Raw genomic sequence first — 230,686 nt, 5'->3', positions numbered from 1 at the left:
TTTTGGTTTGGCAAAGCAAGAGTTCGTTCTAGCGGCTGGTAATCCTAAAGCAATTTTAATATTTACCGCTTTTCTCCCTCAGTTTGTCGATGCTTCTGCCAATGCCAGCGAACAATTTTTCATATTGGGTAGTACATTTCTAGTATTGGAAATGGTAGCGATTTCTATTTATGCTGCATTTGGTTTATATCTAAGGCAGTGGTTTGCTAAGCCTAAAATGGCAAAGCGCTTTAATCGAACTTGTGCGATCTTTTTGGCTGTATCTGGAGCTAATCTGCTATTTAGCGACCAACAATAAACTAACAAATGTCGGTAATGGTAAGGCTTGGTTTGATGGGAAGCGTGACTAGTCGGTACCATACTCTAAAAATTAAATTTATAAATCGGTTCACCTCATAGAAAAGCACAGCGGCAATTCGCTGTGCTTTATGTTTCTGATCCTTACGGTGCTTAACTTTTACGCCACTTGACTCATTTCTTTACTTTGCTTTTTTACGATTAATTCGCTTGGGTCAAAGTCATCCACATTGATGGTTTCTAGACGGACGATTTCAGCATCGCGCAGTATTTGTGCTTCCTCTGCCGTTATCCAGCTATTTCCTAAACCAAGTTCGGCGATTTTATCAAGCTGCGTGAATGGTCGGCGTTTCTCTGCTTTTTTACAAATAGCATCGAAAATTGGCTCAGCTCTCAGAATCGTTTCTAAAGCGAGTTCAATTTTACCCGCAGGGTTGTGCTCAGTTGGGGCAAGGTATTGATTTCGCCCAATACGAGAGCGAGTAGCCGATGGCGTTTGTAATATCTGTGCCACTTGGTTATCCAGTTTGTCGCTTGGTGCGGTGCGAACTGTTCCCAATGGTAATATCAGTATACGTAGCATCATTGCCGCGCTACGTGATGGGAAGTTACGCAGTAGTTCTGCAATCGCTTCTTCAGCTTGGCGTAAGCTATCTTGCACACTCCAATGTACCAAAGGCAAATCAGCTTCTTGGTAGCCTTCCATCTCGAAACGTTTTAATGTCGCTGAGCTTAGATATAACTGGCTGAGTATGTCACCTAGACGCGCTGATAGACGCTCTTTACGTTTTAGTGAACCGCCTAGAACCGCCATAGAAACATCTGATAATAACGCCATGTTGGCACTGTAGCGGTTCAGTTTTTGGTAATACGGTTTTATTTGAGCGCGCGTCTGTGCGGTCATATTTGAATCGGTCGGTGCATTTGAACCACGACCATCAGTGATCCCAAGCCACAAACTGCGGACTGCGTTGCTCATGCTAAATCCAACATGACCAAATAAAGCTTTGTCAAAACGAGCTAATGCATTGTGTTCAGTGGAATGAGCGGCTTCCATCTCTTCAAGCACATAAGGATGACAACGGATCGCGCCTTGACCATAAATGATCATTGATCGAGTTAAAATATTCGCGCCTTCTACCGTCACAGCAATGGGTGAGCCTTGATAACCACGCGCTAAGAAGTTAGCTGGGCCGAGGCAAACGCCTTTACCTCCCGCAATATCCATCGCATCAATTAAGCATCGTTGACCGCGATGAGTACAATGGTATTTAACAATGGCAGAAATAACCGATGGCTTCTCGCCTAAATCAATACCTGCAACGGTTAATTGGCTGGCCGCATCCATCATATAAGCGTTACCTGCTAGGCGTGCTAATGGTTCTTCAATGCCTTCCATATGTCCAATCGGTTGTTTAAATTGGCGACGAATTCGAGCGTAAGCTCCCGTTGCCAGTGCTGCAGTTTTGGTTCCTCCTGTCGAGTTTGAAGGCAAAGTGATGCCACGACCCACAGATAAACATTCCACTAACATGCGCCATCCTTGACCTGCCATCGCTGGGCCACCGATGATAAAATCTAGAGGCACAAAAATATTGTCTCCTTGAGTAGGGCCATTTTGAAAAGGAACGTTCAGCGGGAAGTGACGTCGACCAATTTTAACGCCTTCCATATTAGTTGGGATTAAGGCGCAAGTGATGCCTATATCTTTCTTATCATTACCAGAATCGTCTTTAATGCCGAGTAACCCATCAGGATCTTGTAATTTAAACGCTAGCCCTAATACGGTTGCCACGGGGGCAAGAGTAATGTAACGCTTATTCCATGTTAGATTCATACCCAACACTTCTTTGCCTTCCCATTGGCCTTTACACACAATGCCGTAATCTGGGATCGCGCCCGCATCAGAACCTGCTTCTGGGCTAGTTAAGGCAAAACATGGAATTTCTTTGCCTTCAGCAAGGCGAGGTAAGTAGTGATCTTGTTGCTCCTTTGTACCGTAATGTTGCAATAACTCACCCGGGCCTAAAGAATTCGGTACGCCGACAGTTGAGGACAACACGCCAGAGACACCAGTCAGTTTTTGCAAAACGATCGATTGTGCATAAGCTGAAAATTCTAAACCGCCGTATTTTTTCTTGATGATCATCGCGAAGAATTTATGATCTTTAAGGTATTGCCAAATCTCTGGTGGTAAGTCTGCTAATTCATGTGTGATCTCAAAGTCATTGGCCATTTTACACACTTCATTCACTGGGCCATCAATGAAGGCTTGCTCTTCAACACTGAGTTGCGGCGCTTTGATATCGTTAAGTTTTTTCCAATCTGGTTTACCTTTAAATAATTCGGCTTCCCACCATACGGTGCCAGCATCAATGGCTTCTTTTTCAGTTTGTGACATAGCGGGTAATATCTTACGAAATACCGTTAATGTTGGTTTACTGAATAAACGACGACGGACGCTTGGAATCGCAATGAACCCACAAGCAATAATATATAAGCCAAATAAAATAGGTGTTGTTTGTGTTACCAGGGTTGCTATCGCAAAAATAGCGCCAACAATCGCTAAGGTAATAAGTTGTGAAGTGCGATGATAAAGACAGATGCCAAGTGCAATAAAGGCTAAGAGAAGAGAGAGCAGGATAAACATGGTTATATTCCTTATTGTGATGAGTTCAGCTATGAATGGAAGCTTAACTTTTAAGTGGTCGTACCAGATTGTTCATTGTAATGGTCTTGTTGATAAAATGTAAAATAGCAATGTGGTTGAAAAGTGATCTCAAGCATAAAATAATTTTTTACTAATACTTTTGTTCATTATAAGTAAAAAAGTGTGGCTTTGTGTCGACAGGCTTTTAGCTTTATAGGTACACTCAAGTTAAGGAAAATAAGCTGATTGAGCTGAGCCATTCCTCTTTTTTAAAAGAGATTTAAGAGAAGGATAATAAATATGTATCAAGATTTAATCCGAAGTGAATTGACAGAAGCGGCTGATGTATTAAATAAATTTTTAAGCGATGACCATAACCTAAACCAAATTGAAGCGGCAGCAAAAATGATTGCAGACTCATTTAAGCAAGGTGGCAAGGTATTGTCTTGTGGTAATGGCGGCTCACATTGTGATGCGATGCATTTTGCGGAAGAGTTAACTGGGCGTTATCGTGAAAATCGTCCTGGTTATCCTGGCATTGCGATTTCAGATCCAAGTCATCTGTCTTGTGTGAGTAATGATTTTGGTTATGAATATGTTTTTTCTCGCTATTTAGAAGCGGTTGGTTCTAAAGGTGATGTCGTTTTTGGTCTGTCGACTTCTGGTAATTCGGGTAATATTTTAAAAGCGATGGAAGCGGCGAAAGAAAAAGGCATGAAGACAATTGCGTTGACCGGGAAAGATGGCGGTAAAATGGCGGGTATCGCGGATATTGAAATTCGAGTTCCACACTTTGGTTATGCTGACCGCATTCAAGAAATTCACATCAAAATCATTCATATTGTGATCCAATTGATTGAGAAAGAGATGGAAAAATAAGGAATATTGCCATGTGTGAACTACTTGGCATGAGTGCTAATGTCCCAACGGATATTTGTTTTAGCTTTACCGGACTTATTCAGCGAGGGGGCAAAACTGGCCCTCATCGTGATGGCTGGGGGATCACCTTTTATGAAGGCAAAGGCTGTCGTAACTTTAAAGATCCTAACCCGAGTTGCCATTCAAAAATTGCTGAATTAGTACAAAGTTATCCGATCAAAAGTTGCGCAGTGATCAGCCATATTCGACAAGCTAATCGTGGTGAGGTTAATTTAGAAAATACTCATCCTTTTACGCGTGAGCTATGGGGTAAGAATTGGACTTTTGCCCATAATGGCCAATTAACGGATTACGATAATCTATTTACAGGCCGACATCGTCCGATTGGTGAAACCGACAGTGAGAAATCATTTTGTTGGCTATTAAAGCAATTAGAAGATAAATATCCCGAACCACCACATTCTAGTGTTATGCCTGAAGTGTTTAAGTTTATTGCGTCATGTTGTGATGAATTAAAGCAATTGGGAGTATTTAATATGCTATTGAGCGATGGTGAATTTGTGATGATGTATTGCTCTAATAATTTACATTGGATCACACGACGGGCTCCATTTGGCAGGGCAACACTAATTGACGAAGAAGTATCGATCGATTTTCAACAAGAAACTACGCCTAATGATGTAGTGTCAATTATTGCAACCCAACCACTGACCGATAACGAACGTTGGCACAAAATGAAACCGAGTGAATATGGTGTATTTCAGTTTGGTGAGTTGATTATGGATAACAGCTTAGATCTGATCGATGTTCCATTTTCAGAGCCAAGTTCTCCATGCTCCGGTGGGCATATTTAATACTAATTATATTGATTTATAGTCAGTTAATTAATGCAAAAGATAGTGTTATTTTAAAAGAAAACTCGCCTAAATTGGGCGAGTTTTTTGTTTTAGTGCTTTGCGCTGTTTATAGTACGTTTATATATTTTTTTAATCTTCGGCGTAGCCATGTAATCCGAGTGCTATCTCATCTAAGTAGGCTTGGCGATCTTTCATACTCAATCGACCCTCGATAAACCATTTGGTCACCAATGGATAAATATGATGCTCTTGCACCAAAACTCTTTGCGCCAAATCGTCTGCGGTATCATCTTCAAACACAGGCACTTTCGCTTGTAAAATAACGGGGCCGCCGTCTAGCTCTTCGGTAACAAAGTGAACGCTGGTACCATGTTCAGTGTCACCAGCATCAATAGCTCGCTGATGAGTATGCAAACCAGAATACTTAGGTAATAGAGAAGGATGGATGTTGAGCATTTTACCTAAATAATGCTGTACAAAATTCGGGCTTAAAATTCTCATATAGCCAGCAAGAATAATCAAGTCAGGTTGATAAGTATCAATTTGGGCCATCAATTCAGTATCAAAAGCTTGGCGGTCTGGCTTGCCTTCGCCTCCTAAATAATCTTGAACAGAAAGAGAATGAGCAGGAATACCGTGAGTCTTTGCTCGTTCTAGTCCGTAAGCATCGGGTTTATTAGAAAATACCGCGGTGATTTTTGCTTGGATTTTCCCTGATTCACAGATATCGATAATGGCTTGCAAATTACTGCCAGAGCCAGAGATAAGAACAACAATATTTTTCATTTGATAACCTTGCAGATAAAATTAAGCCCTTAGACTTTATCCATATTATAACGGGTAAAGTAAGGGCTTGTCTTTACGAACCGTGCCGTATTGATCTCGCTAAGATAGTGATTACTGATTAATAACCACTTGTTCTTCACCTACTTCGGATGAAGCAATAGCGCCGATAACCCAAGCGTTTTCACCTTCAGCGTTAAGTAAATCAACTGCAGCTTGTGCTTGATCCTGCGGCAATGCCACGATCAGGCCAACACCACAGTTAAAGGTACGGTACATTTCAAATGTTTCAACGTTACCTTTTTGTTGTAACCAAGAGAAAATAGCAGGCCATTCCCAGCTTTTACCATCGATAACAGCTTTCGTGCCTTCAGGTAATACGCGTGGGATATTTTCCCAGAAACCACCACCGGTAATATGTGAAATCGCGTGAATATCGTGTTCAGCAATCATTTTAAGTGCAGACTTAATATAAATTTTAGTTGGTTCAATTAAGTGCTCACCAATGGTACGGCCATTTAAGTCTTCCGCTAAATCAGCTTTAGATACTTCAAGGATCTTACGAATAAGTGAATAACCGTTAGAGTGAGGGCCGCTTGAACCAACCGCGATTAAAGCATCACCAGCGGCGACTTTAGAACCATCAATCACGTCTGCTTTTTCAACAACGCCAACGCAGAAACCGGCAACGTCGTAATCTTCGCCTTCATACATTCCTGGCATTTCAGCCGTCTCGCCACCGATAAGTGCGCAGCCTGCTTGAATACAACCTTCGCCAATACCCGTTACGACTTCGGCAGCGGTATCAACATCCAGTTTACCCGTTGCATAGTAATCGAGGAAAAATAGAGGCTCAGCACCTTGAACGATTAGATCGTTTACACACATTGCAACAAGATCGATACCAATGGTGTCATGCTTTTTCATATCCAGAGCAAGGCGCAGTTTTGTCCCTACACCATCAGTACCAGATACAAGAAGAGGTTGTTTGTATTTAGTTGGTAGTTCGCATAAAGCGCCAAAACCACCAATGCCACCCATCACTTCTGGGCGACGAGTGCGTTTCACTACACCCTTAATTTTATCGACTAATGCGTTACCTGCATCAATATCAACACCAGCGTCTTTGTAGCTTAGAGATGAATTGTTACCACTCACGGGGATATCCTCGATTTTTAAAAATAAGTTTAAGGTGAAAAACGGCGTTATTCTAACAGGGGATGAACCGAAAAGGAAAACGTTTGCGTCAGTTTTTTTGTGAATGTCTTTTGCCGAATAAACCGAGATAGAATAATGCAATTTGGTCGGTTTGCAGTATAATCTATCCGTTTGTAAAAAATTAAGCATGGAGTCGTACATGAAAGTTGTAGAAGTAATGCACCCACTGGTTAAACATAAGCTAGGCTTAATGCGTGAGAACGATATTAGCACTAAGCGTTTTCGTGAATTAGCAACAGAAGTGGGCAGCTTGCTTACCTATGAAGCCACCGCTGATTTTGAAACAGAGAAAGTGACGATTGAAGGCTGGAATGGCCCAGTCGAAATCGATCAAATTAAAGGTAAGAAAGTAACTGTTGTACCAATTCTGCGTGCTGGTTTAGGCATGATGGATGGCGTATTAGAGCACATGCCAAGTGCGCGTATTTCGGTTGTTGGTGTTTACCGCGATGAAGAGACGCTTGAGCCAATCCCATACTTTAATAAGTTAACGTCTAACATTGATGAGCGTATTGCTCTCGTGGTTGACCCTATGCTTGCCACTGGCGGTTCGATGATTGCAACTATCGATTTGTTAAAGGAACATGGTTGTCAAAGTATTAAAGTATTAGTATTGGTTGCCGCACCAGAAGGCTTAGAAGCATTAGAAAAAGCCCACCCTGATATTGAACTGTATACTGCAGCGATTGACGAGAAATTAAATGATAAAGGTTATATTGTTCCTGGATTAGGCGATGCGGGCGACAAAATTTTTGGCACTCAATAGCATATAAATAAAAAAATAGTTCATTAATGGGAAAGTAATGCATTGATGAAAATTAGGCGGTTCAATAGAGCGACTCTCACCAGAGTCGCTTTTTTTATTGGTAATTAATGTCTTTCACTGCGGTCTTGAATGGTTTCAGGTAGAATATGTATATTCAATTTTCCGACGCTATTAAAGTCAAGCATGGCGAAAAATAGGGTACGGAAGAACTTTATCGGTTCGATATTGTCCGATGTATTTGATTCTCTTTTATTGATGTATGCGTTACTGCAACTCGCATCATGCTTATAGACAGGTTTATTATGCGTTATCTTGTGACTTCTTTTTTATGCTTATTGGCTTTTAGTTCAGCAGCATATGCAAAAACGAAAGTGGATATTTATCACGTCGAAGTACCAATGACGGATGTTAAAAATCCTAAAACAGCAGCTTGGAGCCAAGGTTTAGAGAGAGTGTTGATTCGAGCATCGGGTGACACCAAGGTTGGAAAAAATGCTGTCGTGAAAAAGGCGTTAAGTGATCCTTCTGATTATTTAGCTCAATTTGAATCTGGCAGTTTAGATAATGCACCGAGTATGGTGATGGAGTTTAATCCTGTCCAAATACAATCATTGCTGTCTCAAGTACACGCTGTTTTTTGGCCACAGGAACGTAAAAATGTCCTCGTTTGGGTGGTTGAAGACGCCCACTTTGAGCGTCAAATTGGCTGGGAGCAATCGGGCCTAGACAGTATTGTACCTCTACAAAATGCGGCTCAAGCAGCAGGACTTCCTATTACTCTACCTTTAGGTGATATGGATGATATGACGCAAATCTCTGCTCCAGATTTATGGGGTGGATTTGACGAGCCTTTAGCGAAAGCAAGTAAACGTTATCCTGTCGATGGTGTATTGCTATTGAAAGTAACGCGAGTAGGTGATGGTGCTCAGGTTGAATGGGTATTACATGATATAGCACCAAATAAAATGGATACGCAGAGTGAACCAGTTTCAGGCTCGACAGAAGGTAAGTTAAGCGACAGCATTGAACAGGCAATTCAACAAGTAAGTGCATACTATGCAAAACAAAACAAAGTTGCGGTTAATCAAGCCACTGATGATGCTTTATTGGCTAATTTTTCTGGTATTAAAACCGCACAAGACTTTTTTACATTAGAGCGATTATTAAAGGGATTAGCGAGTGTTGCCGCAGTACAAGTACACCAGATGCAAGGTGATACTGTTATCTTTAACATTGATCTATTGTCTAATATCAATGAGTTCAAACAAGAAGCAGCCAAGAATCGTCAACTAGTAAAGTTGGAAGCTCCCAAACCTGATGTGGCGTCAGTCGATCCTACACAAGTAGACGCTTCTACCCAAAAGGGGCAAGCTAAATCAACCGATGTGCCGGTTAGCGCACCAAAACAAGATGACGACCAATCGAAAAATCAGCTTTGGTTCGAGATGAAGTAAGTCCAGATACGAGATAAACCTATTTTCACAGATAGAAAAGGGAGCCTAAAATGGCTCCCTTTTTGCTATCTAGTATTTCATTATTTATCTTATGAGTGGTCGTACTCTTTTTCAAGTTGTTGCGCTTTTTGAGCTGCTGGACGCTGGTGTAGCGCCGCTAAGTATTTTTGTAATGCAGGGTAATCATCAAGTTGCCCTAATTTATAAGCCATTTCAATAATGAAGGATAACAAAATATCTGCCGCCGTAAATTGTTCACCAACCAACCAAGTGTTTTTATTTAAATGGTCGTTGAGGTAGCCCAAAATTAAGTGTAACTCTTTTAAGCTATAGCCAGCTAAGAATGCAGGATTACTGCCATCTTTTAACACGAAATAATGCAGTAATAATGGCAGAGCTGCTGAACTTTCAGCAAAGTGTAGCCACTGTAAATAATAAGCATATTCAGGTGTGTTTTTTGCAGGTACAAGTAAATTAGCCGCGTATTTTTCAGCTAGATATTCCGTGATTGCGCCAGACTCTGTGAGGACTAAATCATCTTCTTGAATAACAGGGGATTTTCCTAGAGGATGAATCGCTTTTAATTCTGCTGGTGCAAGATTTGTTTTGCTATCACGCTGGTAAGCTTTAATTTCATACGGGACATCTAACTCTTCCAATAGCCAAATAATGCGCTTAGAACGAGATTGGTTTAAGTGATGTAATGTGATCATTGGGTATCCTTGTCAAATGTGAAGTTGATGAATTTGATGAAGAATAAAAGGTGCCCTCTTATGGCTTGGGGGATGTGTTGACAGTAGATAACACATTAACCATAAGAGGGCAGTTATTCAAAGCCTAGATGCGAATCAGAAACCCCGAATAATTTTTGTATATTACAGATTTTTTCTTATTGGATTAAAGCGCGGTTTCGTAAACTTGACGAGAACGAGCTAAATCGATTGAACCATTTTCACCAAGTTTCGTCATTCCGTGAGCTTCTAAACTGCTCATTGCGGTATCAACGTCAGCTTGACCAAGGTCGATTTCACCTAAAGAAACAGGCGTTTTCATTTGAGAGAAAAATTGTTTAGTTTTCTCAATTGCAGCATCGATACGTATATCGTCCGAACCTTCAGTTATATTCCAAATGCGTTCAGCATATTGAAGTAACTTCTCTTTTTTCTCCACGCGACACACTTGCATTATTGCCGGAAGAACGATAGTCAAACTACGACCGTGATCCACTCCAAAGTTACCAGTGAGTTCATGTCCAATCATGTGTGTTGCCCAATCTTGAGGAACACCAACACCAATTAAACCGCTAAGTGCTTGAGTTGCCGCCCACATAACGTTGGTTCGAGCTTCGATGTCTTGTAGATTATCGATAAGCTTTGGACCTTCTTCGATAAGTGTAAGCAAGATACCTTCAGCAAAGCGATCTTGGATTTTCGCATTAGCAGGGTAAGTTAAGTATTGCTCCATGACATGAACAAAAGCATCGACTACACCATTTGAGGTTTGACGCTCAGAAAGGCTTAATGTGGTTTGAGGGTCTAAAACCGCAAATTGAGGACGAACTAACGGATTGCCGAAAGCCAGTTTGTCTTTACCACGAGTCACAACCGCGCCAACGTTGGTCTCTGAGCCCGTTGCTGGCAGTGTTAAAATACAGCCTAAAGGCAGAGCTGATTCGATTGGCGCGTGTTTTGCCAGAATATCCCATGCTTCTTCACCTTCGAAATTTACTGCCGCAGCAATAAATTTGGTACCATCGACGACAGAACCACCGCCAACCGCAAGCAGGTAATCAAAGTCTTCTGCGCGAATACGTTCAACTGCTTTCATTAATGTGTCGTATTGTGGGTTTGGCTCAATGCCAGAAAATTCATCCCAGTTATGTTCGCTCAAAGCGGCAACAACTTGATCGTAAACCCCATTGCCTTTGATTGAACCACCACCATAAGTAACCAAGATTTTTTTGTCTTTTGGAATATCATTAGCAATGGCTGCGATTTGACCTTGGCCGAAATGAATGCGAGTGGTGTTTTCATAACTAAAGTTGTTCATGTATTGCTCCTGTGTATTAATTTTTATTAATATTAAGCAAAGTAGTTGATGTTGCAGTGAGGCAGCAAGTAAGTGAAGCCCCATGAGCTTAGCTTGTCTAAGTGATTGGGGTGAACGAACGCGGCTAACAAAGCTGTAACTTCAAATACGAAGCATAATTAAAGTTGGATCAACATCTTTCCTATATTCTCGCCTTTAAATAAACCTAGGAAGGCTTTAGGCATAGATTCAATGCCTTGGCGGGTCGTTTCTTTCCAACTAATTTTACCTTCTGCTGCCCACTGGCTAAGCTGAGCCACATAATTAGGGTAGTGCTCCCAATGATCTGATACGATAAAACCTTGTATTTTTAAGCTTTTCTTTACAATGTTAGCAAGATTGTTTGGACCTGCTTGGGCATCTTCTAGGTTGTACAGATCGATCATGCCGCATACAGCCATGCGTCCATAACGATTGAGTAGATTTAACGCCGCTTCTAGGTGATCACCGCCGACATTTTCATAGCAAACATCCACGCCATTTGGACAATGTTCTGCAAGCGCTGCTTCTAGTTCTGCAGCATTGTTATAATTTTTATAATTGATGACGGCATCGACACCTAATGACTTCAGCCACTCAACTTTTTCTGTGCTACCAGCACTGCCAACAACGCGACAGCCTTTAATCTTAGCAAATTGACACACTAAGCTGCCTACTGCGCCAGACGCCGCAGAGACTAAAACGGTATCGCCTTCTTTTACTTCCCCAATAATATTTAAGCCAACCCAAGCGGTTAAACCTGGCATGCCTGCGACACCAAGAAAGCTTTGTTCTGGCAATGATGTTTCAGGCAGTTTTTGCACCATATCACCATTAGAAATCGCATATTCACGCCAACCTAGCATGCTGTTGACTTTATCTCCGACTTTAAAGTCTGGGTGTTGTGAATCGATGACTTCGCCAATGGCAGAGCCTTGCATTAGTTCGCCTAACTTAAATGGAGGCACATAACTTTCTGCATCACTCATTCGACCGCGCATATATGGGTCAACCGATAACCAGAGGTTCTTGATGACAAACTGACCTTGAGAGATTGGCGCTAGGTTCTCTGTTTGTAATTCAAAACAGTCAAGTGTTGGCATTCCGTTGGGGCGTTGTTTGAGAGCGTAGCCGCGACTTGTGATTGGTTGCTTTGACATAATGATTCCTTATGAGCATAAAGAAGTGAAATTGAGTTGATATAATAGATGGGTAAGTATTATATTCCTAATGCATTAAATTAATTATAGAAATGATTTAGGATCATAAATGTCAAAACTTAACCAAGTGGATTTAAATCTGTTAGTTGCCTTGCAAGCTTTGCTGCGAACTCGAAGTGTGACTAAAGCTGCGATTCAACTGAATGTCACCCAATCTGCGATGAGTCGGACCTTACAAAGATTACGTCATCAATTTGGTGATCCTTTATTTGTACGTAGTCGTGGTGGGTTATTACCAACAGAACGAGCACAAAGCCTAGCAACAAGTTTAGATTGTTTATTACAAGATGCTGAATCTTTGTTGAGCCCTGCGGAATTTGAGCCATCAAAAGCTAGCACTCAATTTACTTTTGTCATGAGTGATTTCTTTTCACAAGTCTTTATGCCATCGGTATATCAAGAATTATTTCAGCAAGCGCCAAGCATGAAAATCCGTTGCTTAAATTATCAACCGAATATGATGGAAATGCTGGCGTTAGGTGAAGCGGATTTAGGTTTTAGTAGTTTATCGGGTACTGTTTCTGCTGATATTTATGCACAGAAATTAGGTCAAGATAGGCTCGTGACCATTATGAGAAAAGATCACCCGTTAGCTCAACAAGAATTGACGTTAGAGCGTTATTGTCAAGCATCGCATGCACTGATTACAATGGGAGGGGACCATCTTGGTACGATTGATATTGCATTGGCTAAATTGGGTCATAAAAGAAATGTGGTATTACGTATGCCGCATTTTACCGCTGCCCCTCATGCAGTAGCGAAAACAGATTTACTGTTGACATTACCAGGCTGTTTAGCTCGACACATGGCTAATGAGCTGGATTTGGTGATTGTCCCACCACCGTTAGATATTCCAACGTTCACTTATTATCTTGTCTGGCATGCAAGGCAGCATAACAATATTGCCCATCGTTGGTTACGCCAAGAACTGCAACAAGTGATCACCCAAAGTTGCTTGGAAGGAAATTGCTTGGAGTGAGGTTCGGTTTATTTCTTTAATGTTTGTCTTCAAATCGCGCTTTTTCTTGTTTTTCTACGACAGAAAGGCGCGTCAGTTTCAAACCCAGTTCTTTGCCTCTATCGCGCGCATATAGAATATTTGCCACAAAGCTTAGAGACGTTAGAACCAGTTCTACAGCGCCGAGCCAACGTTCACCTTCATCGATATACAAAATGGTGAGTGAATGAAGAAAATAGAACATTAAGATGAAGTTGGCCCATGCATGGGTATAAGGTTTCCCCTTTAAAATACCAAGTAGAGGTAGTAATAGGGGAATGCTCCAACCGAGGGTAATACCAATAAAGTTGATGTCTTTATGCGGGGAGATAAAAGCATGCCAAGCGATCACCCATGCCACTAATAATAGGTAGCTGATTAATGCTAAATAACGAGATGAATGTGAATGGTGTAATTGAGTCATAGCTGCCTTGTTGCTAATAGTTAATTGATTCTAATGGTTAATTATTGCAAGGATTAATTATTTTTTGAGTTGACTAGCAATGGTTGCCAATCGTAAACCTTGTGCCTGAGCGAGTGATTTTACTTGGGCACTAAGCCCTTTACTGCCGGTTGCTACCGAGCTTGAACCATAAGGGGTTCCTCCTTCTGAGCTGGTATGTAATTCAGGTTCTGAATATGGCAACCCCATTACCATCATGCCATGATGAAATAGCGGTAACATCATCGATTGTTGGGTCGTTTCTTGCCCACCATGAGGTGTGGAAGATGAAGTAAATACGCATGCTGGTTTATCGATTAAGTGACCTGCAATCCACAGTGAAGTTGTACCATCCCAAAAGTGCTTCATGGCGGCGCTCATGTTACCAAACCAAACCGGGCTTCCTAAAGCTAATCCATCACAATGTTTGAGTTCTTCTAACGTGATCACAGGATCGCTTAATGAATCCAGCCCTTGATGATTTTCGTTTTTATCTACCGTGCTTATCTCTGAAACAGTACGTAATATTGCTTGGCAATTCTTAACCGACTCAATTCCTCTTGCGATCTGACGTGCGAGCTGCTTAGTAGTGCCGTGTCGACTATAATAAAGTACGATAATTTGAGTGAGTTTCTCGTTCTCTAGACTTTCGGCGAGATTCATAAAATCTCAAGCACTTGTTCTGGTGGGCGACCAAGTCGAGCTTTATTGTTCGTGACTACTATTGGACGTTCGATAAGTTTTGGGTTTTGTTGCATGGCATTAAATAATGCATCATCACTGAGTGAATCATCCGCTAAATTTAATTCTTTATAAACATCTTCTTTAGTGCGCATCATATCGCGCACGCTAGTTAAGCCTAACTGTTGGTAAATGGTTTTTAGCGTTTCGATGCTTGGTGTGTCTTCTAGGTATTTAATAACGTCAGGTTGAATACCTTTCTGGGTTAGAAGGTCAAGTGTTTGACGACTTTTAGAGCAGCGAGGGTTATGATAAATGATGACAGACATATTTCTTCCTTTAGGCTAATTTTTGGGGGAATTATTTTAAAGCAGCAAAACGTTGTTGTTCGAACCGAAGTTGATCAATTCTTGCGTCATATCTTGCCTGTTCTAGGCTTCCTAGCTTGGCAATTTGGCTTGCTCGAGTGTAATTTTTAATGGCCTTATTCCAATCCGCTCGTAGTGCAAATAATTCAGCTTGATCTGCGAGTTGTTCTTTTTCATTGCCAATCTGGCCATTGGCGTCAGCGAGTAATGACCATCCAACAGTATTGTCTGGATTATCATGGGTATAACGTTGTAGTAACGTTATTGCTTCTTTGCTGCGTCGGGCTTCCATTAAAACATTGGCATAGTTTATGGTCAGTACCGAGTTATTGGGTTTTCTTTGTAAGGCTTTTTGTAACAAAGTGAGTGCTTTATCGTATTGTTTTTTCTTAATATAAAGATCAGAAACGGCATCTAAATAAAAATTATTGTAAGGGTCGTTTACAAGCAGCTTCGTTAGAATAGTTTCTGCTTGCGTAAGTTTGTTGGTGTCGATGTAAACCAAAGCTTTCCCATATTCAAGAGTTGGTTTGACGATTGGATTAGCCTCTTTTAAATGACGAGCAAACCAATCCAGTGCGCGATCAGAGTCAATATTGGCATAGCGGGCAATAACGCGTGCTTGAGCCAAATGGAAATTCAATGAAATCGGTAGCGATACGCGAGGATAATTATTGGCGCGGTCTCTTGCTTCGGTTAAACGTGCCGCAGGTAGCGGGTGACTTAAAAGCATGGGCGGTGGCGTGCTCGCATAGCGATATTGATCGGCGAGATGACCAAAGAAATCAGGCATGCCTTCGGGGTCAAAGCCTGCTCTGGCTAATGTAGCAATCCCGAATCTATCCGCTTCTTGCTCATTTGAACGAGTATAGTTAATACTGGCTTGCATTGCCCCAGCGGTGGTAGCGTTGATTGCCGCAATACCTGCTTCTGGTGAGGCTATCGCCAGTAATAATGAGCCGACCAACGCTGCAATAGTTAGTGGTGTATTACGAGCTTGGGCTTCCATGTGTCTTGCCAAATGGCGTTGAGTAACATGCGAAATTTCGTGAGCAAAAACAGAGGCTAGTTCACTTTCATTGTTAGCGTGTAAAAATAACCCAGTATTTGCCACGACGTAGCCGCCAAAAAAAGCAAAGGCGTTGACGCTACGATCTCGAATAAGGTGAAAGTGAAAAGGGGTTTTTACATCATTTGCACTTGCGACAAGTTGATGGCCAAGGTTAGAAATATATTCATCCATGACGGGATCGCTAATGATAGGGCTACTGGCACGCAGAATACGCATGTAAGCATCGCCATACTCTAGCTCTTTATCAATGGTCAAAGTACCGGCGGCAGTGGTACCAATATCCGGTAAATTTTGGTCTGCATAAGCCATGGGTTGTAAACAAAGTATGGCTGAAAGCATAATATTTACAGTGGTTCGAAAAAATCGCTGCATATTGACTATATAAGATCCATTTAAATATTTAGGATAAATTTAAGACGCCAAGTGATCTGTTTGGTTTCTTTTTTAATATACAATAGTTAACTCTCGAATTAACAGAATCTCACTCTACCATAAAGTGTAAATGAAATAATGAATGCTGAGTATCTTGATCTCCGATTACAGCGATGTCCAATGGCGTTATTGCTGGCCAAAAGAGCGGCAATGCAATTAACTATTGATCAATCCCTAACTATTCTGTCTCATGATCTTGGATCTATAAAGGACATGGTTGGTTTTTTTTCTCAACCACCCTTTACAGTAAAACTGAATACAGACGCTAATGTCACTACTTTATATATCACCAAAAGGAACACGTTATAATGTTCGAAATGATCGCCCGTTGGTATAAACGACGTTTTTCTGATCCGCACGCAGTAAGTCTTGTCGCAACTTTGTTCATTGGTTTTATTGTGATTTATTTCTTTGGGCATTTGATCGCACCGTTACTGATTGCCATTGTATTGGCGTATTTGTTGGAGTGGCCAATTGCTCGTTTAAGAAAATTTGGTCTGCCAAGATTACCGAGTGTGATTATTGTGGTTATGTTGTTTATTGGGCTGATGCTATTAGCTTTCTTTGGACTCGTTCCTACCATATGGAAGCAGGTGGCCAATTTATTAAATGATATGCCAAATATGTACAATACATCACAAATGTATATTGCTAGTTTACCAGAACGTTATCCTGATCTTGCTAGTTTACAGGTGATTGATTTGGTTATTGAAAATACTCAAACAAAAGTGTTAGGCATGGGAGAGGCGGTGCTGCGAGGCTCGATGACCTCTTTATTGAGTATTGCCACCATTGGGGTTTATTTAGTATTAGTACCATTATTGATTTTCTTTTTGTTGAAAGATAAGAATCAAATGATTGCTGCGTTAAGTGGGGTTTTGCCAAAAAATCGCCGATTAACGACTAAAGTTTGGGATGAAATGCATGATCAGATTTCAAATTATATCCGAGGGAAAGTGGTTGAAATTGTGATTGTTGGCGTAGCGACCTACCTTGTTTTTCTATTGTGTGGTTTACGTTATCCCGTTCTATTGGCAGTTGCTGTGGGATTATCGGTGTTGATTCCATATATTGGCGCGGTAGCGGTGACGATTCCCGTTGCTTTAGTCGCTTTATTTCAGTGGGGATTAACGCCTGATTTCTATTGGCTAATTATTGCCTACGGTATTGTACAAATGCTGGATGGCAATATTCTGGTTCCAGTACTCTTTTCTGAGGCGGTCAACCTTCACCCTGTTGCGATTATTGTTGCGGTGTTGGTATTTGGCGGTTTATGGGGGTTCTGGGGGGTGTTCTTTGCGATTCCTCTTGCCACATTAGTGAAAGCAGTATGGACGGTATTACCAAGCATGGATGCAGTTGAAGAATCCGTAGAATAACGTTAATCCTATAAGATTATTATCATTATAAAAGTGCCCAATCTAAGATTGGGCACTTTGGTGTTTATTCATAAGAACTAGTTGATCAAGAAGAACAGTCTGATTAATAAGTTCTAGTTGATTAATGATATCTAGCAATAGGGCACTACTTGGCTTGCAAGTAATCCAATACTACTTGGTGATGATCTTTGGTTTTGAACTTATCGAAGACATGTTCAATCATTCCATTTTCATCGATTAAAAAACTGATTCGATGTAATCCGTCATAGGTTTTCCCCATGAATTTTTTCTCGCCCCAGACACCGAATTGATCGGCAACTGCATGATCTTCATCAGAGAGTAGAGTGAAGTTTAAATTATCCCGCTCGATGAATTTTCCTAAGCGTTTTACGGCATCGATACTGACCCCTAAGACAGAAACGTTTAGCTCATCAAGATCTGCTTTGATATCGCGTAGACCTTGTGCTTGAACTGTACACCCTGGTGTCATGGCTTTTGGGTAAAAATAGAATAAGACTTTTCGGCCTGTGAAATCGGAGAGTGAAACAGTATTGTCATCTTGATCTTGTAGTGAAAATTGAGGGGCGGGAGCGCCTGAAGTCAATGTTTTCATCATCTATCCTTTTTAGTTTTGGTAAGTGATATCAATCGATCCAGTTACCGATAAGTCTTGGCATAATTGAGCGAAATCGGTTTCTAAATCATCTGGTACAGGGGAATCTTTACTTAAGCCAGCCATGGCGATAATAAAACGGTTTTGATTATTATCTTGGGTATCCGGTGTGTTGTACTGAGTCCCAGCACTTAACTCTGATATATTTATATTTCTTTTAGAGAAAAAGTGAGTAAAAGCATCAATTAACCCTATTTTGTCTTCAGCTTCAATTTTTATATCAATTTTATAAGTGTAGCTAGGTGGTTGATGTGGTGTGGTGCGTTTCATTACCATCATTAAATCTTGGTCTGAACTCATGACTGGTAATAGTGTTTCTACACGAGTAATAGAAGATGCTTCGCCAGATACCAGCATAATAAAAGAGAACTCATTACCAAAAATCGCAATACGGCTATCAATAATATTGCAATTTGCTTGAGTGACGACTTGGGTGATTCGATTGCATATCCCAGGCCTATCCGTGCCGATTGCCGTTATAACTAAGTTATGCATGATGATCCTTATCGTCCTTGTTAAAAATATAGGGCTATATTAGCACACATTATTTTTTGCGTAATTAGGTTGCTCCTAAGCCAGTTTCCTCGCGCTTCATTAGCTAATAATGAGTGCTTTAGGTTTTAAATTGATAGGTGAGCCATTATTTCGAGGTAAATGTCGAGAAAGCTCGGCAGAGTGCTTGTCTTTATTGATGGGGTTAAAGTAACATGCCAATAGAATATTATAAGGAGAAAACCATGTTCTCAGGAAGCATTGTTGCACTAGTTACGCCTTTTAATCATAGCGATGAAGTTGATTATGATAGCCTTAAACAACTAGTGGAATATCACATTAAATCAGGCTCAAGTGCAATTGTGGCAGTTGGCACTACTGGTGAGTCAGCCACTTTAACCGTTGAAGAGCATGTTAAAGTTGTCAATAAAGCTGTTGAATTTGCAGCGGGACGCATTCCTATTATTGCTGGTACTGGGGCCAATGCGACTCACGAAGCTGTTACGTTTAGCCGCTTGTTAAATACTTCTGGTGTTGCGGGCTGCCTAAGTGTTACTCCTTATTATAATAAGCCAACTCAGGAAGGTTTATATCAGCATTATAAAGCGATTGCTGAAGTGAGCGAAGTTCCTGTTATTTTATATAATGTTCCTGGTCGTACCGGTGTCGATTTATTACCAGAAACAATTGGTCGTTTGTCTAAGCTTGATAAAATTGTCGGTGTTAAAGATGCGACTGGTGATTTAACTCGCGTTGCGAAATTCCGTGAACTATGTGGTGATGATTTTGTCCTATTAAGCGGCGATGATGCGACTGGCTTAGATTTTGTTAAGCTAGGCGGTAATGGTGTGATTTCTGTGACGAATAATATTGCCGCAGCCGAAATGGCCAGAATGCTCTCTCTTGCTGCTCAAGGTAAGTATGATGAGGCAGAAGAAATTAACCAAAAACTAATGCCACTACACCAAAAACTATTTGTTGAATCTAGCCCTATCCCTGTTAAGTGGGCTGCACATCAACTTGGTTTGATTGCCCAAGGTGATTTACGTTTACCATTAACTGAGTTAAGTGCTTCCCTGCAACCAATTGTAGCTAAAGCATTAAAAGACGCCGGTATTCAATAATAGGCGTAGGCCAATGTTGCACAAAATGAATGCATTTTTATTTTAGCGGATGTCATTGGCCAAACTGTATTTCAGGAGTTGTAAAAAATATGAAGTTACCCCACACGCTTATCATCAGCTCGCTTGCGGTGTTGGTATTGTCTGCCTGCTCAGGCAACCCTGCTGAACGTCGCCAAGCGAAAAATGATTTTAAGTATTTAGATACCACTTTGGATCAACAGTGGGTATTACAACCTGATGCTCAACCGCAGTTTTATCCTCAATACAATATTCCTCAAGGGGAGTTTTCAGGTCAATTAGGACCTAAAGTGGATATTAGACCGCCGCAACAAATACTTGAATTGATTCCTGGCGCCCGAGTTGAGAGCAAAGATAATAGCGTTATATTGTGGCTAATTAGTAAAGATGAATTAGATAAAGTGTGGACGTTAATCCATACTACTATTAATGATAAAAAAATCGAACTTCGCCAAGATACACCAACTTCACTTGAAACTGGTTGGGTGGATTTAAGCGCAGAAGATGAATCTTATCCTATTGCTGCTCGTTACAAGATTGATCGTATTGAACAAGGAAATCGTTATGCTTTTCAAGTTTCTATACTTCAATGGCGCGAAGATAACAAAGAGCTTGATTTAACGCCTGAGCTTAAAGATCGTTATTCCAGTAATATGGTGAATTACATTACCAATGAATATGATAAGCAAGTTGTGGAAGAAGCACGTATACGAGCGCTTGAATTACTGAATAAAGTACCCGTTACAATGGGTAAAGATCGTAGTGGTTTACCTGTAATTATTGCTCGTGCTCCATATAACGTTATGTGGAACAAGCTTGAAGGTGTGATGCCATTAATGGGCTTTACCATTGAAGATAAGAATCAGTCACAAGGTTCAATTGAGACTAAATATGCAGCGTTGAATGAAGACGTTTGGGCTCAATTAGATGTTACGCCATTGACTATTAAAAATGGTAAATATACTTTCTTGATTGGTGATTTAGATAACCGGACATCAATCAATGTAACCGACAGTAAAGGCAAACCGATCCCTGAGGATCAGTTGTCATCCTTTATACCTGCGTTACAAGCTTATTTAGACAACAGCTCTTCGGTGAATAAAAATAGTGATTCTAAAAGCAAGTAAGTCTAATTAACGAGTAGGCTTGCTTAAATAGTCTACTTGTTAAAGCTAGACATTAGGATAGCAAAATACCGCCCCATGTTCGTTTACTATGATATTAAATTTATAGTATGAGTGGGGCGGTATTTTTATTTGTGGTTTTCTTTATCATTACTTTCAGGTGAGGACTCATTATTCGCTTTATCTTGCTCATCCTCATCTTTGACCTTATAAGTCTCAATCAACTTTTCAAGCTCTGTCTTTTTATTTGGATTCTTTCTCGCTAGGTGAGTTGTACCTAGATATTTTATGGACGCGATATTACCGATAATAAAGACAATAATGAGAATGCTGATCACCCAAGGATTAAGAAGTAAATCCATGCCATCTCCTTATTCAGTTGCTTGATATGGTGAGGTATTTATTATGTATTGAGTATAGAGTCTATCTAAATTTTCGACTACCGCACCAATGCCCAAAAATGGGTACTGTTGCCATATTTGTTGTAGACCTTGTGGTGTTAGTTGCTTCTGCATTTCTTGACTCGTTCTACCATGACTGATATGCCATGGCTCAATTGCAACACCGCCAAGGTCTTGTTGATAAGGTAAATAAAAACCATACTGCAACATGGCCTCTTTTAGCCAACTTGAAAATTCAGCTTGGTGCCCGGTTTGATACTCCCAAGGCTCAAGTTGTAGTGAGGTGTTATCAGGTAAGCAATTATGGGCATAGACATCTAATTCACATCCCCAATGATGACGACTAGCACCAGGTAGTGCAGACCAACGCATGATGGCATGAATTTTTTCTATATCAGTTAAGATTGAACTATCTAAAGCTTTACTTTCGTTATCAAGAATAGGGCGTAATCCACTGAACTTGTTATTCCAGATAGTGGCTTGGCGTTGATAATCTCGAAAGCTACTCGCAATTGAAAATTCGAAACCATTCCTATGAGCATTCTGGATTAGACCTTGTAGCGGTTCTTTTATGCCTTTATGGATCAAAAACTCACGCTGGCCAACCTTTATATTAGTAAGGTGGGTTTGGGTTAATCCAGTTAATTGCTCAAGGGAATAGGTTATCAAGCTAAACAGTTCTCCAACGTCTTTTGGTACATATCAGTCAGCTTCTCTAAATCAGCAATTTTAACGCATTCATTTACTTTATGGATGGTTGCATTAACTGGACCCAATTCCACTACTTGGCTACCCATTTGGGCAATGAATCGACCATCCGATGTACCACCAGTAGTCAGCAACTGAGCGGGTTGACGGTTCACGGCTTGAACTGCATCAACAACGGCATCTATTAATGGACCTTGATCGGTTAAAAATGGCAGACCATTGAGAGTCCAATTCAGATCATAGTTTAAGCCATGGGCATCCAATACTGAATGGATACGGCGCTTAATTTCCGTGTCGGTTAATTCAGTACTAAAACGTAAATTGAACTGTACATGGAGTTCACCTGGGATCACGTTCGATGCGCCAGTTCCTGCTGTAATATTAGGGATTTGAAAACTGGTCGGAGGGAAATATTCATTACCATTATCCCAAATGGTTGCGGCTAACTCTGACAGTGCTGGCATTGCTTGATGTATTGGGTTACTAGCAAGGTGAGGATAGGCAACATGACCTTGGATACCTTTTACGATGAGATCGCCTGTTATTGAGCCACGACGGCCATTTTTAATAACATCACCAACCTGACTTGTGCTTGAAGGCTCTCCAACTATGCACATATCGATAATTTCATTACGCGCCATTAAAGTATCCACAACACGGACGGTACCATTAATAAATGGACCTTCTTCATCGGATGTAATTAAAAAGGCAATAGAGCCATTATGATCAGGGTGATCTGCTAAGAATCGTTCAACGGCGACAATCATGCAAGCCAGAGAGCCTTTCATATCAGCGGCGCCCCTAGCATGAAGGTATCCATCAATAATCGTTGGTTCAAATGGTGGTGTGTGCCACTGTTCAATCGGACCTGAAGGCACGACATCAGTGTGTCCTGCGAAAGCGAATAAAGGCGCTGTTGTTCCGCGGCGTGCCCAGAAATTGGTGGTATCGTCAAATACCATAATTTCAATTTCAAACCCCAATGCTTTTAGGCGTTCGATCATTACTTGTTGGCAACCGGCATCTTCTGGTGTAACTGATTGACGTTGTAGAAGATCTTTTGCCAGCGAGAGAACTGGGCTTTCAGTATCAGACATCCGTGTATTTCCTTTATATAAAGGGTGATTAAAAAAGTTTATTGAAAAAATGTAGAGTATTGTTCAGCTTTGAAACCAATCAGTGCAGAAGATGGTGAGATCAATATTGGTCTTTTTATCATGGCAGGGTACTCTACTAAAAGAGTGATTGCTGCTGTTTCGTCTAGGCTGGCTTTTTGTTCTTCAGATAGTTGACGATAAGTTGTACCACGTTTATTGAGCACTTGCTCCCACCCAAAACGTTGGCAGAAATCTGCAACTAACTCTTGATTAATACCTTGCTTACGATAGTCATGAAATTCAAATTCTACTTTAGCTTCCGTTAGCCAATGCTTTGCTTTTTTTATAGTGTCACAATTTGGAATTCCATACATGATGACCATTTATTGCTTCCTTTTACATAATCTGGTTAAGCCAGAATCCTACACAATTCCTCATCTTAGTGGAACTGATCTTGAAGAAAAAAGATAATGGCATCTTAAAAGTGGTGGAATACACGGCATGCTTTGATCCTACGCAAAAATGCATTACTCACAATATCGCATAATGGGCAAAGTGATAAGTGGATAAGGATTGCTACTTTATAGTTTATGAGGAAAGCCCAGATGGAATTAAGCCCTGTATTTGCAAAGCGACTGTACCTTGCTTTGTTAGTTGAAGATATTGAACGCCCAAATGTCCCTAAGTTAATTGAACGCACAGGATGGCCACGTCGAACTATTCAAGATGCATTGAAGGCTTTACCTACCATTGGTATTTATTTGGAATTTGTGCAAGATGGGCGACGTCACAATGATGGTTATTATTCAGTGAGTGACTGGGGGCCTTTTGATAATAAGAAGCTGCATATATGGAAGACTGATATTGCGCATAATTTAGGGGTTAGATAGCGATATAATTTAATTGAAGATAGTACTCTAAGCGCCATTATTGGTATAGTGCTTAGAGATAGGGAGCTTCGTTAGTCTATTTAGCGATGATGCTATTTAGTGGTCAGGCTATGCTGTGTAAGTGACAAGGCTTTATTGGAACGACAAATAAGTAATAAAACTAATCCAGCTGAGCGCGAGCAATAGCCAAGCTATGTTGTTGGTGGGTTGCTTAGTGGTTGTAATGGCATTTTGCTTATCATTCTGTGATGACTCTAATTCAGCCCCAGTTTTAATATGTTTTTTTCTAAGTTTGTCGGCATCACGTTGTTTTTCTTTTTGCTGCTTTTTATATAAAGTGATCCCTTTCTCAATACCTTGTGCAATTAATTTTGTTTGTTCTTTAGTCTGATTTGGTTTTTGGACCGACTTAGCGGCTTTCATTGCTTCTTGTTGAGTTTGTGGTGACGATTGATTATTTTTCGGTTTCATAGGATTAATTCTATAAGAGTTTGAGAAAGACACTGGTGGTCAGTGGAAGGCTAGATTACCATAAAGCTGTTTATTTATGAGTATAGTTGTTAAATATGACTGTTTCAGGTAGGAATATAATTTGCGTTACGCGATTGAAGATTATGATATTAATGGTTTTTTAAAACCAACGCTGTGGTTATGGTTAGGTTGGATACTGTTAGCGAAAGCGTGGATTGTCTTTATTGTTGCGAGTGCAAGCCGAGATTTAAGCGTAAAACTATTAACCTTAATTTATCCTATTAATAATAGCTTATATGTTGGATTGTTAGTTGGATTGCCTGTCGTGGTAATTGCGTGGTGTATGGGGCTAAGGAAACCAGAAAGAAAGCGGTTAAGTACTTTCTTGAGTAAAGGTTGGCAACTTACGGCTCTGAGCGTTATGGTCCAATTTGGTCTGACGCTATACCACCTAAGTTTGACATACTGGGTATTCAATTGGAGTGATGCATTGACTTTACTTGGTTTGATGTGGTTTTTACTTTTCTTATTGCAATCATCCAGAGCCAAAGACACTTTTCTAATCCCAAATATAAAATAATAAAATTATTAGGGGCATGATTCCCTAATCAAGATTCAAATAGAAGGAATGACAAATGTCACAACCACAATTGGCGATTACGCCTGATGCGAGTCCTTTTGCACTTTATAGTCAATTAAAAATTAAACAAAATCATGCTTATGTTTTAGAGCAACTTCAAGCTTTGCCAGCGTTGGTTGAGGAGCTTAATCAGCAGCAATTTCGTCAAGGTGATTCAACTACTAATTTAACCTTATCGTTATCTTTTACACATGATTTTTGGCAGAAATTGAATCAACCTATGCCCCCAGAACTTGAACCCTTTTCACCTTTAGGCAGTGGTGATATTACCGCACCCACTACAGATGTAGACGTACTTCTTCATTGCCACTCCCAACGTCATGATTTGCATTTTTATCTTTTACGTAAACTTATGGAAAAAATTGCAGCTGATGTTGAAATTGTCGATGAGACTTATGGTTATCGCTATTTAGACTGTCGTGATATGACTGACTTTATTGACGGTACCGAAAATCCTGAAGGTTCTCAGCGTCATGAAGTAGCGATTATCCCTGATGGTGAATTCGCTGGTGGTAGCTATGTTTTAGTGCAACGCTTTATTCATAAATTGCCTGCTTGGAATCGTTTAGGGGTTTCTGCTCAAGAGAAGGTGATTGGGCGGACTAAGCCTGATTCTATTGAATTAGACGATGTACCAGCAGCATCACATGTCGGCAGAGTTGATATTAAAGAAAATGGAAAGGGATTAAAACTTGTTCGCCACAGCTTGCCTTATGGTTCAGTATCTGGAGAGCATGGTTTATTGTTTATCGCATATTGTAATAGGTTACATAACATTAAAGTGATGCTAGACAGCATGTATGGTGTAACAGATGGAAAAACAGATCAGTTATTACGCTTTACGAGCGCAGTGACTGGAGCGTATTTTTATGCACCATCACAATCAATGTTAGCGGATCTTAAATTAGCTTAATTGGTATTGTAGTATTGTAAGGGAGTTGCCGTGGAATACGTAAAAGAGTTCACGGTAGTTTCAAGTAAAAAGTCTATAGATAGAAACAAAAAACGCTGCTCAAGAGCAGCGTTTTTCATATCAGAAAGTAATGATTACTTAACGATACGGATAACTGGAGTTTCACCAACAACAACGCTACCAGAAAGTTTTTGCAACTCTTTGATTTCATCCATGTTAGAAATAACAACAGGAGTTAGTGTTGATTTTGCATTTTCTTGCAAGTAAGCAAGATCAAATTCAATCACAGTATCACCAGCTTTAACAGATTGGCCTTCTTCAGCGATACGAGTAAAGCCTTGACCTTTAAGTTCAACAGTATCAATACCGAAGTGAACAAATAGTTCAATGCCGTCATCAGATTCAATTGAAAAAGCGTGGTTAGTTTCAAAGATTTTGCCAATTGTACCGTTTACTGGTGCAACCATTTTGTCGCCGTTTGGCTTAATAGCAATACCGTCACCAACGATTTTCTCTGCGAAAACGACATCAGGCACATCTTCGATGTTTACAATTTCACCAGAAAGTGGTGCGATGATTTCAATCGCGCCTGCATCAGCTGTGTCGTCAGATACTAGCTTCTTAAGTTTGTCAAACAGACCCATGTTGTGCTCCTAAGCAGTTAATTTTTAATCTTTAGTCTAAAGATTATATTATTAATTCGATTTTTCTGCGATAAATTTATCAACGCAAGCTTCAATTTCTGCGGCAGTCGCCATTGCAAGAGCTTCATCAGCCATTGCTTTTACTTCTGCGTAGTTTGAATTACGAATAATTTTCTTCACGCGCGGGATAGAAATACCACTCATGCTGAACTCGTTTAAGCCCATACCTAATAAAAGTAAGGTTGCACGTTCGTCACCAGCAAGCTCACCACACATACCAGTCCATTTGCCTTCTTTGTGAGAAGCGTCGATAACTTGCTTGATCACGGTCAGTACTGCTGGCGATAGTGGGTTGTATAGGTGAGAAATTAATTCATTACCACGGTCAACTGCAAGAGTATACTGAGTTAAATCGTTAGTACCAATACTAAAGAATGAAACTTCTTTCGCAAGGTGATGTGCAATTGCTGCTGCTGCTGGTGTTTCAACCATCACACCGATTTCGATGCTTTCGTCAAATGCTAGATTTTCAGTACGAAGTTCTGCTTTGTACTCTTCAATTGCCGCTTTAAGCTCACGAATTTCTTCAACAGAAATAATCATTGGGAACATGATACGCAGTTTACCGTGTGCAGAGGCACGCAAAATACCACGTAACTGGTCTTTTAAAATATCACGACGGTCTAGGCTGATGCGAATTGCACGCCAGCCTAAGAATGGATTCATTTCTTTTGGCAGATCCATGTAAGGAAGATCTTTATCACCACCGATATCCATTGTACGAATGATGACTGACTCATCACCCATTGCCTTCGCAACTTCTTTATAGGCTTTGTATTGCTCTTCTTCAGTTGGAAGAGAATCACGATCCATAAATAGGAATTCAGTACGGTATAGACCGACACCTTCACCACCATTACGAATGATACCGTCACAGTCTTTCACTGTACCAATGTTGCCGCACACTTCAACGTGGTGACCATCAGTGGTGATCGCTGGGAGGTCTTTTAATTTCGCTAGCTCTTCTTTTTCAGCAAAGAATGTATTGCGAATATTTTTCGCTTCAGCTAATTCTGCTTCAGAAGGGTTAATAATAACTTTGTTATTGATCGCATCTAGGATCAACGTGTCGCCATTTTTTACTTCTTTGGTAATGTCGTTAGTACCAACAATCGCAGGAAGTTCTAATGAACGTGCCATAATTGAGGTGTGAGATGTACGACCACCAATATCACAAACAAAACCGAGAACGAACTCTAGATTGATTTGCGCGGTTTCTGAAGGTGTTAAATCATTGGCAACTAAGATAACTTCTTCGTTGATCGCACTTAAAGAAACGATATTAATACCTAATGCATTTTTAACGAAACGGCTACCGATATCACGGATATCAGTAGCACGTTCTTTTAGGTAATCATCATCAAGTGATTCAAGTGCCACTGCTTGCTCTTCAATTACAGAGTAAATAGCAAAATCAGCAGACATTTTATCTTTTTTGATGAGGGCTAAAATTTCTTCTTCTAGCTCTTCATCTTCAAGAAGCATGATATGACCCTCGAAGATGGCTTCTTTTTCTTCACCAAAAGTCTCAAGTGCTTTTTGTTTAATACCTTCCAATTGCTCAGAAGATTTATTGCGAGCATCAAAGAAGCATTTTACTTCTGCTTCAACTTGACTGTCCGAAATAGGATTTTTATTTAGGACAATTTCATCTTCTTGAAGAAGTAGTGCTTTACCAAAAGCAATACCAGGAGATGCTAGAATTCCAGAAATCATAGCCTTACCTTAATTTGTTCAAATTTAAAAAGTAGATATTTTGCTAATCACAAGGCGTGATTAGTGTAACTCATCCATAAGAGCTACAAGGTGGTCAACCGCTGCTTCAGCTTGTGGGCCTTCTGCAGAAATAGTGACAACAGTACCTTTTACTAGGCCAAGAGTTTGTAGTTTGAAAAGGCTTTTTGCACTTGCGCTTTTGCCGTTAGAAGTCACTGTGATATCAGCATCAAATGCTTTTGCTTCTTTAACGAACTGAGCAGCTGGGCGAGTGTGAAGACCATTTTCTGCGGTGATTTCTACTTGCTTCTGATACATGTGTATTACCCCGATTAATTTACTTTGTTTTAGAAACTGAAAGACAGTTTAGCTTACCTTCTTATGTGTTGCTTCGCTATACATAAAAATTATCGCCGTTTGTCTTCGTTTCAATTATATGAGTGACGCTTGTCTATTTCTTAATAGTCATTTTGCTATTAATTTAGCTTCTTTATTTTGAAGCGAAAAATAAAACATCCCGATTATTACTAAAGGCGTGGTAGGGATCAACAAAAAAGCCCCATAAAGGAGCTTTTTTCGGTAAAAAATTGATTTGAACCCTTATTGTTGATTCTCTTTTTCGGTAAATAAACCTGCAAATAGAGCGGTACTAAGGTAACGCTCACCTGAGCTAGGAAGGATGGCGACGATAGTTTTCCCTTCAAACTCAGGTAGTTCTGCTATTTTGTTGGCCGCTACAACGGCTGCGCCAGATGAGAACCCAGCTAAAATGCCTTCTTCTTCCATTAAACGGCGTGCCATTTCAATAGATTCTTCAGAAGTGACGCTTACGGTCTTATCAATTAAGCTTAAATCTAAGTTGCCCGGAATAAAGCCAGCACCGATACCTTGGATCTTATGTGGTCCTGGTGTCAATTCTTGACCTGCTAATGCTTGTGAGATAACAGGAGACTCTGTCGGCTCAACGGCAACCGTGGTGATCGCCTTTCCTTGGGTATTTTTAATGTAACGGCTAACACCAGTTAAAGTACCACCAGTACCAACACCAGATACGAACACATCAATTTGGCCATCGGTTGCTTCCCAAATTTCAGGACCAGTAGTAGCCTCATGGATCGCTGGGTTGGCAGGGTTATTAAACTGTTGCAATAATAGGTACTTGCTTGGATCGCTAGCAACAATTTCTTCCGCTTTTGCAATAGCGCCTTTCATGCCTTTAGCTGCTTCTGTTAATTCTAGGTTAGCACCTAACGCTTTTAATAACTTACGGCGTTCAATGCTCATTGAGTCAGGCATTGTTAGTGTAAGTTTATAACCACGCGCAGCAGCAACAAAGGCTAGTGCAATGCCGGTATTCCCTGAGGTCGGCTCTACAAGCTCAACGCCTGGCTTTAATTGGCCTGATTTCTCTGCTTCCCACACCATGTTGGCACCAATACGACATTTGACACTAAAGCTTGGGTTACGCGATTCAACCTTTACTAACACATTACCCTTACTGACTCGATTAAGTCGAACCAGTGGTGTGTTACCTATGGTTTGAGAATTGTCTTCATAAATTTTTGTCATTTGGATGTTCCTTCATTCACGGTATGGGTGATAAATGTGGCCGAACAAAAGTTAGGCTATATAAAAATCATAATTCCTGCATAGGGGATGGAAAAGGAATTAATGGTTATAAGATATGGAGAATTGAACCATACCTCTTTAATTATAAAAATACGTAATTTCCTAAGTTTAGGTTAATTTCGTTGTTGATAGCGTTCAACCCACATAGCGGTAGCACCACAGACTGCGACAGGCATAACAATTAGGTTGACTATAGGTATCATCGTGCATATCGCGACTAAACTCCCAAAGCTATAGGTTAGAAATTGATTGGATTGTAAGTCGTCTTTCATTTTAGGAAAACTCACTTTATGGTTATCAAAAGGATAATCACAGTATTGAATGGCAATCATCCAAGCGGAAAAAATAAACCACAGCACAGGACCGACCGTTTGTCCTAGCGCAGGAATAAAGAGCAGAATGAGTAACCCCAATGCTTTAGGTACGTAATAGACCAGTTTTATCCATTCACGATGCATAATTCTTGGGGTGTCTTTTACTAACGAGAAAAGAGATTGGTCGGTTGGCGTTTGCCCAGTGAGTTGTATTTCTAATTTTTCTGCAAGCAAACCATTAAAAGGCGCTGCGATCCAATTTGCCACTGTGCTAAAGAAATAGCTGAAAGTGGCAATAATGGTTAATCCAAGCAAGGGCAATAAGATATATGATAACCAAGACAGCATATCAGGAATTGAATCAATCCAATGACCCAACCAATCGCTTAGATTCGAATATAAATAGAATAATGATCCACCAAATAGCAGAATATTAATAAGCAAAGGCAAAATAACAAAACGTCGTATTCCAGGCTGAAAGCAAAGTTGTAATCCATATCGGAAATAACCAAACCCACTTCTTGGCGGATATTGTAATGAAGATGAAGGTGTTGAAGACATAAAAACTCCATGTAATTCATTGTGAAAAAGAGGTCGCACTACTATTCTACCCATATAAGAGCTTTCGTCGTCTAATTATTCAACACTCAATGGATAAAAAAGTTCAATTAGACTGGTGTTATTGGGCTCAAAGTCAAAATGCGTGATAAAGTATTCAGAATACTGACATTAATTGGTTCAAAAAAGATATAAACTTTTGGTAAAGTAGCCATATTCGTTTTGTTATGCCTCATGGTATCTTTTTCTAAGATCAAGACGGCTTAAAATTATCACATTATAGAATTGAGAGTGACCAATGCAGGAATTGCGACTAGTACTCATTATTGTTGGCGGATTAGCTATCGCTGGTCTGTTAGTGCACGGTATATGGACAAACAGAAAAGAAGGTAAGGCAAAGTTTTCAGATAAGCCTTTTAAAAAGTTGAAAGGTGCGAAAGAGCCTATTCTAGATTCTGAACCTGTCACTAAAGAAAGAAAAGAACCCGAATTTGCTTCATCCGACCCTATTGAAGAAGCTGATCCATTATTCGGAAGTTCAGATGTATCTTTCGCAAGTAGTAACAAATTTTCAGCAAAAGAAAGCGATGAGAGATTAGAAGATAAAGATATACCAGTAATTGATACGACTTCTAACCATGAATTGAAGGTTGATAATGTAAGCTTTTCTTTAACAGAAGAGCAAGTAAAGGTGTCACCAACCCGCTCTGAGCCTGAGCCGATTGTGAGTAAAAAAGAAGATTCTCCGTTATTTGAATCGACAGCAACGTTATCTACGGAATCAACTCCTTACGAAAAGCCAAGTTATACAGCTGAAAATGAAAAAACGCTTGAAACATCTCGGAGTGTTGAACAAGGTCATGTGGATGAACAACCACAAAGTGATGATCTTGAGGTTATTGTTTTCCACGTTCATTCCGCTGGAACTACTGAGTTTGTTGGTACGCAACTGTTCGCTAGCATGGTTAAAAATGGACTTACTTATGGTCCCATGGATATTTTTCACCGCCGTATAGACACTGATGAACATAGTAAAGTTTTATTTAGTGTTGCTAATATGATGAACCCTGGAACCTTAGCTCATGATGATCCTGCTGATTTTAAAACTAAAGGTTTGTCTTTCTTTATGACGTTGCCAGGATATGGTGATGCAGATCAAACCTTTAAAGAGATGTTACGAACTGCGCAGCAAATCGCGGATGATCTTGGTGCCAATGTATTGGATGATAAACGCAATTTAATGACGCCAGATCGCTTGTCGGCTTATCGCCAGCAAGTTCGCCAGTTTATGGCTCGAGTATCGAATTAAGAAATAAATATTTAAATAAATCGGGCTTCCTATTTGGGGAGCCTTTTTTGTTTAGGTTGTAGGTCAATGATATCTATTATGAGTAATTGTGATAGGAACACTCAGGTGAAAAGATAATGACACAAGATATTGCAGAAAAAATTGAACAATTGAGAGAGACACTTCATTACCACGGTGTACGGTACTACGTTGAAGATACACCAGAAGTAACGGACTCTGAATATGATCGTTTAATGAAAGAGTTAACGTCATTAGAGCAACAATACCCTGAATATGCCTCTGATGATTCACCTACGATGCGAGTAGGTGGTCAACCACTCTCTAGCTTTAGCCAAGTGCAGCATGAAATTCCGATGCTTTCTCTCGATAATGCATTTGAAGATGCAGAATTAGAAGCATTTGATAAAAGACTCAAAGCTCGGATTGATAATAGAGGGAAAGAAACTTTTTGCTGTGAACCAAAGCTTGATGGTTTAGCGGTAAGTTTACTCTATGAAAATGGTGTATTAATACAAGCCGCAACCCGAGGTGATGGCTCAACAGGGGAAAATATCACTACCAACGTAAAAACGATTAAAGCTATTCCATTGAAGCTCCAAGGTAAAGACTGGCCAACTAGAATAGAGGTGCGTGGAGAAGTATTTATGCTGCTTGACGGTTTTAATCGCTTCAATGAGAAAGCATTAAAAAATGGCACAAAACCTTTTGCTAATCCTCGTAACGCAGCTGCGGGAAGTTTACGACAACTCGATTCTAAAGTGACCGCCACTCGCCCTTTAAGCTTTTATGCCTACAGTGTTGGCGTAGTGGAAGGAGGAGAACTTCCGGAGAGTCATTATCAACGTTTTCTACAGCTTAAGTCATGGGGCTTACCTATGTGTCCAGAAACCAAAGTGGTTGAAGGCTTAGAGCAAGTGAAATTTTACTATCACGATATTCTTGGCCGCCGTTCACAACTTGCGTATGAAATTGATGGTGTGGTCATTAAGGTCGATGATATTGCGCTGCAAGAAGAACTGGGTTTTGTGGCGAGGGCACCTCGTTGGGCTATCGCTTATAAATTTCCGGCTCAAGAAGAAATGACCATTCTTAATGGTGTTGAATTTCAAGTAGGAAGGACTGGGGCGATTACACCGGTCGCAAAACTTGAGCCTGTTTATGTTGGTGGGGTGACGGTCAGTAATGCTACTTTACATAATGCCGATGAAATCGAACGGCTAGATATTCATATTGGGGATACGGTTATCGTTCGTCGTGCTGGTGATGTGATCCCCAAAATAGTAGGTGTGGTAGCTGAACGCCGTCCTAGTGATGCTAAATCTGTTCTGTACCCAGAATATTGCCCTGTATGTAATTCTGATTTGGAACGAGTTGAAGGGGAAGCCATTACTCGCTGTACTGGAGGGCTAATTTGTAAAGCTCAGCGAATCGAAGCACTAAAGCACTTTGTATCACGTAAGGCGATGGATGTGGATGGCCTCGGTGTGAAAGTGCTTGAACAATTAGTCGAAAAAGAGATGGTAGAAACACCTGCTGATCTATTTAAATTAAGTGCGGGTTTATTGACAAGATTGGATCGGATGGGATCTAAATCAGCACAAAATGTGGTTAATGCGCTAGAGCAGTCAAAACAAACGACTTTGCCGCGTTTTCTTTATTCTTTAGGGATCCGTGAGGTAGGAGAAGCAACTGCTTTAAATTTAGCTATGTATTTTTCTAAACTTGATAAAATACAAACTGCAACCCTAGAAGAGTTAATTGAAGTACCCGATGTCGGTAAAATTGTCTCGCAGCATATTGTTCATTTTTTTGCAGAGCAACAAAATGTGAAAGTTATACAGCAGCTCACAGAACAAGGTATTCACTGGCCAGATATTGAGCCGAGAACGAATGAGAATGAATTACCTCTAGCTGGAAAAACGGTTGTGATAACAGGAACATTTAATGATGTGAATCGTAATGAAGCGAAAGCCGCCTTACAAGCATTAGGGGCAAAAGTGGCTGGCAGTGTTTCTAAAAAGACGGATATTCTATTTGCAGGTGAAGCCGCTGGTTCTAAATTAACAAAGGCACAGGAATTAGGTGTGGAAATTCAAGATGAGCAACAGTTAATTGTCTGCCTGAACAAACTATGATGAGGTTTTTGAATACAATTTTAATGGTTTATGGATGTTTACCATAATCTAAATGAACTTACTTTTAGGTGTTAAAAAAGAGCCTATTTAAACCTCAATGACAAGAAAGCACCTTCGCGGGTGCTTTTTTGTTATCTGTCAGTTTCGATTAATTTGAATTGGAAATGAATTGAATAAAACAATAAATTACTAATATATCAATAAATATAAAAAAATGTGATCTTTATGTTTAAAATCGCTTAACTTATTGTTTTAAAGTGATAATTAATTAAGTTTGAGACTGGGGGGTATAGTGTGATTTATATCACTTTAGGCGGGAAAGTTTGCACTCACTCATATTTTTTTGTTAAAGAATTAAGTTAATGTTGATGTTTTTTGCTGCGAAGATAGTCTTAATAGCGTGAATGCACAATGTGTATTAGACAGTAAGAAAGAGAATTTTCCGCTTGGTTAGTTTGCTAAGCGAAATAATTGAAAAATTAACCTTATCGCTTTCGGCGGCCACTTAAATCGGTAAGGAAATCAAAAAAACAGCTATGTTCATTTTTTAGGAGCTTTTCCATGGAAAAAATATTTAATCGTACGCTACTCGGCGCTGCAATTTCTCTTGCAGCAGTAACTGGTACAGCAAATGCGGCCATTCCTCTTGCAGGTGATGCAGTTCAATTTTACGGCCAAGCGGCTGGCTTTATGATCTACGGTAACGACCAAGATGACAGCAACTTTGGTACTGTTATTGAGTCTCGCGTAGGTTTCCGCGGTACGGTTGAATTTGAAGATTTTGCACCAAACTTCGTCTGGCAAATTGAAGGTGGTAACGCAGACAATGGTTCTAAATCAGGTCAACTAGGTGCTCGTGATACTTACCTTGGTTTGGATTTTGATGGCGTTGGTTCATTTAAGTTTGGTCGTCAGTTAGTTGCTACATATAACTATGTCGATTGGCCACACTCAAACCCTGGTTTAGGTAACGTATTTGATTGGAACAATGACATTGGTGCAGGTTTCCAAGATCGTGCAGATAACGTAGTTCGTTATGACTCAGCAAACTGGGGCGGGTTTGCATTACAAGCAACCGTCAGCGGAATGGAAAACAATGTTGATGCATTAGTAGCAAGTGTTGCGGCTTCTTATTCTATGGATATGTTTAGTATTCATGCGGGTTATTATAGCCGTGGCGAATACACAGCAATGGGCGACGATGCTGACCCACAATATATTGTCGATAACAACGGCAATTTGATTTTGAATCCAGACTATGATGCGAATGGTGTTGAAATAACGCATTATAAAAATAACTACGGTATTGTTGGTGGTAGCTTATTCTTAGGTGATGTAACCTTAACGGCTGCATATAAAAGAATGGAACAAGACTCTGCTGCTGGTAGTAATACACAAAACGCTTGGTCTACAACCGCTCAATATGTATTAAATCAAAAATGGGTATTTAAAGTCGGCTACGCAGGAACGGATGATGCCGACATGGCCGATGGTACAGGGCAGAATACTTCAGATACTGCAATAACGGCTCGTTTAGGCTATTTGCTACCTAGTACTTACCTATACATTGATTCCCGTAATTATGAAATGAACAACTCAGGCGATTGGAATAACTACGTTTTAGTTGGTGCTGAATACTATTTCTAATTTACATTTGTTAGCACATTAATTTTGTTATAGTAAACGGGCACTACTTTAGTAGATGCCCGTTTTATTTAAGATTAAGGATGAAATATGAAATCATTTAAAATTTTGTTGTTAGCGGGTTTGATTGGAGCTTCATTTCAAGCCGCTGCAGAAGTCAAGATACACCTTAATCAAGATATCAAACCATTAGTTATCAATGGTGAGGAGATCGGATTTAGTCTTGGGAAGAAAGATGAATTTACGTTTGATAATGGTCAAAATCAAATCGTGGTACAGGTGTCAAAACTAGTAGAAAGCCGTGGCGAATATGAAAAATTTAATTCTAAACCGATTGTTATTACTTTCAATGCAACCAATACCGAACTCACAGTGTCACCTGATGGCACTTTGAAAACAACTGAAGACTCAAAGATATTCGATAAAGCGCCTAAAGTAGTAGTTAAGGATACAACTGGAAAACCGGTTTCAACTCAGCAAGGCATGTTAGAGGCATCTAATGGTCTGACTCGAGACTATGAGAAAGAAGTTATTGCTTATAATAAAAAGAATCAAATTGTGCTGGCTGGCGAGATCGTTACTACGGCACCAAAGGTGGCTGGGGGCGCAACAGTGAGCAAACCACAAGAAATGGTTGAATACTGGTATGACGAAGCGTCAGAACCTCAAAAGCAAGCGTTCTCTGCTTGGGCATTTCAAAATCGTAAACAAGTATCTGGAGAGTTGAAGGGCAGCGATAAGCCAAGCGAAATGTTGGATTATTGGTATAAAAAAGCAACACCAGAGCAACGCAGTGAAATTTTAACGTGGTTACTAAAAGCTGAGTAGCGTGGAGATTTCCTGTACTTGATTTATCCTTGTTGGCTGTCAGTTAAAATTGGATAAAAACACTTAAACCGATCATATAATTCTATTATGATCGGTTTTGTATTTTATGAACCCCAATGCGGTGAATTCAATGAACATTAGCCTAGTTGCAAAACTCACAAACCTCTCTGCAAAATCCATTCGATTTTATGAATCCAAAGGAATAGTCTCTGAGCCTTTACGTTCAGAGAATGGTTATCGAGCTTACAGTGAAAAGCATATTGAGCAGTTAAAACTCGTCGCTAGAGCGAAGGCGGTAGGGTTTAGCTTAGAGGAATGCAAAAGCTTTGTGCAGTTATCACAAGATCCAAATCGAACCAGTGCAGTGATCAAGCATAAAGCACAAGAGAAGCTTGATGAAGTTGAGGTTAAATTATTAGAGCTCAATAATATTAAGCAGCAATTGACCGCTTGGATTAATGAGTGCCCAGGGGATTCAGGCTCTGCTTGCCCAATAATGGATAATTTACAAGGAAAGTGTAAATCGGTTAGTCAGTGAATACCCAAGATCACTCTTTTCGGCGCATTGAGTATTCACGATCATTTCTATTAATAAAGTAGAGAATAAAGTTGGCGGCGATAACGGCTAGCCAGACTGTTGCCTTGCCCAAGCGCAGCTAAAATGTCCATGCAAGCTTTCTTAAGTTCACCATCAAGCGCATGTAAATCCTTTCTTAATATCCCCATTAACAAGTCAAGCGCTTCTTCATCACGATTGACTTGATGATACTGCAAGGCTAATTCACAAAGAGTTGAAAGATCTTCTGGCGACTCTTGATATTGTCGTTCTAATTGTTGAATTTCAGGACTATCGGCAGCTTGTTTATGAAGCTCTAATTTAGCAACTAATCCTTTGTAATAGTTATCTTTGTATTCAAGAGGGACCGATTCTAGCTGTGTGCGTGCAAGATCAAATTGTTGAGTTTCGAGCAAACAGTCTGCGATGGCTAATTTGATATCACCACGCTGAATTAATTCAGTCGGTAAGGATTGCAGGAGGGAAAGTGCCTCAGTGTGCTGGCTATTTTCCATTGATTCAATAGCTTGCTTTAACTGTAAATCTTCTTGGCTTGGTAAATGTTTGTTCAGCATTTGAGTTATAACGTCAATTGTCTGTGGCCCACCCATACCATCAACGGCTTGCCCATTAGAAAATAAAGCTACCGTTGGGAGAGATTGAACACCAAATTGTCCAGCTAATGCTGGCTGTTGTTCACAATTTAATAATGCGACTTGTAACACACCTTGATATTGTTGTGCTAATGCCTGTAATTCATTAAGGATAGTTGTACTTTCTGGTACGGAAGAGGCCCAAAAATGGATTAATACAGGTGTTTGTTTCGAGGTTTCGATAACGTTTCTAAAATTTTGTTCGTCAAGCTCAATGATGGTATTTGTCTGCATGTCATATTCCTTAATCTAGAGATATAGGTCTCTGAGTCTGAATAAGAAATAAGGGCGAATCTTTGAGTTTCAAGAGCTTGAGGCTTGATAGTTGTCAGTAGAGCCATAAAAGTGCGATGGCAATTCCAATACATAGCCAATTGAGTCGATTTAGTGTCATAGTTCCTCACTAAAGCATGAAATGAAGAAGGTCAGTTAGTGAGAATAGAATAACCTTATATTATTAAGGATTAATGACAACTAATCGAAAAGTTAGGAGTGAGTTAACGTGATGATACCAATAAGATTTGCTTTAAGGCCGGCTCTAAATGCGAGAAGGTGAAGGTAAAACCTATCTCAGTTAGGTGCTTGGGTTTTGCTCTGACGCTATCAAACAAAATGTTTGAAGACTCACCCATAAGAAGTTTCAGCAACCATTTGGGTGTGGTAATGATGCATGGTCGATGCAATGTCTTTGCAAGTAGAAGGCTAAAACGTTTATTTTGTACAGGGTGAGGGGCGCATAGATTGAATATACCTCGTGCTTCTTGTTGTATTAATAGATATCGAATGGCTCTCACTGCATCTTGAATATGAATCCATGGCATATATTGGTTACCGTTACTGAGCTTTCCTCCTACACCAAAACGAAATGGAGGGAGCATGGCAGATAAAGCTCCACCTTGTACTCCTAACACTATTCCAGTACGTATAATACAAATCCGAGTTGATGAACTAGCTTGTTGGGCTATGCTTTCCCATGTTTTGCAAACGTGGTGGGTAAAGCTGTCATTAGTCGTCTCAGTTGATGTCTTCTCAGTGACAATATGCTGTTTTTTGTCACCATAATATCCTACTGCTGAACCACTAATAAAGCAGCTAGGAGGCGATGAGCTTGCTTTGATAAGAGATACAATGCGTTGGGTTGTTTCCCAGCGACTCTGGCATATATTATGTTTTTGTATTGCAGTCCAGCGCTTTTGCGCAATAGGCTCACCAGCTAGATTTATGACAGCGTCAATATGATTGAGATCTTGCCATGCAGATAAATTGTCAATGTAATTTATATTAGAGAAATCGGTATGTTTTAGCTTGTTTTTTGCAGTGTGGGGAGCGCGAGTTAAAACCGTGATTTGATGACCAACTAATTGTTTAATCAGTTCCGAACCAATAAAACCCGTCCCTCCAGTAAGTAAAATATGCATAATGTCTCCTTCCACCATAGGTGATTATAGTGCTTATTGATCGGTTTATCTTATAGTAAGAGTACTTTTTGATTTTATTGATATGAATGAGCATAAAGTATGTAAGTTAAATTAATGTTATCTAAGACGGAAATTTATCGGTTATATGATGGGGGCTCGGTCTCTCGCTATCTACTAATGTCTGATATGTAAGGTTTTTAGCTTTAAATGATTAAAAAGAGGATCATCCTAGGGGGATGATCCTCTTTTGGGCTAAGCTAGATTGGTCGTCAGATAAGTTCGTAGGTTCTTATTGTGAAAATAAAACGTTTGAACCATGACCCAATGTAGTGAAGAGTAAAGTATTATCGTTAATAATATCGATTTTTCGGCTTTGCTGAGAATTGATTTTAAAGAGTTCTTTGATCTTATCGAGTTGCTCTTTTGATAACCCTGCTGGGCTTATACCTGAAGCATCTTTAAAATCTTTTGGGGTAATGATTATATAGTCATCACTTAATTCCCATTCCCCTGATTCAGCGATCCTTAATTCAGCAGGCTCTTTAAGTTGCTTACTGTACAAAGATAGGGCGGTTATCTTTAAGTAGGTACCATTAGTTAAATACTTTACGTTAGAGGTGATTTTTGCTTTATCAATATTACCTGAGTTCTCCCACTCTGACATATGAGTAACAGAGGCTGTTTGCCATTCTCGAGATTCTAGTAAGTGCTTTAATTTAAAGTCGCTATGCCAATATGCCCAACTACTAAAGAGAATCGATCCTGCAAGTGCGATGATGGTGATGATCTTTTTCATATCGTACCCTTACTGGCAAACTGAAGAAAAATTAGTCTGATCAGCAAAAATTATAACTGACTGATTTTGACCCGAATGCTCAACCGAGTGAATAAAATTCAATGCCATTTGGCCATTTTGATTGCCAGTTGCAATGACTTTTTCTAATGTTGATAACCCTTTGACTTGTTTAAGATAAATGTTAGTACAGCGCTCAATTGCAGGTAACCAAGATTTAATCTCAGGATGATTTTCTGGTTGTAGTAACGGTATATTATCCACTATCGTTATTTGTCTGAATTGTGTCGAATATGGCTCTTTTGTCGTTAGGGCCATGATAGGTAATAGAATGATGAAGACCCAAATAGCACGCCAGATCCAGTTTGTAGTAGAGGACGGATTTATATCTTTTGAAAAATCCTCTCCACTGTTCTCAGATTGATGATGAGTTGATTTCGATTGTTCATCAATGGTTGAATCGTCTGTTTCTGTTTCTGTTTCTTGATCTTCTTCTCTTTTAATTGATATGTCGTTGCTCGCGTATTGTTCAACTGTTGCAATTAATTGATATCCGCGTTTAGGGATGGTTTTAATAAATTGGGGTGATTTTGTTGAATCATTCAACAGTTTCCTTAATGTAGATATTGCTTGAGTTAAGCTTGAGTCATCGACCTGAAATCCTTGGTCTCGCCAGACATATTCATGTAATTGATCTCGACTTACCACGTTGGTAGATTGTTCGATTAGAATTAATAGAATACGGCTTTCGTTACTCCCTAAACGTATGACTTCGTTATCATTGAGCTGATCAAGCAAAATATTGCTGTATGGATCAAAGATAAACTTTTGGGCAAGAATATATTTAGTGCCGATATTAGTCATTTAGGTATTCTCAATAGAGTGGTTAGCGCTTTTTTTCACTGTGGAACTCAATTTTTAATATCTATAGTTTTGAGTGCCAACTCCGCGAAATTTAGGTTTTATGATATTTTTCGTGATCATCATAATAAAAATTGATAAGAAAAACACGGTTTTGATGAGTTTTTACCTTGAATTTATATTTGTTAGCCCAATTTAGATAATAACGATTTGAATAATATTATCGATATTGGAGTTCTAATGAGCGATACAGCGACACATAATAAAGAAACTCGTAGATTTCAGTCAGAAGTGAAGCAACTGCTTCATCTAATGATCCATTCTCTCTATTCAAATAAAGAAATCTTTTTACGTGAATTGATTTCTAACGCTTCAGATGCTGCAGATAAATTACGTTTTAAGGCCTTATCTAATGGTGATTTATACCAAGGTGATGCAGATTTAAGTGTGAAGATGTCTTTTAATACTGATACCAATACATTAACCATTATTGATAATGGCATCGGTATGTCTCGTGATGATGTCATTGAACATTTAGGCACTATTGCAAAATCAGGTACGGCAGATTTCTTTTCTAAATTATCAGAAGATCAAACAAAAGACTCTCAACTGATTGGCCAGTTTGGTGTTGGTTTTTATTCTGCATTTATTGTGGCAGATGCTGTCACTGTCCGTACTCGCGCGGCAGGCCTAGCGGCTGATCAAGCAGTTCAATGGCATTCTGCTGGTGAAGGTGATTACACCATCGAAGATATCACCAAAGAATCTCGTGGTACGGAAATTATTTTACACATGCGTGAAGAAGGTAAAGAGTTTTTATCTGAATATCGTTTACGTGATGTGATTGGAAAATACTCCGACCATATTGGTATTCCTGTTTCAATTTGGACTGAAAAAGACGTTGAAACTGGCGAAGAAAATGAAGATGGCACCAAGGTAACTAAAAAAGAAAGTGGTTGGGAGCAAATCAATAAAGCACAAGCATTATGGACTCGTTCAAAGTCTGATATTTCAGATGAAGAATATGTTGAGTTCTATAAACATGTTTCGCATGATTTTAGCGATCCGATGACGTGGAGTCATAATAAAGTTGAAGGTAAAAGTGATTACACCAGCTTGTTATATATTCCAGCTAAAGCGCCATGGGACATGATGAATCGTGATCATAAAAGTGGTCTGAAGTTATATGTTCAACGTGTTTTTATCATGGATGATGCTGAGCAATTCATGCCATCGTACTTGCGTTTTGTGCGCGGTTTAATTGACTCTAATGATTTACCGTTGAACGTATCACGTGAAATTCTGCAAGATAACAAAGTCACTCAATCACTACGTAATGCTTGTACTAAGCGCGTATTAGGAATGTTAGAGAAAACGGCTTCTCGTGATGAAGAGAAATATCAAGCGTTCTGGAAAGAGTTTGGCATGGTATTAAAAGAAGGTCCGGCAGAAGATTTCTCTAATAAGGAAAAAATTGCAGCCTTATTACGCTTTACATCAAGTAATGTTGATTCTTCAGATCAAACCGTGGGGCTTGCATCTTATATTGAGCGTATGAAAGAAGGCCAAGATAAGATCTACTATCTTACTGCAGACAGCTATGCCGCGGCTAAAAATAGCCCTCACTTAGAGCAGTTTAAGTCTAAAGGCCTTGAAGTTATTTTGATGACCGATCGCATTGATGAATGGCTGATGAATTACTTAACCGAGTTTGATGGTAAGCAATTCCAATCAATCACCAAAGCGGGTTTGGATTTATCGAAATTTGAAAATGAAGCTGAGAAAGAAAAGCACAAAGAAACAGAAGAAGAGTTTAAGTCTGTCGTTGAACGTACAAAAGCTTACTTGGGAAATCGAGTTAAAGATGTTCGCACCACGTTTAAATTAGCTACGACACCAGCGGTTGTGGTGACAGATGATTATGAAATGGGCACACAGATGGCGAAGTTACTGGCCGCCGCGGGGCAAGAAGTACCAGATGTGAAATACATTTTAGAGCTTAACCCTGAACATGATATGGTGAAACGTATGGCTGATGAAGCAGATGAGCAAGCTTTTGGTCGTTGGGTTGAAGTTTTATTGGGCCAAGCTATGTTATCAGAACGAGGTTCAATGGATGATCCTAGTCACTTCTTAATTGCAATGAATGATCTACTAGGCAAATAAATAAGGTGAAAGGAGCCAGCTTTTGCTAATTTCCCCGCCATAAACACTAATAAGGCCAGAATTTGTGATAGAATTCTGGCCTTCATTAAGTGAACAGAATGATTTGTTTAACTATGAACTTTCTGCTTCATCCTTATACCGAAACTTATCGTGTCACATTTTACTGTGAGCTTCGGTATGAAAATATAACAATTAAGAGGAATCGTCATGCGCATCATTCTTTTAGGTGCTCCGGGTGCTGGTAAAGGGACTCAAGCTCAATTCATTATGGAAAAGTTTGGTATTCCACAAATTTCCACTGGTGATATGTTGCGTGCCGCAATTAAAGCTGGCACTGAAATGGGTAAACAAGCGAAAGCAGTTATCGATGCAGGGCAATTAGTTTCTGACGATATTATTCTTGGTTTAATCAAAGAACGTATTACACAAGATGATTGTGAAAAAGGTTTTTTACTTGATGGCTTCCCGCGTACCATTCCACAAGCTGATGGTCTTAAAGCACTAGACGTTGCTGTGGATTATGTGATTGAGTTTGACGTCGCTGACAGTGTTATTGTTGAGCGTATGGCTGGCCGTCGTGCACACCTTGCATCTGGTCGTACTTACCACATGGTTTATAATCCACCTAAAGTGGAAGGTAAAGATGATGTTACGGGTGAAGAGCTTGTTGTCCGTGATGATGACAAAGAAGAAACCGTATTGGCACGTTTAGGTGTTTATCATGAGCAAACTGCGCCGCTTATCGAATACTACGGTAATGAAGCTGCACTAGGTAATACGACTTATCTTAAGTTTGATGGGACTAAAGCGGTGGATGTAGTCAGTGCTGAGCTTGAAGCTGCATTAACAAAATAATTTCAATTCAATGAGTTGAGAATTTGATATATTAAGCGGCTAGTAATAGTCGCTTTTTTTATACCCGTTTTTAGCTAAAGGAATGTTAACTATGGAAAATAGCCAAATACAACATAAGCAAAAGGGTGTTTTACTGGTTAATTTAGGAACTGCAGATGAGGCGACTCCCGTCGCAATTAAACGTTTTCTTAAAGAGTTTTTAAGTGATAAGCGTGTGGTGAATATGACTCGCTTAATCTGGTATCCATTACTTAATGGTGTCATTTTACCGATTCGAGCTCCCAAGGTTGCTAAGGTCTACCAGCAAGTATGGATGGAAGAAGGTTCACCTTTATTGGTTTACTCTAAGCGCCAAGCTCAAGCTTTAAAAGCTAGATTAGATATGCCTGTGGAACTTGGAATGACATATGGTAATCCAAGCCTGCAAAGTGGTGTGGATGCGTTGATGCAACAAGGATGTGAGGAGATAATCCTCCTACCCTTGTATCCTCAATACTCTGGAACGACGACAGCGGCAGCCTCTGATGCTTTAATTCGAGCTTTCAAAACGATGTCGGTGATCCCAGCCTATCGTTTTATTCGTGATTATCATGATCATCCTTTGTATATTAAAGCGTTAGCACAAAAGGTTCGTAATTACTGGCAACAACACGGGCAGGGTGACTATCTGCTTTGTTCTTATCATGGTATCCCCCAACGACTTGCTGATGGCGGAGATATATATCCGCAACACTGCGAACAAACAACGGCATTATTACGAGAAGAGTTGGGGTTAACCGAGCAAGAAATGGGGATGAGCTATCAATCTCGTTTTGGGCGAGAAGCGTGGCTACAACCCTATACGGATAAAACCTTAAGAAGCTTGGCAACTAAGGAAATCAAGCAATTAGATATTATATCGCCAGCATTTTCTGTTGACTGTATTGAAACACTAGAAGAGATTGCAATTGAATGTCGTGATATTTATCAGCAGGCGGGTGGTAAAGAATACCGTTATATTGAATGTTTAAATGACTCATCCGAGCATATTGAGATGATGGCATCTTTGATTATGTCTTCATGAGCTTTATACTCATCTTGCTTGAAGCTGAAGTTGTGTTCTTTACAACAATAGTCGGCTACGTCCACTAACCTCAATTACTTTGGGTATATATATCCGTATTAAGAATTAAAACCGTAGATTGACGATTCAATCTACGGTTTTAATTTGTTCTCAAGCTTAAAGTATTAAGTTTAAAGTAAAGAGTTCAAGCTTAATGAATACCTTGATGCTGTTTATCTAATTTACGCATTAAAGGTAATACAGCAAGTGCAATAAGCGTACACACTACGGCCGCCATTCCTAGCTTATTAAATAAGCTAGTATAAATATCAAGCGTTTGCAGTGGATCGGTCATATCGCGTGGAATACTGGCAAAGTTTGCCACGACACCACCTAGGTATTGTGAAATACCAGAAGCAACAAAGTAAGCCCCCATCATAAAGCCACCCATACGCTCAGGAACATAGCGAGCAATCATGGCTAACCCAAGACCACTTACTAGTAACTCACCTAGCGAGTAGGCGCTATAACCGGCAATCATCACCCAAGAGCTAGTTTTACCATTGATGGCAAAATTACCAGCGAAGCTATAAATGAAGAAACCAAGAGCTACTACTGCAAAACCTAAAGCAAATTTACCTGCAATCGATAAGTCTTTATTGTTTTTACCTGCTTTTGTATAGATAAGAGCAAGAATAGGACTTAAAATCATGATAAATATTGGGTTTAAAGCTTGGAACTGAGCAGGAGACCAAGTTAATAAATGGGTTCCAAATACTGTGAAGTTCAAATCAACATTACGCAACGCAAACAGAGCCAATGAAGTTGACATTTGTTGGTAGAAAATAAAGAAAAATACGGTTTGTATAATCAAAACTAGGGCAGCAATAAGCCCCGCACGCTCATGTTTTTCACTATTACGGATAAGGTGAGTAAAAATAGCTAGAACTACGATACCCGCGATATAAACGAATAGACGAGCCAGATCTTGATATTCCAGAATTAATGCTGAAAGGCCAACAGCAACGACTGAACCCATTAAAACTAACGCAAGTTTCCCTTTATTTACAGGTTTGGTGTCTGGTTCAGAACCGTATTGTGCTAAAGCATTGCGCATTAAGAAGTAGTTTGCCATTCCGACTAATAACCCCACACAACAAACCGCAAAGGCGGCATGCCAACCAAATTGATTACCATAGTGTTGGTTTACGTAATCTTTGATCCATGGTGTTAATAGCATTGAAAAGGTCGAACCAACATTTACTGCCATGTAGTAAATAGTGAAAGCACTGTCAATTTTTGAATCATCACCTTCATAAATTTTACGAACTAAATTCCCCGCATTAGGCTTAAACATACCGTTACCTACAACGATAACACCTAAAGCAAAAAATAAGACCCAAGTATTATCAGAAGGGATGGTCATTAAAGCATAGCCAAGGGCTAGAATGGCCGAACCAATTAGCATGGTACGTTTTGTACCTAAAACTTTATCCCCAATCCAACCACCAATGGCCGGTGATACATAGATAAGTGCAGCACAAGCGCCCCAAACTAGGTTGGCGCGGCTATCTTCAAAACCAAGTCTCTGGATCATGAAATATACAATTAACGCTTGCATGCCGTAATAGCCGAAACGTTCCCAGAGCTCGATAAGTGAAACAGTCATAAATGACTTGGTTTTACTCACATTTACTTGCTGTGTTGTCATGTGATATGTCCAAATTTAAAATAATTGACCCGTACTCCATTATGTACAATGAGTCATAAATTTTGTTGTGTTTATGCTTTTTTCTAAAAGCTATAATTATTCTGCCCAAATCCATTTGAGAACATATATCCGATATTTTCACATTAGTTTTGCTAATCTAGACGATTGCAGAATCTAATGTAAGCGTTATATATACCCCCCCAAATAAAAAACTACAATGATTTCGATCATCAGACTTAATAACTGACTGTTAACTGAACAAAAAGACATCTATCTGTTATTTGTTACGGTTATATGTAAATGGTAAGTTAATATTTCTATATTTTGTTGGGATTAAGAATACTCATGGTTCTAGGTGGGTTTCTAACTAACAACTGGTAGAATGTGGAGAAATTTGAAAAGGGAAGAACATGAAGTCTTGGTATTTGCTGTATTGTAAACGAGGTGAGCAACAAAGAGCGAAACTGCATTTAGAGAATCAGAGTCTGAATTGCTATTACCCTGAAGTTGAAATTGAAAAAGTTGTGAGAGGTTCACGTAAAACTTTGAATGAACCTTTGTTTCCATCTTATGTTTTTATCCAGTTTGATGAAGAAGTGGGTCCAAGCTTTACGACCATTCGCTCAACTCGTGGTGTCGTTGATTTTGTTCGTTTTGGAGGACTGCCAACAAAAGTGCCAGATACGCTAATTATTGAATTGAAAAAAATTGAAAATCATAATGACGTGGTCTCCACTTTACCTAAAGCTGGGGACGTGGTTCAGGTTAGTGGCGGACAATTTTCTGGCTTTGACGCGATTTACAAAGAATCAGATGGTGAAAAGCGTTCAATTCTACTTGTTACCTTGATAAACCAACAAGTAAAAGTCCAAATAAGTAACAGCGATATTACTTGGGACAGAAACCAATAATAAGTTACATATTCATGGGGGATATGATTTTTCACTGAATTTTTAGTTGAAATAAAAATGACCACGACAATTATTTAATTGTCGTGGTCATTTAATTTTATAGCGTCAGTTTAGCTATGATTAATAAGCGTTATTATGGACCGCTTTAATTGCTCGACCTGATGGATCTGCGTTATTTTTAAATGACTCGTCCCACTCAATCGCAGTTGCAGATGAACAAGCAACAGATGGTCCGCCAGGAACACATTGAGCTGCCGATTCTAATGGGAATAATTCAGCAAAAATTTCACGATACACAAAACCTTCTTTTGTTGTCGGTGTGTTGTATGGGAATTTAAATGCAGCGTTTTCTAGCTGTTGAGCAGTTACTTTTTGTTCGGCTTGCTCTTTTAGTGAATCAATCCAGTTGTAGCCTACACCATCAGAGAATTGTTCTTTTTGACGCCATGCAATAGATTCTGGTAAGTAATGTTCAAAGCATTCACGTAGTACGTGTTTTTCCATCTTTCCATTACCGCACATTTTGTCTGCTGGGTTTAAGCGCATTGCCACATCGATAAACTCTTTATCAAGGAAAGGTACTCTTCCTTCAACGCCCCAAGCCGCTAGTGATTTGTTAGCACGTGCACAGTCAAACATATTAAGTGCTAATAATTTACGCACGGTCTCTTCATGAAATTCTTTCGCATTGGGTGCTTTGTGGAAGTATAAGTAACCCCCAAAGATTTCATCTGCGCCTTCGCCAGACAGCACCATTTTAATTCCCATCGCTTTGATTTTACGCGCTAAAAGGAACATTGGGGTTGAAGCTCTGATCGTGGTGACATCATAGGTTTCAATGTGATAGATAACATCACGAATTGCATCTAACCCTTCTTGAACGGTATAAGTCATTTCATGGTGAACAGTACCCAGCTTATCGGCAACAGAGCGTGCAGCAATAAGATCCGGTGCACCTTCAAGTCCAATCGCAAATGAGTGTAGTTGTGGCCACCATGCTTGAGATTGCTCATCATCTTCAATACGCATTGCCGCAAAACGTTTTGCTACCGCTGAAGTAATTGAAGAGTCAAGGCCTCCTGAAAGTAGTACACCATACGGTACATCAGTCATTAACTGACGCTTAACTGCATCTTCTAAAGCTTTCGTTAGATCTTCTTTACTCGTTAAGTTGCCTTGAACTGCAGCATATTCCATCCAATCACGTTGATAGTAACGAACAGGTTCAGCATCATCTGAGCTATAGTAACTACCAGGAGGGAATTCACTGATCGTTTTACAAACGGGCACCAAAGCTTTCATTTCGGATGCTACATAGTAGTTACCATGTTCGTCATAACCTTGGTAAAGAGGGATGATACCAATGTGGTCACGGCCAATTAAGTATTTGTTTTTTTCTTCGTCGTAAAGAACAAAAGCAAAAATACCATTGAGTTCTTCAAGTAATTCTTCACCTAATTCTTGGTATAAAGCTAAGATAACTTCGCAATCAGAATCTGTTTGGAAGTTAAATTTGTCTGCGTATTTAGCACGGATTTCTTTATGGTTATAAATTTCACCATTGACGGCAAGGATGTGTTTTTTATCGTCGCTGTAGAGTGGTTGAGCGCCACTGTTCAAACCAACAATAGAAAGACGTTCGTGAGCTAAAATCGCATTGTCATTGGCATAAATACCAGACCAATCAGGTCCACGGTGGCGAAGTTTTTTCGACATTTCCAACGCAGTAGAGCGCAGCACTGTTGGATCTGATTTGATGTCTAAGATGCCAAAAATTGAACACATAATTTATCCTTAAATCTATTTGAAATAATATTTTCTCGTTGTTTCCAATTTGCCAGTATCAATAAAAAAAGCAATATAATGTTAATAAAAAAATCATAAAACATGTGAGGCTTTATTTTTTATCTTTTAAATTGTGCATTTTGGTGAATTATATCTATGTTTTGGTTTCTGTTATATGAGCCGTCAACTTAATGCTCTTGCAGGTCTACACTTTTATCCCAGTTACCAACATTCATCTCTTTAAATTGTGGGTTGAGCTTTTCGCAAACGTGACGAGCAAAACCAGCACCTGCCTCGTTATAAATATTAAACGCAGCATCAACACCATTCTCACAGAGTTCGGTTACTTGATCTGAGTATTCAGCAATGGCTGCGATTTGCCCTTGGTAATTCCGAGCTTTGAGTTGCTCTAATGCAAACTGGTTCGCTTGGTGGTGGGGCATGGCTAATAATACGAGTTGCACGTTAGCAATATCTAAAATGCGCTCCCAAAAGTCAGAATCAGTGGCGTCACCTTGTATAACATTACGTCCACTGCTGCGGTGGGTTTGTGCGATATCTTGGCGAGTTTCTATACCTAAACAAATCTTACCGTAGCGGGTACGAATTTCATCATAAGCACCGGTCCCAATTCGACCCATACCTAGAATTAGGACTTGAGCATTTCCTGGGTTGATTCGTTTATCTCGTAAGTTCAATTTTTCATCTGTTTGTTCTTTTAACCAACTAGAGCAATGACGGTAAATCTTATGCCCCATATTATTAATTGGCGCTGAAATGATAAAGGAGAGTGATACAGCAATGGCCAAGGCAGCCATCATTTCGGAGGGTAACCATCCGAGTTTATAAGCAAGGGCGGAAACAATTAGAGCAAATTCGCTAAAGTTGAAAAGAGTTAATGTCGTTAATAATGAGGTTCGGACACGAAATTTGAATAAATTTATGATTAAGAAATAAAAGATGCCTTTGATTGGGAGTAGCAGAAGAAATATGAGTGCCAAGATCGCCGCATCTAAAGTTGGAGCACCTGATAAGCCGATATTTAAGAAGAAGCAAACTAAGAATACTTCTTTAATGTTAAATAAAGATTTAGATAACTCTGAAGCTTTACTATGTCCAGCAAGTAACATACCCAGAATTAAGGCCCCTAGATCTGCTTTCATGCCAACTAAGGTAAACAGACCCGCCCCCATGACTAGAGCCATGAAAAATCCAAATAAGACAAGCATTTCACCATGCCCACACTTGTCTAGTAGCTTGTAAAACATTGGACGAAGGAAAGGAAGGGCGAATAGACCAATGGCATACCATTCTGGAATTTTACCTGTTGATATGGTCAAGAAAAGTACGGCAAAGATATCTTGCATGACTAATATACCAATAGAAATCATGGCATATGTTGAATTCATTGAACCTTTTTCTTCTAACGTTTTAATTGCAAATACTGTACTGGAAAAGGATAAAGCAAACGCGAGTAATAATAATTGTGGCATTTGAATGCTATGGAGTAGGTTAACGCCGATAACTTTTAAGCCCATTAAAATGACAGTAAAAAACAGAGTTGAAGCAATGTTATGTAAAGTTGAACTTGCCCAAATCTCTTTGTTGAGAAGTACTTTTATGTCTAATTTTAGGCCAATGGTAAATAGTAATAACGTGACACCTAAGTTAGATAAGGTCTCGAGTGCAGACGTTGTTTCTATTCCGTAATGTTGCAGAACAAAGCCTGCAATTAAAAAGCCAACAAGAGGAGGAAGATTGAGCCGCAAGGCCATAAAACCAGACACAAATGCAGTGATGATTAAAATAATATTCATATATGACCGTAGATTGGTATTACTGATGAGCTTAGTTAGGTTCGAGTTTGTATTGGAAGTGATGACATCTAAACATGTTATGCAAAAATAACATGTTTAGATGCATTATGCTGTTGTTAATTATTTTCTAGTAGTTTTTGTAATAATACGCCATTTAACATTGCTCTTTTTATCATAGCAAAAGCACCCATGGTTGGTTGGGTATACAATTTTGATTCTACAATCGGCAGATTTTTATGAAATGTTTTTAAAGAATGGTTTTCAATATTACGTTGAATTGCGTGGAATATGATTTCTTTAGATTTTACAATCTCACCTGCAATAATGATTTTTTGTGGATTAAATAAATTAACAGTCATCGCAATAGCTTTACCTAGATGGTTACCCACTCGGGTTAGAGCTTGCGTGGCTAATTCATCACCTCGGTTTGCATGCTCACAAATAGCAGTCATATCCAGTGGCTTTGTATTCGTTAATGAAGATGGGTAGCCTTGGTCTAATCGCGATTGAATATGTGAGATAATTGCTGGGTTAGCAGCTACGGTTTCTAAACAGCCAAAATTGCCACATTGGCATTGCTCGCCCAAAGGTTCAATTTGTATATGTCCAATTTCACCTACATTGCGATTTGTTCCTAGAAATACTTGGCCATTGACGATAATACCTGCGCCAGTACCACGATAAACACTGACTAAAATTGAATCTAGGCAATCCTTGCTGGCACCAAAATAATGTTCAGCTAAGGCTAACCCTCGAATGTCATTACCGACAAATGCTTTTACACCAAAAGTTTCGCTGAGTAGATTCCCGAGAGATAAGTTATCGATATCCGTATTGGGCATGTATTCGACAACGCCAGTTTCAGGATTAACTAACCCCGGGAGAATCAAGCCAATGGCGATGAATTGTTCGATGGTATGGCGATTTTGGTCAATGAAGTTTTGAGTGTATAGAACGATACCATTCAGTAGGTCCTGTTGGTTATCATATTTGAAAAGAGAATGTTGCTGGGCTAATTCATGCCCACTTAAATCATATAAGCTAAATTGAATGTAATCACGGCCTAAGCGAATCGCGACAGAGTGAAAAGGACTGGTTTCTGTCGTTAAAGAGATTGCACGTCGACCACCAGTGGAAGCTTGTTGTGCAACTTCTTTAATTAACCCTTGCTCAATCAATTGGCGAGTGATTTTAGTGACGCTGGCGGGTGCAAGTTGGCTAACATCTGCAACTTGTATCCTCGAAATTGGACCTTGTTGGTCAATTAAGCGATAAACAGCTGCGCTATTGAGTTGTTTTACTAAGTCTACGTTGCCAATTTGTCCGCCATTCATGTCATGTCTGCTCGTATTGTCCGTTCACTATTGTCGCTTTGACTTTGAAGTTACGATCAAACACCGTTAGGTTTGCCACCATCTCAGGTTTGATTTGGCCTAGTTTATTATCCACGCCGATTGCGCGCGCAGGATATAGTGTGGCCATTCGTAGTGCTTCGTCTAAAGCGATCCCTACATGTTCAACTGTATTTTGTACAGCTTCGATCATGGTTAAAGCTGAGCCGCCAAGTGTACCGTTTTCATCAACACACTTACCATCCCGATAGTACACTTTCTTACCAACAAAAATAAAGTAATCCATTTCGGCACCTGCTGGAGCTGTGGCATCCGTCACTAATACTAACTTTTCACCTTTTACTTTATGGGCAATTCTTATATTTGCATAGTCGACATGGAAGCCGTCGGCAATGATACCAGCATAAACTTCGGGTGTATCGTATATGGCACCGACAACACCAGGTTCACGTCCCACCATTGGTGTCATCGCGTTAAATAGGTGGGTGGCGAAACTGATCCCATTCGCAAAACCTTGACGAGCTTCGGCATAAGTTGCATTAGTATGACCAATAGACACAACAATATTTGCATCACGTAGACGTCTAATATGTTCTGGTGAATTCTGCTCAGGCGCTAATGTTACTTTAGCGATTACATCACTATTATCGCAGATTATGTCAATCATATTACTGTCTGATTGTCTAATGAAATCAGGGCGATGAATGCCTTTCTTTAATACATTAAGATAAGGCCCTTCTAGGTGTAATCCTAATGATTGATTTTGGAATTGTTGTTGATAGTCACGCTCAGCTTGAATGGCTTGTTTCATATCTTCGTCGGAAGATGTGATCAAGGTTGGTAAGAAACTAGTGCAGCCTGATTTTAAATTGGCGAGGTGCATAATCTGCATGGTGTCAGCGGTGATTTTGTCATTAAACATGACTCCACCACAACCGTTTAGTTGTAAGTCGATAAATCCTGGGCTTAAAATGTCACCATTTAAGTCAATGGTTTTGATGTCTTTAGGAAGTTCATCTATTTTTACTACAGAATGAATCTTTCCTGCTGCGATCAATACTGCATGCTGAGTAAGCATGTCATGACCTGTATAAATTGTTGCATTCAGCAGAGCGTACATGGGAAATACCCCTTTAATTTATTTAAAATCTTTTTATTGTCAGTTTATTCTTATGTGCAATGAGGTCGGTCATTACAGATTCGTCGGAGAATTAAAACTGGCTCTCTACACTATTATCAACGTTTCGAATTGCACTTAGGGTGAAGTTATTCTCATTGAGATAATAAGATAAACTTATACATTAAGCAGACTTTACTAGCTGCATTAATTGGTATTTGTAATAGTCAAATGATGAAAATTGTTCATTATTTTGAATGATAAAATAAGTTTTGGAAACTATCTAGTCAAAATAAGCTAAATTAGTCGCAATTTAGGCTGGTGGCGTAAATAACTCTTGATTGAGATCACAAATAAGACCGCTTTAATTTGCGGACTAAAATTAATTACATAGACTGTCGTTGTACTAAATTTTTTATTAAAAATAAGTTATAGAGTTCATATCAAATCCTTAGGGGGGAATTACTGTGAATATACTTGGATACGCTCAAAGACTAGGTAAAGCACTGATGCTACCTATTGCAACTTTACCGGTTGCAGCTCTTTTATTACGTTTAGGTCAACCCGATCTATTAGATATCGCATTTATGGCCTCGGCAGGTAATGCGATTTTCAGTCAATTACCTTTGCTATTTGGTTTAGGTATAGCGATTGGCCTTTCTAAAGATGGAGCAGGTGCTGCTGGTCTTGCTGGCGCAGTTGCTTATTTTGTTCTTACAGCAACAGCAAAAAACATTAATGCAGATATCGATATGTCGTTTTTCGGCGGTATCTTTGCAGGTATTATTGCAGGCCATTGCTACAACTCTTTTTATGCTACCCGTTTACCTGAATGGCTTGCGTTTTTCTCGGGCCGCCGTTTAGTTCCTATTATGGCAGGCCTTGTTGCTTTAGTAGCAGGTGCTATTTTCGGTGTGGTTTGGCCTGCAGTCCAACATGGCCTTGATGTCCTTGCTCATGCAATCTCTACATCAGGTGCTATCGGTCAGTTTATCTACGGTACATTGAACCGTGCGTTGATTCCGGTTGGGCTACATCATGTTCTTAACTCTTACTTCTGGTTTGGTATGGGTTCATGCCAAGAAATTATGGTAACGGGTGTTGGTGCATTCTCTAATATTCACCAATTGTGTGTAGACCCTACGGTTGCTAAGTCACTTGTAATTGGTCAAGAACACACATTTACTTTTGCAAATGCAGTAACACCTGAAATCACAGCAGTGGTAAACAGTGTTACCGATACGATTAAAACGGGTGATTTAAACCGTTACTTCGGTGGTGATAAATCTGCTGGGGTCTTCATGAATGGTTTCTTCCCAATCATGATGTTTGGTCTTCCTGGTGGTGCATTGGCTATGTACTTAGCTGCTCCTGCTGATCGTCGTAATCAAGTTGCTGGTGCATTGTTCTCCGTAGCTTTTTGCTCATTCCTGACTGGTATTACAGAACCTCTAGAATTTATGTTCATGTTCTTGGCACCTGGTTTGTATGCTGTTCACGCCGTATTTACAGGTCTATCGTTAGTGGTAGCTAACATGTTTGGTACATTGCATGGGTTTGGTTTCTCTGCAGGTCTTATTGACTTCGTATTGAACTGGGGCTTAGCAACGAAACCAGTGACGCTACTTATTATTGGCTTATGTTTTGGTGCATTGTACTTCTTTACTTTCAGCTTCTTAATTCGTGCGTTCAATATGAAAACACCAGGCCGTGAAGATGAAGAGCAAGCACCGGTAAGCTCTAGTGCAGATAAAGCTAAAGGTGCCGTTGCTCGTCAATACCTAAAAGCGTTAGGTGGACACAGTAACGTAACGACGATTGATGCTTGTATCACTCGACTACGACTAACCTTAGAAGATCGCTCAATTGTTGATGAAGCGGTACTGAAAAGACTTGGTGCGAAAGGTGTAGTGAAACTAGGCGAAAATAACCTTCAAATTATTCTTGGGCCATTGGCTGAGATTGTTGCTGGTGAAATGAAAGAAGTTCCAGTCTCTGATGACTTATCAGATGTCGTTCTTCCATAGTCTGTTTTAAAATACATTAAACTAAGCCCCGAACTCCGGGGCTTTTTTTATGCTTTGAATTTGAGATGAGCTTTGAATTGTCTAGAACTTTATAATATCCATTAAATTGGTTGGAATTAGAAAGAAAATGACGGTTGTTGTTGTGTAAAGGCTCAGAATTGTGGATCATTAGCCTCTATTAAAACACTCTATTATTTTTACTGAGGTACTGTCGATGAGTGAAGTCGAGGCTCGTCCATCTAATTTTATCCGTCAAATTATTGATAAGGATTTAGCCGATGGAAAACACACAGGGATCCATACCCGTTTCCCTCCTGAACCAAATGGCTATTTGCATATTGGCCATGCGAAATCCATTTGCTTGAACTTTGGTTTGGCTCAGGATTATCAGGGGCAGTGTAACCTTCGCTTTGATGATACTAACCCTGCAAAAGAAGATATTGAATACGTTGAGTCTATTAAAGCTGATGTTAAATGGCTGGGCTTTAATTGGGATGGGGATATTTGTTATTCTTCTAATTATTTTGATGCTTTATATTCTTATGCAGTAGAGTTGATTGAAAAAGGGTTAGCTTATGTTGATGAGCTTTCTCCTGATGAAATTCGCGAATATCGTGGCAGCTTAAAGCAACCAGGAAAAAATAGCCCATATCGTTCTCGTAGTGTTGAAGATAATTTAGCCCTCTTCGAGAAAATGCGTGCTGGTGGTTTTGAAGAAGGCAAAGCATGCCTGCGTGCTAAGATCGATATGTCGTCTTCATTCATTGTAATGCGAGATCCTGTTATCTATCGTGTTCGTTTTATTGAACATCATCAAACAGGAAATAAGTGGTGTATTTATCCAATGTACGATTTTACTCACTGTATATCGGATGCATTAGAAGGGATTACACATTCTTTATGCACACTTGAATTTCAAGATAATCGCCGATTATACGATTGGGTTCTGGATAATATTACGATTGAATGCCAGCCGCATCAGTATGAGTTTAGCCGTCTAAATCTTGAATATACCGTGATGTCTAAGCGCAAGCTAAATCAATTAGTAACGGAAAATTTAGTTAATGGCTGGGATGATCCACGTATGCCGACTATTTCGGGTTTACGTCGTCGTGGTTTCACTCCCGGTTCTATTCGTGAGTTTTGTTCACGTATTGGTGTGACTAAACAAGACAATATGATCGAATTTGGTTCTCTTGAAGCTTGTATTCGCGAAGATTTAAATGAAAATGCACCTCGTGCAATGGCAGTACTTGATCCTGTTAAAATTGTGATTGAGAACTTTGAAGATGAAGAAATATTAACAGTTTCAAATCATCCGAATAAACCTGAAATGGGAACTCGTGCAGTTCCGTTTACGCGTGATATTTGGATTGAAGCGGATGACTTTCGAGAAGAAGCCAATAAAAAGTACAAACGTTTAGTATTAGGCAAAGAAGTTCGTCTACGTGGTGCTTATGTTATTCAAGCTAATCGTATAGAAAAAGATAGTGAAGGCAATATCACGACAATTTTTTGTTCTTATGACCCTGATACATTAGGTAAAAACCCTGCGGATGGTCGTAAAGTGAAGGGCGTTATTCATTGGGTATCTGCGAACAAAGGTATCGCTGCGGATGTTCGTTTATATGACCGTCTATTTACGGTGCCTAACCCTGCTGCTGAAGATGACTTTGCTTCAACGATAAATGCAGACTCTTTGATTGTGAAGAAAGCATTTGTTGAACCAAGTTTGGTTGATGCTAATGAAGGCCAAGGTTTTCAGTTTGAACGTACAGGTTATTTTTGTGTAGATGCGAAAGATTCTACTGACGATCAACTTGTATTCAACCGCACGGTTGGTTTACGTGATACTTGGGCAAAAATAGACAATGAATAATACACATTAGTTAAATTAATATTATGCCTCTTCTTAGGGGCTTTTATTACAACTAATGGCTTTATTATTGAGCATCAATAAAAAACGCACCTAACTCGGTGCGTTTTTATTTGTATTGGACTTTTTCTCGCTAAGATTATTATTTGCGTGCTTTATGCGCATCAGGATTGCCTTTACAGCTACCATTTTCACTGCGTCCATAAAGGTATAAGCTGTGGTTTGTTAGTTTTACATTATGTAAAGTGGCAATTTCTTTTTGACGCTCTTCAATCATATCATCTGAGAATTCAATTACTTCCCCGCAATCTAAACAAACGAGATGATCGTGATGATGCTGCGTTGATAGTTCAAAAACTGATTTACCGCCTTCAAAATGGTGACGGGTAACAATACCTGCATCGTCAAATTGGTTTAATACACGGTACACAGTAGCAAGGCCGATTTCTTCACCAAGATCAATAAGCTTTTTGTACAAATCTTCAGCGCTAATATGTTGGCAATCTGGTTGTTGTAATAACTCGAGTATTTTTAAACGAGGCAAAGTGACTTTAAGGCCGGCTTCTTTTAGTGCTTGATTGTTATCGGACATTCTACTTTCCTGTGTGATTCTGCTTGTTATGCAGAAGACATGAATATATTAATGATACGCGAGTCAACATTAACAATAAACCACCTAGTACAAAGAGTTAAGTTTTATGTTGTAATTATGTAGATAGACTCAGATAAACTAAAAAAAGCACCTCACGTGGAGGCGCAGTTTTTATTGTGAGTGAGAGTTAGCCTTCAAGTTCTGCAAGGCACATTTCGTCATATATTTGTTTTGACCAAGCTTTTACTCGGGAATCTGTTAATTCAGGTTGGCGATCTTCATCAATACATAAACCAATGAAATTGTCATCATCAACTAAAGCTTTAGATGCTTCAAATTCATAGCCTTCTGTTGGCCAGTAACCAATGATAGTGCCTGATTTAGCTTCTACGATATCGCGGACAGTTCCCATAGCATCACAGAAATACTCAGCGTAATCTTCTTGATCGCCACAACCAAAGATAGCAACGAGTTTAGTCGAGAAATCAATGCCTTCTAGCTCTGGAAAAAAATCATCCCAATCACATTGAGATTCACCGTAATACCAAGTTGGAATGCCGAGCAGTAATAGATCGAAATTATCAATGTCTTCTTTGCTACTTTTAGCTATATCTTGAACATGAACCAGTTGCTTACCCAGTTCTTTTTGGATCATTTTCGCAACAGCTTCAGTATTGCCAGTATCACTACCAAAGAAGAGTCCTACACTTGCCATAGAATATTACCTATCTATCATGACCGGAAAAGCCGGTATCTATCAAATTTAAAATGAATATTGAGAAAGTAATTTAGCCTAAACTTGTCCCTTCCCAGCTCATTTGTATCAAGCCTTTTGCTATGAAGCCTGCACAACCTAAGAAGAGAACTAACCATACAATTCGACGCCCAAAAACAGGGACATTACCTTGTTTAAGAACATCTTTAATAGCTAACCCAATTAATAAAAAAAGTGCAGCAAAAAAGAAGTCTAATCCAAGTGATTCGATGGTATCTATATGATCATAAAGCATAGGTAGCGTCACTGTTCTTATTTATTGTTGAACTATATCATTATTAGTATTAAAAGATAAGCCGACCCTAATTGTCAATGCGTCTAAATCTCATTTATTTAGTAAAAATCGACGTATCGAACGTAAAACTTCAGCCGGTTTTTCTGCGTGTAACCAGTGCCCAGTGTTGGCGATGATATGCGCTTTACTGTTAGGGAATTGAATTCGGATTTCGTTTTGATATTCGGCTGTAATATAATCCGAATCGGCTCCTTTTAAAAATAATGTTGGTTTCTCAAAAGGTTTAATAGAAATCCAATTTTGAATATTGTCATATTGATTGGTTAAAGCTTGAACATTAAACCGCCACTGCATGTGGTCATCTACAGAATAGAGAGATTTAGCTAAAAATTGGCGGACACCTTCGATCTCTATATGGTTTTCCATAATGGAGAGAGCTTCCCTACGGTTGATTGGTTTCTTAACGATAACCGCTTGTAGGCCAGCAAGTACGTTATCGTGCCTACGTTGGTGGTAGGTGACTGGAGCCATATCAAGAATAACAAGATGATTAATTTTATTTGGAATTATAGCTGCGAGTTTCATGGCTGCTTTCCCTCCCATCGAATGACCAACAACTGAAACTGAACTTATATTGAGCTGATCCAGTAATTGCACTATGTCAGAGGCCATGGCGTCATAATTCATTACTTCTGAATGAAACGATCGACCGTGGTTACGTAAATCAATATTTATTACCGTGTGATCGCTACGTAGATCTCTTGCTAATACACCTAAGTTATCAGCGCTACCAAATAAACCATGGATAAGGAGGATACATGGGCCTTGACCTTCTACTGTGTAATGCAATAAAGGTGCTGAAGTCGTAGACATGTGCTTTACCTATTGAGATGAAAAGAATGAAAGTGACACTGATGCCGCGAGTGGTCGCATGATTAATACACTATAATATTTTGTTTTTATTGGTAATAGTTGAATATATTAATTAATGTGAGTGTTATTTTGCCCTTAATATAACTGAGAATTAATATTCAGATAAATAGGCTAGACTGAAATTAGAATAAAAAGATTTATAGATAATCTTGAAGCGTTAAGAATACCAACAAATCGAATAATAATACTCTTAATTGATAGGACGTTATATGCGAACGAAATTATTAGCAATGGTAGCATTGTTGTTACCTCTATCGACTTTAGCCACGACGCTACCGAAAGAAAAAGAGAGCGTCGTGGTATTTTGTTCGACGTGCCATGGCGTCACCGGCGTATCAACTCTCGACCATATCCCTAATTTATGGGGGCAATCTCAGCAGTATTTACGTGAACAGATTGAAAATTTCCGGGATAAAAAACGCCATACTACTTTCATGGATGCCTTTATATATCAAATATCTGATGAGCAAATTGAGCAGGTGACGAAGCATTATTCTTCATTGCCAGCTGCTGATACCTTTAAATTGCAATGGCGTGGTGATAAGTGGCCTGGAGACATGAAGTTAGGTGAGAAAATTGCTTATATTGGAAAAGAGGAAGCAAATATTCCAGCCTGTGTAAGTTGTCATGGACCAAATGGTGTTGGGGTTAAACCTTTTCTACCTAGAATTGGCGGACAAAACTTTGCCTATCTAGTGAATCAAATGAAATCGTGGAAGACAGATGCTCGTCCTCCGGGTGAAATGGCGATTATGGGACCGATTGCAAAAGGATTAACTGATGATGAAATTAATGCAGTAGCAGAGTATTTCTCTCATCAAGGCACGCCTGTTAATAAGACTGCGGAGGTGAAAAAATGAAACACATCATTCTGATTGTCTCAATGCTGGGTTCTGCGGTATTAAGTAGTTCAGCATGGGCGGCTAGCAATAAAGACCTCGCCAATGTTGAACCAGGAAATACTTTATCTCAAGGTGAAGAATATCATAAAGCCCCTGATTGGAATGCTTTGCCTGAAGCCCATTTTGGTGAAGCGGTTAAACGTGGATATTCGATTTTTATGAATACCCAACAAGTAAAAAAACAAGGGTTTGTGGGTAATGGGCTAAATTGTACTAACTGTCATTTAGAGGGAGGTCGAATTGCTAACTCTTCTCCAATGTGGGCCGCTTATGTTTCTTATCCAGCTTATCGTGGTAAAAATAATAAAGTAAATACTTACGAAGATCGTTTGCAAGGTTGCTTTGCGTATTCAATGGATGGCCAAGCACCAGAGGCTGTAAGCCAAACCATTCGAGATATTACGGCTTATTCTTATTGGCTTGCCACGGATGCAAAAGTTAACCCTAAACTACCAGGGAGAGGTTTTCCTGCTTTAGTTGCAGCGCAAAAACCGGCAGATTTTGACCGCGGTAAAGAAGTGTATGCCGAAAACTGTGCGATGTGCCATGGTGACAATGGAGAAGGACGTAAGGTTGCCGATCGTTATGTATTCCCACCATTATGGGGGAAAGACAGTTATAACTGGGGAGCTGGCATGCATAAAATTGATACTGCTGCGAGCTTTATCAAAGCTAATATGCCTTTAAGTAAAGCTAATACCTTGACTGATCAGCAAGCTTGGGATGTCTCCATGTTTATTAATAGCCATGAGCGTCCACAAGATCCAAGGATGACTAAATCAGTAGCCGAAACGGCGAAAAAATTTCATGGTAAAGGTTCGCAATATGGGCTTCCTTCACCATTAGATAAACATATATTAGGCACTAAAGCTTATTGAATGTATCGGTTATGTAATAAAGAGTCTGATAATGTCAGACTCTAAAGCTTAAATTCTAATGCACAGTGATCCAATCGATCCTTTTTCTTATGTCTTGTTCTTAATTGGCGTAGAGAATCGAGCTAGATAAGGGTATAATCATGTCAGAGTTAATTGATTGAGATTGTGAAAAGCACATGAAAACCATTGAAGTAGATGAAGAGCTATATCGTTATATCGCGAGTCAAACCCAACATATTGGTGAGAGTGCCTCGGATATTTTACGTCGACTTTTAATCGGTGATCAGCAAGGATCGCAAAACGTTGTTGCTAAAAAAATGGCGGGTAACGAAACTAAGAAAGCATCTGTTGCTGTAGAAGTTATCGATAAAGTAAAAACCATGCGTTCATTACTCATTTCAGATGAGTTTGCAAATAAAGACAAAGCGATTGATCGCTTTATGTTGATTTTATCTTCTCTTTATCATATTGAAAAAGAAAGTTTTTCTGAAGCAGCAAAGGTTAAGGGACGCACGCGAGTTTACTTTGCTGATAATGAGCAAACTTTATTAGCAAGTGGTAAAACGACTAAGCCGCGATCGATTCCTGATACGCCATTTTGGGTTATTACCAACAATAACACCAACCGTAAAAGGCAGATGGTGCAACAGCTTATGACTCAAATGGGCTTCCAGGCTGACGTAATTGAAAAAACTTGTAACGCCATCTAGCTTTACGAGAGTATAGAATTAATAAAAACCTCATAATATTGGTAACACGTATTATGAGGTTTTTTCGTTTTTTGATTTAAACTTTAAAAGGATTGTTTCCATGGCTATTCATCCTCGAGCTGGTACCAAAGCACTACCTGAAGATTTGATTAATATTTCAGCCTTAGTATGTGATTATTATATGATTGAACCTGAAGCGGGGAATGATACTCATCGCGTTCAATTTGGCACATCGGGTCATCGAGGTTCCTCATCAAAATCGACGTTTAATCAAATCCATATTTTAGCTATTGCGCAAGCAGTGGTAGACGAGCGCAATCGTGCTGGATTAACTGGGCCTCTATTTGTAGGGAAGGATACCCATGCTTTATCCGAACCTGCTTGTCGTACAGTGTTGGAAGTATTGGTTGCAAATGGTGTTCAAGTTATAGTTCAGACAGACAATGGCTTCACGCCAACTCCTGGTATTTCACATGCGATTTTGACTCATAACTTAGTTCATATTGATAAAGCTGATGGGATTGTCATTACGCCATCTCATAACCCACCTCAAGATGGTGGCATTAAATATAATCCAAGCCATGGTGGTCCTGCTGAAGGGGAGATAACGCAACGGATTGAAGATGACGCCAATCAATATATTGCGAATGGATTACAAGGTGTTAAGCGCATCAGTTTAATCACTAGTGCCTCCCATACCATAGAAGAAAAAGACTTAGTTCAACCATATGTCGATGATTTAATTAATGTTGTTGATATGGATGTAATTAAAAAGTCAGGTTTGAAGATTGGTATCGATCCATTAGGTGGTGCGGGGATTGAGTACTGGCGTCGAATTGCCAACACTTATCAGCTTGATATGACTCTCGTTAATAAAACCGTTGATCCATCATTTCAGTTCATGACTCTGGATAGAGACGGAGTGATTCGTATGGATTGTTCCTCTCCATATGCAATGGCAAGTTTACTGTCGTTAAAAGATGATTATGACTTAGCCTTTGCCAATGATCCGGATTATGATCGTCATGGTATTGTGACGCCAGAAGGGTTAATGGATCCAAATCATTATTTAGCTGTATGTATTGATTATTTATTCCGTCACCGCGAAGGTTGGAGTGAAAATGTTCAAGTGGGTAAGACCTTAGTTTCAAGTGCGATTATTGATCGTGTGGTAGCCGATTTAGGCCGCGAGCTATGCGAAGTACCAGTTGGGTTCAAATGGTTTGTTGATGGCTTATATGAAGGGCGCTTTGGTTTTGGCGGTGAAGAAAGTGCTGGAGCCTCATTTTTACGTAAAGATGGCACTCCTTGGTCAACGGACAAGGATGGGATTATTTTATGCCTATTAGGCGCAGAGATCACTGCAGTTACAGGAATGAATCCGCAACAGTATTATAACCAATTGGCTGCTAAACATGGCGCATCAGAATATAACCGTATTCAAGCTATCGCCAATGTAGCGCAAAAAGAAGTACTCAAAAACATGTCAGCTGAGATGATCAGTGCTAATGAGTTAGCAGGGGAAACGATTACTGCCCGCTTAACCCATGCTCAAGGTAATGGTGCCGCAATTGGTGGCTTGAAAGTAACGACTGAAAATGGTTGGTTTGCTGCTCGCCCGTCGGGTACTGAAGATATTTACAAGATCTATTGCGAAAGCTTTAAAGGCAAAGAACATTTGAAGTTGATAGAGCAAGAAGCGCAAGAAATCGTTAATCAAGTGTTTAAAAATGCAGGCTTGTAACAGAGAAAATACAATAGAAAGTTGAGGCTACTGAGCTCAAGAGCCGAAAAATCAAAGTCAAAGCATAGAGCCGAAAGTAAAAAATAAAGCTTGATACTGATTCTTAAGTATCGAGCTTTTTTATTTTAACCATGTGGCCAAGTATCAGGGAGTAGAAACCAAAACTGACCAGACTCTGCTTGGCAGTGTACAAATTGTTTACTTGATTCGGTCAGTATTGTGCTTGATTCATCTTTTCCTGTTAACCACTGTCCTTTTCTTAAAATATACAGAGGCTCATTGATTAAGTGCCGTTCGCTATAGAAACACCAGTAACCGTTAATTTGGCTAGTATCAATTTTATGAGTCAATACTTTTGTAGGAATCTCCTGTTGTTGGAAAGGGTTGGTGTATAGTCTGCCCTGTAATAGTAGCTTTTGGCTAAGGATATCAAGCTCGGGATATTGATTTTTAAAACATTCATGCTGTGACATGGCAAGTTGATGAGTCAGCATATGTTGGAGTTTTAAATCTAAGCGATCTTGGCTATTTGGCCCATACCATAATCCGTCAAATAATAGGTAAAACTTGATTGCTACCTCCCAATGTTCAGTTGTTTTGGTTGGAAGGTGTTCAATAATGAAATCAATAGCTCCTATGGTACGCCCGTTGTGATTAAGCTGTATTTCATCTGCAATGACGTTGTAGTCAGGATGAGCTTGGAAGTGTTGTAAGCATAAATGCTGATACCAAAAACCAAGCCGATAATTACCAGAATAAGGAAGAGGTATAGCGGTTTGAGCCTTGATAAAAGGAAGTTCGGCTAAAGGTGAGTCATCTGGTTTGATTAGTGGGGGAGTAAGCGCAATCCAGTTACTAATTTGTTTGAAAAGTTTATCTTGCTCTTGAGTGCTGATCTCGTACTTAATTTCTGGCATGGTAACGTATATCCTTACTTTGCTTGGTTCTTAGTCTTTTGATTTATTCGTTGTGATAAATCGAAGTGCTATTTTCCTGAAAAGATATCACCATATTACAAAGGGCTACCTCATATGAATAATTTACAGCTAGAGCAACTTTTAAATCAAACTCTATCACCGCAGCTGGTAAAAGACTATTGTCCGAATGGATTACAAGTGGAAGGTAAACCAGAAGTATCCGTTATTATTACTGGTGTTACTGCCTCACAAGCATTAATCGATGTCGCTATTGCAAAAAAAGCAGATGCTATCCTTGTTCATCATGGTTATTTTTGGAAAGGTGAATCTGAGGCTCTTCGAGGTATGAAAGGATCCCGAATTCGTAGTTTGATCAAAAATGATATCAATTTATATGCTTATCACTTGCCCCTCGATATTCATCCTAAACTCGGTAATAACGCACAATTAGCGTCATTATTAGGTATTAAAATGCTAGGTGGCTTAGAGGCTCAGCCACAATCAGTTGTTATGCACGGGGAGTTTGAGACTGCTTTAATGGGTAGTGAACTTGTTAGTCGTATTACTTCAGTTTTGGATCGTGTGCCTTTGCATATTCCACCAGAACCACCGCTATTAGATAAAAAAATAAAAACAATTGGTTGGTGTACCGGAGGCGGCCAAGATTATTTAGAACTGGCGGCAAATTATGGGTTAGATGCTTTTATTTCAGGTGAAATTTCAGAAAGAACAACTTATATAGCTCGAGAATTAGGTATTCACTATTTTGCAGCTGGTCATCATGCAACAGAGCGTTACGGGGTTAAAGCATTAGGGGAGTGGTTATCACAACATAATGATTTTAATGTTGAATTTATTGATATTGATAATCCGGTTTAATATCTTCTCAAGAAAAGAAAAGAAAAGAAAAGAAAAGAAAAGAAAAGAAAAGCGAGTCACTTTTATTTTAGAGTGACTCGCTTTTTTATGCCTTACTAGAAACGAGTACTATTCTCTTTCATGAATTGGTTGGAATTCACGCTGCTCTTTACCAGTATAAAGTTGACGAGGACGACCAATACGGTTGGTTGGATCATCGTGCATTTCATTCCAGTGAGCAATCCAGCCGATAGTACGAGAAATTGCAAAAATAACGGTAAACATTGAAATAGGAATACCAATTGCTTTTAGGATTATACCTGAATAGAAATCAACGTTCGGATACAATTTCTTCTCAATGAAGTACTCATCAGAAAGTGCAATACGTTCAAGTTCCATTGCAACATCTAATAAAGGATCTTCGATGTTAAGTTCTTTCAGAACATCATGACAGGCTTCACGCATAACTGTAGCTCGAGGATCGTGGTTTTTATACACACGATGTCCAAAGCCCATTAAGCGGAATGGATCATCTTTATCTTTTGCTCTAGCTACATATTCTTCAATGTTATCAACACTGCCAATCTCTTCAAGCATACGTAAACATGCTTCGTTAGCACCGCCATGTGCTGGCCCCCAAAGTGAAGCAATACCTGCAGCAATACAAGCAAATGGGTTAGCACCTGACGAGCCAGCTAAACGAACAGTTGATGTAGAGGCATTTTGTTCATGATCAGCATGGAGTGTGAATATTTTATCCATAGCATGTGCAACAGTAGGATTAACCACATACTCTTCACACGGGTTGGCAAACATCATATGCAGGAAGTTACTTGCGTAGTCTAAATCGTTACGAGGATAGATGAACGGTTGACCAATCGAGTACTTGTAGCACATGGATGCCAATGTAGGCATTTTGGAGAGTAGACGGAAAGCCGTGATTTCACGATGAGTCTCATTGTTGACATCGAGCGCGTCGTGGTAGAAAGCCGCCAAAGCACCCACAACACCGCACATAACGGCCATAGGGTGTGCATCACGACGGAAACCATGGAAGAAGCTCGCAATTTGCTCATGGACCATTGTGTGATCAGAAACTATTTTTTTGAATTTTTGATATTCAACACGAGTTGGGGCTTCGCCGTAAAGTAAGATATAGCAGACTTCTAAGTAATCAGCATTGTTGGCAAGCTGATCGATTGGAAATCCACGATGCAGAAGAATCCCTTTACCACCATCAATATAAGTGATTTGAGATTCACAAGACGCAGTAGCAAGAAAACCTGGGTCAAAAGTGAAATACCCACTGGCACCTAGTTTACGTACATCAATAACATCTGGACCTTCTGTTCCAGTTAGAATTGGGAGTTCAATAGGTGCTTTACCTTCGATATGAAGGGTCGCTTTCTTATCCGCCATGACATTCTCCTTTGTTTATTATTATCCATCCAGGATATTTGTGTGTGGTTTTTGTACTTAGATTCGGCTTTAAAGTCAATTTTTCTACTCAAATTTGTGTGTTAGTTTTCATTTTTCACATGGAAAAAGTTAAAAATATGTTCTATGTAGCATATTTTGTTACATCAATTGAAATTATGTGTTGCCAGTCGTATAGTACAACTGAAAATTTCAGTTAACACCTTATGTTATCAAGGGTTTGGGTTCGATTCCTTGGTGGTTTGAAAGTGTGGTTTTCGACGATTTCATAAATATTTTGGGAGTTTATGAAAAAAGTTGTTAATTAATTACTACTTTAAGGCGTTTCACTGATCTATGTCGATAACTATAAATGCTCTAAATGGAGCTGAGTGAGCACACTTGTGAAAGAAAAAAAGTCCAGACCAATAAACCTTGATTTACAAACAATACAATTCCCTATTACTGCAATTGCTTCTATTTTGCACCGTGTTTCTGGTGTGATTATGTTTGTAGCGATTGGGATTCTATTATGGCTACTTGCTATTTCCCTGTCTTCTCCTGCCGGTTTTATACAAGCTGCTAATTTAGTCGATGGATTTTTTGTTAAATTTATCCTATGGGGCATCTTGACAGCTTTGTCTTATCATATTGCTGGTGGCATTCGTCACTTACTTATGGATATGAATTATTTTGAAGAGCTTGAAAGCGGCACATTGAGTGCAAAATTTGTTATGGGTATTGCTGCTGTGCTATCAGTGCTTGCGGGGTTTTTAGTATGGTGAAGTCAATTTCTTCTGTTGGACGCAATGGTGTTCATGACTACCTTCTTATTCGCGCATCAGGCATTGTACTGACTTTATACACCTTGTATATGGTTGGTTTTTTGACATTTGGTGGTGAGATTAATTATTTGAGTTGGAATGCTTTTTTTGGCAGTACTTTTACGAAAGTATTTACCATGATTGCTTTGGTCGCAATTCTTATCCACGCATGGATTGGTTTGTGGCAAGTTCTTACCGATTATATTAAACCAGCCAAATTGCGCGCCGTTCTTCAATTTGCGGTAATCGTGGCGTTATCGGCTTATTTCTTCTCAGGCCTATTTATTTTGTGGGGTGTCTAAGTGTCTATTCCTATTCGTGAATTCGATGCCGTTGTTATCGGCGCTGGTGGTGCGGGTATGCGCGCTGCCTTACAAATTTCAGAGCAAGGCCTATCTTGTGCTTTGCTATCAAAAGTATTTCCAACACGTTCTCATACTGTATCTGCTCAAGGTGGTATTACGGTAGCTCTAGGTAATTCACATAAAGATGATTGGCAATGGCACATGTACGATACCGTTAAAGGTTCGGACTATATTGGTGACCAAAATGCAATTGAATATATGTGTAAAAATGGTCCTGAATCCGTGATCGAACTAGAGAAAATGGGTTTACCTTTTTCTCGTTTTGAAGATGGTTCTATTTACCAACGTCCATTTGGCGGTCAATCAAAAGACTTTGGTGGCGAGCAGGCTGCTCGTACTGCGGCTGCAGCTGACCGTACGGGACATGCATTACTTCATACGCTTTATCAACAAAATATTAAGCATAAAACCACGATTTTCTCTGAGTGGTATGCACTTGATTTGGTTAAAAATGAAGATGGTGCTGTTTTAGGGACCACTGCGCTTTGTATGGAAACAGGTGAAATTTGTTACTTCAAAGCGAAAGCAACCATTCTAGCAACAGGTGGTGCCGGCCGAATTTATCAATCAACGACTAATGCCCACATTAATACTGGTGATGGTGTTGGTATGGCTCTACGTGCTGGCGTTCCAATGCAAGATATTGAAATGTGGCAGTTTCACCCAACGGGTATTGCTGGCGCTGGTGTGTTAGTGACTGAAGGTTGTCGTGGAGAAGGTGGCTATCTTCTTAATAAAGATGGTGAGCGCTTTATGGAGCGTTACGCACCGAATGCGAAAGATCTTGCAGGCCGTGATGTGGTTGCACGTTCGATGATGATCGAAATCCGAGAAGGTCGTGGTTGCGATGGTCCTTGGGGCCCACATATTAAACTGAAACTCGATCATTTAGGCAAAGACGTCTTGGATGCTCGTCTGCCGGGGATCCTTGAGTTATCGCGTACTTTTGCTCATGTCGATCCAGTGAAAGATCCTATTCCAGTTATTCCAACGTGTCACTATATGATGGGTGGAGTGCCAACTCAGGTATCAGGACAAGCGATTAAACAAAATGCTGATGGTAGCGATGTTGAAGTTCAGGGTTTATTTGCTTGTGGTGAGATTGCTTCCGTTTCTGTACATGGTGCGAACCGTTTAGGTGGGAACTCTCTGCTTGATTTAGTCGTGTTTGGCCGTGCAACAGGACTTCACCTTGGTGAAACACTGGCAGCACAAGAGGAAGCGAAGCCTGCAACAAATGCAGATATTGAAGCGTCTCTTGCTCGTTATCAGCGCTGGGAAAATAGTACTGGTGGTGAAGATCCGGTTCAAATTCGTAAAGACTTGCAAAGTTGCATGCAAAATAATTTCTCGGTATTCCGTGAAGGCGATGCAATGGCGAAAGGCTTAGAAGAACTGAAAACACTCCGCGAACGTTTAAAGAATGCTTATTTATCAGATAAGTCGACGGAATTTAATACTCAACGTATTGAATGTTTGGAGTTAGATAATTTGATGGAAACGGCTTTTGCGACAGCGGTGGCGGCAAATTACCGTACTGAAAGTCGAGGCGCACATGCTCGTTTTGATTTCCCGGACCGTGATGATGCGAATTGGTTGTGCCATTCAATTTATAATCCAGTTACCGAAGAAATGTCTAAACGTGATGTCAACATGCAACCTGTATTGCGTGAAGCCTTTCCACCTAAAGCTCGTGTTTACTAAGGGAGTAAAGAACAATGAAGGTAATTTTCTCTCTGTATCGCTATAACCCAGATGTCGATAATAAGCCTTACATGAAAGACTATACGTTGGACGTGGAAGAAGGTTCTGACATGATGGTTTTGGATGCTCTTATTTTGTTAAAAGAGCAAGATGCCACGATATCATTTCGTCGTTCATGCCGTGAAGGGGTCTGTGGGTCTGATGGCGTAAATATGAATGGTAAGAATGGTTTAGCGTGCATTACACCATTGTCAGCAGTACTTGGTAAGGGTAAGGTAGTTATTCGTCCATTACCTGGTTTACCGGTTGTTCGTGATTTGATTGTTGATATGACTCAGTTCTATGATAATTACGCGAAAGTGAAACCGTATTTGATCAATGATGGTGAATTACCACCTGCACGTGAACATTTACAATCACCAGAAGACCGTGCGCATCTTGATGGTTTATACGATTGCATTATGTGTGCATGTTGTACTACGGCGTGCCCATCGTTTTGGTGGAACCCAGACAAATTTATTGGGCCAGCAGGTTTATTGGCCGCGTATCGTTGGTTAATTGATAGCCGAGATACTGCAACAGATGAACGTCTGTCAAATCTTGACGATGCATTTAGCGTTTTTCGTTGCCATGAAATCATGAACTGTGTCAATGTTTGTCCTAAAGGTTTAAACCCTACGAAAGCGATTGGCCACATTAAATCAATGTTGATAAATCGTTCAGTATAAGTGCTCTTGATTGGGCAAAATAAATTGAGTTTGCAGTCGGTCTTCGGACCGGCTATTCCAAAGGCTAAAACTGGTATTCGGCGGATACTGATTGACAGTAAATGCTAAATAACAGAAAAGGCCAAAGCATAGAAAAACCATAAAAGGTTAAGGGAAAATATGCACAACGGCGTGATGAAGGCATGGCTCGAGTCTTCACACTTGGCTGGCGCCAATGCAACTTACGTAGAAGATCTCTACGAATTGTATCTTAGCGACCCCGATCTGGTCAGTGATGAATGGAAACATGTGTTTGAAGAGTTGCCTATGCAAGCTTCAGAAGGGGAACAACCCCATTCACGTGTTCGTGATTACTTCAGACGACTCGCGAAAGAAACGAAGCATTACAATGTCCAAGTTAGTGATCCTGATGTCGATGTAAAACAAGTTAAAGTTCTGCAACTTATCAATGCTTACCGTTTCCGTGGGCACCAAGCTGCGAACCTTGATCCTCTTAATATTTGGAAGCGTGAATCGGTTGCTGAACTGGATCCTGCCTTCCATAATCTCTCTCAAGATGACTTTGATGAGTCATTTAATGTGGGATCTTTTGCCGTAGGGCAAGACACCATGGCGCTTAAAGATATCTTCCAAGCTCTCAACAAAATCTACTGTGGTTCGATCGGTGCAGAGTATATGCACATCACCAACACAGAAGAGAAACGCTGGATCCAAGATCGTTTGGAATCAGTGATTGGTGAAGGGAACTTTACGTTAGAAGAAAAAACTACGTTTCTTGATGAGTTAACCGCAGCAGAAGGGCTTGAGCGTTATTTAGGCGCGAAATTCCCTGGTGCGAAACGTTTCTCTCTAGAAGGTGGTGATGCCCTCATCCCAATGATTAAAGAATTGGTTCGTCAAGCTGGTACTCAAGGCATGCGCGAAGTGGTTATTGGTATGGCGCACCGTGGTCGCTTGAACATGTTGATTAACGTGTTGGGTAAAAAACCACAAGACTTATTTGATGAGTTTGCCGGTAAGCACGGTGAATCATGGGGTACGGGTGATGTGAAATATCATCAAGGTTTTTCTGCTGATTTCGCAACACCAGGCGGTGATGTTCATCTAGCGTTGGCTTTTAACCCATCTCACCTTGAAATTGTTAACCCAGTTGTTATCGGTTCAGTACGTGCTCGCCAAGATCGTTTAGGCGATAAAGATGGTGGCAAAGTACTGCCAATTACGATTCATGGTGATTCGGCTATTGCAGGACAAGGCGTAGTCGCTGAAACCTTTAATATGTCTCAAGCTCGTGGCTTTGAAGTCGGAGGAACAGTTCGTATTGTTGTGAATAACCAAGTAGGTTTTACTACTTCAAATCCACGAGATACACGTTCAACAATGTACTGTACTGATATCGCTAAAATGGTACAGGCCCCGATTTTCCACGTTAATTCCGATGATCCAGAAGCAGTGGCTTTTGTTACTCGAGTTGCTCTGGATTACCGTAATACGTTCAAACGTGATGTTGTGATTGATTTAGTTTGTTATCGCCGCCATGGCCATAACGAAGCGGATGAACCGAATGCAACTCAACCTTTGATGTATCAAAAAATTAAGAAACACCCAACGCCACGTAAAATTTATGCGGATATTTTGGTTGATCGTAAAGATATTGAACTTGAAACCGCAACTCAAATGGTGAATGAGTACCGTGATGCTTTGGATCGCGGAGAAGTGGTAGTTAAAGAGTTTCGCCCAATGGCGTTGCATTCAGTCGATTGGTCACCTTATATCAATCATGAATGGAATGAAGAGTGGGCAAATCAATTTGACCATGCTCGTCTAGTGGAACTGGCTAATAAAGTTTGTCAGTACCCAGAGAGTCATCAGTTACAAAGTCGTGTGAATAAAATCTACACCGACCGTCAATCTATGGCGGATGGTGAAAAAGCACTTGATTGGGGTATGGCTGAAACGTTGGCCTATGCAACGATTGTTGATGACGGTAAGCGTATCCGATTTTCTGGTCAAGATTCCGGTCGTGGTACTTTCTTTCATCGTCATGCGGTATTGCATAACCAAGAAGATGCGAGCACTTATATTCCACTATCGAATATTCATGATCACCAAGGTCCATTCCAAGTGTTTGACTCTGTGTTATCTGAAGAAGCGGTGTTGGCGTTCGAATATGGATATGCAACAGCTGAACCTGGTGGGTTAACTCTTTGGGAAGCTCAATTTGGTGATTTTGCCAATGGTGCGCAAGTGGTGGTTGACCAATTTATTTCTTCAGGCGAACAAAAGTGGGGTCGTTTATGTGGCTTAACACTTTTGCTTCCACATGGTTATGAAGGTCAAGGCCCTGAGCATTCCTCCGCACGTCTAGAGCGTTACTTGCAACTTTGTGCTGAACAAAATATGCAAGTGGTCGTTCCATCGACTCCTGCTCAGGTTTATCACATGCTCCGTCGCCAAGTGGTTCGCCCTATGCGCCGCCCATTGATTGTCATGTCACCAAAATCGTTATTGCGTCACCCTCTATGTACTTCGACTTTAGAAGAGCTCTCTCAAGGAACATTCCAAGCTGCAATTCCTGAGATTGATGATCTTGAAGCTAGTAAGGTGAAACGTGTAGTTTTATGTTCAGGGAAAGTTTATTTCGATTTACTTGAACAACGTCGTAAAAACGAACAAGGCGATGTAGCAATCGTACGTGTTGAACAGCTTTACCCATTCCCATATGAGGATGTAAGTCAGGCGATTGAAAAATATACCAACGTAGAAGATTTTGTATGGTGTCAAGAAGAGCCACAAAACCAAGGCGCATGGTACAGCAGTCAACATAATATGCGTTTTGCTTTGCCTGATGGCGCAATCTTGAAATATGCAGGCCGTCCAGCTTCGGCTTCACCTGCGGTTGGTTATATGTCTGTTCACTTGAAGCAGCAAAAAGCTTTAGTCGAAGATTCATTAAACTTAGATTTTTAGTTTAGCTAGCTTTTAAGTAGTGCTTGATTTTTTAACGGTGATTGCCAGTGGTATTGATTACCATTGGCTGAACGAATAATTGAGTGTTAGCGCTCGCTAAATAGCAGGCTAACATCACATCAGCTCAAAAGGATAAGACAGATTATGACAATTGAAATTCTTGTTCCAGACCTACCAGAATCAGTTGCCGATGCAACGGTAGCGACATGGCACAAACAGCCTGGCGATGTAGTTTCTCGTGACGATATCTTAGTTGAAATCGAAACAGATAAAGTTATTTTAGAAGTGCCAGCACCAGAAGATGGCGTATTAGAAGCCATCATTGAAGTAGAAGGGGCGACAGTGCTTTCTAAACAATTGCTGGCGAAGCTAAAGCCTGGCGCCGTGGCAGGTGAACCAACTAAAGATAAAACAGAATCAACTCAATCTTCTCCGGATAAACGCCACACTGCAACGTTATCAGAAGAAACCAATGATGCGCTAAGCCCTGCGGTTCGCCGTTTAATGGCAGAGCATAATTTGGAAGTATCACAAGTTAAAGGCAGTGGTGTTGGTGGTCGTATTACGCGTGAAGATGTTGATGCTCACCTTGCGAACACGTCAAAATCTACAGCAAAAGAAAGTGCTCCAATAGATGCACCAGCGGCAGCGCGTACTCAAAAACGTGTACCGATGACTCGTTTACGTAAAACAGTGGCGAAACGTCTACTGGAAGCGAAAAACAGTACTGCGATGCTAACAACATTCAATGAAGTGAACATGAAACCTATCATGGATCTTCGTGCTCAGTATAAAGACCAATTTGAAAAGCGTCATGATACTCGTCTTGGGTTTATGTCTTTTTATGTTAAAGCCGTAACAGAAGCTCTGAAACGCTACCCTGAAGTAAATGCATCAATTGATGGTGAGGATATTGTTTATCATAACTATTTTGATATCAGTATGGCAGTGTCAACCCCACGTGGCCTTGTTACACCAGTACTAAAAGACTGTGATTTACTTGGTTTTGCGGACATTGAAAAAGGCATCAAAGAGCTAGCGATTAAAGGCCGTGATGGGAAGCTTCAAGTTGAAGATCTAATGGGCGGTAATTTCACTATCACTAATGGTGGTGTGTTTGGTTCATTAATGTCTACCCCTATTATTAACCCGCCACAAGCGGCTATTTTAGGTATGCATAAGATCCAAGATCGTCCAATGGCGGTAGATGGAAAAGTTGAAATATTGCCGATGATGTATTTAGCACTGTCTTATGATCACCGTCTAATTGATGGCCGTGAGTCAGTGGGCTTTTTAGTGACGATTAAAGAATTGCTGGAAGATCCAGCTCGCTTATTACTCGACGTATAAGCGAATCTGATATCGACCAAGTGGTAATTTTTAATAAAAGATTTAAACTTGGTCGATTCCCATATCAGATAAGTACCACCTAAAGTACACCTACGACGTAGCATTTTAGTGTAAATGCTAATGGAAATAATAATCCCTAACGGATAAACAAACGGAAGTCACACTATGAATTTGCATGAATATCAAGCCAAACAATTGTTTGCTGAATTCGGATTGCCAGTACCAGAAGGTTTTGCTTGCAATACTCCACTTGAAGCTTATGAAGCGGCGGGTCGTATTACGACGGCTAAGAAAGTTGTAAAATGTCAGGTTCACGCTGGCGGGCGCGGTAAAGCTGGTGGTGTTGAACTACATGACACTAAAGATGGTGTTAAAGAGTTCGCACAGAAGTGGTTAGGTAAAAACCTAGTGACTTATCAAACAGATGCAAAAGGCCAACCGGTCACTAAAATCTTGGTAGAAGAAGCTTCTGACATTGCTAATGAACTATATCTTGGTGCGGTAGTTGACCGTGGTTCACGTCGCATTGTTTTCATGGCATCAACAGAAGGTGGTGTGGAAATTGAGAAAGTGGCAGAAGAAACTCCAGAGTTGATCCATAAAGCTGCTATTGATCCACTGGTTGGCCCACAAGCTTATCAAGGTCGTGAACTTGCGTTCAAACTTGGTCTTAAAGGTAATCAAATCAAGCAATTTACTCAGATTTTTATGGGGCTTGGTAAGATGTTTTCACAATACGACTTAGCACTTTTAGAAATTAACCCACTTGTGGTTACGGGTGCTGGCGATTTATTGTGTCTTGATGGAAAGATCAGTATCGATTCGAATGCAATGTACCGCCAACCTAAACTGCGCGATATGCATGATTCATCTCAAGAAGATGAGCGTGAAGCACATGCAGCACAATACGAATTAAACTATGTTGCGCTAGATGGTAACGTTGGTTGCATGGTTAATGGTGCTGGCCTTGCAATGGGAACCATGGATATTGTTAACCTGCATGGTGGCAAACCAGCCAACTTCCTTGATGTAGGCGGCGGCGCAACCAAAGAGCGCGTTGCTGAAGCATTTAAAATCATTCTTTCTGATGAAAATGTAAAAGCGGTTTTAGTGAATATTTTCGGTGGTATCGTGCGTTGTGACATGATAGCTGAAGGTATTATTGGTGCTGTAAAAGAAGTCGGTGTTGAAGTGCCTGTTGTGGTTCGCCTTGAAGGGACAAATGCTGAGCTAGGCCGTGAAGTTCTAGCAAAATCAGGTTTAGATATTATTGCTGCGACATCTCTGAAAGATGCAGCAGTTCAAGTAGTTAAAGCGGCGGAGGGCAAATAATGTCTGTTCTAATTAATAAAGATACTAAAGTTATTTGCCAAGGTTTTACTGGCGGTCAAGGTACATTCCACTCAGAGCAAGCAATTGATTACGGCACACAGATGGTCGGTGGTGTTTCTCCTGGTAAAGGCGGAACTACTCATCTTGGCCTTCCTGTATTTAATACAGTACGTGAAGCGGTTGAAGTGACTGGCGCGACGGCAACAGTTATCTATGTACCGGCTGCATTTTGTAAAGATGCAATTTTAGAAGCCATTGATGCTGGTATCGAGCTTATTGTTACTATTACTGAAGGTATACCAACACTGGATATGCTAGATGTAAAAGTGAAGCTTGAAGAAACCGGTGTTCGCATGATCGGGCCTAACTGCCCAGGCGTGATCACTCCTGGAGAATGTAAAATCGGCATCATGCCTGGCCATATTCATAAACCAGGCCGTGTTGGTATTGTTTCTCGCTCAGGTACATTAACGTACGAAGCGGTTAAGCAAACGACAGATGCTGGTTTTGGGCAATCAACTTGTGTTGGTATTGGTGGCGATCCAATTCCTGGGACTAATTTCATCGACGTATTGGAAATGTTCCAAAACGATCCAGCGACAGAAGCAATCGTAATGATTGGTGAAATTGGTGGTACAGCAGAAGAAGAAGCGGCTGCTTATATCAAAGCTCACGTGACGAAGCCAGTTGTCTCTTATATTGCAGGTGTTACTGCTCCTGCTGGTAAGCGTATGGGTCATGCTGGCGCAATTATCTCTGGCGGTAAAGGTACTGCTGAAGATAAATTTGCAGCACTTGAAGCTGCTGGCGTTAAAACCACGAAGTCTCTTGCTGAGATCGGTGAAGCATTGAAAGAAGTGACTGGCTGGTAAGTGAATTTATTTCATGTAAAGTCATAAATATAAGGTCATCTTCGGATGGCCTTTTTATTTGCTTTGCTTTTAATACTGGTTAAAGTAGAGCTCCAATTATTCATAACAAAGGATTCACTTATGTTCAGTCACATTATGCTTGGTGCCAATGATATTGATGCGTCAAAGAAATTTTATGATGCAATTTTAGGAACGTTGGGATATGAACCAGGGGTTATTCGTGGTGAGCGTTGTATTTATATCGCTCCTACTGGAGTATTTATCCTAACTAAGCCTATTAATGGTGAAGTGGCTACTCACGGCAATGGATCAACTTTTGGCTTTTCAATTGCTAATCCTGAGTTGGTGCATGCTTGGCATGAGGCGGGTTTAGCGAATGGCGGCACGGCTTGTGAACAGCCTCCGGGTGAGCGCAATGGTGATGCGGGGCATTTGTATTTAGCTTACCTACGCGATCCTGCAGGTAATAAACTATGCGGAACCCATCGAATGGGATAAGTACTATTTGTAATAGCCGGACTACGTTATTGGTAGACCGGCTAATTTGTTTTTAGTGATAAATTCGTGCTGACTATGCACCTTAAATTCATCAGGCGTTAGATTTTTTGAACTGACTGAGCATAAATAAGGCCGCTGCTGAAATGACTACCGATGGCCCCGCAGGTGTGTCATAAAACCATGAAAGGCTTAAGCCTGAGAAGACAGAAACCACACCAATGCATGATGCCCCAATTGCCATTTGCTCTGGCGTTCGTGCAAAGCGACGTGCGGTTGCTGCAGGTATAATTAATAATGAAGTGATAATCAGTGCTCCGACAAACTTCATGCCGACCGCAATCACTAAACCTACTAACAACATTAATACCACCCGCATTAAAGGTACATTAACACCTTCTACACCCGCTAACTCTTCACTGATTGATGACGATAATAAAGGTCGCCAAAAATACGTTAAGAGAGCGAGAATGACCAATCCTCCGAGATAAATGAAGATTAAGTCAGAAGGCGAGACTGCCAGCAAATCGCCAAATAAATAGCTCATTAAATCAACACGAACATTATCTAGAAAGCTTACTGCAACCAAGCCGAGCGACAATGAACTGTGCGCTAAAATTCCGAGTAAGGTATCGGTTGCGACCACTTTTTGTTCTTGTAGTGTGGCTAAAATTAATGCGATAGCAAGGCAACAAACGACAAGAGAAAGATAGAGATTTACATCGAATAAAAAACCTAATGCTAAGCCAAGTAATGAGGCATGGGCCAAAGTATCGCCAAAATAGGCCATCTTGCGCCATACCACCAATGAGCCTAAAGGGCCGGCGATTATAGCAATACCTAAGCCTGCAATAATGGAAGGAAAAAGAATATCAAACATAGATTAATGCCCGTGATTGTGGTTATGTGTTGAGTTATGCGAGCAATGAGAATGGTCACAACTTTCCGGATCACCGTCAACTGCTTCACCGGATAAGTCATGGTGGTGATGATGTTCGTGATGATAAAATGCTAAAGTATCTTTTGCTGTTTGACCAAACATCGCGATATAAGAAGGGTGCTTGGTTATGGCTTCCGGTGCGCCAGAACAGCAGATATGATGCTGCAGGCAAATGACCTCATCGGTTTGCGCCATTACAAGGTGTAAGTCATGTGAAACCATAAATACAGCACACCCAAATCGTTGGCGAATAGTATTGATTAGCGTATAGAGTTCAATTTGACCTTGGACATCAACCCCTTGTGCAGGCTCATCTAATACTAATAAATCAGGTCGTTGTAATAAGGCTCTTGCTAATAAAACTCTCTGATTCTCACCGCCAGAAAGTTTATGCATATCGTTTAATTCTAAATTTTCAGCACCAACTAAACGTAAAGACTCTAATCGCTCTTGAGCGCTATAGCGACCGGCTAGCCGTAAAAAACGATCGACAGTGAGTGGTAAGCTATCGTTGAGTTTAAGCTTTTGAGGAACATACCCAATACGTAGATTTTTCATTCTCGACATCGTGCCAGAATAGGTTTTATGTAGGCCTAGCATCACTTTAACTAGAGTGGATTTCCCTGCACCATTTGGACCGATTAAGGTTGTGATCTGCCCCTTTTTGACGGTTAAATTAATATTACTCAACACATCCTTATCGTGAAACTTCACTGTGACGTCTTGTAAATGAATTAAATCAGACATGCTTAAACCAACTTGAATAATTGTTATGTTATATAGTAACATTGATATCGAGATTTACCAATGCTCACTTTTATCATTCAGATCACTTAGATTATCTCTCACACTGGGAGGGTAATTTATACAATGGAGAAGGTTAATGCACCAAAATATGGGAAATAAATGGATGAAAATGACCATTTCAATGGTTTTGCTACTGTCTTCGGCTCAGGTTATGAGCCAAGAGGCTAAGCTATCGGTGATGACATCGATAAAGCCATTGCAATTAATTACGCAAGAGATAACGCTAGGGGTCACTGATACACAGGTGCTACTTAGTTCTAATGCCTCACCACATGATTACGCATTACGTCCCTCAGATATGAGAAAAATAAAGGATGCCGATTTATTTGTATGGGTTGGACCAGGTTTGGAATCTTTTCTTGAAAGTGCGTTAAAGGGGAATGCCAACACGTTACAGCTCGATCAATCGCCTGATATTACCAAGCTAACCTATGGTGAAGAAGAGCATGAACATAAGTCGCATGATGATCATGCAAGTCATGACGATCATGATCATGTTACGCATGATGAACACGAGCATGATGATGGCCACCACCATCACGGTAATTACAATCCGCATTTATGGCTTGGTCCAGAACAAGCACAACAGATGGCAAAAGTGATTAGTGATAAGTTAATTGCGATTGATCCTAAACATCAGGCGGAATATGAGAAAAACTATCAAGCATTTGTTTCCCATCTATCTGCTACGATTTCAGAGATTAAACAAGAGTTAGCACCAGTTAAAAGTCATGGTTATTATGTATTTCATGATGCATACAGCTACTATGAAAATTATTTTGGTTTGAATAACTTAGGTCATTTCACGGTTTCACCCGATCGCCGTCCAGGTGCAAAAACCTTAATTACGATTAGAACGGCATTACAATCGGATAAAGCATACTGTGTTTTCTCTGAGCCTCAATTTACCCCAGCGGTAATAGAGTCTGTTACCCGTGGGACAAATGTAAAGCATGGCTCGTTAGATCCTTTAGCAACCGATTATCCAATTAAACAAGGTTCATACTTTACCTTTCTACAAGATTTAGGGCATAGTTTCTCAACTTGTCTTACACGTTAGGGTTTATCTTTGTTAGATCGTCACTCACTTAATAGATATAAGCAACATCGCCTTATCCGGCGGTGTTGTTTCTTTTTGAGTGGATTAGTCGCTATTGTATTCATCACTGTATTCTGGCTTGGCTTGCCCTCCACATCTGACCAGAGTAGTAATAATAAGCAAGATCAAAGTGAGCCTTATGATGAGGTCATTGCTAGGGATGACCCTGCTTTTTTGGGAGAAGACCGTAACCTCGAATTTGTAAATAAGGTAGTGACGCATACTCATGTTGTCACTTATGGTCAGAGTATAAAAACCCTATTTGATTTATATGGTTTAGCTGCGAATGATTTACTTGATCTTATTAAAGCTAATGCCACGGCTCTACAGCTTAAAAATGGTCAAGTGGTTGAATGGCAATTGAATGCATCAGGTAAAATGGAGTCGCTATCAATATACCGAACGCCGAGTTTGGTGAGCCTGTATACATGGCACGATGCTCAATTTATTTACCGTCCAGTACGTATAAAAGGGAAATCGAAAACCAACATCATCAGCGGTATTGTAACGGGGAATTTTTATCATTCGGCTTCATTGAACGGGCTAACACCATCGCAAATTCAGACAATATACCGAGCTTTATTTTGGGATATAGATATTACTCATCAAGCTCGGTTGGGTGACAAATATAAGGTGGCTATTTCTCAACATTATGCTGGTTCACAAGTGATAGATGACGGTCAAGTGGAGGCGATACGCTATTACAACAATAAACAAGAGTGGGTGCTGCTCCGAAATACAGATGGCCATTTTTATCGCCCCAATGGAACAAGTAATCAAAAATCATTGAACCGGCTTCCTTTAGAGCATTCGTATCGAGTGAGCTCCGCTTTTAATTCACATCGTATCAATCCAGTTACTCATATAGAAGCACCGCATTATGGTACTGATTTTGCTGTGCCTACGGGGAGTCCGGTTTTGTCTACGGGAGATGGTAAAGTAGTGAGGGTGGGGGAGCATCCATTAGCGGGTCTTTATATTGTGCTCCAAAATGGCCCTATTTATAGCTCTCGGTATTTGCATTTAAGTGAAATTTTAGTCGAGGAAGGTCAACACATCAGTAAAGGAGAAATTATCGCGCTTTCTGGTAATACTGGTCGAACGACTGGGCCTCATTTGCATTATGAATTAAGACAAAACAATTTACCTGTCAATCCGATGCTCGTACCTCTTCCTGACGCTACTGCTCTAAGTGCGTCGCAACTATCTCAATTTCAGCGTAATAGCCAAGCGTTCATTGATAAAATGCGTGATCCCATTTGAATATTCATCTTTAAATAGAGCATTGTCCTTTCTTGTACTGGTGAAGTAGTATAAATTCAATCAACATATTTAATCGCGCGAAATATGATACAAAAACACCAGCGCTGAAGCTTCTTCTTAAATTACTTCTATTGTAAGGCTTACTTGTGATTCTGCGCATGATGAACTTATTAGCATTAATCTTTATTTCATTTTCGGTTAATGCAGTAGATTCCAATTCAATTTTTTATCCTTTATCTAGCCAGACTCAAGGGAAGTCTTTGACTGCGAAAAAGCTGTTCATGAATGAAAATGGTGGTTTTTGGATTCTGGATGTTCGTAATAATGTTTATTTTTACGATGGGCAGCATTTACTTAAAAAATTCGAAAATAGTTTTGATATTAGTACTGAAAATCTTACCTATGCCGAAGGGAATTTTTGGTTCTCCCAAGGTAATAAGCTATTTCGTATGCCACCTTCAGGAAAACGTGAGGCAGTATTAAACTTGGTTAATACGGAATCATTTAAAAATGTGGGTTATTCCAATCGACATATTTGGACGTTTTCATCACATTATTTTCATAGTTATAATATAGATACGTCGAAAGTATCCTCTATTCCTACCAGTCAAATTACTCAAGGGGCTATCGACGAAGACACCCATATTGAATCGGCGGTATTTGTTCACGATCAATGGGTTATTGCCACTAAAAATGCGATATTTTCATTTAACTCTAATGGTGTAAAGAGACTTACCTTTAATCAGCATTCCACTGTGTATCAACTTTATTATGATCAACGCCGAGAGCGTATTCTAGTGGCGACAGATAGAGGATTAGATGTCATGAATGCCTCTGATTGGACATTACTCTTTAGACTTAAGAGTGAAGGTGTCATGAGCGTTGCAATTACCGCTACCGATTATTGGATTGGCACTAAAAATGGTCTGTTAATTTATAACTTAAAGAAAAAGTATATTTCAAAGGTCAATGCTAACTATCAAGATGATTACTCACTGCCCAGTAACCAAATTTTTGATTTAGAGCTTGATAATCAAGATGGGATTTGGATTGCTACTGCACGTGGAGTGAGCTATTACTCATTGCGTAGTCACCTATTTAAGCGAGCCAGATTTGGCAGTGAAGTAGGCCAAGTTCCAGTGGGGACGATTAATGACATGTTGCTTAATAATGAAGGGGGTAGCTGGCTTGCAACAACCACTGGGTTATATTTGATTCATTTTTTAGAAAATAGTCAATATACCCCAAAAGTCGAAAAAATAATGGATGGTGATATTCGGAGCATAGTGGCATTGAAAGGTCAGTATTGGGTATCGAATAAAAATAAATTATGGCGAGTTGATCCTATTACTTATCAAAGTCGCTTAGTCAATCTTACACCGGGCTTATTCGATGCCCCTATTACCCATTTGAGCGTAGATGCATCTGAAACACTTTGGATTTCAACTAATACAGGATTGTACCGTTACTTTCCTGCAAATCATTATGTAAACCGTTTTGGCTTATCTTGGATGCAAGATGATTCGTATGATAGCGTGATTACCGATTTGTATTCAGACCAACAAGGGAGGGTGTGGATTGGTACCGACCATGGATTATATGAATACCGAAATGGACAAATTTTATTTGATGTTTTTAGCGCTGATTTTGGCGGAACGAATAGTATTAGCCAGTTTAGTGATAAAACCTTATGGGCTGTGAATAATTATGGTGTTATTTCAATTGATATAGCAAAGAACCATGTGACTCGTGTGCCATTGAAGTATGGAAATAGTGCTGCATTATGTGTCGCAAGTTCTGTCGATGGCACTTGGTTGACATCCATTAAAGGGATCAGTTTTTATAACGCATCTGGCCTGTTACAAGCTCACTTTCCACCTCCTTTTGGTATTGTATCAAATGAATTCTTGCTCGATGCTTGTACGGTATCTCCAAATGGAAAGCAGCTACTATTGGGCAGCAAACTTGGCATTGTTAAGCTCTCTACTCAGCAGCTATTAAATATACACCCGCCCGAGAATGATATTCTGGTTGGTGGGGTTCTGCTTGACCGTTCTCGTGTCATTGTTGCACCAAACCCTAAACAAGAATTGCACTTTGATTATGGTAGGTCGTTAACATTTTTAGTCGGTGTATTACCTGATTTTGATGTGCCAAACCTACAATATCGTTTATTAGGCGGAGAAAAACAAAACTGGGAATCATTACAAGGATCTCAATTAGCGTTCAACCATTTAAGTCCTGGCCTTTATACTTTAGAGTTCCAAACCTTATCTAAAATTGGCAGCAGTGAAAAAAATATACAATATCGTTTTATTATTGATAAGCCTTGGTATTTATCAGGCTGGTTTACTCTGTTGATTGTTGGTGGAATATTATTATTGTTGGTAAGTATCTTTGCTTGGCGGGCAAAGGCTATGGTCAGTAGTAACGTGCGATTACGTCGATTAATAAGTTTAAAAACGGCGCAACTTAAGCATCAGAGTCAATTATTGATTAGCAGTAATGCTCTATTACGTCGACAAGCGAAAACTCGTGAGCTTTTGACGAAAGAGGTCTGCCGTGAAGCAGGTAAATCCATTCAAGATATACAAAATAGTATACACAGTTATTCGGATTCACAACAACGTCAGGCACTACAACAGTCTCTAAATCACCTCGAACAAATCAATTTGATTCATTCTTCAGGAGAAGAGTTCACTCTACCCCAAGGTAAAATGGTGTCTTTGGTGATTAAAGCTATTGCTCAGGTATGGCAAGTTGACGCAAAGAAAGCCGGGGTACAATTAGAGGTACAAGATAATACACCAGACTGCATGGTGCGGGTTTGCTACGCCAATTTTGATGCCGTATTAAATAGTCTAATTGCGAGTGCGTTAATACGGTCGTACCAAAATCAAAGTGTGATATTGACAGCAACATTAGTGGATTGTGACCTACAAATTATAGTGCAAGATATTGGTTCTGGGATTATCGAATCGGAAATATTAGCCTACGAGGCTCAAGAGTTTGGCCTTGATATATTACCGATAACGAAAAAATCAATGGATTCAACATTGTCTTCTATTTCAGAATTAGTACACCAAAGTGGCGGTATCCTTACCTTCAATACAAATAAGCTCAGCCATATCACAAGTATGGTGGTGACATGGCCAGTTGACAGTCATGAATTAAGCGCAGTAACTAATAATGATAGGCTAACTTCTGAATTTCAGGGTTACAAAAGTAAGAGATTACCTGTTAGCAATCTTTCACAATGTAAAGGTTTTGGTGACAATCTTAATTTTAAAGACGATTGGCTAGATAAAGTTTATTGTTTGGTTGGTATTCATTATTCTAATCCTGAATTTAGCACCAGTTCAGCCGCTAAATTACTCTTTGTTTCTGAGCGCAGTTTACAACGTAAATTTAAAGATCTAACCGACCACTCATTTATGGAATACCTTACACAATATAGATTAGAAAAAGCATGTGAGATGTTAATGTCAGGTCACAAAATTGCGGATACGGCATTTGAATCTGGTTTTAACGATCCTTCATACTTTAGTCAAAGATTTAAGAATCACTTAGGGCTCACTCCTTCTCAATTTGTCGGCCGTGCTTTACAAGAATAGTACTTATTATAAGTGGTATAGCGCTCTCAGCATTCGATGTTATATCTATTTTAAGTACGGATATTCTTTTTTATGATCTAAAAATCTTAGTGAGTCTGAACCACTATTATTCCTTTGCGGTATTTATGCTGTCATGTGCTCAATTATTGTGAGTGCATTAATATCTGTTTGTATGAGTTGAAATTGATTTTAACAAACAAGAATGACCAGGGAGTTTGTATTATTTACGAGAGGATGACGGCAAGTGCTCACTATTGGGGGAGCACTTGCCGTTCAGAATAAAAAAAACGTGACATGGCCGGGGGGACTATGTCACGGGTGCCAACGACACCTTTGCTTGCTGCCGGAGTGTATTGATTGAACAATACACATCAGGAGTAAATTCGTTAGGCTCTTACCTATCGATAAGACTATTTATAGCGTAATGGACTTATTTTTCGTATGAAATTAACGACAAGGTGTCATAAGAAATACGACAAGATTTTAGTGAGTTTATTAAGTATTAAAATCAATGACTTATGATTTTTCGTGATACTTGCTCTTAATGGGAATTGAACTCCATTTTTTAAATTAACGTTTTTGACGAGATAAGGTATTCTCATAAATAACGTTTTTAACAATTACAGTAATGAGAATAAATATCAAATACGTATTTAATTTGATATATCGCAAGAAAAAGTACTGACTTTACGAGTATCATAAGTAAAAATAATAATGGTTATCATTAATGGTTGAGCTTTCATGAAATTAAATGAACTTAAAAGTGGGCAAAGCGCTCGTATTGTCGATATGTCAGAGCTATCCACGGATATTAGAAAGAAGCTGATGATCATGGGCATGTTACCCAACACACAAGTTAAGTTGATTAGAAAAGCACCCTTAGGTGATCCGTTACAAATTGAGGTCAGAGGCGTATCCCTCGCTATTCGTGGGAAAATTGCATCCGAAATTGCAATAGAGGTAGGGGCATGAGTTTTAAGATTCTAACAGTAGGTAACCCTAATAGTGGTAAAACAACCTTATTTAATGGCCTTACTGGTGCTAAGCAACAAGTCGGTAACTGGGCTGGTGTGACGGTTGAGAGAAAAACAGGAACATTTGAATTCAGTGGTGACAATTTTAATCTGACGGATCTTCCAGGAATTTATTCGCTAGATAGCGCTAATGATGCCAATAGTGTTGATGAATCCATCGCCTCTTCGGCTATTTCTACTATGCCCGCGGACCTCATTATTAATGTTGTTGATGCGACGAGCTTAGAGCGTAGCTTGTACATGACTCTACAATTGAGAGAGTTAGGTCGTCCAATGATTGTAGTGCTCAATAAATTAGATGCATTACATCGTGAACGTCAAGAAATTGATGTCGAATTGTTACAGCAAGAATTAGGTTGCCCAGTATTTATTCTCTCTGCGATTAATAAAAAGCAAGTCGCACAGTTTAAGGCTGATTTACGTGATATTTCTCATCAATTTTTACAGGAATCTTTGCAGGTTGATGGCCTGGTTCTTAAGTATGAAGATGCGATTGAAGCTATTATTGAGAAAATTAATCCAGTCTGGCCGAAAGATAGAATTATTTTACCGCGAGCTTTATCTATTAGAGCGATAGAGCAAGATAGCTTGGTGACGCAAGACTTAACCGATAATGATAAAGCATTAGTATCATCACTATCGCAACAATTGGCAGCCACAATGGATGCTGATTTATCGATAACCAATACTAAATATGAGTACTTGCATCAGCTTTGCCATCAAGTCAGAAGACTCGATTCATCTCTCAGCAAAAGTTTTACAGATAAGTTAGATCAATTTGTACTGAATAAATGGTTCGGCATTCCAGTCTTCTTTGGCATCATGTATTTAATGTTTATGTTCTCAATCAATATCGGTAGTGCGTTTATTGATTTTTTTGATATAGGCGTTGGGGCGTTATTGGTTGATGGTGGTCATCATTTACTTGATAACCATTTGCCAGTATGGCTTGTAACTGTCATTGCTGATGGCTTTGGTGGTGGTATTCAGACTGTTGCGACCTTTATCCCTGTCATTGCATGTTTGTATCTATTTTTAACTTTGCTTGAAGGTTCGGGTTATATGGCTCGAGCGGCTTTCGTGCTTGATAAAGTGATGCAAAAAATTGGCCTGCCGGGTAAAGCATTTGTTCCTCTTATTTTAGGTTTTGGCTGTAATGTACCGGCTATTATGGCCACTCGTACTTTAGATCAAGAACGTGAACGTAAATTGTCTGCTGCAATGGCACCTTTCATGTCTTGTGGTGCTCGTTTGCCTGTTTATACGTTATTTGCGGCGGCATTTTTCCCAACCAACGGTCAAAATGTCGTTTTTGCTTTGTATTTATTAGGCATTTTAGCCGCGGTTTTTACTGGGTTAATTTTAAAAAATACGCTGTATCCCGGTAAGAGCACAAGCTTTATTATGGAAATGCCAGATTATGAAATTCCAACTTTACGTAATGTAGTGTTAAAAACGTGGCAGAAGTTGAAACGTTTTGTATTTGGCGCTGGGAAAACAATTGTATTGGTGGTCGCAATATTGAGTTTCTTTAATTCATGGGGTGTTGATGGGTCGTTTGGTAATGAAGATAGCCAAAATTCAGTGTTATCACAAGCGGCAAAAGTCGTGACTCCAGTGCTCGCCCCTATGGGAATTAAGCAAGATAACTGGCCAGCAACCGTTGGTATTATTACCGGTATTTTTGCGAAGGAAGCTGTAGTCGGTACTTTGAATAATTTGTATTCCGATCCTGCAGATGAAGATGCCGTATTTGATATTAAAGCTAGCTTAATGGAGGCGTTGCAAAGTATTCCTGATAATTTAGCTGCGCTGAACTTTAGCGATCCATTAGGTATTGAAGTAGGAGATTTGGAGCATCAAGATGCTGCTGCAGAAGAGCAAGGTGTTAGCAGCGGTATTTTTGGTAATCTGCAAGCTTACTTTGTAACTGGTGGGGCAGCATTTTCGTATTTAGTCTTTATCTTATTATATACGCCATGTGCCGCCGCTATGGGAGCTTATGCTCGTGAGTTTGGTCGTAATTATGCCATTTTCATCGGATCCTGGACTATGTTTTTGGCGTATGCGTCAGCTGTTGTTTTATATCAGATATCAAGCTTTGAAATGCATCCAATGATGAGCTCGATTTGGCTAGGAATTGTTGCAGTGATATTGCTAGCGGTATTTTTCATTATGAAACGTATTGGTTTGAAAGAACAAAAAATGAGAATAGATGTGGTGAATATTAGCTAGTTTATTTACCTCACTATTCAGATAGTGGATGATTTTAAGATATACGATGCCCAGACATTCAATCTGGGCATTTTTATATCCGCCTTACTTGAAGCTTTAAACTGGTTGGAATGAGTTTAATTGCTGTTTAAATACTTGGCGTAATTGTTGGATTAATTGTTGTTGTGCTTTATTAGCACGTGCTTGGCCTTGCGTGTTTCCCCAGACAGGTCCGGGCCATGCGATATCAGTATCAAAACGGGCAATATGATGAATGTGAAGCTGAGGAACCATATTTCCTAATGCGCCTAAATTGAGTTTTTTAGGTTTAAATGTTAGCTCTAAGCTTTGAAATACAGATTGAGATTCGATTAAAAACTGTTGCTGATCAGACATTGGTAAATGGTGTAATTCTTGTAAATTGGCGACTTTAGGAACTAAAATCACCCAAGGACCAATATCTTCTTTATGTAATAGCGCTAAACATAATGGAAATTCACCAATGACATCGGTATCCGTTTGTAATTGAGGGTGAAGTGTAAAGCTCATATATACCTTCTCATCTTTTTAATTTTATCGGATTGTTATACCATACCTTTCTTAAAAAATAAGATGATAGCCAATATAAATATGAGTAAATCAGAGACTCACTCCTCTCAAGCATCACCAACGATAGATAAGCACCTGTATAACCCTACCTTTGAATGGCGTTTTTTACATCCTCGCCATTGGTTGACTTGGATTGGTTTATTTTTCGCTGTGTTTTTAGCCTTCATTCCTCATCGATTGCGTGACCGTTTAGCTGCTAAGTTGTCTCGTCTTGCGCTAAAGCGAGAAGGTGGGCCAATGAAAAAGGCACGCTTAAATTTACTCAATTGTTTTCCAGAGAAAACGGATCAAGAACGCCAGCAGTTGATCGAAGATTGTTTAGCAACGGCTGGGCAGTTTATGTTTGGTTATCCTGAACTGTTATTACGTAGTCGTAAGCATAACCAGTCTCGTGGCATTGTGCATGGTGGAGAAAATTTATTCCCGTTACTTGATAGAGGTGAGAATGTGATTGCACTCGTGCCGCATTTTTGGGCAATTGATTACGCCGCTGTGATGATCGCAGCTCAAGGTTATCAAGTTTCTTCTATCATTAAAGAGCAGCGCGAGCCTATTACCAACTGGTTAATCCACCGTCAACGCATGCAATATGGTGGTAAGATTTATGAGAGAAGTGCGGGCATTAAACCGTTTTTAAAAAGTGTTAAAGATGGCTATTTGGGTTACTACTTACCAGATGAAGATCATGGAGCACAAAACTCAGTATTCGTCCCATTTTTCGCCACGCAAAAAGCGACGCTAAAAGGTTTTGGTAAAGTCGCTAAACTGAGCCGTGCGACTGTCGTACCGATGTTGCCTGCGTATAATGCTGAATTGGGTAAGTATGAACTTCATATTTTACCTGCGATTGAAAACTTGCCGAGTGGCGATGAAGAAACAGATGCTCGCGCGATGAATAAAGCGGTAGAAGATCTTGTCAACATTGATCCTAAGCAGTACATGTGGATCCTCAATCTATTACGCACAAGACCAGATGGTTCAAGGTTGTATTAGTCAATCCTCGGTTATAAGAATATACCGTTATAAAAAATCCCCATCAGATGAAAATTTGATGGGGATTTTGTCTTTTATAACCGTTAAATCAGATGTTTGGATTACATACGTTCTAGTGTCTCAATGCCCAATAGATCCAAACCTTGCTTGATGGTTTTTGCGGTTAATGCCGCCATTTTTAATCGGCTTTGTTTAATCGCGTCATTTTCATTGTTTAAGATAGGACAAGCTTCATAAAAACTTGAAAATTGACCGGCTAATTCAAATAAGTAACTGCACATTAAATGTGGCTGACCTTCTTTAGCAACAGATTGAACCGCTTCTTCAAATTGAAGTAATTTAGATACTAATGCTTGTTCACGTTCCTCACTGATAATGATCTCACCCGTTAGGCCATTCATATTAATGTTCGCTTTAGCAAAAATAGACGCGACACGAGTGTAAGCATATTGCATATAAGGCGCAGTGTTACCTTCAAACGCCAGCATGTTATCCCAATCGAAAATATAATCGGTGGTACGGTGCTTAGACAGGTCAGAATATTTTACGGCGGCCATTGCCACGGTATTGGCAATATTCGCTTTTTCTTCACTCGCAAGATCAGGGTTTTTCTCTTCAATCAGTTTCTGAGCACGCTCGCATGCTTCATCTAATAAATCCGCTAAACGAACGGTGCCGCCAGCGCGAGTTTTAAATGGACGACCATCTTTACCCAGCATCATACCGAAAGCATGGTGCTCTAATGATACAGACTCTGGCACATATCCGGCTTTACGCACGATAGTCCATGCTTGCATTAAATGCTGGTGCTGGCGTGAATCGATAAAGTAAAGAACTCGATCTGCGCCTAATGTTTCGTAGCGGTATTTTGCGCAAGCGATATCGGTTGTGGTGTATAGGAAGCCACCATCACGTTTTTGAACGATAACGCCCATAGGATCGCCATCTTTATTTTTGTACTCATCAAGGAAGACGACTTGTGCACCGTCACTTTCAACCGCTAAGTCTTTTTCTTTAAGGTCGTTCACAATCACAGACAACATATCGTTGTACATACTTTCGCCCATGACATCTTTACGAGTAAGAGAGACATTTAAGCGATCGTAATTCAGTTGATTTTGGATCATGGTGACATCCACCAATTTTTTCCACATTTTTGCGCAGTGTTCATCACCACCTTGTAGCTTAACGACGTAACCTCGAGCACGAGCGGCAAACTCTTCGTCTTCATCGTAAAGTTTTTTAGATTCACGGTAGAAGCCTTCAAGATCGGCAAGCTCCATCGATACTTCACCTTGCTCTTTTTCAACGCGTTCAAGGTTGGCAATCAACATACCAAATTGTGTGCCCCAGTCACCAATGTGATTAGCACGAATAACGTTGTGGCCTAAAAACTCAAGAGTACGAACAACTGCGTCGCCAATAATGGTTGAACGCAGGTGACCAACGTGCATTTCTTTAGCAACGTTTGGCGCGGAATAATCGGCGACGATAGTTTGAGGTTGTTCAGCAGAAACACCAAGGCGCTCATCAGATAAGGCAAGTGATGCTTGTTTGGCTAAAAATGCAGGATCTAAAAATATATTAATAAAACCAGGACCGGCGATTTCTGTCTTATTCGCAATACCATCAAGATCTAAGACGTCTAAAACCTTTTGTGCAAACTCACGAGGATTCATTCCTAATTTTTTTGCAACGCCCATCACGCCATTAGCTTGGTAATCACCAAATTGGGCTTTAGCTGATTGACGAACCGCGGCTGGGCTTCCTGCTGGAGCACCTGCGGCTTCTAAGGCTTGAGATACTTTGTCATTGATCAGTGCTGCAATATTCACACGAGTTTCCTATGGATTTAACCGTAATGGCTAGATTGAATGATTGGTCTTCAATCTAGCGAAAGTTTTTAGTCAGAAAATGGGAGACATGATACCAAAGAATAGAAAAGTATTAAAAAAGAAATCGTATTTTTATCTATTGGTCATTTGTGGGTTCAGTTACACTCATTTTCAGTTTTAAGTCATCAATACATTCATTGTTCGGTTTAGATTATGATAGAAAAATATTTATAAAAAGGAGGCGACCTTGTCTGATTTTCAATCTCTTATAAAACAATTAAGCCCAACGGCGATGAAAGAGTCATTAGTCTTATTTTGGCAAGAAATCGATGGTCTTGCCCAACTGCTTGGTCTAGATCTTGAACACTTGAAAGCTGATCATTTGGCGATGCGAATTAATGAGCAATCAGTGGCAGAATATGTTCATCAGGCTTGGTTAAGTGAAGGCAAGCAGATATCTAATGCGATAATTAATGGTCGTCCGATTATTGTGATCCAGTTAGATTCACCGCTGCAAATCGCTAATCAAAAGATAGACTGCTTAGAGTTGCCTTACCCAAGTGATAAAACGTATCCACACCAAGGCTGGGAGCATGTTGAATTTGTCGTGCCAAGTGAAGCTAAAACAACAGAGCAATTATTAGAGGATGTAAAAATAACATTCCCATTAATGGCAAAAAATTGGACTAAATTGGATGAACTTGGCATTAAGGTAAAGTTATCTAGCCCAAAAGCAGAAGCTGAACGTTTAGCCAACCCAACGATTGCTTTTAAATATAATGGGGTTTGTATCAAATTACATCCTCATACTCTGCAAGCTGTTATTAAAAGTGAGAATGCCGATTATACCCGTCTTACTTGAAGCTGCAGCTTTGTTGGCTCCCCACTCACTTAGTAAACTAAGCTCACGGGACTTCACTTGCTTGCCGCCTCACTGCAACTTCAATTACTTTGGGTATAAGTCGAGTCTAACAACATACTATTTTTTTATGCTTCCTATTCTTGCTATTGAGAATTTGCTCTGATTAGACGTGATGATATTTTTCTCATTATTAGATGGTGCTATAGCCTTATCATTTCGGTTGGTAAATGAGGTTATGACAGTGTTTATTTCTAATATGTCTGCGGTAAGAAAATACAAAAAATGGGTTAGGGGCATGACCTTAATTGAAGTCGTCATTATGTGCGTTGTAATGGGGGTATTATTAGTGGCGGCCGCACCATCGTTTCGTGGGTTACATGAAAAGTATAAAATGCGCCATCTTGCGGATGAAATGATGAATGTCTTTTTGATGGCAAAAATGGAAGCCGTCATGACCAATCACGCTACTTGGCTGTATTTTGTCCCAAAAAACAACAGCCCTATTTATAAAGGGGATTGGGTGTTTAGCGTACAAAAAGACGATATTTTGATTGATTACGCTAGCGCAAAAAACGATGCTATTTATTTCCTCGATGGCAATCAGCACAAAAACATTAGTATTTCTTCTATTCGCAATTTTCAGAAAATAAAGTTCGATAGAATAAATGGCAAGCCAGTGGGCGTAGCAGGCGGATTAACTTTTTATATCGATGCTACTCGTGGTTTAAACGTTATGTTTCATAATATTACTGGTCGAATACGAGTATGTGGAACCAACATTGCCAATCATGGTAACGAGGAACACTATTATTATGGTTACCCCGAATGTTAATCTTATATTTTTAATACAAATACTTTTCAGCTACCAACAGCTGTCTTGTCTGGCCGTCCCCACTGAGCCTGCATTGAGACTGAGGGTGCCACATTTATCCTTATTTTGAGCCGAGCTTTCGACGGGCACTGCTATAATGATATAAGAGTCCATACCTGAGCCTGTGTCGTCAATTTCGAGTTGATAGCGTGAGGCTTCGGTGTCACAAAAACGGCATGTCCCCCCAGAAACGATACTTGAAAAATGATAAACCCCAGTCTTATTTTTATCTAATTCCAATTCTATTTGTATTTTCATCATGTCGGCCATCGCAGTAGCGCGATGGCTTTTGAGTATATGTTCCTGATAACTCGGATAAGCAATAGACGTTAGTATTCCAATGATCGCGATCACAATCAATAATTCGATCAATGTCATTCCTTTTTGTCGCATAGGTTGTTGTATACATTCATTTTTACGAATCATTTCTATAACTTCCTTTTGTTAACGTCAGCCATTCTTGTTAAGTGTTAGCATCACTTCAACTAAAAAAATCAAGATGTAACCAGTTGCATAGGAATTTGGGAATGGATCGAGGGTTTTCGCTTATTGAGTTGCTGATTAGCGTCGCTGTTATGGTGATTTTGATGCTCGCGGCGGCACCATCAATGGGGAATTTAAATGAAAAAGCTAAAGTACAGCGTTTGGCGGAAGAGCTTAGCGGTTTTTTGGTTCAAGCTCGCTCAGAGGCGGTGATGTTGAATAAGCCGTTGTACCTGATTTTTTTGCCAACGGGTTCTAGCGCCACTTCACCAATACTTAGCGGACAATGGGGATTGGCATTAAGAAATACCGATACCATCCCCAGCTTTAATGCATTGTCATTAGGCGCTGAAATGTATTTATCTGGTAATGAATTTAAAAATGTATCCATCTTTACAGATTCGCAATGGCAGCCACTAGCGCTTGATGGGGTTAATGGTCGGCCTGTTTTACTATCGGCATCTTCCTCTCAAGCCATGATTCATTTTTCTGTGGATAGCGCAAAACAAATAAATATCAGTCTTGAACAGTTTTCCGGTCGAGTGAAAATTTGTGGGGAGGACGGAGAATATTATGGCTATCCGAAGTGCAATTAGTCTAATGAAGTATCAAAAAGGGGTGTCGTTAGTTGAAATGCTGATCGCTTCAACGATTGGTATTTTAGCGATTATCGCCGTGGGTAGCATCTTTATTTCAGGACAAAAACTGGCGACTGACCGCAGCATGCGTTTATTGGTTTTACAAAATATGAGCGATGCAATGCGCTATATGAAAGAAGACATGCAGCGCGCAGGTTATAACGGCAACAATGGCAATTCGTTGATTTTGTCGGGTGCAAGCAGTGTGATATCAACAACGTCTTCGAGTTTAGCTTATGCCTATAGAACAGAGCCGTTGATTTCGAATAAGTACATGTACACCAAGTTTATTGGTGATGTTAGCACGGGAGAATTAACCTTGTGTGCTGCACCTGCCAGCTCCGTAGTGGCGGTTATTCCAATATGTTCGAATATGTCTTTAATGGATGAGCAGCGAGTGGTGTTAACGGGATTCTCTGTGAAGGAAGTACCGTTAGGCAACAGTGTTAGTTCAGCTTATATCACTATTACCATGAAGGCAGCTCTCGCGAACGCACCAAACATGAACGATAACTATGAACAAACCATGATAACGAAAATTAAGCAAAGGAATTGGAAGTAATGAGAGATCAGCAGGGAGCAATAACCTTATTGATTACCGCATTATTGTTAGTGGCGATCCTAGTGCTTTCATTAGCCTCTTATAAAAATGTATTTTTCCAAGCTAAGCGAGCCCAGAATGAGGTTATCGCTCGCCAAAATCATTGGGCTGCGGAAGGGGGATTGGAGTGTGCTTTTGCGAATATTCAAGATTTAAAGATTGTGCCAAGTAATTTTAATAATTGTTCTAATTGGGGACCGGTAAGTGTTAATGCAATTTTAGGAACTCCATTAATTCTTAATGCTAAAAGTGGGCATGTAAATATTAAAAAAGCCGTTAAAATGCCAACGGAAAGAGGTTCAGGAGCAATTCAGTCATCTGCAAATTTGTATTTATATGGTTCGTTTTCTTTCTTTCCCGATCCTGGGCAAGCATCGACAGATCCAGATGAATGGCAATGTATGGCAATTCGATATAAAAATATATTTGGACTATTTGGCACTATGGTCAATAGTCAATTTGATGTGTCGAATCCGCCTTATATAGGTTTTCCTTCTTCTCAATCTTGTTCTTCAGATCATTACACCTCATCAACAAATAGTGCTTTGGCAACGAAAGATGATTTTTTTCAAGATGTTGATTTAGAACCATTTGAAGATCTGTTTGGAACCCCAAGAAGTGATTGGATGGATATCATGTATGATGAGAGTTTTACTCGTATTCCTTCTAGTTTAGGCAACAAAAAACCGAGTGCTGGTGTTTTACCTATAGCATCACAATATATATCTAACTGTGCTGATCAAATCGTTAATAAGATTAATTCTGGTAAAGATTTAATTTGGATATATGGTAGCTGTGAGTTGGCAAATGATGGCACAAGCAGAAATGATTTGGATAAAATTGAGATCGCAATTGATTCGAATTCTACAATTGATGGTGTTGTGTTAGTGATACAAGATGGGATTTTCTCAGTTAAAGGTGCTCACGAATTCCCCGGTATGATCTATCACTTCGAATCCACTCCTACTGCTTTTACACCTAGCTCGATGATATGGAACACCATGTTATCTTACCAAGGTAACCCAACTCCCTTTATTGTAGGATCCATTCCTTTAGATAAAACGATGTACTACCAATCAGGGGCATTTGTTCCTTTGGGGGGATATGTAATGGATACTCCTGGAAAATATGCTGTTTTTGGTTCATCAATGCAATTTCGTTACAATCGAGATGTTGTGGAAAATGCTTTAAAAAAGCTAAGAAAAATAGAGTGGATAAAAGGATCTTGGCATGACTTCTAAACAACAAGGTTTTAGCCTTCTCGAAGTGATGATTGCATTTGCTGTTCTCGTATTCGGTGTTCTTGGATTAATGAAACTGCAAAGCTATATGGAACGCCAATCGGATTACGCACTTCACAGCATACGAGCTCTACATCTTGCTGAAGCTAAGCTAGAATTATTTCGTACTCGCTCGATTAGCGGTGCCAGCGGAACTATCAAATTTGATGATATCCAATCGGGTTGTGAGATGGTCTCAGGGACTCATTCGGTTTCTTTTGCGGTAAGTGGGGGGAGTTGCAATTTAGTGGCAGGAGATCCTGATTATCTTGTTCGATGGTCAGCGCCACTGGTTGTATTATCTGGATCCTTAAAAACTATCGAAGTAACCAGCAGTTGGAATGATCGTCGAAATGAACTCCAAAGTCTTCAACTTAAAACTATGCTGTCCAAATACAATGAGTTCGATAATTAGACATTTATATTTCTAGATCAAAAAGAGGCAGCTTAATACTTCGCTGTCTCTTTTTGATCGTGGGTAGTTATTACTTACAAAATTACCGTCTTATTGCCATAAACAAAGACATGGTCATTCACTACTTTGTTTAGCGCTTTACTTAATACACTCTTTTCAACATCACGACCCGCTTGAGCCATATCATTGGCACTAAAGTTATGATCAACCGGGATCACGTCTTGCTTAATGATTGGACCTTCATCGAGATCGTTGGTGACAAAGTGCGCGGTTGCGCCAATGATTTTTACGCCACGATCAAAGGCTTGTTGGTACGGTTTTGCACCAATGAAAGCAGGCAAAAAACTGTGGTGAATGTTGATGATTTTATGCGGAAACTGAGCCACGAAATTGGCGGTTAATACCCGCATATATTTCGCCAATACCACATAGCGTGGATCGTACGATTTAATTACATCCAGCATTTTTTCTTCATGCTCTTCGCGAGTTAGCCCTTCATGCGAAATATGATGATACGGAATATCAAAACGTTCGGTTAAGGTTTGTAGCTTGTCGTAATTTCCAACCACAGCGGCAATGTCTACATCTAAGCTGCCATCGTAGGCTTTCATGAGAATATCACCTAAACAGTGTGCTTCTTTGGTCACCATAATTACGATTTTTTTACGTGAAGAGCTGATCAGTGAGCGTTTGCTGTTAATGGGTAAGGCTTGATCTAAATCTGCTAGTAATTCGTCATCATGGAAGGTGCCTTCTAATTCTGTACGCATGAAAAAGTGGCCACTGGCGTTATCCACAAATTCATTATTGTGAATAATATTAAGTTTGTGCTGATAACAGATATTGGTGATTTTCGCGATTAAGCCATATTCATCACTACAATGAGTCAGAAGGGTTTTTCGTTCGGTGGTTGACATACATATTTCCAAAAATTAACTATACCCATAGTGTTTAAAGCGGTTGCTCCATGATTTTGGGTATAAAACTGAATATAGATCACATGCTGACAATCTAACGGTCATTGAAATTTTAGGCAAGCGGTTCAGTGCTTAGATTGAATTTATTCGAGTCGTCTTAAACTCATCCATTTCCCCTCAGGTCTAAAACTGCCATAATTCATCTAATTTATTTTTTAAGAATGATGTGATGATAGCCAAGACTTTTTCTGCTTCCGGCGCACTCGGTAAAGCCATTTCTGGATTTCAGCCAAGACAGCCGCAAATTGATATGGCGCAAGCGGTGCAAGATGCGATTGATCATCAGCACCAATTAGTGGTGGAAGCAGGAACAGGAACAGGAAAAACTTTTGCGTATTTAGTGCCAGCTTTATTAAGTGGTAAAAAAGTCATCATCAGTACCGGCTCTAAAAATTTACAAGAACAACTCTTCCATCGTGATTTACCTAAAATGGTCGATGCATTGGGTTTTATGGGTTACGTCGCGTTATTAAAAGGCCGATCTAATTACCTCTGCTTAGATCGATTAAGTCGTCAATTGGTAGAAAGTCATACTAATGAAGCCGATCCTGAACTACTCACTCAATTAGTGAAGGTTCGTTCTTGGTCTTCAGCGAGTAAAAGTGGCGATTTGGGCGAGTGTGATGACATTGCAGAAGACAGCCCTGTGATCGCCAATATCACATCCACCAATGATAATTGCTTAGGAAAAGAGTGCCCAAGTTATCAAGATTGCTTTGTGTTGAAAGCACGCAAAAAAGCGATGGATGCCGATATTGTCGTCGTGAACCATCATTTATTTCTGGCGGATCTCGCGATTAAAGAAACAGGCTTTGGAGAGCTTATTCCAGAAGCCGAAGTATTTATCTTTGATGAAGCACATCAACTTCCTGATATTGCAAGTCAGTATTTTGGTCAATCAATTTCAAGCCGGCAAATGCAAGAGCTAGCAAAAGATATTGAAATTGGTTATCGCACTGAAGCAAAAGATATGCGCCAATTGCAAAAAATCGCAGTAAAGCTGACACAAACTTTTATGGATTTACGCATTATTTTGGGTGAAACCAATGCGCAAATGCGTGGTAACTGGCGTGAAGCGATTAAATCGGCAGCGGTGGTACGTGAAATTGAACGCCTACATGATGCACTTGATTTAGCGTTACAAGTTTTGAAAATTGCTTTAGGGCGTAGTCAATTATTAGATGCGGCTTATGATCGTGCTCATATGATCAAAAATCGTTTACTACGCGTGTGTGATACTAGCATTACTGGTTACTCGTATTGGTATGAATGTTCACCTCGTCACTTTACTTTGCATATTACGCCGTTGTCGGTTGCGGATAAATTTCAAGAGCAGATTGAGCTTAAACAAGGCAGTTGGATTTTTACGTCAGCTACCTTGGCAGTTAAAGATGATTTTAGTCATTTTACCAAGCGCCTTGGTATCGTGCCTAAAAAGCAGTTTACTCTACCAAGTCCATTTGATTATCCGAACCAAGCTTTGCTTTGTGTACCACGTTATTTACCCGAACCAAATAGTGTCGGTTTGTCTGAAACGTTAGCGGCAATGTTAGCTCCAGTGATCCAAGTTAATAATGGGCGTTGTTTCTTCTTATGCACTTCTCATAAAATGATGCGGCAATTAGCGGATTTATTTCGTCAGTCGTTAGATTTACCGGTATTGGTACAAGGTGAAACCAGTAAGCAAAAATTGCTGAATGAATTTATGGCGTTAGGTAATGCCGTCTTGGTGGCAACCGGCGCATTTTGGGAAGGCATTGATGTTAGAGGCGATGCTTTAAGCTGTGTTATTATCGACAAATTACCGTTTACTGCTCCTGATGATCCATTATTAAAAGCTCGAATTGAAGATTGCCGCCTAAAAGGAGGTGAGCCTTTTGCTGAGGTTCAATTGCCAGATGCGGTTATTACCTTAAAGCAAGGTGTGGGGCGGTTAATTCGAGACGAAACAGATAAAGGGGTGCTGATCATCTGTGATAATCGATTAGTGACTCGTGATTATGGTGGTGTGTTTTTACAAAGTCTGCCGCCTATTCCCAGAACGAGAGATCTCGATAAAGTTTCGAAGTTTTTATTATCACAGTAGCTTTATTGCAACAGTAGCTTTACTACCAATTGTTGTTTTTATTATCAATAGTCGTTTTTATGCCCATTATTGATTTGATACTCGCTGTTGGCTTTATGCTAACTATTAGTTTGATATTAAAAATAGTAACCATTTTCAATTTTCTAAAACAAATTATATTCCCAATATATGGGTGTAAAAATAAACAAGCTTGAGGCTGACATGAGCGCAAAAATTCTTGCCCTAGATACATCAACAGAAAATTGCTCTGTTGCATTAATGGTGAATGATCAACTTTATACTCGCAGTGAAATTGCTCCGCGAGATCACACCAAAAAGATTTTACCGATGGTGGATGAAGTTCTAAAAGAAGCAGATGTGAGCTTGCAAGATTTAGATGCGTTAGCGTTTGGACGTGGGCCGGGTAGTTTTACCGGTGTTCGCATTGGTATTGGTATTGCGCAAGGTTTATCGTTTGGGGCTGAGCTCCCTATGATTGGTATTTCGACGTTAGCGGCTATGGCTCAGGCGAGTTATCGTGTGCATAAATCTAAGCAGGTTGTGGCGGCTATTGATGCCCGCATGAGTGAGATTTACTGGGGACAATATCAACGTGAAGCAGATGGTCAATGGCGCGCAATAGCCATTGATAATGGGCAAGCAGAATGTGTGATCCCACCAAGTGAATTGTCATCACACCTCACCGTTACGGATGGGTGCTGGACACAAGCGGGTACAGGTTGGGCTGCGTATGAAGATGCGTTGAATTCTTTGCCGCTTACGCTGTCTCAAGGAGATGTATTTTATCCCGAAGCGCAAGATATTGCCTTTTTAGCACAGTTTGAATGGAGTAAAGGTAATACCGTTGACGCCGAACAGGCTAGCCCAACTTATTTACGAGATAAAGTGACTTGGAAAAAGTTGCCAGGTCGAGAATAGTTTATTTGAATGAATTGTGTAAACCGGCGGAGAAAGCAATGAAACGTATATTGATCCTGATTGGTTGTTTATTTTGGTTAACAGCTTGTTCTAGCTTGCCTGATGATCTGGCTTCGGCGAATCGTAATGCTGAGGTGATGGATAACTATCAGCAATGGGTCAATACCTCTCCGGATAGCGTTATTGACGTTCGCATGGGAGGCGTGATTTCTAAGGTCACAAACCTGAAAGATAAATCTCGCATTGAGATAGTTAATTTACCTATTTCATCGTCAGGTAGGCCGGATATTACTCAAGAGCCACAAGGCCGTTTTATTGCCTATGTTAAAGGCTTCGTTGAGCCTATGACGTACACAAAAGGTCGTTTAATTACGGTAGTGGGGGAAAGTCTGCAACCGGAAACGGCTAAAGTTGGGGAGTACGATTATACTTTTCCCGTAATGGAAGCCTATGGACAGCACTTGTGGACGATTGAGACGACGACTTATGTTGAAAATGATGTCATGACGGGCGGTTGTTTTCGAGGCGGATTCCGTTGCGGTGCTTTCGGATATGGTCCTTCTCGGACACAAGTGCTCCAACAGGTGAAATAACCCGTGGCACTAATGAAAGAAGTACAGTTTTATCTGCCAAACTCACTTTATTCGTCAGGTTCACTGCCCTCATCGAACCTACGGATTTCAGGTTTAGAAGCCGGTTCGATCAATGATGCGGATATTAGTGTTATTTTTATTCATGGCTGGCTGGATAATGCGGCCAGTTTTACTTCATTGGTCGCACAACTTCCCTTATTTATAACGGGTAGATCACTACATTTCCTTGCGATTGACTTACCTGGGCATGGATTGTCGCAACACAAATCATCGGACAGTTTTTATCCATTTCATGACTATATCTCCGATCTTCATCAATTATTACGTCAAATAGCAGCAAAAAACGTCATTTTGGTCGGTCATTCCCTTGGTGCTTTAATCGCAAGTTGTTATAGTGCCGCCTTTCCTGAAAATGTGGCCGCTTTGGTGCAAATTGAAGGTTTAGGACCAATATCAGAGCCTGCAGACAATAGTGTTGCTCGTTTGCGACAAGGTATTGTAAATCGTAAGCGTTTAGAAACTAAACCTCTACGTGGTTACGATTCTCGTGAGCAAGCTTTATTGCACCGCATGCATGCCAATCAATTGACAGCAGAACAATTAGGTCCATTGGTTGAGCGAGGCTGTGTATTTGACGGTAAGCGCTGGCAATGGCGTTATGATCCTAAATTACGTTGTGATTCTTTGTATCGTATGACGGAAGATCAAGCACTATGTTACTTACAAGCAGTGAGCTGTCCGAATTTATTGATAGTTGGTAAACAAGGTTATCCTTCTATTAAGCAAGCGCAACAGAGAATACAAAGTTTAGCCAAACTGCAATTAGCGGAGATCGCTGGTGGACATCATTGCCATCTAGAGCATCCACAAAAAACAGCTAGGCTTATTGAAATATTTATTGAACAACTTATATCTGAACAGTTTGAACTCGATTAGATTATAAACAAATATCTCAGCTCAAAATGTGACCTAAGTAAATGAGATTATTATCAGTAATGAGTACCATATCCTTGACGAGATATTATTAAAATAATAAAGGAAATCAACGTGGAAAAAGCGTGGCTAAAGCGTTACCCAGAAAACGTGCCTGAAACAATCGACCCTGACCATTATTCATCGTTGGTCGAAATGTTTGAGCAATCTGTTCATAAATTTGCAGATCAACCAGCGTTTATGAACATGGGCTCTACCATGACTTTTCGTAAGTTAGAAGAGCGTAGCCGCGCATTTGCTGCGTACTTACAAAATGATTTAAAGCTTAAAAAAGGCGATCGGGTTGCATTAATGATGCCGAACGTTTTGCAATATCCGATTGCGCTATTTGGTATTTTGCGTGCTGGCATGATCGCAGTGAATGTTAATCCGCTTTACACACCTCGTGAACTGGAACATCAACTTAATGATTCTGGTGCCAAAGCTATCGTGATCGTTTCAAACTTTGCCCATACGTTAGAAAAAGTGGTTGCTCGTACACCAATTAAGCATGTGATATTAACTAGTCTTGGACAAATGCTTCCTAAAGTGAAAGGGAAGATTGTTGATTTCGTCGTCAAATATGTCAAAGGCATGGTGCCTAAATACAATCTTCCGGGGGCACTTTCTTTCCGTAAGGCTTTATACCGTGGTCGCCGTCAACAATATATAAAACCTTTTATCGCAGGTGATGATATTGCATTTTTACAATATACCGGTGGTACAACAGGTGTCGCCAAAGGTGCGGTCTTAACGCACCGAAATATGATTGCCAACGTACTACAGGCCAAAGCGGCTTACGGTACGATATTACAGGCAGGGCGCGAAACTGTCGTGACGGCTTTGCCTTTGTATCATGTCTTTGCGTTAACCATTAATTGCCTACTATTTTTGGAAATGGGTGGTAGTAATTTAATGATCACTAATCCAAGGGATATTTCGACGTTTGTAAAAGAGCTACAAAAATACTCATTTACCGCCATTACAGGGGTGAACACATTATTTAATGCGCTGGTAAATAATGAAGATTTTAAAGAGTTGGATTTTAGTAAACTGCATTTATCGGTCGGTGGTGGCATGGCGGTGCAACGCACTGTCGCTGAAAAGTGGAATAAGATCACTAAGTGTTATTTGCTGGAAGGCTATGGCTTAACCGAGTGTTCACCTTTGGTTGCGGCTTATCCTTATGATTTGAATGAATACAATGGCTCTATTGGTTTGCCTATGCCATCGACCGACGTTCGAATTGTTGATGATGAAGGTAATGTATTAGGTTTTGATCAAACTGGTGAACTGCAAGTACGTGGCCCACAAGTGATGGATGGTTATTGGCAGCGTGAAGAAGCAACAAAAGAGGTGATCAGCCAAGATGGTTGGTTATCGACTGGAGATATTATTCGCTTTGATGAAGAAGGCTTCATGTATGTTGTAGATCGCAAAAAAGATATGATTTTAGTGTCTGGCTTTAATGTTTTTCCGAATGAAATTGAAGAAGTGGTTTCTATGCATGAGAAAGTGTTAGAAGTCGCAGCGATAGGACAACCGAGTGAAAACTCCGGTGAGGTTGTTAAGATTTATGTAGTCAAAAATGACAGCAGTTTAACCAAAGATGAATTAATCGCCCACTGTCGTGAACACTTGACAGGTTATAAAATGCCTAAAATTATTGAGTTTCGTGAAGAATTACCAAAGAGCAATGTGGGTAAGATCTTACGCCGTGAGTTGCGTGATGAAAACATGGCTAATCTATCAAAGAAAACCGCTTAATCAAGAGTCTGTGAGCGATGTTTTTACCATATTCAAGGTGCCAGTTTGATACTGGCATTTTTATTATATTGAAAGGAATTTTGTGAATTACCAAATAATCACAACAGCCTCAGCATTAGCTGACGTTTGTCAAAAAGCCCGTTTAGTTGATGTCGTTATGCTTGATACTGAATTTGTTCGTACTCGTACTTATCATCCTCAGCTTGGATTAATCCAATTGTACGATGGTGAGAATCTGGCGCTGATTGATCCTGTTGCCATTGATGATATGTCTGCTTTAGCTGAGTTGTTGTCTGATACTTCAGTCCTGAAAGTTTTACATGCTTGTGGTGAAGATCTGGAAGTGTTTCAGCACGCCTTTAATTGTATTCCTAAGCCAATGCTAGATACACAATTAATGGCGGCCTTTTTAGGCAATGGTCTTTCAACGGGTTTTGCTGCGTTAGTGAATGAATTCCTTGGTGTTGAGTTAGATAAAAGTGAATCTCGTACTGATTGGCTTGCACGCCCATTAACCGATAGGCAATTGGATTACGCCGCTGCTGATGTTTATTACTTATTACCACTGTATCAAAAACTCAAGCTTGCCGTTGAAGAGGCGGGTTGGAGTGAGGCGGTAATGCAAGAATCGACTGCTCTTGTGAAAAAACGTCTAAAATCTACAGAGTCAAGTAAGGCTTATCTTGATGTTAAAGGGGCTTGGATCTTAAATTCTGAACAGTTAGCGATTTTAAAGATCATGGCTAAGTGGCGTTTGGAAGAAGCGATGAAGCGTGATTTAGCGCTGAACTTCGTAGTCAAAGAAGCAAACATGCTTGAAATTTGCCGACAGGGAATGACCAGTTTAAGAGAAATGGATGAAGCAGGGTTTGATCAACGAGAAATTCGTCGTCATGGTAATACCCTGATCCATTTGGTCAAGCAAGGCCAAGCCATACCAAGTGACCAATGGCCACAAAAAATAACGCGCTTAATGGATAATCCGAGTTATAAACAATTATTCAAAGTATTAAAAGATGAAGTAAAAGCGGCATCGGAAGCTTCAGGGTTAGCGACTGAATTTTTGGCCTCGAAAAAGCAGCTTAATCAATTTATCACTTGGGTATGGAATCATGAAAGAAGTGCTGATAAACAACCAGAAGTAATGCTGACTTGGCGTAAATCAGTACTTGGTGAAAGACTTGATAAAAAAATGAAATAAATAAAATTCATATTGCTCTAGTTCTGTATACCATTCAAAAAAACGACATCATGATATTTCATAATGTCGGCTTTTTTGTTTTCATTAATAAAAGATTATCTCAATAATGAAAGGGTAAACCTTGTGTGCAGCTAGTCTTTCTCGGGCAGTTGAATATTTAATTCCAACACAGAAAGATCATCATCACCTTGCTCTAAAGTGACATTAACCATTTCAGGGTCAACATTCACATATTTACTGAGCACTTTTAAAATATCTTCTTTTAGCTGTGGTAAATAAGAAGGGCTGGTACTGCCTTGATTACGGCGTTCAGCCACAATAATTTGTAAACGTTCCTTGGCTAGGTTCGCGGTATCATTTTTCTTAGGACGGAAGAATTGTAATAGCGACATAGTTAACCTCCAAATAAACGTTTAAAGATGCCTTTTTTCTCTTCAGTTAAGAATCGAAACGGTTTTTCTTCACCCAATAAGCGATCAACGGTATCACTGTAAGCTAAGCCTGCATCAGATAGATCATCATGGATCACGGGTACACCTTTGTTTGAGGCATTCAAAACAGATGTGCTTTCAGGGATCACGCCTAATAAAGGAATATGAAGGATCTCTTCAACATCTTCGACACTTAACATTTCACCCGTATTGACTCGCGCAGGGTTATAACGAGTTAATAGTAGATGCTGTTTAACGGGCTCTAAGCCTTGTTCGGCGCGTAATGATTTTGAATCCAATAAACCTAAAATTCGATCTGAATCGCGTACAGAAGAAACCTCAGGATTGGTCGTGATGACAGCCTCATCTGCAAAGTATAGAGACATTAATGCACCTTGCTCTATACCTGCTGGCGAATCACAAATGATGTAGTCAAAGCCCATGTCGTGTAGCTCTGTCAAAACTCGTTTTACGCCCGTATGGGTTAATGCATCTTTATCACGAGTTTGTGAGGCTGGAAGAATAAACAAATTGTCGCAGCGTTTATCTTTAATCAGAGCTTGATTTAATGTTGCTTCACCGTTGATAACATTAACAAAGTCATACACAACACGGCGTTCACAGCCCATGATTAAATCTAAATTACGTAGGCCAATATCAAAATCAATAACGGCTGTTTTTTTACCTCGTAAGGCAAGGCCGGTGGCAATAGCGGCGCTAGAGGTAGTTTTTCCTACACCGCCTTTGCCTGACGTAACGACAATAGTACGTGCCATTTTATTTCCTTTTAAATGCTGAGAATGTCAAATTGCAAACGTGTGTCTTGCAATGTAAGTAAGATTTTCTTTTGCCAATATTGAGTATCAATCTGATCCATGAGCTGATAGTTTCCGGCAATGGAGACCAGCTCAGCCTGTAAGTCTTGGCAAATGATGCTTGCTTGCTTTTGTCCGCTAGCGCCTGCAATGGCTCGACCTCGACAAGTTCCATGTATATGAATGCTGCCATCGGCAATGACTTCGGCTCCGGCACTGACATGGTTTAAAATCACCAAATCCCCATCTTTTGCATACACTTGTTGCCCTGATCGGATAGGCGTTCGTATCACTTTCGTTGGTGCCATCTCAGCGGGTGCTTGATAAGGTGTTTTACTTGTCGACATCGCGGCAAAACCAGCATCGGTTACATGGTTCTTTATTACGCTGTCTTTTGATCCTGTAACACCGACTGGTATCATACCAGATTGAATAATACCTTGATGTAGTGCTTTGAAATCAATATCAATTTGAGTCGTATTTTCAATATTAACAACTAATGGTGCGTGAGTGAAAAAAGCCGGTGCTTGAGCCACTTTGTTGTGCAAAAATTGCAGACAACTTTCTACGTTATCTTCAGTCAGTTGTAAGACAGAAAGTGCAAAGCTACTGCCTTTTAAATCGGGTTTTAAAGCCATGTCAGTTAATACTCTGGTTGTTGAATAAAATAGTGAAATACCAAACTGGCCAGTACCAGTGTAGTTCTATCTCAAATGACACGATTTACTAGTGTTAATTGTAAGTCCGTTATTGTTATAGTCTATCTAAATTCAAACTGAGTTAAGTGCTTGTCAAATGCGACAATAATGAGCAAAAAGTCTGAAAAAACCAAGTGAAACTCGAATAATTAGGAGCAAGTGCCTAGTTAAACATCAATTAAGGATAAGTTATGTTGTGCTCTGTTTATAAAAGTGGAAAAAAGGAAGGCATGTACCTTTATATTTCCAAAAAAGATGATTTTTCAAAAGTGCCAGAAGTATTGATGCAAATGTTTGGTAAGCCGAGTTTTGTTATGGTTATGAAGATGGAAGGGCGCAAACTCGCGACGGTTGATATAGAAAAAGTGAAACAATCACTACAAGACGATGGCTTTTTCTTACAACTCCCGCCACCGCCTATTAATTTATTAGAAGAATATAAAGCAAATAAAAAAAATCAGTCATAACGATGAATTCAATTGAGCACGGTAAGGAAGTAGTCATGAAAAAAACATCAGTCAGCATTGCCACATTGTTATTAGGTTGCAGTGTGAGCTTGCCATCCTTTGCGACAGAGGAAGATGATTTTCAAGCGTATGTTCAAACATTAAAGCAAGAAGCTTCTCAAGCCGGAATTACTCAACCGACGATTGATTCAGCATTTAAAAACGTTAGCTTTAAACCTAAAGCGGTTACTGCAGATAACAATCAACCAGAAAAAAAGCTGACTTTAGATGAATACATACCAAGAGCCGTACCAGATTGGAAAATTAAACAAGCGAAAGATCTTTATCATCAACATTTTGATGATTTGCAACGTATAGGTAAGCAATACGGCGTACAACCTAGATTTATTGTGGCCCTATGGGGAGTGGAAAGTAACTTTGGTCGATTTACTGGGGGCTATAATGTTATTGATGCTCTTACGACCTTAGCGTTTGATGGGCGAAGAGAAGCCTTTTTTAAAAAGCAAACGATGGCAGCCTTGACCATTATTGATGAAGGGCATATTAGCGCAGAAAACATGAAAGGTTCATGGGCTGGGGCAATGGGGCAATGCCAATTTATGCCAACGTCATTTTTGTCTTTCGCTCAAGATGGTGATGGTGATGGTAAAAAAGACATCTGGACAACCAAAGCGGATGTATTTGCTTCTGCCGCTAATTATTTAAAGCAAGAAGGTTGGGATGATACCTATACTTGGGGGCGTCAAATTCATGTACCTGAAGGTATAGATGAAAACTTACAAGGACGGGATGAAGATAAAGGCAAGTTATTACAACAATGGAGCAAGTTAGGTATTACTAATCTAGATGGTTCACCACTGCCTAAATTAGATCAAGATATTAAAGCTTGGCTGATTATGCCTGATGATGAAGCAGGTCGTAGTTACTTGGTTTATAACAACTATAACGTGTTGATGAAGTGGAATCGGTCGTATTACTTTGCTATCGCGGTAAGCACTTTAGCCGATAGCATTTAGCACGAGGAGTTAATTTATCTTGATGGACTGAAATCTTTTTCAGTTCTCATCGTAAATTAATGTAAACAATGTGTCTTTGGATTTCAATTGTTCCGGCTTAGGTATATTCTGCCCAAAGTCTAAATAGTTACTTACAATTTATGGGTGTTTTTTAACCGATATTTTTTCAATTTGAGAATCAATTATGCTCGCCAAACGATTATATGTGGGATCTGTGTCTACCTTGCTAGTACTTACCTTAGCTGGTTGTGATGCTAAAAATGAGCCAGCAGCAAAACAAGTTGCACCTCAAGCAACACAGGTTCAAGTCATCACCATTGCAAAAAAACCGACCACAATTTTTACTGAACTACCGGGTCGTATAGTATCGACTCGTGTTGCAGAAGTTCGGCCTCAGGTAACCGGTATTCTACAAAAGCGTCTATTTGAAGAAGGGCAATTGGTCCATCAAGGCGATGTGCTATATCAAATTGATCCTTCTCCGTATCAAGCGGATGTTAACAGTGCCAAAGCGGCATTCCTTAAAGCTCAAGCGGATGAATCAGTAACTAAGAAAACGGCAATGCGTTATAAGGATCTTGTCAAACGTAAGCTTATTAGCCAAGAAGACTATGACACCGCTGATGGCAACTGGAAGCAAGCTAAAGCACAATCTGCGGTTGCACAAGCGGCATTAGATAATGCCAATATCTCTCTTTCTTATGCTCAAGTAAAAGCGCCTATTACTGGTCGTATTGATATTTCTACGGTGACGGAAGGCGCATTAGTGACCTCTAATCAAGAAACTGCATTAACTAGCATTGAGCCTCTTGATCCTATTTATGTCGATATGACGCAATCTTCTCTTTCGATGGCGAAAATTAAAAAGAGCTTGGGCAGCAATACGAACCCAAGTGTTGCGATTAAATTAGAAGATGGCAGCCAATACGCTCAAAAAGGAACATTAACCTTTTCGGGTACTAAAGTGGATAAATCGACAGGCAGCGTCACCTTACGAGCAAAGATTCCTAATGCTGAAACGATTTTATTACCAGGTATGTTTGTCAGAGCACAAATTATTACCGCAGATAAAAAACCAATGTATACCTTGCCGCAATCATTAATTGTATTTGCGAAAGATGGTACCGCCTCGGTACTGGTTGTGGAAAAAAATAAAGTGGCAGTTCGCCCTGTAACGATTGGTCAAACAGTGCATGGAACTGACTGGGTAATTACCTCAGGGTTAAATGATGGGGATAAAGTCATTGAAAATAACTTACTTCGAATCCGGCCTGGGATGGAAGTGAGTGTTGTTACTGCTAAGGCTGATCCAGCCGCTTCATCAAATTCTGCAAAAAAATAGGTAGCGAAAATTATGGTTAATTTCTTTATTGATCGCCCTATATTTGCTTGGGTTATCGCGATCCTGGTTATGCTGGGTGGTGTCCTTGCCGTACTGGGTTTACCGGTTCAACAATATCCAACGATTGCGCCACCTGCGGTGCAAATACAAGCAAACTATCCGGGTGCGTCGGCACAAACGGCAGAAAACTCAGTTACACAAGTGATTGAACAAAATATGACAGGCCTAGATAACTTGTTGTATATGTCATCTTCAAGTAGCTCATCGGGTTCTATCACGGTGACACTGACATTTGCGTTGGGTACTGACCCTGATATAGCGCAAGTTCAAGTACAAAACCAGCTGCAACAAGCGACAAGCCAAATGCCAGCTGAAGTACAGAAACAAGGCTTGAGTGTGCGTAAATCATCCTCAAGTTTCATGTCTGTGATCGCCTTTATTTCAAAAGATGGCAGCATGTCGACCAGTGATATTCAAGACTACGTGAATTCACACATTTCGGATCCTTTGAGTCGTTTAAATGGTGTGGGTGATGTTCAAGTATTTGGTTCTCAGTATGCGATGCGTATCTGGCTTGACCCTGCTAAATTGACCAGTTACCAACTTACTCCGACGGATGTTTATAGTGCAATTGAAGCACAGAATACAGAGGTAACCGTTGGTCAAATTGGTGGTGCTCCGGCTGTTAAAGGTCAGCTTATCAATGCCACCATTACTGCACAAAACCGATTAGAAAATGTGGGTCAGTTTGAAAATATTCTATTAAAAGTAGGTTCAGATGGCTCCCAAGTTCGTGTTAAAGACGTGGCTCGCGTTGAGTTAAATGGTGAGAATATGAGTATTCTTCCTCGTTTTAACGGCCAAGGTGCATCAGGTATTGGTATCAAATTGGCGACAGGTGCCAATGCGATGGATACTCAAAAATTAGTCGATCAAAAATTGTCTGAACTGGCGAAAAATATGCCAGCAGGTTTAGAAACAGTTAAAGCAATGGATACTATTCCATTTGTTAAGCTCTCCATTGAAGAAGTGATTCATACTTTAATAGAAGCCATCGTATTGGTTTTCTTGGTTATGTATTTGTTCTTGCAAAATATACGAGCTACTTTGATCCCAACTATCGCTGTACCTGTTGTACTGCTAGGGGCTTTTGGTGTTATGGCCGCAATGGGCTTTAGCGTAAATACCTTAACCATGTTCGGGATGGTGCTTGCTATTGGTTTGCTAGTGGATGATGCCATCGTTGTGGTAGAAAACGTTGAACGGGTAATGGCAGAAGAAAATCTGCCACCGAAAGAAGCTACTAAAAAAGCCATGAGTGAAATATCCGGTGCATTGGTCGGCGTGGCAATGGTGCTGTCTGCAGTATTTATTCCAATGGCATTTATGAGTGGCTCTACGGGGGCGATTTACCGCCAGTTTTCATTAACGATTGTTGCCTCAATGGTGCTTTCTGTACTTGTGGCGATGATCTTTACACCTGCGTTATGTGCCACCATGTTAAAGCCGTCTCATGGTGAGAAAACAACCGGTTTCTTTGGTTGGTTTAACCGTAAATTTAACAGCACAAGCCATAGTTATACTTCTGGTGTCGGCAAAATGCTGAAGCGTCCTAAGCGTTTATTTATCGTATACCTTATTTTACTCCCATTAATTGGTTGGATGTTTACCTCGATCCCTGCCAGTTTTTTACCGGATGAAGACCAAGGTAACTTCATGGTAATGGCCCAGCTTCCCGCGGGGGCAACATTAGAGCGTACAGAAAAAGTAATGGCTGATATTCGCCAATATTTTGAAAAAAATGAAAAAGATAATGTAGAAACTTTTTTCCAAGTATCTGGCTATAGTTTTGTTGGTCAGGCTCAAAACGCTGGTATGGGATTTATAGGCTTAAAAGATTGGTCTGAGCGTAAAAACCCGGATCAAGATGTTAATGCCATTATTGGCCGTGCAATGAAACATTTTGCAGGAAATAAAGATGGCGTTATTTTTGCGGTTAACCCTCCATCAATTCGTGAATTGGGACAAGCAACGGGTTTTGATTTTTACTTAGAAGATCAAGCAGGGCTCGGCCATGAAAAACTGATGGAAGCGCGTAATCAACTATTGCAAAAAGTGGCTCAAAGTCCGGTATTACAAAAAGTTCGTCCGAATGGATTGGAAGATACTGCTCAGTACTATATTGATCTTGATTATGAAAAAGCCAAAGCATTAGACGTGAGTATTGGTGATATTAACCAAACACTTTCTATCGCATGGGGCTCTGCTTATGTGAATGACTTTATTGATAAAGGCCGTGTTAAGCGTGTTTATATGCAAGCCGATGCACCATATCGTATGTCTCCAGATAACCTTAACGACTGGTATGTACGCAATGGTAAAGGTGACATGGTGCCATTTAACGCATTCAGTCATTCTCATTGGGGTAAAAGCTCACCAAACTTACAACGCTATAATGGTAACTCAGCGGTTGAAATTTTAGGTGAAGCCGCGCCCGGTTATAGTACCGGTGATGCAATGGATGCTATTGAAGATATCGCTAAAACGTTACCTGCAGGTGTTGCAGTAAGTTGGACTGGTATGTCTTACCAAGAGCGTATGTCTGGTTCACAAGCCCCGATGTTATATGCTATTTCAATGATCGTTGTGTTCTTGAGTCTTGCCGCTTTATATGAAAGTTGGTCGGTTCCAGTTGCGGTTATGCTCGTCGTGCCATTAGGGATATTGGGGGCGTTAGCAGCCACAATGATGCGTGGTTTGGAAAATGATGTTTACCTACAAGTTGGTCTGTTAACTACTATCGGTCTATCAGCCAAAAATGCCATCTTGATTGTTGAATTCGCCAAAGATCTCTACGATAAAGGGATGGGATTGATGGAGGCGACATTGGAAGCATGTCGTTTACGTTTACGTCCAATCTTAATGACATCTTTTGCCTTTATTCTTGGTGTAATGCCATTAGCGCTTAGTTCTGGTGCTGGTGCAAACTCACGTCATGCCATTGGCACAGCGGTTATCGGTGGTATGTTCAGTGCGACGTTCTTAGCTATTTTCTTTGTCCCACTGTTTTATATGGCGGTGATGAAGACTTTTGGTAGTAAAAGGGCTGAACCAATAACTGAACAAGAAAAATCGACAGACTCTCTAATAGATAAACCATCTGAGTCGTAAATATAATTGCTTTAAATAGTTGCAATAAAAAAGGCTTGTCGATATCGACAAGCCTTTTAGTTTTTGGTTTCAGTTGAGGGTTAATGTTGTGAGAATTTTTCGCAAGCCAACATCGTATTTTCAATCAAGCTTGCAACAGTCATTGGCCCAACACCACCAGGAACAGGAGTAATATGACTTGCTTTCAATTTGGCAACATCATATTCAACATCACCAATTAACTTACCGTCATCCATGCGATTAATGCCAACATCGATCACAATCGCACCTTCTTTAATCCAAGCGCCTGGAATGAAGTTAGGTTTCCCTACGGCCACAACTAAAAGATCCGCTTGGCGAACATGACTTTCAAGATCTTTTGTAAAACGGTGGCAAGTGGTTGTAGTGCAACCTGCAAGTAATAATTCAAGCGTCATTGGTCGGCCTACTATATTGGATGCACCTACAACAACAGCATGTTTGCCGTGAGTTTCAATATTATAACGTTCGAGTAGGGTAATAATTCCTTTAGGAGTACATGAACGTAGCTTAGGCATACGTTGGCATAAACGGCCTACATTGTATGGATGGAAACCATCGACATCTTTTTCTGGCGAGATGAACTCTAAAATCTTGGTACTATCGATACCCGCAGGCAGAGGAAGCTGAACAAGGATGCCATCGATTGCCGGATCATTATTTAATTGTTCAACGATTTCGAGTATTTCAGTTTCGGTAGTCGTTGCTGGTAAATCGAAAGATTTAGAAATAAATCCTACCTCTTCACAGGCTCGGCGTTTACTACCAACATAAACTTGTGAAGCTGGATCGCTTCCGACCAACACAACGGCTAAACCCGGTGCACGTAAACCGGCTTCTAAACGAGCTTGAACCCGCGCTTTTACTTCTGTACGGACCGTTTGTGAGATTAACTTTCCATCGATAATTTGAGCAGTCATGAGATTCCTTATTATCTTCAACACCAGCTGCAGCTGACAACGCGCGTATTGTCGCAAAAAATGTGATGAACATCTATAGCGCAAACGTTTGCGGTGGTGCGTTATTTTCATATTATTAAGTAATCAAATAACTTCAGTGTTTCTTTTTTCAGCATTTAGACTTAGGAATAAGACAAAGCCTTGACCTGTCACTCTTAACTCGTATAATTCCCCACACAAAGCGCCCTTAGCTCAGCTGGATAGAGCACGTCCCTTCTAAGGATGTGGTCAGAGGTTCGAATCCTCTAGGGCGTACCAAATAAAGAAAACCTGATAGCTCTTTGAGTTATCAGGTTTTTTTGTTTTATGCATTGCGATTCGTAACGTATCTCACTGATTTATCTATACATGCTCGATAGTTAGGCGGCAGCACTATTCGAGTTTTAGCTAGCCTTTCTCATTTCATGACCTATAAAGATATTGCTGATAGCGGATTAATCCCCATTATGCTGCCATTTATTCAAGCGAAAAGTCGTGCGATTAATGATATTTATTATCGTAATAAGCAACAATCACGGTGTATGGCGTGCTCCTTAGGTTTTATTCAAGAGAAGTTACGTGAAAGAGATTTTGTGGTGATGAAGTAAACGTGGCGTCTGTAATCAAGTAATTATATCTTTTAATCGATACGCTAATTCTCGGCATTCGTCCTCGGTTTTAATATTGGTAAAACTGAGAATCAAGCTAGGATGAACAGGGCGTGATGACCATTGTGATAAACCTTGCGAAAATAATCCGGCTTTCATCATGATTGTTGATAAAGCTACGTCATCAATAGTGGGGTCGTTTAGCTTTACGATCATGTGCATTCCTCCGGGTTGTGGCTCAATGGATACACTCTCACCTAATACTTGATTAAAGACTTTAGCGGCCAGTTCTCGGCGTTCTCGATACAGCTTTCTCATTCTTTGGATATGTCGAGAAAGGTGACCTTCTTGCATAAAAGCCAGAACAGAGCTTTGAATTACAGCAGATACATTGCCTGCATAAAGCTCAGAGCAGTGTTCAAAATCAGCGACTTTACTTGTTGGAACCACGATATATGCCATTCTTAAACTTGGAAACATCACTTTGCTAAAGGTGCCGGAATAAATAACGCGATCTTGAGTATCTAAGCTTTTTAATGCGGGTAAAGGAAGCCCTGTATGGCGATATTCACCATCGTAATCATCTTCAATAATCCAACTCTGGTGCGTGTTCGCCCAGTCTAATAATGCTTGTCGGCGCTGAAGAGATAAAGAAACACACATTGGGCTTTGATGGGCGGGAGTAACGATCACCGCTTCTGCTTGTAAATTTTTGGAGATATTGATGCCATCTTTATCTACCGAGATTGGAATTGCTTTGAATTGATGGTTGTTTAAGATTTGCCGTGTAAGTGGGTAGCCTGGATCTTCGATGCCAACATTAGCCTGCTCACTTAGCAACACCTTAGTGATCCAATTGATTGAATTAACGTATCCTGAAGTGATAAATACTTGGGTAGGTTGGCATTGAACGCCGCGTGAAAGCTGGAGGTATTGAGCAATGGCTACTCTTAATTGAGGAAGTCCATAAACAGAAGGATAAGCAAGGTCGTCTATGCCGATATGCCTAGAGCATCTTGCCGCCATTCTAGACCATATTTGGCGAGGGAATTCATCTAAAGCTGGAATGCCTAATTGGAATGGTAGGACTTTCTCCGTTTCTATCTCAGGATTAAGCCCGGGTTGGCGAGAATTGACTTTAGTTTTTTGAACGTGTGAAAGATCTAGCAATTTGGTGCTAACAACAGTACCAGCTTGGGCTTTCGATTCAAGATAACCCTCGGCCTTGAGTAGCGTGTAGCCTTCTTCCACTGTGCCGCGTGCTATACCCATTTCTTTAGCTAAGCTTCGAGCCGAAGGAATGCGTTCTCCCGGCTTTAAGATACCTTGTAAAATAGCAGCATGAATACGCTGATACACTTGCTTATAAGCAGGAACTTTAGCAGTCGATTTTTCCATTCTCAACATGGCCTATAAAAATAGTTAATTTATGGCTCTTATTGTAAGCCATAACTCTTTGTATCATGACAAACTTAACGGCTAAATTTATATTTTATTTACAGTTAGAGAGACATAATGAAGGTTTTGTTGATAAACAGTAGCCCGCAGCAGCGTGAGTCTTCAACTTATCGCCTAGCACAAGTCATACTTAATAAATTATCTGCTAATGCAGGAATGAATGTGGTTGATGTGTCTTTAGAAGAGGTGGATGCAACAATGCTGCCTCATATTGATAATACTTATGCGGCCGCATTATGTGCACCTCACATTGAACATGATGAAAATGTGGGAAGTTTAGCCATATCAAATCGATTAATTGCATCACTGGAGTCTGCGGATATGGTGATTATTACTTCCCCCATGCACAATTATTCTTTGCCTTCAGGGTTAAAAAGTTGGGTTGATCATGTGGTTCGCGCTGGAAAAACCTTTGCAATAACTGCAGAAGGAAAGCAGGCGTTATTAACCGATAAGCCTGTTTATATTTTTGTTTCAGCAGGTGGTGTTTTTTCAGGTAAAGACGCTTATCAACCGGATTTTTTTACGCCTTATCTGAAAGAAGTATTATCCACTATAGGATTAACCAGCCTTCAATTTATCACTATTGAAGGGACGGCAGGCGAGCATGATGTTGTGCAGAAAAAAATCGACAATATTCAGCGTCAAGTGAATGACTATTTACTTGCGCTATAAATACCATTTACCGTCTTTCGTCTGATTCGCACTCATCACAAAGGCGTTATATTTACATGCTTTATCTTAAAAAATAGGAAGCTCATTATGAGATCACGTTTTATTGGTTTAACGAAAGTGCCACTTATTGCGCTTTTATGCTTATTTTCTTTAGCGCAATATGCACATGCTGAAGATGATTATTCTGCCGATGGTGAGCGTCGTGCCAAATCGGCTGGTGAGTCATTAGTGGGCACTCCAGCGCCACAAATGAAAATCACCACCATTGATGGCAAAACGATCGATCTTGCTCAAGTGTATGGGAAAAAACCGGTTTATATTAAATTTTGGGCAACGTGGTGTGTGCCATGTCGTGAACAAATGCCGGGCTTTGAAGAGATCTATAAAAAATATGGCGATAAAGTACAAGTGATCGCAGTAAATACCGGCATTAGCGATAATCTTGCATCAGTCACTGCGTTTCGTAAAAAAATGGGCCTTACCATGCCAATTACGATTGATGATGGCAAGTTAGCGCGCGCATTTCATCTACGTGTGACACCGCAACATTTATTGGTTGATAAAAATGGCAAGTTTGCCTATTTCGGTCATATGGATGATAAAGAGTTCCATCAAGCATTGGATAAAGTAGTCGCAGAAAAATCCAATGGTAAGCCGTTAAATAACCCAACGTTTGTGCCAAAAGATTCGGGTTATAAAGTGGGTGATACAGTGCCAGATTTGGCCTTCTCTACTATTGATAAAAAAAACGTAGATTTTAAATTCAACGCGCCTAATAGTAAAAAAGTTGGCGTCGTATTTTTTGGTCCTTGGTGTGAATGGTATCTAGAAGACACGGAGCCAAAAACATCGAAAGCCTGTACTCAAGTACGTGAGCTATTAGAGACAAAATCGAAAGCTTCAAGCATTGAATGGATAACGGTTTCAACCAACTTATGGTCATCGATTGCTGATCTACAAGATTACCGTAAGAGCTACGGTACTACGTTGCCTATCGTATTTGATAACGATGGTGAGTTATTCAAACAATTTGGTGTCAATCAAGTGCCAACCATTACGCTGATTGAGCCAAATGGTAAAGTGAGCCTGAAATCCTCGATTCAAGATGATGATTTCCAAGCAACGTTAGAGACAATTTCAAAGCTTAAATAAATAGTTATTATTTGAATTTTTGCTTGAAGCCCTGTTTTAGTGAAGCTGCTTTTTGATGAAGTATGGTGTATGGCGTACTTTTCTTCAAAAGACAGCTTCATTTATTTAGAAGAATAATTTAGTAATCGAGATAAGACATGATGAGAAGTATGAAACGTTTTGTTCAATTAGTGTTGTTTAGCGCTGGCTTGATATGCGCATCACAAGCGCTCGCTAACCAACAAGGTAATAACCCTAGTCTTATCTCGATTTCTATTCAATCGGAATCCAATCAACCAGCGGCCGGGAGTACGGAACCACTCGCGATCACCATGATCCCAAAAGAAGGTTGGCATGGTTACTGGAAAAATCCCGGAGATGCCGGTTTCCCAACCAGCTTTAATTGGACGCTGCCAAAAGGCGTAAGCATTGGAGAGATTCAATATCCGGCGCCAAGTCAGTTGGTGACCAGTGATATTATGAATTACATTTATCACGGCGAATATGCCTTATTGGCCACTTTAGTGGTTGATAAAAGTGTTCCACAAGGCTCGAAATTACCGATTAAACTGGGTATTAGTTATTTAGTTTGTAACCCACAAACCTGTTTGCCTGAACAACAAACAATTGAAAAAACACTCACCGTGGGTGATGGAAAAGTCACTCCAGAAAGCCAAAAGATTTTTAACCAATGGCGTCAAAAATTGCCAAAGCCCTTGGATGCAAAAGGTCAGTTTTCAGTTGAAGATGACAAATTTACCTTATCTTTACCGTTACCAAGTTCCATCCAAATTAGCAAAGCTCATGTCTATCCTCTCATTAACAATACGATTGTGAATAATACTAAACAAGCGTTAGCTCATAATGGCGATGTGTTAACGATGCAGACTCAAGTGGGCGAAGAAAAGAGTGACGTATTCAACGGTGTTCTGGTTTTAGATAATGGTATCTCACTATCTTTTGAGGCGAGTAAAACGCAACATATCGCTTTTACACCGAGCCAGCATTCTGATGATAGTAATGTTTCTCGTGAGCAAGGTTCTAATAGCAGTACATGGTTGATTGGCTTGGCGGCCTTGTTAGGGGCAATTGTTGGAGGCTTACTGCTTAATATTATGCCGTGTGTTTTTCCGATTCTAAGTTTGAAAATTTTAAGCCTTTCTCATCAAGGATCTGAAAAGCAAGCTAAAGTAGGTTCAGTTGCTTATACCTTAGGTGCGGTGCTGGTATGTGTCATATTAGGTGGCGTGATTTTAGGTTTGCGCTCACTTGGTCACCAAGTTGGTTGGGCATTCCAATTGCAAAGCCCTGCAGTTATTGCAGGATTGATCGTTTTAATGAGCGCAATAGGTTTTAACTTAGCCGGTTTGTTTGAAATCGGGACATTAACCTCAGGCTCTCGCTTACAAGACCAAAAAGGTCCAATGGGTGATTTTTGGACGGGCGTTTTAGCGGCATTCATTGCCACGCCTTGCACTGGGCCCTTTATGGCAACTGCATTAGGCGCCGCCTTAGTTCTTCCTATTGGAATTGCCTTCATTATCTTTGCGGGCCTAGGTTTTGGGATGGCACTGCCATTTTTATTAGTGGGCTTTATTCCTGCGCTGCGGACTCGTTTGCCAAAGCCGGGCGCATGGATGATCACCGCCAGACGTATTTTGTCTCTGCCTATGTTTGTTACCGTGTTGGGATTGGTATGGATTTTAATGCGACAAGCTAATAATGATTTTGTGTTGCTGGTGTTAGCGGCCACTATGTTGTCTACTTTTGGCTTATGGCTGACGGGATTATGGCAACATTCACAACATAAAGGAAAATGGTGGCCTGCATTATTGCTGACTTTGATGCCATTTTTGGCTGTAGTTTATGGCGTACCAAGTGCGTTATCTACTTCATCAATATCGCAAAAAACTGATTTAACGACCGTTGTTTTTAATCAAGAGAAGCTAAATGAATTGCGATCTCAGGGCGATGTATTTGTGTATTTCACTGCCGATTGGTGCTTAACCTGTAAAGTGAATGAGAAAACATCGATTGATCGTGAAGAGGTGCAAGCAGCATTGAAGCAAAACAATGTCGTGACCATGGTGGGCGATTGGACCAATGGTGATAGTGAGATCACGGCATTTTTATCACAACAGGGTCGTTCGGGGGTGCCACTTTATCTATGGTATAAAAAAGGGGTTGATGAACCGATTGTGTTGCCGCAAATTTTGTCACCGTCGATTTTAATGGCGAATATAAATCATTAATCGAATCAAGCTTTAATCCAGTAAAACTCACGTTTCGAAATACTATGTTGTCGTGAGCAATTTAAGCTTCTACTATATTCAAACTAATTGAGTTGAGTTTTATTAGGTTTAAAACTCAATCTCAACTTATTTTGAAGGCAAGGATGGAACAATGGCTCGATTAGGTATGGCTATACAGGCGATTTTAGCGGCTTCAATTTTCTATTTGGGGTATACCATTTATTCTTTTACCTCAACCATATCTTCGGTTGTTGATACTTATCCTCAAGTAGCGAGTGATCTCAATGAAACAGCCGATAAACTGCAAATCGATCAATGGCTGTTGGTCGCTCAAAAATTTGAAGAACTCACACCAAGGGCATTAACAGTAGCAGAGAAAATGCAAGTGACCGCCAAAGATATTAATAAGACCGTTGCATCGGTGGACAAAAAAATCCCAAGCATTCTTGATGAGGTTAAAGCGGTACGTAGTGATACGATTCCTGCGGTATTAAAAGAAACGTCCAGTATCCGAAAAGAAATGCCACCCATGTTAGCTCAAGTAAATCAAATTTTAGATAAAAGCGGTGAGTTATCAAAGCAAGCAGCTCAAGGCGCAGTTAAAGGTGTTATTTTGTCACCGATTAATTTGATAAAAGATGCAGGTAAAGGCATTAAATCGACGGTAACCGATTCTGAGTAAGGAGTGGTGAGCATGTTTTTGAATCGAATTTTTTCGAGGTTAAATTTTAACTGGCGTCGTGCGAGCTTGGTCTGGTTGCTCACTTTGATAATGATTGGCTGCTCAAGTGGATCTTCAAACACATCTGAATATTCTTATACTAATGGGTGGTGGTACGACGATTATTGGTTTTATCAAGATCATGTTTATCCTAACTGTTGTCATACTGATGCTGAGCTTAAAGACGCCGTTAATAGCTGGTGGCACACGCTTGATCCGGATAAACAGGCGGAAATAAAAGAGAAAGTTGAAGGTTGGAAAGAGGGTGATGGTGGGCCTGATATCTCAGCATTCAAACAAGACTTGAATAACAAATATCAATCGTTACCCGCCGATAAACAACAAGCCTTATCAACTAAACGCGATCAAGTACGTGAACAAATGTCGGGTAAAACTTTAACTACCGATCAAAAACAAGCGGTGCGCACTAAATGGCAAAGTAAAGAGCGTCCAACCCTGAAACGTTCAAATATTTCACGCCCAATACAACCACCAACACGTCCTGTGACTCGCCCCGTTAGTGGATTCGGTGGTGGAGGTCGCTTACATCGTTAACGTTACAAATTTAAGATCTGACTGTATTTAATTTTTTCTCATATAGTGATGGCCTCCGCATAGTTTCATCTCTTTATTTCCTTTTCGAATGATAATCACATCCATTCTTTTATGATGCGCTATTGTTTCTATCAAGAGATTAATAGAGGTGAGTATGCACAGGAATAAGCATATTTTAGTAGTGGATGACGATAAGGAAATTCGAGATCTGCTCAATGAATATTTAACCCAAATGGGATTTTTGGTGTCGGTGGCGCAAGAAGGAAGGTCGATGCAAGCGCATTTAAATTCTCAAGGTTATCCCGATCTGATTTTGCTTGATGTAATGATGCCAGGAGAGGATGGTTTCACACTCTGCCAGAACATTCGCAAATATTCCAATGTGCCTATTATTATGCTGACGGCAGTGTCGGACGAAACTGACCAAATTATTGGTTTGGAAATTGGCGCGGATGATTATATTGCCAAGCCATTCCGTCCTAGACAGCTGATGGCTCGAATTAAAGCGCTTTTACGCCGAGCTCAACCTGATGAACTGTTAAAGCCTACTATGATTACCTTCGGTGAATGGAAATTAGATACGTTGTCACATACGGCATTTAACCTCCATACTCAACAAACAATTGAACTGTCAGGCAGTGATTTTAATTTACTGATGCTGTTCATTTCTCATCCCAATGAAGTTCTGGACCGAGATACTATTTCTTGCGCGATAAAAGGTCGAGAAACGTTACCTTTTGAGCGAGGCATTGATGTACAACTTAGCCGTTTGCGCCAACGATTGGGCGATACGGGTAAGCAGCATAAATACATAAAAACGATGCGGGGTAACGGTTATATTTTTACTGCATCGGTGCGGTATGGGAATTGAGACCCATGAGTGTTACTTCTAAATGAGCTTATGGAAAAAGTGGCACTGGCCTCAATGGCGTTGGACTAAGCAATCTTTAGTGTCGCGCACTTTATTATTTACCTTGCTAACGGTGGTGATGGCACAGGGGATTTCAACCTCGGTGTGGTATACCAACTCGCGCTTGCAAGAAATTGAAGGGGTTAAAACTACCACCATCAGTATGGCGTCTTTGTTCGCCTCTACGGTTTCATATTTCCAAGCACTGCCAGTTAGCTATCGGCATGTGATCATGGAGCAATTACGTAAAATGGGCGGCACTCGTTTTTTTGTGTCGTTTAATCATGAATTTTTACGACTAGAGACCATTCCTGATTCGTATTTAAAAGATGTAGCGATTGAATCGATGTCATCCGCTCTGAAAAGTAAGTTGAATAATGTGAAATCGATTCATGTTAATTTTTCCCCACCCGATAAATTAAAAATTTTGAAAAATGATATTTATCTTAGCGATCTCCCTAAATCATGGGCACATTATACGTTAACGTTAAAACCGCTTAATCCTCCGGTCATGGTGGTGCAAATAGAATTAGAATCTGATGAATGGATCTACATTGCAGCGCTTTTACCTCCTCCTTATAACGAGCTTGATGACACTATTTTACCGCCATCGCAATGGTTGTATTTGTTACTTTCGACTGCGTTATTATTACTGTTTAGTTACTTTATGATCCGCCGTCAAGTTCGGCCTTTGCGTAACTTAGCTAAAGCGGCCAACCGAATGAGCCTAGATGTCGATCAGTCGCCATTAATGGAGGAAGGAGCAAATGAGATTGTAACTGCAACCTTAGCGTTTAATCGTATGCAGCAGCGGATTCATCGCTATGTCGTGGATCGTGAACAACTGTTTTCTTCTATTTCGCATGACTTAAAAACACCGATCACTCGTTTACGTTTACGAGCTGAATTGTTAATCGATGACACTAAGCGTGAAAAATTCAACCAAGATCTTGATGAGCTTGAGATGATGGTAAAAGGGGCATTGCAATGTGTGCACGATACCGAGTTACATGAAAATTCGGTTCAAGTTGATCTCAACAAATTGCTATTGGAAGCCGCAGAAATGCACAATCATAAGCAAATTAAAGTACAGCTTCCCTTTGAAAAGATAGCCGCAGTATCGGGTAAGCCATTAGCATTAAAGCGAGTCGTCACCAATATTATTGATAATGGTGTGAAATATGGGGATCAGGTTGAAATTTTTTATCAGTACACGGAATCGCACATTATTCTATTGTTTTGTGACCAAGGAAAAGGCATTCCAGAATCACAGTTAAACTCAGTATTTGAACCTTATGTACGTTTAGAAAATGATCTTGATGGACATGGTTTAGGGCTAGGTATTTGCCGTAATATTTTACATGCGCATGGTGGTGATATTGCTATTCAAAATCGAAATGGCGGTGGGCTTGAAGTGACCATGACGCTGCCTCTTCATTCTGACTTTCATTTTTAGTCATCACCCCTTCAATGTAACGAGTTTGTTACATTGCCATTACACTTTGTACCATTCTATTTTTTTTCCTCATCTATAGTTTTACTGAAACGTTATATATAGCGTTAGCTTTCTATTCTAATAACATTACCTACATGGACGATAATAATGAAAATGATGAAGAAAACCCTTATTACGCTTGGATTACTGTCTGCGAGCTCACTTGCTGCAAGCCAACTTGCTAATGCTGGTGAAGTTGAAGTTTTGCACTGGTGGACATCTGGCGGTGAAGCTAAGTCGGTTGCAGTGCTAAAAGATATGATGGAAAAAGAAGGGCATACTTGGAAAGATTTTGCGGTGGCTGGCGGTGGCGGTGAAAGTGCTATGACGGTACTTAAAACTCGCGCTGTTTCTGGTAACCCTCCTGCGGCAGCGCAAATGAAAGGGCATAATATTCAAGAGTGGGCTGAACTTGGTTTTTTAACTAATTTAGATGATGTTGCTAAAGCCAATAATTGGGATGGTATTTTACCGGGGGTGGTCGCCGATATAAGTAAATATCAAGGCCATTATGTTTCGGTTCCGGTGAATGTGCATCGGGTGAATTGGTTATGGGCGAATAAAGCCGTATTTGATAAAGAAGGTTTGAAGGTTCCGAATTCTTGGGATGCGTTTTTTAAAGTCGGTGATAAATTAAAAGCTGATGGAATTATTCCGCTTGCTCATGGCGGCCAACCTTGGCAAGACGCGACTTTATTTGAAGCGATTGCTTTAGAGAAACTAGGCAGCGCAGATTATAAAAAAGCTTTTGTCGATCTTGATCAAAGTGTGCTGTCAGGCGATAAAATGGTTGAAGCCTTTAAGACGTTTAAAAAAGTGCATAACTATATCGATACTAACTCTCCTGGCCGAGATTGGAATGTTGCAACCTCTATGGTGATCAGTGGTAAAGCTGCGATGCAAATCATGGGAGATTGGGCAAAAGGTGAATTTACCGCCGCCAATAAAACACCAGGTACGGATTATGTTTGTGCTCCAGCGCCAGGTACTGCAAGTGAATTCACCTTTAATGTCGATAGTTTTGCTTTCTTCCAAATTAAAGATAAAGCCAATCAAAAAGCACAAAAAGATCTTGCAAAAACCATCCTTTCTAAAGACTTCCAAGAAATATTCAATTTAAACAAAGGATCGATTCCTGTGCGTTTAGATATGGATATGTCTAAGTTTGATCAGTGTGCGTTAGATTCTATGGCTTCTTTCAAAGCGACCTCTAAATCGGGTGATCTATTACCAAGTATGGCGCATGGCATGTCAACTACGAGCTATGTTCAAGGCGCAATGTTTGATGTGATCACCAACTTCTTCAATGATAGCAATGCCGATCCAAAACAAGCTGCGCAGCAGTTAGCAAAAGCAGTGAAAGCGGCAATGTAATTTCTGCCAGCTAAATTGTGGTTTTAAATACAAAGCGGATTAAAAGTTAAAGGCAATAAATTATAAAGGCTGCGATGTCAGTAAGTTTGCATCCAGCCTTATTTTCTTAGCTGTTATTTCTTTGTACTTAATGAGCTGTACTTAATTTTTTGTATACACAAAACAGCGTTATTAAAGGATCGGTTATGGACAACGCTTTCGATTCCAAACAGACAAAAAAGGTTACTTCTAACAAAAAGCCAAAGCCAAAACTTTTGGATAGGCTGCAATATCTTCTACCTAAAATCGTACTAACACCGACATTGCTTATCACCGTCGTTTGTATTTACGGTTACATAATATGGACAGGCGCTTTATCGCTCACTAATTCGCGCTTTCTTCCAAGTTTCAATCACTTTATTGGATTTGGGCAATATGCCAAGTTAATGGAAAACGATCGTTGGCTCACCTCGATTACTAATTTAGGTATTTTCGGTCTTCTTTTTCTGGCAATAGTGATTGTGCTTGGCGTTGGCCTGGCTATCTTGCTTGATCAAAATATTCGTAATGAAGGCGTGATCCGCAGTATTTATCTTTACCCAATGGCGCTGTCTTTTATTGTGACAGGGACGGCGTGGAAATGGATTCTAAATCCCGGCCTTGGCATTGAGAAAATGGTGCGAGATTGGGGCTTTACCGATTTTAAATTTGATTGGATTGTTGACTCCGACATGGTGGTTTATACCTTGGTAATTGCTGCTGTATGGCAATCTTCGGGTTTTGTTATGGCGATGTTTTTAGCCGGTTTACGTGGTATTGATTCTTCGATAATAAAAGCAGCGCAGATTGATGGTGCGAGTTTGCCGCGTATCTATTGGAGTATTGTTCTACCTTGTTTGCGTCCGGTATTTTTTAGTGCCGTGATCATTACTTCGCATATCGCCATTAAAAGTTTCGATTTAGTTACAGCTCTCACCGCGGGTGGGCCGGGTTATTCATCTGATTTACCCGCTCTATTTATGTACGCTTACTCCTTTACTCGTGGGCAAACTGCGTTAGGTTCTGCCAGTGCAATGATGATGCTAGCCGGTATTTTGGCAATTTTGGTGCCGTATTTGTATTCCGAATTACGGGAGAAAAAATCATGATTACCACTAAAAATTATAAATCTAATTACTTTAATTCTAAAAGAGTCGGACGCATTGCGGTTTATAGTTTGCTGATTTTTTTCTGTGTGCTTTATCTGATGCCATTATTTGTCATGGTGATCACTTCATTTAAAAGCTTGGGGGATATTCGTACCGGTAACTTAATGTCTATGCCGACAGAATGGGTATTAGATGCGTGGCATAAAGCGTGGTCGGACTCTTGTACAGGAGTGAAATGCGAAGGTATTAAAAGCTATTTTTGGAATTCATTTCAAATGGTTATTCCGGCGGTAGCAATTTCAACTCTAATGGGCGCATTTAATGGCTATGTGATCAGTAAGTGGCAATTTAGAGGATCGAATTTATTATTTAGTTTATTACTATTTGGCTGCTTTATTCCTTTCCAAGTGGTTCTGCTGCCAATGGCGGCCACTTTAGGCTATTTCGGCTTGGCAAATACCACTACTGGATTAGTGGTTGTGCATGTGATTTATGGCTTGGCGTTTACGACTTTATTTTTCCGTAATTTCTATGTTGGTGTTCCCGATGAGTTAGTTAAAGCGGCGAAATTAGATGGCGCAGGTTTTTTCACTATATTCTTCCGGATTATGCTGCCACTTTCGACACCTATCATCATGGTGACCGTGATATGGCAATTTACTTCGATTTGGAATGATTTCTTATTTGGCGTGGTGTATTCGGGGTCAGATACTCAACCCATTACTGTAGCGTTGAACAATTTGGTTAATACCAGCACTGGCGTGAAAGAATATAACGTTGATATGGCTGCCGCGATCATTGCTGCATTGCCCACTTTATTGGTGTATGTGGTGGCCGGAAAGTATTTTGTGCGTGGGTTAACCGCAGGCTCAGTGAAGGGCTAATAATAAAAATTAAGGATAATAAATGGCGACGTTAGAGCTAAACCAAATACGAAAAACTTACCGCAATGCGGATAATGAAACGTTGAAAGGCATTAATATTTCGATTGAATCTGGCGAGTTTTTGATTCTTGTTGGGCCTTCCGGTTGCGGAAAGTCAACCTTGATGAATGCGATAGCAGGGCTTGAATCGATAAGCTCTGGAGAGATAGTCATTGATGGCATTGATGTATCGAACATTGAACCTAAAGACCGTGATATTGCGATGGTGTTTCAATCTTATGCTTTATATCCGAATATGACGGTTCGCGGGAATATCGCTTTTGGGTTAGAGATCCGAAAAATGCCGAAAGTGAAAATCGAAGCTGAAGTGAATCGCGTGGCGGAAATGCTACAAATCGATCATTTACTTGATCGAAAGCCAGCGCAACTTTCTGGTGGACAACGTCAGCGTGTTGCCATGGGGCGTGCGTTGGCTCGTCAGCCTAAATTGTATTTATTTGATGAACCATTATCAAATTTAGATGCGAAACTGCGGGTGGAAATGCGTACTCAAATTAAGCGCCTTCATCAACAACTCAATACCACTATTGTATATGTGACGCACGATCAAATTGAAGCTATGACTTTGGCTGACAGGATTGCAGTGATGAAAGATGGCGAGTTACAGCAACTTGGCACACCAAAAGAAATCTATAACCAACCTAATAATATGTTTGTAGCCGGTTTTATGGGGTCGCCGTCAATGAATTTCATTAAGGCGAGAGTTGATCTGGATGAACACGACAATCCGCTAGGTCAAGTTTGGACTGCCGATGGGCAAGCGCATCAAATAAACTTACCTGACAGGTTGCGTAAATTTGACGGCGAAACAATCATCATAGGATTAAGACCAGAATACATCACTGAGCAATCAACAGAAGAGGGGCGAACTTGGACTGAAATACCTATGAAAATTGATGTCTTAGAACCAACCGGACCAGATACCATTGCGATTGTGGAAATTAACCAACAGCATGTCGCTTGTCGTTTATCCGCCGAATTTGATGCAAAAGTTGGTGATATGGTTCCGTTGTATTTTGATCTTTCTCACGCGGTATTTTTTGATGTTCGAACTGAAATGAGAATTTAGCCTAAATTTCGGATTGAGTAGCTCAGTGGCGTAATATTGAGCTACTTTTCCTTTTATTGATGAAAAAAATCGCCCATCCCTTGAAAATATTTCCTTATGTCCCCACTTCTGAAACGTGATCATTCTCGCTCTCGTTAAAAAAATAACGAAAAAAGGTGAAATGTCACCGTGAGAATTTAGCTCTTGGCTCGACAGGCTCTATTCATGTCGCTAGAATGGCGCGTCTGAATTTTATCCTGAGACTCTTTATTCTGAGACTAATAGGAGAGGCCTTTGCTAAAAAGAGTATGGCGTTTTAGCCATGTTTCTGTAGAAGGCTTCATTCATTAGTTCAATTATTGGTTAGTGAGGTTATTGCCATAGAGCGATACTTCTTATTAAAAGATAGTTGATACTCACTAATTTTAAGTGTTCATTTGAACGCCACACAAGGAATGACGTTGAGCTCTGCCCAATTGGTGCAACTGGCTCGACTCATACGCTCAGATTTCTGAGCCAGTTTTGAGGTTTATATATAATGCAATCTACTGTTGAAACTCTAGAAGGCCTAGAACGCCGTCTTACTATTACTGTTCCTGCTGCTAACATCGAAGATGCAGTAACTGCTGAACTACGAAAAATTGCGAAAACCCGTCGTTTTGATGGTTTCCGTAAAGGTAAAGTTCCAATGAAAATGGTTGCACAAATGTTCGGTCAGTCTGTACGTCAAGACGTAATGGGCGAAGTAATGCACCGTCATTTTATCGAAGCTATCGTTAAAGACAAAATTAATCCAGCTGGTGCGCCAACATTCGCTCCAGTTCAAAATGAAATCGGTAAAGACATCGTATTTACTGCTTCATTTGAAATTTACCCAGAAGTAGAGCTTAAAGGTCTTGAAAACATCACTGTTGAGAAACCAGCAGTAGAAGTAAAAGATGAAGACGTTAACGAAATGATTGAAACACTTCGTAAGCAACAGTCTACTTGGGCTGAAGTTCAAGAAGCTGTTTCTGAAAGCTCTCGTGCAACTATCGATTTCCTAGGTTATATCGATGGTGAAGCATTTGAAGGCGGAAAAGCGGATGCATTCCCTCTAGAAATGGGCCAAGGACGTATGATTCCTGGTTTTGAAGATGGTGTATTAGGTAAGAAAGCAGGCGAAGAATTCTCTATTGATGTGAACTTCCCAGAAGATTACCACGCAGAAAACTTAAAAGGTAAATCAGCTAAGTTCGATATTAAATTGAGCAAAGTTGAAACTCGTGAGCTTCCTGAGCTAACTGATGAGTTTGTTTCTAAATTTGGCGTAACTGAAGGCGGCATTGACGCACTGAAAGTTGAAGTTCGTAAAAATATGGAACGTGAGCTTAAGCAAGCGATTAAAGGCCGTATTAAAGAGCAAGCTATTAATGGTTTGGTTGAACAAAATGCAATGGACGTACCATCTGCACTTATCGATCAAGAAATTGAAGTTCTACGTCAACAAGCGTCTCAACGTTTCGGCGGCAATCCAGAAGCTGCGGCTCAATTACCACGTGAATTGTTTGAAGAGCAAGCAGCACGTCGCGTTAAAGTTGGCCTACTTCTTGGTGAAGTGATCAAAGCTGAAGAGCTAAAAGCGGATGATGAGCGTGTTAAAGCACTTATCGAAGAAATGGCAACGGCTTATGAAGATCCATCTGAAGTAATTGCTTACTACGAGCAAAACGAGCAAATGATGAATAACATTCGTAATGTTGCTCTAGAAGATCAAGCTATCGAGGCTATCATTGCTAAAGCGAATGTTTCTGATAAAGAAGTGAGCTTCAATGAACTAATGAACCAGCAACAACCAGCTTAATTTTTTAAGCCTGTTGCAGGTGTAAAGAGTAAGTGTATTTGCTCTTTATGATGCCTAAACCTATGTATTTTATTCTAGGTTGTAAGCATAACAATGGCTCGATATGACACTCAAATGAGGCGTTCATTCGAGCCATTTATTTTTTATAGCTGGCTGTTAATAGCGGGCTTATAGGTTTATGATTAATAGGCTATTGCTAATATTTATTCATGGTTAGTACTAACTTTTGTAGTTAATAGTAATGATGATTATCAATTGCAGTGATTATAAATCCACTACAGGGAAAGCGGAATATGAGCTACCAAGTAAATAATACAATGTCTCCAATTATTGATGCGCTGGTACCAATGGTGGTAGAGCAAACTTCTCGCGGTGAACGTTCGTACGATATCTATTCTCGTCTATTAAAAGAACGTATTATCTTTTTGACTGGCCAAGTAGAAGATCACATGGCGAATTTGGTTGTGGCTCAATTATTATTTTTAGAGTCAGAAAGTCCAGATAAAGATATTTTCTTATACATTAACTCACCAGGCGGAAGTGTAACGGCGGGCATGTCTATTTATGACACGATGCAGTTTATCAAACCAAATGTGAGCACTGTATGTATGGGGCAAGCATGTTCAATGGGTGCATTCCTATTGGCTGGTGGCGAAAAAGGTAAACGTTTCTGCTTACCAAATTCACGAGTGATGATTCACCAACCACTTGGTGGCTTCCAAGGTCAAGCGTCAGATATTCAAATTCATGCACAAGAAATTTTAACCATCAAGCAACGTTTGAATGGTTTACTTGCAGAGCATACAGGCCAACCATTAGAAGTGATTGAGCGCGATACTGATCGTGATAACTTCATGTCTGCACAGCAGTCAGTGGATTATGGTTTAGTGGATTCGGTTTTAAGTAATCGCCCAGCATAAGCAATTCACCTTGTAATAAGCAATTCAAGGTAAATTGTTGTAGACTGAAAAAAGAATTAAAGGTTAAGAGGATAGCGAATGACAGATAAAAGCAAAGAGGGTGGTAGTACAAAACTGCTGTATTGCTCTTTCTGCGGTAAAAGCCAGCACGAGGTTCGCAAGCTGATCGCAGGTCCTTCCGTATACGTATGTGATGAATGTGTTGATTTGTGTAATGACATTATTCGCGAAGAAGTGAAGGATGTTGTACCAAAGAAAGAAGCTGAAGCGTTACCAACACCAAAAGATATTCGTGAACACTTAGATGATTACGTTATTGGTCAAGATTACGCTAAAAAAGTACTTTCTGTTGCGGTATATAACCACTACAAGCGCTTACGTAATGGCGACAAAACAAAAGATGGCGTTGAATTAGGTAAAAGTAATATTTTGCTTATCGGTCCTACCGGTAGTGGTAAAACTTTATTGGCCGAAACGCTGGCTCGCTTCCTTGATGTGCCGTTTACGATGGCGGATGCAACTACATTGACCGAAGCCGGTTATGTAGGGGAAGACGTTGAAAATATCATTCAAAAGCTACTGCAAAAATGTGATTATGATGTTTCTAAAGCGGAGCGTGGTATTGTTTACATTGATGAAATTGATAAGATTTCTCGTAAAGCAGAAAATCCATCAATCACTCGTGATGTTTCTGGTGAAGGTGTTCAACAGGCATTATTGAAACTGGTTGAAGGCACGGTTGCTTCGGTTCCACCTCAAGGAGGTCGTAAGCATCCTCAGCAAGAATTTTTGCAAGTCGATACGTCTAAAATCTTGTTTATCTGTGGTGGTGCGTTCTCTGGCTTGGATAAAGTCATTGAGCAACGTGTTGCTGTCGGAACCGGCATTGGTTTTGGCGCCGATGTACGTAGTAAAGATGAAAGTAAAACAGTCAGTGAATTATTCAAACAAGTTGAACCAGAAGATTTGGTCAAATATGGTTTGATTCCAGAATTCATTGGTCGTTTGCCTGTCACTACTACGTTGACAGAGCTGGATGAAGAAGCGCTGATCCAAATCCTTTGCAAGCCCAAAAATGCCCTTACGAAACAGTATGGTGCTTTATTTGACTTAGAAGGTGCAGAGCTTGAATTCCGTGAAGATGCGTTGAAAGCAATAGCGAAAAAAGCGATGGATCGTAAAACCGGTGCTCGTGGTCTTCGATCAATTTTGGAGTCAGTTCTACTTGAGACTATGTATGAGCTGCCATCAACGAAAGATGTGACCAAAGTTGTGATTGATGAATCTGTAATTAAAGGGGAATCTGAACCTCTGTTGATTTATCAAAATGCTGAAAACCAGATCGCAAGTTCTGAGTAATACGGCTAGAAATAGCAAATAATATAAGAAAGGAGGCTGCGGCCTCCTTTTTTTATTTATGTTATTGAATCTAGCAAGTTAGTCCCCATATATCTTTCATTAGTGTAAAAAACTCAATTTAGTACAAACGGAATAGAGAGAATTATATGAACTTGGAGCGTTCCGAGCGTATCGAGATTCCCGTATTACCTTTACGAGATGTCGTGGTTTATCCCCATATGGTTATCCCATTGTTTGTGGGCCGAGAAAAATCGATTCAGTGCCTTGAAGCCGCAATGGAAAATGATAAGCAAGTTTTATTAGTTGCGCAAAAAGAAGCGGAAACTGATGAGCCGAGTACCGATGATTTATTTAAAACCGGTACTGTTGCCACTATTTTACAACTATTAAAATTGCCAGATGGCACAGTGAAAGTTTTAGTAGAAGGTCAGCAACGAGCCAAAGTACATGCTTTTATTGAGCATGAATTTTTCATGGCAGATGCTGAGTTTTTAGCAACACCTAAAGTTGATGAGCGTGAGCAAGAGGTGATCGTTCGCACCGCTATTAACCAATTTGAAGGTTTTGTTAAGCTAAATAGTAAAATTCCACCTGAAGTTTTGACTTCGCTAAATGGCATTGATGACGCCGCGCGACTAGCCGATACAATTGCAGCGCACATGCCACTTAAACTAAATGATAAGCAGCGAGTGCTTGAAATTTCAGATGTGGTTGAGCGATTGGAATTCCTCATGGGTATGATGGAATCTGAGATCGATATATTGCAAGTTGAAAAGCGGATTCGTGGTCGTGTTAAGAAGCAAATGGAGAAGTCTCAGCGAGAGTATTATTTGAATGAGCAAATGAAAGCTATTCAAAAAGAACTCGGTGATATGGATGATGCGCCTGATGAGTTTGAAGCTCTGCAGAAAAAGATCACTGATGCCAAAATGCCAAAAGAAGCTCGTGAGAAAACGGAGCAAGAACTTCAAAAATTAAAGATGATGTCACCAATGTCTGCGGAAGCGACTGTGGTGCGCAGTTATATCGATTGGATGGTAGGCGTGCCTTGGGCCAAGCGTTCCAAGGTGAAAAAAGACTTAGCGAAAGCAGAAGCGGTACTAAATGAAGATCATTACGGCTTAGAACGTGTTAAAGAACGTATTTTGGAATATTTAGCCGTTCAAAACCGAATTAATAAATTAAAAGGCCCAATTTTATGTTTGGTTGGTCCTCCTGGTGTAGGTAAAACCTCGTTGGGCCGCTCTATTGCTGCGGCAACAGGTCGACAATACACACGTATGGCTTTAGGTGGTGTGCGTGATGAAGCCGAAATCAGAGGCCATCGTCGTACTTATATTGGTTCTATGCCTGGTAAATTAATTCAAAAAATGTCTAAAGTGGGCGTGAAAAACCCATTATTCCTACTGGATGAAATTGATAAAATGGCATCAGACATGCGTGGTGATCCATCATCAGCATTACTTGAAGTTCTTGATCCTGAACAAAATAATACGTTTAACGACCATTATCTCGATGTGGATTACGATTTGTCAGATGTTATGTTTGTGGCAACATCAAACTCAATGAATATTCCGGGTCCATTATTGGATCGAATGGAAGTGATCCGCCTTTCTGGTTATACCGAAGATGAAAAGCTGAATATTGCTAAGAAACATTTAACGGATAAACAAATTGAACGTAATGGGCTAAAACCTCATGAAATCACAATTGAAGATTCCGCTATTATCGGGATTATCCGTTATTACACCCGTGAAGCTGGTGTTCGTAGTTTGGAGCGTGAGATTTCTAAGATTTGTCGTAAGGCCGTCAAGAATATCTTACTAGATAAAGACTTGAAATCAGTCACCGTTAATATGGATAACTTGAAAGACTATCTTGGTGTGCAACGCTGTGACTATGGCAAGGCTGATGATAGTAACCGTGTTGGTCAAGTTACGGGTCTTGCTTGGACAGAAGTGGGGGGCGATTTATTAACAATCGAGACTCAATCTATGCCGGGCAAAGGTAAGCTTACCTATACTGGTTCGCTAGGTGATGTGATGCAAGAGTCCATTCAAGCTGCAATGACCGTAGTGCGCTCTCGCGCTGAGAAATTAGGTATTAATCCTGATTTTTATGAAAAGCGTGACATCCATGTTCATGTCCCTGAAGGTGCAACGCCAAAAGATGGCCCAAGTGCAGGTATTGGTATGTGTACTGCTCTTGTTTCTAGTTTAACTGGGAATCCAGTACGAGCGGATGTTGCTATGACAGGTGAAATTACTTTACGTGGTGAAGTATTGCCGATTGGTGGTTTGAAAGAGAAATTACTGGCGGCGCATCGTGGTGGAATAAAAATGGTTCTTATTCCTAAAGAGAATGAACGTGATCTTGAAGACATTCCAGCGAACGTCATCGCAGACTTAGTCGTGAAACCAGTGCAGTGGTTAGATGAAGTTTTAGTCTTAGCTCTCGAAAATGATCCTTCTGGTTGTGTGATTGATATCACAAAGTAGTGATATTAAACAAATTTAGCTAAAAGTTTGACACTGACAGGTCGGAAAGTACTTGTCAGCGTTTTTTTTCAAGGCTAAGTTAAGTCTCTATAGACCTGAGCCGCCTAGTCATAAAGACTTAAAGTAATAAAGGCTCAGTCTAAATATTGCAATTTCATTTTATGGAACGAAACACTGCTTATATTTGTAAGTAGCAAAGAGAGGAACAACAAGTGAATAAAACTCAATTAGTAGAAAAAATTGCTGGTGACGCAGATATCTCTAAAGCCGCCGCTGGTCGTGCATTAGACGCATTTATTGAAGCAGTAACAGAAACATTGAAATCAGAAGATCAAGTTGCACTCGTTGGCTTTGGTACTTTCAGTGTACGTACTCGTGCCGCTCGCACAGGTCGTAACCCAAAAACCGGTGAAGAGATCCAAATTTCTGAAGCTAAAGTGCCTGCTTTTAAAGCTGGTAAAGCACTAAAAGATGCTTGCAACGCATAATTAGTTCGATTTAAAGATAATTTAGGTTAGGTTTTTCGAATTACCTCAATCTTTCACTATCAAAAGGCGCATCTTACTGGTGCGCTTTTCTTTTTCTGATATTATCGAATGTAATATTTTTCATTTTGTCAGCGTGGTATTCATGCTGGTATCAGTCAGTATCTAGAGAGCAATCAGACTATGATGGATCGACTACGCGAAGGCGTAAATGGCATCGCAATTAAAATTATTTTAGGGTTAATTATCCTTTCATTTGTATTTGCTGGTGTAAGCAGTTATTTAGTCACTGGCGGTAGCAATGTTGCCGCGAAAGTGGGTCATACAGAAATTGACCGTGGGTCATTTGAGCAAGCTTATCAAAATCAGCGTAATCAAATGCAATCACAAATGGGTGATTATTTTTCCCAAATGATGGGTGACCCCCAATACGTACAATCATTTCGTAAAAGTGTCTTAGACCAAATGATCAATGATGTATTGCTACAGCAGTATGCCGAATCATTGAACTTGCGTATCAGTGATAAACAAGTGCGCGATTTGATTTTGACGATGCCTCAATTCCAAAAAGATGGGAAGTTTGATCAAGATAGTTATGCTGCAACATTACGTCGTGCTGGTTTCTCGGCGGACAGTTTTGCTGAGTATTTACGTAAGGATTTATTGCGTAATCAAGTCGTGACCGCACTACAAGGAAGTGAATTTGTACTTCCAACTGAAATTAGCATCCAGAGTAAACTGATTACTCAACAACGCGAGATTCAATCTCTTGTATTGAATGTGGCTGATTTTTCTAAAAAGGCCAAGGTGTCTGAAGATGAAATTAAAGCTTATTATTCAGCCCATCAAGATACTTATACTCGCCCAGAACAAATGAAAGTATCTTACCTGGAACTTTCAGCTGAGCAGTTAAAGAAATCTATTAAGATCACGGATGAAGAAGCCCAAAAATACTATCAAGCGCATTTAGATAAGTTTTCATCTAAAGGTCAACGTAAGGTTGCACATATTTTAATTAAAGATGATAAAGCGAAAGCCGAGTCTATTTTAGCTAAGTTAAAAGGCGGTGCTGATTTTGCTACGCTTGCTCAAGAAAATTCAGAAGACATCGGAAGTGCAAAATCTGGTGGTGATTTGGGTTGGATTGAACAAGGTGTGATGGATCCTGAGTTTGAGAAAGCTGCTTTTGATTTGAAAGAAAAAGGTGATGTTTCTGAAATCGTTAAATCTGATTTTGGCTATCACATTATTGAGCTTGAAGATGTAAAACAAGCACAAGCTAAACCATACTCAGAAGTAGTGGCTAGCATTAAATCTGATTTATTAGATGAAAAGGCCGTTGACCAATTCTACAAGTTGCAAACTAAACTTGAGTCCGTAGCATTTGAATCTCCAGATTCATTAAGTGAGTCGGCGAAAGCGATTAACGGAACAGTACAGAAAACAGATTATATTTCGGCTGATAACTCCCCTGAAATTTTACAATCTCAAAGTGTAACTAAAGCATTAGAAAGTGCAGACGTTAAACAAGATGGTTTGAACTCTGAAGTATTAGAAGTCGCTCCTGAACATGTTGTCGTTGTCCACGTTGAAGATGTACGTAAAGAAATGGTTCTGCCACTTGAAGAAGTACACGCTAAAGTTCAACAAAGCGTTGCGAAAACAAAAGGTGAGCAAGATGCATTAGCGGCGGCCCAAAAAATGGTCAAAGCACTTCAAGGTGGGGATGAATCAGTTTTAGCTGCACAGCATGTTAGCTTTGGTGATGTGGAGATGATTGATCGACGCTCACCTCTTGCCTCAAGTGTTTATGCTATGCCGCATCCTAATGGTGATAAAGCTGTTTATGGCCAGTCTCGCGATCAGCAAGGTAACATTGTCGTGATTAAGTTAAATAAAGTAACTATTGAGAATAATGACCAATATGCACAGCAAATTGGCGGCCAATTATTGAAGTTGAATAATCAACAAGATATTACGGCGATTATTGCTGGATTACGTGAAAATACTTCTATTGAATATAAGGCATTACAAGAAGAGCAATAGCCTTCAATTGTAGTCTGTGAATATTCAATAAATAATGAAAGGCTGCCCTACGCAGCCTTTTTGCTTCTTAGCGATTAACTTAAATTTTCGATTTATTTATATTTCCGTATGGTTCAGCTAGTTGTAATTATTATTTTAGTTAATTACTTATTGTTATGTGGTCTGTCTCAAGTCCATTTTTGAGACAAAATTACATCGTTGGTTGATTTAATCTGGCGCTTCAATTTTTTAAAAGAGAAGAGCTAGTCTATGCGAATGTTATCAAGTTTATGTTTATTGCTTATCACGGTGTTAATGCCAGCAGGAATGGCGATTGCTGAGAATGCGGATGTACAGCATGAAGGTATCGCCATTACCGTTAATATTAATACGGCTGATGCGACTGAAATTGCGACAATGCTTAAAGGTATTGGTGATAAGAAAGCGCAAGATATTATTAATTATCGAAAAGAACACGGTAAGTTTAAAGATATGGAATCATTAAAGCAGGTGAAAGGGATCGGACAGTCAACCATTGATAAAAATAAAGACCGTATTTTGCTTTAATTAACATCAAGTTTTCAATAAATGAACATGCCAATATATAAACCCACTTGAGAATTAGAACGAAAATAATAAAAGGGCACTTAGTAGGGAGTACTTCACATATTACTAGGTGTTCTTTTTAATACTTTATCTATTGGAGTCAAAGCTAAGATAAATCCTGTAATTGTGCCAAATAAGTGAGCATTAATCGCGACGTTTGCCCCAATCAATTGTTCACTGTCTGTCGGTGATCCTAGCATCTGCTCCCAAAGTATTTTGATAACTAATCCAATAGCCAAGAATAAACTCGCTCTATTGCCACCTCGCCATTCTTTCATTGCATAGAAGCCAAATATGCCGTGTAACACTCCAGATAAACCCACATAGACTTGAGTGGAAGTTGTGAGTAATAGTAGACCAACGGATGTGGAAAGAAACATGACAAGCCAGATAAAGGTTTGTGTGTGAAACTCTGAGCGAAATATAGACGTTATTAGCCATAAGCCAATCAGATTCATCCCTAAATGATAGATATTGGTATGAGTGAAATTTCCTGTTACGATCCGCCATACTTGTCCAGATGCAATTAAGTTACTGTCCCATTGCATCCAAGTTTGTAATAAAGGGATCTGAAATATCGCCATGGCGGCACTTATAATAACCAGTGTACGGAACAAATAACGTCCTTATGTCTCGATATTGTCTAAAATGTGGTAAAGCGAACCTTGCTTGTATTTGCCGGTGGATCACCTTTATTTCGAATGAGACTGAAGTCGTGATCTTACAGCATCCATCTGAAGCAAAACGCCCGATGGGAACGGCTAAGATTTTAGCATTAAGCTTAAGTAATTGTGTGTGTTTTGTTGGTGAAGACTTTAGTCAGCATAATGATCTCAATTCATTGTTAGATGATGCGGATGTAGAATCTGCGGTTTTATATCCAGGTGCTGAGAGTATTGAGATTGATGATTGGCTTCAACAATATAGTTTGAAGCCAAATAATATAGGGCAATATAGTGTTGAGAAAACGCAAACCGTGACTCAACTTAAACAGACTCATTTAACAAAATCAAAAAAACGTTTAATTCTACTCGATGGGACTTGGAAGAAAGCGTATAAAATTTGGCAGCTATCTACCAACCTTCATTCTTTCGTTCGAGTTCAATTGCCAGAGAACCTTGAGGGAAATTATCGCATCCGTAAAGCTCCGTCGATACAACATCTTTCTACAGTTGAAGCTGGGTATTATGGTTTGCAATTGATAGAGCCTTCTGTGGACTTTTCACCACTGATTCACGCTTTCGAGCAAATGGTGGATTTTCATATATCGCAAATGCCCGATGGTGTGTTTGATAAAAATTATAAGTAAGTTGATCAAATCGCTGAAAATAATTGCTGATGCATTCGTTGTGCGTAACCATCGGTCATCGCTGAAATGTAATCGGCTAGAACTCGAGTGCCACCTTGGTGATCATTCTCTGCTTGTTGCCATTTTTCCTTCGTTGCATTTGGTAATAATCGCATTGGATCGGCATTTAATGCTTCGAAAATATCCATAATGATTTGTTGTCCTTTATATTCAAATTGCTGAACTTCTGGGACATAAATGACATTTTTAAAAACAAATTGCTTAAACACTTCTAGGGCATGAGCAACTGGCGCATCCATATAAGCGTTGATGTTGAGTAAAGGAGTATCAAAAGGTTGGTCAGAATTAACGGTGTCTAGGTTAATACTGGTTAGTAAGGCGTTGACGATTCCACCAATTGCATCTTTACGGTGGTGGTGCTTATCTGAAAAGAGCTTTTCGCTCAATGTATCTATATTTTTCTCAAACCATTCATCACCACATTCGGCTAATTGACTGGCCGCACCTTCTTGCCATTGTTTACGAGAAATCATATTCAATACGATGGCATCTTCTAAATCGTGCACGCCATAAGCAATATCATCGGCTAATTCCATGATAGAGCCATCTAAGGATTTAAAGCGAGTTTTATGGTGAGCATAAGGTGGAGTGTTTTCAGGCTCTGGGTTTAAAAATTTTGGGCGTAGAGTTGAAAGTGCAGCTTGATCACGAAGGGATAATGGTTCAAGTACCCATTTTAAAAACTCTTGGTCAATGTCATAAATTCCTTTTGCAGGTAACCAGTCTTGAGCTTTTAGTTGCCGTGGTGTAGTGATATCAGGTGGGCGTATCGAAGACTGTACTTGGCTAATTAACGCTGGGTATTTTAGTAGTCCTAATAAGGTACGTCGCGCGAGATTCATCCCGTTGTTTTCAGTATAAGGTTCGAGTTGGCTAACAATACGGAAAGTTTGTGCATTACCTTCAAATCCACCATGGTGACGAAGCATGTAGTTGAGTGCTACTTCACCGCCGTGACCAAAAGGAGGGTGACCAATATCATGCGCCAAACATAGTGTTTCGACTAAACTAGAATCGGGTAATATCTCTGAGTATTGAGGTTGTTTACGTTTTATTTGTTCTAAGATTCCGGTGCCTATTTGAGATACTTCTAAAGAGTGCGTTAGGCGAGTGCGGTAGAAATCATTATGTCCGGTGCTATGCACTTGAGTTTTGGCTTGTAAGCGACGAAAAGCGGCAGAGTGAAGAACTCGTGCTCGATCGCGTTGAAATGCATCACGGTGATCGTTCCGTCTTAATTTTTGCTCGTTATTCATGCGAGCTTGCCAAGCTATGTTATTAGGAATGTCGAGCATCGCAGTATTGACGGGTGTATTAGATGGTTTGGATGCAGAAGATGGTTTAGACATGTTTTTCCTCATCAACGTTTTTAATTAGCTTATTTCATCTAAGGTTAGCTCAAAACTTGGTGCAAAAACGGTTAAAAAATAACGCATTTCAGGTGTTTCACGTTCTTTCAAGGTTAGTAATAAGCGTGCTTTAGCTTGTTCGAATTCATGGTTACCAACCGAAAGCTCTTCTAAACATTTTAAATAAGCGCATAAGCTATCGGCTTGTTTCACCATCGCTTGTTCTTCAGGATTCATAGCATCACTAATCAGAAAAGGGGCGAAATCTTCTTGTAGCTCTTCAGGCAGCATCGACACTAATCTTCTTTCTGCTTCTAATTCAATTTTCTTATATTCTTTTGCAATTTCAGGGTTGTGGTATTTCACTGGCGTAGGCAAGTCACCAGTTAATACTTCACTTGTATCGTGGTACATGCCGAGTAATGCTATACGTTCAGGATTTAACTTACCGCCAAATTTTTTGTTTTTTATGATCGCCAAAGCATGACCAACAAAGGCAACTTGTAAGCTATGTTCGGAAATGTTCTCAGCTGAGATTGAACGCATTAATGGCCAGCGTTGAATTAGCTTCATCCGCGCAAGATGCGCAAAGAAGTGACTTGGTTGTTCTAGTGTTGAAGATGGCGTTAATAAGTTAGGGAGAGAATTGCTATCGGTATTCATACGGCCTCCTGCCATTTTAGATGCTTGAGAAGAATACAAATCAGGCTTCAGTTTGAGAGCTGAAGCCTGAGGCATAATTATTGAGAGTAGGTCGATAAGAATCGTTCAAAGCGGCCAATCGCGATTTCTAAATCTTCCACATGAGGTAAGGTAACAATGCGGAAGTGATCGGGTTGTTTCCAGTTAAAGCCAGTACCTTGAACCAGCAGCACTTTTTCTTGAATTAAGAAATCGAGCACCATCTTGGCATCATCTTTAATCTTGTATTTTTTAGTGTCTATTTTTGGGAATAAATACATTGCCCCTTTGGGTTTGACACAAGTAATACCTGGGATCTGTGTGATTAGTTCATACGCTTTGTTTCGTTGTTCCAATAAGCGTCCACCAGGTAAGAGTAATTCATTAATACTTTGATAACCACCTAGCGCCGTTTGAATCGCGTGTTGCATTGGTACGTTGGCACATAGTCGCATTGACGCGAGCATATCGAGGCCGTCCACATAGCCTTTCGCTAAGTGTTTAGGGCCAGTTAAGAACATCCAACCACCACGGAAACCACAAACACGATAAGCTTTAGACAAGCCATTGAAGGTTGCCATTAAAACATCGTCAGCTAGCGTGGCAATTGAAGTGTGGGTTGCGCCGTCATAGAGAACTTTATCGTAAATTTCATCAGCAAAAATAATCAGTCCATGTTGACGTGCAATCTCAACGACTTGTATCAAAAAGTCTCGGCTGTATACCGCACCGGTTGGGTTGTTGGGGTTTATCAGCACAATACCACGAGTATTTGGTGTGATTTTCTTCTTAATATCGTCTAAGTCTGGATACCAATCGGAAGATTCATCACAAATATAATGAACCGGTTTACCACCTGCGAGTGATGCGGCAGCTGTCCATAATGGATAATCTGGCGCAGGAATTAATATTTCGTCACCATTATTCAGTAAGGCTTGCAGTGACATTACGATCAACTCGGAAGCACCATTGCCGATATAGACATCTTCAACTTCTAAATCACGTAACCCTAATTTTTGATAATGCTGTACGACCGCTTTACGCGCAGAATAAATGCCTTTGGAGTCACAATAACCTTGAGAAGTAGGTAGGTTACGAATTACATCAACTAAGATTTCATCAGGGGCATCAAAACCAAATGGGGCGGGGTTGCCAATATTGAGTTTTAATATTTTTTGCCCTTCTTCTTCCATGCGTTTGGCATGTTTTAAGATTGGGCCTCGAATGTCGTAACAGACATTATCGAGTTTTGATGACATCTCGATGTTTTTCATGGCGGCTCTCAGGTGGTGAAAAAATAGTGTGATTTAAGTTACACTATTTTTTCAGCGCAAACCACTGAAAAAGCAGGTAAGAGATAGCAAAATGAGTGGTATTTTTATCTTAATGATTGTTGGCCTGAAAACCGAATGGAAGCGTGGGTTTGGTGATTAATTTATTGATATCAGCTGATTGCTTGATTTGAGGTAACTGAATAATTAAATTGTGGCCTAATTAGATCCAAAAGCGCTGTCATATCAAGTGGCTAACCATTAGAATAATCAAAAATTTGGTTTAAACTTTAAGTAGAAAAAATAGATTGAGAGGTTGGCTTGTCTGAATTGCATCGAGTGATTTTATCTTTAATTGAGCGAGTAGAAAGCGAACAAATACAGGACGGAAATCGGCTGAGTGAAGTGGTTGCCATGCCAAGTGATTTTAATTGCATTGATTGGTTAGAAGCCCAGCCTTTATTTCCTAAGTTTTATTGGCAGTCTCGTGACAGTCGTGAAGAAGTTGTCGTGTTAGATCAATTGCATTCATTTACCAACCCTCTCGCTGCGTATACTATTTTAGGTGATAATCAAAGAGTGTGGGGTGGTAAGGCTTTTGACCATGAGCAATCGAAGACTCAGCGCCAGTCATGCTATTTCTTCCTACCGATTATTGAATTGAGTCGACAGGATGAAATCTGGACTCTAAACGTTAACTTATCGAATGATCCACAACGAATCTTACATGCGCTATATCAATTAAAAATGGATTATAGCGAGATTCCTCCACTACAGACTCAAGTTGGCACCATTCATTACTCTCCTCAATTTAACGAATGGCAGCATATAGTCAATAAAGCATTAACGGCTATAAATCGCGATGAATTTGAAAAGGTAGTCTTGGCTAGAAAAACGCGAGTTGAGTTACCAATCCCGATTAAAGCTTCTCATCTTTTAAAAGCAAGTCGGGCAATTAACCACAATAGTTTTCATTTTTTACTATCGTTTTCTGAGCATCACGGTTTTACCGGTTCGACACCGGAGCGTTTGTACAACCGGATTGACGATATGTTAGAAACAGAGGCATTAGCAGGTACGATTGGTCGCAGCGATAATCCTGATGAAGATGCGCGCTTGTCACAATGGCTATTATCGGATGATAAGAATTTGCGTGAAAATCAAATTGTGGTGGATGATATTGTTCAATGTTTAGCGCCTCATACTGAAAGTATTGATGTTCAAACTGATGTGCAGTTGATTCGACTCAGAAAAGTTCAGCATCTTATCCGGCGTATTCATGCCAGACTTAAATTTGGAATTAAAGGGATACATTTACTTTCGGCTTTGCAACCTACTGCAGCCATGGCAGGGTTGCCGAGAGAGGACGCAATTCAATTTATTCGAATGAATGAGCCATTTACTCGAGGTTGGTATAGTGGCTCTGTAGGATATTTTGGGCATGAAAAAGCCGAGTTTTGTGTTGCGATTCGCAGTGCGTTGATCAATGACAATGCGGTGAAGCTTTATGCTGGGGCTGGGATTGTAACCGGTTCTGAAGCCGAATATGAATGGCAAGAGCTTAATCGTAAAACGGCGACCTTACTAAGCCTTATTTCGGAACATAATGATAATGAGGAGCCCGCGTGAGTCAGGCTGGAATCAACCGTATTTGGGCACAAGCTATTTTAGACGTTTTGACTAGCAATGATGTTAAACACATTTGTATTGCGCCGGGATCGCGTTCTACTCCATTAAGTTTAGAAGCTTTAGATCTTGCGCAGCGTTGTGGTGTGACTATTCATACGCATTTCGATGAGCGAGGTCTGGCTTTTCTGGCTTTGGGGCTTGCAAAATCGGCTCAAGCCAAAGGTTCTTCACAACCTGTGGCGATCATTGTCACATCGGGAACGGCGGTTGCCAATCTATTACCCGCGGTAGTTGAAACAGGGCTGACCGGAGAGGCATTGGTTTTATTGACAGCGGATAGACCCGAAGATCTTATTGGCGTAGGGGCAAATCAAGCGATTCAACAACAAGGTATTTTTTCTTCCCATGTTGTCAAAAGTATCCATTTGCCAAGCCCAAGTATTGAATCATCATTAGCTGACTGTTTAGGTAATATTCAATCAGGTTTGAATTTACAAATGCAGCACGGTGGCTCTTTACATATTAACTGCCCATATCCTGAGCCGCTTTATATACAATTTGAGCAAGAGAAATCTCAATATTTACCTTATTTGAAAAAATCCTTGTCGGATGCTGGCTTTAATTCAAACCAATGTACGCTCATGAATCAAGTTAATGATGAGGTTAAGAGCATTCGCATTGCTGAAGTTGAGAATGAAAGACAACAAACTCTATTAAATAAACTTGGCCGTAAAAAGGGTGTGATAGTTATTGGTAAAGTTCCTTTTGAACAAGCTTGCTATGCTCGTAAATTAGCTCAACAGTTAGGCTGGCCTTTATTGAGCGATCCACAAAGTGGAGTAACCAGTCATTGGGCTCATTATGATCTCTGGCTGCAGCATGAAGGTTACCAAGCACAGTTGTCTCAAGCGGATTGTATTTTACAGTTTGGCGCTCGTTTCGTTTCTAAACGCTTAGGTTTTTGGATTCGCTCGATGGCAAACCACGATACTTGTCCTTATTGGGTATTTGATCCCTCGAACAGTGTTCTAAACCCCGATCATCTGCCACAATTACGTACCGTTGCTTCAGTGGAGGATTCGGTGCGATTATTAGAAAGTGCAATACAGAATAAAAGTTGTGAATTCTATGGTTGGGGAGATGATATACAAGCAGCGGCTTTTGTAGCCCAGCATGCGGCGTTAAAGTTAGCTGCTCAAGATGGAGTGGTTGATTTTGGAATTGTTGATAAGGGGCTAACTGAATGCCAGCTTGCTCTACAACTGGGTCAGATTCTATCGCGGCTAAACTCTGCTGATTTATTCATTGGTAACAGTCTGATTGTTCGTCTTGTCGACATGCTCAGTGCGATAACGGATACATCGGTTTATACTAATCGAGGCGCTTCTGGTATTGATGGGCTTATTGCTACTTCTACTGGTGTGCAACGAGGTAATCAGCAAGCGATGTTAACTCTCATTGGTGATACGTCATTATTGTATGATCTGAACTCTTTAGCGCTGTTATCTCATGTTTCTAAGCCACATGTGGTTATTGTAACCAATAATGATGGTGGGGCGATTTTTGATCTATTACCCGTTCCTGATGCACAAAAACAGACTCTTTATCAAATGCCACACGGCTATCAGTTTGAATTTGCAGCAAGACAATTTGGCTTAGATTACGCGCAACCGACACAGTTTAGTCAGTGTTTAGATAGCATACAAAATTATGTAGAACGTTTTATTCAAGGCGATACAGAGGCAGCTTTAGTCATTGAAGTGGTAACGGCACCAGAGCAAGCATCCACCCAAATTCAAACCATTGTACAGGCGGTAAAAGATCATGTTGTATAGCCAAGTAGTCGATAAATCAAATGAAGTGGATTCGGTTCAACCCATTCCTGTTTTTTTGCATGGATTTTTAGGATCAACGTTAGATTGGCAAGAGTGTTTGTCTTATCTAAAAATACCTCAGTCGATCCAAGTTGACTTGCCTTGCCATGGAATGAGTAAGTACTGTGAAGTCATTGACTTTGATGCGGCTTGCCAACAAATTCAACTTACCGTATTAGCGCAATTGAAAAAGCGTAATTTAGCGTTGAACTCCCCGTTAGTTCTGGTTGGTTATTCTTTGGGTGCTCGTATTAGCATGTACGCGATTGCTAAAAAAGCATTGCCTGAATTGAACGTGAAAGCGGCTATCTTTGAAGGCGGAAGTTTTGGTTTTCAAAATGAAGAGGATAGACTTTTACGTTGGGAAGGTGATAAGCATTGGTCAAAGCGTTTTGCGACCGAAGCCATCGATGAAGTGTTATATGACTGGTATCAGCAGGGTGTATTTTCTTCTCTAACCGAAGATCAGCGTGAAGATTTAGTTGAGATCAGAAGTGATAATTTAGGGTCTCAATTAGGATGTATGTTGCGTGCTACCTCATTATCTAAACAGCCTTATTTACTGGATGACTTAAAAACACAGCCACTTCCTTTATTGTACTTGTATGGTGAGCATGATGAAAAATTCAAATCGGTAGCGGAGCAAAGTGGTCTGAATGCTAAGGAAGTGACCAATGCTGGTCATAATGCGCATAATGAACAACCGCAGCAATATGCTCAATTGGTTGATGATTTTATCCAGTCACTTGGTTTTAAAAAATAAGCGATAAGATTTGCTGTTCTCTATATCCAAGTAAGATGGCTATATGCTCAAGTAAGGCGTGTGATGATAATTACATGCCTTTTTACTTTATATTTATTGATTCTATTTAACATGGTTTCTTATGATGCAAACAACTCGCCAAGCCACTCTTTATCGCTATAAACTGCCAATGGACAGCGGTGTGATTGTTCGTCAGCAACGTTTATCTCAACGTGATGGTTTAATTATTGAGCTGACTGAAAAGGGTCGTACTGTTTATGGTGAGATTGCGCCATTACCTAGTTTTAGTTTGGAGTCGGTTGATCAGGCACAAGATCAGTTATTGCCACTATTGGAAATATGGCAATCCTCTGGGAAATGGCCTGAATTTAATAGTTTGTTCCCTTCGGTTGCATTTGGATTATCTATCGCTCAGCTAGAACTTGCTGGTGGATTACCGGGGCAAGGACAATATCTTGCGGCGCCATTATGTGCTGGTGATCCAGACGAATTACTGCCTGTATTTGAAAAAATGAGGGTAGATCCTCTTTTATCAAAACAGCAGCAAGCGCAACAAAAAGTGGCGAAAGTGAAAGTCGGTTTATACGAACCTATTCGTGATGGCATGTTGGTGAATTTATTTTTAGAATCGATTCCTGATCTCTTTCTACGTCTAGATGCGAACCGTAGTTGGTCATTGGAAAAGGCGTTGAAATTTGCCCAGTATATTGATCCAGAGCTACGTGCTCGAATTGCTTTTTTAGAAGAGCCTTGTCAAACTTTCGAGCAGAGCCTGCAATTTTCACAACAAACTGGCATTAATATCGGTTGGGATGAAACCGTGCAAGAGCAAGCAACACAAGCTGATTTTAGCTTTGAGAATTTATGTCATGCTGGCGTGAATACCATTGTGATTAAACCTACCTTAATTGGTTCTATTGCTCGTTGTTTTCAATTGATTGAACTGGCGGCACAACATGATATGCAAGTAGTGATTAGTTCAAGTTTAGAATCTACGATTGGATTAACACAACTTGCCCGTTTAGCTGCATGGAAAACGCCTCAACAATTGCCAGGTTTAGATACGTTGCAATTGTTTCAAGTTCAATTGCAAGTTCCTTGGCCAGAAAGTACGTTGCCCGTTGTCTCACTGCTGCAGCAAGAGCAAATATGGACGAGTGCCTAGTCGATATGTATTAAGGTCTTAGTATTTAGGTATTAATAGATATGTATTTATATTATGCGGGATAAATTGAGTAACAAAACGATGGATCTGATTCAGCATTGGTGCCAAACCACATCTCAGAACACACAACGGCCATCATCTAACGTCATTGCACTAACAACTCCACAAGGTTGCTATACTTGGCATCAGTTGGATCTGTGTGTTCAAAATATGGCAGAGCAATTATCCCAGCAGGATGTCGTGCAATCAAGTGTAGTTGCCGCGATTGGTAAAAATCATCATGACTTGGTGATCCTTTACCTAGCTTGTTTACGACTTGGCGCCTTGTGTGCATTAATGCCTCCTCAATCACGAGATCTCATTCAGCAAAAATTAGAGATCATTCAGGTTCAATTTATATGGTTAGGAGAAGGTTGTTCTGATCTTGATGCATCGATGTTATCTGGAACTCTACTTCGTTTTTCAAAATCGAAGCCATCCATTTATTCAAGCTCTGTTCACTTTAAGTCAATGCACTTTACTCATTACAAGAACAGCAATCTTGCCAGCATTGTTTTTACTTCAGGCTCAACCGGTATACCTAAAGCTGTAGTGCATTCTTCAAGTCAGCATTTAGCGAGTGCGCAAGGCTTAACCTCAGAATTTGAATTTACGACTGAAGATTCGTGGTTATTAAGTTTGCCTATGTACCATGTTTCTGGATTGTCGATTATTTGGCGTTGGCTTCATCAAGGCGCACAATTAGTTATTGGTACTGGTCAGTTATCGCAAGATATTCAACTTGTTACGCATGCTTCTTTAGTCCCTACCCAGCTACAGAATTTATTAGCAGAAGGGAAACCAAGTTCACTTAAACGGGTATTGTTAGGTGGCGCACATATTCCTTTATCGTTAACAGAAACAGCGACTCAGCAAGGTATTGAATGTTGGGTCGGGTATGGAATGACTGAAACCGCCTCAAACGTGATTGCCAAAAAATGCGATGGTTCAGTGACCTCTGGCCATGTTTTACCTCATCGTAAAGTTAAAGTAGAAGATGGTCGTATCTATGTGGCGGGTGAAACATTAGCAGTTGGGTACTTGTCTTATGGCAAGAGCACACCTTTAGTGACAGATGATCAGCCTTGGTTTGATACTAAGGATTTGGGTATGGAGCATGAGGTTGCGGATGGTTTAATGGAAATCGAAGTTCTAGGTAGAGCCGATAATTTATTTATTTCTGGTGGTGAGAATATTCACTGTGAGGAAATTGAAGCGGCACTTGTTAAGCATCCCGCTATCCAACAAGTATTGGTTATTCCTGTCGTTAATCAGCAATATGGGCATCGTCCTGTCGCATTTTTACAAACGAATAAATTATTACAAGCCTCAGATTACCAAACTTTTTTGCTGCCTTATTTAGATAAGTTTAAGTGTCCAGATGACTATTATTTATTGCCTGAAGGTTTACTTTCTACTGGGATTAAAATTTCTCGTGCTGATCTGAAAGATTATTATGATCAGTATTTGCAAAATTAAATGACCAAAATTTAAAACTAATGGTTATTAATTAGTCCAAAACTGAATTTATTCATTCACCAATGCTGGCCCATACTTAATTCCACTGAAATTGCATGATTAAGTTGCTAAGGATTGGGTATGAAAACGGCATTAATAGTGGCGGTATTGACATTAATTGCAATATCGATTTATTCAGAAGGAATAGTTTCTGCTCTGGCAGAGTTCATGGCGTTCGCATTAGTTGTTGTTGCTGCATTTAAATATCAACGAACAAAGAAAGTGCTAAAACATGAGACTCAATATGAACCTCATGTTTAGATGCGCTGTTAAACAATAATTAGCGAGATACGATTATTGAATGTGAGTTAAGATCCAAGCTAACGAGCTGACTGAAATAATAACCCACAATGTCACTCCAAAAATCATCGGTTTAGGGCCAGTATCTTTTAGTTTCTGAATCGAAATACCACAGCCAATTAAAAACAAGCACAATACTAAAGTCTGTTTAGCAAAGTCATAAATGGCATGATAAACGTGGCTAAATTGTGGTACTTGATCACTGAACACAATTGCGGCGCAATAAAATAAGATGAAGAATGGAATGGTGATTTTTTTGCTGTCATTCTTAAACATTAATGCACTAATGAATGCGACTGGAACAATCCATAATGCTCGTGCTAATTTTAATGTTGTGGCGATCTGTAGTGATTGTTCTCCATAGGCTTGTGCAGCTCCGACAACCGAAGAGGTGTCGTGAATGGCAATGGCAGCCCAAGTACCAAATTGAGTCTGGCTTAAACCCAATGCATGCCCAATTACAGGGAATAAGAATAATGCTATTGAGTTTAATACGTAGACGACAGCTAAAGACATGGCCACAGGCTGATCTTTTGCGTTAATTGCAGGTGCAACCGCCGCAATAGCACTGCCGCCACAAATTGCTGTACCGGAAGCAATTAAGTGCCCAGTTTCTCTTTCTAATCCCATACGCTTAGCCAATAAAGTGCCGATGATTAAGGTACTGAAAATAGTACTCACGATAATACCGAAACCATTTTCTGTTGCAGTAATCGCTTGTTGAATATTGATTCCAAAACCTAAGCCAACGATAGAATAAGCCAATAGCTTTTTAGTGAGCTTAGTTAAAGGGATAGTATGAGGAACAAACCCGAAAGAGGTTAATAGAAAGCCGATGATGAGCGCAATAGGTGAGTCGACCCATGGCGTAAAACACATCAGTGCCGCAAAAGTGAAAAGGCCATATTGGCGTAGGTAGTAAGTCATGAAAAACCTATTATAAGGAAGCAAAAGAGATCTTGATCATACCTATTTTTCACGAACAGTTAAGTTTAATATATTTAACATTACGTTTAGTTATTCAAAACGTTGGTGGTGATTGGTTGACTTAGATTGAATCACTTTAATGTTTGATTTTTTTATATATAAGCAAGATAACAAATGCATTAAGCAGAGCCAGCAACTCAAAGAAGCTTGGAATCGATAGGTGAAAAAGGCTCAAGCATATAATGCTAATAACAGCACTAGCTACCATAAATATTGCGTTATAAATATTATTAGCCGCAATGACTTGGGCTCGTTGATGAGGCGGCGCTAAGACTTGCATCTGAGTGTATAAAGGTACAATAAATAGGCCACCAGAAATCCCTAGGCCGAGTAAGCTTGCAAAGACCAGCCACAGTGATGGATTGCTTATAAACTCCCATAAAGAGTTTGATGGGGGGATAAATTCAGGGGTTGTAGCGCCAAGTAATAAGCTAAAGATGGAAATGAGCGCTCCACCCCATATAACTAAGCTTAAACGAACTTGATGGCCGGATAATTTGACACACAACAGTGAACCTATAGCGATACCGACCGAAAACAATGTTAGTAATAAAGAAACACTGGTTTGGTTACCAAATAAATACAATTTTGTAAAGTTGGGGAATTGTGTCAAATAGCAAGCCCCTAGAAACCAGAACCAACTAATAGCTATGATTGATAAATATATGTGGTTGTCTTGTTTAGCAATAATGAGCGTTTGTTTTGTTTGTTTAATAGGTTGCCAGAGAAAGCCGTGTTGAATAGATACCGCGGGTGCGTTTGGAATAAAGAGACTAGCTATAAAACCAAGGACGGAAAATAATATAACCATTCCTGCCGCTAGCGTTTGTGCTTGCTCTGATTCGGCAATGAAACCAGCCCCGATTGTACCTAATAAAATAGCAAGAAAAGTACCGGTTTCAACTAATGCATTTCCGGAGACTAATTCTTTTTCTTTCAGATGTTGGGGTAATAATGCATATTTTACAGGGCCAAAAAATGCGGATTGAGTTCCCATTAAAAAAAGTAGAATTAACAGAGTTAGGTAGCTTTGGTATAAAAAACCAATGGCGGCTAATAGCATGATGACAATTTCTGCCAATTTTACGATACGAATGAGTTTGGACTTTTCATAGAGATCTGCGAGCACACCAGCGGTGGCAGAGAATAGGAAAAAAGGCAGAATAAAGAGGCCAGCGGCAAGATTGATAAAAGTGTTGGAGGAAACGGGGAGAGTATTGCTGGCAGCGAAGGCGACAAATAACAATAATGTGTTTTTGAAAATGTTATCGTTAAATGCACCAAGAAATTGGGTGATAAAATAAGGCAGAAAACGACGTTTACTTAATAAAGATGATGACATAATAGCCTGCCTTAATTAATGATATTTAATATGTTCTATTCATATGCAGAAAAATAATTATCCAAAAAATTTTTAATCAAGGCTTTGCCTTCAAGGTCGGATTGAGTGTAAAACTGTTCCCCAATGCTTAGCTCGGTAATGCCATGTACTGCTCCCCAAATCACTCGGCTTGTCATTATAACTTTTTGTGTATTTTGAATCGGCTCCATCGCAAGAATTTGTTTTTCTAATATTTGTGTTATGCGATAAATTCTTTCTTCTGCATGCGGAGGTAATGGATCGCCATGCATGTTATGCTCAAAAACTAATTGCCATCGGTGTGGTTGAGCAACCGCAAAGTCATAATAATACAGAGAAAACGCTTCTAAGGTTTGGCGAGGTGTTAAGTTTTGGCATTCAATCTCTTCATATTTTACATAGAGTTCATCGAGGGTTTGTCCGACTATTTCTAGGAGCAATAAATTATAGCTGCCAAATACATTAATGAGAGTGCTAGGAACATAGCCAATCATAGTGGCAATTTTTCGTAAACTTAATGAGTGATAAGGGCGTGTTTTTAAGAAATCATTTACCTTCTCTAACGTTAACGCAAATAACTCTTCACGAGTGTGATCATTTCTTCTAGCCATGGAAAACCGTAAGTTAAGTCAGTAGTTTAGTTGAATGATACGGAGGTTGTCAGTGTAGCGTCAAGATGTTATCTGACTATTTTAGTTGTCTTTGCAATATCCTGATACATAGCAGCGGTAGACTCGTGTTAGAGAAGGATTATGATGCTTCTAGATTCTTCAATTTAATAAGAAAGGAATATTATGAAACGTTTTCTTGTCATGATGGTTGCATTGGTGACGGTGACTATGATGTCAGTGCCAAGTGCGGAGGCTAAACGCTTTGGTGGCGGTAAATCATTTGGTAAAAGCTTTAAAACAGCGCCAGCACCTAAACAAAATGTGCAAAATACCAATAGTTTAAATAAACAACCAGCGGCGGCTAATACTAAACGTGGCGGCATGATGGGAGGGATGTTAGGTGGTCTACTGGCTGGTGGCCTATTGGCTTCATTGTTTATGGGCGGTGGTTTTGAAGGTATTCAATTCTTCGATATATTGATCATGGCCGGTATAGCTTTTATTGCCTTTAAATTATTTAGAGGGATGATGAGCGCCAAACAAGGCTCGATGAATCGAGGACCGCAGGCGGCTTATTCTGCTGGAGCGATGAATCGTCAGCAATTTGAACAACCTAATGTGCAAAATTTTGAACAACCGCAAAATGCAGGTGGATTTGGTGCTACTGGGCAATCAGATGTGCCATACAACTTTCCTCCTGGTTTTGATAAAGCGGCTTTTGTTGAAGGATCGCGTGAACATTACCGAACCTTACAGGGCGCATGGAACTTTAATCAATTAGAAACCATTGAAGAATATGTGTCCCCAAGCTTATTTGAGCAGTTGAAGGAAGAACGAGCACAACTTACCGGTGAACAGCATACTGATGTAATGTATGTGGATACTGAAATTGTGCGCGGTGAATACGATGCATCTAAAGCTCAACTCAGCTTGCAGTTTAGTGGCCGCTATCGTGATACGGTTGAAGGTATTGAAGAGGACATTGATGAGGTTTGGCATTTAGAGCGTGATTTAACGGCTCAAAATGCACCTTGGTTGATTGTCGGTATTCAAACTAATGCTTAAATAAACGTTATTTACATTATAACCTATGGAAGCCAGCATAATTTTGCTGGCTTTTTTGTGCCTATAGTTTTTCATATCCATTTCTACGCTTAAATAGTCCTTACTATTTGTATCGCTTTAATTTGAAATCTTGTAACACATATAAATATTATGAAACATATTGACACACCTCGGAATGTAATTAGAATGATAAGCCTTCTCATTATCGATAAGTGTAGTGTATGTTTTTTGTTCCCTATTTGATTATGTTACGTGAAGGTCTTGAAGCCGTTCTTATTGTTGTTTTGATTGCTAGTTACCTCAAAAAAACGGGTCAGCAGCAGTGGATGAAATATGTATGGCTTGGCATTGTTTGTGCCGTTATTTTATGTGCAGGACTTGGGATAGTAATTGAAGCGGTGAGTGGTGAGTTTCCTCAACAACAACAAGAATTGTTTGAGGGCATCGTTGCTGCCATAGCCGTTGTTATGCTGACCTATATGGTGTTTTGGATGCAACACGCGGGTAAACATATTAATCAGCAATTAAAAAATGCTGTCGATGGTGCAATTAATCGAGCTGATGGTCAGGTAAAGGCATTAATATTAATGGTTTTTTTAGCGGTTTCTCGTGAAGGACTGGAGTCGGTCTTTTTCCTTATTGCCGCTTTTTCACAAGATGTCGGCGTTATGGCGCCATTGGGAGCACTCTGTGGATTGCTCAGTGCAGTTTTGCTTGGCTGCTTTTTATATTGGGGCGGTGTTCGTCTGCCTCTTGCCAGCTTTTTCCGCTGGACCGCGTTACTCATCTTATTTGTGGCCGCCGGACTTGCCGCCAGTGCTATTCGTGCTTTCCATGAAGCTGGTATTTGGAACCATTTCCAATCTCTTGCCTTTGATGCGAGCACTATTTTATCAACTCACAGTGTTTTTGGCACTTTACTTGAAGGCCTATTTGGCTACCAAGAAACACCAACATTTAGTGAAGTATTTGCCTATTTCTTATATCTAATACCAGCCTTAGGTTGGTTTTACTTTCGATCGTTCAAGACGGAACCTCTAACTAAACACAGGAATGTTTAACATGAAATCTGCACTAAATCGTTTTATTTTACCTTCATTACTTGCCTCTGTTGCATTGCAAGCTAATGCTGCGACTGATCAATCGGCTCTTGTTGAACCGATGACAGAATATAAATTGTATGTGATCGACCAAGTTGGGCAATTAGTGAAAGATACCGAATTGTTTACTACGGCAGTTGAGAATGGTGACGTTGAGAAAGCAAAAACCTTATACGCACCTGCGCGAGTTCATTATGAAAGAATTGAACCGGTAGCTGAATTATTTGCCGATTTAGATGCAAGTATGGATGCGCGTGCAGATGATTATGAAAAAGGTGAAAATGATGAGAAATTTTCTGGCTTTCATCGTATTGAACATGCACTTTGGGTGAATAACTCTACCGATGGTATGGACAAATATGCTAAGCAGCTGTTAACCGATGTCAAAGATTTGGAAGCACGCTTGACTAAACTCGCTTTCCCGCCAAGTAATGTCGTTGATGGTGCTGCTGGTTTAATTGAAGAAGTTGCTGCTACCAAAATCAGTGGTGAAGAAGACCGTTATAGCCATACCGATTTATGGGACTTCCAAGCTAACGTTGATGGCGCTAAAAAGATTGTTGATTTATTGCGTCCATTATTAGAACAAGAAAATCCGAAGTTGGTGGCTAAAGTGGATAAAAACTTTGTCACGGTGGACGGAATATTAGCTAAATATCGTGTTGGTGATGGTTTCCAGTCATATGAAAAGTTATCGGATTCTGACCGTAAGTTATTACAAGGCCCCGTTACTGTATTGGCGGAAGATTTATCGCAGCTGCGTGGAATTTTAGGCTTAAATTAATCATCTCTGATATTGGGATAGTCGTAATGGAAATGATGTTATCGAACAATGGCCGCGGCTCTAAAGCGGCTATTTTATTACTGCTTTTAAGTGGTATGGGGTTTGCTAGTATTTCAGCGCAAGCCGATGAATTACCGCAAGTAAAAGTCTCTGTAACGGACAAGCAGTGTCAACCAATGACAATGAACCTACCTGCTGGAAAAACGCAATTCATTATCAAAAATGACAGTATGAGAGCGTTAGAGTGGGAAATTCTAGACGGTGTGATGGTGGTTGCCGAGCGGGAAAATATTGCACCGGGTTTTTATCAAAAAATGACGGTCAATTTAGAACCTGGTGAATATCAAACAACGTGTGGTTTATTAACCAACCCAAGAGGTACGTTATCGGTATCTAATCCTTCAGATATACGTTATCAGATTAATCAAGAAGATATGATCACGGTAGCGGCAGAATATAAATTCTACTTGATTCGTTTAACACAAAAGCTGAGCCAGTGGGTGACTCAAGATAATCCAGTGATCTCCGATGAGATTGCCGGTGATTACTATCGTGCTCATTCACTTATGGGGGCATTTAGCGATATAGATAAAACGGATTTATTGGCTGATGGACAAATCACGCGATTAAATAAGCAAATTGAACAATGGAAAACAGTGGCACGCAGTCAAACACTGACAGCGCTAGAAGTATCCACTCAATTACAGCAGATAACAGAACCGGGCAGCCATTCTTCTCAGCCGACTTCATCGAATCAATTTTCTGTGAATAAATGGCAAGGTGAGCAAGGAAGTATTCAACAATGGGTTGATGTTTTATCACCGTTGTTAACCAAAATAGATGTTAGTTTGTTGAGCCAAGTTCAGCAACATATGAAGCAATGGCAGCAAAGCAATGATGATCCAGTTCGTAAAAAAGTGAATCACGATTTAGCCTTAATTTCACAGCATTTCATGGGAGAGAAATAATCATGACTTGCCCGTTTCATTCTTTATCACAACAAGCTTCGTCTGAAAAATTAACGTCGGCAGAACCTGAAAGGCGAAAAATATTAAAAGGTATGTTAGGTGTCGCAGGAAGTGCATTGGCATTAACGGGTATGGCTCGAGCAGCGACAGCAGAAAATAGTCATGCCAATATCAACACTGAACTAACACCTGTATTTGACAGCGAAAATTATTCACAGGAATTTTATGGGCAACATCAAAGTGGGATCATAACGCCACAGCAAGCGAGTTTATCGCTTATTGCCTTTGATGTGATAGCAATGGATAAGGAAAGTTTGGTTGAGCTTTTTAAGACACTGACCGAACGTTGTGAGTTTTTAATGCAAGGTGGGGTTGCGCCACATAAAGATGCACAATATCCACCTTTGGATTCAGGTATATTAGGTCCTAAAATTCATCCAGATAATTTAACCATCACTGTATCTGTAGGGAATTCATTATTTGATGAACGATTTGGCCTTAATGATCAAAAGCCGATTCATCTACAACAAATGATTGAATTCCCCAATGACGGATTAAAATCGGAGTGGTGTCATGGGGATTTATTAATTCAAATTTGTGCTAATAGCCCTGATACCACGATGCATGCTTTACGAGATATCATTAAACATACTCCCGCTTCATTAGTTGTACGTTGGCGACGTGATGGTTTTATATCACCATATGCAGCAGCATCAATGGGCACAAGGACGCCAACGAATTTACTTGGTTTTAAAGATGGCACGATTAACCCGACAAGATCTGATACAGCTGCATTAGATAAAATGTTATGGGTGAATTCGAAACAAGAGCCTGAGTGGACGATGGGCGGAAGCTACCAAGCAATTCGGTTGATTCGGTTTTTTGTGGAGCGTTGGGACAGGACACCATTACAAGAGCAAGAAGCCATTTTTGGCCGAAATCGAGATAGTGGAGCGCCATTAGGAAAAGTGAATGAGCGTGATGACCCCGATTATGCATCAGATCCTTTGGGCAAGCGAATTCCATTGGATTCACATATGCGCTTAGCTAACCCGAAAACAGATGGGTTTGATGAGTTTTTAATTCTGCGCCGTGGTTATAGTTATTCTTATAGCACTAGTCCGTCGGGGCAACTAGATGTTGGTCTTCTCTTCATTTCTTATCAATCTAATTTACAAAAAGGCTTTATTGACACGCAGAAACGATTAGATGGAGAGCCATTAGAGGAATATATTAAGCCTTTTGGTGGTGGCTACTTTTTTGCTTTACCAGGTATTAAATCAGGGGAATACTTAGGTCAATCTTTGCTGCAATCTGCGTGATTGATTAGATTGGTTGTCACCTGACTACTGTTGAGTTGAAATGTGTAAACATAAAAAATACCCCCTGTAATCACTACATTACAGGGGGTATTTACCTTTATGCTCTAATCTATTAGAGATTATTGGCCTTGTTGCTGACTTGCTTGAATGGCGGTTAGTGCAACGGTGTAGACGATGTCGTCGACCAATGCGCCGCGGGATAAGTCATTTACCGGCTTGCGCATTCCTTGCAGCATTGGACCGATTGATACAAGGTCAGCAGAGCGTTGTACAGCTTTGTATGTTGTGTTACCCGTGTTTAGGTCTGGGAATACAAATACCGTTGCTTTACCGGCCACAGGTGAATTAGGTGCTTTAGAAGCAGCAACATTTTCCATAATCGCGGCATCGTATTGTAAAGGACCATCGATAATTAAATCTGGACGTTTCTCTTGAGCAATGCGAGTGGCTTCGCGTACTTTATCTACATCGGCACCTTTACCTGATGTGCCAGTAGAATAAGAGATCATTGCTACACGAGGATCTATACCGAATGCTTTTGCTGAATCTGCTGATTGAATAGCGATTTCAGCCAGTTGTTCTGCATTTGGATCTGGGTTGATTGCACAGTCACCATAAACCAAGACTTGATCAGGTAGTAGCATAAAGAAAACGGAAGATACAATAGATGCACCTGGCGCTGTTTTAATAATTTGGAATGGTGGAACGATAGTGTTCGCTGTCGTGTGAACCGCGCCAGATACAAGGCCATCAACTTCACCACTTTCAAGCATCATCGTGCCTAAGAATACTGAGTCTTCCAGTTTTTCTCGAGCAACTACTTCGGTCATACCTTTCGCGCCACGAAGCTCGACTAAACGTGCTACGTAATTTTCACGTACTTTTGCAGAATCGATGATTTCAACGCCAGCGCCAAGTTCAACACCTTGCTGGGCTGCAACGCGGCGGATTTCAGCTGGGTTACCAAGTAGTACACAAGTAGCAATGCCACGCTCTGCACAGATAGCTGCTGCTTTTACGGTTCGTGGTTCATCACCTTCAGGAAGAACGATACGCTTGCCAGCGCGACGAGCAAATTCTGTTAACTGGTAACGGAAAGCTGGTGGGCTTAAACGGCGAATACCTTCAGTGCCTTCAGATAATGAATCAATCCAAGGACCATCAATATGACTTGCTACGTGATCGTTGATGAATTCGATACGAGATTTATCATCTGCGGGTACTTCAAGGTTGAAGCTCTGTAGATTCAGAGAAGTCTGCCAAGTGTTACCTTGAGCCTTGAAGATAGGTAAACCAGATTCAAATGCCGGTTTACATAGGTCAACGATTTGCTCAGGAATATCGTAGCCACCAGTTAGCAAGATAGCGCCAATTTCAACCCCATTCATTGACGCAAGTGCTGCGGCAACGATAACGTCTGGGCGGTCAGCTGAAGTCACTAATAATGAACCTGGACGGAAGTGCTCAATCATGTTTGGTAGTGAGCGTGCACAGAACGTAATGCTCTTAATACGACGAGTATTAATTTCGCCAGCATTTATGATATCCGCATTTAAATGTTTCGCCATATCGATTGCGCGAGTTGCAATTAATTCAACATTCCACGGCACACAACCTAAAACTCGGATTGGGCTAGAGTTGAAAATTTGCATTACTTCAATATTCGAATGAACACTATTTTCGTTGAAGATTTCAGATAGATCTGGGCGAGTACGACCATCATCATCAACAGGGGCATTCAGTTTGTTGATGATAACGCCTGAAATGTTTTTATTTTTCGTGCCACCAAAATTAGAACAAGCAAGATCAATTCGATCTTTCAATTGTGATGGATTATTGGTGCCAGGTGTGGCTACAAATACGATTTCAGCACCAAGAGTTTTAGCGATTTCAGCATTTACTTGATTCGCAAATGGATGCTTACGAGTTGGGACTAAACCTTCGATTAACACTACTTCAGTACTGGCACTGACGGTATTGTAACGTTCAACGATTTGTTCTAGCAGTACATCCATTTTTTCATTACTGATCAACGATTCAGCTTCAGACATTGGTGTTGATTCTGCAATTTTGAGATCGCTACTTGCTGAAATAATGCTTGAAGTAAGATCAGGAACATCATTCCCACCGCGAGGTTGTGCGATTGGTTTGAAGAAAGAAACATTTACACCTTTACGCTCCATAGAGCGTAAAACACCCAAGCTCACGCTAGTCAGACCAACACCAGCGCTTACAGGAACAAGCATAATAGTACGAGACATGAGAAGTAATCCTCTAACTATTCCCTTCGAGTTTGCAGCCATAGCTCCAAGTTCTAAGGAGATATTAAAAATGGCAATGAATTATCCATTAGCCAGAAAGAAAACAGGCTAACCGAAGTTAGCCTGTAAGATTTTATAGGCCAGTTAGGCGAGCAGTATCTTCTGCAATAACCAACTCTTCATTGGTTGAAATAACCATTGCAGGTATACGACTGTTTTCAGAAGTGATAACGCCTTCACCGCCAAAGCGAGCAGCAAGGTTTTTGTCATTATCAAGTTCAATACCGAAGATACCAAGACGGTTCAGTACTTGTTCACGGATTGGACCAGAATTTTCACCAATACCACCAGTAAACACGATGGCATCTAGGCGACCATCAAGTGTTGCAGTGTAGCCTGCAATGTATTTAGCAAGACGATGACAAAATACATCCATCGCACGTTTTGCTTCTGGTTTTTCTTGGTAGTTATCTTCAACAAAGCGACAATCTGAAGTCACTTGAGTTAAGCCTTGTAAGCCAGACTCTTTAGTTAGGATAGTGTTGATTTGGTCAACAGAGTAACCTAGTGCATCGTGCATGTGGAAGATGATCGCAGGATCAATGTCACCACAACGAGTTCCCATAACTAAACCTTCAAGTGGCGTTAGTCCCATTGAAGTATCAACAGATTGGCCATTCTGAACTGCACAAACAGAAGCACCATTACCTAAGTGACAGTTGATAATGTTTACTTCTTCAACTGGCTTATTCATGATACTTGCAACTTCACGAGTAATGAATAGATGAGAAGTACCATGCATACCGTAACGACGAATGCTGTTTTCTGTATATAGGTTGTATGGAATCGCGTAAAGGTACGCTTCTTCCGGCATAGTCTGGTGGAATGCTGTGTCGAATACTGCAACATTTTTAAGATCAGGGAACGCTAGTTTTGCTGCTTCAATACCAGCGATTGCTGCTGGGTTATGAAGCGGTGCGAGTGTTGTTACATCTTTGATTTCTTGAATAACAGCATCGGTAATAAGAACAGATGATGTAAATTTCTCGCCACCATGAACGACACGGTGGCCGATAGCGCCAACGCCTTCACCTAATTCAGGCTTAGAAGCTAAGATTGTCTCAACAATAAATTTTAACGCTTCAGCGTGTGCTGCACCGTTACCTAATTGAGCTTCATGCTTTCCATCTAGTTTCCATTTAATACGAGCTTCTGGAAGGCCTAAACATTCAGAAAGACCGGTAAGAAGTTCATCGCCAGACTCCGCATCAACGATTGCAAATTTTAGTGAAGAACTACCGCAGTTTAAAACTAGGACTAGCTTTGACATGAGTGAATACCTGTATTCGTTCAGAAATTAACTGTAATGAAATAAAACAATTCAAGAATAGACGACAATCTGTGATAGTCGTATTATCCTTAAATAAATAACGCAGATACCTTTAATATTTGGCTCGGCGTTAGTGCTAAAAATCTATTTATGCGATTCCCATCACCTTATTTGTTGCTAATTTGTGCAACACAAGGTTGAAACCGTGTAGAGGATAACGATTATAGCGTAAGATAACAAAAAAAAGTTGAGTATTTATTAATTTCAATCAATTTTTTGCAGTTATTTTTTAAGTTTTATAGTTTTATTTTAGATAAGGAAGGTTGCCATGAGTCGAGTAAGCTTTATACATCGATTTAAAGATGGTCAACATTATATGGAACAGTGGCCAGTACGCAAAGAATTGGCACCGATGTTTCCTGAACAACGAATTATTAAAGCAACTCGTTTTGGTATCAAAGTTATGCCGGCGGTAGCGGCAATTAGTGTGTTACTACAGATATCTTTGAATAACCAAGCCGCTATCCCGCAGGCTATTGTTATCGCTTTGTTTGCCATTAGTTTACCTTTGCAAGGAATATGGTGGCTTGGAACACGTTCTAAAACTGTTTTGCCCCCAAGCTTAGCTAATTGGTATCGAGAGCTTTATCAAAAAGTCGCTGAATTAGGTATTGCTCAAGAGCCTATAAAATCTAAACCTCGATATAAAGAGTTAGCTAGCATGCTGAAACGCGCCTTTCGGCAGTTAGATGAAACAACATTAGAGCGTTGGTTTTAGGTTAACGGTTGTCATGTTGCTTAACCTAAATTTACCTTAAATGCATCTCTAAAACGCACACCTAAAATTAATAAATATTGCTTTTACAAAGCCCCAATAGCCTCGTTATTGGGGCTTTGTAGCTATTTTGATGCCAAAAGCTTTCTTTTGTATTTATTAATTGGTAATAATGCTTTCGCTGATAGTATTATTGGCAACAATAAATAATAACAATATATCCAACTTACAGGGTATGAACATAACTGAAATTGCTGAATCAAGGAGCTAAGATGAAAGCAAAGAATATTATTGCTACGGCGGCATTGGCCGGAGCTGCATTACTGTCATCAACAGGTGTATTTGCAAAAACAGTAAAAGTAGATGTATCACAAATTGTGGAGCATCCTGCTCTTGATGCTGCGCGAAATGGATTAATTGATGGATTGAAAAAACATGGGTACGAGCAAGGTAAGAACCTCGATTTTGAGTACCGCACAGCTCAAGGTAATCCAGCGATTGCTTCTCAAATTGCAAGGCAGTTTGTTGGAGAAGAACCAGATGTGTTAGTTGGTATTGCCACACCTTCGGCGCAAGCACTTGCAGCAACAACTAGACATATCCCTATTGTGTTTACCGCTGTAACCGACCCGGTGGAAGCTAAGCTAGTCAAATCTTTAGATAATCCTTCTGGCAATATTACCGGTTTATCAGATATGTCGCCTATTGCTCAACACATTGAATTAGCACAAGAATTACTTCCAAATTTGAAAACCATCGGTGTGGTTTATAATCCAGGTGAGGCTAACTCAGTAGCTTTAATGGCAGCACTTAAAAAAGAAGCGGCTGATCGTAATATTAAGATAATTGAAAGTACCGCGTTGAAAAGTGCTGATGTCCAATCTGCGACTCAAGCTATTGTCGCTAAATCCGATATTATTTATGCAATGATTGATAATACCGTTGCGAGTGCGATTGATGGAATGATTTCCGCCGCTAACCAAGCTAAAAAACCAGTATTGGCAGCCTCAACGACTTATGTTGACCGTGGTGCTTTAATTGGCTTAGGCGCTGATTATTATCAAATTGGTATACAAACTGCTGATTATGTTGCGGCTATTCTGGAAGGTAAAAAACCAAGTGAGCTTCCAGTGCATGTTGCTAAAGCGTCTGATTTAATTATTAACACTCAAGCGGCAGAAAAACTGGGTATCACTATTCCAAGCTCTATCCTTGACCGTTCAGAAGTGTTCAAAAAATAATATTAGATTAATAGATATGAGTCAGAAAAGAGGGGGTAGGCATAGTATGTAATAACCCCCTTTATAATATTTTGGTACCTTATTTTAATAAGGTGTAGTACCACTCTTTATTCGATAACTGATTGTTTATAGAGTTAATGATAACAACCTAGAAACTTATTTTACATGGATTGTTATTAAGCAGAAAAGGAGTAATGATGTCTGCTTTTGCCTTTTATGGAGCTCTAGAGCTTGGCCTAGTTTATGGCTTAGTGGCGCTTGGTGTTTATATTACATTTAGAGTCCTCGATTTTCCTGATTTAACGGTTGATGGTAGTTTTCCTATGGGAGCGGCTGTCGCGGCAACCGCATTAGTGGCTGGTGTTAACCCTTGGATTGCGACTGGTTTAGCCTTTTTTGTTGGCAGCTTGAGCGGGCTTGTGACTGCATTTTTAGCAGTTCGTTGTGGAATCCTTCACTTGCTAGCCTCTATATTGACCATGCTGGCGGCGTTTTCTATCAATATTCGTATAATGGGACGCCCTAATCTTTCGTTGCTCGGTGAAGATACCATCTTCACGCCACTCGATACTCTTGGAAGTGACTTGTTTATCCGACCTCTCGCGGTTGGCATTTTAGTTATTGTGTCAGCGTTATTAATTATACGTCTATTAAATAGTGATTTTGGCTTAGCGCTAAGAGCTACGGGTGTTAATGCGCGCATGGTTTCGGCTCAAGGTGCAAGTACCGCATTTTATACTTACTTTGGTCTGGCATTATCAAATGGCTTAGTCGGTTTTGCGGGTGCAGTTCTGGCTCAGACAAGTGGTTTCGCTGATGTGACATCAGGTGCTGGTACGATTGTTGTTGGTTTGGCGGCGGTTATTTTAGGCCAAACGTTAATACCAAGCCGTAAAATTTGGATTGCTGTTGTTGCCGTCATCGTTGGTTCTATTTTATATCGTATTGCCATCCAATTTGCGCTTAATACTGGTATGTTTGGTATGCAAGCTTCAGATCTTAATCTAGTCACAGCGCTTCTTGTTGCCACTGCTCTTGTAGCGCCAAAAGTGAAAAGTAATATGAAGGCAAAAAAAGCGGCAAAACTCTCGGCATCAGAGCGTGTAGCTTCAGAAAAGCAAGATTCTAAGGGGAAAGGGGCACTATGATTGAGCTTGAAAATATCGAGGTGACCTTCAATCCTAGCACTGTGTTAGAAAATAAAGCGTTACGAAAAGTTTGTCTTAAAGTTCCTCAGCATCAATTTTTGACAGTGATTGGGTCAAATGGTGCCGGGAAGTCTACTTTATTAGGGGCTGTCACTGGTGAAACACCAATGATCGGTGGCCAAGTTAAAATCGATAATGTGAATGTGACTAAGCAATCAGTCCATCAACGAGCGAAAATGTGTGCTCGTGTATTCCAAGATCCTTTAGCTGGAACCTGTGGTGATTTAACCATTGAAGAAAATATGGCTATTGCCTATTCTCGTGGTAAGAGCCGTGGTTGGAATATGGCCTTATCGAGTCAAAGGCGTAAACTTTTCCAAGAACGCATCAGTATTTTAGGTCTAGGTTTAGAAGATCGATTAGGAGACAACATAGGTTTATTGTCAGGTGGACAGCGTCAAGCGGTGAGTCTCGTCATGGCTACTTTGTCTGAAAGTAAATTGCTGCTGTTAGATGAGCATACCGCAGCACTAGATCCACGTATGGCGGCATTTGTTATTGATTTGACAAAAACCGTTGTGAAAGAATTTGATCTGACCGCGATGATGGTAACTCACTCTATGAAAGATGCACTTGCTTGTGGTGATCGAACCATTATGCTTCACCAAGGTGAAATTGTATTGGATGTCGATGGAAATACACGTAAAGGTATGCAAGTTCCTGATCTTTTAGATATGTTCTCAAAAGTTAGGGGTGAGGAGTTATCTGACGATAGTCTATTGTTGGGCTGATAATCCTATATAAAGCACTAGGCATATATTTTGTGCTTAGTGTTATCTCTTTTCAAAGTTAGTTAGTTTTTAAATGAGTTGTCTCAGTGGCTATCATTATGCTGCTTCTGTTGTGATCATATCGTCTCTTCCCTGAGTTTTTTATGCATCGTACATCAAGAACTTCTTATTCTTATAGGGTTGCGATTTTTGTTCTGCTTATTATTACAACCAAGCAAATAATGTACTTTCATTGGTCTTGGATGGATGAATTTATAAGCTTTGTTTCAAGTCGTAGTCAGGCTCTGATTGGGCTTTTATTACTGTATATAACAAAACAACCAGGAAAAATCGCATTATCGTGTAATTTAAATTTAAATTTATAGTGATTTGATGTAGTCGATTATTGGCTGAGCTTTATTATAACGACGAATGTTACGAAATAAATCATCAGCTTGTTGGTATTCTTGACGTAGATAAGAAAGCCATTGCTTGATGCGATTCGGATAATACAGGCCTTTATCGCCCTCAATTTCATACATAGAATAATGTAACATTAATTCAATAACCTTTTCCCATGGCATAACGGCATGGTTGTGTTTTATCACATTCCCTAGGTTCGGCACATTAAATGCTCCCCGACATACCATTAAAGCATCAGCTTGAGTTTGGGTTAAACAATTTTGACCATCTTGGTAATTCCAGATTTCACCATTAGCAATAATAGGTAGTTGGGTACGTTGTTTTATCTGTTCAATATATTCCCATTTTATTTCACTGGCTTTATAACCCCCCATCTTAGTACGAGCATGTACGGTTAGTTCAGTTGCACCCGCTTGTTCGACAGCATCCACAATTTCAAAACAATCCTGAGGGTCTTCCCAACCTAAACGTATCTTAGCGGATACTGGAATGTGGTCAGGAATCGCTTGACGACAGGATTTTACGATCTGATAAATTAGTTCGGGGTGCTGTAATAATGCCGCACCACCTCGACTTTTATTCACCATTTTTGCAGGGCAACCAAAGTTGATATCGAGCCCGTGCGAACCGAGCTCAACAGCACGTACGGCATTTTCTGCCATCCAATTCGGGTCTTGTCCGAGTAATTGCAGTCGAACAGGAGTACCAGATCGGGTAGTGGAACCATGCAGTAACTCAGGACACAAGCGCGTGAAAACATGTTCAGGTAATAGTTGATCCACGACACGAACAAACTCGGTTACACAAAGATCATAATCATTGAGATTGGTGAGCATCTCTCGCATCAAATGATCAAGAACGCCTTCCATTGGGCCAAGAATTAAGCGCATTGTGAAACCTTATATGAGTGACTGGTGAAAGAGGCGAGATTGTAGAGGCAAAGTTGTCAATTGTCACTGAGTAGAGTTGCTAATAGACGATATTGAATTTCGATAGCTGAAAAGAGCCTAACTCGCTACACTTGCCACAAATTTTTTAGAAAAGATGATTATGAATACATTAATGAATTCCGATTTATTGCTTGATTCCCCATTAAATGCCGCATTTTGGGAAGGCGTCATTTTAGCCGTAAATATCAGCCCTAAGCCATTAGTACCTGAAATATGGATAGAGCCTTTCGTTGATGATGTCACACCAGAATTACAACAGGCTTTAGTTTCTCGATTTGAAGTGCAATATGCTTACTTAATGGCTTCCGACTATGACTTATTCCGCTTATCAGGAATGCTGAGTAATGATGATTTACCCAGTGAACGGTTGACTCAAATTGCTGAAGGATTTATGTCTACGTGGCCATTGGTAGAAGGTGGCTGGAATGAAGCAGGTCATTTACCTGATGGTAGCGTGAGAATGTTACAAGCATTGTTAACGACTTTTATGTTAATTATCGATGAAGAACAAACGACGCAACAAATGAGAGATGCAGGAATGATCGAATTACCAAGTTTGTGTGTAATGCAACCTCAGTTAAATCTAATGTTGAATGAAGTCGCACATACTGCGAATGAATTAATGCAAGGGCATCAGTCTCAGCGAGTTAATCCTTATAAAAATGTGGGCCGCAATGATCCATGCCCTTGTCAAAGTGGTCACAAATTTAAGCTGTGCTGTGGTCGTAGTTAAACCTTGAGCAGCATTATCGATTGGAACCAGTTCAACCTTAGTGCTAATTTTTAGTTTTACTGTATTCATTTAAGCCAAATGCCTCAATGTGGTTAGAGGGTATGGCATTTTTATGCCTGTAATATGTTGAATATGCGTATGAAACCTCATAATGTGCGATTTTTATGTAGATATAGATCACAGTTCTAAATATAAAAAAAACTCAAGAATACTAAATATTGAGAGGATTTTAAGCTTGATGTGAATATATATAAATAATAAATAATAACTTTAAATCATGCGGTTAGATTGTTTTATATGTCGTAACCTTGATCTTTATGGTGTTAATTAGTTTTTTTTACTTATCGAAAATGGAACTTTGGCGTAAAACGGATACACCTTGTTACCAAGGCCAGTGTCTATACTGTTTTGGTGGTAACAAAGAATTATTGTTTATAGAGAACCAAAGAACAGTGATTATGCTGTGTTAAGAAGTTCTCATAAGCGTATTTGTAGATAAATGTTCTTATACTTTTGATTAGGATTATTACAATGAAAAAGACTTATATTGCTTTAGCTATCGCTGCTCTTGCCACTGCTGCTGGCGCTAACGCCGCGACTGTTTATAAAACAGATGCAACTCAATTTGATATTGGTGGTCGTGCGGAATTCAGGGGTGATTTCATTGGTACTGATGGTGGCGATAAAATCGACGGTACTATGCACAATGCTTCACGTTTCCGTATTAACTTTGCAGGTGAAACAAAAATCACAGATAACCTTTCTGGTATCGGCTTTTATGAAGCAGAGCAAGGTGTAAATTCGTCAGGTGATAACTCTAAAGGTACAGATGGTACTGATTTTAATCAGCGTTACGTGTTTGCTGGTTTCAAAACTAATGTTGGTAACTTTACCTTTGGTCGCCAAGATACCTCGACCGTAATGATTTCTCAAATGTCAGATATCTCAACTTATTCTGGCGCCCAAAAGACATTTATTGCTTCTGGTGATGAGCAAGTAAACAATAATATTCAATACGCGGGTAATTTTTTACAAGACGCATTAACCGTTAAAGCCAACGTTATTTTGGGCGATACAGATAACAGCGATGGTTACGGTGTTGCGGCAAAATACACCCTCCCAATGGGCTTAGGCTTAGCGTTGGGTTATGCAGCAAATGATATTCCTGATACTGTATTAGCTCAGGATGGCCAATCTGCTGATCAGCTTATCGCTGGTGTTAACTACACTATTGGTGGTTTATACGCTGCTGCAACTTACACTACAGGTGATTTAAATGACAATGATGACTTTGATGGTGTAGAAACTTCTGTACAGTACAAGTGGGACAATGGCTTCCGTGTGATTGGTGCATATCAATATCAAGAAGCAGAAAGTGAAACAATTAACAATTGGTTTGAATTAACGGGTGGTTATGACTTCACGGATAACTTATATGCTTACGTCTCTTATAAGCTTAATAACTTAGATCAAGGCGATTCAACGTTTAGTTCAGATACTTATCAAATTTCAGGCGCAACACTTCGTGATGCAGAAGATAGCATGCGTTTAGGTCTTCTATATACTTTCTAATCTGATGGTATAAACGACTTACTTAAGAAACGTCAGCTTAATCGCTGGCGTTTTTTTGTGACTAGAAAATAAGTAGCTGCAAGTTGTTATGCATAAAAAAGACCTCGTTAATAAGATTAAACGAAGCCTTAATTGGATGAATTTGATTGCTGAACGACGAAACTAAGCTTTTTGCTTGGCAAATTGGGAAAGAATAATAATAGCCACCACAATTAAGTTACCTGCAAAAATAATGACTAACCATTGCGGCATCGATAAACTTAAAAATTGCCATACGATTTTAGAACAATCACCGGTTGGTTCAAACATCCAAGGAGCCCATTGGTTTAATGGCGCCCAGCTAGGAAACTGTGGGAAAATATCACACGTCGCAAAAGGAGATGAATTGAATTGATAGCCAACATGTTCTCTTGCCAATTCGAATCCTCTAAATGTAGTATAAGCCCAGCCAGCCAGCCCTATGTAGCGCAGTAATGGATTCTTTGGGTTAATGCAACCAATCAGGGCTGCTCCAGCGATGCCCATCATAGCAACACGTTCATATACACACATGACGCAGGGTGCAAGCATCAAAACATGCTGAAAAAAGAGAGCACATGCTTCAAAAATAACTATACATATAAAGAGCAGCAACCAAGCGAGGCGTTGCTGTGAAAACTGCTTAACGGGTAATAAGAAAGACATACACATATCCTTATTTAACTTTCTCTCTATATCCTTCTAACCGACGATAGCGTCAATCATTTTGGACCGAATGAATATTGGATAACAAAAAGCTCTGAAAGTTCAGAGCTTTAATTGTTTTATATCAGCGCAAGATTATGATGCTTATTTTATAAGGAGTAAATAATTAATGTCCTACAATAGCGCTGCCTTGAGAGGCGATTTCTACCGTTGTCGTTGTTATCCAACCCATATGATTAAAGTAAATGGTCAGCGGCTCTAATAAGAATTGGATACCGAAGTAACCTACAACCGCTAGCACTATTGTATAGGGCAAAGCCATGATGACCATTTTCCCATAAGATAGTCGAATTAATGGTGCAAGTGCTGACGTTAGCAAAAATAGGAATGCTGCCTGACCATTCGGTGTCGCCACTGAAGGTAGGTTGGTTCCGGTATTGATCGCTACGGCGAGTAAATCAAACTGTTGACGTGAAATATCACCATCAAGCAAAGCCGTTTTGACTTCATTAATGTAAACCGTTCCGACAAACACATTATCTGACACCATGGAAAGTAGACCATTTGCAATATAGAACATGGTAATTTGCTGGTTGCCCTCTAAGGCGAGCACGGCATGAATGATAGGTTTAAACAGCTGTTGGTCAATAATCACTGCCACTATGGCGAAGAAAACAGCGAGTAATGCAGTAAAAGGGAGAGCCTCTTCAAATGCCTTACCTAATGCATGCTCCTCTGTGATCCCAGTAAAAGAAGTAGCAAGGATAATAACGGATAAACCTATAAGGCCAACGGCTGCAAGATGGAATGCAAGGCCTGCTATTAACCAAATGGCGATGATCCCTTGAATATATAATTTAGCAACATCTTGTTGAGTCCGCTTTTTCTGCTCTTCATGATCGACTTCGAGTAGAATTTTACGAACATTTTCTGGCAATGAGGCGCCATAGCCAAAAACTTTAAATTTTTCGACTAAAACACAAGTGATGAGTCCACAGATAAAAACAGGAATCGTCACTGGTGCCATGCGCAAAATAAACTCACCAAATTCCCAGCTCGCTTGATCCGCGATGATTAAGTTTTGAGGTTCACCAACCATCGTCATTACACCGCCTAGCGCTGTGCCGACACCTGCATGCATTAATAAAGAACGAAGAAATGCGCGATAATCCTCTAAATCATTACGAGTGATTTCAGGGATCATTTCATCAGTCGTATGATCATGATGGCTTGCATTCGGGTTCGAGACAACTTTATGATAAATGGCATAAAAACCAATAGCGACACTAATGATAACGGCAATAACGGTTAATGCATCTAAGAACGCAGAGAGGAAGGCTGCAGTGACGCAAAATGCAAGAGATAAAAGGATTTTAGAGCGGACACCGAGCAGTATTTTAGTGAACATAAACAGCAAAAGCTGCTTCATGAAATAAATACCAGCAACCATAAATATCAGTAGTAATAGAACTTCAATATTAGCAGCAAGTTCATGTTTTACTTGCTCTGCTGTTGTCATCCCCATTGAAACAGCTTCAATAGCAAGTAAGCCACCGGGTTGTAATGGGTAGCATTTCAATGCCATCGCTAAGGTAAAAATAAACTCAGCGACGAGGAGCCAACCTGCCGTAAAAGGATCGATCCAAAAGAAGACAATCGGGTTAATAATTAGAAAGGCAACGATAGTAACTTTATACCAATCAGGAGCTTTACCTAGGAAGTTTTTTATAAATGCATTTCCCAATGTAGCGGACATAAATATACTCTTTAAGTTTTGATAATGAAATCCAACGCTCATTATGAGAAGATTTTCACTATAATCTGTGAGGTTGATCGTGCTAATTGAATATTACTTATTGATTTAAATCATGTTATATGGATATAAATTCATTTCACATGAACGTATCACATATTTAGTATTTTTACGCAGAATACATAGGTATTAGGATAAGTAAATAATCAGTGTTTGATTAAGCGAATGAAATTGTATTTTTTGCGAAAAATTTCACTTATATAAGTCGAGTTTACTTTACTTCTAAATAAATCGTAAGATATGTGAAATCAGCTACACTTCGTCAGTTTTGTGTCTTTAACAACTAGTGGTATGATGAGTCCAATTTTCCTCCCTATAATAGATAAAGTGAATTAATGGTCATTAAGGCGAAAAGCCCTGCTGGGTTTGCAGAGAAGTACATTATAGAAAGCATCTGGAATGGTAAATTTCCACCCGGTTCTATTTTACCTGCTGAGAGAGAATTGTCAGAACTTATTGGTGTAACTCGAACGACTTTACGTGAAGTGCTGCAACGTTTAGCTCGCGATGGTTGGTTAACGATTCAGCATGGTAAGCCAACAAAAGTAAATAATTTCATGGAGACTTCAAGTCTGCATATTTTAGATACATTAATGACATTAGATAGTGATAATGCCACCTCTATTGTTGAAGACTTATTAGCTGCTCGTACTAGCATTAGTCCTATTTTTATGCGCTATGCCTTTAAATTAAATCCAGAAGCTTCTATCAATACCTTAAATCGAGTGATTAGCTCTTGTGAGTTGGTTTTGAAACATGATGACTGGGAGGCGTTTTTGTCTGAATCATCATATGCCGATAAAATTCGTCTTGCAGTTAAAGAAGATAATGAAGACGATGAAGCCACGCGTAATGTAATTTTGATGGCGAAGACATTTAATTTCTATGATTATATGTTATTTCAGCGTTTAGCATTTCATTCGGGCAATCAAGTGTTTGGGTTTATTTTTAATGGTATTCGGAAACTTTATGACCGCGTTGGTAGTTTCTATTTTTCGAATCCAGACGCATGCCAACTAGCACTCCAATTTTATAAACAACTTTTGGTAGTATGTGAGAGCGGTCGTCGTGAAGAGTTACCCGCTTTAATCCGTCAATATGGTATTGAAAGTGGTCAAATATGGACGATGATGAAAGAAAATCTTCCGACGAACTTTACGGAAGATGATAGCTAATCTTATTGTTTCAAAGTGATAATATTAAGCCTGCTGATGATGAGCAGGCTTTTTAATGCCTGCTATTTCTGGAAGAGGTAGGTATAGCTCCTCGCATAATGTTGAAATCACTTGATCGTATAAGGTAAAGATCAAAATAGAGGCATCCGAAGATACCTGATATAAATCCTCGGCAGATAATGCTGTGATTTGTTCACTCTGTAAATGTCGTAATTGCGCCATTAAACCGCCTTGATCCATATCGACGAAAGTGAGAGGGCTCAATAATGATAATTTATTTAATCGGTTACTTAGCAAGATGGCATCACGCTTGAGTTTTTGCTGACCTTGTTCTGAGTTTTTATCAAGAATAGCAATGCGAAATTGAGTGAGGCTATCCAAACAATCAAAAATTTCCAACCAATCTTGACTGTATTGCTCGCTAAGATCTTCTCGCCCAGATTCGCTTAACCACATGATCATATTCTCATCGATTAGAAATAAGGTTTGCCTTATCAAACGTCCGTGATCGATTTGGTTGCGAGCTAAGTTAAATAATGCCCATTGTTGGTGCAATAAATGCGTCCGTTCACTTAAAATACGGACTTCAGAATTCGGCTTTAGCACGCTCAATTGTGTATGAGTTTCATTAATTTGTTCTTCTATCTTGGCAATTCTGTTGGCACCTTGGTGTGAGCAATGAAGATATTGATGAGTAAGTTGCCTATGTTGGCGTATAAAGCCAACTAATTGACGTAATAAGAAGATAGTTTGAAATCGCACTTGATGATTTTGCTCTCTTTTACGTGATAGAAAGAAGAGTAATGCAATAATGCTAATTGCCATTGTGATACAAACATAAGTAAACATATCCACCCCTACTCAATTTAAGCTGACATTCTATTTGTAAGCAAAATCTGTGCCGTGATGGTAGGTGTGAATCGTTATTTGATGAATAATAAATATAAAAAAGCTCCGACTAAGTAAATAGCGGAGCATTTATCGATGAAACTTATTTATCTAGGGGAATTACATAACACGCATACCTGGTTGGGCGCCTTCATGTGGTTCTAAAATCCACAGATCTTTTCCACCAGGTCCGGCAGCTAAAATCATTCCCTCGGACATACCAAACTTCATTTTACGAGGTTTTAAGTTAGCGACCATCACCGTTAGTTTGCCTTCAAGCTCTTCTGGCGTATAAGCGGATTTAATCCCAGAGAATACTTGGCGAGTCTCGCCGCCGATATCCAATTGGAATTTCAAAAGCTTGTCGGCTTTTGGTACTGCTTCACATGAAATGATTTTGGCGATACGCATGTCAATTTTGGCGAAATCATCAAATTCAATTTCATCCGCGACAGGCTCTTTATCTAACTCGGTTTGCGTTGTTTTCTCTGATTGTGCTTTTGCCGCCATTTCAACCGCAGCATCTTCTTTAGATGCTTCAATCATGGCTTCAACATGTTTAGGATCGATACGGTTGAATAAGGCTTTAAATTTAGTCACTTCATGATTAGTGAGTGGGGTTGATATCCCTTCCCACGTTAGAGTGTCATTTAAGAAGCTTTCAGTCCGTGCTGCTAATTCTGGCATAACTGGCTTTAGGTATGTCATTAGTACTCGGAATAAGTTTATACCGACAGAGCAGATATCTTGCAGCTCTTGGTCTTTACCTTCTTCTTTTGCTACAACCCACGGTGCTTTTTCATCTACATACTGGTTGGCTTTATCGGCTAGTGCAGTGATTTCACGAATTGCTCGACTGAACTCACGAGTTTCAAATGATTGAGCAATGCTGCTAGCGGCATCAACAAATTCTTGATAGAGCTCTGGCTCGGTGAAATTTGCCGACAACTTACCGTCAAATCGTTTAGCGATGAAGCCAGCATTGCGAGAAGCTAAGTTGACGATTTTGTTAACGACATCTGAATTAACTCGTTGAGTGAAATCTTCAAGGTTTAAATCTAGATCGTCAATGCGGCTATTGAGTTTAGCGGTGTAGTAATAACGTAGGCATTCAGGATCGAGATGCTGTAAGTAAGTACTCGCTTTTACAAAGGTGCCTTTTGATTTTGACATCTTCGCGCCATTAACGGTCACATAACCATGTACAAATACATTGCTTGGCTTACGAAAACCTGCGCCATCTAACATGGCTGGCCAAAATAGGCTGTGGAAGTACACAATATCCTTACCGATGAAATGATAAAGTTCAGCGGTGCTATCTTGTTTCCAATATTCATCAAAATTAAGAGATGTGTCACCGGCTGCTGCACGTTTGTCACACAAGTTTTTAAATGAGCCCATGTAGCCGATTGGAGCATCTAGCCATACGTAGAAAAATTTATTGGTTTCACCCGGGATTTCAAAGCCGAAATACGGTGCATCACGTGAAATATCCCATTGCTGCAAACCGGACTCAAACCATTCCTGCATTTTGTTAGCGGTTTCTGTTTGAAGAGAGCCTGAACGAGTCCACTCTTTCAACATGCTCTGAAATTGCGGTAAGTCGAAGAAGAAATGTTCAGAATCTTTCATTACTGGTGTTGCACCTGATACCGCCGATTTTGGATTGATAAGGTCGGTTGGGCTATAAGTTTCACCGCAGTTATCGCAGTTATCGCCATATTGATCATCTGATTTACATTTTGGGCAAGTGCCTTTTACGAATCGGTCGGGCAGGAACATTTCTTTTTCAGGGTCAAAAAGCTGAGAAATAGTACGACTAGTGATAAATCCATTTTCTTTCAAGCGAAGATAAATCATCGAGGCTAATTCACGATTTTCATCGCTGTGCGTACTGTGGTAGTTATCAAAGCTAATATTAAAACCTGAAAAATCCGTTTGGTGTTCTTGCTGAACTGCTGCAATCATTTCTTCAGGCTCAATACCTAATTGTTGAGCTTTCAACATAATAGGTGTGCCATGTGCATCATCGGCGCAAATAAAGTTTACGGTATTACCGCGTAGGCGTTGGTAACGAACCCAAACATCCGCTTGAATGTGTTCTAGCATATGACCTAAATGAATTGAGCCATTGGCGTAAGGGAGTGCGCAGGTTACGAGAATTTTTCTTGGGTCATTCGCCATTATTATTCACTTCTTAATTCTTGATAGGGGGGCAATTAGTCCGAATATTTCGATATACCCTTTTAATTTGAAGCTATAGCTTTGTTGACGGTGTTTACTCACTACAACCACTTAGGCAAGCTAAGCTCATGGGAGTTCGATCACTTGCCGCCTCACTGCTACTTCAATTAATTTGGATATAGACTAGTCATAAAACTTTTCAAGATTCTACCTTATGCAAGCCATGACTCCAAGAAACCTAAAGACGGAATTCATGATCTTTTTATTTATATGGTGAGTAGCGTGTTTTTCTTGTGGGTTTATACTGCTAGGATATTGATTCTATCTTGTGATACCGAGGCCGTATGTCTTTATTTTCTTCTCCATTTTCAAAGTCTACCCCTAATCATTCATTATCATCTTCTATTTTAAGTCAGTGGCTGAATCAATTTGAGCATCCACAATTAATTCCGCAATGGGCTGATACTCCAGGAATTGTGTTATTAAAATCAGATGATAGCGTACAAATTACCTTGCCATTTTATGGTCAAGGGTTACAAAGTCAGCTTCAATCATGGGTTGAAGAACAGAAAACACAACATCAAGATTTACCTGTTATCGAGGTTGTGACCAAAGTTAAGACGCTGAAAACTGTACATGCTACACCAGTGAAAGGAGTGAAAAACATTATCGCCATTACTTCTGCTAAAGGTGGGGTGGGCAAGTCAACGACAGCCGTTAATTTTGCTTTGGCACTGCATAAACTGGGCGCGAAAGTTGGTTTGTTAGATGCTGATATTTATGGTCCATCTGTTCCTATAATGCTTGGGACACAAGGTAAGAAACCAACTGTTATTGATAGTAAATGGATGCAACCAGTGGAAGCTCATGGTTTGTATACCAACTCAGTTGGTTATTTGGTTGCGCAAGATGATGCGGCAGTATGGCGCGGTCCAATGGCATCGAAAGCTTTGGCTCAGATACTTAATGAAACACTGTGGCCAGAGCTTGATTATTTAGTGATAGATATGCCACCAGGTACTGGCGATATTCAACTAACGTTGTCGCAACAAATTCCTGTAACGTCAGCTTTGGTGGTGACAACACCGCAAGACCTTGCATTAGCTGATGCAAGAAAAGGCGTGGCGATGTTTGATAAAGTCGGGGTGTCAGTGCTTGGCGTGGTTGAAAATATGAGTTACCACATCTGCTCAAACTGTGGATATCATGAAGCATTGTTTGGCCAGGGCGGCGCTGAAAAAATGGCGCGAGATATGGATTTATCTTTATTGGCACAAATTCCACTGCATATTGATCTACGCAGTGATATTGATAATGGTTGCCCAACGGTTACCGCTAAACCAAGTAGTGAGCATTCACAAATTTATCTTGAACTTGCCGCTCAGGTTGGGTGTCGTCTATTTTGGCAAGGTGATCCGGCTCCAGATGCTATTTTATTTACGGAAGTAAAATAGTCATACATTAATAAGTAAATAAGCATCGAGAAATCAGATGATTATTTTTTATACATTTTGTGTAAATAGGATTAAGCATAGTAATAATTCGTTAATTTAGAGGATTATTGCCTCGTGGCTAAACTCCCATTTTGTATCAATTAAGTATATAATCAGGCGGTTTAATTCCCCCTCGGGGTTCCCGTTACTATTGAGCTGGGTGCTTTTACATGTCAGAACAACAAATACCTGAAAAAAATAAATGCGTCATTGTAGGGATTGCCGGCGCATCGGCTTCAGGGAAAAGCCTAATTGCAAGCACCATTTACAAAGAATTACGAGCGAAAGTCGGTGATAGTCAGATCGGTGTGATCACTGAAGATTGTTATTATCGGGATCAAAGCCATCTTAGTATGGAAGAGCGAGTCAAGACTAATTATGACCACCCAAGCGCGTTGGATCATGATTTACTATGTGAACAACTACAGCAGTTGATGGAAGGCAATTCAGTTGAAATTCCTGAATACAGCTATTCAGAACATACCCGCACTCAAAACACGACATTAATGACACCAAAGAAAGTGATTATTTTAGAAGGCATTTTGTTGCTGACTGAACCACGCTTGCGTGACTTAATGCATGCATCAGTATTCATGGATACACCACTTGATATTTGTCTATTACGCCGTGTTAAACGAGACGTAGAGGAGCGTGGAAGAACGATGGATTCTGTATTAAAGCAGTATCAAAAAACAGTGCGACCAATGTTTATGCAATTTATTGAGCCATCGAAGCAGCATGCCGATATTATCGTCCCACGTGGCGGTAAAAACCGAATTGCAATTGATGTGTTGAAGGCTCATATTGCTCGTTTATTAAAATCATAACTATATTCAAAGTATTTGAAGTTATATTTTTAATTACCAGATGATGGATAACCATTCGCTTTAATTATTTAAATCTAAATAATTTTGCGCGAAATTAGGAGAAATACCTCGTGAGATTGTGTGATAGGGACATAAAGAAATACATGGCGGAAGGTAAGATAACCATGTCGCCAGCCCCATCTGAAGATAGCATTAGTGGCTTAACGGTAGATGTACGTTTAGGTCATCAATTCCGAGTATTTAATGATCACAGTGCACCATATATTGATCTCTCTGGTAAAAAAGAACAAGTGACAGCTCAGCTTGAAAAAGTCATGAGTGATGAGATTGAGATTTCTGATGATGGTGAATTTTTCTTACATCCTGGGCAACTAGCATTAGCCGTCACCTATGAATCTGTCGATCTCCCTGCCAATATTGTTGGTTGGTTAGATGGACGTTCTTCTTTGGCTCGTTTAGGCTTAATGGTTCATGTAACGGCTCATCGTATTGACCCTGGTTGGTCTGGGCGTATCGTACTTGAGTTTTATAATTCAGGTCGTTTACCTTTAGCCTTGAAACCAATGATGCCAATTGGCGCTTTAAGTTTTGAAGTTTTATCGGGTGATGCTGAAAAACCGTATAACAAACGAGATAATGCTAAATATAAAAATCAACAAGGCGCTGTGGCAAGCCGTATTAATGAAGATTGATATCGTTGGTTAAGTATCAAATTTCATACTAAGTTATTAATTTTAAAATAGACTGCTAGATATGCAGTCATTTTACTTATTATTCATCCTCATATTTATCGTTAAATGAATATTGATGGTGGAATGCTTTTAACTCTTTTTATCTGTACTGCGTGAGGGATCTCCATGAAAAAAGTACTCATCTTTCTTGCTGTTCCAATTACTGCCATCTTAATTGCTGTGTTGGCATTGGTTTTTTTCGTGAATCCAAATCAATTTAAACCTCTAATTATTGAGCAGACGAAAGCTCAAACGGGTTTTGACCTCGTTATTGATGGTGATATTGAATGGACTTTCTTCCCTCATATTGGTTTTACTATTGGAAAAACGAAATTATTAAATCCGAACGGTTTTAAACGTGCCGAAATCGTAAAGATTGACTCTGTCGGTTTGGATATTTCAGTTCTCCCTTTGCTAGAAAAAAGATTAGAAATTGGCAACATTAGCTTAAATAGCGCTGATATTTTTCTGCAAACTAAGAAAGATGGAAGTTCAAATATTGATATTGCTGCACAATCTATAAAAGAAAATACAGCCGAAGTTGACCAAAAAGAAACAGGGGTGACAGCAGATACTGCGGCTAAGCCAGAAGAAGCATCCAAGTCAGCGGACGTAGAAGAATCGTCAAGTTCAGCTTCTAAATGGCAATTAACATTAGAGGGGATCACGGTTAATAATGCGACATTGGCGATGCTTGATGAACAAAAAGGGTCTGAGATAGCATTATCTAATGTCAACTTTGCACTTTCTAAATTTTCATTTGATGAGTGGAGTCAAGCTGAATTCAGTTTAACGGGCCGCAATAATCAGCAAACCTTTTCTGCTGCGGGCAAAACAGAATTTAAAGTTTCACAAGATTTGAAAAATTATGAATTACGTAATCTTGATACTCAAGCTTCTTTTAAAGATGGAGCTACTGACATTAAAACAGTGTCATTACAATTGACGACATTTAAGTTTGACCAACCAAATGATTTAAAATTAGCGGTTCAAGGACAAGTGTCTGGTATGAACATCGATATGACACACAGTGCCAAGTTAATGGTTAATAAGGCAATGTCACTGGTTCGATTAAATGATATGAACTTGAAAGCTAAAGTTAATGGGAAAGACTTGCCATTAAATCCAATTAATATCGATATGTTGTCTTCATTAACGTTTGATTTAAATAAGCAAGATCTAGGCTTAACACTTGATAAGTTTACAGTAAATGAGTTGGTGTTTGATGGTTCAACTCAAGTGTCTTTAGCATCCAGTATTCCTAAGATTGTATTTAATTTACACAGTGCAGAAATAAATGTAGATGCGTTATTAAAACAAATGGAACAGCAATCGACAAAATCAGCTGTTACATCATCTAAAACGGCTGAGAGCTCTACGGCAACGAAGGCTGCAGCTACTGCTTCAACAGCAAACACAACACCTACTGCGAAAGCATCAACAGCGCCGGCTCAGACTGAACCCGATCTTAGTGCAACGAAAACACTAGATGTTACGGGTAAGATAACTATTGATAAGTTAGTGGCAAATAATGCTAACTTACAAAATGTAGTCACTCAGTTTAAGGTCAATCGCGGTGTGATTGATTTACAACGTTTTGCTGCTAATTTGTATGATGGTTCAATACTCGCGACAGCACATATTGATGCACGTAAATCAGTTGCAAACTATAAAATTCATAATGTAATAAAAGGTGTGCAAGTACGCCCATTATTAACGGATATCGCAGATATGGATATCGTGTCAGGAACGGGTAATATTACAGCAGATCTCACTGGTAAGAGTTTGCTACCTGATACGTTGAAGAAAAACCTATCCGGCGTGATTAATCTTAATTTTCAAGATGGCTCACTTTATGGTGTAAATTTACCGTATGAGTTCCGTTCAGCGAAAGCGAAATTGAAAGGTGAAACTATAGCCGCGGATAATGTTAAGAAAACGGATTTTAGTGCTCTGACGGCAACAATGAAACTTTCTAAAGGAGTAATGAAGACTAATAACTTTGCCATGCAGTCGCCACTCTTGCGCGTTTTGGGTGATGGACAAGCCGATTATGTGCATGAAACATTAGACTTTTTGGTAAAAACATCGATTGTTGGCACCATGAAAGGGCAAGATGGCAAAGATCTTAATGATTTAAAAAACCTCACTATTCCAGTTCGTGTAAAAGGCTCGTGGGCGACTCCAAGTATTAGTGTTGATATGAAATCTTTGTTTAACTCAGAATCTAAGCAAAAAGCGCAAAAAGAAATTGATAAAGGTATTGATAAGCTTTTAGGTGACGATAAAGATTCGGGCAAAAATAAAGAAGTGAAAAAAGCAGCAGGTGATTTGCTCAATAGTTTATTTAAATAATTAGCCAATAAAGCGTTGAAAAGACAAAGCCCAGTACGATCTTCACGATTAAACTGGGCTTTTTGCTACTTGTTTGGCTTAGGTTTCCAGCGGCTTAGGTTGATATCATTACAAATTGTTCGCCGTTTTAGGATTTACCAATCAATCCCTTTACGGGCTTTAATACCTGATTCAAAAGCATGCTTGACGTTACGCACTTCTGAAACAGTGTCAGCAATCTCAATTAAGCGTCGATGGGCTGCTCGGCCAGTAATGATCACAGATTGCGTGCTAGGACGGTTTTCGATGGCTTCTACTACATCGTCCAATTCAATATAGCCGTAAGTTACCATGTAGGTAATTTCATCGAATAACACCACATCTAAGTTGTCATCTTGCAGCATGCGCTTGCATTCTTGCCATACTAATTGAGCCGCAAGTGTATCACTGGTTTTATCCTGGGTTTCCCATGTAAAGCCGGTAGCCATGACATGAAATTCTACTCCTAACTTTTCCAGTAGATTTTTTTCACCATTATCCCAAGTACCTTTAATAAATTGAGCAACCCCGCAGTTTTGGTTGTGACCGACGGCTCGTGCAATTGTGCCAAATCCAGAGGTGGTTTTACCTTTTCCATTACCTGTAATGACGAGAACTAAGCCTTTTTCTTCTTGAGCTGCATTGATACGCGAATCAACTTCTTGTTTTATTTTTTGCTGTCGTTGTTTGTGTTTTTCATTATTTGAATGTGGCACAGACTCGTCCATGTGATTGGCTTCCATTATTGAAGTAAAAGGAGTGAAAATGTTATCAATTAATGTCAGGGGATGATAGTAAAAGAAACCCAGCACGGTGGCTGGGTTTTATTTAGATAAGAGAAGAGAAGAAGTTAATCTGCTAATAAATTATCAATAACTTTGTAGGTAGGATCTTCTTTAATGTTAATTTCGACTAAGCTGCCTGCTTTATGGAGTAGCGTTTTACAGTCTTGACTTAGATGACGTAAATGCAGTGTTTTCCCAAGTTTAGAGTAACGGTCTGCAACGGTTTCAATCGCTTCAATGGCAGAATGATCGACTACTCGCGACTGAGCGAAATCGACAATAATGTCTTGTGGATCATTTTGAGCATTAAACAGTTCGGCAAAGTTTGCCGCTGAACCGAAGAAAATCGGACCATTGATTTGATACACTTTAGATCCTTCCTCATCAATACTGGTTACCGCATTGATATGTTTTGCGTGTTGCCAAGCAAACATAAGTGCAGAAGCAATCACACCAACACCGACAGCAACCGCAAGATCTGTCATAACAGTAACAATTGTCACTAAAATAATAATGAAGAAATCTTGCTTTGGTACGCGGCGAGCTAATTTGAACGTTGCCCATTCAAAGGTGCCAATCACCACCATGAACATCACGCCAACTAAAGCCGCAAGCGGGATCATCTCGATCCAAGTTGCCGTAAATAAAATAAAGCAAAGTAGAGCAATGGCAGCGGTGATACCTGATAAACGACCACGGCCACCAGAGTTAATGTTGATCATTGATTGACCAATCATGGCACAGCCGCCCATAGCACCAAAGACAGAACAGGTTAAGTTACCAAGACCTTGACCAATACATTCACGATTGCCTTTACCACGCGTGTTGGTCATTTCATCTACCACAGTAAGTGTTAATAGTGATTCAATTAAACCAATAGAGGCAATGATAAGTGCGTATGGGAACACTATCTTGAGCGTTTCAAAAGTAAATGGAACGGCAGGAAGTGCGAAGGTCGGTAAGTCACCAGCTAGGGTTGAACTAGGGTCACCAGACATGGTACGTAAAAAATCAACGACAGTTCGTGTGTCTAGATTAAAAACTTGAGTAATTGCAGTCACAGTCACAATAGCGACTAAAGAGGATGGGATGGCTTTGGTTAATTTGGGTAAAAAGAAAATAATACCCATGGTAAGAGCTACCAAACTAAGCATAATAAACATTTGATCTTGAGGTAACCAAGTCATAAGACCATTCAAATCGGGTGCTTTAAATTGGCCTAATTGAGCAGTGAAAATAACAATTGCAAGACCATTTACGAAACCTATCATAACTGGGTGTGGCACAATTCTAATAAACTTACCTAGCTTTAATATTCCGGCCGTGATTTGTAATACACCAACGAGAAGTACTGCCGCGAATAAGTATTGTATGCCATGCATGGCGACTAAGCTGACCATGACGACAGCTGTTGCACCTGTTGCACCAGAAATCATACCTGGGCGGCCACCAAAGACGGCGGTCATCAATCCCATAATGAAGGCGGCATATAAGCCCACCATTGGATCAACGCCAGCTACAAAGGCAAACGCTACGGCTTCCGGAACTAAGGCTAGTGCGACGGTTAAGCCTGACAAAACATCATTTTTAACAGATTGAGTGGAGACTTGTGGAAATTCGAACATGTATTCTCAGTTTTAAGTAAATGAAATTGCCATGTTTTGAGCTGTAGAAACGGAGTGTCGAAAGGTTACAGTCAAATATATGGGCGGGTGATTTTGAAACCGAATGTTACAGAATGGTGGAAATAACTGCAACATTTCTAGGTGGTTATTTTCTCTATCAGGAAACTACTATGGTTGATGTTTTAGGATGAGAAAATGAAAAAGGCCACTTTCAACAGTGGCCTTTTAGGTTTGCTAGCAATGTAAAGTCAGTTAAAGCTTAACTAAGAGTCTTTGACATTGCAGATGACGCTTGCTTTGTTGCTGCGTCACTACCGGCAACTTTACCCGAGTAAGTCGACTCGCGGAAAGACGCTGCGACAATGGTAATATCTTTCAATTCACCAGAACCTGAGGCTTTCGCCATTGGAGCACTAGCACAAGATTGTACTTTAGCATTTGTTGTCGGTGTTACTTTTGCTACTACAGCTTTATCAGGTGTAGCAACGGAAGCTTCTTCAACAACGTCAGTTTTTTCTTGAGGTTCGATAATCTCTGTCGGCGCTATAACAGATGGCGCAGGCGTCTCAGCAACAGAATTATCTACTACAGGTGCAATTTCTAACGTAGGAGTCTCTTCTTCAAGAACAGGTATTACTACGTCAACATTACTGATCGATGCTGTTGAAGTTTCTAATACAGATGCTTTTGGACGATAAATAACTACTTTACCCATCGACATTTCAGGGCAAGCAACACCACCAAATGTAGCGGTTAGATTATTATCGACAGTGGCTTCTTCAGTTGATTTTTCCACTTCTACTGCAATCGGTTGAAGTTGCTCTGTGTATTTAGGCCAAACTTTACCCATAGCCATCTCAGGAGATGCAACTCCCCCAATACGTAAACGATATGGATTAGGACGACGATCACGAGTACGGCGACGACGTTGACCACTAGCACGAAGATGACGAGGAGAGCGACGATTGCGGCGTTGCTGACCATCTTCTTTTTGCTCTATATTTTCAACGTTATTATCTTGAGTTGCTTCTATTTCTTGATTAACAGGAGCGTTTTCTTGTGCAACTTCTTGAGACGCATCGATCGCTATCACGACATCATCTTCTTTAGTCTGTGGATTAGCACGGACTTTTTTCTTCATCTGACGACGTTGACGGCGCTGTTTAACTTGTGTTGTCTTCTCTTCGTGAGATGGAGTTACAGCCGCTTCTTGAGCTTCAGCCGCAATTTTTTGACCCTGTTCTACCAATTTATTGGTTTCTTTAGGCGCTGCTGGCTTTTTATCTTGTTTAGGCTTACGTTTTCTTTCCTGACGAACATCCTGATCTGCTTTTTTATCTAGCTGATCCTCATCACGCGGCTTACGTCGTTTACGTTGATCATTATTACGATCATTACGGTCACGATTGTTATAGTTACGATTATTTGATTGCTCATTGCGCTTATTATGATGGCTTGACGCTGTCGCAGGTTTAGGTGCTTCTTTTGTTTGTGCTTCTTTTTCGCTTTCATTTGAACCGAATAAGAAATTTGTAATGGTCTTAAAGAAACCAGTAGATTTTTCTTTTGGTTGTACTTTTTTCGGTTCAGCTGCTACTGGTTTAGCCGTCGCAGCAGGTGCTGGAGCGGACGCAGCGAAACCTTTCAGTACTGGCTCTTCAATACGACGAGGTTTTATATCTGCGATTGGCTCACGGCTTTCTGACTCTTTAATTGATTCAATACGCTGAGGCATCAAATAAGATAGAATCTGGTGCTCTTCACCATCACGTAAACGCATAACCTCAAAGTGAGGAGTTTCCATATCAGCATTAGGAACCACAATGATGTTAACATTTTGGTATTTTTCAATGTGCTGAATAGATTTACGTTTTTCATTCAATAAGTAAGACGCGATAGGGACAGGAACTACAGCAAGAACTTGTGAGCTGTTATCTTTTAGTGCTTCTTCTTCAATTAGACGTAAAACAGAAAGAGCTAGTGATTCATTATCACGTACAACACCTGTACCCGTACAACGAGGACAAATATGATGGCTAGCTTCTGAAAGAGAAGGGCTTAAACGCTGACGAGACATTTCTAATAAACCGAATCGTGAAATACGGCCGATTTGAACACGAGCTCGGTCCATGCGAACAGCATCACGCATACGTGTTTCAACTTCACGCTGATGACGCACTGGTGTCATATCAATGAAATCGATAACAACAAGGCCACCTAGATCGCGTAGGCGTAATTGACGTGCAATTTCATCGGCCGCTTCTAAATTGGTGTTTAGTGCGGTTTCTTCAATATCACTGCCTTTAGTTGCACGAGCAGAGTTGATATCAATAGACGTTAATGCTTCTGTTGGGTCGATAACGATTGAGCCGCCAGAAGGTAGACGAACTTCACGTTGGAAAGCTGATTCAATTTGACTTTCAATCTGATAGTGAGTGAATAGAGGAATATCACCATCATATTTTTTCACGCGTGAAACGAAATCAGGTCGAACGAGTTGGATATGATCGCGTGCGCGCTCATAAATAGTATTGCTATCAATTAAAATCTCACCAATATCACGACGTAAATAGTCACGAATAGCACGGACGATGACATTGCTTTCTTGGTGGATTAGGAATGGAGCTGATTCAGTATCAGAAGCATCTTTAATTGCAGACCAATGCTTAAGTAAAATGTTTAAATCCCACTCAAGTTCTTCTGCGCTTTTACCAACACCTGCTGTGCGGACAATTAAGCCCATGCCTTGTGGTAGTTCTAAAGTGCTTAACGCTGATTTAAGCTCAGTACGTTCATCACCTTCGATACGACGTGAAATACCGCCAGCACGAGGGTTGTTAGGCATTAGAACTAAGTAGCTACCAGCTAGAGAAATGAATGTCGTCAAGGCTGCACCTTTTTGACCTCGTTCTTCTTTTTCTACTTGTACAATGACTTCTTGACCTTCTTTTAGCACTTCTTTAATGCTAGGGCGGCCTTGGTATGTATAACCAGTAGGGAAGTATTCTTTGGCAATTTCTTTAAGGGGAAGGAAACCGTGACGATCAGCACCATAGTCTACAAATGCAGCTTCTAAACTTGGTTCTACGCGTGTAATACGTCCTTTATAAATATTTGCTTTCTTAGATTCATGGCCAGGACTTTCGATATCTAAATCAAACAGTTTTTGACCATCAACTAATGCGACGCGCAACTCTTCTTTTTGAGTCGCGTTGATCAACATTCTTTTCATTTTGTCATTTCTCGTTGTTTTTCTTCGTGATAATTGCTTATCGCTTTAGTCGTCCAAAGGTGCCAGATCCCATGGCTTTGGCTTCAGCCTCACGGCTGTATAGGGGATGCTCTGGGGCACAATAGTCACCAGACCATTATCTTTAATCGATAGTAGGCCTGGTCCGATTCAGGTCGGTATTACTTCTTCATTGGTTACGTGAGTAGGCGATAAGTTGACCTTCTTCGTGTTGTGTCTTACGCCTAATGCAGCACACACTCAAGAAGCTTTCTACTCAAATTTGTAATATAAGGTGGTATCAAATTGTATGGAAAATGTTCGAACCACCTTTTACAGATATGAACTATAACAGTGAGAAGAAATATCAGCAATCAGCTTTCTAATAAAGCGGGTAAATAAATAGGAAAACCTGTGATTAACTTTCGTTCAACTATGGGGTAGTATTATTTTATTAATATAGATTTTCCATATTTATCAATGGTTTGGTTTTAATTCGATAGTTTTTTTGTACTGTCACAATATAATTGAATGCTATAGGGATAAAATAGGGGTAATTTATTGTTTATACTTGTGACACATGTAGAGGTTTGAATGATAGAATATGCGTTATGAACGAAATTAAAACTGAAATAAAATTTATTGAGATTGATGCCGATATGGCAGGGCAAAGAATTGATAATTTTTTGCGTAATCAACTTAAACAAATCCCTAAAAGCATGATCTATCGTATCTTGCGAAAGGGGGAGGTGCGTGTAAATAAAAAACGCATAAAAGCTGAATATAAATTACAAGCTGGTGACTCGGTCCGTATTCCTCCTGTGAAAATCACACTGGAAGAGGAAGCGCCACAAATAAGCACTAAATTAGATAAAGTTTCTGAGCTGGAAAATTGTATTATTTTTGAGGATGACAGCTTACTTATTCTGAATAAGCCTTCAGGAACAGCGGTTCATGGTGGGAGTGGGTTGAAGTTTGGCGCTATTGAGGCTTTAAGGGCATTGCGGCCTGATGCTCGTTTTTTGGAGCTCGTCCATCGTATTGACCGTGATACTTCCGGTATATTACTGGTGGCTAAAAAGCGTTCAGCACTGCGCCATCTGCAAGCTCAATTTCGAGAAAAAACCGTTCAAAAATATTATTTTGCTTTAGTTATGGGGCAATGGAAGCCAAGTTGCAGAGTTGTGAAAGCGCCATTACTGAAAAATGAAGTCAATAGTATTGTCCGTGTTAACCCCAATGGCAAAGCATCAGAAACGCGATTCAAAGTATTAGAAGAATTTGCGCAAGCTACATTGGTTCAAGCTAGCCCGATCACTGGCCGTACTCACCAGATCCGTGTTCATTGTCAATATGTTGGTCATTCTATTGCTTGGGATGACCGCTATGGTGACCGTCGCTTTGATGCGTATACTGCTAAAATAGGGTTGAATCGATTGTTTTTACATGCTGCAAATATTAAATTTATTCACCCTGCAACAGATGAGAAAATGGATATATCAGCGCCGATGGAAGCTAAATTAGAAGCTACGCTTGCTCAATTACGCGTAAAACCATAACGGTTGTTTTAAGTGCTGTGGTTTATAAGGTCATAGGTTTATTGTGACCGTTTATAAAATAGTGATACCTTGTTTTTCTAGCATATTGATCAATGTAATAAGTGGAAGGCCAATTAAACTATTAGGATCACTTCCTTCGAGGCGTTCAAATAAGGCAATGCCAAGACCTTCGCTTTTGAAACTACCCGCACAATAGAAAGGCTGTTCTTTATCGACATAATTTTCTATTTGTGAAAGGCTGAGCTTGCGGAAATGAACGATAAAAGTGTCCAATTCAACATCACATTTATTTGTGGTTGAATTATAAACGGCAATACCTGTATAAAAGGTAATGGAACGACCATTAGAACGTGAAAGTTGAGCAACGGCATTTTCACGATTGAGTGGTTTACCTATTATTTCATCATCTATGATGCAGACTTGATCAGAGCCAATAACTATGTTGGTTTTAGCCAAGTCTAACCGACAAGATTGTGCTTTTTTTTGTGCTAAGCGTGTGACTAATTGTTGGGCATTCTCACCAGTAAGTGGTGCTTCATCGCACTGTGGTTCTAATACAGTGAAAGGAACGGCTAATTTTTCTAGTAGCGCTTTTCTGTAAATGGAAGTGGATGCTAAAATCAAGTTTGTATGTTGCATATAATGATTCTTTGTATTGCTATGAAAGTATAATCGTTACGATAAAGCAATTGGCTGCTCTCGTCATATACATTTGATGCGAGCGAAAATTTAAATGAAAATTGGTAAGAAGAATGTGTAAGTTTTTTGCCTTTTTCTTTGACTAAATTTGTTTTGAAGGATAATATTCGCGCCCTATGCAAAAGGTAAAAATACCGCGTACAGTGGACCCAGCAAAATCTGCCCAAAAACGTTTAGATTATCAAGGTATAATCCAAAGCAGTTTATTAAAGCGAGTTGCCGAGTTGACTGAAGGCGTCAAACGCGACGCAGAAGTTACATTGAATTTTGAGTTGGATGAACAACGACTCACCGTTATCTCTGGTAAAGCTAACGTTGAAGTTGAATTAGAATGTCAACGCTGTAATCAAAACTTCGCCCATTTGTGTGAAGTAGAGTTCATTTGTACTCCTTATTATAATGAGAAAAGTGAACAAGACGCACCCGAAGAGTATGATTTGGTAGATCTAAACGAGTACGGTGAGTTGGATTTGATTAAACTGGTGGAAGACGAGTTCATTCTAGAATTACCTCAAATTCCAATGCATGACGAATCTGAATGTAGCGTTAAATCAAACAATTTGGTATTTGGTAAACTTCCGGAAGAACTTCTTGAAGATAAGCCGAATCCTTTCGATGTTTTAAAAAATTTAAAGCGCTAATACTGTGTAAAGCAGTGTCAGTGTTTAAAACAAAGGAGTAGGGTCATGGCCGTACAAAAGAGCAAAAAATCACGTTCAATGCGTGGCATGCGTCGTTCACATGATGCACTAACAACTAGTGCGTTATCTGTAGATGCAACTTCAGGTGAAACTCACCTACGTCACAACGTGACTGCTGACGGTTTCTACCGTGGCAAAAAGGTTATCAACAAGTAAGGTTGACCTTTGCAAACTATAACCGTTGCACTTGATGCAATGGGCGGGGATTTCGGTCCTCGCGTAACAGTGCCTGCCGCCGTGCAGGCATTGTCACATTTCCCAGAGCTGAAAGTTATTCTTGTCGGTGACCGTGATCTTATCACGCAGCAGCTGACATCTATCGGGTACTATCCGAGTCATCGTCTCGTCATTAAACACAGTGATAAATGTATATCTAACTGTGAAAAGCCATCTTTAGCGTTAAGAAATAGCGCCGGAAGTTCAATGCGTATTGCGCTTGATTTAGTGGCTGACACAGAAGCAGATGCTTGTGTTAGCGGTGGCAATACTGGCGCTTTAATGGCGTTGTCAAAATTTCGTCTAAAATTATTACCAGGTTTAGAACGACCAGCCTTAGTCAGTGCATTACCTACGATAACAGGAAAGCGCACATGGATGCTTGATCTCGGTGCAAATATATCTGTTGATGCCGATACTTTATTTCAGTTTGCCGTGATGGGAAGTGCACTAGCAGAGGTTCATACTAACTATCAACCTCGAGTTGCTATCTTAAATGTGGGTGAGGAAGAAATTAAAGGCAATGATTTGGTCAAGCGTTGTTCTGAACTTCTTTTACAAACGAAAGAAATTAATTATTGTGGCTATATCGAAGGAAATCAGCTTTTTTATGATGTCGCTGATGTGATAGTTTGCGATGGCTTTGTCGGTAATGTGTGCCTGAAGTCTTGTGAAGGCGTAGCGCATCTATTCTTAGATAAAGTGAAAAATCACTTTGTCTCATCGACAATAAAAGGTTGGATTGCAAAAAAAATATTTTCTAGCTTATTTAATGAGCTAAAAACATTGAACCCCGACCAGTATAATGGCGCAAGTTTGCTAGGATTACGCGGAATTGTTATTAAAAGCCATGGGCAAGCGGATACGTCTGCCATTATCAATGCGATTGGTGAGGCTGTATATGAAGTCAAACAGCAGGTCCCAAGCCGTATAAGTGATCGTTTAGAAGCGGTATTACTCGAGAGGCATTATTAGTCTTCATGAATAGCAAAATTTTAGGCACTGGCAGCTATTTGCCAGAACATGTGCGTACGAACGCCGATTTAGAAAAAATGGTGGATACTACTGATGAGTGGATTGTTACTCGCACTGGTATTCGTGAACGTCGTATTTCTGCACCAGATGAGTCTGTAGCGGATATGGCCTATCATGCCTCAGTTAATGCTATTGAGATGTCAGGCATTGATAAAAACGATATAGACCTGATCATTCTCGCGACAAGTACGGCAAGTCATAAGTTTCCATCGTCTGCATGTCAGGTTCAAGCAAGGCTTGGTATTACAGGCTGTCCTGCATTTGATCTATCTGCAGCATGCACGGGATTTGTGTATGCACTTTCTGTTGCTGATCAGCATATCAAATCTGGCATTGCGAAGAATGTCCTTGTAATTGGTGCTGATGCGTTGTCAAAAACGTGTGATCCAACGGATCGCTCGACAATCATTCTATTTGGTGATGCGGCGGGAGCGGTAGTATTAGGCGCAACAGAAGATAAAGGTATTATCTCAACTCATTTACATGCCGATGGTCGTTTTGGCGAATTATTAAGCCTTGAAGAAACCAAGCGTGGCGAGAGCATTGATGCTTGGTTACATATGGCCGGTAATGAAGTTTTTAAAGTTGCAGTGACTCAGTTGTCTAAATTAGTGAAAGATACGTTGGCTGCGAATGATATGGCAAAACATGAGCTTGACTGGCTTGTACCACATCAAGCTAATTTACGTATTATTTCTGCAACGGCTAAGAAGTTAGCGATGTCTTTAGATCAAGTTGTGGTCACCCTAGACCGCCATGGTAATACGTCAGCAGCAACTGTCCCTACTGCATTAGATGAAGCTGTGCGTGATGGACGGATTCAACGTGGTCACATGTTGCTGCTTGAGGCATTTGGCGGTGGATTCACATGGGGCTCAGCCCTCGTTAAGTTCTAATTTTTTTATGTGTGGATTTTCTACTAGTTCTACACATCCTACTTAGTTAAAAGGAAATTTGCGATGAGTAAGTTTGCTGTTGTTTTTCCAGGACAAGGCTCACAAACGGTTGGTATGTTATCTGATCTTGGTGAGCAATATGAGGTTGTTAAATCAACGTTCTCAGAAGCATCAGAAGCATTAGGCTATGATCTTTGGGCACTAGTACAAAATGGACCGGTTGAAGATTTAAACGAAACGTTTCGTACTCAACCGGCATTGTTAGCTGCATCGGTTGCGATTTGGCGTGTATGGAATGAAGTGGGTGGTGCTCAGCCTCAAGTGATCGCTGGCCATAGTTTAGGGGAATATTCTGCTCTAGTGTGTGCAGGAGTGATTGATTTTAAACAAGCTATCAAACTGGTCGCTCTTCGTGGTGAATTAATGCAGCAAGCCGTACCTGCTGGTGTCGGGGCTATGTATGCAATTATTGGTTTAGATGATGCGGCTATTGCTCAAGCATGTGACGATGCGGCGCAAGGAGAAGTCGTCTCACCAGTAAACTTTAACTCTCCTGGTCAAGTTGTGATTGCGGGTAATAAAGCCGCTGTTGAACGTGCCGGTGTCTTATGCAAAGAAGCTGGCGCAAAGCGAGCTTTACCTCTTCCTGTATCTGTACCGTCGCATTGTGAATTAATGAAGCCAGCTGCTGATAAATTAGCAGAAGCATTACTTGATATTGAATTTAGTGCGCCGACCATTCCTGTTATTAATAACGTTGATGTTATTGCTCAAACGGATCCTGAGAAAATTAAAGATGCACTTGTCCGCCAACTATATAACCCAGTTCGTTGGACTGAAGGTGTGGTCAGCATCAGTGAACAAGGTATTGAGAATCTTTTAGAATTTGGTCCAGGTAAAGTACTAACGGGTCTGACTAAGCGCATCGTGAAAACCCTTTCAGCGCAAGCCGTCAATGACGTAGCTTCACTTGATGCTGCACGCGTATAATATTTAAGTTACTGTTATTTAATAGATAGCGGTTATTTTAGTGAAAATTAAGGACATAAGATGAACCTTGAAGGTAAAATTGCATTAGTAACTGGCGCCAGTCGTGGCATTGGTCGAGCTATTGCTGAGTTGTTAGTTGAGCGCGGTGCTACCGTTATTGGAACTGCAACAAGTGAATCTGGTGCGCAAGCTATCAGTGATTATCTCGGTAATAATGGTAAAGGCTTATCATTAAATGTTACAAATTCTGACTCTGTAGCGGACACAATTAAAGCGATTAATGACGAGTTTGGAGGCATTGATATTTTAGTTAATAATGCAGGTATTACCCGTGATAACTTGTTAATGCGTATGAAAGATGACGAATGGCAAGATATTATAGATACCAATTTAACATCTATTTTCCGTTTATCTAAAGCGGTACTGCGTGGCATGATGAAAAAACGCCACGGTCGTGTTATAAATGTAGGCTCTGTTGTTGGAACCATGGGGAATGCAGGCCAAGCTAACTACGCAGCAGCAAAAGCCGGTGTGATTGGTTTTACTAAATCTATGGCTCGTGAAGTTGCCTCTCGTGGCATCACTGTGAATACTGTTGCCCCCGGTTTTATCGAAACAGATATGACAAAAGCACTGAATGATACCCAACGTGCTGCTACACTTGCACAAGTGCCAGCTGGCCGATTAGGTGATCCGCGTGAAATTGCATCAGTTGTTGCATTTTTAGCTTCTGATGATGCGGCTTACATGACTGGCGAAACGCTGCATGTAAATGGTGGTATGTACATGGTTTAAGTCGTTTTGGTGGTGTTTTTATCACCAAAGGCATGATTTAGGTCAAAAATGTATTAAATTTCAGTCAAAAAGTGAGAAATTGTGGTTTGACCAGCTAGGTCACCCTTGCAACTTTTCAAAGTTTGAATAAACTACTGACAACATCGCATTTAAGCGAACTCTCTGTAATAGGAAAAGAAAAATGAGCAACATCGAAGAACGCGTAAGAAAAATCATTATTGAACAACTAGGTGTAGATGAAGCAGAAGTGAAAAATGAAGCTTCTTTCGTTGATGACCTAGGTGCTGATTCTTTGGATACAGTAGAGCTAGTAATGGCTTTAGAAGAGGAATTCGATACTGAGATTCCTGACGAAGAAGCAGAAAAAATTACTACTGTTCAAGCTGCGATCGACTACGTAAACAGCGCACAGTAATAATAACATCCCCAGGCGGTCTCCTAGACCGCCTGAGTTTTATCTAGTATCTCTTCTATTTTATCTCTCTTATTCTCTCTATAAATCTCCGGAGAAAAAATCGTGTCCAAACGTCGTGTAGTAGTTACAGGCATGGGGATGTTGTCACCGGTCGGCAACACTGTTGATTCCTCTTGGAAAGCCCTATTAGCAGGTCAAAGCGGTATTGTTAATATCGAACATTTTGATACAACTAATTTTAGTACTCGCTTTGCAGGTCTAGTAAAAGACTTCAACTGCGAAGAGTACATGTCTAAAAAAGATGCGCGTAAGATGGATTTATTTATCCAGTACGGCATTGCAGCTGGTATTCAAGCATTTAAAGATTCAGGCATTGTTGTGACTGACGAAAACAATGCCCGTATTGGTGTTGCGATTGGTTCAGGTATCGGTGGCATCGGAATTATTGAAGATGCTGCTGTTGGATTAAAAGAAAAAGGCCCACGTAAGATCAGCCCATTTTTTGTGCCATCAACCATTGTAAATATGATTGCAGGTCACTTATCGATTATTAATGGTCTACGCGGTCCAAATATCGCGATTTCAACTGCTTGTACTACAGGCCTGCACAATATCGGCCATGCTGCGCGTATGATTGCTTACGGCGATGCTGATGCCATGCTAGCAGGTGGCGCTGAGAAAGCATCAACACCACTTGCGATGGGCGGCTTTGCGGCTGCGAAAGCATTATCAAGCCGAAATGACGAACCACATCTTGCTTCACGTCCTTGGGATAAAGATCGTGACGGTTTTGTTCTTGGTGATGGCGCTGGCATGATGATGGTTGAAGAATACGAACATGCAAAAGCTCGTGGTGCCAAAATTTACTGTGAAATCGTAGGGTTTGGCATGAGTGGTGATGCGTATCACATGACGTCACCAAGTGCTGATGGCTCTGGTGGTGCGCTTGCTATGGAAGCTGCTCTTCGCGATGCAGGGATCACTGGTGAGCAAATTGGCTATGTGAATGCTCACGGCACTTCAACACCGGCAGGCGATATGGCAGAGACGCTAGGTATTAAACGTGCTCTTGGTGAAGAAGCTTGCAAGAAAGTATTAGTGTCATCAACAAAATCAATGACAGGCCATTTGCTTGGCGCTGCAGGGTCAGTTGAAGCGATTATTACGGCAATGACACTGGTCGATCAAATTGTACCGCCAACGATTAACTTAGATAATCCAGATGAAGGCTGTGATCTTGACTACGTACCGCATACGGCTCGTAAAGTTGAGAATATGGAATATGCTTTATGTAACTCATTTGGTTTTGGTGGGACAAATGGGTCACTTATCTTTAAGAGAATGTAATCTCGTCCAGATATATCTCTTTTGATCCGATAAAAAACGGTTTGGTGCGCTAGCATTGAGCCGTTTTTTATTTAAAGTCCAAAAGGAAGCAAATACTCAATGTTCTATGTTAATGGTAATGAGCAATCTCAAATATCAATAAGCGACCGATCATTTCAATATGGGGATGGCTGCTTTACCACGATGCTGATCGTTGAAGGACAAATTCAACATTGGTATTTACACCAACAACGCCTAGATAAAGCCTTGTCAGTTTTAAATATCGCAAAGCCAGATTGGTTAATGGTTCAAGCATGGCTAAAGAAAGTGTTGCTCTCAGAGCCTTCATTAGGGCAGAAATATAGCGGTATTAAAATTCATATCAGCCGTGGATGTGGTGGGCGAGGCTATAGTGCCATGGGTGCCGATTCCCCTCAAGTGACTATCCAAGCTTTCAGTTATCCATCACATTATAAGCATTGGCAACACCATGGTGTAAGGTTAGGCGTTAGTTCAATTGCTTTGGGTTTAAATCCATTATTGGCAGGAATAAAACACAATAATAGATTAGAGCAAGTATTGATTAAATCCAAAATAGAGCACTTATCGTATGATGATGTTGTAGTATGCGATTTAAATAATAAAGTCATAGAAACCAGTGCTTCAAATTTGTTTTGGATAAAAAACGACCGCCTATACACGTCAGATTTGAGTTATTGCGGTGTGGCAGGTACGATGCGGCACCAAGTTTTGGAATTAGCTCAATCGCTTTCACTTTCGCCTAAAATCGGTATTTATTTATTGCAAGATTTATCTGATGCAGATGAAATTTTTATATCAAATGCCTTGCACGGAATTGTTCCTGTTATAAGTATTGATACAATGTTGGATAGTGAACCACAGAGTTACCCAGTTGGTACTAAAACACGTGATTTTCAGGAGAAGCTAAACCCGTGATAAAGAAACTACTTATATTGCTTTCCATACTTATTATTGTTGTGATTGGTGCTCTATTTTATGTAAAAAACCAGGTGCAACAATATATTGAACAGCCAATTATGGTTGAGTCTCCACAATTGTTAACGGTTTCTAATGGTATGACGTTAAGAAGTGCTCTGCATAAAATGGAGAAGCAAAAGTGGCTAAAATCGATACCGTTTTCCCGTTTATTGCCTCGTTTGTACCCAGAACTTGTGCGAATAAAAGCAGGAACCTTTCAAATTACACCAAACCAGTCTTTACAATCACTATTAGCCATGATGGTTGCTGGCAAAGAGCACCAATTTTCAATTACCTTTATTGAAGGTAGCCGTTTTAGTGAATGGCTACTACAGCTAAAAAATGCTCAAGAGCTTGTCCATAAAACATCGGATATGACGGAAGCTCAAATCGCCGATTACTTAGGCGAAGATAAGGCTAAATTAGAAGGATTACTTCTTGCCGAAACTTATCATTACACCAGTGGCATGAGTGATTTAGAAATATTAAGCCGAGCTCATCGAGCGTTGAAAAAAGAACTAGAGCGTTCATGGGAAAGCCGCAGTAATGGATTACCATTAAAAACCCCTTATGAGGCATTAATTCTGGCGTCGATTATCGAAAAAGAAACCGCGATTGAATCTGAGCGTAGACGAGTTGCTTCTGTTTTTGTGAATCGACTAAATAAACATATGAGGTTGCAGACTGATCCAACCGTCATTTATGGTATTGGCGATAAATACGATGGAAATATCACGCGTAAAGATCTAAAAACACCAACGGATTATAACACTTATGTGATTTACGGATTACCACCAACCCCTATTGCGATGCCGGGTGTTGAATCAATTCGAGCGGCATTAAATCCTGAACAAAGCAATTATTTATACTTTGTGGCTAGTGGTAATGGTGGGCATATATTTACTAAGTCGCTTGTTGAACATAATCGCGCAGTACGAAATTACCTTAAAACTTTAAAAGCGAATAAAAATAAATGATGGCTAATGCAAAATTTGTAGTAATTGAAGGCTTGGAAGGTGCAGGGAAAAGCACGGCTATTAACACGGTTTTAGATGTTTTTAATCAGAACGGTATCACGGACGTGGTTCAGACGCGCGAGCCTGGAGGAACCGTTTTAGCTGAAAAAATGCGTAGCTTAGTAAAAGAGGATCATGATGGCGAAATATTACATGATATTACCGAATTATTACTGGTGTATGCAGCAAGGGTACAACTGGTGGAAAATATCATTAAGCCAGCATTAGCAAACGGTCATTGGGTGTTGGGTGATCGACATGATCTGTCATCACAAGCCTATCAAGGTGGTGGTCGTCAAATAGATCCTGATATTATGACTAATTTGAAACGAACTACATTAGGGGACTTTAAACCAGATTTAACCTTGTATTTGGATATTGACCCAGAGATTGGTTTAGAGCGCGCACGTGGGCGTGGAGAGCTTGATCGTATCGAGAAGATGGATCTTGGCTTTTTTGAGCGTGTACGGGCGCGTTACTTAGAAGCCGCAGGGCTAGATGCTTCAATCATTACCATAAATGCTAATCAAGATTTAGAGTCTGTAACGTCGGACATCCGCCAAGCTTTAACAGTTTGGTTGAATTAACTATTGATTTTTTGAAGTAGGAGCATTATTGAATGTCGGAATATCCTTGGCTAGCCACTACATGGCAGCATTGGCAAGATCTTTTACGACAACAATCCTTACCTAATGCAATTTTATGCCAAGCAAAATCTGGCACAGGCATTGAATCTATTGTTGAAAAATTGGCCATGGCGGTTGTGTGTAAAAATGCGACTGAAGAGGCGTGCGGATTTTGTCATAGCTGCGATCTTAGCAAAAGTGGAAACCACCCTGATATTCACTGGGTTAGACCCGAAAAAGAAGGTAAAAGCATTGTTGTTGATCAAGTTCGTGAAGCTAATCGGTTAGCTTTAGAGTCATCTCAACTTGGTGGTAAGCGTATTATTATTATTTCGCCGGCTGAGGCCATGAATGAATCAGCGGCAAACGCTTTATTAAAAACGTTGGAGACGCCACCACAGCAATGCAACTTTGTATTATTGAGTACGGATAAATCACGCTTACTCCCAACTATTATTAGTCGCTGTCAAATATGGCAAGTTAAGCCTCTGGATAAATCAGAGTTTTTGGATTGGTTGAATGAGCAAACCTCGTCTCGCGATAGCTCTATGGTTGATTGGCAATGCATAAAGATGTATGCGGATTCACCTTTGTTAGCGGTATCATTTATTGAGCAAGGTAAAGCCTCAGAATTTGAAGCGCTACAGAAATTGATGCTCCAGTTAATTCAAACTAAGCAATTAAGAATTTCAGAAGCACAGGTGATGTTTAAAATTGAACCCTTAGAGAAAATTCGCTGGCTACTCTATATATTAACTGATATTCAAAAATCACATTTTGGTATGTCGCAGGATATTAAAAATCCAAATTTCATTCAATTATCTCAATTATTATCGTATCAACAGGCATATGAGCAATATCATGAGTTACTTAAGTTACAATGGCTATTAATCACATCAAGCGGGCTTAATAGTGAGTTGCTGATTGTTGATTGGTTGCTAAAGTTTACCCATTCATAAACTATCTGCTTTAATTACCCTTTATTTTCAACATTTAAATTTGGAACGATCACGCATGTTCATAGATTCACATTGCCATTTAGATAAGCTTAACTACAACGATTTACACCTTGATGTGGCTGATGTTATTGCAAAAGCGAAACAAGTAGGTGTCGAACAAATGTTAAGTGTAGGTGTGACATTAGAGGCCTTTCCTAACATGCTCAATATGATAGAACCTTTTGATAACGTGCATGCCTCTTGTGGTGTCCATCCACTCGATTGCGAAAGTGATTTTGATTATGAGCAATTTAAGATGTTTGCTCAAAATCCTAAAGTGGTGGCAATAGGGGAGACTGGCTTTGATTTTTTCTATCAGCCTGAAACCGCTGCGCGCCAAACTGAATTGTTTCAACAACATATTGAATTAGCCGTTGAATTAAACAAGCCCTTGATTATCCATACCCGTAATGCTCGAAAGGAAACCTTAGATTTATTGAAGGATGGGCATGCTGAAAAATGTGGAGGCGTGATTCATTGCTTTACAGAAGATCTCGCTTTTGCAGAGTCGGCAATGGAGCTTGGATTTTATATTTCTTTATCTGGAATTATTACCTTTAATCAAGCTATAGAGCTGCAAGAAGTAGTGAAAAAACTGCCTTTGGAAAGATTGCTGATTGAGACCGACTCTCCTTTCCTCGCGCCAGTGCCCCATCGAGGAAAAGAGAATCAACCAGCTTATGTTGTCGATGTGGCTAAAAAACTGGCTATTTTGCAACAGTGTGAGCTAGAGGAAGTACAACAAATTACGACATTAAATTTTCAAGAATTATTTATTAATCGTCGCTGATAATGGTATGAATGTACATTTTTAGTTCGAATTTTAACCGTCAAAAAATGATGATAATTTCGTGATATCGATCACAATCGAGGCTTTTTTAGGAATTTTTTCACGCTTTAAATTAAATTAGATCAAAAAAGTAGCAGTCTTTCGTCTATGAGGCTCTTAATGGTTTGACAACATATAAAGACGCGAATAAGGTACGCAAACTAAGTTATTCTTGTAATATTTAGTAAACATAATTATAAATTAAGGAGTAAGGGGTTATGAAGGCCTTTTTTAGTAAATTATCGCAAGCATTAATGCTTCCGATAGCACTGTTACCAGCAGCAGGTATTATGTTGGGAATCGGGGGAAGCTTTACTAACCAGAGCATGGTTGAAGCATACAACATTTCAATTTTACAAGAAGGTACAGTTCTTAATAATTTCCTACAAATTATGACAGCAACTGGTGATATCGTTTTTGGTAACCTTCCATTATTGTTTGCTTTAGCTATTGCGATTGGTTTTGCTCGTGCAGAGAAAGGTTCTGCTGCTTTAGCTGCTGCAATTTCTTTCCTAGTAATGAATGTTGCGATTGCTAAAACCCTTGCTGTTTCTGGCATGGTTGATGGCGATACTGTTGTTCTTATGGGCACACATTACGCAGGTATTTTAGGTAATACTCTGGGTATTTCAAATACGCTGAACATGGGTGTGTTCGGTGGTTTGATTGCTGGTGGTCTAACTGTATTACTACACAACAAATACCATGATGTGGTTTTGCCTGATTATCTAGGCTTCTTTGCTGGTGCACGATTTGTTCCGATTATCTCTGCATTCTCTGCATTGTTTTACGGTATCGCATTAGTATTTGTATGGCCATATATCGGTGCATTGTTTGGCTCTATCGGCGCTGGCCTTGGCGAAATGACAGCATCAGGTAATGGTTTTATTGCATCATTTATCTTCGGTATTATTGAGCGTTCACTAATCCCTGTCGGGCTTCATCACGTATTCTACTTGCCGCTATGGCAAAGTGAGATCGGTGGAACCGCTGAGATCGCAGGTCATCTTGTAAAAGGTACGCAAAACATCTTCTTTGCATCACTTGCAAATGGTGATTACTCACAATTCTCTGCAACTAACTTTATGACGGGTAAATTCCCATTCATGATGTTTGGTCTTCCAGCAGCAGCATATGCGATGTATACATTAGCAGATGACGCGAACAAGAAAGTTGCCGGTGGTTTATTATTCTCTATCGCATTAACTGCATTCTTGACTGGTATTACTGAACCAATCGAGTTCACTTTCCTATTCTTGTCTGCACCTCTTTATTACTTCATTCACGTGCCTCTAGCCGGTATCTCGTTCATGTTAATGGACTTGTTGAATGTTAAAGTTGGTATGACGTTTAGTGGTGGTTTCATTGACTTCAGTTTGTTTGGTATGTTGCCAGGTTTAACTGGTACTGAAAACAACTGGTACTACATCCCAATCGTAGGTGCTTTCTATGCGCCAATCTACTTCTTCCTATTCCGTTGGTATATCGTTAAATTTGACGTGAAAACTCCGGGTCGTAAAGGTAGTGCGGTTGCAGTTGTATCGAAGAAAGATTTCCATGCAGCAAAAGCAGCAGGTAAAGATGGTAGCGATCCTTTAATTGACCAAATGATTGAAGCATTAGGTGGTCAAGACAATATCGTTGATGTCGATGCTTGTATCACTCGTTTACGTATCTCAGTAAAAGATAGTGGATTAGTGAAAGACAACACATACTGGACCCAAGAGCTTGGCGCTAAAGGTTTAGTTAAAGTTGGTGCTACTGCAATTCAAGCTATTTATGGTGCTCAAGCTGCTGGGTATAAAGCAGCAATTAACGCTAAGCTTGGCCGTTAATTAATGAGCTTTAAGCAAAAATATAAACGACTCGGGTCATTTGTTATTGATATCGCTATTGTGCAGATGTTTGCCATGATAGCGAAAGATATCTACCTTGGGGTGCTATCTTATGCTTCCCAAGGGACAGGAGTGACCGTTTCGTTTCATGATGCAATAGCGTTACCAGTGTTGCTACTTATTATTATCGGCGTAATGCTTATTACGATTGGTGTGTATATGGGGTATCACTGGTTATGCTATCGGTTGTTAGGTAATTCGTTTTCACGTTATTTTTTGCGTCTTTCAGTTGAATCAGTAACTGATGAACCTATGACGCAATCACGTTACTTAAAGCGTGAATTTCAGAAAATCTACCTAAGTGTTGCGAGTTTAGGTCTCTATGTTTTATATAGTGGGGCACAATATTTAACGCACTCAAATCAGCCGTGGCATGATAAGAAGTTTGCAACGAAAGTAGTTGAATATTAAAGACTGATATTTTTGCTATAAATGTAATGACTAGCCAGTAGAATAACTCTACTGGCTTTTTTTTTAACTAAAATTTGACGTGAATAAAGCGAAGTCATACTTATTTCGTGATAAAAACATCCGCATTGAAAATGAAAGGAAAGGGAATAATCATGAAATCATATGTATGTACTGCCACGTTAGGATTGATACTGACTTCAGTAAGTACACTTACAATCGCGGATGAAGGTGTCAGAACAAATACCAAAGTACCGTCTTATACAAATAATTCTGATATTAAAATTGGTGGGTCATTTGATCGAGGCGCTAGCGTTACCGCTCAGTTTAATAATCAGATTAACCTCTCTATTGGTAGTGATGGGATCGCCAGTGATTATATTTTCCTAACCGGTAAATTTAGCCCTCAGTTACCTTTTACTTGGTATGCATCGGTAGGCGGCTTTTATGATTGGGATGAGACCTGCCATAATGATTGTGGCGAGTATGACAGTAATGGCAACTGGCATAAGCATCACGATTCTGACCATGATTACGGTATACGCGCACCTTTTGGCCTTGATTGGAACTTTGCTAGCCGCTGGGATACTTATATACAGTTGGCTCCTGCTATTAATATACCCGATGACTTTGATCTGGAATTTCAAGGAGCGATTGGCATCCGCTACGCCTTATAAAAAAATCCTGATATGATGATCAAATAAAAAAGCCCATTAACTCCGTTTGAAGTTAATGGGCTTTCAAGTTTGTATTATTTATTTACTGTTCATTGCTCTTCGAATGCAAAGGGCTGCACCACCCCATGTAATTCCAAGGCCAATGATCATCATAATGATTGCACCTGTAGTCATATTAGGCCTCTTTTGATTTTTTAGAGTTAACAACGATAGCGATAACTAGCATGGCAGCAATTAAGCCCCAGCCTAGCGTAAGTAGATCTGATATCTCGTAGCCACCATAACCATCAGTTACGGTTGTAATGATTTTATTCGCGAGGATAATCGCAATCATTATTGGACTTAGGAAGCGAATACATAAGTCAAACCAAACACCGATAGTCACTTCAGAAATTTTATTAGCGTACTCACGGATATCTGCTAATTTAAATAACCAGCCAACTAGTAACAACTCAATCAAGCAACTTGCTAGTAGAGCAATATTATTGATAAAGAAGTCAACTAAATCTAATAGCAATAAACCACCGTTTGTTGCAAATGAAAGAGAAACTAATAAGCCCACACCACAGACTATCGAGGCCGCTTTTTTACGTGACCATTTCAATTTATCGATAAACGCTGATGTAACCGCCTCAATGATGGAAATGTGCGAACTTAGACCTGCAACCACTAACGCTAAGAAGAATAGTGGGCCTAAAATGTAAGGAGCTGGCAATAAATTAATAGCAGCCGGAATTGTCACAAATGCAAGGCCTACACCAGCGCTAACTACATCCGTTAATGCTTTACCTTGCTCTTGAGCCATATAACCAAGTACTGAGAAGATCAAAATACCTGCGACGATTGAGAAGCCACAGTTAATTAAAACTGTCATTAAGGCATTATTACTGATATCTGACTTTTCTGGTAGGTAACTTGAATAAGCAAGCATGATGGCAAAACCAACGGATAGGGTAAAGAAAATCTGCCCATAAGCCGCTGCCCATACTGTTGGATCGGTTAATTTACTGAAATCAGGCTCAAATAAATAGTTCAAACCATCTAATGCACCAGGTAAGAAAATCATACGGCCGATCAGAGCAATAACCATGATAAATAGTACTGGCATCATAATTTTACCAGCGCGTTCTATACCACCTTTAACACCACTGAAAATAGCGGCGAAGGTGATGCCCCAAGCTACAATCATAGGAATTGCAATGTGCCATTGAATGCTGCCTAGCTTGCTTGGGCTGTTGTCTGAGCCAAGTTGTAGATATTCGCCAAAGAAATAGGCGTTAGGATCGGTACCCCAACCTTGATTAACGGCAAGGCCCACATAAGATATTGACCAGCCAATAATCGCGATATAGTAAACACCAATCACCGCCGCAATCATTACTTGGAACCAACCAAGCCATTCAAACTTAGAATTGATTTTAGATAGCGTCTTTGGCGCTGCACCACGGAATTTATGGCCCATAGTGAATTCTAAAATCATAAAGGGAATACCAGCGGTGAGCATGGCAAAAAGGTATGGGATAAAGAAAGCACCGCCGCCATTTTCATACGCCATGTATGGGAAGCGCCAAATATTTCCTAGCCCGATGGCTGAACCAACTGCTGCTAGAACAAAGCCCGTACGTGAGCCCCATTGTTCTCGTTTCATATTTACATCCTCTGTAACTGTATCCGTCCAAGTTAGCGTTCCAAATGTTTTTGGGTGTTTGTTCTGCAACTGTGCTGACTTTTTAGATTATTATGCTAATAGTGTGAAATCGTAATGCAAGAAAGTGGAGTTATTCACTTTACCCTAGAGTTAGAGTATCGGTAGAGAAAAAAGAACGCAATAGGTAAGTCAATTGTGAGGATGTTGCTAGTATAAATAATCGTACTTGATATTTTTATCATTATGTTATGATTAACTGCTTGAGTGTCCACTGATAGTGTTATGCTCTGATATTTTATTTATTTGCATTATTTATATTTTGCAGTCGATCATGTTCTATATGTTGTTTAAATGTTCAATTTTTTGATGCGTGACGATATTTTGTGCTAAATTTTAAGAAATCTTGTGAATTAGAATTTCCATTGTTTTTACCTCTAGGAGTATTATTATGAGTTGTGATTTTAAAATTGCCTTATCTATAATTGGCAGCATTATGGTTGTATTGGCCACCTTCGTGACTATTGTGACCATTTATTAGATTATTTTATTGTGTAAATTGTTGGAGGTTATGTGAATAACAGTGGGATTGTGACAAATGAAAATACTTCTGTTGATCATGATATCTTAAACAAATATTCAAAAGGAAGGCATGCTTTAGTTACTCAGGGTGGTGGCCAGAAAGGCATTTTTACTACTGGCGTATTAGACAGCCTTCTTGCAGCTTCCGTTGACCCATTTGATGTATTTTATGGTACTTCGGCGGGAGCTTTAAATATTACGTCTTTTCTTTCCAGACAAGTTGGTTTGGGGAAGGCTTTTATTACCGATTTAACTACCACACCTGATTTTTTCCGCTTATTTGCTCATGTTCGACACAAACAAAGGCTTGATCTTGATTGGGCTTTTGAGCAGCTTCATAGTCCACCTTATTGGCTGGATATGGATGTAGCTCGCTATTCTCTTGGTGAAAGGGATGCTTTTGCTGCAGTGACCAATGTTGCTGATTTGCATGATGAATATTTACCTATCATGGTGACAGATTGGATTGATGTGCTGAGAGCTACCTGTGCTATTCCTGGCCTTTATCGTAAAGAGGTACAGATTAATGGACATCGATATATTGATGGTGGCGTATCTGCATCTATTCCTGCACAAGAAGCATGGCGACAAAGTGCGCGTTTGATTAGCGTCATTCGGACTGAACCTATTGGCTTACCTATAGAAATTGAAGATGAAACGACCGAAACATTTTTAAATCGTGTTGGTTTAAATCACCATTTTGAAGCTCTACAAGATAGAATTGTTAAGCGTACCGCTGGTTGGAGGCAAGATTTAAGCAGTTTTGTTCAACAAAGAATTGAGAAATCATTACAAGTAATTACGGATAAACATAAGCCGTTATTAAATGGTGGTCGATGGTTATTTGGAGGAAGTGATGTGTATCGCTTGTGTCATTTAATGGGTGATCAATTTGATGCTGGTTTAATGGATATGCTTTTAGTGCATCACCAAACTTATTCGATGACACATAATTTTATGCTCAATCCACCGGATGATTGCTACGTATTACAAATTGCGCCAGAGCAACCTTTAAAATCTTCCTCGCTGTTAAGTAAGCTTGATGATTTAGAACATGATTATCAAATGGGAATACAAGCGGGAATCAAGTACATTGAATTACTTTCTAGCTTAAAGAATCAACCCGAGATGATTCATCAATCAGCCTATATTCGTTCGAATAAACGTTGGCTAGATACCAAGTAATCGTCCGTTATGAATAAATGCCGTTGTTTCTTAAGTTAACGGCATTAGGCTGATTGAGATCCTTTATTATATTTAGACGATTTACTATTCGACTTCAATAATTCTCATACAGTTGGTTGAACCGACTAAGTCCATCACATCCCCTTGGGTGATAATGACAATATCGCCCTTAGTTAATAAGTGCTTGTCTTTAAGTGTTTGAATCGCTTGATTGGCAGAGGGTAGACCAGATCCTGCATCATTATCGAAATAAACAGGTGTAACGCCACGATAAAGAGCAGCGCGGTTTAATGTACTTTCGTTACGAGACAAAGCAAAAATAGGTAAACCGGAACTTAAACGTGACATCATTAACGCAGTACGACCAGATTCTGTTAATGAAATCATGGCAGTAATGCCTTCCATATGATTAGCAGAATACATAGTTGCCATCGCTATAGTTTCTTCAGCCGAGGCAAACTTACGATCTAGACGATAATTAGATACATTAATAGATGGCATTTTTTCTGCCCCAACACAGACTTCAGCCATTGATTTCACTGTCTCAACCGGAAATTGTCCAGCCGCTGTTTCTGCAGATAACATCACTGCATCGGTACCATCTAAAACCGCATTTGCCACATCCATTACTTCTGCTCGAGTGGGCATTGGACTGTTAATCATAGACTCCATCATTTGAGTTGCTGTGATCACATTACGATTCAAGCTGCGAGCGCGACGTATTAACTGCTTTTGAACGCCAACAAGCTCAGGATCACCAATCTCTACCCCAAGATCGCCACGAGCAACCATCACTACATCAGAGGCAAGAATAATATCGTCCATTGCAGCCTCACTGGCGACAGTTTCAGCGCGTTCTACCTTTGCTACCAATTTGGCTTCTAAGCCAGCATCACGTGCTAATCGGCGTGCATAATTCATATCTTCGCCATTACGAGGAAAGGAAATGGCAAGGTAATCAACTTTAATTTTTGCGGCGGTGAGAATATCTTGCTTGTCTTTTTCTGTTAAAGCGTCAGCAGATAGACCACCACCTTTTTTATTGATCCCTTTATTGTTGGATAATGGACCGGCTACAGTTACCTCTGTATGAACTTTAGCACCTTCTACCGACAGAACTTTAAGTTGTACACGGCCATCATCAAGTAACAATATGTCACCGGAATAGACATCGTTTGGTAGCTCTTTATAGTCTACGCCGACAGCATGTTGATCGCCTTGTCCTTTTTCAAGATCGCTGTCTAGCGTGAATTTGTCACCAATAATAAGCTGGATTTTTCCTTCTTTAAACGTGGACACCCGAATTTTTGGGCCCTGCAAATCACCTAAAATAGCGACATGAATACCGAGTTTTGCTGCGATAGTACGGACTTTTTCAGCTCGAATGATATGGTCTTCAGCTGAACCATGTGAAAAATTCATTCGTACAACACTAGCGCCTGCTTTAATAATATCTTCGAGCACATTATCTTTATCTGTCGCAGGCCCTAAAGTGGTCACGATCTTAGTACGTCTTAATTTTATTGACATGAAAACTCCATTTTTGGTTACTAGATTAATCATAAATATTAGTGATACTTAAGCTTTTAGCATTAAATAGCCGCTTGTTTTATTAGTAAATGTCTATTTTGTGGTTTACGCAGCATAGTCATATCAAGCTTATATTATGCTAATTGTAAGTAATATTGTGGCAGCCAATAATGGGTATTGTGAGGCCCATTTAGCATTTTGTTTCGTTAAAATAGGTTATAACCGTGATACCTATCACGCTCCTCTACCATCAGGCTTCACAATTACTTCGCAGTATAAAAAAATTGCCACCTAAATTTTATTAGGAGTACGTTATGTACATGGCTCAACCTGGTCATATTGATCAAATAAAGCAAGTAAACAGCGGGCGTGTATATAAATTAATCGATCAATATGGGCCAATATCGCGTATTGATTTGTCCAAGCTTAGCGGCCTTGCTCCGGCAAGTATTACTAAAATTTCACGTGAGCTTATGGATGGCCACTTAATACATGAAACAGTAGTACAAGAAACGACGAGCCGAGGCCGGCCAGCGGTTGGATTGCAAACTAATAATGAAGGCTGGCAATTTCTTTCTATCCGGTTAGGTAAGGGATATTTAATTATTGCTTTACATGGATTGGGTGCAGAGGTCTTAGTTGAGCATCGTGTGGTCATTGAAGAGAGAGATCAAATCTCCTTGCTATCAAGAATACTTCTTGAAATAGAACAGTTTTTTTCAACGTTTTCAGCTCAAGTTGAGCGTGTTACCAGTATTGCTTTAACCTTACCTGCATTAGTCGATTTCTCTCAAGGTATGGTGATTCAAATGCCTTTTTATCACATTGAGAAACTTGCCTTGGGTCCTGCTATTTACGAAGAAACAGGGCTTCCAGTTTTTATTGCGAATGATCTGAGTGCTTGGGCTCTAGCTGAAATGTTATTTGGACACTCTCAGGAAGTGGATAACTCATTATTGCTTAGTAACTTTCAAGGGGTTGGTGCAGGAGTAATTGTTAATGGGCGGCTTATTTATAATCGCTTCGGCAATATTGGTGAGCTGGGTCATATACAAATTGATCCCAATGGAAGTACTTGCCACTGTGGTAAAAAAGGCTGCTTAGATACTGTGGCATCGGCTGAGTCGGTCTGTGAGTTTGTCATTGAGGAATTAAAAGCTGGTGTAACATCCATTTTGGATATTAATAACATTACAATTGAAACGATTTGCAGCGCTGCGTTGAATAATGATGTATTGGCGGTGCAAGTCATTGAACAGCTAGGTCGAGATCTTGGAAAGGGCATCGCGATGATGGTTAATATTTTCAGTCCCGAGAAAATCTTATTAGGCGGAGCTTTAAATCAAGCTAAATCAATCCTCTATCCAGTGATCCTTGATACTCTAAGCCAACAAACACTTTACCCTGAACACCGAGAAATTCCATTAGTAGAAAGTCGTTTCTATACTCAAACCACAATGCCGGGCGCAGCATTGATTAAACAGGCTTTATATAATGGCGATTTATTATTGAAGGTAAATGAAGGGTAATTATCACATTATTTGGTATTTATTCTTATTTCTGCTTATAAAAAACAACCACGACAATTACTGCCGTGGTTGTTTTATCTTAACCGGTTGATAAATTATTCCAAATTTAGGTTATTTAGGCTGAGCGTCAATACATTGTCCCTGCATGGCTACGCATTTATTGGACATTAAATACAAGTAAAGCGGCATGATTTCTGCGGGGGTTTTTAATAAATAAGCATCTTCAGCCGGATAAGCTGAAGCCCGCATTTTAGTACGAGTTGCACCTGGATTGATCGCGTTCACTCTTACATTAGTGTCGGTTAACTCGTCAGCTAAGGTTTTCATCATACCTTCGGTAGCAAATTTAGAAATAGCATAACTTGCCCAATAAGCCTTACCAACATGCCCAACTGTTGAAGAGGTAAATACGATACGGCCATGATCTGAAAGAAGTATTAAGGGTAAAACAGCTTGAGTCATTAGTAGCTGCGCTTTCACATTAATTTTCATGACTTCATCAAAAGTAGACTCTTCAATTTGTTCAAATGGAGTCAGGACGCCTAGCATACTGGCATTGTGTAAGATGCCATCTAATCGGCCAAATTGTTGCTTAATGGTGGATGCCATATCAATGTAGTGCTGTTTAGTTGCTCCTTGCATATCAAGAGGAATGATCGCGGCTTGAGGATAACCTTTTGCTTCAATTTCATCGTACACAGCTTCTAATTTGGCTACGGTTCGCCCTAGTAAAATTACGGTAGCGCCAGATTGGGCATAATGCAAAGCGGCTTCTTTCCCAATACCATCACCAGCTCCAGTGACTAAAATGACTTTATTGACGAGCGCATTGGCAGAGACGTTATAATTCACAAAGTTTTCCTTCTGACAGATCTGTGATCTCGGGCGAGATAAATTGAATTGTGAAAATAGGAGATTTCTAGCCCTATTTAAATTTATCTATATTTGAGTATGGTTAGGTGCGTTCTTTTACGCTTTATTTTAGGCAGACGCTGCACCTTAAGTTGTTTCGGTATACAATACACCAATTGATTGTATATGAGGAAATGACATTGGAATTTTTGTTGGATTACGGATTATTTTTAGCCAAGGTTGTGACATTTGTTGTTGCGGTAATTGCATTGATTATTGGCATTAAGACTTTAGGTGGTAAAGGAGCAAACTCAAGTGGTGAGCTTAAAGTTACCGATTTATGTGAAAAGATTGATAATACAATTTCACAATTGGAAGCGCATATACATGATGAAGCTTATTTAAAAGCTCGTCATAAAAGTGAAGTTAAAGTCGAAAAAGAAAAACTTAAACAAGAAGCTAAACAAGCGAAAAAAGCCGCTAAATCAGGCGAGCTAACTAGCCAACGTAAACCTCATTTGTTTGTCTTGGATTTCAATGGCAGTATTGATGCAAAGGAAGTGAGTAGTTTACGAGAAGAGGTTACCGCTATTTTATCTGTCGCTAAATCTGACGATGAAGTGTTACTGAGGCTCGAAACTGGCGGTGGAATGGTGCATGGTTATGGTTTGGCATCATCTCAACTTGATCGCTTAAAGAAAGCGAACATACCGTTGACTATTTCAGTTGATAAAGTTGCCGCAAGTGGTGGTTATATGATGGCATGCGTGGCTGATAAAATCGTTTCAGCACCTTTTGCTATTGTGGGATCTATCGGCGTTATTGCTCAAATTCCTAATTTCCATAAAGTGTTGAAGAAAAATGATATTGAATTTGAACAATTAACTGCAGGTGAATATAAGCGAACGCTTACCATGTTTGGTGAGAATAGTGATAAGGCTCGTGAAAAATTCAAACTTGAGTTAGAAGAAACGCATGTGTTATTTAAAGATTTTATCCATGAGCATCGCCCGGCTTTAGATTTAGAAAAAGTTGCCACAGGTGAGCATTGGTTTGGTTCTAAAGCATTGGAATTAGGATTGGTTGATGAAATTAAAACTTCTGATGATCTGATTGTTGAGGCAACAAAAGATAAAGCGGTTCTAGCTCTGCATTATGTGAAAAAGAAAAAATTATCGGATAAATTTGCAGGCACAGCGGCTAAAACAGCAGATAATGTCTTTTTGAAGTTATTATCACGTGGTCAAAGGCCGATTATTTAATCTACCTCCTTAGAGTTAAACTGATTTATATCAACCTTTATGTAATTAAGCTCACTTGATAGTGAGCTTTTTTATAAAATGAAATATTGCATTTCTGTACTTTTGTGCCCTTTTTATGGCGTATTATTTATTTTTGATACCAATTTCCGAGCATTTCTAATGAAAGTTTGAAAAGTATAAGCTTGTTAGAGACCGATATAGGGACTTGAATTTGAATACTACAAAGCGCAAGATCGACTTTCGCCCATCGGTTTGTATCAAAATGTTACGAGAAAAATATGGAAAACAATCAATTTGAATCGTTAATGCCAGCAGAGATGGCACAAAAAGCCGCAGAAGCTGGCGCTTATAAAGTAAAGAAGCCATTTTTTAAAACCTTTATGCTTGCCATTACCGCTGGTATGCATATTGGTATTGCCTTTATTTTCTACACGACAGTGACAAGTGGTACTCAAGATATTGCACCAGGACTTTCACATTTTGTTGGTGGTATAGCGTTCAGCCTTGGTTTGATTTTAGTGGTTGTCACCGGAAGCGAATTATTCACCAGTTCGACCTTGACGGTGGTGGCGAAAGCGAGTGGTTTGATTACATGGAGCCAGTTAGTTAAAAATTGGATTCAAGTGTATTTTGGTAACCTTGTTGGCTGTTTAATTCTTGTTGGTATTATGCTTGTCGCTCAACAATACATGAGTGATAACGGTGGCATTGGCTTGAATGCTATGCACATCGCACAGCATAAAATGCACCACAGCTTTGCTTCAGCGGTTGCCCTTGGCATTATGGCTAATTTATTGGTTTGTATTGGTGTCTGGATGTCTTATGCCGGACGTACCGTAACCGATAAAATGCTTATTTTGATTTTACCTGTTGCCATGTTTGTCTCTTCAGGTTTTGAGCATAGCATCGCAAATATGTTTCAAATCCCATTTGCGATTGGTATTAAAACGTTTGCACCAGATAGTTTTTGGCAAATGACGGGTACAACTGCAAGCCAGTTTGCTGATTTGAATATAGTGGATTTTATTGTTAATAACCTGATTCCGGTTACGATTGGCAATATTATTGGTGGTAGTGTGTTTGTCGGTATTTGGTTCTGGTCTATCTTTTTACGTAAGTCTAAATAAAGGATAAATAGGCATTAAATACTAATATCAAAATGTTAAATTGATTTGAAGTACCCCCAATCGTTATAAGCGTAACGTTGGGGGTATTTTTGTCGTAAATTTAATTATTCAATGTTCTGTAACGATTAGTATTTTGTAGTGATTAATGCTCTGTATGCTCTAACGTAAATTCTTTTGAAAGGTGCAAAGCGAGGTATTTGAACATATTAAATACCGCAGTACTTTTGGCTGTCGGTAGGCCTTGTGCATCTAAAAAGTATTCACCTTTAAAAATCAGCACATCATCTTTTTCGGTCACGGAAGTAGCGCGCATACCTTCGATATAGTTTTCATTTTCTTGAATTACTTGATTGGCAATCATAAGAAGCTCTAATTCAGAAATGCTTTTTTTCTCAGTCATAATAAATCTGCCTGTAGATTGGAAGTGATGAATATCAAACCTTACTTGCTTTAGTGTAAAGCGAAAAATTTATGAAGTTAAATAAAACTTAGCGGTAAGTATTGAGTTAGATCATCGTTTAGCGTATTTGAATGAAAGTGGCTTTTTTGCTTAGTTGTCGAGCATTTAGTACGAAAAATGAAAAAACAGGTTGATCTTATTCAAAACTCACTCGATAGTAAAAAAAGAAGCAGTTTTATAAAAGTGCATGCAGATAATAAAAAATGCAGCCGATGAGGATGTTTAGAATTAGTTATGGGTAAATCTCTTGTTATCGTGGAGTCACCAGCCAAAGCAAAGACGATCAACAAATATCTTGGAAAAGATTTTGTAGTTAAGTCGAGTGTTGGTCATGTGCGTGACTTACCCACTGCCGGTCAGAGCAGTGGTAAAAAAGCAGCGGCTATCTCAACCAAAGGTATGAGCCCAGAAGACAAAGCTCGTATTAAAAAAGAGAAAGACAAGACCGCCTTGATTAAAAAAATGGGTATTAACCCTTTTAATGGCTGGGAAGCGAACTATCAAATCCTACCCGGTAAAGAAAAGGTGGTTGCTGAATTACAAAAACTTGCCAAAGATGCAGATTGCATTTATCTCGCAACCGATTTGGATCGCGAAGGAGAAGCCATCGCGTGGCACCTTCGTGAGATCATCGGTGGTGATGATTCACGCTATAAACGAGTAGTATTTAACGAAATTACAAAAAATGCCATTCAGCAAGCATTTGAAACTCCAGGCGAGCTCAATATAGATGGTGTCAATGCGCAGCAGACTCGTCGTTTTCTCGATCGTGTCGTTGGCTTTATGGTTTCACCGCTGCTCTGGAAGAAAGTGGCACGAGGCTTATCAGCTGGTCGGGTTCAATCTGTGGCTGTAAAACTGCTGGTGGAACGTGAGCGTGAAATCAATGCATTTATTCCTGAAGAGTTTTGGGATATTCATGCTGATACAAAAACTCAGGATAAAACAGATTTTCGTTTATTAGTCGCGCAAAAAGATAGCGTGTCATTTAAGCCTGTCAATGAAACCGAAGCAAAATCGGCGTTATCGGTATTAGAAAAAGCAAAATACGAAGTCTGTAAACGTGAAGATCGTCCAACTTCAAGTAAGCCGTCTGCGCCTTATATCACGTCTACATTGCAGCAAGCTGCTAGTACACGCTTAGGTTATGGCGTGAAAAAGACCATGATGCTCGCTCAGAGGCTCTATGAGGGTGGTTACATCACTTATATGCGTACTGACTCAACTAATTTGAGTTCAGAGGCTGTAGAGGCTTGCCGCGGCTTTATTCAATCTGAATTCGGTGACGCTTACCTCCCGGGAAAAGCACTGGTTTATGGTAGTAAAGCGGGTGCACAAGAAGCGCATGAAGCAATACGCCCTTCAAGTGTTGATGTCAAAACAGATGATCTGCAAGGTATGGAAGCCGATGCGCATAAATTATATTCATTAATTTGGAATCAATTTGTTGCATGTCAAATGATGCCGGCAAAATATGACTCAACTACGGTTAGTGTCAAAGCCGATGAGTACACACTCAAAGCGAAAGGCCGTATTCTAAAGTTTGACGGTTGGACACGTGTTCAACGTCCAATGGGCAAAAATGAAGATCTGATCTTGCCTGCGGTGAGTGTTGGTGACACATTAGCCTTGCAACAACTCGATCCTAAACAGCATTTTACTAAGCCGCCAGCCCGTTTTACCGAAGCTGCATTGGTAAAAGAATTGGAGAAAAAAGGCATTGGTCGCCCTTCAACTTATGCTTCTATCATTTCAACGATTCAAGATCGTGGTTATGTCAAAGTAGAGCAGCGCCGTTTCTATGCTGAAAAAATGGGTGAGATTGTTACAGACCGATTAGATGGTAGTTTCAATGATTTGATGAACTATGACTTTACCGCACGGATGGAAGCAAAACTCGATTCGATAGCAGAAGGCTCGATTACTTGGACACAAGTTCTTGATGATTTCTTCAATGATTTCACCACTGATTTGGATCAAGCTGATTTAGATGAATCCGAAGGTGGCATGACACCAAATAAGATTGTTGAAACCAACATTGAATGCCCGACTTGTTCTCGTCCAATGGGAATTCGTACCGCATCAACTGGCGTATTCCTCGGTTGCTCTGGTTATGCTTTACCACCGAAAGAGCGTTGTAAGACAACGATCAATTTAGGTGATGAAGATGGTATTATTAACGTTCTTGAAGAAGATGTTGAGACTGCGGCACTTCGTGCTAAAAAACGTTGCCCGATTTGTGAAACCGCAATGGATGCCTATTTAATCGATGACACGCGTAAAATGCATGTTTGTGGTAATAATCCAAACTGTGATGGTTATGTGGTCGAATTTGGTGAATTTAAGCCAAAAGGTTATGACGGTCCATTGGTTGAATGTGACAAATGTGGCTCAGATATGGTGTTGAAAAATGGCCGTTTTGGTAAATATATGGGTTGTACCAGTGAAGACTGTAAAAACACCCGTAAGATTTTACGTAATGGCGATGTCGCACCACCGAAAGAAGATCCAGTGCATTTCCCAGAGCTGCCTTGTTCGAATTCAGATGCTTATTTTGTATTACGTGATGGCGCATCTGGCTTATTTATGGCTGCGAGTAATTTCCCTAAATCTCGTGAAACTCGCGCACCTTTAGTGGCGGAAATAGCTGAATACAAAGACCGTATTTCGCCTAAATTCCAATATTTAGCCAGCGCACCTGCAGCTGATCCTGATGGTTTACCAACTGTCGTGCGTTTTAGTCGTAAATCGAAAGAGCATTATGTGCGCTCTGAAGTGGATGCGAAACCGACAGGATGGACCGCTTTATATAATAACGGTAAGTGGGAAATCACGGATAAACGTAAAAAACCTAAGAAAGAATCTGAATAAAGTTATATTATTTAGCTCGAAATAAAAGAAGCCCCAGTGATTTAGCTATCATTGGGGTTTCTTTATTATTGGGTAGTGCTGATTGGGATAATATTGTTGGTTTTTAATATTCAGGCAGCACAAAATTCTCGGCGAGCTTCTTAATCTCTAAATCATTCATTACCACAATTTTTTCCATCGTTTCTCGCGTGAGATGTGGGCAGAAATGTTCGATGAAATCATAAGTATGCCGTTGCAAGAAAATATTGCGACTAAAGCATATCCACGCACTACAAGATGGAAGTTCATCAATATCAATAGTCACAATATTGTCATCATGGATATTATTGGCGGCAACAGATGCCACAATACCAACACCAAAATTCAAGTTGACGTATTTTAAGATCACATCGACATCCATAACTGTCATAAAGTAATGGGGAGTCAATCCTCTTTCTGAAAAGGCTTTTTCTTGTACTAATTTACCGGTTGAACCTGCTTCGTAACTAATTATTGGATATTGTGAAATATCGTCTAAAGTGACTTTGGATTTAGTGGCCAAAGGATGGTTTTTAGGAACAACCAGTGACATTCTCCATAGGTAAGCCGGTAAAATAATGGCGTTCGACTCAGGCTTGACATCTTGAGCGACAATAGAAAAATCAGAATGTCCTTTAGGAATCAAAGATCCATTCTTATCAGGTTGTACTGACCCTATATGGAAGGTGATTTGTGGGTAACGTTTGACAAATTTATTGACGGTATCGGGTAATATAAAACGAGCGATAGTATTCGTGGTATATATGTTAAGGCAGCCATTATCAGGATTCACGAATGTTTTTGATATTTCGAGAATTTTACTTTCAATCTCGAGCATCTTTTCCACTTCATTTAAAATTAATTTTCCTTCTGGTGTGATGGAATTTAAATGTTTACCTTTACGTTCGAAAATCTTTAAACCTAACTCAGACTCAAGTAAGCCGATTTGTTTACTTACACCTGGTTGAGTGGTGAATAAACTTTGAGATGCCAATGAGATATTTAAATCGTTTTTTACGATGGCACTTAAATATTTAAGCTGTTGTAATTTCATCCGTTATTCCTATCATCCATATATACTCATATTACTTAAAGCTACAGCTTTGCAAAAGAGATCATACCTGAGCACATATTCATCTATTTGAAGTTAATGCTTTAATAATTTAAAGATGCTTGATTATTGAGTCTCTGGCAAGTGAAATAATGACTTAATATTGGGAGGATAGTTATTAGATTTGAGTGGGGCTACCACTATGAAATCGAAAGTGTTTATCTGGTCGTTGTATTAATTGGGCCTCATGCTGACCTATCAGGGCTACTCGTTCGCTAATATCACCATCAGCAATACTCTTAGCAAGATTTAAATAATCTTGATAGTGACGAGCTTCTGAGCGTAATAGTGAAACATAAAAGCTGTTTAGCTCATTATCCAAAAATGGCGCTAATTTTGCGAAGCGCTCGCATGATCTTGCTTCAATATAAGCCCCAATAATGAGCTTATCAATTAACGCTTCAGGCTCGTAGTGACGAACCATACTCATTAGCCCTTTAGCATATGAGCCAGCAGTCATATTTTGGTATGGAATATCGCGAGTTTTCATTATCTCGAGTACTTGCTCGAAATGATGAAACTCCTCTTTGATAAGCCTGACCATGTTATCGACTAAATCTCGTCCATATGGTGTGTTCTTTTTGACGGCTAAACTGGCTGACTGCATGATGCTTTTTTCTGGGAAACTTATATCTCGAATGCACTTATAAACATAATCTTCATAAGGTTTCGCCCACTGCATAATTATGGCTGCACTTTCTTGGGTTACAGCATACTTTCGGAGCAAAAACATTGCCGTTTGCGCAGCTTTTAGCTCGCAGTTACAATGATCAATCAGTAGTGAGCGAAGCTGCTCTGGTTGTTTAGCTTTCTCAACCCATGCATCCGGTGTGGTGCACTGTAAGAATGAGTGGATAGGTGAGAGGAGCTGATGTGACATAATAGCGATAAGCCTATTCAAAATATTTGATGGCGTGATGTTATCACAGCGTACTCTGGTTTTGGAACGCTGCTTTCTTTACTTATTCGGTAGTGATTTGACTATTTTTGAAACTATACCGATGTCATTGGTTATAAAGTAAGGCGGTATTTTAGCGTGGATAGTCAACTATCTAATCAATTTATAGATCTGGATTGTCTCTTACAAAAAACATCCAATCTATGGCGATTTGAGCCGTTCCAACAAAGTTTTCATTTAGATTTACCGTGGCAACAGACTCATCCTGAACTGTGTCAATTCTTAAATGAATTAACGGAAAATGATATTTTTCGACTTAAGCAGGATACCTCGGATCTCATCGCGTTACTTACACCTTATATTCCTGAGTTAAATTTTGTAGTCGATTTATGTCAATTAGAACTATTGAAATCGGAAGAATTAGTGTTACCTCAAGGTTTTGATGTAGGAATTCCTGGCCGTAAATGGCAACAAGTTTGCGCTATGGGGTGGGCTGCGTTAAAAATGCAATTTCCTGATGATTCAGGTGAATGGCTTGAATGGTGTGCGGGGAAAGGATATTTGGGGCAAGTAATAGCACAACAGTCTCAACGTTTGGTTACCAGTTTAGAATGGCAGAACTCGCTTTGTCATTCAGGGCAAGTGCTAGCCGATAAGCGCCAATTAATGATGAGTTTTGTACAGGGTGATGCTTTATCACAGGAAGTGAAGCTAATTATGAAGCCAAATCAGCATGCGGTTGCTTTACACGCATGTGGTGATTTACATGCACATTTAATAGAATTAGCTCAAGATGTTGATCTATCAGCTTTGACCATTTCTCCTTGTTGTTACCACTTAACGCAATTCGATACTTATCAAGCTTTGTCTGTACTTGGCAAAAAGTCTTCTTTGCTATTATCTAAAAATGAATTGCGGATCCCACTACAAGAAACCGTGACGGGTGGTAAAAGAGTGCAATTGCACCGACGACAAGAAATGACATATCGTTTAGCGGTAGATTGTTTGTTGCGAGAAGAATTAGGAGAGCGACAATATACACCTTTACCCAGTATTAAAAAATCTGAATTAAGTTTAGGTTTTGAGCATTTCTGCTGCTGGGCTAATCAACAGCCCTCATATCAGAATAAACAGTTGTGTTTACCCTTAGATGATCTTGATATTAGCTTAGTCAGGGGAGAGCAGAGGTTTATACAAATGGAGAGAGTGAGTTTGGTCCAGCAAGTGTTTCGCCGCGCATTAGAAATGTGGCTGGTGTATGACAAGGCATTAAGGTTAGAACAAGATGGTTATTTGGTGAGTCTGAGCCTATTTTGTACGCGTGATATCACGCCGAGAAATATTCTCATACAAGCACAAAAACGAAATAGGTAGCCATTCCTCTGGGTTTATTTTTTATGGTGGTACCAAGATCAGGTGGTTAAGCGTGTTTGTGTCCTTGTTATATCGATTTTATTGGTTTATATACCTATTTTTAGGTTATTCATCGGATAAAAATGAAGTATAGTAGTGTTTCAGTAATATTTGATACTGAGAATATCGTTTGTATTTGAAACTTCGCTTTCAGTGCTTTAAGTATAGATATTAAGACAACAGAAATAAAAACAGAGTACATTTTGCAGGGACGTAATTAAGGTGGAATTAATGTCAGATAATTATAAAAAACCGTCTAAGGATTTGGACCGGATTGACCGCAACATTTTAAATGAATTACAAAAAGATGGTCGCATTTCAAATGTGGAACTGTCTAAAAGAGTAGGGCTCTCTCCTACACCATGTCTAGAGCGTGTTCGTCGCTTAGAACGTCAAGGTTATATTACCGGTTATACGGCTTTACTTAACCCGCAGTATCTTGATGCTTCACTACTAGTTTTCGTAGAAATCACTCTAAACCGTGGTGCGCCTGATGTATTTGAACAATTTAATACGGCAGTACAGAAGCTAGATGATATTCAAGAATGTCATTTAGTTTCAGGTGATTTCGATTACTTACTGAAAACGCGTGTATCGGATATGAGCGCCTATCGTAAGTTACTTGGTGATACTCTTCTTCGTCTTCCGGGTGTAAATGACACTCGTACTTATGTCGTGATGGAAGAGGTAAAACAATCTAGTCAGCTTGTGATTCAAACCCGATAAAACAAAATTTGTACGATTGCTGTCAGGATGCGTTCAAATCTGCATCTTGGGAGGCTTTGGCTATAGGTTTTTTTTCTTGTTTCGGGTATTGTTAGCAGGTGTTGTCTACCGAGCGGCTTAGGCCGCTCGTCGTATTTTAGGACCACCGAGTTCATTATGTTTATCAGTTTTTCTTATTGGTTGTTTACGTTAATAAATTGAAAATAACCGTATATAAAGCCAAAGAATAATAGCAGATTACTTATAAACGTGATTTTCAGTTAACGCTCGGAATAGGGGCAAATTTTGTTTACGTATAGCAAAAAAATTTTCAAACAAAACAAAGCGAAAACCGTGACTATCGTTAAAGCCAAAGAAACGAAGCAAAGGTTTCGTCTTAATGGCTCTCAACGCCTAAAAGAGGGCGGTTTTATTCTTGGGCTATTAGTAGCTATCTTGATGATGGTATCACTTTTCTCATTCGATCCTGCGGATCCATCATGGTCGCAAACTGCATGGGGCGGTATTGTCCACAATGCTGGTGGTTATATCGGAGCGTGGATTGCAGACACGCTATTCTTTACTTTTGGCTCTTTTGCCTATCCTTTGCCTTTTATTATTTTGGGGGCTAGTTGGGCATTTTTCCGCTCGCGTGATGAAGATGAATCGATTGATTTATTGTTGTGGGGAACACGATTATTAGGTTTAGTCGTTATGTTACTGACCAGTTGTGGGCTTGCCGACATTAATTTTGATGATATTTGGTACTTTTCTTCAGGCGGTGTAGTAGGTGACGTATTAACGTCTTTGGCTATGCCAGCTCTTAATAACCTTGGTTCGACCTTGGTTTTCATGTTCTTGTGGGGAGCGGGTTTTACGCTTCTAACGGGTATTTCATGGTTAACTATTGTGGAGAATTTAGGCCGAGGATCATTACGTATTTGTCAGCGTTTATTTAATCGTGCACGTGGCGAAGAAACTGCTGTGGTTTCTTCCGCAGGTTTCCAGAAAAAAGAATTAGCATCTCTGAAATTTGATGATGTTGAAGAACAAGATTTATCATTACAGTTAGGTGCTATTGATGATGTTAATGAAGACGATGTTGCTGAATTGCCTGAGCAGAAAGAGAAAAAATCGCCACGTTTTAATATTCATTTCCCACGTAAAGTTTCGAAAAAGCAGCAGAGTGCACACCAAGAACCTGTTATGTCAGCAAGTCATTCAATTGAGCCAACTGATGAAGAGCTGAATGATCCTTTGTTTTCTGCGCCATCGTCTTCAACTCCGGTAACTAATGTGACGTTTTCTGAGCATTCTCATGTGCCTATTCAGTCTCAAAACCGTTACCAGAACCCGAATGCCACAATTGCAGAACTTGATCAACAAGCTGAGATGGAAGGGGATTTTGTTCCTCAAGAATCGGTTTCTCAGACGTCGGCTGCCCAAAATTCAGCGACTCAAGCGCCAGCAACTCGACCTAATACTTATCAGCAGAACGCATCAGTCGTGCCAAGTGCTTTTGAGCAAGAGACAATGGCACCTATTGAAGCGCCAACTCAAGTCTCTACGCCATTTTCAGCAAAACCGCTGACGGATGATCCTTTAATTTCAGATCCTGCTGTTTCTGAAGAGTTGACGACGAATAGTCAACCGATATCGACAGAACATTTGGACGTTGATGACGATAGCAACATTCCATCATTTGGGACTATGGACGTAGAGCTTGATACTGAATCTACAGTTTTATTTAATACATCAATCGTTGATCCGGTAGCTAATAATCAACCAACAGTAAATAGTGACGCATCAGCACCGATGTTTAGCTCGGCAGCGAGTGAGCCAGCATCTGTTACCCAAGATACTTCTGAGGTCAATTCTTTAGAAGAGGGTGTTAGCAGAACTGAGCCTGAAATGCCGAATGATGCAGATGCAGCCGCTTTCCAAAATATAGTGGCAGCAGCTCAAGCGAAAAAAATGGCATCACAGAATCCATTTTTAATTCAATCGGATCATAACCTGCCGGTGCCAACATCACCAATGCCGACGCTGGAATTGTTATACCACCCAGAAAAGCGTGAGAGCCATATTGATCGTGATGCATTGGAAAATATCGCACGTTTAGTTGAATCTAAGTTAGCCGATTATAAAATTGAAGCACGGGTGGTGGATATTTTCCCCGGCCCTGTGATTACACGTTTTGAACTCGATCTTGCACCTGGTGTGAAAGTGAGCCGTATTTCTGGTTTATCGATGGATTTAGCCCGTTCGCTATCGGCAATGGCAGTGCGCGTTGTAGAAGTCATTCCTGGTAAACCTTATGTTGGGCTTGAATTGCCAAATATGAGTAGAGAAACTGTCTATTTATCAGATGTTATCAACTCCGAGCAATTCCAAAATAACAAATCACCTACGGCAGTTGTGTTAGGGCAAGATATTGCGGGTGAAGCCGTTGTGGCTGATTTGGCGAAAATGCCACACGTATTAGTAGCTGGCACAACTGGTTCGGGTAAATCAGTTGGCGTAAACGTTATGATTTTAAGTATCTTGTATAAAGCAACGCCAGAAGATGTCCGCTTTATCATGATCGACCCGAAAATGCTGGAACTGTCTATTTATGAAGGCATCCCTCATTTACTTTCAGAAGTTGTGACTGATATGAAAGATGCATCTAATGCTCTGCGTTGGTGTGTTGGCGAAATGGAACGTCGTTATAAATTATTATCTGCTGTTGGAGTTCGTAACCTTAAAGGCTACAACGAGAAACTCAAAATGGCAGCGGCGGCGGGGCATCCAATTCATGATCCACTGTGGAAACCAGGTGACAGCATGGATGAAATGCCACCGCTGTTAGAAAAGCTGCCATCGATTGTGGTTATTGTGGATGAATTTGCTGACTTGATCATGGTTGTGGGTAAGAAAGTAGAGGAACTGATTGCTCGTCTTGCACAAAAAGCGCGTGCTGCGGGTATTCACTTAGTGCTTGCTACACAACGACCATCGGTAGATGTCATTACTGGCTTGATTAAAGCTAATATTCCCGCTCGTGTGGCATTTACAGTATCAACCAAAACCGATTCACGTACTATTTTGGATCAAGGTGGGGCAGAGTCGTTATTAGGCATGGGTGACATGCTTTATTTACCTCCAGGTTCTAATCATACCGTTCGTGTGCATGGTGCTTTTGCTTCAGATGATGATGTACATGCGGTTGTTAATGATTGGAAAGCACGTGGCAGACCGGTTTACATTGATGAAATTATCCATGGCGAACCTACCGCAGAAAGCTTGCTTCCAGGTGAGCAGTTAGAAGGCGAAGAGGAAATGGATCCGCTTTACGACCAAGTGGTGGAGTTTGTGACCGATTCACGCCGTGGTTCCGTTTCTGGTGTACAACGTCGATTTAAAATTGGCTATAACCGAGCTGCGCGTATTGTCGAGCAATTAGAAGTTCAAGGTATAGTGAGCTCGCCGGGTCATAATGGTAATCGTGAAGTAATTGCTCCGCCGCCAGTAAAGCAGTTCGACTAATATAACCTTTGTACTTGGCCTTATAAATCTAGCTTCAAGTACTGTTAGACACAAAGGATTTAACAATGAAAAAATGGTTTAGCGTATTTTTATTTACGACAGTGACAAGTTTGTTGAGCTCCGGAGCTTTTGCTAATGGTAAGAATGAGCTTAGTTCTCGCTTGAGTTTAAATGATGGATTCAGCAGTGATTTTACTCAAACAGTGACCAGCCCTGAAGGCGAAATACTGATGGAAGGCAAAGGTAGCGCTGAAGTTTCTCGTCCAAGTTTATTTCGATGGGAAACTAAAACACCAGATGAGACTCTATTAGTTTCTGATGGGAATAGTGTGTGGTATTACAGCCCGTTTGTTTCTCAAGTGACAATTTTGAGCCAAGAACAAGCGACAGCACAAACGCCTTTTGTTTTGCTTACACGGAGTAAAGCCAGTGATTGGGCGCAATATAATGTGACTCAGAATAAAGATACTTTCACTTTGAAACCAACAGCATCAGATACCACTGTTGGGACATTTCAAATTCAAATTGATAACAATGGCGTAGTAAAAGCGTTTAATGTTATTGAGCAAGATGGACAAACAAGTGAATTTGTATTTAAAAACGTTAAACTTCAAATACCAAGTAAATCTCGTTTTACTTTTCAAGTTCCGAAAGGTGTAGAGGTTGATGACCAGCGTTAAGCTCAAGCATTAATAACGGCTTGAAGTACAAATGAAGTAATGCAACGTAACAAAGTGGATATCCTAAGATTATGAGCAATTTTAGTTTGGACTTTACTTCGGATGATGATTTTCGTCCGCTAGCGGCGCGTATGCGCCCAATGACAGTCGAGCAATATTGTGGACAACAACATATTCTTGGGTCTAATAAGCCGCTTCGCCGAGCTTTAGAAGCTGGGCATATTCATTCTATGATTCTATGGGGCCCACCCGGAACAGGTAAAACGACTCTTGCTGAAGTGGCGGCGAACTATGCCAATGCAGAAGTTGAACGTCTTTCTGCAGTAACTTCAGGCGTTAAAGATATTCGCCTTGCGATTGAAAAAGCGCGTGAACATAAGCTATCAGGGCGTAAAACGATTTTATTTGTGGATGAGGTGCATCGCTTTAATAAAAGCCAGCAAGATGCATTTCTTCCTCATATTGAAGATGGCACCATTACTTTTATTGGTGCAACGACTGAAAATCCTTCCTTTGAATTAAATAATGCATTGTTGTCTCGTGCAAGAGTTTACAAGTTAACCGCGCTAGATTCTGCTGATATTTTAAACGTTCTCAACCAAGCAATCGAAGATCCAGAGCGGGGTTTAGGTAATATTGCTGCGCAATTTGAAGATGAAATATTAGAAAGATTGGTCGATCTTGTGAATGGCGATGCTCGCATGTCGTTAAATTATCTTGAGTTAATTTATGATCTTGCGGAAGAAAACGAAAAAGGTATCAAAATTATCACTTTGGCATTACTTGCTGAAGTTGCAGGAGAAAAAATTGCCCGCTTCGATAATAAAGGTGATATGTGGTATGACTTAATTTCTGCAGTGCATAAATCGATTCGTGGTTCGAACCCCGATGCTGCTTTGTATTGGTCGGCTCGTATGATTGCGGCAGGTTGTGACCCTTTATATATAGTTCGTCGATTACTTGCTATTGCCTCTGAAGATATTGGGAATGCCGATCCAAGAGCGATGCAAATTGCTATTTCTGCATGGGATTGCTTTACGCGAATCGGGCCCGCGGAAGGGGAGCGCGCGATTGCTCAAGCGATTGTATATTTAGCCTGCGCGCCTAAAAGTAATGCAGTTTACACGGCTTGGAAGCAAGCTCTGCAAGATGCCCATAATCAACCTGAATACGATGTTCCTTTGCATTTACGCAATGCGCCAACGAGCCTAATGAAAGATTTAGGCTACGGCGTAGAATATCGTTATGCTCATGATGAGCCGGGTGCTTACGCGGCAGGTGAGAGTTATTTCCCTCCTGAAATGGCGCAAACTCGTTACTATCAGCCAACCAATCGAGGCTTAGAAGCAAAAATAGGCGACAAGCTAGAATATTTGGCTGATTTAGATGAAAAAAGCTCACAAAAGCGCTATCAAAAGTAGTGCTTTTTGGGTATCGTTTTAACCAGTAATTTTATTTTCCTCATAAGCAGTGTTTCGCTGCTTTTTCATACTTAGACCAACAGGATTAGCAATGCTTGATTCTAAATTATTTCGAACAGAGCTGGATGAAACAGCTGAAAAACTAGCCCGTCGTGGTTTTACTTTGGACGTAGAAGCTCTTCGTAGCCTTGAAGAACTACGTAAGTCTTTACAAACGAAGACTGAAGACCTACAGGCACTACGTAATTCCCGTTCGAAATCCATTGGTCAAGCAAAAGCAAAAGGCGATCATGAAGAAGCTGAACGTATCATGCTGGAAATTGGTACTTTAGGCGCTGATCTTGATGAAGCAAAAGCTGCATTGATTGAACTTCAAACTCAGATTGATGGCATTACTTCGGCGATTCCCAATATTGCCCATGATTCAGTTCCTCAAGGTAAAGATGAAGATGAGAATGTTGAGATCGCTCGTTGGGGTGAACCAAAATCGTATGACTTTGAGTTAAAAGATCATGTTGATTTAGGTGAAATGGGTGACGGTCTTGATTTTACTAGCGCAGTAAAAATCACCGGCTCTCGCTTCATCGTTATGAAAGGCCAGTTTGCTCGTCTGCATCGTGCGATTGCTCAGTTTATGCTTGATCTTCACACAGAAGAGCATGGTTATACTGAAATGTATGTACCATACCTTGTGAATACCGACAGTTTGTATGGCACGGGTCAAATGCCTAAGTTTGCTGAAGACTTATTTCATACTCGTCCATTAACCGAGCAAGTCAGTGATGAACCATTAAAGACATTATCTTTGATCCCAACGGCAGAAGTGCCTGTGACTAATATGATGCGCGATACCATTACGGATGAAGCTGAATTACCAATTAAGATGACAGCACATACGCCATGTTTCCGCTCAGAAGCCGGATCTTATGGGCGTGATACTCGTGGCCTGATCCGTATGCACCAGTTTGATAAAGTGGAATTGGTTCAAATTGTGAAACCAGAAGACTCTATGGATGCTTTAGAAGAGTTGACCGGCCATGCAGAGAAAGTACTTCAATTGCTAGAGCTTCCATATCGTAAAGTGGTGTTATGTACTGGTGATATGGGCTTTGGTGCAGCGAAAACTTATGATTTAGAAGTATGGGTTCCAGCACAAGAAACGTATCGTGAAATCTCATCTTGTTCAAACTGTTGGGATTTCCAAGCCCGTCGTATGCAAGCACGTTTCCGACGTAAAGGTGAGAAGAAACCAGAATTGGTTCATACATTGAATGGTTCTGGGCTTGCAGTTGGTCGAACTATGGTTGCGATCCTTGAAAACTATCAACAAGCTGATGGCCGCATTGAGATCCCACATGTATTGCGCTCATACATGAATGGTGCGACTCATATCGGTGGATAAGATTAGCTGACATGCTTATTGAGTAAGTTAAAATAAAAACCGAAGCATAATCTGCTTCGGTTTTTTAATATCATCCAATTAAGATTTAAAGGAAGCTTATTTCTCTGTAGGTTCAGCTTTTTCTGCGGTCTTAGTTTCTTCTACAAGCTTCACTTTAGGCTGAATGTAGGAATGAGAGACATCTACAATAGCCTCATTATCAATAAAAGTGCGCCCAATTAATACTGGGAATTCTAATTGGTTACGATCGACTAAAGTAAAATCAGATTTGGTTTTATAGTCACCAATTTGAATGTCGATAGTCACTACAGGGCGAGATTCGGATGCTTTACTTGTACTCGCTTGTTTGACTTCTACCCAACGTTTCACCGGCATAGTGAACTGTTTCGAGGTCTCGTCATCGTGTGATAGTTTAAAATCGACCATCGACTTACCATTTTTCTTATAAGTCCGGATATCAATTGCACTGATAGAAGAGGTGGTTGCACCAGTATCAATACGTGCTTTGACGTTATGATTTATGGCGGCGATATATATCCATTCGACCTCGCCGAGAATCAAGCTACCATTCTTTACATGTGTGGCTACTTCAATATCTTTCGCTGTAACTGTACTGACAGGTTGAACTTTTTCAGCCGCAATGGCGGAAAAGGAACAAGAAAATAAAGCGACTACTAGCCATTTGAACATAGTGGGAAACCTTTTGATGTCATTATAATAAAACTGACTAAATTCTAGCATAAAGATTACCCGACATGCGCGATATGCCAAGCTTCTTTGTCAATTTTCTGTCGTTAAAAAACAGTCATCTTTCTCTAATGCACTTCCAATGACGTTAAGTAACAGTCCAATATGTTCTGATTTTGAGATATAAGGCGGCATAATATAAATCAACCTGCCAAATGGCCGTATCCAGACACCATGTTTTACAAAGTGCGCTTGGATGACTTCCATATTGACTGGTACATGTGTTTCTACTATTCCAATAGCACCAAGCCAACGCACTGATTTGACCCTAGCATAGGATTTAAATTGAGGCAGATTTTCTGAAAATATGGTTTCAATATCTAAAACTTGTTTTTTCCATTCTTTGGTTTTTATCAGATCTAAGCTCGCAGTTGCCACCGCACATGCTAAAGGGTTCGCCATAAAGGTTGGGCCATGCATAAAGCAGCCCGCTTCACTACTACAGACAAAATCAGCCACTTTCTTACTGACTATGGTGGCGGCAAGCGTCATATAACCACTGGTAAGCGCTTTACCTATACATAAAATATCAGGTTGGATATTGGCATGCTCACAAGCAAATAATTTTCCGGTACGCCCAAACCCAGTCGCAATTTCATCAACAATTAAAAGGATTTCATATTGATCGCATAATTGACGTACACCTTGTAGGAATTGCGGGTGATAAATTCTCATACCACCCGCCCCTTGCACGATAGGTTCCAAAATAACCGCGGCTAGTTCTTGACCATACAACGCTATCTTCTGTTCAAAATCGAGAAGATCATTTGGATCAAACTCGGGCCATTGTCCATCTTGGATTTGATAATTTTGGGGTGATTTAGCAAAGATATGTTCAGGTAAAAAACCCTTATACATCTGATGCATAGAGTTATTAGGATCAGTCACTGACATAGCAGCAAACGTATCACCATGATAACCATGTTCTAGTGTTAAGAATTTTGAGCGTAAGGGAGTATTACTCATTCTTCTTTGCGTTGATT

At 40.0% G+C, this 230,686-nt stretch carries 204 protein-coding genes, 1 tRNA gene and 1 pseudogene (2 of these 206 only partly in view); 131 read left to right on the top strand and 75 right to left on the bottom strand.

Going from position 1 to position 230,686, the window contains the following annotated elements:
• A protein-coding gene (locus tag HC725_RS01310) for a LysE family transporter (protein ID WP_190329953.1) crosses the window boundary here: on the top strand, positions 1 to 298 show its end. Its footprint begins 320 nt before the window's first position; 298 of the gene's 618 nt are visible here — the last part of the coding sequence; its start codon lies beyond the left edge, outside the window; it ends in the stop codon at positions 296 to 298.
• Positions 299 to 457: 159 nt separating this feature from the next.
• Here HC725_RS01310 and fadE read toward each other — a convergent pair whose 3' ends face one another.
• On the bottom strand, positions 458 to 2,947 hold the full coding sequence (gene fadE / locus HC725_RS01305) for an acyl-CoA dehydrogenase FadE (RefSeq protein WP_190329952.1): 2,490 nt from the start codon (positions 2,945 to 2,947) through the stop codon (positions 458 to 460).
• 300 nt (positions 2,948 to 3,247) lie between these two features.
• Between fadE and lpcA the strand changes: the two genes are divergently transcribed.
• Entirely contained in the window at positions 3,248 to 3,826 is a 579-nt protein-coding gene (lpcA, locus tag HC725_RS01300; protein ID WP_190329951.1) for a D-sedoheptulose 7-phosphate isomerase, read from the top strand.
• A gap of 11 nt (positions 3,827 to 3,837) precedes the next feature.
• Positions 3,838 to 4,680: a class II glutamine amidotransferase gene (locus HC725_RS01295; protein WP_190329950.1), complete on the top strand. Its 843-nt coding sequence runs from the start codon at positions 3,838 to 3,840 to the stop codon at positions 4,678 to 4,680.
• A 132-nt stretch (positions 4,681 to 4,812) separates the two neighbouring features.
• On the opposite strand, the gene purN is transcribed toward HC725_RS01295, so the two are convergent.
• Both purN and purM read right to left on the bottom strand, forming a co-directional pair.
• A complete protein-coding gene (gene purN, locus HC725_RS01290) occupies positions 4,813 to 5,469 on the bottom strand; it encodes a phosphoribosylglycinamide formyltransferase (RefSeq protein WP_190329949.1) in 657 nt (218 codons plus the stop codon).
• A 111-nt stretch (positions 5,470 to 5,580) separates the two neighbouring features.
• Positions 5,581 to 6,624 carry a phosphoribosylformylglycinamidine cyclo-ligase gene (gene purM / locus HC725_RS01285; protein WP_190329948.1) on the bottom strand — a complete coding sequence of 348 codons (1,044 nt, stop codon included), beginning with the start codon at positions 6,622 to 6,624 and terminating at the stop codon, positions 5,581 to 5,583.
• A gap of 199 nt (positions 6,625 to 6,823) precedes the next feature.
• Here purM and upp point away from each other — a divergent pair, with 199 nt between their 5' ends.
• A complete protein-coding gene (upp, locus tag HC725_RS01280) occupies positions 6,824 to 7,450 on the top strand; it encodes a uracil phosphoribosyltransferase (RefSeq protein ID WP_190329947.1) in 627 nt (208 codons plus the stop codon).
• Between the two features lie 302 nt (positions 7,451 to 7,752).
• Positions 7,753 to 8,904, top strand: a complete 1,152-nt coding sequence (locus HC725_RS01275; protein ID WP_190329946.1) for a DUF2066 domain-containing protein — start codon at positions 7,753 to 7,755, stop codon at positions 8,902 to 8,904.
• Between the two features lie 89 nt (positions 8,905 to 8,993).
• On the opposite strand, the gene HC725_RS01270 is transcribed toward HC725_RS01275, so the two are convergent.
• From HC725_RS01270 to HC725_RS01260, 3 genes are all read right to left on the bottom strand, one after another.
• A complete protein-coding gene (locus HC725_RS01270; protein ID WP_190329945.1) occupies positions 8,994 to 9,617 on the bottom strand; it encodes a glutathione S-transferase family protein in 624 nt (207 codons plus the stop codon).
• Positions 9,618 to 9,801: 184 nt separating this feature from the next.
• A complete protein-coding gene (locus tag HC725_RS01265) occupies positions 9,802 to 10,953 on the bottom strand; it encodes an iron-containing alcohol dehydrogenase (protein WP_190329944.1) in 1,152 nt (383 codons plus the stop codon).
• Between the two features lie 158 nt (positions 10,954 to 11,111).
• Positions 11,112 to 12,131 carry an NADP-dependent oxidoreductase gene (locus HC725_RS01260; RefSeq protein ID WP_190329943.1) on the bottom strand — a complete coding sequence of 340 codons (1,020 nt, stop codon included), beginning with the start codon at positions 12,129 to 12,131 and terminating at the stop codon, positions 11,112 to 11,114.
• A gap of 109 nt (positions 12,132 to 12,240) precedes the next feature.
• Here HC725_RS01260 and HC725_RS01255 point away from each other — a divergent pair, with 109 nt between their 5' ends.
• Entirely contained in the window at positions 12,241 to 13,170 is a 930-nt protein-coding gene (locus tag HC725_RS01255; protein ID WP_190329942.1) for a LysR family transcriptional regulator, read from the top strand.
• A 16-nt stretch (positions 13,171 to 13,186) separates the two neighbouring features.
• Here the strand turns inward: HC725_RS01255 and HC725_RS01250 are convergent, their stop codons facing one another.
• Genes HC725_RS01250 through bepA form a run of 4 tightly spaced genes read right to left on the bottom strand, consistent with a single transcriptional unit; the run spans position 13,187 to position 16,123 of the window.
• Positions 13,187 to 13,612, bottom strand: a complete 426-nt coding sequence (locus tag HC725_RS01250) for a DUF2069 domain-containing protein (RefSeq protein WP_190329941.1) — start codon at positions 13,610 to 13,612, stop codon at positions 13,187 to 13,189.
• Between the two features lie 57 nt (positions 13,613 to 13,669).
• On the bottom strand, positions 13,670 to 14,293 hold the full coding sequence (gene wrbA, locus HC725_RS01245) for an NAD(P)H:quinone oxidoreductase (RefSeq protein WP_190329940.1): 624 nt from the start codon (positions 14,291 to 14,293) through the stop codon (positions 13,670 to 13,672).
• Positions 14,290 to 14,640: an arsenate reductase (glutaredoxin) gene (arsC, locus tag HC725_RS01240; RefSeq protein WP_190329939.1), complete on the bottom strand. Its 351-nt coding sequence runs from the start codon at positions 14,638 to 14,640 to the stop codon at positions 14,290 to 14,292. The genes wrbA and arsC overlap by 4 nt, the downstream gene beginning before the upstream one ends.
• Before the next feature lie 31 nt (positions 14,641 to 14,671).
• The gene (gene bepA, locus HC725_RS01235) at positions 14,672 to 16,123 is read right to left on the bottom strand and encodes a beta-barrel assembly-enhancing protease (protein WP_190329938.1); all 1,452 of its coding nucleotides are present in this window, start codon (positions 16,121 to 16,123) and stop codon (positions 14,672 to 14,674) included.
• 138 nt (positions 16,124 to 16,261) lie between these two features.
• On the opposite strand from bepA, the gene HC725_RS01230 reads away from it, so the two are divergent.
• A complete protein-coding gene (locus tag HC725_RS01230) occupies positions 16,262 to 16,492 on the top strand; it encodes a sulfurtransferase TusA family protein (protein ID WP_190329937.1) in 231 nt (76 codons plus the stop codon).
• A complete protein-coding gene (locus tag HC725_RS01225) occupies positions 16,492 to 17,562 on the top strand; it encodes an AI-2E family transporter (RefSeq protein ID WP_190329936.1) in 1,071 nt (356 codons plus the stop codon). The genes HC725_RS01230 and HC725_RS01225 overlap by 1 nt, the downstream gene beginning before the upstream one ends.
• Before the next feature lie 145 nt (positions 17,563 to 17,707).
• Here the strand turns inward: HC725_RS01225 and bcp are convergent, their stop codons facing one another.
• Positions 17,708 to 18,175, bottom strand: a complete 468-nt coding sequence (gene bcp, locus HC725_RS01220; protein WP_190329935.1) for a thioredoxin-dependent thiol peroxidase — start codon at positions 18,173 to 18,175, stop codon at positions 17,708 to 17,710.
• A gap of 12 nt (positions 18,176 to 18,187) precedes the next feature.
• On the bottom strand, positions 18,188 to 18,730 hold the full coding sequence (locus HC725_RS01215; protein ID WP_194687826.1) for a glycine cleavage system protein R: 543 nt from the start codon (positions 18,728 to 18,730) through the stop codon (positions 18,188 to 18,190).
• A gap of 242 nt (positions 18,731 to 18,972) precedes the next feature.
• Between HC725_RS01215 and dapA the strand changes: the two genes are divergently transcribed.
• Together dapA and bamC are read left to right on the top strand one after the other, a co-directional pair.
• On the top strand, positions 18,973 to 19,851 hold the full coding sequence (gene dapA, locus HC725_RS01210; protein WP_190329934.1) for a 4-hydroxy-tetrahydrodipicolinate synthase: 879 nt from the start codon (positions 18,973 to 18,975) through the stop codon (positions 19,849 to 19,851).
• Positions 19,852 to 19,940: 89 nt separating this feature from the next.
• Positions 19,941 to 20,996: an outer membrane protein assembly factor BamC gene (bamC, locus tag HC725_RS01205; protein WP_190329933.1), complete on the top strand. Its 1,056-nt coding sequence runs from the start codon at positions 19,941 to 19,943 to the stop codon at positions 20,994 to 20,996.
• 125 nt (positions 20,997 to 21,121) lie between these two features.
• On the opposite strand, the gene HC725_RS01200 is transcribed toward bamC, so the two are convergent.
• The 4 genes from HC725_RS01200 to HC725_RS01185 are packed head-to-tail and all read right to left on the bottom strand — an operon-like array spanning position 21,122 to position 23,582.
• Positions 21,122 to 21,355 carry a DUF2897 domain-containing protein gene (locus HC725_RS01200; RefSeq protein ID WP_190329932.1) on the bottom strand — a complete coding sequence of 78 codons (234 nt, stop codon included), beginning with the start codon at positions 21,353 to 21,355 and terminating at the stop codon, positions 21,122 to 21,124.
• A 9-nt stretch (positions 21,356 to 21,364) separates the two neighbouring features.
• On the bottom strand, positions 21,365 to 22,060 hold the full coding sequence (locus tag HC725_RS01195; protein ID WP_446751343.1) for a M15 family metallopeptidase: 696 nt from the start codon (positions 22,058 to 22,060) through the stop codon (positions 21,365 to 21,367).
• Entirely contained in the window at positions 22,060 to 23,199 is a 1,140-nt protein-coding gene (gene dapE / locus HC725_RS01190) for a succinyl-diaminopimelate desuccinylase (RefSeq protein ID WP_190329930.1), read from the bottom strand. Before dapE ends, HC725_RS01195 begins: the two co-directional genes overlap by 1 nt.
• A gap of 38 nt (positions 23,200 to 23,237) precedes the next feature.
• Positions 23,238 to 23,582, bottom strand: coding sequence for an ArsC family reductase (locus HC725_RS01185; protein ID WP_190329929.1), 345 nt, complete (start codon positions 23,580 to 23,582; stop codon positions 23,238 to 23,240).
• Between the two features lie 222 nt (positions 23,583 to 23,804).
• Here HC725_RS01185 and HC725_RS01180 point away from each other — a divergent pair, with 222 nt between their 5' ends.
• The gene (locus HC725_RS01180; protein WP_190329928.1) at positions 23,805 to 24,089 is read left to right on the top strand and encodes a helix-turn-helix domain-containing protein; all 285 of its coding nucleotides are present in this window, start codon (positions 23,805 to 23,807) and stop codon (positions 24,087 to 24,089) included.
• Positions 24,090 to 24,221: 132 nt separating this feature from the next.
• Here HC725_RS01180 and HC725_RS01175 read toward each other — a convergent pair whose 3' ends face one another.
• The gene (locus HC725_RS01175) at positions 24,222 to 24,560 is read right to left on the bottom strand and encodes a DUF2956 domain-containing protein (protein WP_190329927.1); all 339 of its coding nucleotides are present in this window, start codon (positions 24,558 to 24,560) and stop codon (positions 24,222 to 24,224) included.
• A gap of 121 nt (positions 24,561 to 24,681) precedes the next feature.
• On the opposite strand from HC725_RS01175, the gene HC725_RS01170 reads away from it, so the two are divergent.
• The gene (locus HC725_RS01170; protein ID WP_190329926.1) at positions 24,682 to 25,140 is read left to right on the top strand and encodes a DUF2919 domain-containing protein; all 459 of its coding nucleotides are present in this window, start codon (positions 24,682 to 24,684) and stop codon (positions 25,138 to 25,140) included.
• Positions 25,141 to 25,195: 55 nt separating this feature from the next.
• Complete coding sequence (locus HC725_RS01165; protein WP_190329925.1) at positions 25,196 to 26,113, top strand: Dyp-type peroxidase; 918 nt, start codon at positions 25,196 to 25,198, stop codon at positions 26,111 to 26,113.
• A 134-nt stretch (positions 26,114 to 26,247) separates the two neighbouring features.
• Here the strand turns inward: HC725_RS01165 and crr are convergent, their stop codons facing one another.
• The 5 genes from crr to cysZ all read right to left on the bottom strand — a co-directional run bounded on the left by crr (position 26,248) and on the right by cysZ (position 31,037).
• Positions 26,248 to 26,757, bottom strand: a complete 510-nt coding sequence (gene crr, locus HC725_RS01160; RefSeq protein ID WP_190329924.1) for a PTS glucose transporter subunit IIA — start codon at positions 26,755 to 26,757, stop codon at positions 26,248 to 26,250.
• A gap of 51 nt (positions 26,758 to 26,808) precedes the next feature.
• Entirely contained in the window at positions 26,809 to 28,533 is a 1,725-nt protein-coding gene (gene ptsI, locus HC725_RS01155) for a phosphoenolpyruvate-protein phosphotransferase PtsI (RefSeq protein ID WP_190329923.1), read from the bottom strand.
• A 60-nt stretch (positions 28,534 to 28,593) separates the two neighbouring features.
• Positions 28,594 to 28,851, bottom strand: coding sequence for an HPr family phosphocarrier protein (locus HC725_RS01150; protein WP_086982690.1), 258 nt, complete (start codon positions 28,849 to 28,851; stop codon positions 28,594 to 28,596).
• 282 nt (positions 28,852 to 29,133) lie between these two features.
• Positions 29,134 to 30,102, bottom strand: a complete 969-nt coding sequence (gene cysK / locus HC725_RS01145; RefSeq protein WP_190329922.1) for a cysteine synthase A — start codon at positions 30,100 to 30,102, stop codon at positions 29,134 to 29,136.
• Between the two features lie 173 nt (positions 30,103 to 30,275).
• Positions 30,276 to 31,037 carry a sulfate transporter CysZ gene (cysZ, locus tag HC725_RS01140; RefSeq protein ID WP_190329921.1) on the bottom strand — a complete coding sequence of 254 codons (762 nt, stop codon included), beginning with the start codon at positions 31,035 to 31,037 and terminating at the stop codon, positions 30,276 to 30,278.
• Between the two features lie 295 nt (positions 31,038 to 31,332).
• Here cysZ and zipA point away from each other — a divergent pair, with 295 nt between their 5' ends.
• The 5 genes from zipA to cueR all read left to right on the top strand — a co-directional run bounded on the left by zipA (position 31,333) and on the right by cueR (position 37,488).
• A complete protein-coding gene (zipA, locus tag HC725_RS01135) occupies positions 31,333 to 32,343 on the top strand; it encodes a cell division protein ZipA (RefSeq protein ID WP_190329920.1) in 1,011 nt (336 codons plus the stop codon).
• A gap of 116 nt (positions 32,344 to 32,459) precedes the next feature.
• Entirely contained in the window at positions 32,460 to 34,478 is a 2,019-nt protein-coding gene (gene ligA / locus HC725_RS01130; RefSeq protein WP_190329919.1) for an NAD-dependent DNA ligase LigA, read from the top strand.
• 561 nt (positions 34,479 to 35,039) lie between these two features.
• Positions 35,040 to 36,125 (top strand): porin, encoded by a 1,086-nt coding sequence (locus tag HC725_RS01125; protein ID WP_190329918.1) that lies wholly within the window; start codon positions 35,040 to 35,042, stop codon positions 36,123 to 36,125.
• 87 nt (positions 36,126 to 36,212) lie between these two features.
• Positions 36,213 to 36,950, top strand: coding sequence for a YccT family protein (locus HC725_RS01120; RefSeq protein ID WP_190329917.1), 738 nt, complete (start codon positions 36,213 to 36,215; stop codon positions 36,948 to 36,950).
• A gap of 130 nt (positions 36,951 to 37,080) precedes the next feature.
• Complete coding sequence (gene cueR / locus HC725_RS01115; RefSeq protein ID WP_190329916.1) at positions 37,081 to 37,488, top strand: Cu(I)-responsive transcriptional regulator; 408 nt, start codon at positions 37,081 to 37,083, stop codon at positions 37,486 to 37,488.
• Positions 37,489 to 37,538: 50 nt separating this feature from the next.
• On the opposite strand, the gene HC725_RS01110 is transcribed toward cueR, so the two are convergent.
• The 4 genes from HC725_RS01110 to HC725_RS01095 form a co-directional block, all read right to left on the bottom strand.
• The gene (locus tag HC725_RS01110) at positions 37,539 to 38,393 is read right to left on the bottom strand and encodes a thioredoxin family protein (RefSeq protein WP_190329915.1); all 855 of its coding nucleotides are present in this window, start codon (positions 38,391 to 38,393) and stop codon (positions 37,539 to 37,541) included.
• A gap of 263 nt (positions 38,394 to 38,656) precedes the next feature.
• A complete protein-coding gene (locus tag HC725_RS01105) occupies positions 38,657 to 39,577 on the bottom strand; it encodes a TIGR01777 family oxidoreductase (RefSeq protein WP_190329914.1) in 921 nt (306 codons plus the stop codon).
• Positions 39,578 to 39,866: 289 nt separating this feature from the next.
• Positions 39,867 to 40,373: a regulatory protein ToxS gene (locus tag HC725_RS01100; RefSeq protein WP_190329913.1), complete on the bottom strand. Its 507-nt coding sequence runs from the start codon at positions 40,371 to 40,373 to the stop codon at positions 39,867 to 39,869.
• Positions 40,374 to 40,382: 9 nt separating this feature from the next.
• Positions 40,383 to 41,234, bottom strand: coding sequence for a transcriptional regulator (locus HC725_RS01095; protein WP_190329912.1), 852 nt, complete (start codon positions 41,232 to 41,234; stop codon positions 40,383 to 40,385).
• A 237-nt stretch (positions 41,235 to 41,471) separates the two neighbouring features.
• On the opposite strand from HC725_RS01095, the gene htpG reads away from it, so the two are divergent.
• From htpG to hemH, 3 genes are all read left to right on the top strand, one after another.
• Positions 41,472 to 43,397 (top strand): molecular chaperone HtpG, encoded by a 1,926-nt coding sequence (gene htpG, locus HC725_RS01090; protein ID WP_190329911.1) that lies wholly within the window; start codon positions 41,472 to 41,474, stop codon positions 43,395 to 43,397.
• A 207-nt stretch (positions 43,398 to 43,604) separates the two neighbouring features.
• Complete coding sequence (gene adk / locus HC725_RS01085) at positions 43,605 to 44,252, top strand: adenylate kinase (protein WP_190329910.1); 648 nt, start codon at positions 43,605 to 43,607, stop codon at positions 44,250 to 44,252.
• Between the two features lie 91 nt (positions 44,253 to 44,343).
• On the top strand, positions 44,344 to 45,315 hold the full coding sequence (hemH, locus tag HC725_RS01080; protein WP_190329909.1) for a ferrochelatase: 972 nt from the start codon (positions 44,344 to 44,346) through the stop codon (positions 45,313 to 45,315).
• Between the two features lie 190 nt (positions 45,316 to 45,505).
• On the opposite strand, the gene HC725_RS01075 is transcribed toward hemH, so the two are convergent.
• On the bottom strand, positions 45,506 to 47,005 hold the full coding sequence (locus tag HC725_RS01075; RefSeq protein ID WP_190329908.1) for a peptide MFS transporter: 1,500 nt from the start codon (positions 47,003 to 47,005) through the stop codon (positions 45,506 to 45,508).
• 410 nt (positions 47,006 to 47,415) lie between these two features.
• Between HC725_RS01075 and rfaH the strand changes: the two genes are divergently transcribed.
• On the top strand, positions 47,416 to 47,916 hold the full coding sequence (gene rfaH / locus HC725_RS01070) for a transcription/translation regulatory transformer protein RfaH (RefSeq protein WP_190329907.1): 501 nt from the start codon (positions 47,416 to 47,418) through the stop codon (positions 47,914 to 47,916).
• 120 nt (positions 47,917 to 48,036) lie between these two features.
• Here rfaH and asnB read toward each other — a convergent pair whose 3' ends face one another.
• The 4 genes from asnB to nagA form a co-directional block, all read right to left on the bottom strand.
• The gene (gene asnB, locus HC725_RS01065; RefSeq protein WP_190329906.1) at positions 48,037 to 49,701 is read right to left on the bottom strand and encodes an asparagine synthase B; all 1,665 of its coding nucleotides are present in this window, start codon (positions 49,699 to 49,701) and stop codon (positions 48,037 to 48,039) included.
• A 188-nt stretch (positions 49,702 to 49,889) separates the two neighbouring features.
• Complete coding sequence (locus tag HC725_RS01060; RefSeq protein ID WP_190329905.1) at positions 49,890 to 51,518, bottom strand: cation:proton antiporter family protein; 1,629 nt, start codon at positions 51,516 to 51,518, stop codon at positions 49,890 to 49,892.
• Between the two features lie 116 nt (positions 51,519 to 51,634).
• Positions 51,635 to 52,852: a DNA-binding transcriptional regulator NagC gene (gene nagC / locus HC725_RS01055; RefSeq protein WP_190329904.1), complete on the bottom strand. Its 1,218-nt coding sequence runs from the start codon at positions 52,850 to 52,852 to the stop codon at positions 51,635 to 51,637.
• 1 nt (position 52,853) lies between these two features.
• A complete protein-coding gene (gene nagA / locus HC725_RS01050; RefSeq protein ID WP_190329903.1) occupies positions 52,854 to 53,990 on the bottom strand; it encodes an N-acetylglucosamine-6-phosphate deacetylase in 1,137 nt (378 codons plus the stop codon).
• 464 nt (positions 53,991 to 54,454) lie between these two features.
• On the opposite strand from nagA, the gene nagE reads away from it, so the two are divergent.
• Positions 54,455 to 56,014: an N-acetylglucosamine-specific PTS transporter subunit IIBC gene (gene nagE / locus HC725_RS01045; RefSeq protein WP_190329902.1), complete on the top strand. Its 1,560-nt coding sequence runs from the start codon at positions 54,455 to 54,457 to the stop codon at positions 56,012 to 56,014.
• Between the two features lie 214 nt (positions 56,015 to 56,228).
• Positions 56,229 to 57,893, top strand: coding sequence for a glutamine--tRNA ligase (glnS, locus tag HC725_RS01040; RefSeq protein ID WP_190329901.1), 1,665 nt, complete (start codon positions 56,229 to 56,231; stop codon positions 57,891 to 57,893).
• A gap of 139 nt (positions 57,894 to 58,032) precedes the next feature.
• Here the strand turns inward: glnS and fcrX are convergent, their stop codons facing one another.
• The 4 genes from fcrX to HC725_RS01020 form a co-directional block, all read right to left on the bottom strand.
• The gene (gene fcrX / locus HC725_RS01035) at positions 58,033 to 58,482 is read right to left on the bottom strand and encodes a ferric iron uptake transcriptional regulator FcrX (protein ID WP_190329900.1); all 450 of its coding nucleotides are present in this window, start codon (positions 58,480 to 58,482) and stop codon (positions 58,033 to 58,035) included.
• 187 nt (positions 58,483 to 58,669) lie between these two features.
• A complete protein-coding gene (fldA, locus tag HC725_RS01030) occupies positions 58,670 to 59,197 on the bottom strand; it encodes a flavodoxin FldA (protein ID WP_190329899.1) in 528 nt (175 codons plus the stop codon).
• Positions 59,198 to 59,270: 73 nt separating this feature from the next.
• Entirely contained in the window at positions 59,271 to 59,492 is a 222-nt protein-coding gene (locus HC725_RS01025) for a DUF2788 domain-containing protein (RefSeq protein WP_190329898.1), read from the bottom strand.
• 90 nt (positions 59,493 to 59,582) lie between these two features.
• Positions 59,583 to 60,365, bottom strand: coding sequence for an alpha/beta fold hydrolase (locus tag HC725_RS01020; RefSeq protein ID WP_190329897.1), 783 nt, complete (start codon positions 60,363 to 60,365; stop codon positions 59,583 to 59,585).
• Positions 60,366 to 60,634: 269 nt separating this feature from the next.
• Between HC725_RS01020 and HC725_RS01015 the strand changes: the two genes are divergently transcribed.
• The 4 genes from HC725_RS01015 to pgm all read left to right on the top strand — a co-directional run bounded on the left by HC725_RS01015 (position 60,635) and on the right by pgm (position 64,659).
• A complete protein-coding gene (locus HC725_RS01015) occupies positions 60,635 to 61,285 on the top strand; it encodes a c-type cytochrome (RefSeq protein WP_190329896.1) in 651 nt (216 codons plus the stop codon).
• Positions 61,282 to 62,205, top strand: a complete 924-nt coding sequence (locus HC725_RS01010; protein WP_190329895.1) for a c-type cytochrome — start codon at positions 61,282 to 61,284, stop codon at positions 62,203 to 62,205. Before HC725_RS01015 ends, HC725_RS01010 begins: the two co-directional genes overlap by 4 nt.
• Positions 62,206 to 62,381: 176 nt before the next feature.
• Positions 62,382 to 62,915, top strand: a complete 534-nt coding sequence (gene seqA / locus HC725_RS01005; RefSeq protein ID WP_190329894.1) for a replication initiation negative regulator SeqA — start codon at positions 62,382 to 62,384, stop codon at positions 62,913 to 62,915.
• Positions 62,916 to 63,015: 100 nt separating this feature from the next.
• Positions 63,016 to 64,659 carry a phosphoglucomutase (alpha-D-glucose-1,6-bisphosphate-dependent) gene (pgm, locus tag HC725_RS01000; protein WP_190329893.1) on the top strand — a complete coding sequence of 548 codons (1,644 nt, stop codon included), beginning with the start codon at positions 63,016 to 63,018 and terminating at the stop codon, positions 64,657 to 64,659.
• 125 nt (positions 64,660 to 64,784) lie between these two features.
• Here pgm and HC725_RS00995 read toward each other — a convergent pair whose 3' ends face one another.
• Positions 64,785 to 65,576 carry a DUF1853 family protein gene (locus HC725_RS00995; RefSeq protein ID WP_190329892.1) on the bottom strand — a complete coding sequence of 264 codons (792 nt, stop codon included), beginning with the start codon at positions 65,574 to 65,576 and terminating at the stop codon, positions 64,785 to 64,787.
• 114 nt (positions 65,577 to 65,690) lie between these two features.
• Between HC725_RS00995 and HC725_RS00990 the strand changes: the two genes are divergently transcribed.
• The gene (locus tag HC725_RS00990) at positions 65,691 to 66,455 is read left to right on the top strand and encodes a Nif3-like dinuclear metal center hexameric protein (RefSeq protein WP_190329891.1); all 765 of its coding nucleotides are present in this window, start codon (positions 65,691 to 65,693) and stop codon (positions 66,453 to 66,455) included.
• Positions 66,456 to 66,563: 108 nt separating this feature from the next.
• Here the strand turns inward: HC725_RS00990 and HC725_RS00985 are convergent, their stop codons facing one another.
• On the bottom strand, positions 66,564 to 67,853 hold the full coding sequence (locus tag HC725_RS00985; RefSeq protein WP_190329890.1) for a citrate synthase: 1,290 nt from the start codon (positions 67,851 to 67,853) through the stop codon (positions 66,564 to 66,566).
• A gap of 389 nt (positions 67,854 to 68,242) precedes the next feature.
• Between HC725_RS00985 and sdhC the strand changes: the two genes are divergently transcribed.
• From sdhC to HC725_RS00940, 9 genes are all read left to right on the top strand, one after another.
• Positions 68,243 to 68,635, top strand: coding sequence for a succinate dehydrogenase cytochrome b556 subunit (gene sdhC, locus HC725_RS00980; RefSeq protein ID WP_190329889.1), 393 nt, complete (start codon positions 68,243 to 68,245; stop codon positions 68,633 to 68,635).
• Positions 68,629 to 68,976, top strand: a complete 348-nt coding sequence (gene sdhD / locus HC725_RS00975; protein ID WP_190329888.1) for a succinate dehydrogenase, hydrophobic membrane anchor protein — start codon at positions 68,629 to 68,631, stop codon at positions 68,974 to 68,976. Before sdhC ends, sdhD begins: the two co-directional genes overlap by 7 nt.
• A complete protein-coding gene (gene sdhA, locus HC725_RS00970) occupies positions 68,977 to 70,743 on the top strand; it encodes a succinate dehydrogenase flavoprotein subunit (protein ID WP_190329887.1) in 1,767 nt (588 codons plus the stop codon). It abuts the gene before it with no gap.
• Positions 70,744 to 70,757: 14 nt separating this feature from the next.
• Positions 70,758 to 71,471: a succinate dehydrogenase iron-sulfur subunit gene (locus tag HC725_RS00965; RefSeq protein ID WP_190329886.1), complete on the top strand. Its 714-nt coding sequence runs from the start codon at positions 70,758 to 70,760 to the stop codon at positions 71,469 to 71,471.
• A gap of 159 nt (positions 71,472 to 71,630) precedes the next feature.
• The gene (gene sucA / locus HC725_RS00960; protein ID WP_190329885.1) at positions 71,631 to 74,441 is read left to right on the top strand and encodes a 2-oxoglutarate dehydrogenase E1 component; all 2,811 of its coding nucleotides are present in this window, start codon (positions 71,631 to 71,633) and stop codon (positions 74,439 to 74,441) included.
• A gap of 144 nt (positions 74,442 to 74,585) precedes the next feature.
• The gene (odhB, locus tag HC725_RS00955) at positions 74,586 to 75,791 is read left to right on the top strand and encodes a 2-oxoglutarate dehydrogenase complex dihydrolipoyllysine-residue succinyltransferase (RefSeq protein ID WP_190329884.1); all 1,206 of its coding nucleotides are present in this window, start codon (positions 74,586 to 74,588) and stop codon (positions 75,789 to 75,791) included.
• Positions 75,792 to 75,956: 165 nt separating this feature from the next.
• Positions 75,957 to 77,123: an ADP-forming succinate--CoA ligase subunit beta gene (gene sucC / locus HC725_RS00950; protein ID WP_190329883.1), complete on the top strand. Its 1,167-nt coding sequence runs from the start codon at positions 75,957 to 75,959 to the stop codon at positions 77,121 to 77,123.
• The gene (sucD, locus tag HC725_RS00945; RefSeq protein ID WP_190329882.1) at positions 77,123 to 77,995 is read left to right on the top strand and encodes a succinate--CoA ligase subunit alpha; all 873 of its coding nucleotides are present in this window, start codon (positions 77,123 to 77,125) and stop codon (positions 77,993 to 77,995) included. Before sucC ends, sucD begins: the two co-directional genes overlap by 1 nt.
• A 120-nt stretch (positions 77,996 to 78,115) precedes the next feature.
• On the top strand, positions 78,116 to 78,493 hold the full coding sequence (locus HC725_RS00940; protein ID WP_190329881.1) for a VOC family protein: 378 nt from the start codon (positions 78,116 to 78,118) through the stop codon (positions 78,491 to 78,493).
• Between the two features lie 91 nt (positions 78,494 to 78,584).
• Here HC725_RS00940 and znuB read toward each other — a convergent pair whose 3' ends face one another.
• Positions 78,585 to 79,370: a zinc ABC transporter permease subunit ZnuB gene (znuB, locus tag HC725_RS00935; protein ID WP_190329880.1), complete on the bottom strand. Its 786-nt coding sequence runs from the start codon at positions 79,368 to 79,370 to the stop codon at positions 78,585 to 78,587.
• Positions 79,371 to 79,373: 3 nt separating this feature from the next.
• Positions 79,374 to 80,177 carry a zinc ABC transporter ATP-binding protein ZnuC gene (znuC, locus tag HC725_RS00930; protein ID WP_190329879.1) on the bottom strand — a complete coding sequence of 268 codons (804 nt, stop codon included), beginning with the start codon at positions 80,175 to 80,177 and terminating at the stop codon, positions 79,374 to 79,376.
• A 136-nt stretch (positions 80,178 to 80,313) separates the two neighbouring features.
• Here znuC and znuA point away from each other — a divergent pair, with 136 nt between their 5' ends.
• From znuA to feoB, 5 genes are all read left to right on the top strand, one after another.
• Positions 80,314 to 81,297: a zinc ABC transporter substrate-binding protein ZnuA gene (gene znuA / locus HC725_RS00925; protein ID WP_446751342.1), complete on the top strand. Its 984-nt coding sequence runs from the start codon at positions 80,314 to 80,316 to the stop codon at positions 81,295 to 81,297.
• Positions 81,298 to 81,372: 75 nt separating this feature from the next.
• Positions 81,373 to 82,599: a peptidoglycan DD-metalloendopeptidase family protein gene (locus HC725_RS00920; protein ID WP_190329878.1), complete on the top strand. Its 1,227-nt coding sequence runs from the start codon at positions 81,373 to 81,375 to the stop codon at positions 82,597 to 82,599.
• A 158-nt stretch (positions 82,600 to 82,757) separates the two neighbouring features.
• The gene (locus HC725_RS00915; protein WP_190329877.1) at positions 82,758 to 86,213 is read left to right on the top strand and encodes a helix-turn-helix domain-containing protein; all 3,456 of its coding nucleotides are present in this window, start codon (positions 82,758 to 82,760) and stop codon (positions 86,211 to 86,213) included.
• Between the two features lie 741 nt (positions 86,214 to 86,954).
• Complete coding sequence (locus HC725_RS00910) at positions 86,955 to 87,185, top strand: FeoA family protein (protein ID WP_190329876.1); 231 nt, start codon at positions 86,955 to 86,957, stop codon at positions 87,183 to 87,185.
• Positions 87,182 to 89,482, top strand: coding sequence for a Fe(2+) transporter permease subunit FeoB (gene feoB / locus HC725_RS00905; RefSeq protein WP_190329875.1), 2,301 nt, complete (start codon positions 87,182 to 87,184; stop codon positions 89,480 to 89,482). Before HC725_RS00910 ends, feoB begins: the two co-directional genes overlap by 4 nt.
• Positions 89,483 to 89,578: 96 nt before the next feature.
• Here feoB and HC725_RS00900 read toward each other — a convergent pair whose 3' ends face one another.
• Positions 89,579 to 90,010, bottom strand: coding sequence for an HIT domain-containing protein (locus HC725_RS00900; protein ID WP_190329874.1), 432 nt, complete (start codon positions 90,008 to 90,010; stop codon positions 89,579 to 89,581).
• Between the two features lie 81 nt (positions 90,011 to 90,091).
• Here HC725_RS00900 and lpxM point away from each other — a divergent pair, with 81 nt between their 5' ends.
• On the top strand, positions 90,092 to 91,063 hold the full coding sequence (gene lpxM / locus HC725_RS00895; protein WP_190329873.1) for a lauroyl-Kdo(2)-lipid IV(A) myristoyltransferase: 972 nt from the start codon (positions 90,092 to 90,094) through the stop codon (positions 91,061 to 91,063).
• A gap of 101 nt (positions 91,064 to 91,164) precedes the next feature.
• Here the strand turns inward: lpxM and argS are convergent, their stop codons facing one another.
• Entirely contained in the window at positions 91,165 to 92,898 is a 1,734-nt protein-coding gene (gene argS, locus HC725_RS00890; protein ID WP_190329872.1) for an arginine--tRNA ligase, read from the bottom strand.
• A gap of 247 nt (positions 92,899 to 93,145) precedes the next feature.
• On the opposite strand from argS, the gene HC725_RS00885 reads away from it, so the two are divergent.
• Together HC725_RS00885 and HC725_RS00880 are read left to right on the top strand one after the other, a co-directional pair.
• Entirely contained in the window at positions 93,146 to 93,760 is a 615-nt protein-coding gene (locus HC725_RS00885; protein WP_274601368.1) for a VOC family protein, read from the top strand.
• Between the two features lie 241 nt (positions 93,761 to 94,001).
• On the top strand, positions 94,002 to 94,592 hold the full coding sequence (locus tag HC725_RS00880) for a pilus assembly FimT family protein (RefSeq protein WP_190329871.1): 591 nt from the start codon (positions 94,002 to 94,004) through the stop codon (positions 94,590 to 94,592).
• Positions 94,593 to 94,622: 30 nt separating this feature from the next.
• Here HC725_RS00880 and HC725_RS16785 read toward each other — a convergent pair whose 3' ends face one another.
• Complete coding sequence (locus HC725_RS16785; RefSeq protein WP_274601366.1) at positions 94,623 to 95,057, bottom strand: type IV pilin protein; 435 nt, start codon at positions 95,055 to 95,057, stop codon at positions 94,623 to 94,625.
• 101 nt (positions 95,058 to 95,158) lie between these two features.
• Between HC725_RS16785 and HC725_RS00870 the strand changes: the two genes are divergently transcribed.
• Genes HC725_RS00870 through HC725_RS00855 form a run of 4 tightly spaced genes read left to right on the top strand, consistent with a single transcriptional unit; the run spans position 95,159 to position 98,048 of the window.
• The gene (locus HC725_RS00870; protein ID WP_190329870.1) at positions 95,159 to 95,710 is read left to right on the top strand and encodes a pilus assembly FimT family protein; all 552 of its coding nucleotides are present in this window, start codon (positions 95,159 to 95,161) and stop codon (positions 95,708 to 95,710) included.
• Positions 95,688 to 96,314: a PilW family protein gene (locus tag HC725_RS00865; protein ID WP_190329869.1), complete on the top strand. Its 627-nt coding sequence runs from the start codon at positions 95,688 to 95,690 to the stop codon at positions 96,312 to 96,314. Before HC725_RS00870 ends, HC725_RS00865 begins: the two co-directional genes overlap by 23 nt.
• Positions 96,314 to 97,594 carry a hypothetical protein gene (locus tag HC725_RS00860; RefSeq protein ID WP_190329868.1) on the top strand — a complete coding sequence of 427 codons (1,281 nt, stop codon included), beginning with the start codon at positions 96,314 to 96,316 and terminating at the stop codon, positions 97,592 to 97,594. The genes HC725_RS00865 and HC725_RS00860 overlap by 1 nt, the downstream gene beginning before the upstream one ends.
• Complete coding sequence (locus HC725_RS00855) at positions 97,584 to 98,048, top strand: type IV pilus modification PilV family protein (RefSeq protein ID WP_190329867.1); 465 nt, start codon at positions 97,584 to 97,586, stop codon at positions 98,046 to 98,048. The genes HC725_RS00860 and HC725_RS00855 overlap by 11 nt, the downstream gene beginning before the upstream one ends.
• Positions 98,049 to 98,122: 74 nt before the next feature.
• On the opposite strand, the gene purU is transcribed toward HC725_RS00855, so the two are convergent.
• Positions 98,123 to 98,965, bottom strand: coding sequence for a formyltetrahydrofolate deformylase (purU, locus tag HC725_RS00850; RefSeq protein WP_190329866.1), 843 nt, complete (start codon positions 98,963 to 98,965; stop codon positions 98,123 to 98,125).
• Positions 98,966 to 99,194: 229 nt separating this feature from the next.
• Here purU and HC725_RS00845 point away from each other — a divergent pair, with 229 nt between their 5' ends.
• The 6 genes from HC725_RS00845 to rnd all read left to right on the top strand — a co-directional run bounded on the left by HC725_RS00845 (position 99,195) and on the right by rnd (position 106,562).
• Complete coding sequence (locus tag HC725_RS00845) at positions 99,195 to 101,111, top strand: ATP-dependent DNA helicase (RefSeq protein ID WP_190329865.1); 1,917 nt, start codon at positions 99,195 to 99,197, stop codon at positions 101,109 to 101,111.
• A 201-nt stretch (positions 101,112 to 101,312) separates the two neighbouring features.
• Positions 101,313 to 102,029, top strand: a complete 717-nt coding sequence (gene tsaB, locus HC725_RS00840) for a tRNA (adenosine(37)-N6)-threonylcarbamoyltransferase complex dimerization subunit type 1 TsaB (RefSeq protein ID WP_190329864.1) — start codon at positions 101,313 to 101,315, stop codon at positions 102,027 to 102,029.
• Positions 102,030 to 102,067: 38 nt separating this feature from the next.
• Positions 102,068 to 102,622 (top strand): Slp family lipoprotein, encoded by a 555-nt coding sequence (locus HC725_RS00835; protein ID WP_190329863.1) that lies wholly within the window; start codon positions 102,068 to 102,070, stop codon positions 102,620 to 102,622.
• Positions 102,623 to 102,634: 12 nt separating this feature from the next.
• Positions 102,635 to 103,558, top strand: a complete 924-nt coding sequence (locus tag HC725_RS00830) for an alpha/beta fold hydrolase (protein ID WP_190330000.1) — start codon at positions 102,635 to 102,637, stop codon at positions 103,556 to 103,558.
• 111 nt (positions 103,559 to 103,669) lie between these two features.
• The gene (fadD, locus tag HC725_RS00825) at positions 103,670 to 105,361 is read left to right on the top strand and encodes a long-chain-fatty-acid--CoA ligase FadD (RefSeq protein WP_190329862.1); all 1,692 of its coding nucleotides are present in this window, start codon (positions 103,670 to 103,672) and stop codon (positions 105,359 to 105,361) included.
• Between the two features lie 82 nt (positions 105,362 to 105,443).
• The gene (gene rnd / locus HC725_RS00820) at positions 105,444 to 106,562 is read left to right on the top strand and encodes a ribonuclease D (RefSeq protein WP_190329861.1); all 1,119 of its coding nucleotides are present in this window, start codon (positions 105,444 to 105,446) and stop codon (positions 106,560 to 106,562) included.
• 131 nt (positions 106,563 to 106,693) lie between these two features.
• On the opposite strand, the gene minE is transcribed toward rnd, so the two are convergent.
• Genes minE through minC form a run of 3 tightly spaced genes read right to left on the bottom strand, consistent with a single transcriptional unit; the run spans position 106,694 to position 108,446 of the window.
• Positions 106,694 to 106,954, bottom strand: coding sequence for a cell division topological specificity factor MinE (minE, locus tag HC725_RS00815; RefSeq protein ID WP_190329860.1), 261 nt, complete (start codon positions 106,952 to 106,954; stop codon positions 106,694 to 106,696).
• A gap of 2 nt (positions 106,955 to 106,956) precedes the next feature.
• Positions 106,957 to 107,769, bottom strand: coding sequence for a septum site-determining protein MinD (minD, locus tag HC725_RS00810; RefSeq protein WP_190329859.1), 813 nt, complete (start codon positions 107,767 to 107,769; stop codon positions 106,957 to 106,959).
• Positions 107,770 to 107,780: 11 nt separating this feature from the next.
• On the bottom strand, positions 107,781 to 108,446 hold the full coding sequence (gene minC, locus HC725_RS00805; protein ID WP_190329858.1) for a septum site-determining protein MinC: 666 nt from the start codon (positions 108,444 to 108,446) through the stop codon (positions 107,781 to 107,783).
• Positions 108,447 to 108,697: 251 nt separating this feature from the next.
• Here minC and HC725_RS00800 point away from each other — a divergent pair, with 251 nt between their 5' ends.
• The 4 genes from HC725_RS00800 (at position 108,698) to HC725_RS00785 (ending at position 114,502) form a co-directional block, all read left to right on the top strand.
• Entirely contained in the window at positions 108,698 to 108,973 is a 276-nt protein-coding gene (locus HC725_RS00800; RefSeq protein ID WP_190329857.1) for a YcgL domain-containing protein, read from the top strand.
• A 35-nt stretch (positions 108,974 to 109,008) separates the two neighbouring features.
• Complete coding sequence (locus tag HC725_RS00795; protein ID WP_190329856.1) at positions 109,009 to 109,989, top strand: lytic murein transglycosylase; 981 nt, start codon at positions 109,009 to 109,011, stop codon at positions 109,987 to 109,989.
• A 184-nt stretch (positions 109,990 to 110,173) separates the two neighbouring features.
• Entirely contained in the window at positions 110,174 to 111,331 is a 1,158-nt protein-coding gene (locus HC725_RS00790; RefSeq protein ID WP_190329855.1) for an efflux RND transporter periplasmic adaptor subunit, read from the top strand.
• Positions 111,332 to 111,343: 12 nt separating this feature from the next.
• On the top strand, positions 111,344 to 114,502 hold the full coding sequence (locus HC725_RS00785; protein ID WP_190329854.1) for an efflux RND transporter permease subunit: 3,159 nt from the start codon (positions 111,344 to 111,346) through the stop codon (positions 114,500 to 114,502).
• A gap of 80 nt (positions 114,503 to 114,582) precedes the next feature.
• Here HC725_RS00785 and folD read toward each other — a convergent pair whose 3' ends face one another.
• Entirely contained in the window at positions 114,583 to 115,440 is an 858-nt protein-coding gene (gene folD / locus HC725_RS00780) for a bifunctional methylenetetrahydrofolate dehydrogenase/methenyltetrahydrofolate cyclohydrolase FolD (protein ID WP_190329853.1), read from the bottom strand.
• A 220-nt stretch (positions 115,441 to 115,660) separates the two neighbouring features.
• On the opposite strand from folD, the gene HC725_RS00775 reads away from it, so the two are divergent.
• Positions 115,661 to 115,737, top strand: a tRNA-Arg gene (locus HC725_RS00775).
• Positions 115,738 to 115,883: 146 nt separating this feature from the next.
• A complete protein-coding gene (locus HC725_RS00770) occupies positions 115,884 to 116,066 on the top strand; it encodes a hypothetical protein (RefSeq protein ID WP_190329852.1) in 183 nt (60 codons plus the stop codon).
• A gap of 15 nt (positions 116,067 to 116,081) precedes the next feature.
• Here HC725_RS00770 and pdxR read toward each other — a convergent pair whose 3' ends face one another.
• Positions 116,082 to 117,464, bottom strand: coding sequence for a MocR-like pyridoxine biosynthesis transcription factor PdxR (gene pdxR, locus HC725_RS00765; RefSeq protein ID WP_190329851.1), 1,383 nt, complete (start codon positions 117,462 to 117,464; stop codon positions 116,082 to 116,084).
• 117 nt (positions 117,465 to 117,581) lie between these two features.
• Between pdxR and HC725_RS00760 the strand changes: the two genes are divergently transcribed.
• The 18 genes from HC725_RS00760 (at position 117,582) to HC725_RS00675 (ending at position 139,453) form a co-directional block, all read left to right on the top strand.
• Positions 117,582 to 118,199, top strand: a complete 618-nt coding sequence (locus HC725_RS00760) for an FMN-dependent NADH-azoreductase (RefSeq protein ID WP_190329850.1) — start codon at positions 117,582 to 117,584, stop codon at positions 118,197 to 118,199.
• An 87-nt stretch (positions 118,200 to 118,286) separates the two neighbouring features.
• Entirely contained in the window at positions 118,287 to 119,351 is a 1,065-nt protein-coding gene (locus HC725_RS00755; RefSeq protein ID WP_190329849.1) for a TlpA family protein disulfide reductase, read from the top strand.
• Positions 119,352 to 119,500: 149 nt separating this feature from the next.
• The gene (locus HC725_RS00750; protein WP_190329848.1) at positions 119,501 to 121,582 is read left to right on the top strand and encodes a protein-disulfide reductase DsbD family protein; all 2,082 of its coding nucleotides are present in this window, start codon (positions 119,501 to 119,503) and stop codon (positions 121,580 to 121,582) included.
• Between the two features lie 151 nt (positions 121,583 to 121,733).
• Positions 121,734 to 122,264, top strand: a complete 531-nt coding sequence (locus tag HC725_RS00745; RefSeq protein WP_190329847.1) for a hypothetical protein — start codon at positions 121,734 to 121,736, stop codon at positions 122,262 to 122,264.
• A 12-nt stretch (positions 122,265 to 122,276) separates the two neighbouring features.
• A complete protein-coding gene (locus HC725_RS00740) occupies positions 122,277 to 122,858 on the top strand; it encodes a hypothetical protein (protein WP_190329846.1) in 582 nt (193 codons plus the stop codon).
• Positions 122,859 to 123,012: 154 nt separating this feature from the next.
• Positions 123,013 to 123,729, top strand: coding sequence for a response regulator (locus tag HC725_RS00735; RefSeq protein ID WP_190329845.1), 717 nt, complete (start codon positions 123,013 to 123,015; stop codon positions 123,727 to 123,729).
• A gap of 22 nt (positions 123,730 to 123,751) precedes the next feature.
• Positions 123,752 to 125,224 (top strand): ATP-binding protein, encoded by a 1,473-nt coding sequence (locus HC725_RS00730; protein WP_190329844.1) that lies wholly within the window; start codon positions 123,752 to 123,754, stop codon positions 125,222 to 125,224.
• A gap of 147 nt (positions 125,225 to 125,371) precedes the next feature.
• A complete protein-coding gene (locus HC725_RS00725) occupies positions 125,372 to 126,637 on the top strand; it encodes an ABC transporter substrate-binding protein (protein WP_190329843.1) in 1,266 nt (421 codons plus the stop codon).
• Between the two features lie 185 nt (positions 126,638 to 126,822).
• Positions 126,823 to 127,764 carry a carbohydrate ABC transporter permease gene (locus HC725_RS00720; RefSeq protein ID WP_190329842.1) on the top strand — a complete coding sequence of 314 codons (942 nt, stop codon included), beginning with the start codon at positions 126,823 to 126,825 and terminating at the stop codon, positions 127,762 to 127,764.
• A complete protein-coding gene (locus HC725_RS00715; protein ID WP_190329841.1) occupies positions 127,761 to 128,648 on the top strand; it encodes a carbohydrate ABC transporter permease in 888 nt (295 codons plus the stop codon). The genes HC725_RS00720 and HC725_RS00715 overlap by 4 nt, the downstream gene beginning before the upstream one ends.
• 22 nt (positions 128,649 to 128,670) lie before the next feature.
• Positions 128,671 to 129,777: an ABC transporter ATP-binding protein gene (locus tag HC725_RS00710; RefSeq protein ID WP_190329840.1), complete on the top strand. Its 1,107-nt coding sequence runs from the start codon at positions 128,671 to 128,673 to the stop codon at positions 129,775 to 129,777.
• Positions 129,778 to 130,294: 517 nt separating this feature from the next.
• On the top strand, positions 130,295 to 131,599 hold the full coding sequence (gene tig / locus HC725_RS00705; protein WP_190329839.1) for a trigger factor: 1,305 nt from the start codon (positions 130,295 to 130,297) through the stop codon (positions 131,597 to 131,599).
• 293 nt (positions 131,600 to 131,892) lie between these two features.
• Entirely contained in the window at positions 131,893 to 132,519 is a 627-nt protein-coding gene (clpP, locus tag HC725_RS00700; RefSeq protein WP_190329838.1) for an ATP-dependent Clp endopeptidase proteolytic subunit ClpP, read from the top strand.
• Positions 132,520 to 132,597: 78 nt separating this feature from the next.
• Positions 132,598 to 133,878: an ATP-dependent protease ATP-binding subunit ClpX gene (gene clpX, locus HC725_RS00695; protein WP_190329837.1), complete on the top strand. Its 1,281-nt coding sequence runs from the start codon at positions 132,598 to 132,600 to the stop codon at positions 133,876 to 133,878.
• Between the two features lie 146 nt (positions 133,879 to 134,024).
• Positions 134,025 to 136,376 (top strand): endopeptidase La, encoded by a 2,352-nt coding sequence (gene lon, locus HC725_RS00690; RefSeq protein ID WP_190329836.1) that lies wholly within the window; start codon positions 134,025 to 134,027, stop codon positions 136,374 to 136,376.
• A gap of 212 nt (positions 136,377 to 136,588) precedes the next feature.
• Positions 136,589 to 136,864, top strand: coding sequence for an HU family DNA-binding protein (locus HC725_RS00685; RefSeq protein ID WP_190329835.1), 276 nt, complete (start codon positions 136,589 to 136,591; stop codon positions 136,862 to 136,864).
• 180 nt (positions 136,865 to 137,044) lie between these two features.
• A complete protein-coding gene (gene ppiD, locus HC725_RS00680) occupies positions 137,045 to 138,907 on the top strand; it encodes a peptidylprolyl isomerase (protein ID WP_190329834.1) in 1,863 nt (620 codons plus the stop codon).
• Positions 138,908 to 139,156: 249 nt separating this feature from the next.
• Positions 139,157 to 139,453 carry a ComEA family DNA-binding protein gene (locus HC725_RS00675; RefSeq protein ID WP_190329833.1) on the top strand — a complete coding sequence of 99 codons (297 nt, stop codon included), beginning with the start codon at positions 139,157 to 139,159 and terminating at the stop codon, positions 139,451 to 139,453.
• Positions 139,454 to 139,548: 95 nt separating this feature from the next.
• Here HC725_RS00675 and rrtA read toward each other — a convergent pair whose 3' ends face one another.
• Positions 139,549 to 140,109 (bottom strand): rhombosortase, encoded by a 561-nt coding sequence (rrtA, locus tag HC725_RS00670; RefSeq protein WP_238928390.1) that lies wholly within the window; start codon positions 140,107 to 140,109, stop codon positions 139,549 to 139,551.
• Positions 140,110 to 140,120: 11 nt separating this feature from the next.
• Here rrtA and HC725_RS00665 point away from each other — a divergent pair, with 11 nt between their 5' ends.
• Entirely contained in the window at positions 140,121 to 140,801 is a 681-nt protein-coding gene (locus HC725_RS00665) for a tRNA-uridine aminocarboxypropyltransferase (RefSeq protein WP_190329832.1), read from the top strand.
• Positions 140,802 to 140,806: 5 nt separating this feature from the next.
• Here the strand turns inward: HC725_RS00665 and HC725_RS00660 are convergent, their stop codons facing one another.
• The 3 genes from HC725_RS00660 to HC725_RS00650 form a co-directional block, all read right to left on the bottom strand.
• A complete protein-coding gene (locus HC725_RS00660; RefSeq protein ID WP_190329998.1) occupies positions 140,807 to 142,156 on the bottom strand; it encodes an anti-phage deoxyguanosine triphosphatase in 1,350 nt (449 codons plus the stop codon).
• 78 nt (positions 142,157 to 142,234) lie between these two features.
• Positions 142,235 to 142,873, bottom strand: coding sequence for a 5'-deoxynucleotidase (gene yfbR, locus HC725_RS00655; protein WP_190329831.1), 639 nt, complete (start codon positions 142,871 to 142,873; stop codon positions 142,235 to 142,237).
• A gap of 77 nt (positions 142,874 to 142,950) precedes the next feature.
• Positions 142,951 to 144,165 (bottom strand): pyridoxal phosphate-dependent aminotransferase, encoded by a 1,215-nt coding sequence (locus HC725_RS00650; protein ID WP_190329830.1) that lies wholly within the window; start codon positions 144,163 to 144,165, stop codon positions 142,951 to 142,953.
• Between the two features lie 318 nt (positions 144,166 to 144,483).
• Here HC725_RS00650 and HC725_RS00645 point away from each other — a divergent pair, with 318 nt between their 5' ends.
• The 6 genes from HC725_RS00645 (at position 144,484) to HC725_RS00620 (ending at position 151,411) form a co-directional block, all read left to right on the top strand.
• Positions 144,484 to 145,791 carry an isochorismate synthase gene (locus HC725_RS00645; RefSeq protein WP_190329829.1) on the top strand — a complete coding sequence of 436 codons (1,308 nt, stop codon included), beginning with the start codon at positions 144,484 to 144,486 and terminating at the stop codon, positions 145,789 to 145,791.
• Entirely contained in the window at positions 145,788 to 147,626 is a 1,839-nt protein-coding gene (menD, locus tag HC725_RS00640; RefSeq protein WP_190329828.1) for a 2-succinyl-5-enolpyruvyl-6-hydroxy-3-cyclohexene-1-carboxylic-acid synthase, read from the top strand. The genes HC725_RS00645 and menD overlap by 4 nt, the downstream gene beginning before the upstream one ends.
• Positions 147,616 to 148,428, top strand: a complete 813-nt coding sequence (menH, locus tag HC725_RS00635) for a 2-succinyl-6-hydroxy-2,4-cyclohexadiene-1-carboxylate synthase (RefSeq protein WP_190329827.1) — start codon at positions 147,616 to 147,618, stop codon at positions 148,426 to 148,428. Before menD ends, menH begins: the two co-directional genes overlap by 11 nt.
• 124 nt (positions 148,429 to 148,552) lie before the next feature.
• A complete protein-coding gene (gene menC, locus HC725_RS00630) occupies positions 148,553 to 149,593 on the top strand; it encodes an o-succinylbenzoate synthase (RefSeq protein ID WP_190329997.1) in 1,041 nt (346 codons plus the stop codon).
• A 66-nt stretch (positions 149,594 to 149,659) separates the two neighbouring features.
• Positions 149,660 to 151,111 carry an o-succinylbenzoate--CoA ligase gene (gene menE / locus HC725_RS00625; RefSeq protein WP_238928389.1) on the top strand — a complete coding sequence of 484 codons (1,452 nt, stop codon included), beginning with the start codon at positions 149,660 to 149,662 and terminating at the stop codon, positions 151,109 to 151,111.
• Positions 151,112 to 151,231: 120 nt separating this feature from the next.
• Entirely contained in the window at positions 151,232 to 151,411 is a 180-nt protein-coding gene (locus tag HC725_RS00620; protein WP_190330012.1) for a hypothetical protein, read from the top strand.
• 33 nt (positions 151,412 to 151,444) lie between these two features.
• Here the strand turns inward: HC725_RS00620 and HC725_RS00615 are convergent, their stop codons facing one another.
• The 3 genes and pseudogenes from HC725_RS00615 to HC725_RS00605 form a co-directional block, all read right to left on the bottom strand.
• Complete coding sequence (locus tag HC725_RS00615; protein ID WP_190329826.1) at positions 151,445 to 152,377, bottom strand: YeiH family protein; 933 nt, start codon at positions 152,375 to 152,377, stop codon at positions 151,445 to 151,447.
• A gap of 145 nt (positions 152,378 to 152,522) precedes the next feature.
• Positions 152,523 to 153,779 (bottom strand): annotated as a pseudogene (locus HC725_RS00610) (MFS transporter); the annotation flags it as partial.
• A 35-nt stretch (positions 153,780 to 153,814) separates the two neighbouring features.
• Entirely contained in the window at positions 153,815 to 154,408 is a 594-nt protein-coding gene (locus tag HC725_RS00605) for a TetR/AcrR family transcriptional regulator (RefSeq protein ID WP_190329824.1), read from the bottom strand.
• 183 nt (positions 154,409 to 154,591) lie between these two features.
• Here HC725_RS00605 and HC725_RS00600 point away from each other — a divergent pair, with 183 nt between their 5' ends.
• The 5 genes from HC725_RS00600 (at position 154,592) to efeB (ending at position 159,647) form a co-directional block, all read left to right on the top strand.
• Positions 154,592 to 155,473, top strand: a complete 882-nt coding sequence (locus HC725_RS00600; protein WP_190329823.1) for a Tim44 domain-containing protein — start codon at positions 154,592 to 154,594, stop codon at positions 155,471 to 155,473.
• 221 nt (positions 155,474 to 155,694) lie between these two features.
• The gene (efeU, locus tag HC725_RS00595; protein WP_190329822.1) at positions 155,695 to 156,534 is read left to right on the top strand and encodes an iron uptake transporter permease EfeU; all 840 of its coding nucleotides are present in this window, start codon (positions 155,695 to 155,697) and stop codon (positions 156,532 to 156,534) included.
• Position 156,535: 1 nt separating this feature from the next.
• Positions 156,536 to 157,357: an iron uptake system protein EfeO gene (gene efeO, locus HC725_RS00590; protein WP_190329821.1), complete on the top strand. Its 822-nt coding sequence runs from the start codon at positions 156,536 to 156,538 to the stop codon at positions 157,355 to 157,357.
• A 26-nt stretch (positions 157,358 to 157,383) separates the two neighbouring features.
• Positions 157,384 to 158,325, top strand: coding sequence for a cupredoxin domain-containing protein (locus HC725_RS16780; RefSeq protein WP_274601364.1), 942 nt, complete (start codon positions 157,384 to 157,386; stop codon positions 158,323 to 158,325).
• 2 nt (positions 158,326 to 158,327) lie between these two features.
• Positions 158,328 to 159,647, top strand: coding sequence for an iron uptake transporter deferrochelatase/peroxidase subunit (efeB, locus tag HC725_RS00580; protein ID WP_190329820.1), 1,320 nt, complete (start codon positions 158,328 to 158,330; stop codon positions 159,645 to 159,647).
• A gap of 119 nt (positions 159,648 to 159,766) precedes the next feature.
• Here efeB and pta read toward each other — a convergent pair whose 3' ends face one another.
• Positions 159,767 to 161,908: a phosphate acetyltransferase gene (gene pta / locus HC725_RS00575; RefSeq protein WP_190329819.1), complete on the bottom strand. Its 2,142-nt coding sequence runs from the start codon at positions 161,906 to 161,908 to the stop codon at positions 159,767 to 159,769.
• Between the two features lie 133 nt (positions 161,909 to 162,041).
• Positions 162,042 to 163,238 (bottom strand): acetate kinase, encoded by a 1,197-nt coding sequence (locus HC725_RS00570; RefSeq protein ID WP_190329818.1) that lies wholly within the window; start codon positions 163,236 to 163,238, stop codon positions 162,042 to 162,044.
• 328 nt (positions 163,239 to 163,566) lie between these two features.
• Between HC725_RS00570 and yfbV the strand changes: the two genes are divergently transcribed.
• The 4 genes from yfbV to HC725_RS00550 all read left to right on the top strand — a co-directional run bounded on the left by yfbV (position 163,567) and on the right by HC725_RS00550 (position 167,193).
• Positions 163,567 to 164,016, top strand: a complete 450-nt coding sequence (gene yfbV / locus HC725_RS00565) for a terminus macrodomain insulation protein YfbV (RefSeq protein WP_190329817.1) — start codon at positions 163,567 to 163,569, stop codon at positions 164,014 to 164,016.
• 269 nt (positions 164,017 to 164,285) lie between these two features.
• Positions 164,286 to 165,254, top strand: coding sequence for an ABC transporter substrate-binding protein (locus tag HC725_RS00560; RefSeq protein ID WP_190329816.1), 969 nt, complete (start codon positions 164,286 to 164,288; stop codon positions 165,252 to 165,254).
• Between the two features lie 197 nt (positions 165,255 to 165,451).
• Positions 165,452 to 166,402: an ABC transporter permease gene (locus HC725_RS00555; RefSeq protein ID WP_190329815.1), complete on the top strand. Its 951-nt coding sequence runs from the start codon at positions 165,452 to 165,454 to the stop codon at positions 166,400 to 166,402.
• Positions 166,399 to 167,193, top strand: a complete 795-nt coding sequence (locus tag HC725_RS00550; RefSeq protein ID WP_190329814.1) for an ABC transporter ATP-binding protein — start codon at positions 166,399 to 166,401, stop codon at positions 167,191 to 167,193. The genes HC725_RS00555 and HC725_RS00550 overlap by 4 nt, the downstream gene beginning before the upstream one ends.
• A 359-nt stretch (positions 167,194 to 167,552) precedes the next feature.
• Here HC725_RS00550 and dusC read toward each other — a convergent pair whose 3' ends face one another.
• Positions 167,553 to 168,485 (bottom strand): tRNA dihydrouridine(16) synthase DusC, encoded by a 933-nt coding sequence (gene dusC, locus HC725_RS00545; protein WP_190329813.1) that lies wholly within the window; start codon positions 168,483 to 168,485, stop codon positions 167,553 to 167,555.
• A gap of 160 nt (positions 168,486 to 168,645) precedes the next feature.
• Here dusC and HC725_RS00540 point away from each other — a divergent pair, with 160 nt between their 5' ends.
• Together HC725_RS00540 and HC725_RS00535 are read left to right on the top strand one after the other, a co-directional pair.
• Positions 168,646 to 169,278: a YecA/YgfB family protein gene (locus tag HC725_RS00540; RefSeq protein WP_190329812.1), complete on the top strand. Its 633-nt coding sequence runs from the start codon at positions 168,646 to 168,648 to the stop codon at positions 169,276 to 169,278.
• A 531-nt stretch (positions 169,279 to 169,809) separates the two neighbouring features.
• Complete coding sequence (locus HC725_RS00535; RefSeq protein ID WP_190329811.1) at positions 169,810 to 170,850, top strand: porin; 1,041 nt, start codon at positions 169,810 to 169,812, stop codon at positions 170,848 to 170,850.
• Between the two features lie 162 nt (positions 170,851 to 171,012).
• Here HC725_RS00535 and dsbB read toward each other — a convergent pair whose 3' ends face one another.
• Both dsbB and nhaB read right to left on the bottom strand, forming a co-directional pair.
• Entirely contained in the window at positions 171,013 to 171,534 is a 522-nt protein-coding gene (dsbB, locus tag HC725_RS00530; RefSeq protein WP_190329810.1) for a disulfide bond formation protein DsbB, read from the bottom strand.
• A 166-nt stretch (positions 171,535 to 171,700) separates the two neighbouring features.
• Positions 171,701 to 173,290, bottom strand: coding sequence for a Na(+)/H(+) antiporter NhaB (gene nhaB, locus HC725_RS00525; RefSeq protein ID WP_190329809.1), 1,590 nt, complete (start codon positions 173,288 to 173,290; stop codon positions 171,701 to 171,703).
• Positions 173,291 to 173,682: 392 nt separating this feature from the next.
• Here nhaB and fadR point away from each other — a divergent pair, with 392 nt between their 5' ends.
• The gene (gene fadR, locus HC725_RS00520) at positions 173,683 to 174,522 is read left to right on the top strand and encodes a fatty acid metabolism transcriptional regulator FadR (protein ID WP_190329808.1); all 840 of its coding nucleotides are present in this window, start codon (positions 173,683 to 173,685) and stop codon (positions 174,520 to 174,522) included.
• Positions 174,523 to 174,546: 24 nt separating this feature from the next.
• On the opposite strand, the gene HC725_RS00515 is transcribed toward fadR, so the two are convergent.
• Positions 174,547 to 175,371 (bottom strand): hypothetical protein, encoded by an 825-nt coding sequence (locus tag HC725_RS00515; protein ID WP_190329807.1) that lies wholly within the window; start codon positions 175,369 to 175,371, stop codon positions 174,547 to 174,549.
• 159 nt (positions 175,372 to 175,530) lie between these two features.
• Entirely contained in the window at positions 175,531 to 177,594 is a 2,064-nt protein-coding gene (gene metG / locus HC725_RS00510; RefSeq protein WP_190329806.1) for a methionine--tRNA ligase, read from the bottom strand.
• 344 nt (positions 177,595 to 177,938) lie between these two features.
• Between metG and apbC the strand changes: the two genes are divergently transcribed.
• The 4 genes from apbC (at position 177,939) to HC725_RS00490 (ending at position 183,000) form a co-directional block, all read left to right on the top strand.
• Complete coding sequence (gene apbC, locus HC725_RS00505; RefSeq protein WP_190329805.1) at positions 177,939 to 179,048, top strand: iron-sulfur cluster carrier protein ApbC; 1,110 nt, start codon at positions 177,939 to 177,941, stop codon at positions 179,046 to 179,048.
• Positions 179,049 to 179,272: 224 nt separating this feature from the next.
• Positions 179,273 to 179,914 (top strand): uridine kinase, encoded by a 642-nt coding sequence (gene udk / locus HC725_RS00500; protein ID WP_190329994.1) that lies wholly within the window; start codon positions 179,273 to 179,275, stop codon positions 179,912 to 179,914.
• A 110-nt stretch (positions 179,915 to 180,024) separates the two neighbouring features.
• A complete protein-coding gene (gene dcd / locus HC725_RS00495) occupies positions 180,025 to 180,606 on the top strand; it encodes a dCTP deaminase (RefSeq protein WP_190329804.1) in 582 nt (193 codons plus the stop codon).
• Positions 180,607 to 180,771: 165 nt separating this feature from the next.
• Positions 180,772 to 183,000: an AsmA family protein gene (locus HC725_RS00490; protein WP_190329803.1), complete on the top strand. Its 2,229-nt coding sequence runs from the start codon at positions 180,772 to 180,774 to the stop codon at positions 182,998 to 183,000.
• Between the two features lie 134 nt (positions 183,001 to 183,134).
• On the opposite strand, the gene cobO is transcribed toward HC725_RS00490, so the two are convergent.
• The 3 genes from cobO to rne form a co-directional block, all read right to left on the bottom strand.
• On the bottom strand, positions 183,135 to 183,746 hold the full coding sequence (gene cobO / locus HC725_RS00485; protein ID WP_190329802.1) for a cob(I)yrinic acid a,c-diamide adenosyltransferase: 612 nt from the start codon (positions 183,744 to 183,746) through the stop codon (positions 183,135 to 183,137).
• A gap of 122 nt (positions 183,747 to 183,868) precedes the next feature.
• The gene (locus tag HC725_RS00480; RefSeq protein WP_190329801.1) at positions 183,869 to 185,428 is read right to left on the bottom strand and encodes a SulP family inorganic anion transporter; all 1,560 of its coding nucleotides are present in this window, start codon (positions 185,426 to 185,428) and stop codon (positions 183,869 to 183,871) included.
• Positions 185,429 to 185,687: 259 nt separating this feature from the next.
• Positions 185,688 to 188,660, bottom strand: a complete 2,973-nt coding sequence (gene rne / locus HC725_RS00475; protein ID WP_190329800.1) for a ribonuclease E — start codon at positions 188,658 to 188,660, stop codon at positions 185,688 to 185,690.
• Between the two features lie 608 nt (positions 188,661 to 189,268).
• Here rne and rluC point away from each other — a divergent pair.
• A complete protein-coding gene (gene rluC / locus HC725_RS00470) occupies positions 189,269 to 190,216 on the top strand; it encodes a 23S rRNA pseudouridine(955/2504/2580) synthase RluC (RefSeq protein WP_190329799.1) in 948 nt (315 codons plus the stop codon).
• A 51-nt stretch (positions 190,217 to 190,267) separates the two neighbouring features.
• Here the strand turns inward: rluC and HC725_RS00465 are convergent, their stop codons facing one another.
• Complete coding sequence (locus HC725_RS00465; protein WP_190329798.1) at positions 190,268 to 190,855, bottom strand: Maf family protein; 588 nt, start codon at positions 190,853 to 190,855, stop codon at positions 190,268 to 190,270.
• 176 nt (positions 190,856 to 191,031) lie between these two features.
• Here HC725_RS00465 and yceD point away from each other — a divergent pair, with 176 nt between their 5' ends.
• From yceD to HC725_RS00385, 16 genes are all read left to right on the top strand, one after another.
• Positions 191,032 to 191,556 carry a 23S rRNA accumulation protein YceD gene (gene yceD, locus HC725_RS00460; protein ID WP_190329797.1) on the top strand — a complete coding sequence of 175 codons (525 nt, stop codon included), beginning with the start codon at positions 191,032 to 191,034 and terminating at the stop codon, positions 191,554 to 191,556.
• Between the two features lie 45 nt (positions 191,557 to 191,601).
• Positions 191,602 to 191,772, top strand: a complete 171-nt coding sequence (gene rpmF, locus HC725_RS00455) for a 50S ribosomal protein L32 (RefSeq protein ID WP_190329796.1) — start codon at positions 191,602 to 191,604, stop codon at positions 191,770 to 191,772.
• Positions 191,773 to 191,781: 9 nt separating this feature from the next.
• On the top strand, positions 191,782 to 192,807 hold the full coding sequence (gene plsX / locus HC725_RS00450) for a phosphate acyltransferase PlsX (RefSeq protein ID WP_190329795.1): 1,026 nt from the start codon (positions 191,782 to 191,784) through the stop codon (positions 192,805 to 192,807).
• 5 nt (positions 192,808 to 192,812) lie between these two features.
• On the top strand, positions 192,813 to 193,763 hold the full coding sequence (locus HC725_RS00445; protein ID WP_190329794.1) for a beta-ketoacyl-ACP synthase III: 951 nt from the start codon (positions 192,813 to 192,815) through the stop codon (positions 193,761 to 193,763).
• A 63-nt stretch (positions 193,764 to 193,826) separates the two neighbouring features.
• On the top strand, positions 193,827 to 194,753 hold the full coding sequence (gene fabD / locus HC725_RS00440) for an ACP S-malonyltransferase (protein WP_190329793.1): 927 nt from the start codon (positions 193,827 to 193,829) through the stop codon (positions 194,751 to 194,753).
• 60 nt (positions 194,754 to 194,813) lie between these two features.
• Positions 194,814 to 195,548, top strand: a complete 735-nt coding sequence (gene fabG, locus HC725_RS00435; RefSeq protein WP_190329792.1) for a 3-oxoacyl-ACP reductase FabG — start codon at positions 194,814 to 194,816, stop codon at positions 195,546 to 195,548.
• A gap of 181 nt (positions 195,549 to 195,729) precedes the next feature.
• A complete protein-coding gene (gene acpP, locus HC725_RS00430) occupies positions 195,730 to 195,963 on the top strand; it encodes an acyl carrier protein (RefSeq protein WP_153447360.1) in 234 nt (77 codons plus the stop codon).
• 102 nt (positions 195,964 to 196,065) lie between these two features.
• Positions 196,066 to 197,310, top strand: a complete 1,245-nt coding sequence (gene fabF, locus HC725_RS00425) for a beta-ketoacyl-ACP synthase II (RefSeq protein ID WP_190329791.1) — start codon at positions 196,066 to 196,068, stop codon at positions 197,308 to 197,310.
• 99 nt (positions 197,311 to 197,409) lie between these two features.
• Positions 197,410 to 198,246, top strand: coding sequence for an aminodeoxychorismate lyase (gene pabC, locus HC725_RS00420; protein WP_190329790.1), 837 nt, complete (start codon positions 197,410 to 197,412; stop codon positions 198,244 to 198,246).
• Positions 198,243 to 199,265, top strand: coding sequence for an endolytic transglycosylase MltG (gene mltG, locus HC725_RS00415; protein ID WP_190329789.1), 1,023 nt, complete (start codon positions 198,243 to 198,245; stop codon positions 199,263 to 199,265). Before pabC ends, mltG begins: the two co-directional genes overlap by 4 nt.
• Complete coding sequence (gene tmk, locus HC725_RS00410) at positions 199,265 to 199,891, top strand: dTMP kinase (RefSeq protein WP_190329993.1); 627 nt, start codon at positions 199,265 to 199,267, stop codon at positions 199,889 to 199,891. Before mltG ends, tmk begins: the two co-directional genes overlap by 1 nt.
• 32 nt (positions 199,892 to 199,923) lie before the next feature.
• Positions 199,924 to 200,889 carry a DNA polymerase III subunit delta' gene (gene holB, locus HC725_RS00405; RefSeq protein WP_190329788.1) on the top strand — a complete coding sequence of 322 codons (966 nt, stop codon included), beginning with the start codon at positions 199,924 to 199,926 and terminating at the stop codon, positions 200,887 to 200,889.
• 55 nt (positions 200,890 to 200,944) lie between these two features.
• Positions 200,945 to 201,718, top strand: coding sequence for a TatD family hydrolase (locus tag HC725_RS00400; RefSeq protein WP_190329787.1), 774 nt, complete (start codon positions 200,945 to 200,947; stop codon positions 201,716 to 201,718).
• Between the two features lie 257 nt (positions 201,719 to 201,975).
• Positions 201,976 to 203,592, top strand: a complete 1,617-nt coding sequence (locus HC725_RS00395; protein ID WP_190329786.1) for a PTS transporter subunit EIIC — start codon at positions 201,976 to 201,978, stop codon at positions 203,590 to 203,592.
• A gap of 3 nt (positions 203,593 to 203,595) precedes the next feature.
• Positions 203,596 to 204,063 (top strand): RDD family protein, encoded by a 468-nt coding sequence (locus HC725_RS00390; protein WP_190329785.1) that lies wholly within the window; start codon positions 203,596 to 203,598, stop codon positions 204,061 to 204,063.
• Between the two features lie 152 nt (positions 204,064 to 204,215).
• Positions 204,216 to 204,737: a hypothetical protein gene (locus HC725_RS00385; RefSeq protein ID WP_190329784.1), complete on the top strand. Its 522-nt coding sequence runs from the start codon at positions 204,216 to 204,218 to the stop codon at positions 204,735 to 204,737.
• Between the two features lie 78 nt (positions 204,738 to 204,815).
• On the opposite strand, the gene HC725_RS00380 is transcribed toward HC725_RS00385, so the two are convergent.
• Positions 204,816 to 204,911 (bottom strand): MetS family NSS transporter small subunit, encoded by a 96-nt coding sequence (locus HC725_RS00380; protein WP_190329783.1) that lies wholly within the window; start codon positions 204,909 to 204,911, stop codon positions 204,816 to 204,818.
• Position 204,912: 1 nt separating this feature from the next.
• Positions 204,913 to 206,385: a sodium-dependent transporter gene (locus HC725_RS00375; protein WP_190329782.1), complete on the bottom strand. Its 1,473-nt coding sequence runs from the start codon at positions 206,383 to 206,385 to the stop codon at positions 204,913 to 204,915.
• A gap of 570 nt (positions 206,386 to 206,955) precedes the next feature.
• On the opposite strand from HC725_RS00375, the gene HC725_RS00370 reads away from it, so the two are divergent.
• Positions 206,956 to 208,149 carry a patatin-like phospholipase family protein gene (locus tag HC725_RS00370; protein ID WP_190329781.1) on the top strand — a complete coding sequence of 398 codons (1,194 nt, stop codon included), beginning with the start codon at positions 206,956 to 206,958 and terminating at the stop codon, positions 208,147 to 208,149.
• Positions 208,150 to 208,233: 84 nt separating this feature from the next.
• Here HC725_RS00370 and pyk read toward each other — a convergent pair whose 3' ends face one another.
• Positions 208,234 to 209,679, bottom strand: coding sequence for a pyruvate kinase (gene pyk / locus HC725_RS00365; RefSeq protein WP_190329780.1), 1,446 nt, complete (start codon positions 209,677 to 209,679; stop codon positions 208,234 to 208,236).
• 314 nt (positions 209,680 to 209,993) lie between these two features.
• Between pyk and mlc the strand changes: the two genes are divergently transcribed.
• A complete protein-coding gene (gene mlc / locus HC725_RS00360; protein ID WP_190329779.1) occupies positions 209,994 to 211,208 on the top strand; it encodes a sugar metabolism global transcriptional regulator Mlc in 1,215 nt (404 codons plus the stop codon).
• 111 nt (positions 211,209 to 211,319) lie between these two features.
• Here the strand turns inward: mlc and HC725_RS00355 are convergent, their stop codons facing one another.
• Entirely contained in the window at positions 211,320 to 212,060 is a 741-nt protein-coding gene (locus HC725_RS00355; protein ID WP_190329778.1) for a YciK family oxidoreductase, read from the bottom strand.
• Positions 212,061 to 212,260: 200 nt separating this feature from the next.
• Between HC725_RS00355 and sohB the strand changes: the two genes are divergently transcribed.
• Together sohB and focA are read left to right on the top strand one after the other, a co-directional pair.
• The gene (gene sohB / locus HC725_RS00350) at positions 212,261 to 213,322 is read left to right on the top strand and encodes a protease SohB (protein ID WP_190329777.1); all 1,062 of its coding nucleotides are present in this window, start codon (positions 212,261 to 212,263) and stop codon (positions 213,320 to 213,322) included.
• 278 nt (positions 213,323 to 213,600) lie between these two features.
• Positions 213,601 to 214,449 (top strand): formate transporter FocA, encoded by an 849-nt coding sequence (gene focA, locus HC725_RS00345; protein WP_190329776.1) that lies wholly within the window; start codon positions 213,601 to 213,603, stop codon positions 214,447 to 214,449.
• Positions 214,450 to 214,591: 142 nt separating this feature from the next.
• Here the strand turns inward: focA and HC725_RS00340 are convergent, their stop codons facing one another.
• Positions 214,592 to 214,849 (bottom strand): DUF2498 family protein, encoded by a 258-nt coding sequence (locus HC725_RS00340; protein WP_190329775.1) that lies wholly within the window; start codon positions 214,847 to 214,849, stop codon positions 214,592 to 214,594.
• 294 nt (positions 214,850 to 215,143) lie between these two features.
• Here HC725_RS00340 and topA point away from each other — a divergent pair, with 294 nt between their 5' ends.
• Positions 215,144 to 217,780, top strand: coding sequence for a type I DNA topoisomerase (gene topA, locus HC725_RS00335; protein WP_190329774.1), 2,637 nt, complete (start codon positions 215,144 to 215,146; stop codon positions 217,778 to 217,780).
• Between the two features lie 103 nt (positions 217,781 to 217,883).
• Here topA and HC725_RS00330 read toward each other — a convergent pair whose 3' ends face one another.
• Both HC725_RS00330 and miaE read right to left on the bottom strand, forming a co-directional pair.
• On the bottom strand, positions 217,884 to 218,852 hold the full coding sequence (locus HC725_RS00330) for a LysR substrate-binding domain-containing protein (RefSeq protein ID WP_190329773.1): 969 nt from the start codon (positions 218,850 to 218,852) through the stop codon (positions 217,884 to 217,886).
• Between the two features lie 175 nt (positions 218,853 to 219,027).
• Positions 219,028 to 219,789 (bottom strand): tRNA isopentenyl-2-thiomethyl-A-37 hydroxylase MiaE, encoded by a 762-nt coding sequence (gene miaE / locus HC725_RS00325; RefSeq protein ID WP_190329772.1) that lies wholly within the window; start codon positions 219,787 to 219,789, stop codon positions 219,028 to 219,030.
• Between the two features lie 156 nt (positions 219,790 to 219,945).
• Here miaE and HC725_RS00320 point away from each other — a divergent pair, with 156 nt between their 5' ends.
• The 6 genes from HC725_RS00320 (at position 219,946) to serS (ending at position 228,956) form a co-directional block, all read left to right on the top strand.
• Positions 219,946 to 221,181 carry a methyltransferase gene (locus HC725_RS00320; RefSeq protein WP_190329771.1) on the top strand — a complete coding sequence of 412 codons (1,236 nt, stop codon included), beginning with the start codon at positions 219,946 to 219,948 and terminating at the stop codon, positions 221,179 to 221,181.
• A gap of 270 nt (positions 221,182 to 221,451) precedes the next feature.
• Positions 221,452 to 221,946 carry a leucine-responsive transcriptional regulator Lrp gene (lrp, locus tag HC725_RS00315; protein WP_190329770.1) on the top strand — a complete coding sequence of 165 codons (495 nt, stop codon included), beginning with the start codon at positions 221,452 to 221,454 and terminating at the stop codon, positions 221,944 to 221,946.
• A 306-nt stretch (positions 221,947 to 222,252) separates the two neighbouring features.
• Entirely contained in the window at positions 222,253 to 225,453 is a 3,201-nt protein-coding gene (locus HC725_RS00310; RefSeq protein ID WP_190329992.1) for a DNA translocase FtsK 4TM domain-containing protein, read from the top strand.
• A gap of 65 nt (positions 225,454 to 225,518) precedes the next feature.
• The gene (gene lolA / locus HC725_RS00305) at positions 225,519 to 226,133 is read left to right on the top strand and encodes an outer membrane lipoprotein chaperone LolA (protein WP_190329769.1); all 615 of its coding nucleotides are present in this window, start codon (positions 225,519 to 225,521) and stop codon (positions 226,131 to 226,133) included.
• A 71-nt stretch (positions 226,134 to 226,204) separates the two neighbouring features.
• On the top strand, positions 226,205 to 227,554 hold the full coding sequence (locus HC725_RS00300; RefSeq protein WP_190329768.1) for a replication-associated recombination protein A: 1,350 nt from the start codon (positions 226,205 to 226,207) through the stop codon (positions 227,552 to 227,554).
• A 91-nt stretch (positions 227,555 to 227,645) separates the two neighbouring features.
• Complete coding sequence (gene serS / locus HC725_RS00295; RefSeq protein WP_190329767.1) at positions 227,646 to 228,956, top strand: serine--tRNA ligase; 1,311 nt, start codon at positions 227,646 to 227,648, stop codon at positions 228,954 to 228,956.
• Between the two features lie 96 nt (positions 228,957 to 229,052).
• Here the strand turns inward: serS and HC725_RS00290 are convergent, their stop codons facing one another.
• A complete protein-coding gene (locus HC725_RS00290) occupies positions 229,053 to 229,646 on the bottom strand; it encodes an ATP-dependent zinc protease family protein (protein ID WP_190329766.1) in 594 nt (197 codons plus the stop codon).
• Positions 229,647 to 229,736: 90 nt separating this feature from the next.
• On the bottom strand, positions 229,737 to 230,686 hold the 3' portion of the coding sequence (bioA, locus tag HC725_RS00285) for an adenosylmethionine--8-amino-7-oxononanoate transaminase (RefSeq protein WP_190329765.1). 412 nt of this gene lie beyond the right edge of the window; 950 of the gene's 1,362 nt are visible here — the last part of the coding sequence; its start codon lies off the right edge, out of view; it ends in the stop codon at positions 229,737 to 229,739.

It is taken from the genome of Vibrio sp. S17_S38 (assembly GCF_014694375.1).
Lineage (GTDB): Bacteria > Pseudomonadota > Gammaproteobacteria > Enterobacterales > Vibrionaceae > Vibrio.
This window is presented reverse-complemented; position numbering and strand designations above follow the sequence as displayed.

What these genes read in the sequence shown, in the direction of transcription:
- fadE (WP_190329952.1), bottom strand. Translation starts at nt 2,947, where the DNA reads ATGTTTATCCTGCTCTCTCTTCTCTTAGCCTTTATTGCACTTGGCATC.
- lpcA (WP_190329951.1), top strand. Translation starts at nt 3,248, where the DNA reads ATGTATCAAGATTTAATCCGAAGTGAATTGACAGAAGCGGCTGATGTA.
- HC725_RS01295 (WP_190329950.1), top strand. Translation starts at nt 3,838, where the DNA reads ATGTGTGAACTACTTGGCATGAGTGCTAATGTCCCAACGGATATTTGT.
- purN (WP_190329949.1), bottom strand. Translation starts at nt 5,469, where the DNA reads ATGAAAAATATTGTTGTTCTTATCTCTGGCTCTGGCAGTAATTTGCAA.
- upp (WP_190329947.1), top strand. Translation starts at nt 6,824, where the DNA reads ATGAAAGTTGTAGAAGTAATGCACCCACTGGTTAAACATAAGCTAGGC.
- HC725_RS01275 (WP_190329946.1), top strand. Translation starts at nt 7,753, where the DNA reads ATGCGTTATCTTGTGACTTCTTTTTTATGCTTATTGGCTTTTAGTTCA.
- HC725_RS01270 (WP_190329945.1), bottom strand. Translation starts at nt 9,617, where the DNA reads ATGATCACATTACATCACTTAAACCAATCTCGTTCTAAGCGCATTATT.
- HC725_RS01265 (WP_190329944.1), bottom strand. Translation starts at nt 10,953, where the DNA reads ATGAACAACTTTAGTTATGAAAACACCACTCGCATTCATTTCGGCCAA.
- HC725_RS01260 (WP_190329943.1), bottom strand. Translation starts at nt 12,131, where the DNA reads ATGTCAAAGCAACCAATCACAAGTCGCGGCTACGCTCTCAAACAACGC.
- HC725_RS01255 (WP_190329942.1), top strand. Translation starts at nt 12,241, where the DNA reads ATGTCAAAACTTAACCAAGTGGATTTAAATCTGTTAGTTGCCTTGCAA.
- HC725_RS01250 (WP_190329941.1), bottom strand. Translation starts at nt 13,612, where the DNA reads ATGACTCAATTACACCATTCACATTCATCTCGTTATTTAGCATTAATC.
- wrbA (WP_190329940.1), bottom strand. Translation starts at nt 14,293, where the DNA reads ATGAATCTCGCCGAAAGTCTAGAGAACGAGAAACTCACTCAAATTATC.
- arsC (WP_190329939.1), bottom strand. Translation starts at nt 14,640, where the DNA reads ATGTCTGTCATCATTTATCATAACCCTCGCTGCTCTAAAAGTCGTCAA.
- bepA (WP_190329938.1), bottom strand. Translation starts at nt 16,123, where the DNA reads ATGCAGCGATTTTTTCGAACCACTGTAAATATTATGCTTTCAGCCATA.
- HC725_RS01230 (WP_190329937.1), top strand. Translation starts at nt 16,262, where the DNA reads ATGAATGCTGAGTATCTTGATCTCCGATTACAGCGATGTCCAATGGCG.
- HC725_RS01225 (WP_190329936.1), top strand. Translation starts at nt 16,492, where the DNA reads ATGTTCGAAATGATCGCCCGTTGGTATAAACGACGTTTTTCTGATCCG.
- bcp (WP_190329935.1), bottom strand. Translation starts at nt 18,175, where the DNA reads ATGAAAACATTGACTTCAGGCGCTCCCGCCCCTCAATTTTCACTACAA.
- HC725_RS01215 (WP_194687826.1), bottom strand. Translation starts at nt 18,730, where the DNA reads ATGCATAACTTAGTTATAACGGCAATCGGCACGGATAGGCCTGGGATA.
- dapA (WP_190329934.1), top strand. Translation starts at nt 18,973, where the DNA reads ATGTTCTCAGGAAGCATTGTTGCACTAGTTACGCCTTTTAATCATAGC.
- bamC (WP_190329933.1), top strand. Translation starts at nt 19,941, where the DNA reads ATGAAGTTACCCCACACGCTTATCATCAGCTCGCTTGCGGTGTTGGTA.
- HC725_RS01200 (WP_190329932.1), bottom strand. Translation starts at nt 21,355, where the DNA reads ATGGATTTACTTCTTAATCCTTGGGTGATCAGCATTCTCATTATTGTC.
- dapE (WP_190329930.1), bottom strand. Translation starts at nt 23,199, where the DNA reads ATGTCTGATACTGAAAGCCCAGTTCTCTCGCTGGCAAAAGATCTTCTA.
- HC725_RS01185 (WP_190329929.1), bottom strand. Translation starts at nt 23,582, where the DNA reads ATGGTCATCATGTATGGAATTCCAAATTGTGACACTATAAAAAAAGCA.
- HC725_RS01180 (WP_190329928.1), top strand. Translation starts at nt 23,805, where the DNA reads ATGGAATTAAGCCCTGTATTTGCAAAGCGACTGTACCTTGCTTTGTTA.
- HC725_RS01175 (WP_190329927.1), bottom strand. Translation starts at nt 24,560, where the DNA reads ATGAAACCGAAAAATAATCAATCGTCACCACAAACTCAACAAGAAGCA.
- HC725_RS01165 (WP_190329925.1), top strand. Translation starts at nt 25,196, where the DNA reads ATGTCACAACCACAATTGGCGATTACGCCTGATGCGAGTCCTTTTGCA.
- crr (WP_190329924.1), bottom strand. Translation starts at nt 26,757, where the DNA reads ATGGGTCTGTTTGACAAACTTAAGAAGCTAGTATCTGACGACACAGCT.
- ptsI (WP_190329923.1), bottom strand. Translation starts at nt 28,533, where the DNA reads ATGATTTCTGGAATTCTAGCATCTCCTGGTATTGCTTTTGGTAAAGCA.
- HC725_RS01150 (WP_086982690.1), bottom strand. Translation starts at nt 28,851, where the DNA reads ATGTATCAGAAGCAAGTAGAAATCACCGCAGAAAATGGTCTTCACACT.
- cysK (WP_190329922.1), bottom strand. Translation starts at nt 30,102, where the DNA reads ATGACAAAAATTTATGAAGACAATTCTCAAACCATAGGTAACACACCA.
- cysZ (WP_190329921.1), bottom strand. Translation starts at nt 31,037, where the DNA reads ATGTCTTCAACACCTTCATCTTCATTACAATATCCGCCAAGAAGTGGG.
- zipA (WP_190329920.1), top strand. Translation starts at nt 31,333, where the DNA reads ATGCAGGAATTGCGACTAGTACTCATTATTGTTGGCGGATTAGCTATC.
- ligA (WP_190329919.1), top strand. Translation starts at nt 32,460, where the DNA reads ATGACACAAGATATTGCAGAAAAAATTGAACAATTGAGAGAGACACTT.
- HC725_RS01125 (WP_190329918.1), top strand. Translation starts at nt 35,040, where the DNA reads ATGGAAAAAATATTTAATCGTACGCTACTCGGCGCTGCAATTTCTCTT.
- HC725_RS01120 (WP_190329917.1), top strand. Translation starts at nt 36,213, where the DNA reads ATGAAATCATTTAAAATTTTGTTGTTAGCGGGTTTGATTGGAGCTTCA.
- cueR (WP_190329916.1), top strand. Translation starts at nt 37,081, where the DNA reads ATGAACATTAGCCTAGTTGCAAAACTCACAAACCTCTCTGCAAAATCC.
- HC725_RS01110 (WP_190329915.1), bottom strand. Translation starts at nt 38,393, where the DNA reads ATGCAGACAAATACCATCATTGAGCTTGACGAACAAAATTTTAGAAAC.
- HC725_RS01105 (WP_190329914.1), bottom strand. Translation starts at nt 39,577, where the DNA reads ATGCATATTTTACTTACTGGAGGGACGGGTTTTATTGGTTCGGAACTG.
- HC725_RS01100 (WP_190329913.1), bottom strand. Translation starts at nt 40,373, where the DNA reads ATGAAAAAGATCATCACCATCATCGCACTTGCAGGATCGATTCTCTTT.
- HC725_RS01095 (WP_190329912.1), bottom strand. Translation starts at nt 41,234, where the DNA reads ATGACTAATATCGGCACTAAATATATTCTTGCCCAAAAGTTTATCTTT.
- htpG (WP_190329911.1), top strand. Translation starts at nt 41,472, where the DNA reads ATGAGCGATACAGCGACACATAATAAAGAAACTCGTAGATTTCAGTCA.
- adk (WP_190329910.1), top strand. Translation starts at nt 43,605, where the DNA reads ATGCGCATCATTCTTTTAGGTGCTCCGGGTGCTGGTAAAGGGACTCAA.
- hemH (WP_190329909.1), top strand. Translation starts at nt 44,344, where the DNA reads ATGGAAAATAGCCAAATACAACATAAGCAAAAGGGTGTTTTACTGGTT.
- HC725_RS01075 (WP_190329908.1), bottom strand. Translation starts at nt 47,005, where the DNA reads ATGACAACACAGCAAGTAAATGTGAGTAAAACCAAGTCATTTATGACT.
- rfaH (WP_190329907.1), top strand. Translation starts at nt 47,416, where the DNA reads ATGAAGTCTTGGTATTTGCTGTATTGTAAACGAGGTGAGCAACAAAGA.
- asnB (WP_190329906.1), bottom strand. Translation starts at nt 49,701, where the DNA reads ATGTGTTCAATTTTTGGCATCTTAGACATCAAATCAGATCCAACAGTG.
- HC725_RS01060 (WP_190329905.1), bottom strand. Translation starts at nt 51,518, where the DNA reads ATGAATATTATTTTAATCATCACTGCATTTGTGTCTGGTTTTATGGCC.
- nagC (WP_190329904.1), bottom strand. Translation starts at nt 52,852, where the DNA reads ATGAATGGCGGACAAATTGGCAACGTAGACTTAGTAAAACAACTCAAT.
- nagA (WP_190329903.1), bottom strand. Translation starts at nt 53,990, where the DNA reads ATGTACGCTCTGCTGAATGCAACAATTTATACAGGTCATGACATGCTT.
- glnS (WP_190329901.1), top strand. Translation starts at nt 56,229, where the DNA reads ATGAGTGAAGTCGAGGCTCGTCCATCTAATTTTATCCGTCAAATTATT.
- fcrX (WP_190329900.1), bottom strand. Translation starts at nt 58,482, where the DNA reads ATGTCCGATAACAATCAAGCACTAAAAGAAGCCGGCCTTAAAGTCACT.
- fldA (WP_190329899.1), bottom strand. Translation starts at nt 59,197, where the DNA reads ATGGCAAGTGTAGGACTCTTCTTTGGTAGTGATACTGGCAATACTGAA.
- HC725_RS01025 (WP_190329898.1), bottom strand. Translation starts at nt 59,492, where the DNA reads ATGCTTTATGATCATATAGATACCATCGAATCACTTGGATTAGACTTC.
- HC725_RS01020 (WP_190329897.1), bottom strand. Translation starts at nt 60,365, where the DNA reads ATGTCTACGACTTCAGCACCTTTATTGCATTACACAGTAGAAGGTCAA.
- HC725_RS01015 (WP_190329896.1), top strand. Translation starts at nt 60,635, where the DNA reads ATGCGAACGAAATTATTAGCAATGGTAGCATTGTTGTTACCTCTATCG.
- HC725_RS01010 (WP_190329895.1), top strand. Translation starts at nt 61,282, where the DNA reads ATGAAACACATCATTCTGATTGTCTCAATGCTGGGTTCTGCGGTATTA.
- seqA (WP_190329894.1), top strand. Translation starts at nt 62,382, where the DNA reads ATGAAAACCATTGAAGTAGATGAAGAGCTATATCGTTATATCGCGAGT.
- pgm (WP_190329893.1), top strand. Translation starts at nt 63,016, where the DNA reads ATGGCTATTCATCCTCGAGCTGGTACCAAAGCACTACCTGAAGATTTG.
- HC725_RS00995 (WP_190329892.1), bottom strand. Translation starts at nt 65,576, where the DNA reads ATGCCAGAAATTAAGTACGAGATCAGCACTCAAGAGCAAGATAAACTT.
- HC725_RS00990 (WP_190329891.1), top strand. Translation starts at nt 65,691, where the DNA reads ATGAATAATTTACAGCTAGAGCAACTTTTAAATCAAACTCTATCACCG.
- HC725_RS00985 (WP_190329890.1), bottom strand. Translation starts at nt 67,853, where the DNA reads ATGGCGGATAAGAAAGCGACCCTTCATATCGAAGGTAAAGCACCTATT.
- sdhD (WP_190329888.1), top strand. Translation starts at nt 68,629, where the DNA reads ATGGTGAAGTCAATTTCTTCTGTTGGACGCAATGGTGTTCATGACTAC.
- HC725_RS00965 (WP_190329886.1), top strand. Translation starts at nt 70,758, where the DNA reads ATGAAGGTAATTTTCTCTCTGTATCGCTATAACCCAGATGTCGATAAT.
- sucA (WP_190329885.1), top strand. Translation starts at nt 71,631, where the DNA reads ATGCACAACGGCGTGATGAAGGCATGGCTCGAGTCTTCACACTTGGCT.
- odhB (WP_190329884.1), top strand. Translation starts at nt 74,586, where the DNA reads ATGACAATTGAAATTCTTGTTCCAGACCTACCAGAATCAGTTGCCGAT.
- sucC (WP_190329883.1), top strand. Translation starts at nt 75,957, where the DNA reads ATGAATTTGCATGAATATCAAGCCAAACAATTGTTTGCTGAATTCGGA.
- sucD (WP_190329882.1), top strand. Translation starts at nt 77,123, where the DNA reads ATGTCTGTTCTAATTAATAAAGATACTAAAGTTATTTGCCAAGGTTTT.
- HC725_RS00940 (WP_190329881.1), top strand. Translation starts at nt 78,116, where the DNA reads ATGTTCAGTCACATTATGCTTGGTGCCAATGATATTGATGCGTCAAAG.
- znuB (WP_190329880.1), bottom strand. Translation starts at nt 79,370, where the DNA reads ATGTTTGATATTCTTTTTCCTTCCATTATTGCAGGCTTAGGTATTGCT.
- znuC (WP_190329879.1), bottom strand. Translation starts at nt 80,177, where the DNA reads ATGTCTGATTTAATTCATTTACAAGACGTCACAGTGAAGTTTCACGAT.
- znuA (WP_446751342.1), top strand. Translation starts at nt 80,314, where the DNA reads ATGCACCAAAATATGGGAAATAAATGGATGAAAATGACCATTTCAATG.
- HC725_RS00915 (WP_190329877.1), top strand. Translation starts at nt 82,758, where the DNA reads ATGATGAACTTATTAGCATTAATCTTTATTTCATTTTCGGTTAATGCA.
- HC725_RS00910 (WP_190329876.1), top strand. Translation starts at nt 86,955, where the DNA reads ATGAAATTAAATGAACTTAAAAGTGGGCAAAGCGCTCGTATTGTCGAT.
- feoB (WP_190329875.1), top strand. Translation starts at nt 87,182, where the DNA reads ATGAGTTTTAAGATTCTAACAGTAGGTAACCCTAATAGTGGTAAAACA.
- HC725_RS00900 (WP_190329874.1), bottom strand. Translation starts at nt 90,010, where the DNA reads ATGAGCTTTACACTTCACCCTCAATTACAAACGGATACCGATGTCATT.
- lpxM (WP_190329873.1), top strand. Translation starts at nt 90,092, where the DNA reads ATGAGTAAATCAGAGACTCACTCCTCTCAAGCATCACCAACGATAGAT.
- HC725_RS16785 (WP_274601366.1), bottom strand. Translation starts at nt 95,057, where the DNA reads ATGATTCGTAAAAATGAATGTATACAACAACCTATGCGACAAAAAGGA.
- HC725_RS00870 (WP_190329870.1), top strand. Translation starts at nt 95,159, where the DNA reads ATGGATCGAGGGTTTTCGCTTATTGAGTTGCTGATTAGCGTCGCTGTT.
- HC725_RS00865 (WP_190329869.1), top strand. Translation starts at nt 95,688, where the DNA reads ATGGCTATCCGAAGTGCAATTAGTCTAATGAAGTATCAAAAAGGGGTG.
- HC725_RS00860 (WP_190329868.1), top strand. Translation starts at nt 96,314, where the DNA reads ATGAGAGATCAGCAGGGAGCAATAACCTTATTGATTACCGCATTATTG.
- HC725_RS00855 (WP_190329867.1), top strand. Translation starts at nt 97,584, where the DNA reads ATGACTTCTAAACAACAAGGTTTTAGCCTTCTCGAAGTGATGATTGCA.
- purU (WP_190329866.1), bottom strand. Translation starts at nt 98,965, where the DNA reads ATGTCAACCACCGAACGAAAAACCCTTCTGACTCATTGTAGTGATGAA.
- HC725_RS00845 (WP_190329865.1), top strand. Translation starts at nt 99,195, where the DNA reads ATGATAGCCAAGACTTTTTCTGCTTCCGGCGCACTCGGTAAAGCCATT.
- tsaB (WP_190329864.1), top strand. Translation starts at nt 101,313, where the DNA reads ATGAGCGCAAAAATTCTTGCCCTAGATACATCAACAGAAAATTGCTCT.
- HC725_RS00835 (WP_190329863.1), top strand. Translation starts at nt 102,068, where the DNA reads ATGAAACGTATATTGATCCTGATTGGTTGTTTATTTTGGTTAACAGCT.
- HC725_RS00830 (WP_190330000.1), top strand. Translation starts at nt 102,635, where the DNA reads ATGAAAGAAGTACAGTTTTATCTGCCAAACTCACTTTATTCGTCAGGT.
- minE (WP_190329860.1), bottom strand. Translation starts at nt 106,954, where the DNA reads ATGTCGCTATTACAATTCTTCCGTCCTAAGAAAAATGATACCGCGAAC.
- minD (WP_190329859.1), bottom strand. Translation starts at nt 107,769, where the DNA reads ATGGCACGTACTATTGTCGTTACGTCAGGCAAAGGCGGTGTAGGAAAA.
- minC (WP_190329858.1), bottom strand. Translation starts at nt 108,446, where the DNA reads ATGGCTTTAAAACCCGATTTAAAAGGCAGTAGCTTTGCACTTTCTGTC.
- HC725_RS00800 (WP_190329857.1), top strand. Translation starts at nt 108,698, where the DNA reads ATGTTGTGCTCTGTTTATAAAAGTGGAAAAAAGGAAGGCATGTACCTT.
- HC725_RS00795 (WP_190329856.1), top strand. Translation starts at nt 109,009, where the DNA reads ATGAAAAAAACATCAGTCAGCATTGCCACATTGTTATTAGGTTGCAGT.
- HC725_RS00790 (WP_190329855.1), top strand. Translation starts at nt 110,174, where the DNA reads ATGCTCGCCAAACGATTATATGTGGGATCTGTGTCTACCTTGCTAGTA.
- HC725_RS00785 (WP_190329854.1), top strand. Translation starts at nt 111,344, where the DNA reads ATGGTTAATTTCTTTATTGATCGCCCTATATTTGCTTGGGTTATCGCG.
- folD (WP_190329853.1), bottom strand. Translation starts at nt 115,440, where the DNA reads ATGACTGCTCAAATTATCGATGGAAAGTTAATCTCACAAACGGTCCGT.
- HC725_RS00770 (WP_190329852.1), top strand. Translation starts at nt 115,884, where the DNA reads ATGACCTATAAAGATATTGCTGATAGCGGATTAATCCCCATTATGCTG.
- pdxR (WP_190329851.1), bottom strand. Translation starts at nt 117,464, where the DNA reads ATGGAAAAATCGACTGCTAAAGTTCCTGCTTATAAGCAAGTGTATCAG.
- HC725_RS00760 (WP_190329850.1), top strand. Translation starts at nt 117,582, where the DNA reads ATGAAGGTTTTGTTGATAAACAGTAGCCCGCAGCAGCGTGAGTCTTCA.
- HC725_RS00755 (WP_190329849.1), top strand. Translation starts at nt 118,287, where the DNA reads ATGAGATCACGTTTTATTGGTTTAACGAAAGTGCCACTTATTGCGCTT.
- HC725_RS00750 (WP_190329848.1), top strand. Translation starts at nt 119,501, where the DNA reads ATGAAACGTTTTGTTCAATTAGTGTTGTTTAGCGCTGGCTTGATATGC.
- HC725_RS00745 (WP_190329847.1), top strand. Translation starts at nt 121,734, where the DNA reads ATGGCTCGATTAGGTATGGCTATACAGGCGATTTTAGCGGCTTCAATT.
- HC725_RS00740 (WP_190329846.1), top strand. Translation starts at nt 122,277, where the DNA reads ATGTTTTTGAATCGAATTTTTTCGAGGTTAAATTTTAACTGGCGTCGT.
- HC725_RS00735 (WP_190329845.1), top strand. Translation starts at nt 123,013, where the DNA reads ATGCACAGGAATAAGCATATTTTAGTAGTGGATGACGATAAGGAAATT.
- HC725_RS00730 (WP_190329844.1), top strand. Translation starts at nt 123,752, where the DNA reads ATGAGCTTATGGAAAAAGTGGCACTGGCCTCAATGGCGTTGGACTAAG.
- HC725_RS00725 (WP_190329843.1), top strand. Translation starts at nt 125,372, where the DNA reads ATGAAAATGATGAAGAAAACCCTTATTACGCTTGGATTACTGTCTGCG.
- HC725_RS00720 (WP_190329842.1), top strand. Translation starts at nt 126,823, where the DNA reads ATGGACAACGCTTTCGATTCCAAACAGACAAAAAAGGTTACTTCTAAC.
- HC725_RS00715 (WP_190329841.1), top strand. Translation starts at nt 127,761, where the DNA reads ATGATTACCACTAAAAATTATAAATCTAATTACTTTAATTCTAAAAGA.
- HC725_RS00710 (WP_190329840.1), top strand. Translation starts at nt 128,671, where the DNA reads ATGGCGACGTTAGAGCTAAACCAAATACGAAAAACTTACCGCAATGCG.
- tig (WP_190329839.1), top strand. Translation starts at nt 130,295, where the DNA reads ATGCAATCTACTGTTGAAACTCTAGAAGGCCTAGAACGCCGTCTTACT.
- clpP (WP_190329838.1), top strand. Translation starts at nt 131,893, where the DNA reads ATGAGCTACCAAGTAAATAATACAATGTCTCCAATTATTGATGCGCTG.
- clpX (WP_190329837.1), top strand. Translation starts at nt 132,598, where the DNA reads ATGACAGATAAAAGCAAAGAGGGTGGTAGTACAAAACTGCTGTATTGC.
- lon (WP_190329836.1), top strand. Translation starts at nt 134,025, where the DNA reads ATGAACTTGGAGCGTTCCGAGCGTATCGAGATTCCCGTATTACCTTTA.
- ppiD (WP_190329834.1), top strand. Translation starts at nt 137,045, where the DNA reads ATGATGGATCGACTACGCGAAGGCGTAAATGGCATCGCAATTAAAATT.
- HC725_RS00675 (WP_190329833.1), top strand. Translation starts at nt 139,157, where the DNA reads ATGCGAATGTTATCAAGTTTATGTTTATTGCTTATCACGGTGTTAATG.
- HC725_RS00665 (WP_190329832.1), top strand. Translation starts at nt 140,121, where the DNA reads ATGTCTCGATATTGTCTAAAATGTGGTAAAGCGAACCTTGCTTGTATT.
- HC725_RS00660 (WP_190329998.1), bottom strand. Translation starts at nt 142,156, where the DNA reads ATGCTCGACATTCCTAATAACATAGCTTGGCAAGCTCGCATGAATAAC.
- yfbR (WP_190329831.1), bottom strand. Translation starts at nt 142,873, where the DNA reads ATGAATACCGATAGCAATTCTCTCCCTAACTTATTAACGCCATCTTCA.
- HC725_RS00650 (WP_190329830.1), bottom strand. Translation starts at nt 144,165, where the DNA reads ATGAAAAACATCGAGATGTCATCAAAACTCGATAATGTCTGTTACGAC.
- menH (WP_190329827.1), top strand. Translation starts at nt 147,616, where the DNA reads ATGTTGTATAGCCAAGTAGTCGATAAATCAAATGAAGTGGATTCGGTT.
- menC (WP_190329997.1), top strand. Translation starts at nt 148,553, where the DNA reads ATGCAAACAACTCGCCAAGCCACTCTTTATCGCTATAAACTGCCAATG.
- HC725_RS00620 (WP_190330012.1), top strand. Translation starts at nt 151,232, where the DNA reads ATGAAAACGGCATTAATAGTGGCGGTATTGACATTAATTGCAATATCG.
- HC725_RS00615 (WP_190329826.1), bottom strand. Translation starts at nt 152,377, where the DNA reads ATGACTTACTACCTACGCCAATATGGCCTTTTCACTTTTGCGGCACTG.
- HC725_RS00605 (WP_190329824.1), bottom strand. Translation starts at nt 154,408, where the DNA reads ATGGCTAGAAGAAATGATCACACTCGTGAAGAGTTATTTGCGTTAACG.
- HC725_RS00600 (WP_190329823.1), top strand. Translation starts at nt 154,592, where the DNA reads ATGAAACGTTTTCTTGTCATGATGGTTGCATTGGTGACGGTGACTATG.
- efeU (WP_190329822.1), top strand. Translation starts at nt 155,695, where the DNA reads ATGTTTTTTGTTCCCTATTTGATTATGTTACGTGAAGGTCTTGAAGCC.
- efeO (WP_190329821.1), top strand. Translation starts at nt 156,536, where the DNA reads ATGAAATCTGCACTAAATCGTTTTATTTTACCTTCATTACTTGCCTCT.
- HC725_RS16780 (WP_274601364.1), top strand. Translation starts at nt 157,384, where the DNA reads ATGGAAATGATGTTATCGAACAATGGCCGCGGCTCTAAAGCGGCTATT.
- efeB (WP_190329820.1), top strand. Translation starts at nt 158,328, where the DNA reads ATGACTTGCCCGTTTCATTCTTTATCACAACAAGCTTCGTCTGAAAAA.
- pta (WP_190329819.1), bottom strand. Translation starts at nt 161,908, where the DNA reads ATGTCTCGTACTATTATGCTTGTTCCTGTAAGCGCTGGTGTTGGTCTG.
- HC725_RS00570 (WP_190329818.1), bottom strand. Translation starts at nt 163,238, where the DNA reads ATGTCAAAGCTAGTCCTAGTTTTAAACTGCGGTAGTTCTTCACTAAAA.
- yfbV (WP_190329817.1), top strand. Translation starts at nt 163,567, where the DNA reads ATGAGTCGAGTAAGCTTTATACATCGATTTAAAGATGGTCAACATTAT.
- HC725_RS00560 (WP_190329816.1), top strand. Translation starts at nt 164,286, where the DNA reads ATGAAAGCAAAGAATATTATTGCTACGGCGGCATTGGCCGGAGCTGCA.
- HC725_RS00555 (WP_190329815.1), top strand. Translation starts at nt 165,452, where the DNA reads ATGTCTGCTTTTGCCTTTTATGGAGCTCTAGAGCTTGGCCTAGTTTAT.
- HC725_RS00550 (WP_190329814.1), top strand. Translation starts at nt 166,399, where the DNA reads ATGATTGAGCTTGAAAATATCGAGGTGACCTTCAATCCTAGCACTGTG.
- dusC (WP_190329813.1), bottom strand. Translation starts at nt 168,485, where the DNA reads ATGCGCTTAATTCTTGGCCCAATGGAAGGCGTTCTTGATCATTTGATG.
- HC725_RS00540 (WP_190329812.1), top strand. Translation starts at nt 168,646, where the DNA reads ATGAATACATTAATGAATTCCGATTTATTGCTTGATTCCCCATTAAAT.
- HC725_RS00535 (WP_190329811.1), top strand. Translation starts at nt 169,810, where the DNA reads ATGAAAAAGACTTATATTGCTTTAGCTATCGCTGCTCTTGCCACTGCT.
- dsbB (WP_190329810.1), bottom strand. Translation starts at nt 171,534, where the DNA reads ATGTCTTTCTTATTACCCGTTAAGCAGTTTTCACAGCAACGCCTCGCT.
- nhaB (WP_190329809.1), bottom strand. Translation starts at nt 173,290, where the DNA reads ATGTCCGCTACATTGGGAAATGCATTTATAAAAAACTTCCTAGGTAAA.
- fadR (WP_190329808.1), top strand. Translation starts at nt 173,683, where the DNA reads ATGGTCATTAAGGCGAAAAGCCCTGCTGGGTTTGCAGAGAAGTACATT.
- HC725_RS00515 (WP_190329807.1), bottom strand. Translation starts at nt 175,371, where the DNA reads ATGTTTACTTATGTTTGTATCACAATGGCAATTAGCATTATTGCATTA.
- metG (WP_190329806.1), bottom strand. Translation starts at nt 177,594, where the DNA reads ATGGCGAATGACCCAAGAAAAATTCTCGTAACCTGCGCACTCCCTTAC.
- apbC (WP_190329805.1), top strand. Translation starts at nt 177,939, where the DNA reads ATGTCTTTATTTTCTTCTCCATTTTCAAAGTCTACCCCTAATCATTCA.
- HC725_RS00490 (WP_190329803.1), top strand. Translation starts at nt 180,772, where the DNA reads ATGAAAAAAGTACTCATCTTTCTTGCTGTTCCAATTACTGCCATCTTA.
- cobO (WP_190329802.1), bottom strand. Translation starts at nt 183,746, where the DNA reads ATGGACGAGTCTGTGCCACATTCAAATAATGAAAAACACAAACAACGA.
- HC725_RS00480 (WP_190329801.1), bottom strand. Translation starts at nt 185,428, where the DNA reads ATGTTCGAATTTCCACAAGTCTCCACTCAATCTGTTAAAAATGATGTT.
- rne (WP_190329800.1), bottom strand. Translation starts at nt 188,660, where the DNA reads ATGAAAAGAATGTTGATCAACGCGACTCAAAAAGAAGAGTTGCGCGTC.
- rluC (WP_190329799.1), top strand. Translation starts at nt 189,269, where the DNA reads ATGAACGAAATTAAAACTGAAATAAAATTTATTGAGATTGATGCCGAT.
- HC725_RS00465 (WP_190329798.1), bottom strand. Translation starts at nt 190,855, where the DNA reads ATGCAACATACAAACTTGATTTTAGCATCCACTTCCATTTACAGAAAA.
- yceD (WP_190329797.1), top strand. Translation starts at nt 191,032, where the DNA reads ATGCAAAAGGTAAAAATACCGCGTACAGTGGACCCAGCAAAATCTGCC.
- rpmF (WP_190329796.1), top strand. Translation starts at nt 191,602, where the DNA reads ATGGCCGTACAAAAGAGCAAAAAATCACGTTCAATGCGTGGCATGCGT.
- HC725_RS00445 (WP_190329794.1), top strand. Translation starts at nt 192,813, where the DNA reads ATGAATAGCAAAATTTTAGGCACTGGCAGCTATTTGCCAGAACATGTG.
- fabD (WP_190329793.1), top strand. Translation starts at nt 193,827, where the DNA reads ATGAGTAAGTTTGCTGTTGTTTTTCCAGGACAAGGCTCACAAACGGTT.
- fabG (WP_190329792.1), top strand. Translation starts at nt 194,814, where the DNA reads ATGAACCTTGAAGGTAAAATTGCATTAGTAACTGGCGCCAGTCGTGGC.
- acpP (WP_153447360.1), top strand. Translation starts at nt 195,730, where the DNA reads ATGAGCAACATCGAAGAACGCGTAAGAAAAATCATTATTGAACAACTA.
- pabC (WP_190329790.1), top strand. Translation starts at nt 197,410, where the DNA reads ATGTTCTATGTTAATGGTAATGAGCAATCTCAAATATCAATAAGCGAC.
- tmk (WP_190329993.1), top strand. Translation starts at nt 199,265, where the DNA reads ATGGCTAATGCAAAATTTGTAGTAATTGAAGGCTTGGAAGGTGCAGGG.
- holB (WP_190329788.1), top strand. Translation starts at nt 199,924, where the DNA reads ATGTCGGAATATCCTTGGCTAGCCACTACATGGCAGCATTGGCAAGAT.
- HC725_RS00400 (WP_190329787.1), top strand. Translation starts at nt 200,945, where the DNA reads ATGTTCATAGATTCACATTGCCATTTAGATAAGCTTAACTACAACGAT.
- HC725_RS00395 (WP_190329786.1), top strand. Translation starts at nt 201,976, where the DNA reads ATGAAGGCCTTTTTTAGTAAATTATCGCAAGCATTAATGCTTCCGATA.
- HC725_RS00390 (WP_190329785.1), top strand. Translation starts at nt 203,596, where the DNA reads ATGAGCTTTAAGCAAAAATATAAACGACTCGGGTCATTTGTTATTGAT.
- HC725_RS00385 (WP_190329784.1), top strand. Translation starts at nt 204,216, where the DNA reads ATGAAATCATATGTATGTACTGCCACGTTAGGATTGATACTGACTTCA.
- HC725_RS00380 (WP_190329783.1), bottom strand. Translation starts at nt 204,911, where the DNA reads ATGACTACAGGTGCAATCATTATGATGATCATTGGCCTTGGAATTACA.
- HC725_RS00375 (WP_190329782.1), bottom strand. Translation starts at nt 206,385, where the DNA reads ATGAAACGAGAACAATGGGGCTCACGTACGGGCTTTGTTCTAGCAGCA.
- pyk (WP_190329780.1), bottom strand. Translation starts at nt 209,679, where the DNA reads ATGTCAATAAAATTAAGACGTACTAAGATCGTGACCACTTTAGGGCCT.
- mlc (WP_190329779.1), top strand. Translation starts at nt 209,994, where the DNA reads ATGTACATGGCTCAACCTGGTCATATTGATCAAATAAAGCAAGTAAAC.
- focA (WP_190329776.1), top strand. Translation starts at nt 213,601, where the DNA reads ATGGAAAACAATCAATTTGAATCGTTAATGCCAGCAGAGATGGCACAA.
- HC725_RS00340 (WP_190329775.1), bottom strand. Translation starts at nt 214,849, where the DNA reads ATGACTGAGAAAAAAAGCATTTCTGAATTAGAGCTTCTTATGATTGCC.
- topA (WP_190329774.1), top strand. Translation starts at nt 215,144, where the DNA reads ATGGGTAAATCTCTTGTTATCGTGGAGTCACCAGCCAAAGCAAAGACG.
- HC725_RS00330 (WP_190329773.1), bottom strand. Translation starts at nt 218,852, where the DNA reads ATGAAATTACAACAGCTTAAATATTTAAGTGCCATCGTAAAAAACGAT.
- miaE (WP_190329772.1), bottom strand. Translation starts at nt 219,789, where the DNA reads ATGTCACATCAGCTCCTCTCACCTATCCACTCATTCTTACAGTGCACC.
- lrp (WP_190329770.1), top strand. Translation starts at nt 221,452, where the DNA reads ATGTCAGATAATTATAAAAAACCGTCTAAGGATTTGGACCGGATTGAC.
- lolA (WP_190329769.1), top strand. Translation starts at nt 225,519, where the DNA reads ATGAAAAAATGGTTTAGCGTATTTTTATTTACGACAGTGACAAGTTTG.
- HC725_RS00300 (WP_190329768.1), top strand. Translation starts at nt 226,205, where the DNA reads ATGAGCAATTTTAGTTTGGACTTTACTTCGGATGATGATTTTCGTCCG.
- serS (WP_190329767.1), top strand. Translation starts at nt 227,646, where the DNA reads ATGCTTGATTCTAAATTATTTCGAACAGAGCTGGATGAAACAGCTGAA.
- HC725_RS00290 (WP_190329766.1), bottom strand. Translation starts at nt 229,646, where the DNA reads ATGTTCAAATGGCTAGTAGTCGCTTTATTTTCTTGTTCCTTTTCCGCC.